Annotated in this window: 210 protein-coding genes and 4 pseudogenes (2 of these 214 running past the window's edge); 95 read left to right on the top strand and 119 right to left on the bottom strand. The window is 64.1% G+C overall.

Features of this window, described 5'->3' with window-relative positions:
• From BDOA9_RS19310 to BDOA9_RS38895, 6 genes are all read right to left on the bottom strand, one after another.
• Positions 1-20 carry the start of a hypothetical protein gene (locus BDOA9_RS19310; RefSeq protein ID WP_152033362.1) on the bottom strand. Its footprint begins 193 nt before the window's first position, so only the first 20 of its 213 coding nucleotides appear in the window; the start codon lies at positions 18-20; its stop codon lies off the left edge, out of view.
• 16 nt (positions 21-36) lie between these two features.
• The gene (locus BDOA9_RS19305; RefSeq protein WP_042336245.1) at positions 37-1,179 is read right to left on the bottom strand and encodes a PepSY-associated TM helix domain-containing protein; all 1,143 of its coding nucleotides are present in this window, start codon (positions 1,177-1,179) and stop codon (positions 37-39) included.
• 8 nt (positions 1,180-1,187) lie between these two features.
• Positions 1,188-3,197 carry a TonB-dependent siderophore receptor gene (locus tag BDOA9_RS19300; RefSeq protein ID WP_244521495.1) on the bottom strand — a complete coding sequence of 670 codons (2,010 nt, stop codon included), beginning with the start codon at positions 3,195-3,197 and terminating at the stop codon, positions 1,188-1,190.
• A 512-nt stretch (positions 3,198-3,709) separates the two neighbouring features.
• Positions 3,710-6,259, bottom strand: coding sequence for a cation-translocating P-type ATPase (locus BDOA9_RS19295; RefSeq protein WP_025035607.1), 2,550 nt, complete (start codon positions 6,257-6,259; stop codon positions 3,710-3,712).
• The gene (locus tag BDOA9_RS38900) at positions 6,256-6,423 is read right to left on the bottom strand and encodes a hypothetical protein (protein ID WP_192859587.1); all 168 of its coding nucleotides are present in this window, start codon (positions 6,421-6,423) and stop codon (positions 6,256-6,258) included. Before BDOA9_RS38900 ends, BDOA9_RS19295 begins: the two co-directional genes overlap by 4 nt.
• A gap of 233 nt (positions 6,424-6,656) precedes the next feature.
• Positions 6,657-6,800, bottom strand: a complete 144-nt coding sequence (locus BDOA9_RS38895) for a hypothetical protein (protein WP_192859586.1) — start codon at positions 6,798-6,800, stop codon at positions 6,657-6,659.
• Between the two features lie 263 nt (positions 6,801-7,063).
• Between BDOA9_RS38895 and BDOA9_RS38890 the strand changes: the two genes are divergently transcribed.
• Positions 7,064-7,219, top strand: a complete 156-nt coding sequence (locus BDOA9_RS38890) for a hypothetical protein (RefSeq protein WP_192859585.1) — start codon at positions 7,064-7,066, stop codon at positions 7,217-7,219.
• A gap of 11 nt (positions 7,220-7,230) precedes the next feature.
• Here BDOA9_RS38890 and BDOA9_RS19290 read toward each other — a convergent pair whose 3' ends face one another.
• Entirely contained in the window at positions 7,231-7,860 is a 630-nt protein-coding gene (locus BDOA9_RS19290) for a ParB-like protein (protein WP_025035606.1), read from the bottom strand.
• A 325-nt stretch (positions 7,861-8,185) separates the two neighbouring features.
• On the opposite strand from BDOA9_RS19290, the gene BDOA9_RS19285 reads away from it, so the two are divergent.
• The 6 genes from BDOA9_RS19285 to BDOA9_RS19260 all read left to right on the top strand — a co-directional run bounded on the left by BDOA9_RS19285 (position 8,186) and on the right by BDOA9_RS19260 (position 12,969).
• Entirely contained in the window at positions 8,186-8,527 is a 342-nt protein-coding gene (locus BDOA9_RS19285) for a hypothetical protein (RefSeq protein ID WP_025035605.1), read from the top strand.
• Positions 8,528-8,761: 234 nt separating this feature from the next.
• A complete protein-coding gene (locus tag BDOA9_RS19280; protein ID WP_007592476.1) occupies positions 8,762-9,049 on the top strand; it encodes an acyl carrier protein in 288 nt (95 codons plus the stop codon).
• A gap of 10 nt (positions 9,050-9,059) precedes the next feature.
• Positions 9,060-9,530 carry a 3-hydroxyacyl-ACP dehydratase FabZ family protein gene (locus tag BDOA9_RS19275; RefSeq protein ID WP_025035604.1) on the top strand — a complete coding sequence of 157 codons (471 nt, stop codon included), beginning with the start codon at positions 9,060-9,062 and terminating at the stop codon, positions 9,528-9,530.
• Positions 9,527-10,729: a beta-ketoacyl-ACP synthase gene (locus tag BDOA9_RS19270; RefSeq protein WP_025035603.1), complete on the top strand. Its 1,203-nt coding sequence runs from the start codon at positions 9,527-9,529 to the stop codon at positions 10,727-10,729. The genes BDOA9_RS19275 and BDOA9_RS19270 overlap by 4 nt, the downstream gene beginning before the upstream one ends.
• A gap of 21 nt (positions 10,730-10,750) precedes the next feature.
• Entirely contained in the window at positions 10,751-12,028 is a 1,278-nt protein-coding gene (locus BDOA9_RS19265; protein ID WP_025035602.1) for a beta-ketoacyl-ACP synthase, read from the top strand.
• Between the two features lie 8 nt (positions 12,029-12,036).
• Entirely contained in the window at positions 12,037-12,969 is a 933-nt protein-coding gene (locus BDOA9_RS19260; RefSeq protein WP_025035601.1) for a lipid A biosynthesis lauroyl acyltransferase, read from the top strand.
• A gap of 136 nt (positions 12,970-13,105) precedes the next feature.
• Here BDOA9_RS19260 and BDOA9_RS19255 read toward each other — a convergent pair whose 3' ends face one another.
• Positions 13,106-14,836 (bottom strand): winged helix-turn-helix domain-containing protein, encoded by a 1,731-nt coding sequence (locus BDOA9_RS19255; protein ID WP_025035600.1) that lies wholly within the window; start codon positions 14,834-14,836, stop codon positions 13,106-13,108.
• 183 nt (positions 14,837-15,019) lie between these two features.
• Between BDOA9_RS19255 and BDOA9_RS19250 the strand changes: the two genes are divergently transcribed.
• A complete protein-coding gene (locus BDOA9_RS19250) occupies positions 15,020-21,343 on the top strand; it encodes an autotransporter-associated beta strand repeat-containing protein (RefSeq protein WP_025035599.1) in 6,324 nt (2,107 codons plus the stop codon).
• Positions 21,344-21,387: 44 nt separating this feature from the next.
• Here BDOA9_RS19250 and BDOA9_RS19245 read toward each other — a convergent pair whose 3' ends face one another.
• From BDOA9_RS19245 to BDOA9_RS19215, 7 genes are all read right to left on the bottom strand, one after another.
• Positions 21,388-22,494: a polyamine ABC transporter substrate-binding protein gene (locus BDOA9_RS19245; protein ID WP_025035598.1), complete on the bottom strand. Its 1,107-nt coding sequence runs from the start codon at positions 22,492-22,494 to the stop codon at positions 21,388-21,390.
• A gap of 6 nt (positions 22,495-22,500) precedes the next feature.
• The gene (locus BDOA9_RS19240; RefSeq protein ID WP_042336240.1) at positions 22,501-23,682 is read right to left on the bottom strand and encodes an aminotransferase; all 1,182 of its coding nucleotides are present in this window, start codon (positions 23,680-23,682) and stop codon (positions 22,501-22,503) included.
• A gap of 7 nt (positions 23,683-23,689) precedes the next feature.
• Positions 23,690-24,016, bottom strand: coding sequence for a rhodanese-like domain-containing protein (locus BDOA9_RS19235; protein ID WP_025035596.1), 327 nt, complete (start codon positions 24,014-24,016; stop codon positions 23,690-23,692).
• Between the two features lie 159 nt (positions 24,017-24,175).
• Positions 24,176-26,110 carry a potassium transporter Kup gene (locus BDOA9_RS19230; protein ID WP_025035595.1) on the bottom strand — a complete coding sequence of 645 codons (1,935 nt, stop codon included), beginning with the start codon at positions 26,108-26,110 and terminating at the stop codon, positions 24,176-24,178.
• A 140-nt stretch (positions 26,111-26,250) separates the two neighbouring features.
• A complete protein-coding gene (locus tag BDOA9_RS19225; protein WP_025035594.1) occupies positions 26,251-28,149 on the bottom strand; it encodes a potassium transporter Kup in 1,899 nt (632 codons plus the stop codon).
• 171 nt (positions 28,150-28,320) lie between these two features.
• On the bottom strand, positions 28,321-29,151 hold the full coding sequence (locus BDOA9_RS19220; RefSeq protein WP_025035593.1) for an OmpA/MotB family protein: 831 nt from the start codon (positions 29,149-29,151) through the stop codon (positions 28,321-28,323).
• 23 nt (positions 29,152-29,174) lie between these two features.
• Positions 29,175-29,948 (bottom strand): motility protein A, encoded by a 774-nt coding sequence (locus tag BDOA9_RS19215; RefSeq protein ID WP_025035592.1) that lies wholly within the window; start codon positions 29,946-29,948, stop codon positions 29,175-29,177.
• A gap of 301 nt (positions 29,949-30,249) precedes the next feature.
• Here BDOA9_RS19215 and BDOA9_RS19210 point away from each other — a divergent pair, with 301 nt between their 5' ends.
• Complete coding sequence (locus BDOA9_RS19210; RefSeq protein ID WP_025035591.1) at positions 30,250-30,543, top strand: hypothetical protein; 294 nt, start codon at positions 30,250-30,252, stop codon at positions 30,541-30,543.
• Between the two features lie 10 nt (positions 30,544-30,553).
• On the opposite strand, the gene BDOA9_RS19205 is transcribed toward BDOA9_RS19210, so the two are convergent.
• The 4 genes and pseudogenes from BDOA9_RS19205 to BDOA9_RS19190 form a co-directional block, all read right to left on the bottom strand.
• Positions 30,554-31,273 carry an RraA family protein gene (locus BDOA9_RS19205; RefSeq protein ID WP_025035590.1) on the bottom strand — a complete coding sequence of 240 codons (720 nt, stop codon included), beginning with the start codon at positions 31,271-31,273 and terminating at the stop codon, positions 30,554-30,556.
• A gap of 114 nt (positions 31,274-31,387) precedes the next feature.
• Positions 31,388-32,269, bottom strand: coding sequence for a CDP-alcohol phosphatidyltransferase family protein (locus BDOA9_RS19200; RefSeq protein WP_025035589.1), 882 nt, complete (start codon positions 32,267-32,269; stop codon positions 31,388-31,390).
• 86 nt (positions 32,270-32,355) lie between these two features.
• Positions 32,356-33,057, bottom strand: a pseudogene (locus BDOA9_RS19195) (phosphatidylserine decarboxylase); the annotation flags it as partial.
• A gap of 91 nt (positions 33,058-33,148) precedes the next feature.
• Positions 33,149-35,107, bottom strand: coding sequence for an ABCB family ABC transporter ATP-binding protein/permease (locus tag BDOA9_RS19190; protein ID WP_025035587.1), 1,959 nt, complete (start codon positions 35,105-35,107; stop codon positions 33,149-33,151).
• 201 nt (positions 35,108-35,308) lie between these two features.
• Between BDOA9_RS19190 and BDOA9_RS19185 the strand changes: the two genes are divergently transcribed.
• Entirely contained in the window at positions 35,309-35,914 is a 606-nt protein-coding gene (locus BDOA9_RS19185; RefSeq protein WP_025035586.1) for an LOG family protein, read from the top strand.
• Positions 35,915-35,918: 4 nt separating this feature from the next.
• On the opposite strand, the gene BDOA9_RS19180 is transcribed toward BDOA9_RS19185, so the two are convergent.
• The 4 genes from BDOA9_RS19180 to cysS all read right to left on the bottom strand — a co-directional run bounded on the left by BDOA9_RS19180 (position 35,919) and on the right by cysS (position 40,006).
• Positions 35,919-36,296, bottom strand: a complete 378-nt coding sequence (locus BDOA9_RS19180) for a VOC family protein (RefSeq protein ID WP_025035585.1) — start codon at positions 36,294-36,296, stop codon at positions 35,919-35,921.
• Positions 36,297-36,421: 125 nt separating this feature from the next.
• A complete protein-coding gene (cimA, locus tag BDOA9_RS19175) occupies positions 36,422-38,020 on the bottom strand; it encodes a citramalate synthase (protein ID WP_025035584.1) in 1,599 nt (532 codons plus the stop codon).
• The gene (locus tag BDOA9_RS19170; RefSeq protein WP_025035583.1) at positions 38,017-38,508 is read right to left on the bottom strand and encodes a GNAT family N-acetyltransferase; all 492 of its coding nucleotides are present in this window, start codon (positions 38,506-38,508) and stop codon (positions 38,017-38,019) included. Before BDOA9_RS19170 ends, cimA begins: the two co-directional genes overlap by 4 nt.
• A 115-nt stretch (positions 38,509-38,623) precedes the next feature.
• Positions 38,624-40,006, bottom strand: coding sequence for a cysteine--tRNA ligase (gene cysS, locus BDOA9_RS19165; RefSeq protein ID WP_025035582.1), 1,383 nt, complete (start codon positions 40,004-40,006; stop codon positions 38,624-38,626).
• A gap of 291 nt (positions 40,007-40,297) precedes the next feature.
• On the opposite strand from cysS, the gene BDOA9_RS19160 reads away from it, so the two are divergent.
• Both BDOA9_RS19160 and BDOA9_RS19155 read left to right on the top strand, forming a co-directional pair.
• Positions 40,298-40,615 (top strand): hypothetical protein, encoded by a 318-nt coding sequence (locus BDOA9_RS19160; RefSeq protein ID WP_025035581.1) that lies wholly within the window; start codon positions 40,298-40,300, stop codon positions 40,613-40,615.
• Positions 40,616-40,753: 138 nt separating this feature from the next.
• Positions 40,754-41,932 carry a DUF2865 domain-containing protein gene (locus BDOA9_RS19155; RefSeq protein ID WP_025035580.1) on the top strand — a complete coding sequence of 393 codons (1,179 nt, stop codon included), beginning with the start codon at positions 40,754-40,756 and terminating at the stop codon, positions 41,930-41,932.
• A 159-nt stretch (positions 41,933-42,091) separates the two neighbouring features.
• Here BDOA9_RS19155 and BDOA9_RS19150 read toward each other — a convergent pair whose 3' ends face one another.
• Genes BDOA9_RS19150 through BDOA9_RS19140 form a run of 3 tightly spaced genes read right to left on the bottom strand, consistent with a single transcriptional unit; the run spans position 42,092 to position 45,618 of the window.
• On the bottom strand, positions 42,092-43,849 hold the full coding sequence (locus tag BDOA9_RS19150; RefSeq protein WP_025035579.1) for an NAD+ synthase: 1,758 nt from the start codon (positions 43,847-43,849) through the stop codon (positions 42,092-42,094).
• A gap of 22 nt (positions 43,850-43,871) precedes the next feature.
• The gene (locus BDOA9_RS19145) at positions 43,872-44,225 is read right to left on the bottom strand and encodes a diacylglycerol kinase (protein ID WP_025035578.1); all 354 of its coding nucleotides are present in this window, start codon (positions 44,223-44,225) and stop codon (positions 43,872-43,874) included.
• A gap of 4 nt (positions 44,226-44,229) precedes the next feature.
• On the bottom strand, positions 44,230-45,618 hold the full coding sequence (locus BDOA9_RS19140) for a class II 3-deoxy-7-phosphoheptulonate synthase (protein WP_025035577.1): 1,389 nt from the start codon (positions 45,616-45,618) through the stop codon (positions 44,230-44,232).
• 180 nt (positions 45,619-45,798) lie between these two features.
• Between BDOA9_RS19140 and BDOA9_RS19135 the strand changes: the two genes are divergently transcribed.
• Positions 45,799-46,695 (top strand): alpha/beta hydrolase family protein, encoded by an 897-nt coding sequence (locus BDOA9_RS19135; protein ID WP_025035576.1) that lies wholly within the window; start codon positions 45,799-45,801, stop codon positions 46,693-46,695.
• 7 nt (positions 46,696-46,702) lie between these two features.
• Here BDOA9_RS19135 and BDOA9_RS19130 read toward each other — a convergent pair whose 3' ends face one another.
• The 5 genes from BDOA9_RS19130 to BDOA9_RS19110 form a co-directional block, all read right to left on the bottom strand.
• The gene (locus BDOA9_RS19130) at positions 46,703-46,966 is read right to left on the bottom strand and encodes a hypothetical protein (RefSeq protein WP_025035575.1); all 264 of its coding nucleotides are present in this window, start codon (positions 46,964-46,966) and stop codon (positions 46,703-46,705) included.
• A 202-nt stretch (positions 46,967-47,168) separates the two neighbouring features.
• Positions 47,169-47,753, bottom strand: a complete 585-nt coding sequence (locus BDOA9_RS19125; RefSeq protein ID WP_025035574.1) for a TIGR00645 family protein — start codon at positions 47,751-47,753, stop codon at positions 47,169-47,171.
• A gap of 32 nt (positions 47,754-47,785) precedes the next feature.
• Positions 47,786-48,424 (bottom strand): YjbE family putative metal transport protein, encoded by a 639-nt coding sequence (locus tag BDOA9_RS19120; protein WP_025035573.1) that lies wholly within the window; start codon positions 48,422-48,424, stop codon positions 47,786-47,788.
• A complete protein-coding gene (locus BDOA9_RS19115) occupies positions 48,421-48,783 on the bottom strand; it encodes a hypothetical protein (protein ID WP_025035572.1) in 363 nt (120 codons plus the stop codon). The genes BDOA9_RS19120 and BDOA9_RS19115 overlap by 4 nt, the downstream gene beginning before the upstream one ends.
• Before the next feature lie 2 nt (positions 48,784-48,785).
• Positions 48,786-49,259, bottom strand: a complete 474-nt coding sequence (locus BDOA9_RS19110) for a TerB family tellurite resistance protein (protein WP_025035571.1) — start codon at positions 49,257-49,259, stop codon at positions 48,786-48,788.
• Between the two features lie 357 nt (positions 49,260-49,616).
• Between BDOA9_RS19110 and BDOA9_RS19105 the strand changes: the two genes are divergently transcribed.
• The 4 genes from BDOA9_RS19105 (at position 49,617) to BDOA9_RS19090 (ending at position 53,410) form a co-directional block, all read left to right on the top strand.
• Entirely contained in the window at positions 49,617-50,444 is an 828-nt protein-coding gene (locus BDOA9_RS19105; protein ID WP_025035570.1) for a class II glutamine amidotransferase, read from the top strand.
• 18 nt (positions 50,445-50,462) lie between these two features.
• Positions 50,463-51,692 carry a carboxylate-amine ligase gene (locus BDOA9_RS19100; protein WP_025035569.1) on the top strand — a complete coding sequence of 410 codons (1,230 nt, stop codon included), beginning with the start codon at positions 50,463-50,465 and terminating at the stop codon, positions 51,690-51,692.
• Between the two features lie 63 nt (positions 51,693-51,755).
• Positions 51,756-51,941, top strand: a complete 186-nt coding sequence (locus BDOA9_RS19095) for a hypothetical protein (RefSeq protein WP_025035568.1) — start codon at positions 51,756-51,758, stop codon at positions 51,939-51,941.
• 329 nt (positions 51,942-52,270) lie between these two features.
• Positions 52,271-53,410, top strand: coding sequence for a hypothetical protein (locus BDOA9_RS19090; protein ID WP_025035567.1), 1,140 nt, complete (start codon positions 52,271-52,273; stop codon positions 53,408-53,410).
• 697 nt (positions 53,411-54,107) lie between these two features.
• Here BDOA9_RS19090 and BDOA9_RS19085 read toward each other — a convergent pair.
• Complete coding sequence (locus tag BDOA9_RS19085) at positions 54,108-54,359, bottom strand: hypothetical protein (protein WP_244521494.1); 252 nt, start codon at positions 54,357-54,359, stop codon at positions 54,108-54,110.
• Positions 54,360-54,521: 162 nt separating this feature from the next.
• Here BDOA9_RS19085 and BDOA9_RS39470 point away from each other — a divergent pair, with 162 nt between their 5' ends.
• The gene (locus BDOA9_RS39470; protein ID WP_042336235.1) at positions 54,522-54,956 is read left to right on the top strand and encodes a hypothetical protein; all 435 of its coding nucleotides are present in this window, start codon (positions 54,522-54,524) and stop codon (positions 54,954-54,956) included.
• A 176-nt stretch (positions 54,957-55,132) separates the two neighbouring features.
• Here the strand turns inward: BDOA9_RS39470 and BDOA9_RS39465 are convergent, their stop codons facing one another.
• Positions 55,133-55,510 carry a hypothetical protein gene (locus tag BDOA9_RS39465; RefSeq protein ID WP_445291825.1) on the bottom strand — a complete coding sequence of 126 codons (378 nt, stop codon included), beginning with the start codon at positions 55,508-55,510 and terminating at the stop codon, positions 55,133-55,135.
• On the opposite strand from BDOA9_RS39465, the gene BDOA9_RS40125 reads away from it, so the two are divergent.
• A complete protein-coding gene (locus tag BDOA9_RS40125) occupies positions 55,445-55,750 on the top strand; it encodes a hypothetical protein (protein ID WP_192859584.1) in 306 nt (101 codons plus the stop codon). The two genes, BDOA9_RS39465 and BDOA9_RS40125, sit on opposite strands and share 66 nt — an antisense overlap.
• Before the next feature lie 173 nt (positions 55,751-55,923).
• Here the strand turns inward: BDOA9_RS40125 and gor are convergent, their stop codons facing one another.
• From gor to rpiA, 3 genes are read right to left on the bottom strand one after another with little or no spacing between them, the layout of a single operon-like run.
• Positions 55,924-57,312 carry a glutathione-disulfide reductase gene (gene gor / locus BDOA9_RS19070; protein ID WP_025035565.1) on the bottom strand — a complete coding sequence of 463 codons (1,389 nt, stop codon included), beginning with the start codon at positions 57,310-57,312 and terminating at the stop codon, positions 55,924-55,926.
• 46 nt (positions 57,313-57,358) lie between these two features.
• Positions 57,359-57,901, bottom strand: coding sequence for a DUF2059 domain-containing protein (locus tag BDOA9_RS19065; RefSeq protein WP_025035564.1), 543 nt, complete (start codon positions 57,899-57,901; stop codon positions 57,359-57,361).
• Positions 57,898-58,629, bottom strand: coding sequence for a ribose-5-phosphate isomerase RpiA (gene rpiA, locus BDOA9_RS19060; protein WP_025035563.1), 732 nt, complete (start codon positions 58,627-58,629; stop codon positions 57,898-57,900). Before rpiA ends, BDOA9_RS19065 begins: the two co-directional genes overlap by 4 nt.
• Before the next feature lie 181 nt (positions 58,630-58,810).
• Here rpiA and BDOA9_RS19055 point away from each other — a divergent pair, with 181 nt between their 5' ends.
• The 6 genes from BDOA9_RS19055 (at position 58,811) to BDOA9_RS19030 (ending at position 65,117) form a co-directional block, all read left to right on the top strand.
• Positions 58,811-59,500 carry an HAD family hydrolase gene (locus tag BDOA9_RS19055; protein WP_042336229.1) on the top strand — a complete coding sequence of 230 codons (690 nt, stop codon included), beginning with the start codon at positions 58,811-58,813 and terminating at the stop codon, positions 59,498-59,500.
• A 158-nt stretch (positions 59,501-59,658) separates the two neighbouring features.
• Complete coding sequence (locus tag BDOA9_RS19050; protein WP_025035560.1) at positions 59,659-60,135, top strand: hypothetical protein; 477 nt, start codon at positions 59,659-59,661, stop codon at positions 60,133-60,135.
• Positions 60,136-60,241: 106 nt separating this feature from the next.
• On the top strand, positions 60,242-61,276 hold the full coding sequence (gene moaA / locus BDOA9_RS19045; protein WP_025035559.1) for a GTP 3',8-cyclase MoaA: 1,035 nt from the start codon (positions 60,242-60,244) through the stop codon (positions 61,274-61,276).
• A 169-nt stretch (positions 61,277-61,445) separates the two neighbouring features.
• A complete protein-coding gene (locus BDOA9_RS19040; protein WP_025035558.1) occupies positions 61,446-62,027 on the top strand; it encodes a TRAP transporter small permease subunit in 582 nt (193 codons plus the stop codon).
• A 27-nt stretch (positions 62,028-62,054) separates the two neighbouring features.
• Positions 62,055-63,710 carry a TRAP transporter large permease gene (locus BDOA9_RS19035; protein ID WP_025035557.1) on the top strand — a complete coding sequence of 552 codons (1,656 nt, stop codon included), beginning with the start codon at positions 62,055-62,057 and terminating at the stop codon, positions 63,708-63,710.
• A 117-nt stretch (positions 63,711-63,827) separates the two neighbouring features.
• Positions 63,828-65,117 (top strand): M20/M25/M40 family metallo-hydrolase, encoded by a 1,290-nt coding sequence (locus BDOA9_RS19030; RefSeq protein ID WP_042336227.1) that lies wholly within the window; start codon positions 63,828-63,830, stop codon positions 65,115-65,117.
• 168 nt (positions 65,118-65,285) lie between these two features.
• Here BDOA9_RS19030 and BDOA9_RS19025 read toward each other — a convergent pair whose 3' ends face one another.
• Together BDOA9_RS19025 and BDOA9_RS19020 are read right to left on the bottom strand one after the other, a co-directional pair.
• A complete protein-coding gene (locus BDOA9_RS19025; protein ID WP_025035555.1) occupies positions 65,286-66,644 on the bottom strand; it encodes a sensor histidine kinase in 1,359 nt (452 codons plus the stop codon).
• A gap of 1 nt (position 66,645) precedes the next feature.
• Positions 66,646-67,320 (bottom strand): response regulator transcription factor, encoded by a 675-nt coding sequence (locus BDOA9_RS19020; protein WP_025035554.1) that lies wholly within the window; start codon positions 67,318-67,320, stop codon positions 66,646-66,648.
• A 201-nt stretch (positions 67,321-67,521) separates the two neighbouring features.
• Here BDOA9_RS19020 and BDOA9_RS19015 point away from each other — a divergent pair.
• Both BDOA9_RS19015 and BDOA9_RS19010 read left to right on the top strand, forming a co-directional pair.
• Positions 67,522-67,758, top strand: a pseudogene (locus tag BDOA9_RS19015) (hypothetical protein).
• A gap of 195 nt (positions 67,759-67,953) precedes the next feature.
• Complete coding sequence (locus BDOA9_RS19010; RefSeq protein WP_025035553.1) at positions 67,954-68,712, top strand: sulfite exporter TauE/SafE family protein; 759 nt, start codon at positions 67,954-67,956, stop codon at positions 68,710-68,712.
• 68 nt (positions 68,713-68,780) lie between these two features.
• Here the strand turns inward: BDOA9_RS19010 and BDOA9_RS19005 are convergent, their stop codons facing one another.
• Complete coding sequence (locus BDOA9_RS19005; RefSeq protein ID WP_244521493.1) at positions 68,781-69,359, bottom strand: TetR/AcrR family transcriptional regulator; 579 nt, start codon at positions 69,357-69,359, stop codon at positions 68,781-68,783.
• 307 nt (positions 69,360-69,666) lie between these two features.
• On the opposite strand from BDOA9_RS19005, the gene BDOA9_RS19000 reads away from it, so the two are divergent.
• Positions 69,667-70,812: an HlyD family secretion protein gene (locus BDOA9_RS19000; protein ID WP_042336226.1), complete on the top strand. Its 1,146-nt coding sequence runs from the start codon at positions 69,667-69,669 to the stop codon at positions 70,810-70,812.
• Positions 70,813-70,826: 14 nt separating this feature from the next.
• Positions 70,827-72,449, top strand: a complete 1,623-nt coding sequence (locus BDOA9_RS18995; protein ID WP_025035550.1) for a DHA2 family efflux MFS transporter permease subunit — start codon at positions 70,827-70,829, stop codon at positions 72,447-72,449.
• Between the two features lie 119 nt (positions 72,450-72,568).
• Here the strand turns inward: BDOA9_RS18995 and BDOA9_RS18990 are convergent, their stop codons facing one another.
• Both BDOA9_RS18990 and BDOA9_RS18985 read right to left on the bottom strand, forming a co-directional pair.
• Positions 72,569-73,645: a hypothetical protein gene (locus BDOA9_RS18990; protein ID WP_025035549.1), complete on the bottom strand. Its 1,077-nt coding sequence runs from the start codon at positions 73,643-73,645 to the stop codon at positions 72,569-72,571.
• A gap of 40 nt (positions 73,646-73,685) precedes the next feature.
• On the bottom strand, positions 73,686-74,825 hold the full coding sequence (locus BDOA9_RS18985; RefSeq protein ID WP_244521492.1) for a major royal jelly family protein: 1,140 nt from the start codon (positions 74,823-74,825) through the stop codon (positions 73,686-73,688).
• Between the two features lie 338 nt (positions 74,826-75,163).
• Here BDOA9_RS18985 and BDOA9_RS18980 point away from each other — a divergent pair.
• The 4 genes and pseudogenes from BDOA9_RS18980 to BDOA9_RS18965 form a co-directional block, all read left to right on the top strand.
• Positions 75,164-75,418: pseudogene (locus tag BDOA9_RS18980) on the top strand (alcohol dehydrogenase catalytic domain-containing protein); the annotation flags it as partial.
• Between the two features lie 610 nt (positions 75,419-76,028).
• Positions 76,029-77,126: a helix-turn-helix domain-containing protein gene (locus BDOA9_RS18975; RefSeq protein WP_192859583.1), complete on the top strand. Its 1,098-nt coding sequence runs from the start codon at positions 76,029-76,031 to the stop codon at positions 77,124-77,126.
• Positions 77,127-77,226: 100 nt separating this feature from the next.
• A complete protein-coding gene (locus BDOA9_RS18970) occupies positions 77,227-78,471 on the top strand; it encodes an acyl-CoA dehydrogenase family protein (protein WP_025035545.1) in 1,245 nt (414 codons plus the stop codon).
• Between the two features lie 10 nt (positions 78,472-78,481).
• Positions 78,482-79,201, top strand: a complete 720-nt coding sequence (locus BDOA9_RS18965) for an SDR family NAD(P)-dependent oxidoreductase (RefSeq protein ID WP_025035544.1) — start codon at positions 78,482-78,484, stop codon at positions 79,199-79,201.
• A 337-nt stretch (positions 79,202-79,538) separates the two neighbouring features.
• Here BDOA9_RS18965 and BDOA9_RS18960 read toward each other — a convergent pair whose 3' ends face one another.
• The 4 genes from BDOA9_RS18960 to BDOA9_RS18945 form a co-directional block, all read right to left on the bottom strand.
• Positions 79,539-80,627 (bottom strand): TRAP transporter substrate-binding protein, encoded by a 1,089-nt coding sequence (locus BDOA9_RS18960; RefSeq protein WP_025035543.1) that lies wholly within the window; start codon positions 80,625-80,627, stop codon positions 79,539-79,541.
• Between the two features lie 166 nt (positions 80,628-80,793).
• Positions 80,794-81,882 carry a TRAP transporter substrate-binding protein gene (locus tag BDOA9_RS18955; RefSeq protein ID WP_025035542.1) on the bottom strand — a complete coding sequence of 363 codons (1,089 nt, stop codon included), beginning with the start codon at positions 81,880-81,882 and terminating at the stop codon, positions 80,794-80,796.
• Positions 81,883-82,086: 204 nt separating this feature from the next.
• Positions 82,087-83,223 (bottom strand): Mrp/NBP35 family ATP-binding protein, encoded by a 1,137-nt coding sequence (locus tag BDOA9_RS18950; RefSeq protein ID WP_025035541.1) that lies wholly within the window; start codon positions 83,221-83,223, stop codon positions 82,087-82,089.
• Between the two features lie 54 nt (positions 83,224-83,277).
• Positions 83,278-83,715 carry a VOC family protein gene (locus tag BDOA9_RS18945; protein WP_025035540.1) on the bottom strand — a complete coding sequence of 146 codons (438 nt, stop codon included), beginning with the start codon at positions 83,713-83,715 and terminating at the stop codon, positions 83,278-83,280.
• Positions 83,716-83,896: 181 nt separating this feature from the next.
• Between BDOA9_RS18945 and BDOA9_RS18940 the strand changes: the two genes are divergently transcribed.
• From BDOA9_RS18940 to BDOA9_RS18920, 5 genes are all read left to right on the top strand, one after another.
• Complete coding sequence (locus BDOA9_RS18940; RefSeq protein WP_025035539.1) at positions 83,897-84,769, top strand: NAD(P)-dependent oxidoreductase; 873 nt, start codon at positions 83,897-83,899, stop codon at positions 84,767-84,769.
• Positions 84,770-84,943: 174 nt separating this feature from the next.
• A complete protein-coding gene (locus BDOA9_RS18935; RefSeq protein ID WP_042336604.1) occupies positions 84,944-86,314 on the top strand; it encodes a sodium:proton antiporter in 1,371 nt (456 codons plus the stop codon).
• Positions 86,315-86,476: 162 nt separating this feature from the next.
• Positions 86,477-88,072: a sensor histidine kinase gene (locus tag BDOA9_RS18930; RefSeq protein WP_025035537.1), complete on the top strand. Its 1,596-nt coding sequence runs from the start codon at positions 86,477-86,479 to the stop codon at positions 88,070-88,072.
• A gap of 44 nt (positions 88,073-88,116) precedes the next feature.
• Complete coding sequence (locus BDOA9_RS18925; protein WP_025035536.1) at positions 88,117-88,320, top strand: DUF1289 domain-containing protein; 204 nt, start codon at positions 88,117-88,119, stop codon at positions 88,318-88,320.
• 28 nt (positions 88,321-88,348) lie between these two features.
• Positions 88,349-88,903 (top strand): TIGR02281 family clan AA aspartic protease, encoded by a 555-nt coding sequence (locus BDOA9_RS18920; protein WP_025035535.1) that lies wholly within the window; start codon positions 88,349-88,351, stop codon positions 88,901-88,903.
• A gap of 10 nt (positions 88,904-88,913) precedes the next feature.
• On the opposite strand, the gene dusA is transcribed toward BDOA9_RS18920, so the two are convergent.
• A complete protein-coding gene (gene dusA / locus BDOA9_RS18915) occupies positions 88,914-89,909 on the bottom strand; it encodes a tRNA dihydrouridine(20/20a) synthase DusA (RefSeq protein ID WP_082847843.1) in 996 nt (331 codons plus the stop codon).
• 587 nt (positions 89,910-90,496) lie between these two features.
• Here dusA and BDOA9_RS18910 point away from each other — a divergent pair.
• Complete coding sequence (locus tag BDOA9_RS18910; protein WP_025035533.1) at positions 90,497-91,393, top strand: LysR family transcriptional regulator; 897 nt, start codon at positions 90,497-90,499, stop codon at positions 91,391-91,393.
• A gap of 12 nt (positions 91,394-91,405) precedes the next feature.
• On the opposite strand, the gene BDOA9_RS18905 is transcribed toward BDOA9_RS18910, so the two are convergent.
• The 3 genes from BDOA9_RS18905 to BDOA9_RS18895 form a co-directional block, all read right to left on the bottom strand.
• Entirely contained in the window at positions 91,406-92,485 is a 1,080-nt protein-coding gene (locus tag BDOA9_RS18905) for an isocitrate/isopropylmalate dehydrogenase family protein (RefSeq protein ID WP_025035532.1), read from the bottom strand.
• Between the two features lie 79 nt (positions 92,486-92,564).
• Positions 92,565-93,998, bottom strand: coding sequence for an aldehyde dehydrogenase family protein (locus BDOA9_RS18900; protein ID WP_244521491.1), 1,434 nt, complete (start codon positions 93,996-93,998; stop codon positions 92,565-92,567).
• An 84-nt stretch (positions 93,999-94,082) separates the two neighbouring features.
• Complete coding sequence (locus BDOA9_RS18895; RefSeq protein ID WP_152033356.1) at positions 94,083-94,985, bottom strand: NAD(P)-dependent oxidoreductase; 903 nt, start codon at positions 94,983-94,985, stop codon at positions 94,083-94,085.
• Between the two features lie 614 nt (positions 94,986-95,599).
• On the opposite strand from BDOA9_RS18895, the gene BDOA9_RS18890 reads away from it, so the two are divergent.
• Entirely contained in the window at positions 95,600-96,940 is a 1,341-nt protein-coding gene (locus BDOA9_RS18890; RefSeq protein WP_025035529.1) for an MFS transporter, read from the top strand.
• A gap of 70 nt (positions 96,941-97,010) precedes the next feature.
• On the opposite strand, the gene BDOA9_RS18885 is transcribed toward BDOA9_RS18890, so the two are convergent.
• The gene (locus BDOA9_RS18885; protein ID WP_025035528.1) at positions 97,011-97,523 is read right to left on the bottom strand and encodes an Lrp/AsnC family transcriptional regulator; all 513 of its coding nucleotides are present in this window, start codon (positions 97,521-97,523) and stop codon (positions 97,011-97,013) included.
• Positions 97,524-97,555: 32 nt separating this feature from the next.
• Positions 97,556-97,891: a hypothetical protein gene (locus BDOA9_RS38035; RefSeq protein ID WP_152033355.1), complete on the bottom strand. Its 336-nt coding sequence runs from the start codon at positions 97,889-97,891 to the stop codon at positions 97,556-97,558.
• Here BDOA9_RS38035 and BDOA9_RS18875 point away from each other — a divergent pair.
• From BDOA9_RS18875 to BDOA9_RS18850, 6 genes are all read left to right on the top strand, one after another.
• Complete coding sequence (locus BDOA9_RS18875; protein ID WP_082847841.1) at positions 97,891-99,180, top strand: 3-methyl-2-oxobutanoate dehydrogenase (2-methylpropanoyl-transferring) subunit alpha; 1,290 nt, start codon at positions 97,891-97,893, stop codon at positions 99,178-99,180. The two genes, BDOA9_RS38035 and BDOA9_RS18875, sit on opposite strands and share 1 nt — an antisense overlap.
• 3 nt (positions 99,181-99,183) lie before the next feature.
• Positions 99,184-100,197, top strand: a complete 1,014-nt coding sequence (locus BDOA9_RS18870; RefSeq protein ID WP_025035525.1) for an alpha-ketoacid dehydrogenase subunit beta — start codon at positions 99,184-99,186, stop codon at positions 100,195-100,197.
• A gap of 1 nt (position 100,198) precedes the next feature.
• A complete protein-coding gene (locus BDOA9_RS18865) occupies positions 100,199-101,473 on the top strand; it encodes a dihydrolipoamide acetyltransferase family protein (protein WP_025035524.1) in 1,275 nt (424 codons plus the stop codon).
• Positions 101,474-101,477: 4 nt separating this feature from the next.
• The gene (gene lpdA, locus BDOA9_RS18860; RefSeq protein WP_025035523.1) at positions 101,478-102,875 is read left to right on the top strand and encodes a dihydrolipoyl dehydrogenase; all 1,398 of its coding nucleotides are present in this window, start codon (positions 101,478-101,480) and stop codon (positions 102,873-102,875) included.
• Between the two features lie 519 nt (positions 102,876-103,394).
• Complete coding sequence (locus tag BDOA9_RS18855; RefSeq protein ID WP_152033354.1) at positions 103,395-103,931, top strand: TetR/AcrR family transcriptional regulator; 537 nt, start codon at positions 103,395-103,397, stop codon at positions 103,929-103,931.
• Between the two features lie 276 nt (positions 103,932-104,207).
• Positions 104,208-105,059 (top strand): alpha/beta fold hydrolase, encoded by an 852-nt coding sequence (locus BDOA9_RS18850; protein WP_025035521.1) that lies wholly within the window; start codon positions 104,208-104,210, stop codon positions 105,057-105,059.
• Positions 105,060-105,391: 332 nt separating this feature from the next.
• Here BDOA9_RS18850 and BDOA9_RS18845 read toward each other — a convergent pair whose 3' ends face one another.
• The 11 genes from BDOA9_RS18845 to BDOA9_RS18795 all read right to left on the bottom strand — a co-directional run bounded on the left by BDOA9_RS18845 (position 105,392) and on the right by BDOA9_RS18795 (position 117,656).
• Positions 105,392-106,009, bottom strand: coding sequence for a nuclear transport factor 2 family protein (locus BDOA9_RS18845; RefSeq protein ID WP_025035520.1), 618 nt, complete (start codon positions 106,007-106,009; stop codon positions 105,392-105,394).
• A 62-nt stretch (positions 106,010-106,071) separates the two neighbouring features.
• A complete protein-coding gene (locus tag BDOA9_RS18840; RefSeq protein ID WP_025035519.1) occupies positions 106,072-106,875 on the bottom strand; it encodes an IclR family transcriptional regulator in 804 nt (267 codons plus the stop codon).
• 233 nt (positions 106,876-107,108) lie between these two features.
• On the bottom strand, positions 107,109-107,981 hold the full coding sequence (locus BDOA9_RS18835; RefSeq protein ID WP_025035518.1) for a shikimate dehydrogenase family protein: 873 nt from the start codon (positions 107,979-107,981) through the stop codon (positions 107,109-107,111).
• Positions 107,968-108,813, bottom strand: a complete 846-nt coding sequence (locus BDOA9_RS18830) for a sugar phosphate isomerase/epimerase family protein (RefSeq protein WP_025035517.1) — start codon at positions 108,811-108,813, stop codon at positions 107,968-107,970. The genes BDOA9_RS18835 and BDOA9_RS18830 overlap by 14 nt, the downstream gene beginning before the upstream one ends.
• Before the next feature lie 46 nt (positions 108,814-108,859).
• Positions 108,860-109,783 (bottom strand): alpha/beta fold hydrolase, encoded by a 924-nt coding sequence (locus BDOA9_RS18825; protein ID WP_025035516.1) that lies wholly within the window; start codon positions 109,781-109,783, stop codon positions 108,860-108,862.
• Positions 109,784-109,843: 60 nt separating this feature from the next.
• Positions 109,844-110,986, bottom strand: coding sequence for an epoxide hydrolase family protein (locus tag BDOA9_RS18820; protein ID WP_025035515.1), 1,143 nt, complete (start codon positions 110,984-110,986; stop codon positions 109,844-109,846).
• Positions 110,983-111,819, bottom strand: coding sequence for a sugar phosphate isomerase/epimerase family protein (locus BDOA9_RS18815; RefSeq protein WP_025035514.1), 837 nt, complete (start codon positions 111,817-111,819; stop codon positions 110,983-110,985). The genes BDOA9_RS18820 and BDOA9_RS18815 overlap by 4 nt, the downstream gene beginning before the upstream one ends.
• A 14-nt stretch (positions 111,820-111,833) precedes the next feature.
• Positions 111,834-112,898 carry a Gfo/Idh/MocA family protein gene (locus BDOA9_RS18810; RefSeq protein ID WP_025035513.1) on the bottom strand — a complete coding sequence of 355 codons (1,065 nt, stop codon included), beginning with the start codon at positions 112,896-112,898 and terminating at the stop codon, positions 111,834-111,836.
• Between the two features lie 19 nt (positions 112,899-112,917).
• Positions 112,918-115,452 (bottom strand): branched-chain amino acid ABC transporter ATP-binding protein/permease, encoded by a 2,535-nt coding sequence (locus BDOA9_RS18805; protein WP_025035512.1) that lies wholly within the window; start codon positions 115,450-115,452, stop codon positions 112,918-112,920.
• Positions 115,449-116,318 carry a branched-chain amino acid ABC transporter permease gene (locus BDOA9_RS18800; RefSeq protein WP_025035511.1) on the bottom strand — a complete coding sequence of 290 codons (870 nt, stop codon included), beginning with the start codon at positions 116,316-116,318 and terminating at the stop codon, positions 115,449-115,451. The genes BDOA9_RS18805 and BDOA9_RS18800 overlap by 4 nt, the downstream gene beginning before the upstream one ends.
• 69 nt (positions 116,319-116,387) lie before the next feature.
• Entirely contained in the window at positions 116,388-117,656 is a 1,269-nt protein-coding gene (locus tag BDOA9_RS18795) for an ABC transporter substrate-binding protein (RefSeq protein ID WP_042336220.1), read from the bottom strand.
• Between the two features lie 504 nt (positions 117,657-118,160).
• Here BDOA9_RS18795 and BDOA9_RS39260 point away from each other — a divergent pair.
• Both BDOA9_RS39260 and BDOA9_RS39255 read left to right on the top strand, forming a co-directional pair.
• Positions 118,161-118,559 (top strand): alpha/beta fold hydrolase, encoded by a 399-nt coding sequence (locus tag BDOA9_RS39260; RefSeq protein WP_210183840.1) that lies wholly within the window; start codon positions 118,161-118,163, stop codon positions 118,557-118,559.
• 7 nt (positions 118,560-118,566) lie between these two features.
• On the top strand, positions 118,567-118,869 hold the full coding sequence (locus BDOA9_RS39255) for a hypothetical protein (RefSeq protein WP_152033351.1): 303 nt from the start codon (positions 118,567-118,569) through the stop codon (positions 118,867-118,869).
• A 1,371-nt stretch (positions 118,870-120,240) separates the two neighbouring features.
• Here BDOA9_RS39255 and BDOA9_RS18785 read toward each other — a convergent pair.
• From BDOA9_RS18785 to BDOA9_RS18740, 10 genes are all read right to left on the bottom strand, one after another.
• Positions 120,241-121,002: an SDR family NAD(P)-dependent oxidoreductase gene (locus tag BDOA9_RS18785; RefSeq protein WP_025035509.1), complete on the bottom strand. Its 762-nt coding sequence runs from the start codon at positions 121,000-121,002 to the stop codon at positions 120,241-120,243.
• Positions 121,003-121,023: 21 nt separating this feature from the next.
• A complete protein-coding gene (locus BDOA9_RS18780; RefSeq protein WP_025035508.1) occupies positions 121,024-122,763 on the bottom strand; it encodes a nitrilase-related carbon-nitrogen hydrolase in 1,740 nt (579 codons plus the stop codon).
• Between the two features lie 11 nt (positions 122,764-122,774).
• Positions 122,775-123,764, bottom strand: a complete 990-nt coding sequence (locus BDOA9_RS18775; protein WP_025035507.1) for an acetamidase/formamidase family protein — start codon at positions 123,762-123,764, stop codon at positions 122,775-122,777.
• A 34-nt stretch (positions 123,765-123,798) separates the two neighbouring features.
• Positions 123,799-124,518 (bottom strand): ABC transporter ATP-binding protein, encoded by a 720-nt coding sequence (locus BDOA9_RS18770; protein ID WP_025035506.1) that lies wholly within the window; start codon positions 124,516-124,518, stop codon positions 123,799-123,801.
• A 1-nt stretch (position 124,519) separates the two neighbouring features.
• Positions 124,520-125,236, bottom strand: coding sequence for an ABC transporter ATP-binding protein (locus BDOA9_RS18765; protein WP_025035505.1), 717 nt, complete (start codon positions 125,234-125,236; stop codon positions 124,520-124,522).
• Positions 125,236-126,300 (bottom strand): branched-chain amino acid ABC transporter permease, encoded by a 1,065-nt coding sequence (locus tag BDOA9_RS18760; RefSeq protein ID WP_025035504.1) that lies wholly within the window; start codon positions 126,298-126,300, stop codon positions 125,236-125,238. Before BDOA9_RS18760 ends, BDOA9_RS18765 begins: the two co-directional genes overlap by 1 nt.
• Before the next feature lie 15 nt (positions 126,301-126,315).
• On the bottom strand, positions 126,316-127,188 hold the full coding sequence (locus BDOA9_RS18755) for an ABC transporter permease subunit (protein WP_025035503.1): 873 nt from the start codon (positions 127,186-127,188) through the stop codon (positions 126,316-126,318).
• A 94-nt stretch (positions 127,189-127,282) separates the two neighbouring features.
• Positions 127,283-128,524: an urea ABC transporter substrate-binding protein gene (locus tag BDOA9_RS18750; protein ID WP_025035502.1), complete on the bottom strand. Its 1,242-nt coding sequence runs from the start codon at positions 128,522-128,524 to the stop codon at positions 127,283-127,285.
• A gap of 10 nt (positions 128,525-128,534) precedes the next feature.
• On the bottom strand, positions 128,535-129,200 hold the full coding sequence (locus BDOA9_RS18745) for an ANTAR domain-containing response regulator (protein ID WP_025035501.1): 666 nt from the start codon (positions 129,198-129,200) through the stop codon (positions 128,535-128,537).
• On the bottom strand, positions 129,197-130,357 hold the full coding sequence (locus BDOA9_RS18740) for a transporter substrate-binding domain-containing protein (protein ID WP_025035500.1): 1,161 nt from the start codon (positions 130,355-130,357) through the stop codon (positions 129,197-129,199). The genes BDOA9_RS18745 and BDOA9_RS18740 overlap by 4 nt, the downstream gene beginning before the upstream one ends.
• 166 nt (positions 130,358-130,523) lie before the next feature.
• Here BDOA9_RS18740 and BDOA9_RS38005 point away from each other — a divergent pair, with 166 nt between their 5' ends.
• Positions 130,524-130,820, top strand: a complete 297-nt coding sequence (locus BDOA9_RS38005) for a hypothetical protein (RefSeq protein ID WP_152033349.1) — start codon at positions 130,524-130,526, stop codon at positions 130,818-130,820.
• 204 nt (positions 130,821-131,024) lie between these two features.
• Here the strand turns inward: BDOA9_RS38005 and BDOA9_RS18735 are convergent, their stop codons facing one another.
• On the bottom strand, positions 131,025-132,044 hold the full coding sequence (locus BDOA9_RS18735; protein WP_025035499.1) for a GlxA family transcriptional regulator: 1,020 nt from the start codon (positions 132,042-132,044) through the stop codon (positions 131,025-131,027).
• 64 nt (positions 132,045-132,108) lie between these two features.
• Here BDOA9_RS18735 and BDOA9_RS18730 point away from each other — a divergent pair, with 64 nt between their 5' ends.
• The 5 genes and pseudogenes from BDOA9_RS18730 to purU all read left to right on the top strand — a co-directional run.
• On the top strand, positions 132,109-133,359 hold the full coding sequence (locus BDOA9_RS18730) for a sarcosine oxidase subunit beta family protein (RefSeq protein WP_025035498.1): 1,251 nt from the start codon (positions 132,109-132,111) through the stop codon (positions 133,357-133,359).
• Between the two features lie 8 nt (positions 133,360-133,367).
• Entirely contained in the window at positions 133,368-133,631 is a 264-nt protein-coding gene (locus BDOA9_RS36815) for a sarcosine oxidase subunit delta (RefSeq protein ID WP_082847922.1), read from the top strand.
• On the top strand, positions 133,628-136,621 hold the full coding sequence (locus BDOA9_RS18725) for a sarcosine oxidase subunit alpha family protein (protein WP_042336219.1): 2,994 nt from the start codon (positions 133,628-133,630) through the stop codon (positions 136,619-136,621). Before BDOA9_RS36815 ends, BDOA9_RS18725 begins: the two co-directional genes overlap by 4 nt.
• Positions 136,614-137,225: a sarcosine oxidase subunit gamma gene (locus BDOA9_RS18720; RefSeq protein WP_042336217.1), complete on the top strand. Its 612-nt coding sequence runs from the start codon at positions 136,614-136,616 to the stop codon at positions 137,223-137,225. Before BDOA9_RS18725 ends, BDOA9_RS18720 begins: the two co-directional genes overlap by 8 nt.
• A gap of 81 nt (positions 137,226-137,306) precedes the next feature.
• Positions 137,307-137,405, top strand: a pseudogene (gene purU, locus BDOA9_RS38000) (formyltetrahydrofolate deformylase); the annotation flags it as partial.
• A 118-nt stretch (positions 137,406-137,523) separates the two neighbouring features.
• Here purU and glnT read toward each other — a convergent pair.
• The 4 genes from glnT to BDOA9_RS18700 all read right to left on the bottom strand — a co-directional run bounded on the left by glnT (position 137,524) and on the right by BDOA9_RS18700 (position 141,818).
• Complete coding sequence (gene glnT, locus BDOA9_RS18715) at positions 137,524-138,822, bottom strand: type III glutamate--ammonia ligase (RefSeq protein ID WP_025035495.1); 1,299 nt, start codon at positions 138,820-138,822, stop codon at positions 137,524-137,526.
• Positions 138,823-138,894: 72 nt separating this feature from the next.
• The gene (locus BDOA9_RS18710; protein ID WP_025035494.1) at positions 138,895-140,223 is read right to left on the bottom strand and encodes an FMN-binding glutamate synthase family protein; all 1,329 of its coding nucleotides are present in this window, start codon (positions 140,221-140,223) and stop codon (positions 138,895-138,897) included.
• 12 nt (positions 140,224-140,235) lie between these two features.
• A complete protein-coding gene (locus BDOA9_RS18705) occupies positions 140,236-140,925 on the bottom strand; it encodes a protein glxC (protein ID WP_025035493.1) in 690 nt (229 codons plus the stop codon).
• A complete protein-coding gene (locus BDOA9_RS18700; protein WP_025035492.1) occupies positions 140,925-141,818 on the bottom strand; it encodes a class II glutamine amidotransferase in 894 nt (297 codons plus the stop codon). The genes BDOA9_RS18705 and BDOA9_RS18700 overlap by 1 nt, the downstream gene beginning before the upstream one ends.
• Positions 141,819-142,362: 544 nt before the next feature.
• Here BDOA9_RS18700 and BDOA9_RS18695 point away from each other — a divergent pair.
• The gene (locus BDOA9_RS18695; RefSeq protein WP_025035491.1) at positions 142,363-143,025 is read left to right on the top strand and encodes a helix-turn-helix domain-containing protein; all 663 of its coding nucleotides are present in this window, start codon (positions 142,363-142,365) and stop codon (positions 143,023-143,025) included.
• 300 nt (positions 143,026-143,325) lie between these two features.
• Here the strand turns inward: BDOA9_RS18695 and BDOA9_RS18690 are convergent, their stop codons facing one another.
• A complete protein-coding gene (locus BDOA9_RS18690; protein ID WP_025035490.1) occupies positions 143,326-144,189 on the bottom strand; it encodes an alpha/beta fold hydrolase in 864 nt (287 codons plus the stop codon).
• A gap of 9 nt (positions 144,190-144,198) precedes the next feature.
• Complete coding sequence (locus BDOA9_RS18685) at positions 144,199-146,706, bottom strand: alpha/beta hydrolase (protein WP_025035489.1); 2,508 nt, start codon at positions 146,704-146,706, stop codon at positions 144,199-144,201.
• A 132-nt stretch (positions 146,707-146,838) separates the two neighbouring features.
• Here BDOA9_RS18685 and BDOA9_RS18680 point away from each other — a divergent pair, with 132 nt between their 5' ends.
• The 5 genes from BDOA9_RS18680 (at position 146,839) to BDOA9_RS18660 (ending at position 150,234) form a co-directional block, all read left to right on the top strand.
• Positions 146,839-147,765, top strand: coding sequence for an alpha/beta fold hydrolase (locus tag BDOA9_RS18680; RefSeq protein WP_025035488.1), 927 nt, complete (start codon positions 146,839-146,841; stop codon positions 147,763-147,765).
• Positions 147,762-148,364, top strand: a complete 603-nt coding sequence (locus tag BDOA9_RS18675; RefSeq protein WP_025035487.1) for a hypothetical protein — start codon at positions 147,762-147,764, stop codon at positions 148,362-148,364. Before BDOA9_RS18680 ends, BDOA9_RS18675 begins: the two co-directional genes overlap by 4 nt.
• A 101-nt stretch (positions 148,365-148,465) precedes the next feature.
• Positions 148,466-149,113: a CoA transferase subunit A gene (locus BDOA9_RS18670; RefSeq protein ID WP_025035486.1), complete on the top strand. Its 648-nt coding sequence runs from the start codon at positions 148,466-148,468 to the stop codon at positions 149,111-149,113.
• 4 nt (positions 149,114-149,117) lie between these two features.
• Complete coding sequence (locus BDOA9_RS18665; protein WP_025035485.1) at positions 149,118-149,768, top strand: 3-oxoacid CoA-transferase subunit B; 651 nt, start codon at positions 149,118-149,120, stop codon at positions 149,766-149,768.
• A 7-nt stretch (positions 149,769-149,775) separates the two neighbouring features.
• Positions 149,776-150,234 (top strand): MaoC family dehydratase, encoded by a 459-nt coding sequence (locus BDOA9_RS18660; protein WP_025035484.1) that lies wholly within the window; start codon positions 149,776-149,778, stop codon positions 150,232-150,234.
• A gap of 186 nt (positions 150,235-150,420) precedes the next feature.
• Here the strand turns inward: BDOA9_RS18660 and fabI are convergent, their stop codons facing one another.
• From fabI to BDOA9_RS18640, 4 genes are read right to left on the bottom strand one after another with little or no spacing between them, the layout of a single operon-like run.
• Positions 150,421-151,209 carry an enoyl-ACP reductase FabI gene (gene fabI, locus BDOA9_RS18655; RefSeq protein ID WP_025035483.1) on the bottom strand — a complete coding sequence of 263 codons (789 nt, stop codon included), beginning with the start codon at positions 151,207-151,209 and terminating at the stop codon, positions 150,421-150,423.
• Positions 151,206-152,420 carry an acetate/propionate family kinase gene (locus BDOA9_RS18650; protein WP_025035482.1) on the bottom strand — a complete coding sequence of 405 codons (1,215 nt, stop codon included), beginning with the start codon at positions 152,418-152,420 and terminating at the stop codon, positions 151,206-151,208. The genes fabI and BDOA9_RS18650 overlap by 4 nt, the downstream gene beginning before the upstream one ends.
• A gap of 5 nt (positions 152,421-152,425) precedes the next feature.
• Positions 152,426-153,388 carry a phosphate acetyltransferase gene (locus BDOA9_RS18645; protein ID WP_025035481.1) on the bottom strand — a complete coding sequence of 321 codons (963 nt, stop codon included), beginning with the start codon at positions 153,386-153,388 and terminating at the stop codon, positions 152,426-152,428.
• Between the two features lie 29 nt (positions 153,389-153,417).
• Positions 153,418-155,646 (bottom strand): DUF3141 domain-containing protein, encoded by a 2,229-nt coding sequence (locus tag BDOA9_RS18640; protein WP_025035480.1) that lies wholly within the window; start codon positions 155,644-155,646, stop codon positions 153,418-153,420.
• Between the two features lie 153 nt (positions 155,647-155,799).
• On the opposite strand from BDOA9_RS18640, the gene BDOA9_RS18635 reads away from it, so the two are divergent.
• The gene (locus BDOA9_RS18635; RefSeq protein ID WP_025035479.1) at positions 155,800-156,318 is read left to right on the top strand and encodes a GNAT family N-acetyltransferase; all 519 of its coding nucleotides are present in this window, start codon (positions 155,800-155,802) and stop codon (positions 156,316-156,318) included.
• Positions 156,319-156,339: 21 nt separating this feature from the next.
• On the opposite strand, the gene BDOA9_RS18630 is transcribed toward BDOA9_RS18635, so the two are convergent.
• The 8 genes from BDOA9_RS18630 to BDOA9_RS18595 all read right to left on the bottom strand — a co-directional run bounded on the left by BDOA9_RS18630 (position 156,340) and on the right by BDOA9_RS18595 (position 164,356).
• Positions 156,340-156,798 carry a hypothetical protein gene (locus tag BDOA9_RS18630; RefSeq protein ID WP_025035478.1) on the bottom strand — a complete coding sequence of 153 codons (459 nt, stop codon included), beginning with the start codon at positions 156,796-156,798 and terminating at the stop codon, positions 156,340-156,342.
• Positions 156,782-157,699 carry a DUF2950 domain-containing protein gene (locus tag BDOA9_RS18625; protein WP_025035477.1) on the bottom strand — a complete coding sequence of 306 codons (918 nt, stop codon included), beginning with the start codon at positions 157,697-157,699 and terminating at the stop codon, positions 156,782-156,784. The genes BDOA9_RS18630 and BDOA9_RS18625 overlap by 17 nt, the downstream gene beginning before the upstream one ends.
• A complete protein-coding gene (locus BDOA9_RS18620; protein WP_025035476.1) occupies positions 157,696-159,372 on the bottom strand; it encodes a DUF3300 domain-containing protein in 1,677 nt (558 codons plus the stop codon). The genes BDOA9_RS18625 and BDOA9_RS18620 overlap by 4 nt, the downstream gene beginning before the upstream one ends.
• Positions 159,373-159,488: 116 nt before the next feature.
• The gene (locus BDOA9_RS18615; RefSeq protein ID WP_025035475.1) at positions 159,489-161,381 is read right to left on the bottom strand and encodes an ATP-binding protein; all 1,893 of its coding nucleotides are present in this window, start codon (positions 161,379-161,381) and stop codon (positions 159,489-159,491) included.
• Between the two features lie 83 nt (positions 161,382-161,464).
• A complete protein-coding gene (locus BDOA9_RS18610; RefSeq protein ID WP_025035474.1) occupies positions 161,465-161,746 on the bottom strand; it encodes a hypothetical protein in 282 nt (93 codons plus the stop codon).
• Complete coding sequence (locus BDOA9_RS18605; protein ID WP_025035473.1) at positions 161,743-162,525, bottom strand: DUF2092 domain-containing protein; 783 nt, start codon at positions 162,523-162,525, stop codon at positions 161,743-161,745. Before BDOA9_RS18605 ends, BDOA9_RS18610 begins: the two co-directional genes overlap by 4 nt.
• 177 nt (positions 162,526-162,702) lie before the next feature.
• Positions 162,703-163,938 carry an HlyD family secretion protein gene (locus BDOA9_RS18600; RefSeq protein WP_025035472.1) on the bottom strand — a complete coding sequence of 412 codons (1,236 nt, stop codon included), beginning with the start codon at positions 163,936-163,938 and terminating at the stop codon, positions 162,703-162,705.
• Positions 163,931-164,356, bottom strand: coding sequence for a hypothetical protein (locus tag BDOA9_RS18595; RefSeq protein ID WP_042336594.1), 426 nt, complete (start codon positions 164,354-164,356; stop codon positions 163,931-163,933). The genes BDOA9_RS18600 and BDOA9_RS18595 overlap by 8 nt, the downstream gene beginning before the upstream one ends.
• A 163-nt stretch (positions 164,357-164,519) precedes the next feature.
• Between BDOA9_RS18595 and BDOA9_RS18590 the strand changes: the two genes are divergently transcribed.
• Positions 164,520-164,972, top strand: coding sequence for a hypothetical protein (locus BDOA9_RS18590; RefSeq protein WP_025035470.1), 453 nt, complete (start codon positions 164,520-164,522; stop codon positions 164,970-164,972).
• Between the two features lie 11 nt (positions 164,973-164,983).
• Positions 164,984-165,784, top strand: coding sequence for a polyphosphate kinase 2 (ppk2, locus tag BDOA9_RS18585; protein WP_025035469.1), 801 nt, complete (start codon positions 164,984-164,986; stop codon positions 165,782-165,784).
• Between the two features lie 42 nt (positions 165,785-165,826).
• On the opposite strand, the gene BDOA9_RS18580 is transcribed toward ppk2, so the two are convergent.
• The 5 genes from BDOA9_RS18580 to BDOA9_RS18560 form a co-directional block, all read right to left on the bottom strand.
• Entirely contained in the window at positions 165,827-166,261 is a 435-nt protein-coding gene (locus tag BDOA9_RS18580; RefSeq protein ID WP_025035468.1) for a hypothetical protein, read from the bottom strand.
• Between the two features lie 14 nt (positions 166,262-166,275).
• Positions 166,276-167,976 carry an aspartate:alanine exchanger family transporter gene (locus tag BDOA9_RS18575; protein WP_025035467.1) on the bottom strand — a complete coding sequence of 567 codons (1,701 nt, stop codon included), beginning with the start codon at positions 167,974-167,976 and terminating at the stop codon, positions 166,276-166,278.
• Positions 167,977-167,993: 17 nt separating this feature from the next.
• A complete protein-coding gene (locus tag BDOA9_RS18570) occupies positions 167,994-170,747 on the bottom strand; it encodes a decarboxylase (protein WP_025035466.1) in 2,754 nt (917 codons plus the stop codon).
• A 134-nt stretch (positions 170,748-170,881) separates the two neighbouring features.
• Positions 170,882-172,585, bottom strand: a complete 1,704-nt coding sequence (locus BDOA9_RS18565; RefSeq protein ID WP_025035465.1) for a SulP family inorganic anion transporter — start codon at positions 172,583-172,585, stop codon at positions 170,882-170,884.
• The gene (locus BDOA9_RS18560; protein ID WP_025035464.1) at positions 172,582-173,262 is read right to left on the bottom strand and encodes a YoaK family protein; all 681 of its coding nucleotides are present in this window, start codon (positions 173,260-173,262) and stop codon (positions 172,582-172,584) included. The genes BDOA9_RS18565 and BDOA9_RS18560 overlap by 4 nt, the downstream gene beginning before the upstream one ends.
• 131 nt (positions 173,263-173,393) lie before the next feature.
• Here BDOA9_RS18560 and BDOA9_RS18555 point away from each other — a divergent pair, with 131 nt between their 5' ends.
• Genes BDOA9_RS18555 through BDOA9_RS18545 form a run of 3 tightly spaced genes read left to right on the top strand, consistent with a single transcriptional unit; the run spans position 173,394 to position 176,587 of the window.
• The gene (locus BDOA9_RS18555; protein WP_025035463.1) at positions 173,394-175,082 is read left to right on the top strand and encodes an aspartate:alanine exchanger family transporter; all 1,689 of its coding nucleotides are present in this window, start codon (positions 173,394-173,396) and stop codon (positions 175,080-175,082) included.
• An 11-nt stretch (positions 175,083-175,093) separates the two neighbouring features.
• Complete coding sequence (locus BDOA9_RS18550; protein WP_025035462.1) at positions 175,094-175,978, top strand: alpha/beta hydrolase family protein; 885 nt, start codon at positions 175,094-175,096, stop codon at positions 175,976-175,978.
• Between the two features lie 24 nt (positions 175,979-176,002).
• A complete protein-coding gene (locus BDOA9_RS18545) occupies positions 176,003-176,587 on the top strand; it encodes an invasion associated locus B family protein (protein ID WP_025035461.1) in 585 nt (194 codons plus the stop codon).
• Positions 176,588-176,601: 14 nt separating this feature from the next.
• Here BDOA9_RS18545 and BDOA9_RS18540 read toward each other — a convergent pair whose 3' ends face one another.
• Together BDOA9_RS18540 and BDOA9_RS18535 are read right to left on the bottom strand one after the other, a co-directional pair.
• On the bottom strand, positions 176,602-176,925 hold the full coding sequence (locus BDOA9_RS18540; protein WP_244521490.1) for a response regulator: 324 nt from the start codon (positions 176,923-176,925) through the stop codon (positions 176,602-176,604).
• A gap of 212 nt (positions 176,926-177,137) precedes the next feature.
• On the bottom strand, positions 177,138-177,761 hold the full coding sequence (locus BDOA9_RS18535; RefSeq protein ID WP_025035459.1) for a response regulator transcription factor: 624 nt from the start codon (positions 177,759-177,761) through the stop codon (positions 177,138-177,140).
• A 305-nt stretch (positions 177,762-178,066) separates the two neighbouring features.
• On the opposite strand from BDOA9_RS18535, the gene BDOA9_RS18530 reads away from it, so the two are divergent.
• A complete protein-coding gene (locus BDOA9_RS18530) occupies positions 178,067-178,750 on the top strand; it encodes a helix-turn-helix domain-containing protein (RefSeq protein ID WP_025035458.1) in 684 nt (227 codons plus the stop codon).
• 48 nt (positions 178,751-178,798) lie between these two features.
• Here the strand turns inward: BDOA9_RS18530 and BDOA9_RS18525 are convergent, their stop codons facing one another.
• The 12 genes from BDOA9_RS18525 to BDOA9_RS18470 form a co-directional block, all read right to left on the bottom strand.
• A complete protein-coding gene (locus BDOA9_RS18525) occupies positions 178,799-179,254 on the bottom strand; it encodes a potassium channel family protein (protein ID WP_025035457.1) in 456 nt (151 codons plus the stop codon).
• Complete coding sequence (locus BDOA9_RS18520) at positions 179,251-180,405, bottom strand: AI-2E family transporter (RefSeq protein WP_025035456.1); 1,155 nt, start codon at positions 180,403-180,405, stop codon at positions 179,251-179,253. The genes BDOA9_RS18525 and BDOA9_RS18520 overlap by 4 nt, the downstream gene beginning before the upstream one ends.
• A gap of 160 nt (positions 180,406-180,565) precedes the next feature.
• Positions 180,566-181,495 (bottom strand): dihydrodipicolinate synthase family protein, encoded by a 930-nt coding sequence (locus BDOA9_RS18515; protein WP_025035455.1) that lies wholly within the window; start codon positions 181,493-181,495, stop codon positions 180,566-180,568.
• A 9-nt stretch (positions 181,496-181,504) separates the two neighbouring features.
• Entirely contained in the window at positions 181,505-182,296 is a 792-nt protein-coding gene (locus BDOA9_RS18510; RefSeq protein WP_025035454.1) for an amino acid ABC transporter ATP-binding protein, read from the bottom strand.
• Entirely contained in the window at positions 182,293-183,024 is a 732-nt protein-coding gene (locus tag BDOA9_RS18505; RefSeq protein WP_025035453.1) for an amino acid ABC transporter permease, read from the bottom strand. Before BDOA9_RS18505 ends, BDOA9_RS18510 begins: the two co-directional genes overlap by 4 nt.
• A 19-nt stretch (positions 183,025-183,043) precedes the next feature.
• The gene (locus BDOA9_RS18500; protein ID WP_025035452.1) at positions 183,044-183,880 is read right to left on the bottom strand and encodes an ABC transporter substrate-binding protein; all 837 of its coding nucleotides are present in this window, start codon (positions 183,878-183,880) and stop codon (positions 183,044-183,046) included.
• Between the two features lie 121 nt (positions 183,881-184,001).
• Positions 184,002-184,304 (bottom strand): DUF4286 family protein, encoded by a 303-nt coding sequence (locus BDOA9_RS18495; protein ID WP_042336215.1) that lies wholly within the window; start codon positions 184,302-184,304, stop codon positions 184,002-184,004.
• 16 nt (positions 184,305-184,320) lie between these two features.
• The gene (locus tag BDOA9_RS18490) at positions 184,321-185,271 is read right to left on the bottom strand and encodes a dihydrodipicolinate synthase family protein (RefSeq protein WP_025035450.1); all 951 of its coding nucleotides are present in this window, start codon (positions 185,269-185,271) and stop codon (positions 184,321-184,323) included.
• Positions 185,268-185,699, bottom strand: a complete 432-nt coding sequence (locus BDOA9_RS18485; RefSeq protein WP_025035449.1) for a MaoC/PaaZ C-terminal domain-containing protein — start codon at positions 185,697-185,699, stop codon at positions 185,268-185,270. The genes BDOA9_RS18490 and BDOA9_RS18485 overlap by 4 nt, the downstream gene beginning before the upstream one ends.
• Before the next feature lie 3 nt (positions 185,700-185,702).
• The gene (locus tag BDOA9_RS18480; RefSeq protein WP_025035448.1) at positions 185,703-186,110 is read right to left on the bottom strand and encodes a MaoC/PaaZ C-terminal domain-containing protein; all 408 of its coding nucleotides are present in this window, start codon (positions 186,108-186,110) and stop codon (positions 185,703-185,705) included.
• Between the two features lie 10 nt (positions 186,111-186,120).
• Positions 186,121-187,284: an acyl-CoA dehydrogenase family protein gene (locus BDOA9_RS18475; RefSeq protein ID WP_042336214.1), complete on the bottom strand. Its 1,164-nt coding sequence runs from the start codon at positions 187,282-187,284 to the stop codon at positions 186,121-186,123.
• Positions 187,281-188,471: a CaiB/BaiF CoA transferase family protein gene (locus BDOA9_RS18470; protein WP_025035446.1), complete on the bottom strand. Its 1,191-nt coding sequence runs from the start codon at positions 188,469-188,471 to the stop codon at positions 187,281-187,283. Before BDOA9_RS18470 ends, BDOA9_RS18475 begins: the two co-directional genes overlap by 4 nt.
• Positions 188,472-188,664: 193 nt before the next feature.
• Here BDOA9_RS18470 and BDOA9_RS18465 point away from each other — a divergent pair, with 193 nt between their 5' ends.
• Positions 188,665-189,567 carry a LysR family transcriptional regulator gene (locus BDOA9_RS18465; protein ID WP_025035445.1) on the top strand — a complete coding sequence of 301 codons (903 nt, stop codon included), beginning with the start codon at positions 188,665-188,667 and terminating at the stop codon, positions 189,565-189,567.
• 5 nt (positions 189,568-189,572) lie between these two features.
• Here BDOA9_RS18465 and dapA read toward each other — a convergent pair whose 3' ends face one another.
• Complete coding sequence (gene dapA, locus BDOA9_RS18460; RefSeq protein WP_025035444.1) at positions 189,573-190,481, bottom strand: 4-hydroxy-tetrahydrodipicolinate synthase; 909 nt, start codon at positions 190,479-190,481, stop codon at positions 189,573-189,575.
• 187 nt (positions 190,482-190,668) lie between these two features.
• On the opposite strand from dapA, the gene BDOA9_RS18455 reads away from it, so the two are divergent.
• The 8 genes from BDOA9_RS18455 to BDOA9_RS18420 all read left to right on the top strand — a co-directional run bounded on the left by BDOA9_RS18455 (position 190,669) and on the right by BDOA9_RS18420 (position 197,741).
• Positions 190,669-191,766 carry a LacI family DNA-binding transcriptional regulator gene (locus BDOA9_RS18455; RefSeq protein WP_025035443.1) on the top strand — a complete coding sequence of 366 codons (1,098 nt, stop codon included), beginning with the start codon at positions 190,669-190,671 and terminating at the stop codon, positions 191,764-191,766.
• Between the two features lie 3 nt (positions 191,767-191,769).
• The gene (locus BDOA9_RS18450) at positions 191,770-192,138 is read left to right on the top strand and encodes a tautomerase family protein (RefSeq protein WP_025035442.1); all 369 of its coding nucleotides are present in this window, start codon (positions 191,770-191,772) and stop codon (positions 192,136-192,138) included.
• 12 nt (positions 192,139-192,150) lie between these two features.
• Positions 192,151-193,293: an acyl-CoA dehydrogenase family protein gene (locus BDOA9_RS18445; RefSeq protein ID WP_025035441.1), complete on the top strand. Its 1,143-nt coding sequence runs from the start codon at positions 192,151-192,153 to the stop codon at positions 193,291-193,293.
• A gap of 4 nt (positions 193,294-193,297) precedes the next feature.
• Complete coding sequence (locus BDOA9_RS18440; RefSeq protein ID WP_025035440.1) at positions 193,298-194,881, top strand: acyl CoA:acetate/3-ketoacid CoA transferase; 1,584 nt, start codon at positions 193,298-193,300, stop codon at positions 194,879-194,881.
• A gap of 9 nt (positions 194,882-194,890) precedes the next feature.
• A complete protein-coding gene (locus BDOA9_RS18435) occupies positions 194,891-195,376 on the top strand; it encodes a MaoC family dehydratase (RefSeq protein WP_025035439.1) in 486 nt (161 codons plus the stop codon).
• Positions 195,377-195,389: 13 nt separating this feature from the next.
• Positions 195,390-196,226 (top strand): ABC transporter substrate-binding protein, encoded by an 837-nt coding sequence (locus BDOA9_RS18430; RefSeq protein ID WP_025035438.1) that lies wholly within the window; start codon positions 195,390-195,392, stop codon positions 196,224-196,226.
• Positions 196,227-196,418: 192 nt separating this feature from the next.
• Complete coding sequence (locus BDOA9_RS18425) at positions 196,419-197,318, top strand: LysR substrate-binding domain-containing protein (protein ID WP_025035437.1); 900 nt, start codon at positions 196,419-196,421, stop codon at positions 197,316-197,318.
• 126 nt (positions 197,319-197,444) lie between these two features.
• A complete protein-coding gene (locus BDOA9_RS18420; RefSeq protein WP_025035436.1) occupies positions 197,445-197,741 on the top strand; it encodes a hypothetical protein in 297 nt (98 codons plus the stop codon).
• A gap of 41 nt (positions 197,742-197,782) precedes the next feature.
• Here BDOA9_RS18420 and BDOA9_RS18415 read toward each other — a convergent pair whose 3' ends face one another.
• The 8 genes from BDOA9_RS18415 to BDOA9_RS18380 form a co-directional block, all read right to left on the bottom strand.
• A complete protein-coding gene (locus BDOA9_RS18415) occupies positions 197,783-199,279 on the bottom strand; it encodes an amidase (protein ID WP_025035435.1) in 1,497 nt (498 codons plus the stop codon).
• A gap of 17 nt (positions 199,280-199,296) precedes the next feature.
• Positions 199,297-200,094, bottom strand: coding sequence for an FAD binding domain-containing protein (locus BDOA9_RS18410; protein ID WP_025035434.1), 798 nt, complete (start codon positions 200,092-200,094; stop codon positions 199,297-199,299).
• 11 nt (positions 200,095-200,105) lie between these two features.
• Positions 200,106-202,493 (bottom strand): xanthine dehydrogenase family protein molybdopterin-binding subunit, encoded by a 2,388-nt coding sequence (locus BDOA9_RS18405; RefSeq protein ID WP_025035433.1) that lies wholly within the window; start codon positions 202,491-202,493, stop codon positions 200,106-200,108.
• A gap of 2 nt (positions 202,494-202,495) precedes the next feature.
• Entirely contained in the window at positions 202,496-202,987 is a 492-nt protein-coding gene (locus BDOA9_RS18400) for a (2Fe-2S)-binding protein (protein ID WP_025035432.1), read from the bottom strand.
• A 21-nt stretch (positions 202,988-203,008) separates the two neighbouring features.
• A complete protein-coding gene (locus BDOA9_RS18395; protein ID WP_025035431.1) occupies positions 203,009-204,115 on the bottom strand; it encodes an ABC transporter ATP-binding protein in 1,107 nt (368 codons plus the stop codon).
• On the bottom strand, positions 204,112-205,008 hold the full coding sequence (locus tag BDOA9_RS18390; RefSeq protein ID WP_025035430.1) for an ABC transporter permease: 897 nt from the start codon (positions 205,006-205,008) through the stop codon (positions 204,112-204,114). Before BDOA9_RS18390 ends, BDOA9_RS18395 begins: the two co-directional genes overlap by 4 nt.
• Complete coding sequence (locus tag BDOA9_RS18385; RefSeq protein ID WP_025035429.1) at positions 205,005-205,889, bottom strand: ABC transporter permease; 885 nt, start codon at positions 205,887-205,889, stop codon at positions 205,005-205,007. Before BDOA9_RS18385 ends, BDOA9_RS18390 begins: the two co-directional genes overlap by 4 nt.
• 77 nt (positions 205,890-205,966) lie before the next feature.
• Positions 205,967-207,316 carry an ABC transporter substrate-binding protein gene (locus BDOA9_RS18380; RefSeq protein ID WP_025035428.1) on the bottom strand — a complete coding sequence of 450 codons (1,350 nt, stop codon included), beginning with the start codon at positions 207,314-207,316 and terminating at the stop codon, positions 205,967-205,969.
• A 1,232-nt stretch (positions 207,317-208,548) separates the two neighbouring features.
• On the opposite strand from BDOA9_RS18380, the gene BDOA9_RS18375 reads away from it, so the two are divergent.
• The 19 genes from BDOA9_RS18375 to BDOA9_RS18285 all read left to right on the top strand — a co-directional run.
• Positions 208,549-209,799 carry an ABC transporter substrate-binding protein gene (locus tag BDOA9_RS18375; RefSeq protein ID WP_025035427.1) on the top strand — a complete coding sequence of 417 codons (1,251 nt, stop codon included), beginning with the start codon at positions 208,549-208,551 and terminating at the stop codon, positions 209,797-209,799.
• A 124-nt stretch (positions 209,800-209,923) separates the two neighbouring features.
• Positions 209,924-210,751, top strand: a complete 828-nt coding sequence (locus BDOA9_RS18370; RefSeq protein WP_025035426.1) for a helix-turn-helix domain-containing protein — start codon at positions 209,924-209,926, stop codon at positions 210,749-210,751.
• Between the two features lie 195 nt (positions 210,752-210,946).
• On the top strand, positions 210,947-211,957 hold the full coding sequence (locus tag BDOA9_RS18365; RefSeq protein ID WP_025035425.1) for a branched-chain amino acid ABC transporter permease: 1,011 nt from the start codon (positions 210,947-210,949) through the stop codon (positions 211,955-211,957).
• A gap of 1 nt (position 211,958) precedes the next feature.
• Positions 211,959-213,041, top strand: coding sequence for a branched-chain amino acid ABC transporter permease (locus tag BDOA9_RS18360; RefSeq protein WP_025035424.1), 1,083 nt, complete (start codon positions 211,959-211,961; stop codon positions 213,039-213,041).
• Positions 213,034-213,816, top strand: coding sequence for an ABC transporter ATP-binding protein (locus BDOA9_RS18355; RefSeq protein WP_025035423.1), 783 nt, complete (start codon positions 213,034-213,036; stop codon positions 213,814-213,816). The genes BDOA9_RS18360 and BDOA9_RS18355 overlap by 8 nt, the downstream gene beginning before the upstream one ends.
• On the top strand, positions 213,809-216,019 hold the full coding sequence (locus BDOA9_RS18350) for an ABC transporter permease (RefSeq protein WP_025035422.1): 2,211 nt from the start codon (positions 213,809-213,811) through the stop codon (positions 216,017-216,019). The genes BDOA9_RS18355 and BDOA9_RS18350 overlap by 8 nt, the downstream gene beginning before the upstream one ends.
• A 3-nt stretch (positions 216,020-216,022) precedes the next feature.
• Positions 216,023-216,856 (top strand): phosphoenolpyruvate hydrolase family protein, encoded by an 834-nt coding sequence (locus tag BDOA9_RS18345; protein WP_025035421.1) that lies wholly within the window; start codon positions 216,023-216,025, stop codon positions 216,854-216,856.
• 25 nt (positions 216,857-216,881) lie between these two features.
• Positions 216,882-219,794, top strand: coding sequence for a flotillin family protein (locus BDOA9_RS18340; protein ID WP_025035420.1), 2,913 nt, complete (start codon positions 216,882-216,884; stop codon positions 219,792-219,794).
• A gap of 9 nt (positions 219,795-219,803) precedes the next feature.
• Positions 219,804-220,241, top strand: coding sequence for an SRPBCC family protein (locus BDOA9_RS18335; RefSeq protein WP_018643039.1), 438 nt, complete (start codon positions 219,804-219,806; stop codon positions 220,239-220,241).
• A gap of 2 nt (positions 220,242-220,243) precedes the next feature.
• Positions 220,244-220,687 carry an SRPBCC family protein gene (locus BDOA9_RS18330; RefSeq protein ID WP_025035419.1) on the top strand — a complete coding sequence of 148 codons (444 nt, stop codon included), beginning with the start codon at positions 220,244-220,246 and terminating at the stop codon, positions 220,685-220,687.
• A gap of 3 nt (positions 220,688-220,690) precedes the next feature.
• The gene (locus tag BDOA9_RS18325) at positions 220,691-221,509 is read left to right on the top strand and encodes an FAD binding domain-containing protein (protein WP_025035418.1); all 819 of its coding nucleotides are present in this window, start codon (positions 220,691-220,693) and stop codon (positions 221,507-221,509) included.
• Positions 221,510-221,515: 6 nt separating this feature from the next.
• Entirely contained in the window at positions 221,516-221,992 is a 477-nt protein-coding gene (locus BDOA9_RS18320) for a (2Fe-2S)-binding protein (protein WP_025035417.1), read from the top strand.
• Positions 221,993-222,001: 9 nt separating this feature from the next.
• Positions 222,002-223,594: a xanthine dehydrogenase family protein molybdopterin-binding subunit gene (locus BDOA9_RS18315; RefSeq protein ID WP_025035416.1), complete on the top strand. Its 1,593-nt coding sequence runs from the start codon at positions 222,002-222,004 to the stop codon at positions 223,592-223,594.
• Positions 223,595-224,617 (top strand): xanthine dehydrogenase family protein molybdopterin-binding subunit, encoded by a 1,023-nt coding sequence (locus BDOA9_RS18310; protein WP_025035415.1) that lies wholly within the window; start codon positions 223,595-223,597, stop codon positions 224,615-224,617.
• A 10-nt stretch (positions 224,618-224,627) separates the two neighbouring features.
• Complete coding sequence (locus BDOA9_RS18305; RefSeq protein WP_025035414.1) at positions 224,628-225,509, top strand: AAA family ATPase; 882 nt, start codon at positions 224,628-224,630, stop codon at positions 225,507-225,509.
• Complete coding sequence (locus BDOA9_RS18300; protein ID WP_025035413.1) at positions 225,506-226,624, top strand: vWA domain-containing protein; 1,119 nt, start codon at positions 225,506-225,508, stop codon at positions 226,622-226,624. The genes BDOA9_RS18305 and BDOA9_RS18300 overlap by 4 nt, the downstream gene beginning before the upstream one ends.
• Entirely contained in the window at positions 226,621-227,505 is an 885-nt protein-coding gene (locus tag BDOA9_RS18295; RefSeq protein ID WP_025035412.1) for an amidohydrolase family protein, read from the top strand. Before BDOA9_RS18300 ends, BDOA9_RS18295 begins: the two co-directional genes overlap by 4 nt.
• 30 nt (positions 227,506-227,535) lie before the next feature.
• Positions 227,536-228,384: an MBL fold metallo-hydrolase gene (locus BDOA9_RS18290; protein ID WP_025035411.1), complete on the top strand. Its 849-nt coding sequence runs from the start codon at positions 227,536-227,538 to the stop codon at positions 228,382-228,384.
• Between the two features lie 19 nt (positions 228,385-228,403).
• A protein-coding gene (locus BDOA9_RS18285; RefSeq protein WP_025035410.1) for an isochorismatase family protein crosses the window boundary here: on the top strand, positions 228,404-229,765 show its 5' portion. 213 nt of this gene lie beyond the right edge of the window; the window shows 1,362 of its 1,575 coding nt (coding positions 1-1,362); its start codon is at positions 228,404-228,406; the stop codon falls past the right edge of the window.

The following is a 229,765-nucleotide window of genomic DNA, read 5'->3' as shown; positions in this document are numbered from 1 at the left end:
GTAGCGTCCGCCTTGGACACGATAGGGCGCATGGGATCAGACACCGACTGCCGTGGGCCGCTCGGCACGCAGCGGCTTTCGGGCCGACGGCTTTCGCCTTGCCGCCCAGAGATAGATTCCGCTGACGAGAACGATGATCGCCATGGTGTCGAGAAGCGCCCAGACGATCTTCAACGGAAGCCCGCCGTAATCGCCGAAATGCAGCGGACGCGAGACCTGAAGCGTCTTCAGATACCACGGCACCTCGGGCGCGACGATCGTCTTGCCGTCATTGGCGTCGACCAGCATCGGCTGGAACATGCGTGCCGTGAAGGGCGTCGCTCCTTTGGTCCAGACCACGAGGTGCTGCGGGCTGCCGAAGCGCGCCGCGGTCGGCATCGTCACCGAGGTGACGAGGCGATCCGGAAATCTGGTACGGACGAGCTCGACTGCGGCTTGAACCGAAGGGATCGGAGCCACAGGCTTGCCCAGATGAGGCGCCAGCAAAACGCGAATGAGCTGCGCCCGCCACAGGTCGAACAGCGGCGTCGCCAGTGTGTTGATCATGCCGGTGAGACCGATCGCCAACATCCACGTCAAGATGACGATGCCGAGGAGATTATGGGTGTCGAGCCATTTGAGTCGCGGCGATGACCGCCGGCGGATCGTGCCGAAATCGAGCCGCCGCATGAACGGCCAATAGACCACGATACCGGAGATGATCGACACGGCGAACACCAGCCCCATCGCCCCGAGAAACAGCTCGCCGGGAAGCCCAGCGAACATGTCCTTGTGGATCCGCAGCACGATATCCATGACGTCCTGATGCGGGGCTTCCTCGCCGAGCATTTCGGCCGTTCGCGCATCGAATGTCAGACGATGGAAGTTGCCCGGCGCCGGGACAGCGGTCGGAGAAACGGCCACGGTCACCAGTGGCTCGATCTGCTTCAGATTGAGCAGCAGGACGTGCTGACCGGGAAAACGCGCTTGCGCCGCCGCGATCATCCGGTCGAGCGACAGACGCGGCGTTCCTTCCGGCATCGCCGGCGCCGCGATCTCGTCCTCGAGCAGATCGTCGATCTCGTCGTGGAAGACCAGGGGAAGTCCCGTCACGCACAGCATCAGCAGGAACAGCATGCAAACCAGCGACGTCCAGGTGTGAATGCGGGACCACAGGCGGATCGTGCGGACTTGAACCATGACGATCCTTACCAGCGATAGCTGACCGTGCCCGTGATCGTGCGCGGGCTGGTGTATTGGCAACCGCCACTCGTCGTGCATGCGAGGGTGACGCGATCGGCGATGTTCTTCACGTTCAGCGCGAGGTTGACGCCCTTCGGCTGGCGATAATGCAGGCCGGCATCGAACACCACATAACCCTCGTTGACGATGGTGTTGGTGGTGTCGGCGAAGGTCGGCCCGTTGTAGCGGATGCCGCCGCCCAGCCCCCAGCCGTCCCAGGTCCCGCCCTGCACCGTATGGTCGACATAGATCGAGGCCATCTGGCGGGCCACCAGCGTCGGCATCTTGCCGAGGTCGGCGGCAGTGGAGGTTTGCGTCACTTTCACATCCTGGTTGGTATAGGTCGCCACGAGGTTCAGTCCGGGCATGATCTGCGCCAGCGTCTCGAACTCGACGCCGCGCGAATTCACCTCGCCGAGCTGGACCGAGAAGCCGGCACGCCCTGGTGCCGGGTCTGCCGTGAGTGAATTCTGCCGCGTCAGATCATAGAGCGCCAACGTCATCAGGAGGGTCCGTGACGGCTGGTACTTCACGCCCACTTCATGCTGTTGCGCCGTGGTCGGCTTGAACGGACTTCCCGCAAAATCCGTGCCCGGCGTCGGCAGGAACGATTCCGAATAGCTGTAATAGGGCGCCACTCCGGAATCGAACACGTACGAGACTGCTCCGCGCTTGGTGAAGGCCGTGTCCTTGGTGTCGGTCGTCTTGTTGGTCGCCAAGGCGTAGGTGTTCTGTTCGGCCGCATCGTAGCGGCCGCCCAATGTAAAGATCCAGTTCTGGATCTTCATCTGGTCCTGCACATAGACGCCGATTTGATCGATCCTCTGGTTCGCCGAGGGGGTGGTGAGCTTAGTCGGAACCGCGATGGCTTGGTCGTAGACCGGATTGATCCTGCTGAGCGGCGGGGCATCTCCGAACGTGGTCCGGTCCGTCATGTTGAACGTCAGATAGTCGACGCCGGAGACCACCGTGTGCTGAAGCGGCCCTGTGCCGAACTTGCTGATCAGGTGGTTGTCGGTCGACACTGTGTCGACTTGCTCCTGGATGCGCATCGCGCGACGCGGAAAGAGCGTGGCCGTATCGAGCGGCGTTCCGATGAACGTCAGATAGCGATAGTCGAGCTCGGTGTGGCCGTAACGGGCCTTCGATTCGAAGATCAGATTGTTGCTGAAGCGGTGTTCGAACTGGTAGCCGATACGCTCCTGCTCCTGGTCGAACCTGTTGTAGCTGGGGTCCCCAAGAAAGATCGGCAGCGCGGTGATACCGGTGACCTTCGTGCCGCTCAGATGCGCCATCGACAGCGGAAACGCATTGCCGGTCAGATCGTGCGTGTAGTCGGCCAGGATGGTCAGCGTGGTGTCGTTGGTCGGCTTCCAGGTCACGGCGGGAGCGATATAGGTCCGATTGTCCTTCACGAAGTTGGAGAAATTGGCGATCTGCGCGTCGGAATCCCTGAATACGCCGGTCAGCCTGTAAAGCAGCGAGCCATCCTTGGTCGCGGGCCCGCCGAAATCGAACGCCCCCTGAAACCGGTCGTAGTTGCCGAACTGGCCGACGATCTCGCCAAAGGCCTTGTCGGGCGGCCGCTTGCTGATGACGTCGACAAGACCGCCCGGCGCACCCTGCCCGTACATGACGGAGCTCGGCCCCTTGATGACGTCGATGCGTTCGAAGCCGTAGGGCTCGTTGCGGAATAGCGACAGGAAGTTGGGATCGCCGACCTCGCGAAGCCCGTCGCGATAGGCGCCGTAGCCGTTGTTGTCGAAGCCGCGAATGAAGACGTTGTCGAAGCGCGGGTCCTTGCCGCCCGGCTGGATGGCGAGACCTGCGACATACTGCAACCCTTCGACCAGTGTCGTGACCGAGCGCGCATCGAGCTGGTCGCGGCTCACGACGGAGACGGATTGCGGTGTCTCCAGGATCGGTACGTCGGACTTCATCGCAGCCGAGCTGACGACGGGGACGAAACCCCGCACCGGATCGGTACCGCGTTCCGCTGCAGCGGCAACCGGCTGGGAAGCCGCTTGGACTGCCTGTCCTCCCGCACGCGATCGCGTCTGGCGGGCGCTCGCAGATCGCGAGCTGCGCGGTATGGTGACCTGGCGCTTGGTCGGGCGGCTTTGCTCGACCACGACGGGCGGAAGGACCGATGCCCCGCTCGGGCTCTGGGCCTGCGCGTCCTGGCCGAAGGCGATGGCTGAAGGAAGCGCGACAAGACCACACAACATCGACACGCGTCCGCGCTTCGTTGCGCGTGCGTCAAACACCAATTCCAGCATTCCCAGTCCCCGAACTTGCGGGACCGACCATGCAGAGACACCGAACGCACAATCAAAGTCTTTTGGGCGTTCGTGTCGTAGAATCTATGTAGACTGGATCCGTTCTAATGAAATGCCGTCGGCATCTCGCACGCGTCTTCCGTGGCCTGCATGAATTCCGGATAGAGACTCGTCGCGCTCGGCGCATGGTCGAGCTGCCACAGCACGATCTAGAATCGCAACCGCCGGCCCCAAAGCGGCTTCAGCAGTTCGAGCGCCGTGAGCACCAATAGTCCCGCGCCGAGCGTGATCATCAAATCGTCGAGATGCAGGGGGCCGAAGCGAAACAGACCGGAAGCCGGCGGCCAGAACAGCGCTGTGGCGAGAACGAGCGCGATCGCGAGGAATATCCAGAGCAATGCCGCGTTCGGACGGAAGAAGGCAGACAGAAAGGATGCGCTGAAGGATCGGTTGACCAGCACCAGCGCGAGGACGCAGACGACGAGCGCAATGAATGCGAGGGTGCGAGCCTCATCGGGCGGAATTCCGGAACGAAGCGCTGCGAGGAAGATCACCGCGATCAGGGCGAAGGCCATGGCGCCCTGCAGGACGCTCCAGGCGATCAGGGGCCACGAGAACAGCTCCGCGTCGGCACGCCGCGGCGGACGCTTCATGACGTCGCGCTCCTCGCGCTCGGCCTCGAACACCAGCGAGCAGACGGGATCGATGATCAGCTCCAGAAAGGCGATGTGCACCGGCCCGAGCACCAGCGGCAGCCCGAACACCAGGGGAAGCAGCGCAAGACCCGCGATCGGCACGTGGACGGCGAAGATGAAGGCCATGGCCTTGCGCAGATTGTCGTAGATCCGGCGTCCGAGTCGGATGGATGCGACGATGGAGCTGAAATCGTCGTCGAGCAGGACGATCGCGGATGCCTCGCGGGCGACGTCGGTGCCGCGGCCGCCCATCGCGATTCCGATATGGGCGGCCTTCAGCGACGGCGCGTCGTTGACGCCGTCGCCCGTCATCGCGACGATCTCGCCGCCGCGCTTCAGCGCCTGGACGATCCGCAGCTTCTGCTCCGGCAGAACCCGCGCGAAGACATTCACCTTCCTGACGAGCGCCTCGAGCTCGGTGTCATCAGCGAGCTTGACCTGCTCCCCGGTCACGACCTCATTGACGTCGAGCCCGGCCTGCCCGGCGATCGCCATGGCGGTCGCCGGATAGTCGCCCGTGATCATGATGACCCGGATGCCGGCCGAACGGCACTCGCGAACTGCCTCCGGAACATGAGGCCGCAACGGATCGGCAAGCCCGACCAGGCCAACGAAGCGAAAGACGAAAGCCTCCTGGGATGCCGGCAGTGCAGCGTCATCGCACGCGGCAACCGCCACCCCCAGCACGCGAAGACCGTCCTTCGCCATGGCCCCGACGGCGGCTTGCACGGCCTGTCGATCGGCCTCGTCCAGCCTGCACAGGCGCGCAATCGCTTCCGGCGCGCCCTTGGCGCATGCGACGAGCTCCGCCGCTGCGGATGTCCGCCAAACCTGAGTCATGGCGAGCAGCTCGGGGCGCAGACCATAGGTGCGCACCAGCGTCTGCCCGCCATCCATCGCGTCGTCCCGCAGGACATCACGCGCGAACGCGTGTAGCGCCTTCTCCATCGGATCGAACGGCTCCGGAGAGCTTGCCAGCGCGCCGCAGCGCGCCAGCTCGGCGAATTCGGTGCCGATGCGATCCGGCCCGGCCGCCTGCGCACGCAGGCGCGCCCCGTCGAGCAGGCGCAGCTCGGCGACCGACATCTGGTTCTGCGTCAGCGTTCCGGTCTTGTCGGTGCACAAGACTGTCGCTGAGCCGAGCACCTCGATGGCGGCGGCTCGCCGCGTCAGGACGCGAGCCTGCGAAATCCGCCACGCGCCCATGGCCATGAACACCGTGAGCACGACGCCGAATTCTTCCGGAAGCATCGACATGCCGATGGCGACGCCTGCCAGCAGCGCCTGCAGCCAGTCGCCGCGCGAGACGCCGTAGAGCACAATCGCGGCCAGGCTGACGATGGCGCCGCCGAGAAAGCAGAGCCGCACCAGCCTTGCGGTCTGCTGCTGAAGCCGCGGCGGCTCGGCCTGCAGGCCGCGAAGCGACAGCCCGATCTTCCCGATCTCGCTGCGCGGCCCGGTGGCCTCGACCAGCGCCAGCCCCTCGCCGCGCACGACCAGCGAACCGGAATACACGAATGGCTGATCCTCGCCGCCGGGCCGGTGACCGGCCGCACCGATATTGTCGGAGGTCTTCTTGCGGACGGGCATCGACTCCCCGGTCAGCAGGGACTCGTCGACCTGCAGATCCCGCGCTTCGACGAGCGCGGCGTCGGCGGGGACACGATCGCCTTCGCCGAGGACGAGAAGGTCGCCCTGCACGACCTCGCGGCCGGCAATTCGCCGACGCGCACCGTCGCGCACCACCAGCGCCCGCGGGCTGGTCAGGTCACGCAGGGCTTCCAGCACGCGCTCGGTCCGGGTTTCCTGCACCACCGTGATCACGATGGACATCGCTCCGAACGCCAGCAGGATCAGCGCCTCCTTGAGATCGCCGAGCACGAGATAGATCAGCCCGCCGCAAAGCAGCAGCAGCAGCATCGGCTCGCGCAGCACGTCCACCACGATGCGCAGGGGACTGCGCCGTTCCGGCCGAGGCAATTCGTTGGGGCCGTCTGCCGCGAGCCTCGCCCGGGCCTCGGTCTCGCTCAGGCCGCCCGCGCGTCCGCGTTGCACCTCGCTCACGACTTTTGCCGCAAGCTCCAGAGGGCGCCGGCACCGATGATTGCGGTGACGAGCAGGACGGCGACGAAAGTCTGGATGATGGTGAAGTTCAGCGCGTCACGCGCGACGAACAGCGCCGTGATCGCACCGGCGAGGACAAACAGAATGCGAAAGATGATGCTCATGGCCATGCCTCCAAGATCTGCATGAAGCTCTGCATGACTTGGAGCCCGGGGCCCTTGGCATCGGGGCACAACGCTGTCTCTGCAACCATGCAGGGCAGAGCTTAGCCGGTCAGGGCAAGGCAGGTTTGCGACAGGTCAAGCCCACCCGACCATCATCGCTCGGCAGGTGCGACGTGATGTCCGCCTTGGAGCGAGCAGCCGCTGCATCGCGCTCGGCTGCGTGGCGTATGCGGCTAGCGCTTTGCCATCAACTCGAGCGCCGGAGCAAAGCGCTCCGCGAACGTCAACGACTTGGCATGGTGAACTGCGGCAAAGGACGCCGAGATTCCCGCCGAAGCAACCGCGAGCAAGGCAACTACGAAAGCCAGACGGCGCATGTTCGCCTCCTGTATGAGCTCGACTACTCCATAGAGATGGGACGGCTCTGTTTCAGGACGGTTTCGTGGGCACGGAAATTGATTTCGCTCAAGCAGCTGTGATGAGATCCGGCTTATCTTGCGGCATTCCGTAACCAACTAACTAAGGTCGACGTGTTTTGCAGCGCCGGCCGTGTTGGGAGTTTCGTACCCGCGACCGCGATCCCAGGCACTTCGGCGACGAGCAACATTCGCTGGAATGGGAGTCATCGAGGACGACGTAAATGAAGATCGTGATCCAGAAGCTCAATGGCCTGTGGCACCTCATCGTCGGATCGTGCCAGATCCGAACGCCGTTCCTGGACACCCAGGACCGCGCGCTGGTGATCACTTACGCCCGCCGCGCCTACCCGGGCGCCAGGATTTTCCAGCGCGACTGACGCAAATACTCTCAGTCGTCGTCCGCCGGGCCGCACCAGCCGGGAAGATAGATCGCATTCCTGCTTCTCGCCGCGGCCATCGCCTTCTCCAGCGCCTTGTCGAAATCGGCCTCCACCGCCTTGCGCGAGACCTGCCGGCGCAGGAAGTCGGCCCACAGGAATTCGGAGAACGGCGTGGTGTCCTTGGCGAAGCCGCCCATGCGGCGCAATTCACCGGCAAGGCTGCGGAAGGGATCGTCCTTGAGATCGGCGACCGATTTGGGCAGGTCGCGAAACGACCGCCGCTCGCCCTTGGCGTCGTAAGGATAGACCCAGCGCTTGTTGTCCATGACGCCCCAGAAGGCCTCGCGCTCCACCATCCTGAGATCACCGACGATGGTCACCAGCACCTCCTTGACGCCTTCGTCGTGCAGCGCGCGGCCGAGGTGATGATGGTCGATCACGTAATAGCGCGCGTCGGGGCCGTAAACGACGGGGATCATGTGCTTGCCGAGCAGATCCGCCTGCTTCTTCTTGCCATGCTCGCGCCAGCGCTTCCGCTTCTCCTTGACCTCGCGCATGCCGACCGTCATCTGCGTCGGCCGGAGCGACAGGATCGGAACCGGATGCACCCTCGGCTCGCGCGCGTTGGTCGTGGTCATGATCGAAGTCCCTCGCATGGATGCAACTGACGGTTCGGTTCCCGCGACTATGCCATGGGCTCCGCGGCGGCAAAAACCGTTCGGAGCACGCCCAGATCACAAGTCGATGCCGGCCGGTAAAAAAGACGTCCCAATGGCTGTCGCTATGGCCGCGTTGCGGCGCAACGCGCGCCACGGACACGACAGCCCGCTCCCGGATCGCGGCACATCGGCCCATGCGCCAATAGTACGAACGCATAAATGCACCCTGCAATTGCGAAGATTTACTGCAACGCGTGCATCACCTATGCTATCTAAATCACTGCTTCGGAGTGATCCCCGCCCCATGAACAACCAGCGGCCCATAAGCTCTGATGAGGAGCACCGGGTGCTCCAGTTCAGGCCGCGCACCCCGCCCTCCCCGGGGGTCCAGCGCGGCAATGGCACCATGCAACCGCAGCGCGCCACGCCCGAACGGCTGGACCTGTCCCGCTACGAGCAGCCGCGCGCCGAGCCCGATAATTTCCGCCAGCGCATGCTGGCCAATATCGCGGCGCTGGCCTTCACCATCGCGCTGACGGCGATCGGTATCTGGCTCGCGGTCAGCATCGCCGACCTCCGCCGGACCCAGGATTGCGTGCTGATGGGCCGCCGCGACTGCGTCAAGATCACGACACCGCATATCTAGGACCGGCTCGGCACGGACCTCGCGGCGGAAGGGTCCCGACCGGCATCCCCAGCCCTGTCCGTTGCTGTGCCCCGGGCCTTGGCCGGCTCCATTGAACTCAGGGCGGCGCTCCGATATACGGGCTTTCGACCCGGCCAGAGGGGGGTTTGAGGGCATCATCAGGGGCGCGATGCCCAGCCACCGTGCCACTCTGGGCAATCTGACAAATACCTGCAATATATCAAAGGCTTAGTGATGTCCTCCACATTCGATCAGGTCGCCACGATCATCGCTGAAACCTGCGACATCCCGCGCGACACGATCACGCCGGATAGCCATGCCATCGATGACCTCGGCATCGACAGCCTCGATTTCCTCGATATCGCCTTCGCGATCGACAAGCAGTTCGGCATCAAGCTGCCGCTGGAGAAGTGGACTCAGGAGGTCAACGACGGCAAGGCGACCACCGAGCAATATTTCGTGCTGAAGAATCTGTGCGCCCGCATCGACGAACTGGTTGCGGCCAAGGGCGCGAGCGCCTAAGGGCGCAGTCATGCAACTCGAATACTTCCACATGATCGATCGCATCGTCGACCTCAAGGTCGACGAGAAGACGATCGTCGTCGAAGCACAGGTGCCGCAGGAAAGCACCATCTTCGAAGGGCACTTCCCGGGCTATCCCCTGATGCCCGGCGTGCTCCTGATCGAATCGATGGCGCAGGCCTCGGGCTGGCTTCAACTCGGCGTGTTCAAGTTCGAACGCATGCCGATCCTGGCCGCCGTCAAGGAGGCCAAGGTCCGCGGCTCGGTCTTCCCGGGCGAACTCATGAGCATCGAGGCGAGCCTCGCCCATGAAGGCTCCGGTTATGCCATGACCGAGGCCAAGATCCGGGTCGGCGGCAAGCTGCGCGCGAATGCGGCGCTGACCTTCACGCTGATTCCCTTCCCCAATGCGGATATGCGCGGATACATGGCGAAGGTCGCCGAGCGCGTCGGCTTTCCGCAACAGGTCGTATCGCCATGACTGACACTGCTTCGAAGCCCGGCCAGACGGAAGTCTGGATCACCGGCATTGGACTCGCCACCTCGCTCGGCGAGGGCCTCGAGGCCAACTGGGCCGCGCTTTCCGAGAAGCGCATCAATGTCGACGAGAAGGGCTTTGCGCCCTACATCGTGCATCCCTTGATGCCGGTATCCTTCGACAGCCAGATCCCCAAGAAGGGCGACCAGCGCCAGATGGAAGCCTGGCAGCGCATCGGCACCTATGCCGCCGGCCTTGCGCTCGATTCCGCCGGCATCAAAGGCAACAAGGACATCCTGTCGAAGATCGACATGGTCGTCGCCGCCGGCGGCGGCGAGCGCGACATCAACGTCGACAGCGGCATTCTCACCGCCGAGGCCAAGGGCGCCAACGCACCGGGCTTCCTCAACGAGCGGCTGATGAGCGATCTCAGGCCGACGCTGTTCCTGGCACAGCTCTCCAATCTGCTCGCCGGCAACATCGCCATCGTGCACGGTCTGGGGGGCACTTCGCGCACCTTCATGGGTGAGGAGGTCGCCGGCGCCGACGCCGCCCGCATCGCGCTCGCGCGCATCGCCTCGGGCGAAAGCGACATCGCGCTGGTCGGCGGCTCGCACAATGGCGAACGCAAGGATCTGCTCGTCCTCTACGAATTCGGCGACTTCAACCTGAAGGACAAGTTCGCGCCCGTCTGGGCGCGCAAGGACCATCCCGGCTTCGCGCTCGGCTCGGCCGGCGCCTTCCTGGTGCTGGAGTCGAAGGCCCACGCGGAGGCGCGCGGCGCCAGGCCGTTCGCGAAGCTGTCGAGCGTCGTCGCAGACCTCGCCAAACGCAAGCAGCCCGGCGACATGGCCGCGACGCTCGAGAAGCTGTGGGCCAAGCTGCCCAGGCGCGAGGGCAAGGGCGCGATCATTACGGGAGCGACCGGCGCGGAGCCCGCGACCTCGGACGAGCGCGCCTTCCTGAAGAGCCATGCCGACTTTCCGGTGCGCTCGACCGGCACGGTGTTCGGCCACGCCATGGAAACGCAATTTCCGCTCGGCATTGCCCTCGCCGCATTGTCGATCTCGCGCGGCGCACTGTTCCCGCCGAATGATTCCACGGGGACCGAGATTGAAATGCAGGGCGCGCCCACCCAGATCGTGGTGGTGGGAGCCGGACACTGGCGCGGCGAAGGCATGGCGCTGGTCGAGGCGGTTTAATCAGCTCAAGCGGGGATCGACATGACTGCACCACGCGACAAACTCGGGCGTCCCGTCGTCGTCGTCACCGGCATGGGCATCATGACCTCGCTCGGCGCCGGCAAATCCGACAATTGGGCAAAGCTCGTCGCCGGCGAATCCGGGATCCGCACCATCACGCGTTTTCCGGTCGACGGCCTCAAGACCACGATGGCCGGCACAGTCGATTTCGTCAGCGCCGATCCGTTCTCCTCCACCGCCCTGTCCGAGCGGATGGCCGAGCTGGTGACGCAGGAAGCGCTGGAGCAGGCCGGCATCGGCGCCAAGGCCGATTTCCCGGGTCCGCTTTTCCTCGCTGTGGCGCCGGTCGAGGTCGAATGGCCGCAGCGCCGCGAGCTCGGTCGCGCCGTCGGCCAGCAGGACATCACCTATGACGATCTGCTCCGCATTTCCGGCGGCGGCAAGTTCAGCGCCTATCATCATCGCTTCATGTTCGGCTCGGTTGCCGCCTATCTCGCCGAGACCTTCGGCACCAAGGGCTCGCCGATCTCGCTGTCGACGGCGTGCGCCTCCGGAGCCACCTCGATCCAGCTCGGCGTCGAGGCGATCCGCCGCGGCGAGACCGACGCGGCGCTGTGCGTCGCGACCGACGGCACCGTGAACCCGGAAGCGCTGGTGCGCTTCTCGCTGCTGTCGGCGCTCTCGACCCAGAACGACCCGCCGCAGGCGGCCTCCCGCCCGTTCTCCAAGAACCGCGACGGCTTCGTGATGGCTGAAGGTGCCGGCGCGCTGGTGCTGGAGAGCTACGAAGCGGCTGTCGCGCGCGGCGCAAAAATTCTCGGCGTGATCGCCGGCTGCGGCGAGCTCACCGATTCGTTCCATCGCACCCGCTCCTCGCCCGACGGCAAGCCGATCATCGGCTGCATGAACAAGACGCTGGCCGATGCCGGCATGACGCCGGACCAGATCGACCACATCAACGCGCACGGCACCGCGACGCCCGAGAACGACAAGATGGAGTTCAACACGACCTCGGCCGTGTTCGGCGAACTCGCGCAGAAGATTCCGGTCACCTCCAACAAGTCGATGGTCGGCCACACCATCTCGGCCGCCGGCGCGGTCGAGGCGATCTTCTCGCTGCTCACGCTCGAGCATCAGCGCATTCCGCCGACGATCAACTACGACAATCCGGATCCCACGATCCTGTTCAACGTCGTCGGCAACAAGGCGCGCGATGCCCGCGTCACCGCGGTGATGTCGAACTCGTTCGGCTTCGGCGGCCAGAACGCTTCGCTGATCCTGACCCGCGAACCGGCCTGACCGGACGCATGGCGCTGCTGACTGCGAGCACGAAGGCCCGCGCGCGGGAGGCTGCCAAATCGCTGGGCGGCAGCCTGATCGGCGCCGCGACCGTCGCGATGCTGCGCACCACGCGCTATTTCGATCCGGCCAAGACCTCGGACTTTTTCGCCCGTGCCGTGAAGCTGATCGGCCCTCGCCTGCGCGAGCACCGCATCGGCCGTGCCAATCTCGCAGCCGCCTTCCCCGAGAAGTCGCCGGAGGAGATCGACCGGATCCTGATGGGCGTCTGGGATAATCTCGGCCGCGTCGGCGCCGAGTTCGCCCATATCGACCAGGTCTGGAATTACGAGCGCGATGCCCCGGAGAAGAGTCGGATCGAGATTTCCCCGCGCAGCATCGAGCTGTTCGACCAGATCCGCGACGACGGCAAGCCGGCCCTGATCTTCGCCGCACATCTTGCCAATTGGGAATTGCCGGCGCTCGCCGCCGTCTCGCATGGCCTCGACACCGCAATCCTCTATCGCCGGCCGAACATCGCCTCGGCCGATCGCATCATCCAGGAGATGCGCCAGGTCAACATGGGCACGCTGATCCCGGCGGGGCGCGATGCGCCGCTGCGGCTGGCGCAGGCGCTCAAGGACGGCAAGCACGTCGCCATGCTGATCGACCAATATCTGACGGCCGGCGTCGAGGTCACGTTCTTCGGCCGCAAGACCCGCGCCAATCCGATGCTGGCGCGCCTCCTGCGCCAGGTCGAATGCCCGATCCACGGCGTGCGCATCATCCGCCTGCCCGACGGCCGCTTTCGCGGCGAGCTCACCGAAGAGATCCAGCCGGTGCGCGATGCCGATGGCAGGATCGATATCCAGGGCACGACGCAGGTGATCACGAGCGTCGTGGAAAGCTGGGTTCGCGAGCATCCCGAGCAGTGGCTGTGGCTGCATCGCAGGTGGCGGTGATTACTCCGTCATTGCGAGCGCAGCGAAGCAATCCAGAATCTCTCCGCGGTGAGATCCTGGATTGCTTCGTCGCAAGGGCTCCTCGCAATGACGGGCATTGAGCGCTGGCAGCAGGCCCTTCAGTGCACGACCATCCTCACTGCTCCGGCAGTCCCGCATCCACCTCGGCCTGCACGACACGCTCCCAGGCCGCGATACACACCGGACTCGCGTTCTTCATCGGCGGCGAGACGTTCAGCCTGGTCGTGCCGGGCCGCAAGCGCAGTCCCTCGGCGATCGCCGCCCTCGCCTCATCGAGGCGGCCCGTTCTCTGGTAGGCGGCCCCGAGCAGGAAGTGCGAACGGCCGGTCCCGGGCGTGATGGCGATCGAACGCTGCAGCCAGGGCAACGCCTCCTCAAAGCGTTCCATCAAGGCATAGGTCATGCCCGCGCCGAGCAGCCAGGTCCAGCGCGAGGCCTGCGGCGTGTCGTAACGATCGGCCTGCAGAAAGGTCGCCAGCGCATCGTCGAAGCGGCCGAGATAGACCTGCCCGAGGCCGATCAGATAGAGCGCAGATCCGTTCCACGGATCGAAGCTCAAGGCCTTGGCGCAGGTGACGAGACTTTCGACAAAGTGGTTCGTCGCGCTGAGGAAGCGGCAATGGGCTTCGAGCACGGCAATCGAATTCGGCTTCGATCGCAACGCCTGCTCGAGCGTCGCGTTGGCCCTGGCCTCGACGGCGACAGCCTCCTCCGGGCTGAACCAGACCATCTGGATGCCGCGCATCTGCAGCGAAGCGAGCGCGACCGCGACGTCGAGATTGTCGGGGTCGTCGCTGAGCGCCTTTTGCAGCATGGCCTGGGCCGCGCCAAAACGCTCGCGCGTGGTCTGGTTGATCGATGCGAGCGCCTGCTCGACGGCCACCTTGTCGCCGCCGGCCGACGCCCCGGCAGCCGGGGCGCGCACACGCGGCTCCAGGATTTCGTTGAGACGGCGCGCGAGCCCATGACCCACGCCCGCGACGAGGCGCGACTGTGCGAGCTGCGCGTCCGCCTCATCCGCAGCGACCGACGCTGCGACGACCGACTGCACCTCGCCGGTGGCGGCCTTGATGATCCGCGCGCGTAGCGTCCAGGACTGGTCGCGACGCTCCAGTTCGCCGCGCAGCTCGTAATCGGATGAGGGAGCAGACGCAGCAGTGCCGGCGCCGCCCTTGGCCGCCAGTCGCGGCGCAACCACGCTGATGTTCTGGACCTTGGCAAAACCATCGGCGAGGCGCGCGGTGATCTCCGCGGCCATCGCCGCGCCGCGCGCATCATTGCTCTCGTCGGCGATCGGCATCACCGCGAGCCGCGGCGGCGTTCGCTTGAACAGGAGGTCCGGCTTCAGCACGGGCGCGGCAACCGCCAGCCCCATCACGATCACGCAGAGGCCGGCCACGGCGGCAACCGTGGCCTGCCGACTCAAGCCGAACAGGGCGCGCTGCGGCTTCACGGACGCCACGATGGCCTCGGCCGGCAGGAGCGCGACGTCATCGGGTGAACCGGACGGAAACTCCTCGACCGGCACCGGGTCGGCTTCGCCCGCTGCCTCAACCTCCGTCGCGAGCAGATAGCCACCGCCGGAGGCGAGCTTGATCAGCTGCCGCCGCTCGTCGCCGAGCGCGGTGCGGAGCTCGCGGATGCATTGGAACAGGCTGTCCTCGCCGACATGGACGTTCGGCCAGACCGCCTCCATCAGCTCCTGCTTGCTCAGCACCCGGCCGCCGCTGGTGGCGAACAGGCGAAGCATCTCGAACGTCTTGGGCCGGAGCTTGATCGGCGTGCCGTCGGCCCTGCGCAGCTCAGCGCGATGCAGGTCCAGCTCAAAGCCGGCGAAACGAAGCAAGTAATCCCCCAACACGTCTCAAGGCGGCTCGTATAGCGGAAGTCTGCCGAAAATGCCCGAAAATCGGGTCTGAAACGCAAATATCAGAAACTTTCAGAAATGTGCCAACCCCTTATCAGGACACCACTCCCGCCCGGTGCGAAGAATCCGCTTGAGGACTCGCGATCGTGCGTTGGGGGAAGTGTGAGGACCGGGAAAGAATATGTCAAAGCGACCCGCCACCTGCGGGCCGCACTGCTGACCTCGTCGGCACTGGCCCTGGCCTGGGCCCTCCCGGGCGCGCCGGCTCGCGCGCAGGATGCCACCTGGGGCACCGCTCCCGCGACCGGCTCTTACAACGATGGCGGCAACTGGAACACCGGGAGCGTACCTTCCGGCACCGCCTATTTTGGCGCATCGAACGTGTGGTACCTGACTATTGACGGCGCTGCCACGATCGGCGGCTGGACCTTCAATCCGGGAGCGTCCGACTACAGCATCACCAACATGAACGGCGCCGCGCTCACGTTCACCGGCGCCGGCATCATCGTCAATGGCGGCAGCCTCAACCTCAACACCCAGAACAGTTCGACAACCACCTTCCAGAATTCCAGCTCGGCCGGCACCGCCACGATCGGCAATCAAGGCCTGATGGTTTTCGCGAACAGCAGTACCGCCGCTGGCGCCTCGATCAGCAACGGAAATATCCTGAAATTCCAGGATAGCAGTACCGCCGCGAATGCCGTCATCATCAACAACCACGTCATGGCCTTCGTCGGCTCGAGTACGGCCGGCAACGCTACTATCACCAATAACACGCTGCTGGATTTTCGCGACAGCAGCACTGCCGGTAGCGCGACCATCATCACCGGCAACGGTGGACAGACCACTTTCAACGACACCAGCGCGGCCGGCAGCGCCACCATCATCGTCAATAGCGGCGGACTCCTCTCCTTCTACGGCAACAGCACGACCGCCAACGCGACCATCATCAACAATGCCGGGGGCAACATCTATTTCTCGGGGACGGGCCCCGCCGGTGACGGCAAGCTCTCGGTCCAGTCCCTCACCGGCGCCGGCACCTCCTACCTCGATTTCATCGAGCTGACGCTGGGCGCCAACAACCAGTCGAGCGAGCTGAGCGGCACCATCACGGGCACCGGCTCGCTGGTCAAGGCCGGCACGGGCACGCTCACACTTTCTGGCGGAAACAGCTATGGCGGCGGCACCACGATCACGGCCGGAACACTCCAGCTCGGCACACCAGCTAGCACCGGCTCCATCATCGGCACGGTTGACGTCCGCGCCGGAACCACACTCAGCCTCATCAACAGCAATGGCAACGGCATGGCCATCACCGCCGCGGCCGGCAGCACGGTGGATTTCTCGGGTTCTGCGGGTCCCGCCGGCGATTACAAGCAGACGGTCGGCTCGATCGCAGGCGCCGGCAGCTACCTTCTCGGCGCCAACGAGCTCACGGTCGGCTCCAAAAATACATCGACCGAAGTGGCCGGGGTGATCTCCGGCACCGGCGGCTCGCTGGTCAAGATCGGCGCCGGCACGCTGACGCTGTCGGCAACGAATACCTACACGGCCGGCACCACCGTCGACGAGGGTACACTCCAGCTCGGCACCCTCGCCAGAACCGGCTCGGTCGGCGGCGCGGTCGGCGTCGGCGCCGGAGGGGCGCTCAGCGTCGTGAATGCGGGCGCGATCTCCAGCATCTCGAACGCCGGAAGCACGACCTACAGCAACGGAATGTCGGCCGGCAGCACCACAATCGCCAATAGCGGCACACTCGAGTTCGTCGATACAACGACGCCCGGCAGCGCTCAGATCACCTCCACCGGCGCTGCGAATTTCCGGAACACCAGTTCGGCCGGCAACGCGGCGCTCAGCATCAATGGCGGCACCGCCACGTTCTATGACACGAGCTCCGCGAGCAACGCGACGATCAACATCAACAGCAGTGGCACGCTCGGCTTCCGCAACAGCAGCACTGCCGGCAGCGCCACCATCAACAACAGTGGCACACTCCGCTTCGGCGACCTCAGCTTGAGCGAAAACAGCACCGCCGCGAGTGCCGTCATCAACAACAGCGGCGCGCTCGTGTTCGTCGGCTCCAGCACGGCCGCAAGTGCCACAATCAACAACAACGGCAACTTGACCTTCGGGTACGCCAGCACGGCTGGCAATGCCGCCATCACCAACACCAGCGCGACCGCATTGACTCAGTTCTCCTCAAATGGACCTGCCCTTGACGGTGTGATCAGCGTCGGTTCGATCGCCGGCGAAGGTACTTTTCTTCTGGACGGCCGGTGGCTCAAGGTCGGCGGCAACAATATGTCGACTGTCGTAAGCGGAACTTTCTCCGGCAATGGCACCCTGGAAAAGGTTGGCACCGGTACTTTGACGCTGACGGGCACGAACACCTATGGCGGCGATACGATCGTCTCTGGCGGCCGGCTGCGGTTCGGTGACGGCAGCGCAGGCGGCAGCAACAATCTGGGCGGCAGCGTCAACGTCACGGGCGGTTCGCTGGCGATCGAGACGCCGGCGACCCTGAACGTCGCTCAGACCGTGATCTTCGGCAACAACACCGCGCTGTCCATCGCTGCCGGCACGAGCGGCCCCGCGCTGTCTGCCGACAGCGTCGCGCTCGGCAACGGCGTCGTGTTCAATATCAGCGGCATCAGCAATGCGAGCCAGCTCGACAAGGTGCTGATCGATACCCAATCGGGCATCAGCGGCGACTTCGCCGCAGTCACCGTCGGCGGCTTCAGCGGCACGGTGGACTACCTCACGGTGTCCACCCGCAAATCGGCCGACGGCCTGCAATACCTCGCCAGCTACGGATTGAGCTGGACTGCGGGCAACTCCCTCGCCCATGGCACCTTCACGCTGACCAACGCCAGCGACACCTTCACGCTGGGCATGGCGCTGACCGATCAGGCGGCGAACCCCGCCACCGGCTGGGACGGCAGATCGCTCACCAAGGCCGGCGCCGGCACGCTCGTCCTGACCGGACACAACAGCTATAGCGGCGGCACGGCGATTTCGGGCGGCACGCTCCAGATCGGCAACAGCGGCGTGACCGGCTCCGTTGTGGGAGCGGTGACCGTCGGCACCGGGGCGACATTCGAAATCGTCAACGCCGACACGAGCGGAATCACGGGCATCGCGAACGGCGGGACCACGAACTTTCGTAACAGCAGCAGTGCCGGCAGCGCCACCATCACCAACGGCGGCACCCTGAACTTCAACGAGACGAGCACCGCCGGGAGCGCCACCATCACCAACAGCGGCGCCGGCAACGTCTACTTCAACAATTCGAGTTCGGCAGGCAGCGCGACCATCGTCAGCGACAACAACTTCCTGTATTTCAACGATACCAGCACCGCGGGCAGCGCAAATATCAGCAACAGCGTCAACAGCAGAGCCATTTTCCAAGGAAACGCCACGGCCAGCACCGCAACGATCACCAATAGCGCTTACCTGTATTTCTATGGCAGCAGCACGGCCAGCAACGCTGTTATCACCAACAACGAATGGCTGTCTTTCAACGAGACCAGCACGGCAGGCAGCGCCACACTCGCCAACAATCGCTGGCTGTATTTCTACAACAACAGCACGGCTGGCAGCGCGACCATCACCAACGCCAATTTGCTGGTGTTCCGCGACAACTCCACGGCCGGCAACGCCTCGATCGCCAACAGCAATACCATCAATTTTGTCGTCAGCAGCACGGCCGGTAGCGCGACCATCACCAACAATGCCGGGGGCACGACCACCTTCCAGGACAATTCGACTGCGGGCAATGCGCAGCTGATCAACAACGCGGCCAATGCCGTCTTCGATTTCTCCGGCAGCACCGGCCCGAACGGCGACCACAAGCTCAGCGCTGGCTCGATCGCCGGCAACGGCACCTTCTATCTCGGCGCCAACGCGCTGACGGTCGGCGGCAACAATCTGTCGACGACCGTCAGCGGCGTGGTCGCCGACGGTGGCGCGAGCGGCGGCACCGGCGGCTCGCTGGTCAAGACCGGCACCGGCACGCTGACGCTGTCGGGCGCGAACACCTATACCGGCGGCACCACCTTCGCCGACGGAACGGTCAGCGTCTCCTCGGACGCCAATCTCGGCGACCTCGCGGGCGGCCTGACCTTCAACGGCGGCACCCTGCAGATATCAGGCACGGCATTCAACGCCACCGCACGCACCGTCAATCTGGGGGCCGGCGGCGGCACGCTCGACATTGCGGATGCCGCCAATAATTTCGTCATCAGCCAGGGCGTCAGCGGTAGCACGCTGACCAAGTCCGGCACCGGAACGCTGACCTTAACGGGCGCGGCAAGCTTTTCCGGCGCGACGGTGTCTGCCGGCACGCTGGTGTTCGACGCCAATGCGACCGCCGGCAATGCGGCTATTACCAACAACGCGCAGCTGGTCTTTGCAACCAGCGCCACGGCCGGCAACGCCACCATCACCAACACCAATCAGTTGACCTTCTACGGCAACACCACGGCGGGCAACGCCGTCATCAACAACAGCGGCACTGTGCTGTTCGACGGCAATTCGACGCCCGGCAGTGCACAGCTCATCAACACCGCGTCCAGCGCCGTTATCAACTTCTTCACCCCCGGCCCGAGCAGCGACGGCAAGCTCACCGCCGGCTCGATCGCCGGCAACGGCCGCTTCGACCTCAACGGCGCAGAGCTGGCGGTCGGCAGTAACAACCTGTCGACCGTCGTCACCGGCGTGCTCACTGGCGACGGGAGCATCACCGGGATATCGCTGATCAAGGTCGGCACCGGCAAGCTCACCCTGTCGGGCGTCAACACCTACACCGGCGCGACCACCGTCGACGGCGGCACGCTCGCGGTAAACGGCTCGATCGCTTCATCGGGCGGCGTCACCGTAAACGCGGGCGGCATCCTCGGCGGCACCGGCATCGTCGGCAACACGGCGATCGCGAGTGCTGGCACGCTGGCGCCGGGCAACTCCATCGGAACTCTCACCGTCAGCGGCAATCTGGCGTTCGCCGCCGGCAGCTTCTACACGGTCGAGGTCTCCACGACCGCCGCCGACCGCACCAACGTTTCGGGCACCGCGACGCTCACCGGCGCCACCGTGCAGGCGGTGGCAATTCCCGGCAGCTTCCGCGGCCAGACCTTCACGCTTCTGAATGCGAGCGGAGGACTCGGCGGAACGCAATTCGCCGGGCTGACCATCGTCGGAAGCTTCAGCCCTGCCCGCAATCCGCGCCTCAGCTACGACCTCAACAACGTCTATCTCGTGCTCGATCCCGGCAAGATCGAGCTGCCGGCCGGCACGAGCGGCAACCAGACCGGCGTCGCAGGCGGCATCAACAACGCGGTCGAGAGCGGCGCGACGCCACCGGCCGGTTTCGATACACTGCTCAACATGAGCGGCGCGCAGCTCAACCGGGCCCTCAGCGAGGTCTCGGGCCAACCCGGCGCCGCCACCACGCAGGCCGCGTTCAACGCCATGCAGCAGTTCCTGGACATGCTCGACCCGGTCGGCGGCAGCATGGAAAGCGAACGCGGCATGAGCGGCAGCACGTTGGGCTACGCCACCACTGCGCAGCACGACGCCAGGGTGCGCGAAGCCTATGCCGCGGTGACGCCGCGCGAGACAAGCGGCGATGTCATCGACCGGCGCTGGGGCGTCTGGGCCTCTGCTTACGGCGGTGCCAGCACGTTGAGCGGCAATGCGGCGGCGGGCTCGAGCTCCACCACCAGCCGCATCTACGGCACCGTGGTCGGCGCGGACTATCGTTTGTCGCCGGATACACTGGTCGGCTTCGCGCTCGGCGGCGCGGGCTTCAATTTCTCGGTCGCCGATAGCCTTGGTGGCGGCCGCGCCGACGTCTTCCAGGCCGGCCTCTATGCCCGGCACAATTTTGGCCCGGCCTACCTCTCCGCCGCGCTGGCCTATGGCTGGCAGGATGTCACCACGGATCGCACCGTGACGGTGTCGGGCACCGACAGGCTGACCGCCAACTTCAAGGCCAGCACCTTCGCCGGCCGCCTCGAAGCCGGCTGGCGCTTCGCACCGATCCCCGCCTCCAGCTTCGGCGTCACGCCTTACGCGGCCGTGCAGGCGACCACCTTCCACCTCCCCGGCTACGGCGAGACCGCGCTTGTCGGCAACAACCAGTTCGCACTCTCCTACGGTTCGCAGGACACGGCCAATGTCCGCAGCGAGCTCGGCGCGCGCACCGACCAGCGCTTCCTCGTCAATGACGGCGGGCTCACGCTGCGCGGCCGGCTCGCCTGGGCGCACGACACCAACACCAGCCGCCTCGTCAACGCCGCCTTCCAGACGCTGCCCGGCGCGGCGTTCACCGTCAGCGGCGCGCGTCCCGCGGCCGATTCCGCGTTGGCCGGTGGTCGCGCCGAGATGAAATGGCGGAATGGCTTCGCACTCGCCGGCACAATCGAAGGCGAGTTCTCCCGCAGCACCCAGACGTACACGGGCAAAGGCACGGTGCGTTACGAATGGTAGGAGGTGGTCTGGTGCTGGCGCACCATCCCGGATGACGGCAAGCCTCAGCGTCCCGTCTTCACCTTGGTCCAGAGCCGGTTGATGATCCGCTGCGTCGCCGGCTCGCGCGCCGTGATCACGAACAGCTTTGAAAGCGTCGCCTCGTCCGGATAGATGTTCTTGTCGTTCAGGATTTTCGGGTCGACCAGCTTCTGGCTGGCGAGGTTGCCGTTGGCGTAGGACAGGAAGTCCGAGTTCTTGGCGGCGACATCAGGACGGTAGAGATAGTTGATCAACTCGTGGGCTTCCCTGACGTTCTTGGCATCCGCGGGGATGGCGAGATTGTCGAAGAACATCTGTGCGCCCTCCTTCGGAATGGCGTAGCCGATCTCGATGCCGCTCTTGCCCTCCGCCGCGCGGGCACGGGCCTGCATGATGTCGCCGGACCAGCCGACCACGAAGCAGATCTCGCCAGTCGCGAGTGCGCTTAAGTATTCGGAGGAGTGGAACTTGCGCACGGAGGGACGGACTTTCGCCACGGCCTCGGCGGCCTTTTCGAGGTCGGCCTGCTTGGTCGAGTTCGGATCGAGCCCGAGCCAGCTCAGCGCCGCCGGGAAGATGTCGTCGGCGGAGTCGAGCATGTGCACGCCGCAATCCCTGAACTTGGCGAGGTTCTCCGGCTTGAAGACGATGTCCCAGCTGTCGATCTTCGCTTCAGCGCCGAGGATCTGCTTCACCTTGGCGACGTTATAGCCGATGCCCGTCGTGCCCCACATGTAGTTGGCGGCGTAGAAATTGCCGGGATCGTAGGTGGCGAGGCGCTGCGTCACCACCGGCCAGGCGTTGACGAGGTTCGGCAGCTTCGACTTGTCGAGCTTCTGGAAGATGTTCGCCTTGATCTGGCGCTGCAGGAAATACGCCGTGGGCACCACGACGTCGTAGCCGGACTTGCCGGCCATCAGGCGCGTCTCCAGCGTCTCGTTGGCGTCGAAGGTATCGTAGACCACCTTGATGCCGGTCTCCTTGGTGAAGGCCTCGAGGACGCCAGGCGCCATGTAGTTGGACCAGTTGTAGAAGTTGACGACCCGCTCCTCGGCCCCGGCGGGAGCGGAGAGCAACGTCAGTGCCGCGGCGATCGCGAAACCAAGCCCGGAGCGGCCGACGTTCGTCATCTCGATCTACCTCTTGCGTCCACGCACCGCGTCCGACAGCCGCTCCAGCGCGGTGTCCAGCGTCTCGTCCTTCTTGGCGAAACAGAAGCGCACGACCGAGGTCACGGGGTCCTGCTCGTAGAACGCCGAGACCGGGATCGCCGCGACCTTGTAATCCTTCACGATGCGCCAGCAGAACTCGGTGTCGCTCTCGTTGAGCCCGAGCGGCGACAGGTCGACGGTGAGGAAGTAGGTGCCTTGCGACTTCAGCACGGGGAAGCCGAGGCTCTCCAGCCCCTTGGTCAGCCGGTCCCTGCTCCGCGTCAAATCCTTGCGCATCGAGAGGAAGTAGTCGTCGGACTTGCCGAGGCCGTAGGCGACGGCGGCCTGCAGGTTCGGCGCGGTGGTGAAGGTCAGGAACTGGTGCACCTTGGCCGCGACGCGCAGCAGCGGTGGGGCGGCGCAGACGAAGCCGATCTTCCAGCCCGTCAGCGAGAAGATCTTGCCGGCCGAGCCGACCTTGATGGTGCGCTCGCGCATGCCGGGGATGGTGATCAGCGGGATATGCTTGTGCTCGTCGAAGGTGACGTGCTCCCAGACCTCGTCGCAGATCGCGATGACGTCGAACTCCTGGCAGTAGCGCGCGAGCAGCTCGAGGTCCTCGCGCGGATAGACCACTGCGGACGGATTCAAGGGATTGTTGAACAGCACCGCCTTGGTCTTTGAATTGAACACGCTTTTCAGCATGTCCTCATTCAGCCGCCAGTGCGGCGGCTCCAGCCGGACCAGGCGCGGAATGCCGCCGGCCTGGCGGATGATCGGCAAGTAAGAATCGTAGACCGGCTGGAAGCAGACCACCTCGTCGCCGGGCTGGACCACCGCGAGGATCGCCGAGGTCAGCGCCTCGGTGCCGCCTGAGGTGACCATCACCTCGCTCATCGGATCGAGCTTGAGCCCGTGCCAATGGCCGTAGTGGGTCGCGATGGCCTGGCGCAGCTCCGGCAGGCCCATCATCGACGGATACTGGTTGTAGCCGTTCAGCGAGGCCTCGGCCGCGGCGCGGCGGATGTCCTCGGGGCCGGGATCGTCGGGGAAACCCTGGCCGAGATTGATGGCATTGTTGTCGCGCGCGGCCTGCGACATCGCCTCGAAGATGGTGACGGGAAGGTCGGCGAAGACCTTGTTCAGCGAAGAGCTCTTGGTCGTCATTGCGCGGTTAGCCACCGACCTTGCTGGGAAGACCCGCCGCCTTCCAGCCCAGCATGCCGCCGGCCAGGTGCTTGTCGTAAGGCAGGCCGGCCGCCTGTGCCGCCAACGAGGCCGTCACCGAGCGCTTGCCCGAGCGGCAGGCGAACACGACCTCCTTGCCGGCGGGATCGGGGATCGCCTTGGGATCGAAGGTCGAGAGCGGAACCACGACGCCGTAAGGGTAAGCCTCGGCCTCGACCTCGTTCGGCTCACGGACGTCGACCAGCAGATAGCGCCCTTCCGCGACACCCTTGGCGACCTCGTCCGGGGTCAGATCCTGCACTTGATTTGCCACATCATCCTCCAACGTCGCGGGCCGCGTGCCGGGGTGATCCCGGCCGGCGGCAACCTCGCCTCTCGGGAGACGAAAATCAAGCGCCACAAAGGCTTGAGCCGCGCGGCGCAAGTTAAAGCTAAATCGCAGCGACTTGAAGTCCGGCGTTGGCTGGCCTGGCTAGATCGTCACCTGCGTTCCCACCTCGACCACACGGCCGGAAGGGATCTGGAAATAGTCGGTGGCATCGTTGGCGGAGCGGCTGAGCGAGATGAACAGCCGGTCCTGCCAGCGCGGCATGCCGGAATGGGCCGCGGGCTTGAGCGCCCGGCGCGACAGGAAGAACGAGGTCGACATGATGTCGAACTGCCAGCCCAGCTTGCGGGCGATCGCGAGGGCCTTCGGCACGTTGGGCGATTCCATGAAGCCGAACTTCAGCGTCACCTTGGAGAAGGTCGGCGAAATCTGCTCCAGCTTCACCCGCTCGGCCGGATCGATCCGCGGGGTCTGCGCGGTCTCGATGGTGAGAATGACATTCTTCTCGTGCAGCACCTTGTAGTGCTTCAGACTATGCATCAGCGCGGTGGGCGCGCTGAGCGGGTCCGAGGTCAGGAACACCGCGGTGCCGGGCACGCGCTGCGGCGGCCGCTTCTCCAGCATCGCCACGAGGTCGGCGAGCGGGAACTCGAGCTTGCGCGATTTCTCGAACAACAGCCGGCTGCCGCGCCGCCACGTGTACATCAGGATGATCATGACGGCACCGAGCGCCAGCGGCACCCAGCCGCCCTCGAACACCTTGAGCAGATTCGCAGCCAGGAAGGTCAGATCGAGCAGCAGGAACGGCGCAATCAGCGCGCCGGCGGCAAGCGCTGACCACCGCCAGCCCTTCCAGACCACGACGAAGCCCATCATCGCCGTGACCACCATGGTGCCGGTGACGGAGATGCCGTAGGCGGAGGCGAGCGCGCTCGACGAGCGGAACAGCAGCACCAGCAACACCACCGCGACCAGCAGCAGCTGGTTGATGCGCGGAATGAAGATCTGGCCGGAATGGGCTTCCGATGTATGGCGAATTTCGAAGCGCGGCAGCAGCCCGAGCTGGATCGCCTGCCGCGTCAGCGAATAGGCGCCGGTGATCACGGCCTGGCTTGCGATGACGGTCGCCATGGTCGCCAGCACGACCATGCAACCGCGGAAAAAACCCTGCGGGAACAGCTGGAAAAACGGGCTGACGATCGCACCGGGGTCGCCGAGCACCAGCGCGCCCTGCCCCAGATAGTTCAGCGCCAGCGAGGGCAGCACGATGAACAGCCAGGCGGTCTGGATCGGCCGCTTGCCGAAATGACCGAGGTCGGCATAGAGCGCCTCGGCGCCGGTCACGGCCAGGAACACTGCGCCGAGTGTCACGAACCCGATGATGCCATGGTGCAGCATGAAGTTCACGGCATAGAGCGGGTTCAGCGCGAGCAGCACCTGCGGATGCTCGATGATCGGCGGGATCGCCGCCAGCGCGAGGACGGCGAACCAGACGCACATGATCGGGCCGAAGAAGGCGGCGACCCGCGCCGTGCCGCGGGACTGCACGGCGAACAGGCAGACCAGGATCACCAAGGTCAGCGGAACGATGTAGTGCTCGAACCTCAGGGTGACATCCTTCATGCCCTCGATGGCCGACAGCACCGAGAGCGCCGGCGTGAGCACGGCATCGCCGTAGAAGAGCGCTCCGGAAATGATCCCGAGCAGCACGATGGTCGCACTGCCGCGGCCGGTGCCGACCGCCCGCTGGGCCAGCGCCATCAGGGCGAGCGTGCCGCCCTCGCCGTTGTTGTCGGCGCGCAGCAGGATCACGACGTATTTGAGCGTCACCACAATGATGAGCGCCCATAGGATCAGGGAGAGCACGCCGAGCACGGCCGCAGCCGTCGGCAGGCCATCGTGCCCGGAAGCTGCCATCACCGCCTCGCGGAACGCATAGAGCGGGCTGGTGCCGATATCGCCGTAGACGACGCCGATGCTGCCGAGCGTCAGCGCGCCGAAACCGGCGGTGGTGTGGGCCTCGCCATGCCCGTTGGCCGCCGCCGTTTCCGGGGCGGGAACTGCTACGTCGCTTGTCATGGGAGAGCCCGATGGCCTCTAAAATGCTTCACTGCACAACGGCGGAAGAGCGCGCGGCTTATAGTGCTGCGCCACCGGCATAGCCTAGCCCGATTTCGGGCCATAGTCATGCAAATTTGCATGGCTGGGCCGATTGCGTTCTAGATAGTGACCTGGGTTCCGACTTCCACCACCCGGCCGGTGGGGATCTGGAAGTAGTCGGTGGCATCGTTGGCCGACCGGCTCAGCGCGATGAACACATGATCCTGCCAGAGCGGCATGCCGGACTGCGCGGAGGCCTTCAATGACCTTCGCGACACGAAGAACGACGTCGACATGATGTCGAACTGCCAACCCTGCTTGCGTGCGATCGCGAGCGCCTTTGGCACGTTCGGCTGCTCCATGAAGCCGAAGCGCAAGCGGACCTTGGAGAACTTCTCGCTGACCTTCTCCATCCTGAACCGCTCCGACAGATCGACCCGAGGCGTCTGCGCGGTCTCGATGGTCAGGATCACGTTGTGCTCGTGCAGCACCTTGTTGTGCTTGAGATTGTGCAGGAGCGCGGTCGGCACGAAGGCGGGATCGCTGGTCAGGAACACCGCGGTGCCCTTGACGATGTGCGGCGGCCGCTTCTCCAGGCTGCGGATCAGATCGTCCAGCGGCACCTCGATCCGTCGCGTCTTCTGGACCAGGATTGCCGAGCCCTTGCGCCAGGTCCAGATCGTCCCTGCCATGACGATGCCGAACAGCAGCGGCACCCAGGCGCCTTCGAGCAGCTTGAGCAAATTGGCGCTGAAGAAGCTCAAATCGACGATGACGAAAGGCACGATCAGGGCTGCGGCGGTCGCGGCGCGCCAATTCCAAAGCTTCCAGATCACGACGAAGCCCATGATCCCGTCGGCGACCATGGTGGTCGAGACCGCAATGCCGTAGGCCGAGGCCAGATTGCTCGGCGTGTGGAACAGCAGCACCAGCAGCATCACGCCGATCAGCAGCAGCCGGTTCACGCGCGGCAGATAGATCTGGCCGGCATGCGATTCTGAGGTGTACCGCACCTCGAAACGCGGCAGCAGGCCGAGCTGCACGGCCTGATAGACCAGCGAATAGGCGCCCGTGATCACCGCCTGGCTCGCGATCACGGTTGCGGCCGTCGCAAGCCCGACCAGCGGCAGCACCAGCTTCTCGGGCACCATGCGATAGAACGAATGCTCGATCGCGCTCGGATCGGACAGCACCAGCGCACCCTGCCCGAAATAGTTGATCAGCAGCGCGGGCAGCACGAAGAACATCCAGGCCGACTGGATCGGCTTGCGGCCGAAATGGCCGAGATCGGCGTACAGCGCCTCGCCGCCCGTCACCGCCAGGAACACGGCACCGAGGGTCACGAGGCCGATCGTGCCGTGCGACAGCACGAACTGCACGGCGTAATAGGGATTGATGGCCGCCAGCACGGTGGGATCGTCGGCGATGTGGACGGCCCCCATGATGGCAATGACGGTGAACCAGATCACCATCACCGGCCCGAAGGCCGAAGCGACCAGCGCGGTCCCCTTGCTCTGGACCGCAAACAGCAGCACCAGAATGAGGACGGTGACCGGCACGACATAATGCTCGAGCGCGGGGGTTGCGAGCTTCAGACCTTCCACCGCCGATAGCACCGAGATCGCCGGCGTGATCATGGAATCGCCGATGAACATCGAAGCGCCGACCACGCCGAGCGCGAGCAGAACCCAGCTTCGCCGCCCGAGCGCGCGCTGGCCCAGCGCCATCAGCGAGAGCGTGCCGCCCTCCCCGTTGTTGTCGGCGCGCAGCAGCAAGAGGACATATTTGGCGGTGACGACGATCAGGAGCGCCCACAGGATCAGCGAGAGCACGCCGAGCACGATGACGCGCGAGACCGGCGCGCCGTGGGCTGCGGCCTTGACCGCCTCGTGAAATGCGTAAAGCGGCGACGTGCCGATATCGCCGAAGACGACGCCGATGCTCCCGAGCGTAAGGGCCCAAAAACCTGTGGTGGCCCGCCCGTCCTGGGTCTCGGCCTGTGTGATGCTCGCCGTCATGAGGGTGGAGAACGCTTCGTCCCTGAAATTGATCCGGCGCCTTTTGACGCTTCCGGTGCGCCTGTCAATCGGCGCACCATCATAGCAGGCGCCGAGCCGGATGCTGTGACGCCGCAGCCACGCTCATCGCCAGCGCGACCACATGCCTCAGGTAAGATGGTAGCGCAAGGGTTACGGCTTCAGATTCGGCGGCAGCGGCGGATCTTCGCGCATCAAGGTGATGGTCACCCGCCGGTTCGCTGCGAGCGAGGGATCGTCTGGAAACAGCGGCTGGGTGTCGGCCTTGCCGGACACGGCGAAGATGTGCGACGACGGCAGGCCCTCGCGTTCGAGGATCTGGCGCACCGCGTTCGCGCGATCGGCCGACAGATCGAAGGCGCCATAGTCGCTGCGGGTCGGCACGAACCCCGCCGCAGTGTGACCGGCGATGGAGACGCGGAGCGGCGTCGCCTTGAGCGGGATCGCGAGCTTCTCGACCAGGCGCCGGGTGCGGTCGTAGGGCACCCTGGAGCCGTCGGCGAACATCGAGCGGCCGTCCTGGTCGACGATCTCGAGATTCAGGCCCTGCTTGGTCTCCTCGAACATGATGTGCTTGGACATCTCGGTCAGCTCCGGCATGTCCTGCAACGCCTGGCGCAGCGAGGCCGCGGCCAGCGCGAAATTGCGGTCGACCTTGATCTTCGCGCCGGAGGTCTTTTCGCGGTCTTCCTGATCGGGCGTCGGCGTGTTGGAGGCATCTTCCGGCTGGATGTGGTCGACGTTCTTGAGCCGCGGGCGCGTCGGCAGGCCGTCGGATTCGACGATGCCGGAGTAGCGCGCTTCGCTCTGCACGCCGAACGCCTCGCGCATGGAGCCCGCGACGATCTTCAGCTTGTTGGCATCTTGGGTGGAGAATGCGACCAGCATCACGAAGAACGCGAGCAGCAGCGCCATCAGGTCGGCGAAGGTCACGAACCAGCCGTGGCCGCCGCCGTGAGCATTGCCGCGCTTCTTCTTGGCCATCTCTCAAAATCCAGGCGGCGGCCTCAAGCCGGCACCGGCTCGCCTTCGGTGTGACGATGCTTCTCCGGCAGATAGGCCAGCAGCATTTCGCGCACCAGGGTCGGGCTCTTGGAGTCGCGGATCATCAGGATGCCGTCGATGATCAGGGTGCGATTGGTCTCTTCGTCCAGCAGCTTGCCGTGCAGCTTGTCGGCGATCGGCAAGCAGACCAGGTTGGCGACGACGGCGCCGTACAGGGTCGCCAGCAGCGCGGTGGCCATGAACGGGCCGAGCTTGGAGGGATCCGACATGTTGGAGAACATCTGCACCATGCCGAGCAGCGTGCCGATCATGCCGAACGCCGGGGCGCAGTCGCCGACGGCGCGGTAGATCTTGCTGCCTTCGTCGAGATGCATCAGGAAGTTGTCGCGGTCGCGCTCCAGATTGTCGCGAATGAAATCGAGGTCGTAGCCGTCGGCGACATAGCGGATGCCCTTGGCGAGGAACGGCTCGTCGGTCTCGACCTTTTCCAGGCCGACCGGGCCCTGCTTGCGGGCGATTTCCGCGATGCGGGCGAGCTCGTCGACGAGATCGTGGGCCGAAAGGCGGCTCAGAGTGAAGGCAAACTTCGCGCCGAGCGGGACGCCGTGGATCATCGCGGACAAGGGAAAGCGGATCATCGTTGCTGCGAACGAGCCGCCGAAGATGACGATGACGGCGTGGATGTCGTAAAACATCCCGAAGCTGCCGCCCATCAAGATCAGGGTCGACACCACAGTGGCGCCCGCGGCCAACCCGACAAGTGTTGCGATATCCATTACCGACTCCAACACGTACGCAACAACGGCTGTCCTGGCCGCTGGCGCGGCCCAAGGCGAGCCGCTTCGCAGGACCCTAGAGCGCCGCCCTTAAAGCCGCGTAAAGGTTAAGTCCGGACGATGAGCCGCCCGCCGCCGCAATTGTTCCGGTTGCCGGCCAGCGATAGGAATTTCAACCTTTCGCTAACCATAAGCAGGCGCGCCACGACGTCACATCGGCTGCGGCCCTCCGCCACATCGTGGACGGGGATCAGTTGGTGTCTGCTGGCCTTGCGACGTGGCCGATCGCGGAGCCATCGCGATGTTGACGCTGTTCAGCCTTCTCACGGCGCTGCCCGCGGCGCTGGCGTTCCACCTGCTGGAGCCGGAGCTCGTGCTTCCGGCGTTCAGCGTGCTGCTCTTTGTCGAGGCCGGCTTCGCCGTGCTCGCAGCGCGGTTGATGCACAGCACGGCCAGCGCGGACGACATCACGCTTTGGGACCTTGCCGGCGGCTTCACCCTGATCGGATGCGCCGCCGCGGTGCTCGGGGAACCGGATCAGGCCGCCCTGCTTCTGACCGAGCAAGGCGGCCTCCGGCCGTCGCCGCGGCCGTAGATTCCAACCGTCAATGGATCTCCGCCGAGCGCTTCAGCGCGGCCTTCAGCTTCTCGAGCGAGAAGTCGGGGCCGCGGGCGATCTCCAGGATCGGCGTCTCGCGGCGGCCGCACAGTTCGGCGGCCTCCGGCAACTTTGCGGCAATTTCGAGCGGAATCACGATGGCGCCATGCCGGTCGGCGTGGATGAGATCATCCGACTTCACGGTCATGCCGGCGACGCGCACCTCGCCGCCGAAGCTTTCCGCGTGCACCCAGGCGTGCGACGGGCCGATCGAGCCGGCCAGCGCCTGGAAGCCCGGGGCCCATTGCGGGATGTCGCGGATCGAGCCGTCGGTGATGACGCCGAGGCAGCCGAGCGCCTTGTGCACGTTGCTCTGCACCTCGCCCCAGAACGCGCCATAGCCGACGTCGGGGCCGTCGATGTCCTGGATCACCGAGATGCGCGGACCGTGGCCGGTGCCGACATATTCGTAATATTCGATGCGGCGCCTGGACTGCTCCTCGGCCGGAAGCGACGATTTCAGCACCGAGCGGATCGTCACCGTGCGGGCGTAACCGACGATCGGCGGCAGGTCGGGAAACGGGCAGACCAGCTGCTTGGTGGTGTAGCCGATCAGCCGCCGCTCGGGCGCCACGATCTCCATGGCATTGCAGATCGTCGGCGTGTCGTAGCAGCCCAGCGCTTCGAGGACGGAAGCGGGCAGCGGCCCGGTCGCGGAATTGGTCACGGCGTTCTCTCCCAGATTGGCGGCTGATTGACGCGATGCCGCCGGCACTGGGCGATATAGCCGAGATCGGGCCTCTACCCAACTCGGCGCGCCTTCATGGCAGATATCCGTAACTCAGTGCAGCCGTCCGGGCCGGTCGTCATCCTGCGGCGGCTCAGACAGGTTCGACAGCGTCGGCGCCGAGGGCGGTGACGAGATTTCGCCGTCCACAGGCGCAGCCGCTTCCAGCGACCGCGCCTGGTCGCGGTAGGATTTGTAGCCGAGCGGCAGCGCGAGAAGATACAGCACCGTGCCGATCGACAGCACGTGCCAGGGATAGGCGATCAGGAGCGCGATGAAGACTATCACGGCGACGAACGCCGGCAGCACCAGCTCGGGCGGCACGCGCATGCGCTTGGTCTTGCCGGAGAACACCGGCAGGCGCGACACCATCAGGAAGGCGATCAGGAGGGTGTAGGCCGCGGTCACCGCCGCAGGTGTGCGGCCGAGATCGAGGAACGCGACATAGATCGGCAGCAGCACGGTGATCGCGCCGGCGGGCGCCGGCACCCCGGTGAAGAAATTGGCGGCGAAGGCCGGCTTGTTCGGATCGTCCATGGTGGCGTTGAAGCGCGCGAGCCGCAGGCCGCCGGAGATCGCGAACACCATGGCGGCGATCCAGCCGGCATTGCCGAGCTCGTGCAGCTGCCAGAAATACAGCATCAGGCCGGGCGCCACGCCGAAATTGACGAAGTCGGCGAGGCTGTCGAGCTCGGCGCCGAACTTGGACTGCCCCTTGATCATGCGCGCGATGCGGCCGTCGATGCCGTCGAGCGCGGCCGCGAACACGATGGCGTAGACGGCAAGCGAAATGTGTCCCTCGATCGACAGCCGGATCGAGGTCAGGCCGGCGCAGATCGCCAGCAGCGTGATGACGTTGGGCACCAGCATCCGCACCGGAATCGGCCGGAACCGCCGGCGGCGCGTATCGGGGTCCTTGAAATCATAGGGCGTCATGGCTCGTCCTCACCTCAAGGCGAGATATAGCAAGCCGCATCCCCCTCCGCCATTGCGGCGGAACGCCTGCGAGGGCCGACTATTGGTTAATTGGCACGGAAAGTGCGATCGGGATCGTCTCCGGCGAGGTCCGCCAAGATCGTCTCTCCGGCGATCGCGGTCTGCCCTTCCGAGACCAGCGCCTTGGTGCCCACGGGCAGGTAGACGTCGAGGCGCGAGCCGAAGCGGATCAGGCCGAAGCGCTCGCCCGCGCCGATCGCCTGCCCCTCCCGAACGAAGCAGACGATGCGCTTGGCGACGAGGCCGGCGATCTGGACCACGCCGATCCGCGCCGTCGGCGTCGTGATCACCAGCGAGTTGCGCTCGTTGTCCTCGCTCGCCTTGTCGAGCTCGGCGTTGATGAAGAGGCCGGGCCGGTAGGCGATGCGGTCCACCCTGCCCGCCACGGGCGCGCGGTTCACGTGGCAGTTGAACACGCTCATGAAGATCGAGACGCGCGGCAGCGGCCGGTCGCCGAGCCCGAGCTCGGCCGGGGGCAATGCCATGGTGATCATCGAGACGCGCCCGTCGGCCGGAGACACCACGAGGCCCTCGCGCACCGGCGTCACGCGGACGGGATCGCGGAAGAACAGCGCGCACCACACCGTCAGGATCGTGCCGATCCACCCCAGCGGCGACCACAGCCAGAACAGGAGCAGGCTCGCCAGCGCAAAGGCGCCGATGAAGGGATAGCCCTCCTTGTGGATCGGCGGAATCTGACGCTGGATCGAATCGAGAATGGACATTGCTTTTGCCGGTCGGGGTTGATGCCACGGGGACGTCGCGCGGGCTTGTTTAGGCCAGACTTTGTTTAGGCCAGACTTGGGACCGGAGACAAGGTCACTCCGCCGCCGCGGGCGTTGTCAGGCTATCGTCGACCGGCGGTGGCTCCCGGTTGGGGGCGGCATTGGTGTCGGCCATCTTGGCCAGCTTCTCGCGGGCCGCCTCGGCCTCGCGCTGCCTGTTCCACATGCTGGCATAGAGCCCGCCCTGCGCGAGCAGGCTCGCGTGAGTGCCGCGCTCGGCGATGCGGCCCTGGTCGAGCACGATGATCTCGTCGGCGCCGACGATGGTGGAAAGCCGGTGCGCGATCACCAGCGAGGTGCGGTTCTTCGCCACGCGGTCGAGCGCCCCCTGGATCTCGTGCTCGGTGTGGGTATCGAGCGCCGAGGTCGCCTCGTCGAGCACCAGGATCGGCGGCGCCTTCAGCACCGTGCGCGCGATCGCCACGCGCTGCTTCTCGCCGCCCGACAGCTTCAGGCCGCGCTCGCCGACCTGGGTCTCGTAGCCCTTCGGCGCCATGCGGATGAAGTGGTCGATCTGCGCGAGGCGCGCCGCCTCCTCGACCTCGGCATCGGTCGCGTCCCAGCGGCCGTAGCGGATGTTGTAGCGGATGGTGTCGTTGAACAGCACGGTGTCCTGCGGCACCATGCCGATCGATGCGCGCAAGCTGGCCTGCGTGACCTCGCGGATGTCCTGGCCGTCGATCAGGATCCTGCCGCCGGAAATGTCATAGAGGCGAAACAGCAGCCGCGAGATGGTCGATTTGCCGGCGCCGGAGGGACCGACGATGGCAACGGTCTTGCCGGCCGGCACCTCGAAGCTGATGCCCTTCAGGATCGGGCGCGCCGGCTCATAGGCAAAGCGCACGTCCTCGAAGCGCACCGTGCCGGCGGAGATGACCAGCGGCTTCGCGCCAGGTGCATCCTTGATCTCGGCCTCGCGGCCGAGCACGCCGAACATCTTCTCGATGTCGATGATCGCCTGCTTGATCTCGCGATAGACCATGCCCATGAAGTTCAGGGGCTGGTAGAGCTGGATCATCATGGCGTTGACCAGCACGAAGTCGCCGACCGTGTTGGTGCCGTTGCGCACGCCGATCGCGCACATCAGCATGGTCGCGGTCAGGCCCAGCGTGAAGATCACGGCTTGTCCGGTGTTGAGCACGGCGAGCGAGGTATAGGCGTGGACACTGGACTCCTCGTAGCGCGCGACCGATTTGTCATAGCGTTGCGCTTCGCGCGCCTCGGCGCCGAAATACTTCACGGTCTCGTAGTTGAGCAGCGAGTCGATCGCCTTGGTGTTCGCCTCGGTGTCGGAATCGTTCATCTTGCGCCGGATGCCGATCCGCCACTCGGTCGCGACGTAGGTGTAGTACATGTAGAGCGTGACCGTGATCAGGGTGGCGACCACGTAACGCCAGTCGAATTGCCAGAGCAGCACCGCCAGCAGCAGCGAGACCTCGACGATGGTCGGGATCAGCTGCAGGATCACCATGCGCACGATGACCTCGATGCCCTCGCGGCCGCGCTCGAGCACGCGCGTCAGGCCGCCGGTCTTGCGCTCGAGGTGAAAGCGCAGCGACAGCTCGTGCATGTGGATGAAGGTGAGGGTCGCGAGCTTGCGCACCGCATGCATGGCGACGCGGGCGAAGATGCCGTCGCGCCATTGCGTCAGCACCGCCATCAGGATGCGCATCACGCCGTAGCTCGCGGTCAGCAGCAGGGGCGAGGCGATCACCCAGAGCTGCCAATTGTCGGCCGCGACCGGCGCGGTGTTGGCGCCGGTCAGCGCGTCCGTCGCCCATTTGAAGCTGAACGGCACCGCGAGCGTGATCAGCTTGGCGGCGAGCAGCAGCACCAGCGACCAGACCACCCGCATCTTCAGGTCGAAACGATCGCCCGGCCAGATGTAGGGCCACAGATGTGCCAGCGTGCCCATCAGCGTGGCCCCGGCCTGCGGTCCTGCCGGAGGAGGATCAGGAACGTCGGCGCCGTCGAACGATTGAGGTTGGTCCATCAAGAAGCCTGAAAGCCCGCCGGATGCGGGCGCAACTGCGATTGACGATTTTCGCCCGTCATATAGAGCCTTCCCGATGCCCGCGCACCCCGCCAGATGGCGAATCCTGGATTGTTTGTCGCCATTTACCGGTAAATTCCGGGAAGTATCGAATCACCGTTTGGGCTTGACGCCACTTCGCTGCAATGCATCATGGCACCAATGAGCACGATCAAAACCGTCTGTGTCTATTGCGGCTCCGGCCCTGGAACAAATCCCAACTTCATCGAAGCGGCGAAAGCGCTCGGCAAAGCCCTGGCCGAAAGCAAGATCCGCCTCGTCTACGGCGGCGGCTCGCTCGGCCTGATGGGGGCGGTCGCAACCTCCGTGCTCGATCACGGTGGCATGGTCACCGGCATCATCCCCGACTTCCTGCGGATGCGCGAGAACGCGCTGACGCGCGTGCAGGAGATGGTCGTCACGCCCGACATGCACGAGCGCAAGCGGCTGATGTTCGAACGCTCCGACGCGTTCGTGGCCTTGCCCGGCGGGCTCGGCACGCTGGAGGAGCTGGTGGAGCAGCTGACCTGGCAGCAGCTCGGCCGTCACGCCAAGCCCGTGCTGCTCGCCAATGTCGACGGCTTCTGGGAGCCGCTGTTCTCCCTGGTCGCCCACATGCGGCAGACCCAGTTCATCCGCGCCGGCCTCACCGTCGATATCCTGAAAGCGGACAAGGTCGAGGAGATCATCCCACGGCTGCGCGCCGCGGCGGCGCAGATTCCCGACGACCAGCGCGATCTCGCGCCCGACGTGGCCCGGCGCCTGTAGGGCGCTATTCCTGCGGAAACGTCACCGCCTCGATCCGGTTACCGTCGGGATCGGTGACGAAGGCGGCGTAATAGCGCACGCGATCGTGCGGGCGAAGGCCCGGTGCGCCGTCGGAGGCGCCGCCAGCGGACAACGCAGCTGCGTGAAACGCATCGACCTCCGCCGTTGTTTTCGCCCGCAGGCAGATGTGCACGCCGCTCTCCGGCGCGACACGCGGCATGCCCTCGCGCAAATTGATCCAGAACTCCGGATAGGCCTTGCCGAACCCGACCGTCCGCGGCCGTATGACGAGGCGCGTGAGGCCGAGGGCGGCGAGCACGGCTTCGTAGAATTTTGCAGCGCGATCGAGATCGCTGACGCCGACGGAGATGTGGTCGATCATGGCCGTGCTCCTCCTCCGCCGTCATTGCGAGCGAAGCGAAGCAATCCAGAATGCATCCGCGGAGACAGTCTGGATTGCTTCGTCGCTTCGCTCCTCGCAATGACGGTGTTTGTGGTCGCGCCCGCCTACGCCGGCGCGCCCGACTTCACGAGCTTGTAGATCACCGAATCCATCAGCGCCTGGAACGAGGCGTCGATGATGTTCGGGGACACGCCGACCGTGGTCCAGCGATCGCCGGTCTCGTCCTCGCTCTCGATCAGCACGCGCGTGACCGCGCCGGTGCCGCCATTGAGGATACGGACGCGATAGTCGATCAGCGTCAGGCCCTCGATGAATTTCTGGTACTTGCCGAGGTCCTTGCGCAGGGCGACGTCGAGCGCGTTGACGGGGCCGTTGCCTTCGGCCGCCGAGATCAGATGCTCGCCGGCGACGTCGACCTTGACCACAGCGAGTGCCACCGTGACGCGCTCGCCGAGCGCGTTGTAGCGCTGCTCGACGTTGACGTCGAACTGCTCGACCTCGAAATAATGCGGCACCTTGCCGAGCGTGCGGCGCGCCAGCAGGTCGAACGAGGCGTTGGCGGATTCGTAGGCATAGCCGGCCGCCTCGCGCTCTTTCAATTCCTCGACGAGCCGCGTCAGCTTCGGATCGCTCTTCTCGTAAGGGATGCCGGCGCGGTCGAGCTCGGCGATGACGTTGGAGCGCCCGGCCTGGTCGGACACCAGCACCTTGCGGTGATTGCCGACCAGCTCCGGCAACACGTGCTCGTAGGTCTGCGGATCCTTCAGCACCGCGGAGGCATGGATGCCGGTCTTGGTGACGAAGGCGCTCTCGCCGACATAAGCCGCATGCCGGTTCGGCACGCGGTTGAGCATGTCGTCGAGCGTGCGCGACACCTTGACCAGCGTCGCCAACTTCTCGGTGGTGACGCCGATCTCGAAAGCGTCGGCAAAACCCGTCTTCAGCTTCAGGGTCGGGATCAGCGAGCAGAGATTGGCGTTGCCGCAGCGCTCGCCGAGCCCGTTCAGCGTGCCCTGGATCTGCCGCGCGCCGGCACGCACCGCGGCGAGCGAATTCGCCACCGCCTGCTCGGTGTCGTTATGGGCGTGGATGCCGACGTGATCGCCGGGGATGTGCCTGGTCACCTCTCTGACAATGGCCTCGACCTCATCGGGCATGGTGCCGCCATTGGTGTCGCACAGCACCACCCAGCGCGCGCCGGCCTCATAGGCGGCCTTGGCGCAGGCCAGCGCGAAGCTCGCATCTTCCTTGTAACCGTCGAAGAAGTGCTCGCAGTCGAGCATCACCTCGCGGCCGGCGGCCTTCGCGGCCGCGACGCTGTCACGGATCGAGGCGAGGTTTTCTTCCTTCGTCGTCTCCAGCGCGACGCGCACCTGATAGGCCGACGACTTCGCCACGAAGCAGATCGCGTCAGCCTTTGCTTCCAAAAGGCCCGCGACGCCCGGATCGTTAGACACCGACCGGCCTGCCCGCCGCGTCATGCCGAAGGCGGTGAAGCGCGCTTGATTGAGCTTCGGCTTGGTCGCAAAGAATTCGCTGTCGAGCGGGTTGGCACCGGGATAGCCGCCCTCGACATAGTCGATGCCGAGATCGTCGAGCATCGCCGCGATGACCTGCTTGTCGGCCAGCGTGAAGTCGACGCCGTTGGTCTGCGCCCCGTCGCGCAGCGTGGTGTCGAACAGATAGAGACGCTGCTTGCTCATTGCTCCGCTCCGAGCGTCTTTTTCATGGTGGTGTTGGCGAGCCATTCGTCATTGATCGTGACGCTGTTGCGCTGCTGGGCGGCGTAGCCGCGCTTGGCGAAGAACCCCTCTGCGGTATCGCTGGCGTCGACCGAGAGGCTCTTGGCGCCGCGGCCGCCGGCGAGCTTCTCCAATGCGTCGACCAGCATGGTCGCGATGCCTTGCCCCGCGACGGCCGGATGCACATAGAGCATCCGGATGTGATCGGTGCCGCGCAGCGAGGCGAAGCCGACGGGCGAGCCCTCGAGCGTTGCGATCAGCGTCAGGTCGGAGGCGAGCCGCTTGCCGAACTCCTCGTCCTCGGCCGCCGACATCCAGGCTTCCTGCTGCGCCTCGCTGTAATCGTCGCCGGTCAATTGCTCGATGCTGGCGGCGAAGATCGCGGCGAGGACCGGCACATCCGCCGGCAGGAAGGGCCTGAGCGCGGGCTTTGGCAAAGTCTGTCCCATCGTCCTCACCACATCCCATAGAGCTTGAGCGCGATCGCCACGGCGCCGGCGAGCAGCGCGATCTTCAGCGCGATGTAATAGAGCCAGTGGCGCGGAAATGGCGTGTCGGGCCGCTTCATCGCGCGATCTCCCAGGTCGTGCCTTCCTTGGAGTCCTTGATGGCAACGCCCATCGCGGCGAGCAGATCGCGGATGCGGTCGGACTCCCCAAAGTCCTTGCGTGCACGCGCAGCCGTTCGCTCCGCGAGCAGGCGCTCGACCTCCTTGGCATCGACCCCGCTCGCCTGCTGTTTGCGCCCTTCCCACTGCGCCGCGCTCTCGGAGAGGAATCCGAGCAGCCGCAACGAGCCGGCCAGCCCGCTCACGTCGTTGCCGCGCAGGCCGTGCAGCGCCGCGATCGCCTGCGGCGTGTTGAGGTCGTCGAGCAGCGGCTCGACCACCGACGCAGCCGGCTCGCCTGGCGCGAGATCAGCCGCGACGCGATACCAGTCGTCGAGGGTCCTGGCGCTCTCCTCCAGCGACTTCATGGTCCAGTCGATCGGCGAGCGGTAATGCGTCTTCAGCATATTGAGGCGCAGCACCTCACCCGGCCAGTCCCTGAGCAATTCGTGGATGGTGATGAAGTTGCCGAGGCTCTTCGACATCTTCTCGCTCTCGACCTGCAGGAAGCCGTTGTGCATCCAATAGTTCGCCATGCGCTCGCGATGGAAGGCGCAGCAGGTCTGCGCGACCTCGTTCTCGTGGTGCGGAAACACGAGATCGATGCCGCCGCCATGGATGTCGAAATGCTCGCCGAGATGCTTCCAGGCCATGGCCGAGCACTCGATGTGCCAGCCCGGGCGCCCCTCCGCCTTGATGCCCGATGGCGACGGCCAGGACGGCTCGCCGGGCTTGGACGGCTTCCACAGCACGAAATCGGTCGCATCGCGCTTGTAGGGTGCAACATCGACGCGCGCGCCCGCGATCATCTCGTCGAGCGAGCGCTTCGATAGCGCGCCATAGCGCGGCAGCGCCGAATTGGCCGCGTTCATCGCCTGCGGCGAGAACAGCACGTGGTCTTCGGCGACATAGGCAAAGCCGCCGGCGACCAGATTCTCGATGATCTCGCGCATCTCGCCAATATGCTCGGTGGCGCGCGGCTCGACGCTCGGCCGCAGCGCGCCGAGCGCATCGACGTCGGCGTGAAACTGTTTTCCCGTCTGCTCGGTGACCTTGCGAATGGCCTCGTTCAGCGGCAGGCCGGGAAAATCGCGCGCGGCGCGGTCGTTGATCTTGTCGTCGACGTCGGTGATGTTGCGAACATATTTGACGTGCGCCTCACCGTAGAGGTGGCGGAGCAGCCGAAACAGCACGTCGAACACGATCACCGGCCGCGCATTGCCGATATGGGCGAAGTCATAGACGGTCGGTCCGCAGACATACATGCGGACGTTGTTCGGATCGAGCGGCACGAAGGTCCGCTTTTCGCGGCTCAGCGTATCGTAAAGACGCAATTCCATGACAACCCATCCCTCTCGGCCGGGCGTCCAAGGCTCTCAATGTGTTTGAGAAAAGACGGCTCCAGCCAGCGAATCGCTAGCTCGTAATCTCGCGGCAAATGGCGCAAATGGCGAGGAGACCGTTCATGCGGCCACATATGGGCCAGCACGGGCCCCGCCGTCAAGGGCCGCGAAAATGCCGCTTTTGCCTCCGCAAAGGACCGGCCCGCCCCGGGGGGTTCATGATCCCCTAACCATTTGAGGCCATTCTGGAACCCGCGGTTCCCGAATTTTTTTGCCCCCGGTATTTTCATGCGATCCCTGCTCGCGCTCATTTTCGGCGCCTCGCTCCTTGCAGCACCTCAGGCGTGCGCCGAGACCCGTGTCTTCATCATCGCCGACCAGTGCCCGGCCAAGAGCGACAACAAGGGCGACAACAAGAGCCACAACAAGGGCGACACGTGCGGCGCCTCCGCCGCCCGCACCTATTGCCAGTCACGAGATTTTGCGAAGGCATCGAGCTATCGCCGGGTCGATCCCGACGAAATTACCGGCTCCGTCCCCAAAACCGGCACAAACTGCTCCCATGGCCGTTGCGACGAATATGTCGCAATCACCTGTCAGCGCTGAATTCGCTCGGAGCTGGCGGACCTTAGGACCAGTTCGGCCCCTGAAACGACGTGACGATGCCGCAGGAAGCGGCTATTGGGGGGCGCGCTTCGGCCCCCAGTTCAAATTGGACGACACCTGGGCCGTGACCTCGCTAGAATGGCGGATATGCCTGAATTCCTCTCTCTCCTCCGTGCCCGCTCCCTCCTTGCCTGCACCGTGCTCCTCGGCACACTCGTGCTCGCCAATGGCGCTATGGCGCAGGCCGGCCCGCCGCCCCAGCCCGGCCAGAACGGGCTCGGACCGAACCCGATGTGCGTGCGGCTGGAGGCCCAGCTCGCCGCGCTCGATCGCGGCGGCGGTGATGCCGCGCGCGAGGAGCAGATCCGCCGTTATCAGGATTCCCAGGCCAAGCAGCAGGCCGAGCTCGACCGCGTCACCATGCAGGCCAAGCGCATGGGCTGCGATTCCTCCGGCTTCTTCTCGCTGTTCAACGGCCAGTCGGCGCAGTGCGGCCCGGTCAACACCCAGATCCAGCAGATGCGCGCCAATCTGGACCAGATCACCGGCAGTCTCGAGCGACTGCGCGGCGGTTCCGGTGCCAGCCCGGAGCGCGACAACCAGCGCCGCTCGGTGCTGATGGCGCTGGCGCAGAACAATTGCGGCCCGCAATATGCCAACGCCGTGCAACAGCAAGGCGGCGGCAATTTCCTGACCAATCTGTTCGGCGGCAACAACCCGAACAATCCCCAGGCCATGCCGCCCTCCGATCTCGGCCCGCAATCCGGCACCTTCCGCACCGTCTGCGTGCGCACCTGCGACGGCGCCTATTTCCCGATCTCCTTTGCCACCGTGCCGGCGCGCTTTTCCGACGACGAGAGGACCTGCAAGGCGCTGTGTCCGGCCGCGGAAGCCGTGCTCTACAGCCATCGCAACCCCGGCGAAGACATGAACGCGGCGGTCTCGATCGGCGGCCAGCCCTACACGGCGCTGCCGACCGCGTTCAAATTCCGCAGCGAGTTCAACCCGTCATGTTCGTGCAAGGCGGCGGGGCAGACCTGGGCGGACGCGCTGAAATCGGCCGACGACAAGGCCAGCGTCGAGCAGCAGGGCGACATCATCGTCACCGAGGAAAGCGCCAGGAAGATGCAGCAGCAGCGGGCGAGCAAGGGCGCGACGCAGCCTGCCAACGCCAAGAAGGGCACCACGCCCCCCGCGACGACGGCGAATGCACCGGCCGCCTCCCCGCCGGCGGACACCGGCACGCCCGCGCCGGGCTCGGAGAACAAGCCGATCCGCTCGGTCGGCCCGACCTTCCTGCCGCAGCAGCAGAAGTAGCCCACGCTCAACTGTCATGCCCGCGGAGGCGGGCATCCAGTACTCCGCGGCAGCAATTGGTTTTCACGATCTCCGCCGCGGCGTACTGGATCATCCGCCTTCGCGGATGATGACGGCGTGTGTGTGGCGACAGCGTCCCCAAACAAGCAGCGCTGCCCCTCACCCCTCGAACGCGTCGATCGAAGCCTTGCTGCCGCGCGACACCAGCGTCTCGTCCGGCGCGGGCAATGTCTCGCCCTTGTCGCGAAAGCGGTTGGTGATGGGATAGCGGCGGTCGCGGCCGAAATTCCGTCGCGTCACCTTCACGCCGGGCGCGGCCTGGCGGCGCTTGTATTCGGCGACGTTGAGCAGATGGTCGATGCGGGTGACCGTCTCGCGGACGAAGCCGGCGGCGATGATCTGGTCCAGCGGCTCTTCGCGCTCGACCAGGCGCTCCAGGATGGCATCGAGCACGTCGTAAGGCGGCAGCGAGTCCTCATCACGCTGGTTCTCGCGCAGCTCCGCGGTCGGCGGACGCGTGATGATGTCGGGCGGGATCACTTCGCCCGCGGGGCCGAGCGCACCGTCGGGCTTCCAGCTGTTGCGCAAGCGCGCCAGCCGGAACACCTGCGTCTTGTAGATGTCCTTGATCGGGTTGAAGCCGCCGTTCATGTCGCCATAGAGCGTGGCGTAGCCGACCGACATCTCCGACTTGTTGCCGGTCGTCACCACCATCAGCCCGGTCTTGTTGGAGATCGCCATCAGAAGCGTGCCGCGGGTACGCGCCTGGAGGTTTTCCTCGGTGATGTCGGGCGGCAGGTTCTTGAAGAGGCCGGACAGGATCGTCTCGAACCCGGTCACGGCTTCCGCGATCGGCAGCACCTCGTAGCGGATGCCGAGATGGCCGGCGAGTTCGCCAGCATCCGCGATCGAATGCGGCGCGGTGTAGCGGTAAGGCAGCATCACGCCATGCACCTGGTCGACGCCGAGCGCATCGACCGCGATCGCCGCGCAGAGCGCCGAATCGATGCCGCCGGAGATGCCGAGCAGCACGCCGGGAAAGCCGTTCTTGCCGACGTAATCGTGCAAGCCGAGCACGCAGGCCGCGTAGTCGGCCTTGTCGCCCTCGGGCAGTTCGGCGATCGGCCCGGTGCAGCGCCAGTCGTCGCCGTTCCTGCTGAAGCGCAGCGTGACGATGCCCTCTTCGAAGGCCGGCAGCTGCGCCGCGAGCGAGAGATCGCCGTTGAGCGCGAAGGATGCGCCGTCGAACACCAGCTCGTCCTGGCCGCCGACCTGGTTGAGATAGACCAGCGGCAGCCCGCTCTCGGTGACGCGCGCCACCGCGACCGACAGGCGCACGTCGTTCTTGTCGCGCGCGTAAGGCGAGCCGTTCGGCACCAGGATGATCTCGGCGCCGGTCTCGGCCAGCGTCTCGACCACGTTCTCGTAGTCCCCGGACTCCTCCAGCCAGATGTCCTCGCAGATCGGCACGCCGATGCGCACGCCGCGCACGGTGACGGGACCCGCTGCAGGGCCGCGCGAAAACAGCCGCTTCTCGTCGAACACGCCGTAATTCGGCAGGTTGCACTTGAAGCGCAGGCTCGCGATGCGCCCGCCATCGAGCAGCGCGCAGGCATTGTAGAGCCTGCCCTCCTCGACCCAGGGCGTGCCGACCAGCATCGCGGGCCCGCCATCGGCGGTCTCGCGCGCGAGGCTTTCGATCGCGGCGCGACAGGCGGCCTGGAAGGCCGGCTTCTGCACCAGGTCTTCCGGCGGATAGCCGGCGATGAACAATTCCGGAAACAGCACGAGATCGGCGCCGTCGGACCTCGCCTGCGCCCGCGCCGCCCGCGCTTTGGCCGCATTGCCCTCCACGTCGCCCAAGGTCGGATTGAGCTGGGCGAGCGTGACCGCGAATGTGTCGAGGCGTTCGGTCATGGCCGCTTTATCCGATCCCGAGTTACAGAAACCCCAATCGCTCGATGACGGCAATGATCCAGAACGCGCCCGTCATCAAGAGCGCAACGCCGACAGCGGCCGAGCCCATGTCCTTGACGCGGCCGATCTGCTTGTCGTGGTCCATGGTCAGCCGGTCGGCGAGCTTCTCGATCGCGGTATTGAGCAGCTCGACCGTCAGCACGAACGCGACGGAGCACACCAATTCGACCGCGCGCATCGCGGTGGCGCCGACGAACCAGGCCAGCGGCACCGACAGCAGCAGCGCAAAGATCTCCTCGCGGACGGCCTGCTCCGACCGGAACGCAAAGGCCAGACCGTTGCGCGAATTGATCGTGGCCTTCCAGATCCGCAGCAAGGTCTTACAGCCCCGCTGCGGCCGGAATCGGCTGGGCCTTGCCGGCGCGCTCCTGCTTGAGCAGCTCAGCGACCAGGAACGCCATATCGATGGATTGCTCGGCATTGAGGCGGGGATCGCAGACCGTGTGGTAGCGGTCGTTGAGGTCCTCGTCCGTGATCGCGCGGGCGCCGCCGAGACATTCGGTGACGTCCTGGCCGGTCATCTCCAGATGCACGCCGCCGGCATGGGTGCCTTCGGCGGCATGGACGGCGAAGAACGACTTCACCTCGGACAGGATGCGGTCGAACGGGCGCGTCTTGTAGCCGGACGTGGAGGTGATGGTGTTGCCGTGCATGGGATCGCACGACCAGACCACCACCCGGCCCTCGCGCTTCACGGCGCGGACCATGTTCGGCAGATGCTCGCCGATCTTGTCGGAGCCGAAGCGGCCGATCAGCGTCAGGCGGCCCGGCTCGTTGTCGGGGTTGAGCACGTCGATCAGCTTCAGCAGTTCGTCGGACTTCAGCGACGGGCCGCACTTGAGTCCGATCGGGTTCTTGATGCCGCGGAAATATTCGACATGGCCGTGATCGAGCTGGCGGGTGCGGTCGCCGATCCAGAGCATGTGGCCCGAGGTCGCGTACCAGTCGCCGGTGGTGGAATCGACGCGGGTCATGGCCTGCTCGTAGCCGAGCAGCAGCGCCTCGTGGCTGGTGTAGAAATCGGTGGCGCGCAGCTCCGGATGGCTCTCGAGATCGAGGCCGCAGGCGCGCATGAAGTTGAGCGCGTCCGAGATGCGGTCGGCCAGTTCCTTGTAGCGGCGGGACTGCGGTGAATCCTTGAGGAAACCGAGCATCCATTGATGCACGCTGCCGAGATTGGCGAAGCCGCCGGTCGCAAAGGCGCGGAGCAGGTTCAGCGTCGCCGCCGACTGGCGATAGGCCATCAGCTGGCGCTGCGGATCGGGAATGCGCGCTTCCCTGCTGAAGGCAATGTCGTTGACGATGTCGCCGCGATAGCTCGGCAGCTCGACGCCATCAACCTTCTCGGTCGGCGAGGACCGCGGCTTTGCAAATTGCCCGGCGATGCGGCCGACCTTCACCACCGGCACGGCGCCGGCATAGGTCAGCACCACCGCCATCTGCAGCAGCACGCGGAAGAAGTCGCGGATGTTGTTGGCGCCGTGTTCGGCGAAGCTCTCGGCGCAGTCGCCGCCCTGGAGCAGGAAGGCCTCGCCGGCCGCAACGCGGCCCAAGGCCTTCTTCAGATTGCGCGCCTCGCCCGCGAACACCAGCGGCGGAAAGGTCGCAAGCTGCGCCTCGACGTCGGCCAAGGCCTTGGCGTCGGGATATTCGGGCACCTGTAGCACCGGCTTGCTGCGCCAGGACTCGGGCGTCCACCGCTCGGACATCGCAATCTCTCCGTGAAGCAAAAACCACAACCTGATCTAGGGGTTGCGAGGGCTGCCTTATACACAGGCCGGCCTCGCCCCGCTACTTGTAAATCCATTTCGCAGCGCAAACCCTTGCGGCCAAAGCCGAATTCGCATTTGCTTGGGCAGGCTTGGGAATCCGGCAGGACACCGACCGCCATGGGCGCGGCACTGGATGACGTTTACATCGACGAGATCAGCTTCCCGGCGGCCGACGGCTATGCCCTGGCCGGCACCCTGTTCCTGCCGCGCGGCGCCAAGCGCCATGCCGTGCTGATCAACTCGGCGACGGCCGTGCCGCGCAAGATCTATCGGGGCTTTGCCTCCTATCTCGCCCATCGCGGCTGCGCGGTGCTGACCTACGACTATCGCGGCATCGGCGATTCCCGCCTGCCGGCGATGGTCGGCTACAACCAGCCTAAATCGCTGGTCGGCTTCAAGGCCTCGATGTCCGACTGGGCCGCGCTCGATGTCACCGCCGCGGTCAGCTGGATGCGCGAGCGCTATCATGCGCTGCCACTCGCCTATGTCGGCCATTCCTTCGGCGGCCAGGCGCTCGGGCTGATCGCGAACAACAGCGAGATCTCGCGCGCGGCCTTCGTGGCCTCGCAGGCGGCGACGTGGCGGCTGATGACCTCGCCCGAGAAGTATCGCGTCTACGCCTTCATGAATTTTGTCGGCGTGCCGCTGGTCCATGCGCTTGGTTATGCACCGGGCTGGGCCGGCGTCGGCGAGGATTTGCCCAAGGGCGTCTTCCTGCAATGGACCGAATGGGTGTCGAGCCCGCGCTATCTGTTCGATTCAAAGCTGCCGGCACTCGAGAACTTCGCCAGGTTCAAGGGCGAGCTGCGCTCGCTCTGCTTCTCCGACGATCCCTGGGCGACGCGCCCCGCGGTCGAGCTGCTCGCGAGCGGATTCACCGCGATCGAGCCGGAGGTGCTGACGGTCGCACCGTCCGAGGTGGGCGCCAAGAAAATAGGCCATTTCGGCTTCTTCCGCCCCGAGCACCGCGACACGCTCTGGCGCGGCGTCGCGGAATGGATCCAGGGGGAGTAAGGCCGCGTTAACGAATGATCGTCGTCAGCGACGAGTAGCGCCGGTTCGGCTTGGCCTCGCTGGGCGCGAACTGCGCGAAGGCGTCGCTGACGCGGACCGCCGGCGGCGTGTCGTTCGCGAACCGAAACTCCTTCGGCCGCGGTGCGTAGAAGCTGGCGCGGTAATAGGCGTCGTCGAAGCGCGCCTCGCCGACGCCGAACAATGCGTCACAGACCAGAAGGAGCGCGTAGACTCCCGCGACTGCTGCGACCATCTCCCTGAGAATTGTCATGCCGATGCCCTGCCCTTTTGCGGGCAGGATGCAGATCGGTTCCAAAGGCCTGGTTTAAGGTGCCCTGCTTCTTGTCCTCAGCGTTTGCCGGGGCTGAACCGATTGCAGACAATTTTATCGATCTTGAATGGAAAGCCCGCCCGACCGGACGATCAGGCGGGCTCCAGGATTCCGCTCGGGAGGTATTTGGCGGCCGGATTGATCAGCCGTGCTCGGCCTCCTTGCGATGGCCGCTCTCGCTGAGGCGGTCGACCCAGGCGATGCCGATCGCCGAGATGATGAAGGTCATGTGAATCAGCACCTGCCACATCACCCCGGTCTCGGTGAAATTGCTCCGCGTCGTGCCGAGATTGCCGGCCTCGATGAAGGTCCTGAGCAGCGAGATCGAGGAGATGCCGATGATCGCCATCGCGAGCTTGATCTTGAGCACGCTGGCATTGACGTGACCGAGCCATTCCGGTTCGTCGGGATGGCCGGTCAGGTTCAGCCGGGAGACGAAGGTCTCGTAGCCGCCCACGATCACCATGATCAGCAGGTTCGAGATCATCACGACGTCGATCAGCCCGAGCACGACCAGCATGATCTGCTGCTCGCTGGCATCGAACGAGTGCAGGACCAGGTGCCAGAGCTCCTTCAGGAACAACAGCACATAGACGGCCTGGGCGACGATGAGGCCGACATAGAGCGGCAATTGGAGCCAGCGCGAGCCGAAGATCAGCTTCGGAAGCAAGCCGACCGGCGGCAGCGGCGCGGCCGGCGCCGAAGGTGCTTTGGATTCAGACGTCATTGATCACTCCGGATTGCAGACAGGCCTCGCCTCTAGAGACTCGCGATGACGGGTGCGAGCTCGAGCGAGCCCCGATAGATCATCTCGAAGGCGACGTAAATGATGATGGCCAAGCCGACATAGGCAACCCAGCGTTGCTTCTGGAGCACGCGGCCGAGCAGATCGGCGGCAACGCCCATCATCGCGACCGACAGCAACAGGCCGAAGGCGAGGATGTAGGGATGCTCGCGCGCAGCGCCCGCAACTGCGAGCACGTTGTCGAGCGACATCGAGACGTCGGCGGCAATGATCTGCAAGGCCGCCTGGCCGAAGGTCTTTCCCTGCACCGGGGCAGCGTCCGTGCTGCCGCCATGGCCGAAGGCGAGCTGCTGCGAATGTGCTGACTGCTCGCGCAATTCACGCCACATCTTCCAGCACACCCAGAGCAGCAGCACGCCGCCGGCGAGCAGCAGGCCGATGACCTGCAGGAGCTGGGTCGCGACGCCGGCAAAGACGATGCGTAGCGCAGTGGCCGCGGCGATGCCGACGATGATCGCCCGGCGGCGTTGCGCTGCCGGCAGGCCCGCCGCGGCTAGACCAATGACCACGGCGTTGTCGCCGGCCAGCACGAGGTCGATCAGGATGACTTGGAACAGCGCGGTCAGCGCCTCGGCGGTGATGAATTCGGTCATGTTTGATCATCCTTCGATGCCGACGATTCGAGCCAATGCGGCTTGCGGCGCTCGATCCAGTCGAAGACCTTTGAACGGGAGGAACGCAGCGCCGGCACGTCCTCGGCGAGCAGCGCGAGGCCGAGCGGCAGCATCCAGACGCCGAGCACCGGCAGGACGGCGAGCACGCCGCCGACGACCAGCAGCGCGCCCGAGGGAATCCTGACCCAGCGGCTGGACGGCTTCAGCAGATAGGTCACCGTGTCTCCCATGCGCGGCGGGAGGCGGTCGACGAGCTTGGCGAGGCGCGGGTCTCCACCGGCGATCTCGCCGGTGTTCCCCTCGGTTTGCCTGGCGTGCTCGTTCGAAACCATGCTCATGCTTACTCCTTCGAGGTGGCCTGCAGCTTGGGGCCCGCTGCACTTGCCACGACCGGCTTCGCGCGCGGCAGCACCAGCGTCAGCAAGCGCAGCAATTTGATCGCCTGGACTTCGTGGGGATGTACGTCCTCGTCTGCGGCAGCAACGCGCTCCGACAGCTCCATCAAATGCGACGAGAGCGGCAGGTTCGAAACGGGCCGCAGCGTATCGATCACGACATTGGCAAAATCCGGCTCTTCGAGCCGCTCGGCGAGTTCGTCGAACATCGCACAGAGCCGTTCGTCGGCGATGTGCGGCGCCAGCTTGCGATCCCTGATGAAACGGATCACCTCGTCGCGCTCGACCGGCGAGACGCGCCGGTCGGCGACCGCAACCAGCGCGCCGACGATCACCAGCGCGGCCGCGGCCTGCTCGTTCAGGCTGGACGGCTCCGTGATCTCGATCTCGAAGGGATTTGAGGTTTTGGCGTCGGACATCGTAGCTCCCTTAGCTTGCGAAATGGCCGCACGGAGCTGAGATGGAGACGAATGGTCGGAGAGAACGAACAGGGGCCCGACAATCGGCTGATCCATCGCATGCGCGCGGGACAGGTCATCCGACATCACGAGGTTTGCCGACGTCGGTCGGCGTCCTCGCCAGAGGGGCCCGGATTCTTGTTCGCACCAGAAATAAAGGTGGGCCTGCCGGAATCAAGGCGATCCGACTGCGACCAGCAGCCGCATCGGATGGGCGTTGCCGGACTTGGTTAAGCAGTCCCTTGCGTCGGGAACCATGCAGCCCTGACCCGTGTTGGTGCACCTCGCGACACGTCAATCGAGCTGCCAGGAACCCGCATGTGCCGCTGGATCGCATACCGGGGCGAAACCACCTCGTTCGAGCCTTACGTCACCGAACCCGAGCATTCGCTGATCGCCCAGAGCATCCGCTCGCTTCAGTCCACGGCGGGCTCGAACGGAGACGGCTTTGGGCTCGGCTGGTATGGCGAGCATCCGGAGCCGGGCCTTTATCGCGAGACGCGCCCGGCGTGGTCGGATGAAAACCTGCGCTACCTTTGCCGGCATTTGCGATCGCATTTGTTCTTTGCGCATGTGCGTGCCGCCACCGGCACGGCCGTGACGCGGCAGAATTGTCATCCCTTTGCCTGCGGACACTGGATGTTCATGCACAACGGATTCGTCGGCAGCTGGAATCGGCTGCGGCGCAAGGTCGAGGCGCTGATTCCCGATACCTATTATCCGTCGCGGCTGGGAACCACTGACTCCGAAGCCGTGTTCCTGGCAATGATGGGCGCCGGTCTCGAGCATGATCCGCTCGGCGCGACGCAATCCGTGCTGCAATCCCTCGTCGAATTGGTCAACGAAGGTGGGCTTCGCGAGCGGCTGCGCTTTACCAGCGCGATCGCCAACGGCCGCGATCTCTACGCATTTCGCGTCTCGGTCAATGATGCAGCGAACACGCTCTACTACCGCGAGGACGGCGGCCAGGTCATCGTCGTCTCCGAGCCGTATGACAAGGAATTGGACTGGGCGGAAGTCCCGGCGAATCATGCCCTGATCGCGCGAGCGTCCGAATCCGTCAAAATTGTTCCGTTCGCTCCCGCAATTTCCAGTACATCGGGTGCGGAACCGGCAACATTCGGACGGATTATCGCCCGCAGGTAGTGACCGCGCCGGTGGCCAATGACATTTGATTCAGACGTTTCGAAGCTGCTTCGCCTCGCCCCATCCGAGGATAGGCAGCACGTCGTCATCCGTTCTGCCGGCGGCGGCGGCAATCCGGCGGAATATTCCTTCGGCATCGAGGAGGAATACTTCCTCGCCGACCGCCGCAGCTTCGAGGTCGCGATCCGCACGCCCAACGAGCTGTTCGAATCGGCAAACTGGTCGACCGGCGGCCAGGCCATGCGCGAGATGCTGCAATCGCAGCTCGAGGTCGCAACCAACGTTCATGTCGACGTGAACGACGCGCGCGAGGAGCTGCGCTTCCTGCGACGCGAGGTCGCGAACGTCGCCGCGCAATACGGCTTCGTGATCATGGCCTGCGGCACGCACCCGAGTGCTGTCTGGCGCATGTCGCAGCCGAGTCCCAAACCGCGCTACGAGGAGATGATCGAGGATCTGCGCAGTATCGGTCACCGCAACATGATGTGCGGCATGCATGTGCACGTGCAGTTGCCCGACCCCGAGAAGCGCATGGCGGTGATGCGGGCGATGCTGCCGCTCCTGCCGTTGTTCATCGCGCTGTCGGCGTCCTCACCGTTCTGGAATTCGCACAAGACCGGGTTGAAGGGCTACCGCCTCGCAGCCTATTCCGAGCTGCCGCGCACCGGCCTGCCCGAATTGTTCGAAGGCAAGCAGGATTTCGACGCCTATGTCGGCGCGTTGCAGCGCTCCGGCGTGATCCCGGACGAAAGCCACATCTGGTGGGCGATGCGCCCCTCCATGAAACATCCGACCCTGGAGCTTCGCGCGCCCGACACCTGCACCTTCGTCGACGACGCGATCGCCATCGCCTCGCTCTACCGGTGCCTGACGCGGCATCTCTATCTGCGCCCTGAGCTCTGCCGGGAGGTCACTGCGGTCGAGCGCGCGATCGCGGTCGAGAACAAATGGCGCGCCCAGCGCTACGGCACCGACTGCATCTTCGCCTCCAGGGACGGACCGGTGACGATCTCGGAGCTGCTCACGCGGGTGATCGACGACATCGCAGAGGACGCAGCCGCACTGAACTGTTCCGCCGAGATCGAACACTGCCGAACCATCGTCGCGGGCGGCAGCTCGGCGGAATTCCAGCTTCGCGCCTATCGCGAAAGCGGCGACGACATCGCAGCCGTGTCACAATGGATCGCTACCTCTACGCTGTCCGGAACGAGTGCGCCTGTCCAGCGCAGCGCTCCTGCGCCGTCATAGCGCTCGCGCAAGCTTCGGCGACGAAAATGCCATTCCTGAACTGCTGAGATCGTGGAGAAGCGCATGAATCGCACCACACCCTGCACCGGCTGCGGCCAAGCGCTCGTCCCGATGCTGACGGCCGAAGGCCACACAGAGCCGAGCTGCCTCTGGTGCGAAGGCTTCGACGCGCGCGCCACGGACATGGCGAAATGGGCAGGCAGCCCATCCGGCAAGCCCGAGCCGGCGCTCCCTCGATCGTTCGACTGAACCGAACCGGCGCCCATCGCGGCAGCCGGCACGGCTGCATGCGCTTTCGCTGGGCGTGCCGACAAATTAGACAAGACGAGTCGCTTCGCCCGCGGGCGTCTTGCCCGCACAGGTCGGGCGAATTCGGCGGCACCCATCGTCTAACCTCAGGTGCAATCTCGATTATTTGCGCGCCGCGGGCAGCCGGCGGGCCGACGCGCCGCATTGCGCTCCGGCTGGCCTGAAATTCGCAAGACAACAAAAGGCCAAGTCCCTGCCCGGCCACGACGAGGAGCGGCCAGTTGCGTGCGCTCGGCTCCGGGATGGATGGCCTCAGATCGGAGAATGCCATGAACGTGCATGCTGCCGGAGACATCAAATTCACCGGTCTCACCCATCCGAACGGCGCCCGGCTGCGTCTCAACGACCAGGACTTCGTGGCGATCGATCGCGACAGGAATGCGAAATTCGAGGCGACCTACCGGCCGCAGGCGCTCTACAACCGCGCCAACGAAGGCTTCCACGCCAACAACGAAACCTTCCTCCTGCACGAGGTCGCGACCAATCTGCCGATCTATCGTCCCGACACCGGTCCCACCGATTTCCATCTGCATCTGCCGCCGGGCGGCTTTCAGCTGGTGCTGGTCACCTCCGGCGCGTTCACCTTCGACTATGACGGCCGCTGGTACAACGTCGGCCCGGGCGCGGTGATGCTGCAGAGCGCGATCGTGCATCGCCAACTGTTCTACACCTGGTCGGGCCTGTCGACCGAGGAGAACCTGAAGACGCCGCAAACCGTCGTGCCCGATCCGATCTCGATGGGCTATTCCGGCAAATTCCTCGAAGCTTTCATCACCGATCCCACCACCTTTCCGAACCCGACCATCGTCGGCCCGGACCAGATCAACGAAGACGAAACGCCGCGCGTGGCCTGGAGCCATCCGCTGCATGACCGCCCGGCCGATGCCCGCTTCTGGCTTCAGGATCCCCTGGCGCTCGACGCGCTTTTCAAGCCGCTCACCGATGGTTCAGTCAAATCGGCGATGCCGGTCTACGTGCGCGATATCGGCATCGAGATTCCGAGCGGACATCTCGTCACGGGCCACATCATCGCGACCGACCCGCGTGGCCACGCACTCTTGCCGAAGAGCACGTCTGCCGCGGCGGACGCGACCTGTTTTGCCAAGGGCGAGGTCGTGATCTATCGCGTCATTCGCGGCACGGCCGAGTTCTTGAAAAAATCCGGCGAGAGCTTTGAACTCTCTGCCGGCGACGTCGTGACGGCGGGCAAGGGGTCGATCAGCCTCATCGGCGTCGGCGAGAACACCCAGGTCCTCCGCCTCGGCCTGCTCAAGGGCATGAACGAGCTGCGCAGCTGGACGCCGACGCAGCGCGACGAGATCGACGGCCTCGCCGGCCAGATCATCACGCAGAAGGACGTGCGCCCGCTGCGCACCGAAGGCAAGCCGGTCGGGTATTTGTACGGCTAGGCGGTTCGCAGCTACGCGACCGAAGTCTCATGGCGCAGGAATCGTACTTGAGACCAACAGCAGGTCGTTTGACAAAACACTTAGTGCTTGCGTCGCTATGTAACGCCTCTGTAGGTGCTCCAGCTCGCAAGTCGCTTCGCGGTGTCGACGATCTCCTCTGTAGCCGTGATTCCGAGCACGCTAACAATCGCGCTCGCTGTTCTGCGATTTGCTTGCGGCTGCCTCCAAGCCGAACGGCGATCTCCGCGTCCGTTTTCCCGGCGGCCAAGCGCCTGAGAAAGCGCTTCTCGTGAGGGCTGAGCAAAATGTCGGTCATTTGTTTCTAGTCGTGTTTCGTGACTATTCCGCAGCGACGGCGGTCAGAAGTTCGAATTGACTCGCGAGGCCGCTTAGGCTGTTTGCGACGTTCTTGAGGAGGTTCGCCATACTCGGTGACACTGGTCCAGTTCGGCTTTGATGCGCCAATTTGGAATTAAAAGAAGGCGACAAGAGAAACGGCCGCGATTGTGAATATGCTGGCCACACGACGAGCGCCAGGTAAACGCGGTCTCGCATGGATTACATCTCCACCGGCCCGACAACCTTAAATCGAACCCCCGCGGGCAACAGTTCAAAAGCGAACGTTCGGCCTCGTGAGGTAGAGCTGACAAGCGCTCGTTGCCTCCCGCTGTTGCGACGGCCGGTCCATGGCCGACGTTTACTTCGGAAGGCACTCGACGTTGTAAGCAATGATGATTTGCGCCGGATCGGCTTTCCCGAGGCTCTTCAAATCTTCCAAACCGCTTCTAAGCTTGGCTCCTGCCTCGCTCAAGCTGCCTTCAAGAGTAGTCTTGGCCTTCCGGCATCGCTCTTCACTCGTGAACTCCTGAAACACGACCGTTGGGAGGAGCCTCCATTCCGCCTTGTCACTGGTGGCGGCCGGGCTGACTGAGTAGGAGAAGACGTACATCAGGACCCACATCCCTCTTGCTCCATACGTGATGAGCACTGCTGGCTGGCCCCTCGACTGAGCTGCTCGTGCCGTGCCGCTAGTTGACGTAGATCAAACTCCTGCGGTTCTGATTGTCAAAATGGAGCACAGGGAACAGTCGACCTTTTTGGGGCGATAGGCATGAAACGCTGGATGGGGCTTCTCATCACAATGCTCATGTTGGTTGGATCATGCGCGAGCGAGGCGGCCGTGCGGATCGCATACGATCCCGGTGGGAGGATTGGGAAATATATCTATCGATATGAGCGACTGCGCGCTTCAGGCCAGGACGTAATCATCGATGGTTTCTGCGCATCTGCCTGCACGATTGTCTTGGCAACCTTGCCGTCCAACAAGATTTGCGTCACGTCACGTGCAGAATTAGCGTTTCACGCCGCTTGGGACATTGGGCATCGTGGGCGGCCCGTGACAAACCCCGGCGCGACGCGCATGATTTATTCGATGTATCCGGGGCCGGTGCGTCGCTGGATCGCCCAACGTGGCGGGTTAACGCGGCGAACGATATTTCTTAGTGGAAGCCCCCTACTGGCCATGTATCGCTCATGCCCGGCCTGAGGCAGCAAGAGAGAGCTCGGCGGTAGAAAAGGTCAGAACTGCTGCCAAAGCCTGATTGAAGGATTGCAAATTCGTTCGCAAGAGCAGCCTGAAGGCACCGCGAAGAAGTCTGCATCTTACCCACATCGGTCGCCGAGAGAGCGAGGAACGCCGCCGCCCCCGCTCCCTCGCTTGGCTCAATACTGATACGGATACTGACCCGGGCAGACGTAGCTGCCGTAGGCATCGTAGTAGCAACCATTGTTGTAGTTGTTATAGTACCCGTAGGCTCCCGCCGCCGCGGCGGCGCCTACAGCAGCGGCACCGTAGCCCCAACCTGGGCGATAGTAGCCGCCCCCGTATCCGGGATAACCCGCGATCGGTCGTCCCGGACGGCCGGCGATTGGACGACCTGGATAACCCGGTCGCCCTGGACGTCCTGCTATCGGATGCGAAGGCCGTGGACCTCCAGCCACGCGATAGCCGCGACCGCCGTGAACGCGTCCCGCGTGAACGGCGCCGCCCCGAACGTGGGCAGCCCTCATGCCGCCGCCATGAAAGCCTCCCGCGCGCATGCCGCCGCCGTGAAATCCTCCCCCGCCGCGAAAGCCGCCACCTCCACCGCGGCGTGCAAATGCATCATCAGGAACAAGGCTGGCAGCGACGAGGATCGCGGCCGCAAAGCCGATCAGACCGTATCGGACCATAGCATCCTCCCGGGGGTGATGTGCCGACGGCTGCTGTCTTCAGAATTGAACGCTTGCGCCAGCGGCACCGGTCGCAATCAGTTCTCTTCCTTCACCTTGCGCGCTTGATTTAAATCAATTGAGCAAGGCCGCACTCAATCGGCGCGCATGTTCCCGTCGGGAACTTCCGCGTCCATATTGCTGAGGAAGGTGGACGAAGAACCGTGTCATCGCAAAGCATGGGCATGCTTGCCAGCCTCCTCGCGGAGCGACGGGAGAGTAAGCAAGAGCCGCTCGTGCCCCTACTCCGCCGCCTGCCGCACGTGCCGTGCGGTCGGGGTGCGCATGGTGACGAGCTCTTCGGCCGCGGTCGGATGCAGCGCGATGGTCGCGTCGAAATCGGCCTTGGTCGCCTTCATCTTCACCGCGATCGCGACGGCTTGCGTGATCTCGGCGGCGGCATCGCCGACGATGTGGCAGCCGAGCACGCGATCGGTCGCGCCGTCGACCACGAGCTTCATCAGCACGCGGGTGTCGCGGCCCGACATCGTCGCCTTGATGGGCCGGAACGTCGTCTTGTAGATGTCGACGTGGCCGAATTGCGCGCGCGCCTCGGTTTCCGTCAGGCCGACCGTCCCGACCTCCGGCTGCGAGAACACGGCCGTCGGGATGTTGGCGTGATCGACCTGCACCTCGCGCTTGCCGAACACCGTGTCGGCAAAGGCATGGCCTTCGCGGATCGCGACCGGCGTCAGGTTGAAGCGGTGGGTGACGTCGCCGATCGCGTAGATGCTGTCGACCGAGCTCCTGGAGAAATGATCCACCGCGATGCCGCCGTTCGCCGGATTGATGGCCACGCCGGCATTCTCGAGGCCGAGATTGGCGACGTTCGGATGGCGGCCGATCGCGAACATCACCTGATCGGAGGCGAGGCTCGAGCCATTCGACAAATGCGTGGTGAAGTCCTCGCCGTGGCGGTCGACCTTGGTCACGGTGCAGCCGGTGAGGATGGTGATGCCCTGCTTCTCCATCTCGGCGCGGACATGGGTCCGGACATCCTCGTCGAAGCCGCGCAGAATGTTGTCGCCGCGATAGATCACGGTGACGTCGGAGCCGAAGCCGGCGAAGATGCCGGCGAATTCCAGCGCGATGTAGCCGCCGCCCTGGACCACGATCCGCTTCGGCAGCCTCGCAAGATGAAACGCCTCGTTGGAGGAGATCACGTGCTCGATGCCGGGGATCGCCGCGCCGTGGTTGGGCGCGCCGCCGGTGGCGATCAAAATGTACTTCGCCGTGATCTTCCTGTCGTTCTCGAGCAGGCGGACGGTGTGCTTGTCCTCGATCACCGCGCGGCTCTTGACGATCTGTGCGCCTGACTTCTCGACATTGGCGGTGTAGGCCGCCTCCAGTCGCGCGATCTCCTTGTCCTTGTTGGCGATCAGCGTCGGCCAGTCGAAGCTCGCGGGCGGCACGGTCCAGCCGAAGCCGGCGGCATCCTCGAGCTCGTGCCGAAAATGCGAGCCGATCACGAACAGCTTCTTCGGCACGCAGCCGCGGATCACGCAGGTGCCGCCCATGCGGTATTCTTCCGCGATCATGACTCGGGCGCCGTAGCCGGCCGCGATGCGGGCGGCACGGACGCCGCCCGAGCCGCCACCGATGACGAAGAGGTCGACGTCGAATTCAGCCATTGTCCACTCCGACCCCTTTCAAGAACCGCCTTTCAGATAGGTGCGCTCAGATCTCCTTGCCACGCTTGCGCATCTCGGCACGGAAGGCGCCCATCACGGTTTCCGAGAAGGTCTGGGCCCAGGTGTTCATGAACGCCATGCTCTGCCCGATCGCGCGCGGCTCGGCCTCGATCAGCTTCTTGCCCAGGGGCGACTTGTAGAAGGTGACGAGGTCCTTCAGCTCCTGCTCGGTGAACTCGGTGGCATAGATCTGCGCCATGCCTTCGCCGATCTCGTTCTGGCGGCCGTTGAGCTGCTGGGCCACGATCGGGGCGACCTCGTTGAGCTCCTTCTGGTAGTTCAGGTTCTGCTGGATCAGCGCGCCCTTGGTCTTCTCGACCATGCCCGGCACGGCGCCCGCATACATCGCGGCGGCGTTCTTGATCTGCAGGATCTCCTTGGCCGCCGCGATCGCCGCGGGCGAAGCCTTCGGCTGGGCCGGCGCCGCGGGAGCCTTCTGGCCCGCCTGCTGCGCCACGGCCGGGGCGGCCGAAAGGGCCAATCCCGCAACGAGAGCCGCAGCCGGCAAGAATTTCAACACGGTCTTCATTCCTGGTCTCCTTTCGGCTTGCGCCGTTCAATCACGCGGATTCCGCCGCCGCCCGCCAGAACGGCCGAGCTGGCCAAGCCGATGAACAACCCGTGCTCGACCACGCCGGGAATCGCGCTCAACGCCTTGGCGAGACGCGGCGGATCCGGAATACGTCCGAGCTGGGCATCGACGATCCAGTGGCCGCCATCGGTGACGAAAACGTGGCCGTCCTTGTCCCCGCCTTTGACCTTGCGGACCGCCATGTGCCCGGAAACGCCGCATTCGGCAAATGCCTTTTCGATCGCGCGGCGCGTCGCACCGAGCCCGAACGGGATGACCTCGACCGGCAGCGGAAACTTGCCGAGGCTCGGCACCCATTTGCTGTCGTCGGCAATCACGATCATGCGATCCGAGGCGGCCGCCACGATCTTCTCGCGCAACAGCGCGCCGCCGCCGCCCTTGATCAGGTTGAGCTCGGGATCGATCTCGTCGGCGCCGTCGATCGTGAGGTCGAGACGATCGATCTCGTCCAGCGTCGTCAGCTTCACGCCGCAGCGTTCGGCATCGGAGCGCGTCGCCTCGGAGGTCGGCACGCCGATCACCTTGAGCCCGGCGGCGACGCGCTCGCCGAGCAGCTCGACGAAATGCTTGGCGGTCGAGCCGGTGCCGAGCCCGAGCTGCATGCCGTCGCGCACCTCTTCCAGCGCACGCGCCGCAGCCTGCCGCTTCAACTGGTCCATGGTCACGTGTGCGCCTGCCCTGTGAAATCTCGAACATGCGGCCGATTCCGTCCGCTTTCGGGCGCCTATGTAGCCTCGTTTTCCCCAAGAGAACAGGGCCTGGAACAGGGTCTGGGAGCAGTCCTATAAGGTGATCTTATGGGCCCGCCCCTTGCGCGGATAGGACCGGACCGGTAGCGCTGGGATCATGACCTCCTTCAAGACGACGTCCCCTCACACCATCGTCTTCGATCTCGACGGCACGCTGGTGGATACGGCGCCCGACCTGATCACCGCCCTGAACTACGTGCTCGACCGCGAAGGCCTGCCGCCGGTGCCGATGGCCTCGGCCCGCAACATGATCGGCGCCGGCGCCCGCAAGCTGATCGAGCGAGGGCTGGAAGCGGAGGGCCGCACCGTCACGCCCGCGGACATGGACCGGATGACCGCGGATTTCATCGCGTACTACGCCGACCATATCGCGGTGGAATCCCGCCCCTTCGAGGGGCTCGAGGCCGCCCTCGACCAGTTTTCCGCGCAAGGCCACCGCCTCGCGGTCTGCACCAACAAGCTGGAATGGCTGTCGAAGCGCCTGCTGGACCAGCTCGACCTCAGCCGCCGCTTCGCGGCGATCTGCGGTGCCGACACTTTTGGCGTCCAGAAGCCCGATCCGACCATTTTTCGCGAGACCGTGGCCCGGGCCGGGGGCGAGGTGAAAGCCAGCATCATGGTCGGCGATGCCGGAACCGATGTCGGCGTCGCCCGGCGGGCCGGGGTGCCCGTGATCGGGGTCAGCTTCGGCTACACCGATGTCCCGATTGCCGAGCTGAAGCCCGACCGGCTGATCCATCACATGCGCGACCTGCCGGCGGCCGCGATCAGCCTGATGATGGCTTGACCTGCCGCAAGCCACTGATATCTTTTAACTATTAAAAAAAACACCTGCATTAACCATCTATTGCCTATGCGTCGCACGCCAATTGCCTGCCCCAGGCGACACTTCTAAGGTCGGCCCCGGGGGATGTGGCAGCGCGCCGCAGTTGAAGTGGATGGTTCATGCGTCGTCTCATCGCGATTGCCTTGGCAGGAGCGAGCCTGGGTGGCTGCTCCTCGATGTCCTGGGACATGTTCAACTCGGCGCCGCCGCCCATCCAGGTCCGGCTCGAATCCAATCCGCCAGGGGCTGACGCCACCACATCGCTTGGCCAGGGCTGCAAGACCCCCTGCTCGGTCTCGGTTCCCGCCCCCGACGCCCCCTTCACCGTCGCTTTCACGCTGCCCAAGTACCAGCCGACCAGCGTGCCGGTGAACGTGATCAAGAATCCCGGCGATTTCACCACGCCCGCCTCGGTCACCACCGATCCGAATCCGGTGTTTGCGGAACTCCAGCCGGCGGCGCCGCCGAAGCCCGCTCGCAAGCCGCATCGGCCCAAGAATTCGAAGCCGAAGCCGGCCGCGCCCGCCGCGCCGCCGGCCGATGCTGCACCCGCACCGAGCTCGCCCTTCCCCGATCCGAATGCAGGCAAGCGCTGAGTTACCCATACCACCCGATTGTCCTAGCCGCCTCCGATGCTTAGATTGCTCAGGCCGCACCGCTGAAGCAGGTGCGCCCGCCGCCGTAAGTGACAAGGCATTTGCTATGAACGGACTTCCTGCGAGCCCCCGCGCCCCGCTGTCGAGCGCGATGACCGATCCGTTCGGGCGGACCATCACCTATTTGCGTGTCTCCGTCACCGACCGCTGCGACCTGCGCTGCTTCTACTGCATGTCGGAAGACATGACGTTCCTGCCCAAGGCGGACCTGCTGACGCTGGAGGAACTCGACCGGCTCTGCACGGCCTTCATCGCCAAGGGCGTGAAGAAGCTGCGCCTCACCGGCGGCGAGCCCTTGGTCCGCCGCAACGTGATGTCGCTGGTGCGCTCGTTGTCGCGGCATTTGTCGAGCGGCGCCTTGAGCGAGCTGACGCTGACCACCAACGGCACCCAGCTTGCGAAGCACGCGCGGGAGCTCGCCGATTGCGGCGTCCGCCGCATCAACGTCTCGCTCGACACGCTCGATCCCCGGAAGTTTCGCGAGATCACCCGTTGGGGCGAGATCGACAAGGTGCTGGAAGGCATCGAGGCCGCGCGCGCCGCAGGGCTTGCCGTCAAGATCAACGCCGTGGCGCTGAAGAACCTCAACGAGGACGAGCTGCCTTCGCTGATGCGCTGGGCCCACGGCAAGGGCATGGGCCTGACGCTGATCGAGGTGATGCCGATGGGCGAAATCGGATCGGGCCGTATCGACCAATATCTGCCGCTGTCGCTGGTGCGCGCCCGCCTCGCCCAGCAGTTCACGCTGACGGATCTGGCCGAGAGCACCGGCGGCCCGGCGCGCTATGTCAGCGTCGCCGAGACAGGCGGCAAGCTCGGCTTCATCACGCCGATGACCCATAATTTCTGCGAATCCTGCAACCGGGTGCGCATCACCTGCACCGGAACGCTGCACACCTGCCTTGGCCACGAGGATGCCTCGGACTTGCGGAAACCTCTGCGTGCATCCGGCGACGACCTGTTGCTTGCGGATGCGATCGACCGCGCCATCGGGCTGAAGCCCAAGGGCCACGATTTCATCATCGACCGTCGCCACGACCGCCCCAGCGTCTCCCGGCACATGAGCGTCACCGGCGGCTGACAGCACTCGGTTCCGGCCTTATTCCCCTTAACTATCAACAAACTTCCGATTGACTGGCGGCACGCCCGCTGGTTTGGTGCGGCGGCCTCATGCCTGCGCGGCGAGACAAGCCACGCGCCATCTCGGCGCAGTCAAGACGGCCGGGGCACAATCGGGGGAGGACCTATCGTTGCAAGCGCTCCTTAAGCTGAGCAGCAGGATCGACGCGTTCACGCGCTGGACCGGCAAACGTATTGCGTGGCTGATCGTGCTCGCCGTGATCATCTCGGCGGTCAACGCGATCATCCGCAAGACGTTCGACACCTCGTCCAATTCCTGGCTGGAGCTGCAATGGGTGCTGTTCAGCATCGTCTTCCTGCTATGTTCGCCCTGGACGCTGCTCGACAATGAGCACATCCGCATCGACATCGTGAACAACACGATGCCGAAGAAGGCGCGCAACGTCATCGACGTCGTCGGTCACGTGTTCTTCCTCGTTCCGATCTGCATCGTCATGATCATTACCGGAGTGCCGTTCTTCCTGCGCTCCTTCCAGATCAACGAGCAATCCGGCAATGCCGGCGGTCTGCCGCAATGGCCCGCCAAAGCCCTGATCATGATCGGGTTCGCGTTCCTGCTGGTGCAAGGCATCTCCGAGCTGATCAAGCGGATTGCGGTGATGCGCGGCTTGATACCGGACCCGCATGAATCACAGGTGTCGGCGCTGGAAGCGGAAGTCGAGCATCTCGTCGAAGCGATCGAGAAGAAGTAGCCGTTGGCGACGGTGTAGGGGGAATCCATGACCGCATTCATCATCGCCAATATGGCGCCCATCATGTTCGTGTCGCTGGTCGTCATGCTGCTGCTCGGCTATCCGGCGGCATTCTCGCTCGGCGCCGTCGGCCTGTTCTTCGCCATCGTCGGCGTCGAGCTCGGCCAGTTTCACCCCGACTTTCTCCAGGCTCTGCCGGAGCGCGTCTATGGCGTGATGAACAACGACACGCTGCTCGCGATCCCCTTCTTCACCTTCATGGGATTGGTGCTGGAGCGGTCGGGCATGGCCGAGGACCTGCTCGACACCATCGGCCAGCTGTTCGGCACCATCCGCGGCGGCCTCGCCTATGCCGTGATCTTCGTCGGCGCGCTGCTCGCTGCGACGACCGGCGTGGTCGCAGCGTCCGTGATCTCGATGGGCCTGATCTCGCTGCCGATCATGCTGCGCTACGGCTATGATCGCCGCGTGGCCGCCGGCGTCATCGCCGCGTCCGGCACGCTTGCGCAGATCATTCCGCCCTCGCTCGTTCTGATCGTGATGGCCGACCAGCTCGGCAAGTCCGTCGGCGACATGTATGAAGGCGCCTTCATCCCGGGCCTCGTGCTCGCGGCCCTCTATGCCGGCTACGCCTTCCTCGTCAGCATGATCTGGCCGAAAGCCGCGCCGGGCCTGCCGAAGGAGGCGATCGGCTTTCGCGAGGACGACGGCAGCCGTGGTCTCGTCTCGCTCGGCATGCTGTTCCTCGCAAGCTGCGTGTTCGGATGGTTCATGATGCGCAATTCGAGCGTGCATGGCGCCGATTACGTCGTGCTCAGCATGTTCTACGGCATCATCTTCGCGTTCGCCGTCGCGGTGGTGAACTGGGGCATCGACAAGCTCACCGGCTTCCGCTTCCTGTCCAAGATGGCCCAGCAGACCACCTTCGTCATGGTGCCGCCGCTGTTCCTGATCTTCCTGGTGCTGGGCACGATCTTCATCGGCATCGCGACGCCGACCGAAGGCGGCGCGATGGGTGCCGCCGGCGCCCTCATCCTCGGCGCTGCAAAGCGGCGGTTGAGCTGGGACCTGATCCGGCAGGCCACGGAATCGACCGCCAAGCTGTCGGCTTTCGTCGTGTTCATCCTGGTCGGCGCCCGTATTTTTTCGCTCACCTTTTACGGGGTCAACGGTCACGTCTGGGTCGAGCATCTGCTCACCTCGCTGCCGGGTGGCCAGATCGGCTTCCTGATCTTCGTCAACGCGCTCGTGTTCGTGCTGGCCTTCTTCCTCGACTTCTTCGAGCTGGCCTTCATCGTGATCCCGCTGCTGGGGCCGGCCGCCGAAAAGCTCGGCATCGACCTGATCTGGTTCGGCGTCATTCTCGGCGTCAACATGCAGACCTCGTTCATGCACCCGCCGTTCGGATTTGCGCTGTTCTATCTCCGCTCCGTCGCGCCGAAGGAGCGATACACCGATCGCGTCACCGGCAAGCGGATGGATCCCGTCACCACCGGCCAGATCTATTGGGGCGCGGTGCCCTTCGTCGTCATCCAGATCATCATGGTCGGCCTCGTGATCGCGTTCCCGTCGATGGTGATGCACTACAAGGGCGTGGCGACGAACATCGATCCCTCTACGATCAAGATCGAGGTGCCGCAGATCGAGCTGCCGCCGCTGGATCTCGGTCCGCCGCAGAAGTAGCGGGAACGACGCGCGCCGTCATGCCCCGCTAGAGCGGAGCATGACGCGTGCCGGCGCGTGACAAGCACTGGAATTGGAGGCATACCGGGCGGTCCCCACCCTCATGGATGGCCGCGCATGCCCCGATCGCACCCTGTTTCCTCGCTCGTCGCTCCGTTGATCGCCTCGCTGTGGCTGGCATGTGCCGCTGCGATCGCGCAGGCCGAGCCGATCGCCGACGTCCATGCGCTGGCGCAAAAGGAGCAGCAGCCGCTGCTCGACACGCTGCGCGATCTCGTCAACATCGAATCCGGCAGCAAGGACATCGAAGGCCTGAACCAGATCGCCGAGCGCGTTGCCGGTCAGCTCAAGCAGCTCGGCGGCACGGTGGAGATCCTGCAACCCACCGACATCCATCGCCTCGACGACACCCCCGAGAAGATCGGACCGGCGGTCCACGCCGTGTTCAAGGGCACGGGGACCAAGAAGATCATGCTGATTGCCCACATGGACACGGTGTACCTGAAGGGCATGCTGAAGGACCAGCCGTTCCGCATCGACGGCGACAAGGCCTACGGCCTCGGTATCGCCGACGACAAGCAGGGCGTCGCGCTCATTCTCCATACCGTGGCGTTGCTGCAGAAGCTGAACTTCAGGGATTACGGCACGCTCACGGTGCTCACGAACGGTGACGAGGAGATCTCCTCGCCCGGCTGGCGCAGCACCATTACCAGGCTCGCATCGGATCAGGACGTGGTGTTCTCGTTCGAGGGCGGCGGCACCGACGGCACGCTGCGCCTTGCCACCAGCGGCATCGGCTCGGCCTATCTCAGCGTGCACGGCAGGTCGTCGCATGCCGGCGCACGGCCCGAGGGCGGCGTGAATGCGCTGTACGAACTCTCGCACCAGGTGCTGCAGATGAAGGACCTGTCCAAGCCCGAGCAGGGCCTGAAGCTGAACTGGACGGTGTCCAAGTCAGGCACCAACCGCAACGTGATTCCTGCCGAGGCCACCGCCCAGGCCGACGCACGCGCGCTCAAGGTGTCCGACTTCGACGAGCTGCAGAAGACGCTGCAGGACAAGATCAAGAATCGCCTGCTGCCCGAATCCAGGGTCGAGTTGAAGTTCGAGGTGCGCCGTCCGCCGCTCGAAGCCAGCGAGGCCTCGCGCCGCGTGGCGGCCTATGGCAAGACGATCTATGGAGAGATCGGGCTATCCCTCAAGGTCGACGAGAAGCCGACCGGCGGCGGCACTGACGCCGCTTTTGCCGCGTTGCAGTCCAAGGGAGCCGTGGTCGAAGGCATGGGCCTGTCGGGCTTCGGCGCGCACTCCAACGATGCCGAATATGTGCAGGTGGGCAGCATCGTGCCGCGGCTGTATCTGGCGACGCGCATGATCATGGACCTGTCCACCGGCAAGCTGAAATAGCGCCTGCGTTTTCTTCCTTCTCCCCTCATGTCCGCCGAAGCCTTGGCGAAGGCGGATGTGAGAGAAGGTGGCGCGAACGCAGTTCGCGCCGGATGAGGGGTCTCTCTCCGCGCATTCAATCGAGACTGGACTGAGACTCGCGGACAGAACCCCTCACCCGTCTCGCCGCTATCGCGGCGAAGCGCCCTTTCCCGCCAGCCGAAACCGCAGCGTGAACTCTGCACCGCCGCCGGGGAGGTTCTCCACCGCGACCGTGGCGGCGTGATCATCCGCTACGGTACGCACGATCGAGAGTCCCAGTCCCGCACCGTCGCTGCGCCGGCGATCGGCGCGCCAGAAGCGCTGGAAGATCAGCTCGCGCTCGGCCTCCGCGATCCCCGGGCCGGAATCGCGCACGCGCACCGAACCGTCCTCGCCCACCTCGACGTCGACGGTGGTGCCCTTCGCCGTGAACTTGATGGCGTTTTCGGCAAGATTGAAGACCGCGCGCTGCAGCATCTCCGAATTGCCGTGGATCAGCACCGGCGCGTCGGTGCCCTTCAGCGCGATGTCCTTGCGTTGCGCGATCGCAAACGGGGCGATCGAGGCGACCACCTCGGCACAGACGGCGCGCAAGTCCGCGGTCTCGCCGGGATCGAGCACCAGCGTGTCGAGCTCGGCGATCTCCAGCAGCTGGGCGACGATCCGGCTCATGGCTTCGATGTCGGCATGCAGCGCCTGCCGTTCGGTCCCGTCGCCGAGCGTCTCGATCCGCGTGCGCAGGATCGCTAGCGGCGTGCGCAATTGATGCGCGGCATCCGCCGTGAACTGCCGCTGCACGCGGAAGCCGGCCTCGAGGCGGTCGAGCGCCTGGTTCACGGCGGTGACCAGCGGCACGACCTCGCGCGGAATCCGTGCTGTCGGCAGCCGGATGTCGGTGCGGGCGGGGCCGATATTGCTGGCCTCCTGCGACGCCTTCCACACCGGCGCGATCGCGCGGCGAAAGATGATGATGTCGGTGGCGAGCAGGACCAGCAGGATCGGGATGGTGATCCACGCGACCCGCCGGAAGAAGTTCGAGACGATGTCGTCGATGATGACGTCGCGGTGCGCGAGGTCCTCCGCGACCTGGATCCGCACCGTCCTGCCGGCAATATCGCGGCTGACGCCCGCGCCCGAGATGGTGTCGGACAAGCGTGGCGCCGCCGCCGTGGCGGTGCGCCGGTGCGATGAGAACAGCAACCGGCCGTCGGAATCGCGAATGTCGAACTGGTAGCGGCCGTAAGCGTCCGAATAGAGTCCCTTGAGGCTGTCGGGCAGGTTGAAGGTCAACGTGCCGTCCGGCTGCGCGACGATACGCTCCGCCAGCACCTCGGCCTGGGCGCGCATGGCATCGCGATGCAGCTGATCGATCTCGGAGTTGAGCAGCCAGAACAACACCAGCGGCAGGAAGATCGCGACCACCGCGACCGCGACGATGTGCAGGAACACGATGCGCGAGATCAGCGATTTGAACGCCAGCGATCCGGCGCGGCCTCCGGCGGCCACGCTATTTCTCCTCGGTCAAGAGATAGCCGACGCCACGGATGGTATGGATCACAACCCTGGCGCCGTGCTCGGCCAGTTGCTTGCGCAGCCGCGACACATAGACCTCGACCGCGTTGGAGGCGACCTCGCCTTCGAGCCCGAAGATGTGGTCCTCGACGTTCTTCTTCGGCACCACCCGGCCCTGCCGGCGCAGCAGGATCTCGAGCACCGAGGTCTCGCGCGCGGAGATGATCCGCGGCTGGTCGTCGACGAAGATCTGCCGGCTCTCGGTGTCGTAGACGAGATTGGCGAGACTGAGCGAGCGGCCGAGCAACTGGCCGGGGCGGCGCAGGATTGCCTCCAGCCGCGCCACCAGTTCCTCCATCGCAAACGGTTTTGCCAGATAATCGTCGGCGCCGCTGCGCAGGCCAGTGACGCGATCCTGCAAGCCGCCGCGCGCGGTCAGCACCAGCACCGGCAGGGGCTCCATCCTGAGGCGCAGCTCGCGCAGCACCGACAGGCCGTCGCCGTCGGGCAGGCCGAGGTCGAGGATCATTGCGGCATAGCTGACGCTGCTCACCGCCTCGCGCGCCTCGGCCGCGCTGCCGACGATGTCGCTCTCATAGCCGGCCTTGGACAGCCCGGCGGCAATGAGCCGCGACAGCTCGGCATTGTCCTCAACGATCAGAAGGCGCATCGAAGTTCCGTCAGGCAGTCCGGTGTCACCATACGGCTCGCGCCGCGACGATGCCCTCTTCCACCATTCTGCACGCTGGAGCCAGTGAAAAAGCAGCGGGCCAGCCAGTCAAGGCACTTGTCAGCTTCGTGTAAGCCGATCAGATCTGGTGACTTGGGCGAGGCCGGCAGAATTCGACCTCAGGACGAAAGGATGAGCTTCATGAGCAAACCGTCGAAAACGGAGAGCGAGTTGATTGCTATGGCGAGAGCCGAGTTGAAGGTTCACGCCGACTGTCCCGACGCAATGACGATTTCCATCATTCGCGACGGCAGCTCCTGGGAGTTTTAAGCCAGCGCAGATCAGGCCACGGTGGATCGGCCGGGTTATCCGGAATGTGTCGCCATGCTGGTTCAGATCGGCGATCACCTCAGCAAGCAGTACGACGTCAAGGATTAGATCACGACCGCGCTTCGCGGCGCGCTTCCGATCAGTCACATGACGATCCTCATCCAATCACAGTATGGAGAGACCCAGCCCGCCAAATTGTACCGAGTGCAATGCTCCTATTGATCCGCACCAATTATCGGTACAATCCAGCTGCACGATTTCGGTTTGCATCGATTGCACCGAGTTTGGTTCTGGAGCACAGCCATGGAGCTGACAGTCAGCACGGTCCTGATCGCCTTCGCCGGCGTCTTCCTGATCTGCTTCATGAAGGGCGCCTTCGGCGGCGGGTTTTCGATCGTCGGCATTCCGCTGCTCTCTCTCGTGATGGATCCTGTGACGGCCGGCGGCCTGCTCGCCCCCCTGTTCATCGCGATGGACCTGTTCGCGCTGCGCTACTGGAAACCATCGACCTGGTCGAAGCCGGATATCGTGCTGCTGTTGCCGGGTCTCCTGATCGGCATCGGATGCGGCTACCTGCTCTTCCGTGTGCTCGACCATCGCGCCGTGGCGATCGTGATGGCAGTCGTCACCCTGATCTTTGTCGGCATGTGGTTTGTCGGCGGTTCGGAACCGACCGTTCGTGCGCGTTCGTCGCCGAAAGCCGTCGCTGCGGGCTTGGCCTCCGGCGTCACGACCATGGTTGCGCATTCGGGCGGACCACCGCTTGCGATGTATCTGCTGCCGCTTGGCCTCAGCAAGGACGTCTATGCCGGCACGACGAGCCTCTTCTTCACGGTGGGCAATGCGACCAAGGCGGTGCCATGGCTGCTGCTGGTGCGGCCCGCGGGCAATGTCTGGATATTGATGGCGGCTTGCCTGTTCGCCATTCCGGTCGGCGTATGGCTGGGTTGGCGGTTTCATGCAAAGCTGGACCAGAAGCAGATCTTCCGGGCCTGCTACGCCCTGCTGGTCGTCACCGCCGTGAAACTGTTGTGGGACGGTGTTTCCGGATATCTCGCGTGAGCAGGCCGTCGATGGGCGAGATGTTCTCGGAGCTTGGCTGCCGCGCGACACCTTGAGCAGCTCTCCGATCATGTTGTCACAGCGCAGCCCTTCACGAACAATGCGGCACAAGCGCTTGCACGCCGCTCCAGCTCCTTTCGGCCAGGCACCGCGGCACGTCCGAACAGCGCGGCACGTTGCGGCTGAAATACGAGCATGCCGAGCAGCATGCCGGCAGCAAGATCGGCCTCACCGACCGCGATGAGGCCGCGTTCCGCCTGCGCCTTGAGCCAATTCGCCAGCGTGCTTTCGGTGCGCCTGATCGCCTTCTGGTAAAAGGTCTGTGCCATCTCGGGAAAATGCTTGCTTTCGCTGAGGATCGTGCGCTGGAGCGCGATGACATCCTCATCAAGGATCAACTCGCCGCAGGCGATCAGCGCCTCTCGCAGCGCACTTTCGATATCATCACCATCGCACGCCTTGAGCCGGACTTGAGAGACGAAGCGATCCATTCTGTTGGTGATCGTCGCCTCGAACAGTGCGGCCTTGTTCGGGATCAACCGGTAGAGCGTCTTGGTGGATACGCCGGCACTGCGTGCCACACTTTCGATGCTGGTCGCCGCATAGCCCGTCGCCGCGAATTCATGTCGAGCAGCGTCCACGATCACGGCGCGCGTCTCTTCGTCCGACCTGACCTGCGGCCGGCCCCGACCGCGCGGCGCCTCCGATCCGGCACGTCTCTTCGTTGTCACGCCCTTCGTTCTTGTCATTGCTCTCGCCTTCGTGATCGCGATGTTCAGTCATGCCTTCCGACGATAGCAGACATTCCATTGACAGCCGGAATATGTGGCCTATTTTGGAAAATATAAAGTTTCCTAATTATGGAGGCGCGCCATGGGCGCCCAAAGCACAAGCGGTCAAGTCACCTCTCTCCAATCCGGCCGGGAACCAGAGGCTGAGACCGGCGGCTCCAGAATGCCCGCGCCGGCTTCGGCCACTGACCTCGAAGCTGTTTCTGTGAAGCAAGCGGGAAAGGGCGCGCTGAAGCGCTTCTTCTTTGCCGGCGCCGCGGTCGCCCTGCTCGCCGCCGCCTCCTGGTACGGCTGGGATTACTGGACGGTCGGGCGCTTCACCGTTTCCACCGACGATGCCTATGTGAAGGCCGACAACACCACGATTGCCCCGAAGATCTCGGGCTATCTGAACCAGGTCCTCGCCGCCGACAATCAACACGTCAAGGCGGGACAGGTGCTGGCGCGGATCGATGACCGCGATTTCAAGGTCGCGCTCGATCAAGCCAAGGCCGACGTCGCTGCGTCTGCCGCAGCGGTCGCCAGCAAGCACGCACAGCTCGACGTGCAGCAGTCCGTGATCGAAGCGGCCGAGGCAACGCTCGATGTCGACATGGCCGCGCGCGTCTTCACCGCCCAGGAAAACAAGCGTTACACCGATCTTGCGGCCACAGGCTATGGCAGCCTTCAGAATGCGCAGAACGCGGAGGCGCGCGACAAGGCTGCGCTCGCCTCCACCGAACGCGACAAGGCGAACCTCGCTTCTGCCCGAGGGCAGGTTGAGCTTCTGAAGGCGGAGCTGGCGCAAGCCGTGGCGGCGGACGCGCGTGCCAAGGCGCTCCAACGTCAGGCCGAACTCAATCTGTCCTACACCACGATCACCGCGCCCATCGATGGCATTGTCGGCAATCGCACCTTGCGCGTCGGCCAGTATGTTCAGGCCGGCACGCAACTGATGTCGCTGGTCCCGTCGAATGGCGCCTATGTGATCGGCAATTTCAAGGAAACACAGCTCGGCCAGGTCCGCGCCGGCCAGCCGGTCGACATCGAGGTCGACATGTTCCCCGGCAAGGCCGTGCAGGGGCATGTCGACAGTCTCGCACCGGCGAGTGGTCAGGAATTCGCGCTGCTGCCGCCTGACAACGCCACCGGCAACTTCACCAAGATCGTGCAGCGCATACCCGTGAAAATCCTGCTCGACAGCGACGCGGCCGGGCTGCGGCCGGGCATGTCGGTCATTCCGCGGATCCAGACCAGGCCGGCCGTGAAGGAGGCTTCGCAGCCCGCATCTCCTGCGCCGGCTCTGGCGCAGCTCGCATCGCAAAGGTGATCAAAGGTGATGTCATGTCAGACCTCGTCCTCACCGGCCCGACATCGGCAGCGCGCCAGGCGCCAACCCCGGTCGCGCTAACCGCCCAACCCGCGCGCGCCAGCGCGGCCGTGTGGGTCGCCATCCTCGCGGCCATGGTTGGCGCGTTCATGGCGATCCTCAACATCCAGATCACCAACGCCTCGCTGCTCAATATCGAGGGTGGCATCGGCACGGGCGTCGACAACGGCTCCTGGATCTCGACCTCTTACCTGATCGGCGAGATCGTGGTGATCCCCCTCACCGATTATCTCAGCCGCGTGTTTTCCTTCCGCAACATCATGCTGAGCTTTGCGAGCCTGTTTGCCGCGTTCTCTGTCGCCTGTGCGTTCGCCACCGATCTTCCGACCATGATCGCGTTCCGCGCCTTCCAGGGATTTTTCGGCGGCGTGTTGATCCCCATGGCGTTCACGCTGGTCTTCACCAGGCTGCCGAAGGTGCAGCAGCCGATCGGGCTCGCCATGTTCTCGCTGGCAGTCACCTTTGCGCCGGCCATCGGCCCCACCATCGGCGGCTACCTCACCGAGAATTACGGCTGGCAGACCATCTTCTTCGTCAACGTCGTGCCGACGGCGGTGATGGTGACGTTGCTCTATCTTACCCTCGAGCGGCAGCCGCTGAACCTCGGCCTGCTCCGCGAGGGCGACTGGTTCGGCATCGCCACCATGGCGATCGGCCTGTCCGCGCTGCAGGCAGTGCTGGAAGAAGGCAACAAGAACGATTGGTTCGGCTCGCCCTTCATCGTGAAGCTCGCGATCGTAGCCGCGGTCAGCCTCGCCGTGTTCGTCGCCAACGAATTGCTGATCGAGAAGCCGCTGCTGCGCCTGCGGCTGCTGGCCCAGCGCAGCTTCGGACTCGGTACCCTCGCGGGCGTCTTCATCGGCTTTGCCCTGTTCGGCTCGATCTATTTGCTGCCGGCCTATCTGGGCCAGGTGCAGCACTACAATGCCGAGCAGATCGGCACCGTGCTGGCCTGGACCGGGCTGCCTCAGCTCCTGCTCATTCCATTGGTGCCGAAGCTGATGCAGCGCTTCGACATCCGTCTGATCGCCTTCGCCGGCACGGCGATCTTCGCGGCAAGCTCGTTCCTCAACACGGCGATGTCACCGGACTATTCCGGCGACCAGTTCCTGATCCCCAATATCGTTCGCGCCGTCGGCCAGGCCCTGCTGCTGACGCCGCTGAGCGCGATCTCGCTCGGCAGCGTCGCGCCGCAGGATGCGCCGGCGGCCTCCGGCATCTCCAACATGATGCGTAACCTCGGGGGCGCGATCGGCACCGCCTTGCTCTCGACCATCGTGACCAAGCGCGAGCAGTTCCATTCCAACATCATCGGCCAATCCGTCGATCTCGGCCGCGAGGAGGTGCGCGAGCGGATTGCAGCGATGACGGACTATTTCATGGCCCACGGCATGACCGACCCGGCCGGCGCCCGGCATCAGGCCATCATTGCGCTCGGCAAGACGGTCAAGCAGCAGGCGCTGGTGATGGGCTTCAGCGACACCTTTGCCGTGGTCGGCATCGTACTGCTGCTGGCAGGCATCGCACTGCTCCTGACAGGCAAGCCGACGGCCTCGCCGGCGGGCGGCGGGCACTAGGTCCGGCGAGCATCGAACGCAATGCTCTTTTGAGTTCAAGGCGATCGGAAGCTCATCGAATCCCGAGTCATCGATCAAGCTGTCCCCGCGTGCTGCTCACCGCGAGAGAAGATGGGCGCTCACGTCCTCTGTGTGGCTGGATCAATGTCCGCAGCTTCGTAAGCCATGGAGCTGCCAACCAGATGGACGACACGGTCCCACCTTCTTCTGCATTCCACGTAAGCGTCCAGCGAATGGAGGCGATCGTCGGTTACAGAGATGCCGGCGTGCTGTAGTCGCTGTCGCGCACGATCGCACCGGATGCGCCAGAGCTGCCGATCTGCGTCGTCGGCTTCATGCGACGGGTTCTTCTGCAGGAAGACATCGCTGAGAGTGGAAAGCAGCAGCAACGTGGAAGACCAGATCTGCGTGACCGCACCCGATTGTTTCAGCCAATCCGCATCTGGAGGCAACGCGCTTCGGATCAGCGAAACAGCATCAAGCGCGATCAGCCACGACCTGGACACGGCGTAAATCGGCTCCGGGAAGCGGAAGTAAAACAGAATGGGATAGAAATGGTGCGCTTCCTTCGCGTTCGTGAGTTCTGCCGCGAGCTCCGAGAGATTGTTGTAACCCGCGCTGAGCTGGTTCTTTGCAAACAGGTGCGCTAGCAACTCGGCGGCATCACCGGTCTCGCCCGAAAGCGCGTGAATCTTGAGACAGAGTGAGTTTCTGCTCCTGAGAGCGCCGTAGATCTGCATCAGGTAGGTGATGGTGAGCGATATGACGGAGGTTCCGATCACCGAGTTGAGAAGAAACAGCAGTTTCGCTCCGGGGCTTTGCGGACCGAAATCGCTGCCGCCGACGATGGAGAGGCTGCTTCCAGCCACGTAAAGCGCCGTCACGAAATCCGTTGGAGTGTCCTGGTTGCTGTTGGTGATGCTCGTTCCCAGCAGCGGGTGAACGATCAGTGCCGTCCCCAGCGCGAGCAAAATCGACCAGGTCAGTAGCAACGCGACCACGATGACGGGTCCGCAGAACGAAAGCACATGATTCTTGTGGCTCGAAGCCATCCCGCGCAAGGCCAGCCACACCAGCCTTGCCAGGCGGTCGCTCAAGAACCCGGTGCCCGCCCGGGCGTAGAGGACAGTAAGAAAGACGTCGGCAAGCACCAGTGCCATCAGCAATGTGCCCAGAATGGGCTCGAACCAACGCACCGTCGGCCTCCTCGGATTGATTGGCTGGCTCGAGGCGCCCTTACTTCCCCTTGCGCTCGCCGTCGAGATCGCCCGGCATGAACTTGAACAAGGTGAAGTTCTTGTCCGTCCAGGCCATGTGGAACCAAGGTGAATCCTGGATGTGTGAAGCCGTCACATAGATGTGGCCATCAGGTCCTTGCGAGAAGGTATCCGGCCAGCGCAGGCGCGAGTCGGTCAACACCTGCCGTATGCTGCCGTCTCGCGGATTGATGATCTTGACGGCGTTGTTGGCGAGCGAACTCAGATAGATATTGTCATTCTCGTCCGTCCAGAGTCCATCAGCCGGCTCTGTCGTGGCCACCGTCTCCGGACGCACGTGGCTTGCCGCGTCACGATTCTGGATTGCGGACGTCGCAATTCGGTAAAGGGTTTTCCCGGTCAGGGCCTGCCAATACAGCGTGCCGCCGTCCTTGGACAACGCCAGGCTATCTGCATTGAACAACGGTTGCCGTCCGTCGGGCCGCCGCAGAGGCTTGCCGTCGGTCATCACATTGACGCTCGGATCGAATTGGGTCGAAGGATCGTCACTCAGCACACGCCAGGCCTCTCCTGACTGGATGTCGAGAACGATCAAGCCGCCGGGTGAACCGGCGTCGGTCAGATAGGCGAATTTTCCGTCAGGCGCGATGCGGACATCGTTCAGATAACTCCCCGGACCGGCTACTTCGGGAGGAATCGGGTAGGATCGTTTCGCGTTGTTCGATTTCAGATCTATCTCGACGACCTTTGGCCCGCCCTTGATGGTCTTCTCGGCATTTGGAGCTGCCGGATCCACGACCCAGAGCGATCCCCGTTGGTCCGCAACAACGCTTTGAACGCAAACAAAATGATCGTTCGGTGAGAGTTCGGACATCCGCGCGTTGCGCCAGCTGTTCCACTCCTCGTTCGGGTAAGGCCTGGTCGACCCGTCCGGCATGAGCTCAGCCACCGAAACGGGCGCATCCTCGGTCCAGCGCGGGAAATTCACGAAGATCCGGCCGTCCGGTGCGACAGTGACGCCGGTGACCTGATGTTCGAACGTCGCGACCACGCGCAGGCGATCGTCCCGCGCGTCGACCAGAGGAGACACGAGTCGTTGCGCCTTGGCCTTGACATCTTCCGTCGCTGATTGCGCGTGGGCTGCGGATGAGATGGACATGAGCACTGCTGCGAAGCAGGCGAACGTGTTTGGACGCATCGAGCGGTCCTCTCATTGAAAATTCAAGGTCCAATCCTCCCGTTCCAACATCGTTCCCGTGCAGAGAGGTTGCGAGAGCGCAACCCGCGTCCGACGATGCGACGCCTAAACCTGGGTTAAGAAGCATCTTCGGACCCAGGCGCTCTGTTCGACATACACACGCCGAAGCAGCACGCGCCACAAGGACCGATAGCAGCAGCAGGCCGGGATGACGGTGCGGAATCTTTTCTGCAAAATTTGCAACCGCTCCCTGGTCCACAAGTTCGCGCTTCGGCGGGGCGTGTATCGGAGAGATCAGCATGAAGGCGCTCGTTTGGCACGGCAAGGAAGATATCCGGTGTGACACAGTCACCGATCCGGAGATCGAGGACCCCAGAGACGCGATCATCAAGGTGACGAGCTGCGCCATCTGTGGCTCGGACCTGCACCTCTTCCACAACTTCATCCCGGCCATGATGCCCGGCGACATCATGGGCCATGAAATGATGGGCGAAGTCGTCGAGGTCGGCTCCGGCGTAAATGGAAAATTGAAGAAGGGCGACCGGATCGTCGTGTCGCGCGCCATCGGCGCTCCCAAGAAGCTCCGCAAGCAAGTCGCGGCGACCTAGCTCCGAACCCCGTAGGCAGGCGGTGGCTTGCAAGGAGGCAAGCCACCGTGTTCAATTCAGGATCGCGGGTTTGGCTGAGGTGCCGGTTGCGACGATGGTGCCGCTGGAGCCGACTGATCGGGGGATACGACAGGTTTCTGAGCATCGGCACCATGAGGGACACAGGTGCCAATATTGGCGAGAAGTCTCTTGGCTTGGAGATCGCGAGCTTTCGAGTATTCACGGCGTCGCTCGATGTTTGCGGCCGCCCAACGGTCCCAAGCCTCGAACGCGTCCGAATAGTGCTTTCGCATTTGCTCTTCGGCTGCGAGACAATCCGCGAATTTGTCGAAGACCAAATCGGTATTCACGGGCGTGATGCCGCCGACCAAAACCACGAGCATCCATTTCATTGTTGCTGACGAAACACGACGATCGCTCCCGTTGCGTTGTTGGAGGCGCCAGCTCGCGGGCAATGGGATGCGAGCCTGGTGTTTTCTCCTGGAACGCGGCTATCGCCGCGCTCCGGGAAAACGTTGCAACGAAGTCATGGTTCCGGCGTCGGCGCTCCGCCAACTTGCCCAGGACAGCCATAGCCTCGCGGCTCGATCCGGCGCTCGTTGCCCAGCCGTCTGAAACACGGACGCCGTCAGCTGAATTTGACCCCGCATACCGCCAGCGATATCATTGCCTGCCGGTGCCCTCTTGCGGACGCAGCCAGTTCGGGGTGCTCATGGAATGGTCCACCAGGCCGCAACGTGCGGATCAACCCTTCGGAAGCTGGGCAGACGACCTCGCCGCGGCCTTTGTGCGTCTCGAGCCGCGCCGGCTTGCCGACCTGCCGTTTGAAGGCACGATTTCCAGGGCTGACGCTGCTCCGATCCAGGTATCGCTGGTGACGGCGACGCGTCACACGGTGCTGCGTCTTGCGTCGCACATTGCCTGCAGCACCGAGGATCTGTGCTTCATCAATCTCCAGCTCGAGGGATTTGGGCGTACGACGCAACGCGACCACGAGCAGGCCTGCGCACCCGGCGACCTTGCGGTGGCGGATACGACGGAGCCGTTCGAGATCGCCAACTCCCGTGACTTCAAGCTCTTCTGCTTCGCCGTACCGCGGCGGCTACTGCCGAACGGGTTGCTCGATCGTCCGCGGCTCAATTTGTCCCGGACCGAAGCCGGTCGGGCGCTCTCCAAGACACTCGCCGGCTATGCCGAACTCTGCCTGACCGACCGTCAGCGTTCCATGACCTCGGCTCTGATCGGTGCGCATGTGGTTGATCTGATCGCGCATGCCCCCGGTGCGCTCACCGATTTGTCTGCGGAACGCGTCCACATCCCAGTGCTGTTGTCGATGATGATCGACCACATCGAGCGCCACAGCGAGGATCCCGAACTCGGCGCAGCCGCGCTTGCTGCGACGTTCCGTTGCTCCGAGCGCTACGTCCACCGCCTGTTCGCCACGACGGATCGTCCCGTCAGCGAACACGTCAACGATCGGCGCATCGCCGCCTGCGCGCGCCGGCTGCTTGATCCGGGGTCCTCTGACAGGACTATTGCCGAAATCGCCTTTGCCTCGGGTTTCCGCGACATCTCGCATTTCAACCGGCTGTTCAAGCGCAGTCACGGATCGGCTCCGCGCGAGTTCCGACGTGCGGCACTGCGCGCTGACTGATCCGGTTCACTCCACGCCAAGAGATCGGACGCTGCCGTCCAAGATTTTTGTCTGATGCCGGGATAGCCATGCCGGACGGCTGACATCAGAGGACATCGCCATGGCGATCGATTTCACGCTTACGACGCAACAGCGGGACCTTCAGAGGAGTTCGCGCAAGTTCGCCGAAGAGGTGCTCGGCGGGGTCTGGCGGGCCGAACTGCTGGCAACTCCGGAAGAGCGCTTTCTTGCGACCAAGCCAACTTACGAAGCCATGGTCGCCGCAGGCTTTTTGCGCAAGTGCATCCCTGCACCGGCCGGCGGCGAGAACGCAGGCCTGATCGACATGGCGATCCTGGCCGAGGAATTCTATAGCGTGAACGCCAGCGTGACGCTTACGATGCTCGGCACCGTGCTCGGCCTGTTGCCCATTCTGCTCGGCGGCACGCCCGATCAATGCCAACGCCTGCTGGTGCCGTTCCTGAAGACGCGCGGCGCGCCGCTCGCCGGCTTCTGCTCCAGCGAGCCGGGCGGCAGCGCCAATTCCAGTTCGCCTCCGCCCGGCGAAGGTGTCCGCACCAAAGCAAGGCGGGAGGGTGATACCTGGGTGATCAACGGCCGCAAGAAATGGGTATCCTCGGCCACGGGCTGGAACCGCAACGGCGCCGATATCCTGTGCGTCGTGTGCCGAACCAATGCCGCCGCGCCTCCGAGCGAGGCGATCTCCATCATTGCCGTCGAAGGACCAGCCAAGGGACTGACGTTCGAACGCGCGATCGACACGATCGGCCATCGGGCGCATCTCGTGCCGCAGTTCGGGTTGCAGGATGTCGTGGCCCCGCACCACAACCTCCTGGGCCAGGAGGGGGCTGGGCTCGCGTTGACGGCGGCAGCCTTCACCGGAACGGCAGCGCTCGTTGGCATCTTCGGCGTCGCGTTGATGCGCGCGGCTTTCGAATTCGCGCTTCATTTTGCACAGACCGAAAAGCGCGGCGGTGTCCACCCGATCATCGAACATCAGGCGGTCGGATACGCGCTGGCCGATGCCAAGATCACGATCGAGGCGGCACGCTATCTGAGTTGGCGCGCCTGTCATGCCGTCGATACCCAGTCGCCGGGCGCGGATGAGCTCGCGATCGAGGCGAAGATTTATGGATCGGAGGCCGCGGTGCGCGTCATCACCGATCTCATGCGCGTCGTGGGCGTCGACAGCTACGATCATGAAGCACCGTTTGCCCGCCTCCTGAACGATGCGTTGGCGCTGCCCATCTTCGACGGTGGCAATATGGGCGTCAGACGGCGCCAGTTGCACATGATGTTCCGGCAGGGCAACTACGATCCGCTTGCGGCAAGCGGCGCAACTTGAGAGGCAGGTCATGAACTCAGAGCGGAAAGTAGCGGTCGTGACGGGGGCATCTCAGGGAATCGGTGCCGGGATCGTCGAGGCCTTCCGGCGGCGAGATTATGGGGTCGTCGCGACCTCGCGGTCTATCAAGCCAAGCGATGATGCCGAAATCCTGGCGGTGCCTGGCGACATCGGTGATCCCCGAACGGCGCAGCGCGTGCTCAGTGCGACGCTGGAGCGATTCGGCCGTGTCGATACGCTCGTCAACAATGCCGGCATGTTCATGGCAAAGCCATTCACCGCCTACACGCAAGCCGACTATGACGCCTACGTGTCGACGAACGTGTCCGGCTTCTTTCACATGACCCAGCGGGCGCTCGACGTCATGGGCAAGCAGGGGCGCGGCCACGTCATTACGATCACGACCAGCCTCGTCGATCAGCCGATGAACAGCGTGCCGGCTGCCCTGGCGTCCCTCACGAAAGGAGGCTTGAACGCGGCCACGCGGAGCCTCGCGATCGAGTACGCGAGCACCGGTGTTCGCGTCAACGCTGTCTCACCGGGGATCATCAAGACGCCGATGCATCCGCCTGAGGCACATCAAACACTGGCCGGGCTCCATCCTGCAGGCCGCATGGGAGAGATCTCCGACATCGTCGATGCGGTACTCTATCTCGACGGAGCAAACTTTGTGACCGGCGAGATCCTCCATGTTGATGGAGGGCAAGCCGCCGGTCACCACCGCATCTGATCGCACCGGGAGAGACGCTCACTCGCCGGAGGCCTGCAGCGCCTGCGCCGTCGCGATGGGGAAGCCGCTTCAGACGGGACTCGGCAGCTGAGGCCGGGCGATTCCGGATTTAGTCGATGATGCATGTCTAGCACTGTTTTGCCCGACGGAACAGAAAAATTCGTAAATTCCGCAATCATTCATGTGATGCAGCCAGGTCACCGCCAAGTCATTGACAATGCTGCCTCCGTCTACTGTGCATGGGGTTGTTTTGCAGGTTTTGTTTGGACTCCCTTCGAGCGCCGAAACGACAGCGTCCCGGAGCCATGGCTCCGGGACGCTGCATGCGAAGGGGCGATCAGCTCTGCGAGCGCCGCGCCATGAAGATGTCGTAGCCGACCTCGGCCACCTGGAACCAGGAGTAGCCGTCGCTCGTGAACTTGGCGAGCGAGTCGTTCACCTTCTTGAAGTTCGGGTTGGTCGCAGCGACTTCGGCGTGCAGCTCCTTGGCGGCCTTGTAGCAGGCATCCATGATCGCGGGCGAGAAGGCGTGCAGCTTGGTGCCGCCCGCCAGCAGCTTCTTCAGCGCGAGCGGATTGGCGTTGTCGTAGCGCGCCATCATGTAGTTGTTGGCGTAGTGGCCGGCCTGCTCCAGCACGCTCTGGTAATATTTCGGCAGCGCGTTCCATTTGTCGAGGTTGACGAAGGCCATCAGCATCGGACCGCCTTCCCACCAGCCGGGATAATAATAGTGCGGCGCGATCTTGTAGAAGCCGAGCTTCTCGTCGTCATAGGGGCCGACCCATTCGGCGGCGTCGATCGTGCCCTTCTCCAGCGCCGGATAGATGTCGCCGCCGGCGAGCTGCTGCGGCACCACGCCGAGCTTCTGGAGCACGCGGCCGGTGAAGCCGCCGATGCGGAACTTCAGGCCCTTGAGATCGTCGGGCGTGTTGACCTCCTTCCTGAACCAGCCGCCCATCTGGGAGCCGGTATTGCCTGCAAGCAGGGAGACGACGTTGTAGCTCTTGTAGAACTCGTTGAGCAGGTCGCGGCCGCCGCCCAGCATGTACCAGGCCTGGTTGAGGCGCATGTTGGGACCGAACGGCACGGCCGAGCCGAAGGTGAAGGTCGGGTCCTTGCCGAAATAATAATAGGACGCGGTGTGGCCGATCTCGCAGGTGCCGTTCTGCACGGCGTCGAGTACCTGGAGGCCCGGCACGATCTCGCCGGCCGCGAAGATCTGGATCTGGAATTTGTTGTCGGTCGCCTCGGCGACCATCTTGCACATCATCTCGGCGCCGCCAAACAGCGTGTCGAGCGATTTCGGCCAGCTCGTCGGCATGCGCCATTTGATGTCCGGCATCGACTGCGCGATCGCGGGAGCCGCGAGCGTGGCCGCGCCGGCCGCACCAAGTCCTGTGACCTTGATGAAGTCTCTTCTCTTCATGATTTCCTACCCTGATGGATCTGATTGTGGAGCCTTCTTTGCGAGGCTTGGGCGCAGCATGGAACATCACGGGACCGAATGCCATCCCGATCGCACTGCGGCAAAGAAAAAGCCCGGCCTCGCGAGCGAGGCCGGGCTTTTCCGGTGTTACGACTTGAGCCGTAGATCAGCCGCGGGTGCGCGAGCGGATCATGAAGCTGTCGTAGGTATATTCGGCAACCTGCCACCACAGATATTCGTCGGAGCGATAGGCCTGCATGGCCTCGATCGACTTCTTGAAGTCGGCGTTCTTGCCCGAGATCTCCGCCCACAATTCGTTGGTCGCCTTGAGGCAGGCTTCCAGCACCTCGTTGGTGAACGGACGCAGCTGGGTGCCGCCGGCAACCAGTCGCTTCAAGGCTGCCGGATTCTGCATGTCGTAGCGCGCGGCCATCCAGGTGTTGGCGTTGGCCGTCGCGTTGGTGAGGATCGCCTGGTAGTTCTTCGGCAGCGCATTGAACTTTTCCAGGTTGGCGAAGGCGTGCACGGTCGGACCGCCCTCCCAGAAGCCGGGATAATAGTAGTACTTGGCGACCTTGGCGAAGCCGAGCTTCTCGTCATCGTAGGGGCCGACCCATTCGGCCCCGTCGATGGTGCCCTTCTCCAGCGCGGGATAAATGTCGCCGCCGGCGAGCTGCTGCGGCACCACGCCGACCTTCTGCAGCACCTGGCCGGCGATGCCGCCGATGCGCATCTTCAGGCCGGAGAGATCGGCAACGGTCTTGATCTCCTTGCGGAACCAGCCGCCCATCTGGGCGCCGGTGTTGCCGCAGGGGAAGCCGACCACGTTCGACTTCTTGAAGAACTCGTTGGCGAGCTCGTTGCCGCCGCCCTGATACAGCCACGAATTCTGCTGGCGCGCATTGAGGCCGAACGGCACCGAGGCGAAGATCGCAAACGTGGGGTCCTTGCCGACGTAGTAGTACGAGACGGTGTGGCACATATCGACCGTGCCGTTCGAGGTCGCATCGAGCGCCTGCAGGCCGGGGACGATTTCGCCGGCGGCGAACACCTGGATCTGGAACTTGTTGTCGGTCATCTCGGCGACGTACTTCGCCACCTGCTCGGCGCCGCCATAGATGGTGTCGAGCGACTTCGGGAAGCTCGAAGTCAGGCGCCACTTCACCTCGGGCGAGGATTGCGCGATCGCCGGCGAGGCCACCGCGGTCGCCGCCGCGCCTGCTGCCGACACTTTGAGAAAATCACGACGCTTCATCTTCAGGTCTCTCCTTGCTGGGGCGTTTCCCCTTGGCTTCTCTTATGCCGCCGCGCATTTCGGCGACGCGTTGAGGTCGCGTCGAACCGAAGGGGCTTGACTGCCGTGGGCCTTTAACACGGCCAGCCCGGTTTCGGAACGCGACAATGGCATGACGGGGCTCTACGAAAGTCGCATGTCCCCGGCGCTTGCCGCGGCGACCGGTCAGGCCGCCGCAATGACGGCCTTGAGCTGGTCCCGGACCTGGCCGGCAATGGCGCGGTAGATCGCCGCATGAGGGCCGTCCGGCTCGCTGTCGACCACGGGATTGCCGGCGTCCGAGGTGGCGCGAATCGCCATGTGCAGGGGGATCTCGCCCAGGAACGGCACGGCGAGCTTCTCGGCCTCGTGCCGGGCCCCGCCATGGCCGAAAATGTCCGACCGCGTGCCGCAATGCGGGCACTGGAAGTAGCTCATATTCTCGACGATGCCGAGCACAGGCACGTTGACCTTCTTGAACATGGCAAGCCCCCGCCGCGCGTCGATCAGGGACAGGTCCTGCGGGGTCGAGACGATCACGGCGCCCTTCAGCGGCACGTTCTGCGCCAGCGTGAGCTGGGCATCGCCGGTGCCCGGCGGCATGTCGACGACCAGCACGTCGAGCTTGCCCCATTCGACGTCGCGCAGCATCTGCGTCACGGCCGACATCACCATCGGGCCGCGCCAGATCATCGCGGTCTCCTCCTCGACCAGGAAGCCGATCGACATGATGGCGAGGCCGAAGCGCCGAAGCGGAATCATCTTGCGCTCGTCGTTCAGCTCTGGCTTGTCGCGCAGACCCGTCAGGCGCGGCACCGAGGGGCCGTAGATGTCGGCATCGAGCAGCCCGACCTTGAGGCCGAGGTCGCGCAGGCCGAGCGCCAGATTGAGCGCGGTGGTCGACTTGCCCACCCCGCCCTTGCCGGAGGCGACCGCAATCACGGCGGCAACGCCGGGAATTTCCGACTGCCGTGCCATCGGCGACCCACCGCCCTGCGGCGGCTTGTGGGCATGGACCGGCTGCACGCCGGTCGCCCCGCGGCTCGGCTGCGGGGGGGGCGGCGGCACGGAGCCCGGCTTGCGCTCGGCGGTCAGCGCCACCATGACGGTGGTGACGCCGGGAATGCCGCGCACGGCGGCCTCCGCTTCGGCCCGGACCGATTCCCAGGCCCTTGCCTCGGCGGCGTCGACATTGATCGAGAAGAACACCTTGCCGTCGGAGGCGCTGATCGCGCTCAGCACATTGGCATGGGGGAGCGCGACCCCGCGGGGCGACTGGACCCCCTTGAGGCTGTCGAGAACCTGTTGCTGCGTCACGCTCAAAGCGCATCTCCTGGAGTTTGCGGATGCCCCATTAGAGCGGAAACGCCCAAAAGGCTACTGCCTGCCGATATCGTCAGCCTTTTCGGCCGGCGCCGCCCCCTGCTCCCGGGCGGCCTCGTAGTTCAGCTCGATCATGACCCCGTTGGGGTCGTGGACGAATATCTGCCAGAGATCGCCGCCGGGCACCTGGCGGGACTCGAACTTGACCATCTTTGACGCCAGCCGCTGTTTCATGCCGTCAAAGCCGCGGCTGACGAAGGCGACGTGGTGGACAACGCCGGAATCCGGCTTTTGTGGCTCGTCGGTCGGTGAAATGTCGACGAGGTGCACCACCGGCCTGCCCTCGCTGTACATCCAGGCCCCCGGGAAGGCGAAGTTCGGCCGCGCGCCTTTTTCCAGGCCCAGCACGTCTTCGTAGAAGCGGACGGTCTCGGCCAGATTCCGGGTCCGGATGTTGAAATGATCGAGGACGCCCACGCTCACGCCGCCCATGCTCTCGCTCCCTTGTTTTGAAGTCGTTCGAGCGCCACCCTAGCACGGCAGGCCGCCAAACGAAGCCGTTGCCCTCTGGCCTCAAGGGTTTATGGTGCGCCTCCGGTCCGCCCCACCGCGGAACCCAGGCGTCCCTCGCCTGGCAAGAAGCGTAAACCCAAACTACGGACAAGGTACCACAATGGCTAAAGTCGCTTTCCTCGGTCTTGGCGTGATGGGCTTCCCGATGGCCGGACACCTCGTGAAAAAAGGGGGCCATGAGGTCACCGTCTATAACCGGACCGCGGCCAAGGCGAAGGAATGGGCGGACAAGTTCGGCGGCAAGACCGCACCGACCCCGAAGGCGGCCGCTGAGGGGCAGGATTTCGTGATGTGCTGCGTCGGCAACGACAACGATCTGCGCGCGGTCGCGATCGGCCCCGACGGCGCCTTCGCCGGCATGAGGAAGGGTGCGACCTTCGTCGACCACACCACGGCCTCTGCCGAGGTCGCCCGTGAGCTCGATGCGGCTGCCGCCAAGGGCGGCTTCAAATTCGTCGACGCCCCCGTCTCCGGCGGCCAGGCCGGCGCCGAGAACGGCGTGCTGACGGTCATGTGCGGCGGCGCGCAGGAGGCCTATGCCGGCGCCGAGCCGATCATCACGGGCGCCTATGCGCGGATGTGCAAGCTGCTCGGGCCCGCCGGAAGCGGCCAACTGACCAAGATGGTCAACCAGATCTGCATCGCCGGCCTCGTGCAGGGCCTCTCCGAAGGCATCCATTTCGCCAAGAAGAGCGGCCTCGACGTCACTGCCGTGATCGAGACCATCTCGAAAGGGGCTGCCCAGTCCTGGCAGATGGAGAACCGCTACAAGACGATGGACGAGGGCAAATACGATTTCGGCTTCGCCGTCGAATGGATGCGCAAGGACCTCTCGATCGCCCTGGCTGAGGCCCGCCGCAACGGCGCCAACCTGCCGGTGACCGCGCTGGTCGATCAGTTCTATTCCGAGGTCGAGAAGATGGGCGGCAAGCGCTGGGATACGTCGAGCCTGCTCGCACGCCTGCAGCGCTGACTGTTGCGGCCTGGTTCAGGGGACGCCGACTTTGAACTTCGTCGCATCCGCCGCGACGGAGTTCCGTAAAGCGCGCCGACCGAAACAATCATGGACTTCCGGGGGGAAGCATTGCCTAGCGTGATCGCCGCCATCCTTGTTGTTGTTGCGCGCCTGCTACCGGTCGCGCTCGTGATGGTGCTGGCCTCACCCTCGCAGGCGCTTGCCGCATCGCTCGATGGTGCCAGCATTGGCCCGCAATGGGCGCTTCCATTCGCGGGCATGCTGCTCTCGATTGCCATATTTCCGCTCGCAGCGCCTCACTTCTGGGAGCATCACCAAGGCAAGATTGCCGCGATGTGGGCGGCCCTGATCGTGCTGCCGCTTGCAATCTGGTACGGCCCGCTTCCGACTGTCCAAGCGCTCGTTCATACGGCGCTGCTCGAATACGTTCCGTTCATTCTGCTGCTCCTTGCCTTGTTTACCGTCGCAGGCGGAATCGTGGTGCGCGGCAATCTTCACGGCTCGCCGGTCCTGAATACGCTGCTGCTCGCGCTAGGCACGCTGATCGCGAGCGTCGTCGGGACGACCGGCGCGTCCATGGTCATGATCCGACCAGTCATCCGCGCCAATGACGACCGGCGGCACAACGCGCACGTCGTCATCTTCTTCATCTTTCTGGTGTCCAACATCGGCGGTTCGCTCTCCCCTCTGGGAGATCCCCCGTTGTTTTTGGGGTTCCTGCGCGGCGTGGACTTTTTCTGGACGACGACACACCTGTTCCCCCAGACCACGTTCGCGGCCTGGATTCTGCTCGCCCTGTTCTTTTGCATCGATACTTATCTCTATCGCAAGGAAGGCCGCGTCAAACCGGACCCAACTCCGGACAATCCCTTGCGGATCAGCGGCGGCCTCAACTTCGCTTTGATGGGAGTCATCATCGCTGCGATCCTCTTGAGTGCGAAGCTCGACCTCGGCGGATTCGAGGTTCTCGGCACGCACCTCCAGCTGCAGAATCTCCTGCGCGATGCCGTGATGATTGGAGTCGTGTTCGCATCTCTCGCCGTCACCTCGAAGGAGGACCACGACGCGAACGGCTTCTCTTGGGGCCCCATGATCGAAGTGGCAAAGCTGTTTGCCGCGATCTTCATCACCATCATTCCCGTGCTCGCGATTCTCAACGCCGGCAGATCCGGCGCGTTTGCCTCAGTCGTAAACATGGTCACCAACGCCGACGGCACACCGAACAATGCCGCATATTTCTGGTTGACCGGCCTGCTCTCATCCTTTCTCGACAATGCGCCGACCTACCTGGTCTTCTTCGAGCTCGCCGGAGGCGACGCCAAGCACCTGATGACGAACGGCGCCTTGACCCTTGCCGCGATTTCCGCCGGCGCGGTGTTCATGGGCGCAAACTCCTACATCGGCAACGCGCCCAACTTCATGGTGTACGCAATTGCCCGAGCGGGTGGCGTCGCAATGCCCGGCTTCTTCGGGTACATGGCCTGGACCTCCGTCCTGCTGCTGCCGGTTTTCGGGTTGGTCACGCTCGTTTTCTTCAAATGATCGAAGCGCGGGATGAGGGAAGCGGCCGCCCTGACTGCGCATGAATTAACGCCCGGTTAACGTAATTCTTTAGCTCCTTAAGTCAGCTCTTAAGGATTTCTTGCCAGAGATAGACAATGCAGAAAGCCCGCGTCCGGCGTGGGCAGGAATCCGTGTTGCTTGATGAGTAACCCCGCTGAAAAGCCCGAGGTCGTGCAGCTTCCGGCCGAGCCGGTGAGCGCGCCATCGGCGAGCAGCCGAAGGGCTGCGGCGCAGCGGGTGCGCGAGGCCCGCGACAAGTTAACGTCGACCAGTGGAACCCGCCCGGCGTTCGACGCCGAGATGCTGCGGCAATACGCCCAGACGCGGCTGTCCGCTTCCTATGTCGTGATGCTGCTGGTGGTGGCCACCGGCGTGCTGTTCGGGCTGTGGATGCAGCCGATCCCGGCCGCCGCCTGGACCGCCGGCATGCTCTGTATCCACAGCGCCATGATCCGCAGCTGCCGGCGCTTCCTGACCGAGCCCGCCTCTCCGGCCGCGACACGCGCGTGGCGGACGCGCTTCGTCGTGCTCGACCTGCTTTATGGCCTGTGCTGGATGGCGATCCTGATCCATCCCGTGCTCGACCTGGTCACGGAAACGCTGATGATGTTCCTGATGCTGCTGGTGATCGCAGTATCGAGCATGCTCGCGGCCAATCTGCCGATCGCGGCCCTGGCGGCCACGGCGCCGGTCGCGGTTGCGATGGCGCTGAGCTTCGTGATGACCGGCTCGCTGGACAATTACATCCTGGCAGCGCTGTCCCTCGCCGCCGAAGGCTATTTCGTCCTGCTGGCGCACCGCCTGCACTCTTCCACCTTCGCCACGCTGGAAGCCCGCGCGGAAAAGGATGCGCTGATCGGCGAGCTGGAGCAGGCCAAGGCGATCTCGGACGAAGCGCGCCACCGCGCCGAAGCCGCCAACGTCGCCAAGTCGCGCTTCCTCGCGCAGATGAGCCACGAGCTCAGGACGCCGCTGAATGCCATTCTCGGTTTCTCAGAGGTGATGAAGAGCGAGATTTTCGGCGCGCATGCCGTGCCGGTCTACAAGGAATATTCCGCCGACATCCATAATTCCGGCGTGCACCTGCTCAATCTCATCAACGAGATCCTCGACCTGTCGCGGATCGAAGCCGGCCGCTACGAGCTCAACGAGGAAGCGGTGTCCCTGGTCGGCATCGTCGCCGACTGCCATCATTTGATGAAGCTGCGTGCCTCGAGCCGTGGCATCACCATCCACGAAGTGTTCGAGCAGGCCATGCCGCGGCTTTGGGCAGACGAGCGCGCGATCCGCCAGGTCGTGCTCAACCTGCTCTCCAACTCGATCAAGTTCACCCCGCAAGGCGGGGAGATCTGGCTCAAGGCCGGCTGGACCGCCTCGGGCGGACAATATCTCTCGGTGAGGGATTCCGGCTCCGGCATCCCCGAAGACGAGATCCCCGTCGTGCTCGCCTCGTTCGGCCAGGGCTCCAATTCAATCAAGTCGGCCGAACAGGGCGCCGGCCTCGGCCTGCCGATCGCCAAGAACCTGATCGACCTGCACGGCGGCACGTTCACGCTGAAATCGAAGCTGCGCATCGGCACCGAGGTGATCGTCACCTTCCCGCCGGAGCGCGTGATGAGTGCGCTGCCGCCGCTGTCGGACGATTCTCCACCGCTCCAGCCGGAGGGTTCCCTCGTTCCCGACGAGAAGCGCCGGCCGCGCCACAAGCCGATCATGAGTGCTGGCACAGGCTCTTAACGAGATGCTTGCAGACATGCCCGACCATCCCTCACTATGTCCGTATGAGCAAAGAAACGCCGTGCGTCGCCGTCTGCATGATCGATCCCAGGACCAAGCTGTGCTTCGGCTGCGGCCGCACCTTGCCCGAGATAGCGCGCTGGCACGCCATGGACAGCGCGGAACGGCTGGCTGTCATGGCGCTGTTGCCGGCTCGGATGAATCAGGCCGGCCTTACGCCCATCGCGCCATCGCCGAGGCGTACCTGACGGGCACGCGCATGCGCGGAGGCGCGCGATGATCCGCTTCCTGCTCGTCCTGATCATGCTCGCCGGCACGGCAGGTGCCGTCGTCGCCTATGGCGATCCCGACCAGATCACGCGCGCCAGCCACAAGGTCTCGCACATTTTTCGCGGACAAGCCGCCTCCCCGGCGCCGGCCGTGCAGATCCCGCGCGGCCAGGGCGGCGAATTCACGTTGCGTGCGAAGATCAACGGCGTTACTGCGCCGATGGTGATCGATACCGGCGCGACGTCGGTGGTGCTGACATGGGAAACCGCAAAGGCGATCGGGCTGCCGCTCGAGATGCTCGAATACGACGTCGACCTGGAGACCGCGGGCGGCCACACCAAGGCGGCCCGGCTGACGCTCGACCGTCTCGCCGTCGGCAAGCTGGTCGAAAAGTCGGTGCCGGCCCTCGTCGTGCAACGCGGACAGATGAAGACCAATCTGCTCGGAATGAGCTTCCTCGACCGCCTGGAAAGCTGGGGTGTGCGCGCCGACACGCTGATGCTGACGGGGTATCCGGAGCTCCAGAGCGGCCCGCGCCGCCCGCGCGCGGCGGCCAACTAGCTAGAGCGACCTAGGCCGCCGCCTCCGCGGGCGCACGTGCACCGACACGCGCGATCGCATCGCGCAGCACGTCGAGACCGGCACCCGGCTTCACACCCTGCTCGGCCAAGTGACGGCGGAAGGCGCGCGCCCCAGGCACCGCGTGAAATGCGCCGACGAAATGCCGCGTGATCGCGTGCAGCCGCGTGCCGCGCGCGAGCTGCTCCTCGATGTAGGGCATCATCGCCTCGAGCGCGTCCTGCATGGTCGCGTGCGGCGCCGGCCCGCCGAAGATTTCGCGATCGACCGCGAGCAGTCGCCATGGCTCCTGATAGGCGGCGCGGCCGAGCATCACGCCGTCGACATGCGCAAGATGCGCCTTTGCCTCGTCGATGCTCGGAATGCCGCCATTGATGATGACGGGCACATCGGGCATCGCGCGCTTGAGCCGGTAGACGCGATCATAGTCGAGCGGCGGGATATCGCGGTTCTCCTTCGGAGACAGGCCGTTGAGCCAGGCCTTGCGGGCGTGCACGATCAACGCATCGCAGCCTGCGGCGACCACCGCACGCGCGAGGGCATCGAGCGCGACCTCCGGATCCTGATGATCAATGCCGATGCGGCACTTGACCGTGACGGGAACGGCAACCACGCGCTTCATGGCGTCAACGCACCTCGCCACCAGCTCCGGCTCCGCCATCAGGCAGGCGCCGAAACGGCCTTCCTTCACACGATCGGACGGGCAGCCGACATTGAGATTGATCTCGTCATAGCCGAAGTCCTCGCCGATCCGCGCCGCCAGCGCGAGCTCCTGCGGATCCGATCCGCCGAGCTGAAGCGCCACGGGGTGCTCGACCGCGTCGAACCCAAGCAGCCGGTTCCGGTCGCCATGAATGATCGCGCCGGTCGTCAGCATCTCCGTATAGAGCAATCCCCGTCGCGTCAGTTGACGGTGGAACACCCGGCAATGCCGGTCAGTCCAATCCATCATCGGGGCCACAGAAAAGAGATAGTCTTGCGATTTCAATTATTTACCTTACATTCTCAATGGAATGAACTCGGAACATGTGCACCCCAAACTAGTCGAAATTGCACACGTTTGTACCTGCTTTGACCTCTCAGTGCACACGTAAGGCACACGAGTTGGGGGTGTGCACACGCCCGTGGCCAGCTTCACTCAGTTGCCTTCCGGGAACTGGCGCGTTCAGGTCCGCCGCAAGACCCGCTATGTGTCAGAGACCTTCCGCCGTCGCAAGGACGGTGAAAACTGGGCGCTCAATCCGCTTCCTGCAGCCAACGGCGGTGCTGCGACGCGCGCAAGCCCTGGACGACGTCGGCCATCGTGATCGGCAACTTCCGCTTTGGATGACGAGCTCATTCCTGATGCGGACGATCGCTTCAGGTCCGTCCTGCCAGCACTCCTCTCAAACGAGGTCCTTCGCTCGCAAACGCTCTGCGCTACGACGATCTGATCTGATGAATCCCAGACTGTGATGCAAACGCAACGGCGTCTGTTTTCATCAAGACGACGGCCTGTTCCGACGGATATACATCTCGGTCGAGGCCGGGTTCGCTCCGCATTCAACCGTCGAATAAGCCCATCGAGGTAAGGACTTGCCGAACATCAATCTCAAGCTCCTCCACACCTTCCTCCTCGCCGCCGAGCACGAAAGTTTTCGGAAGGCTGCGGAAGAATCCAACCGATCTCCCTCTGCGGTCAGCATGCAGATCCGCGACCTGGAGGAGCAGATCGGCGTCCTCCTTTTCCGCAGGACGCCGCAAAAGGTATTGCTCACGCCCGAGGGGCGAATTCTGTTCGAACAGGCGAAGCGAGCATTGCAGGAGGTTCAATCCGGGCTGGATCTGCTGAGCGAGTCAGTGCAGTCCCGCAGCCGCCACATCCGTATGGCCTGCGTTCCGACGCTCGCCTCTGGATGGCTTCCGAACATCCTGGCAACATTCAAGGTGCGCTATCCCAGGAGCCAGGTCCAGCTCATGGAGCTCTCCACCACGCCAATGCTTGAACTACTCAAGCGGCAGGATGTCGAGTTCGGTATTGGTCCGCAAGTCCCCGACATGGGGGACTATGAGTTCGAACCGATGCTCGAGGATCCTCTTTTTGCCTGCGTCCCGCCCGTGTTCGACGAGGGGCAAGCAAGCACAGGCTTCGCCGATCTGGTGGAAAAGCCTGTCATCCTGCTGTCGAAAACGACGGCGGTACGAGGATTGATCGACGAGACGCTTGAGACGCTTGCTGTCCGACTCGATGTTCAATTCGAAGTCCAGGCGGCCACGACGGCCGTGGCCTTGGCCGCGTCCGGCCTCGGCATCGCGATCGTGCCACGAGTTGCACTCGTGCAAGCCGGCGTGCAACGGTTTCGTGTGGTCCCGATCTCCGACCAGATCAAGCTTCGCCAAATCGGCTTGATCACCATGCGCAGCTCGGTCAGGCGTCCCAACACCGAGCAGTTGATGGCTTTGATCCGCTCGAGTTTTTCCCAGCTGCGCTAGACGCCCTCGCGCTCAGAGCAGCTTCAGAAGCGCATCGACGACCTGACTGGTCGTCGCATCGCCGCCGATGTCCCGTGTTCTCAGGGCAGCATCTTCCAACCCGGCGCGGACGGCAGCCTCGATCCTGTTCGCACCGAGGCGCAGCCGGTTGTCCCGATAGCGCTGATCGAGGCGTCTCAGCATCAGGATCGCAGCCAAGATCGTACCATAGGGGTTGGCGAGCCCCTTCCCCGCGATGTCGGGCGCCGAGCCGTGCGAAGCCTGGAAGAAGCCGATTCCATCACCGACTTCTTCCGACGGAGACATGCCCATGCCGCCAACCGTCGCGGCACCGAGATCGGAAATGATGTCACCGAACATGTTCTCAGCGACGATAACGTCGAAGTGTGATGGCTTGTTGACCAGGTGAACCGTCATCGCATCGACAAGGACGTGCTCGGCCTCAATGTCGGGATAGTCCTTGGCTACCTCGTCGAAGACGGCACGGAAGAACGCATAGGTGCGCAACACATTGGCCTTGTCGCAGCAGGTCACGCGACGCCGTCCGTCCTTGGGCGAACCGTTCCTCGTTCTGGCAAGCTCGAAGGCGAAGCGGACAATGCGTTCGATACCCTTCCTGGTCTGCACTAGCGTGTCGACGGCAACCTCTTCCCTCAGCAGCGCGCCGGCGCCGCGCGCAGCATAGAGCCCCTCGCTGTTCTCCCTGACGATAACGTAGTCGATGGCCCCCGGGCGCCCGAGCGGAGACGGAACGCCTTTGTAGAGCTTGATGGGGCGCACGTTGGCATAGAGATCGAGCTTGAAGCGAAGCGATAGCGTAAAATCCAGACCGGCTTCGGTCCCATCACGATGAACCACACCGGGGATTCCCGCCGCCCCATGAAGGATGGCATCTGCCGCACGGCAGCCCTCGAACGACTTTGCCGGGAATGATTCTCCCGTTTCAAGAAAATGCGTGGCGCCTGCTGGATACTCCTCGAACTGAAGCGTGCCGGCCTGAACGCTGGCTTGCAGCACCGCGAGCGCCGCACCGGCGACTTCGGGTCCGATGCCGTCTCCGTGCACGACGGCAATTTTGTAGTTGTCCTTCATGATACTCGCTCAGTGAGTTGAATATTCCGGGTCGTCACGTCATTTCACGGCGTCGCACCTGACCGCGAGCTCTGCTGGCTCAATCCAGCTTGATCCAGACCCCCTTCGTGTTCAGATATTCATCGAGCTGCTCGGTACCGCCCTCACGGCCATATCCGCTCATCTTGTAGCCGCCGAAGGGTAACGCAGGATCGATGGCGTGATAGGTGTTTACCCAGACCGACCCTGCGCGCAGGCTGCGTGAGACGATGTGGGCCTTGCTCACGTCGCGCGTGAAGACACCTGCCGCAAGCCCATATGGCGTCGCGTTGGCTCGTTCCACAGCCTCGTCGAGCGTGTCGAACGGCAGGGCGGAGATCACCGGACCAAATATCTCGTCGCGGGCAATCTGCATGTCGTCGGAGACGCCTGCGAACACGGTCGGCTCGACGAAGTTACCCTTGGCGAAACTCCCCTCCCTCAAGCGCCGACCTCCGGTCACGACCTTGGCACCCTCGTCGCGCCCGCTTCGCAGGAAGCCTTCGACCTTGTCGAGCTGTCGCTCGGACACGAGAGGCCCGATCTCAGTCGACGGGTCGGCTCCATCGCCGATCCTCAGCGCCGAAGCAAACTTCCCGAGTCGCTCGACCAGCTCGTCGTGGATCGCCCGCTCGACGAACAAGCGGGAACCGGCGATGCAGATCTGGCCCGAATTGGCGAATGCTGCCATCGCAGCGATGGGGACGGCCTTGTCGAGGTCAGCATCGACGCAGACGATGACGGGCGACTTTCCGCCAAGCTCGAGCGACACCCGCTTGAGGTTGCCGGCCGAGGCGCGAATGATTGCCTGGCCGGTGGCGGTGGACCCCGTGAAGACGATCTTGTCGACGGCCGAGTGTTCGGCGAGAGGCGCACCCGCCTCCTGTCCGGTGCCGGTCACCACGTTAACAACGCCGGGTGGCACGCCTGCCTCGTTCATCAGGTGTGCGATCAGCAGCGGCGTCAGCGGTGCCTCTTCGGAAGGCTTGAGGACGATCGTGCAGCCAGTCGCGAGCGCAGGTCCGATCTTCCACACAGACGCGGCCGTAGGCGCGTTCCAGGGGATGATGGCGCCGACGACACCGACGGGCTCCTTCCGCGTGAAGGAGACGATGTCGCCCGGAAGAGAATTGTCGACCGTCTGACCATGAATTGCGGTTGCCATGCCGGCGTAGTATCTGAGCATGCCGAGCACACGAAGCTTGTTGGCCCGTGTCCTGACGATCGGCATGCCCATGTCGGCCGTATCGGACTGGCTGATCTCCTCCCAATGCTTCTCGAAGAGGTCGGCGACGCGCAGGAGCAGCGCCTGCCGCTCGAACGGCTTGAAACGGCTCCACCGTCCCCCGAAGGCGCGGCGGGCGGCGGTGACAGCCGCATCGATGTCGCCGGCATCTCCGCGCGGGACACGGCCGATCACCTCGCCGGTCGCAGGATTTCGCGTCTCGAAGACTTTCCCCGAGCGGGCCTCGACCCACGCGCCATCGATAAACATCTTGCGAGTTCGGCCGTCCAAGGGAAATAGAATTTCGGCTCTTGTCACTGGTTGGTCTTCCCTGTCTTGATGATTATTTTCCGCCTAGCCAGCCGGCTTTGCCTTCCGAAGAAGCCGCGTCAGGTCCGATATATAGGATTGGCCGTGACCGTTCTCGACTACAGCCGCGATGGCGGCGCCGACGCCGTCGGCGATCGTTTTGGATACGCCGGAATTGCTGGCCATCGCCTGGTAATAGGAGATATCCTTTAGCGCATTGCCGATAGAGAACGGAACGGTACTGACGTCACCCGTCACAAGCGCCGGTGCCATACGTTGGAGCGCAGCGCCGGCCCCGCCTCCCTTGGCGAGAACGTCGACGAAGATGGCCGGATCGACACCCGCATCGGCGGCCTCCGCCGCAGCCTCACCGAGCAGTGCCATGAAGCCGATCGACACATAGTTGTGGAGCAGCTTGAACCGATGGCCAAAGCTCACCGGGCCCACATGCTCGATACCTTCGGCAAAAGAGTCGAGTACCGCGCGGACGCTCCGAAGGTCAGCTTCATTGCCACCAACCAGAAGGTTGAGCTTTCCTTCTTCCGCGTGCTTTGCGGTGCGTGTCATGGGCGCATCGAGAAAGCGTCCACCCGCCGCCTCGACCGCGGCGGCCATCCGCAACGTCGAGTCCGGCAGCGCCGTCGAGCAGTCGACAATGATGGTGCCCTTACGGAGACCAGACAGAACGCCCGCTTCGCCTGTCAGGATTGCTTCGACCTGAGGCGAACCCGTTACGCAGAGGATGATAATATCCGACGCGCTCGCGACCTCACCGGGCGTCCTGCAGGCCGTGGCCCCGAGGCTGAGGAGATCGTCAACGGGCTGATTGCCGGGATGTTCGAGAAAGACCAGAGGAAAGCTGCCCCGCGCGCGGACATTCTTTGCGATTCCATGGCCCATCAGACCTACACCGACAATTCCGACTCTCAGCATAGTCATCTCATTCATCGTTCATGCAAGCCTCTCGTGAATGGCGGCGCAGATGATCTGTTGCTCTGTCGCCTGATCGCGTCGACGATCTTGCCGCGCTTGGCGACCACGATCCGATCCGACGGCGTCAGCAATTCTGGCAGGTAAGGGCGGATCACGACGCTAGCCGAGCCCGCATCCGCAGATGCTCCGCCCGTCTCATTTGGTCGGCGCAACGTTGCGGCACCGACCCGTGGCGGCGCGACCGGAATTGAAGGCCGACGCGAAGCCGTACTCTTGCGCTGGATAGGCCGCTTGCAACCATCGTTTCCTCGCCTGCGACAGGCTTCCGCTTTTTTGATGGCCAAGATGAGCGGCGTCGTCCGGCTCCGTGCAAGGCGCTTTTTCTGACCTCCCGTTCGGTTTTTTTGATCTGCCGGCCTCCCCCACGGGTACTTCCGTCATGCCGAGGCACGCCGACGGTCCAACGAGAGCCGCAGTGTCACCCCGACGTCGACCCGTGAGAAAAACTGACACCCCGTTCAGAATTACTGCGCTACGCCAGCATTGCTTCACCACTCTGCCGAGAATTAGATCCACAAGTATCAATCATAACGAAGCCAAGTCGACTTGGCGGACAGACGGGGGAAGCCATGAGCCAGACCACCTATGCCGGTTCCGCCGGCGGTGCCGAGAGCGCCAGCAAGAGCGACATCGAAACCTCCACCATCCGCGCCATCTCCTGGCGCCTGATTCCGTTCCTGATGCTGGCCTACTTCTTCTCCTATCTCGACCGCGTCAATCTCGGCTTCGCCGCCCTCACCATGAATGCGGACCTGAAGTTCACCCCGCTGATCTTCTCCTGGGGCGCCGGCATCTTCTTCATCGGCTATTTCATCTTCGAGGTGCCGAGCAACCTGGCGCTGGAGAAATTCGGCGCCAGCCGCTGGATCGCCCGCATCATGGTGACCTGGGGCATCATCTCCGCCCTAATGGCGCTCGTCAGTGGCGTCACCAGCTTCTATGTGCTGCGCTTCCTGCTCGGCGTCGCCGAAGCCGGCTTCTTCCCCGGCATCATCCTCTATCTCACCTATTGGTATCCGGCCGAATATCGCGCCCGCTTTCTTGCGGCCTTCGCCGTCGCCGTGCCGGTCTCGACCGTGATCGGCGCGCCGATCTCGGGCCTGTTGCTCGGGCTCGATGGCATGATGGGGCTGAAAGGCTGGCAGTGGCTGTTCATCATCGAGGGCATCCCGTCGGTGCTGCTCGGCATCGTCACCTGGTTCTACCTCACCGACAAGCCGGAGAAGGCGGACTGGCTCTCGGCCGAGCAGAAGGCCTGGCTGAAGGCGAAGCTCGATTCGGAAGTAGCGGCCAAGCAGGCGGTGAAGCATTTCTCGCTCGGGGAGGCGCTGTCTTCACCGAAGGTGATCGCGCTCAGCCTGATCTATTTCGGCTTCGTCGGCGCGCTCTATGGCATGCAGTTCTGGCTGCCGCAGATCGTCAAGGCGTTCGGCCTCACCAACGCCCAGACCGGCTTCGTCACCGCGATCCCGTATCTGTTCGGCACCATCGCCATGATCCTGTGGGCGCGGCATTCGGATGCGAGCCGCGAGCGCGTCATGCATGTCGGCGCGCCGCTGCTGCTCACCGCGGTCGCCCTCGCCGTGTCCTCCCATCTGACTGATCCGACTCTCACGATGGCGGCGCTGACGATCGCCGCGATGGGCGTGTTCTGCTGCTTCGGCGTGTTCTGGACGCTGCCGACCGCCTGGCTCTCCGGCACTGCGGCCGCAGGCGCGATCGCCTTGATCAACTCGATCGGCAACCTCGCCGGCTTCGGCGGGCCGTATCTGATTGGATGGATCAAGGAAGCCACCGGCCAGACTTCGACGGGACTGCTGGTGCTCGCCGTGCTGCCCCTGATCGCAGGCATCCTCGTCTTCGTCGGTGGCCACGACAGCAAGCACGAGTTCGCCGAAAAGGGGCGGTAAGCCTTCCGTTCGGCGGATTCCTGCTAAAGGGACGGACCGCGACCCGGTCGCCATAGGAGCCGCGCGCCCGCTATACCTGCACTGAAGTCAACTTCTTCAGGCAGCGCAGCGCAAAAGATGACCGGCTGTGGCGGATGCCCGGGATGCGATAGAGCTTCTCACGCAAGAAGCGTTCATAGCCCGCGGTGCTTTCGACCGCGACTTTCACAACGTAATCGTAATCGCCGGTGGTGAGATAGGCTTCGATCACCTCCGGCAAGTTCGTGAGCAGTTGGCCGAAACGCTCGAGCATCTCCTCGTCGTGCCGATCGAGCGTCAGTTCGATGATGACTGTTTCAGGCAGGCCGAGCTTGTCCTGATTGAGCAGCGCGACGTAGCCATCGATATAGCCCTGGGTCTCCAAGCGCTTCAGCCTGTTCCAGCATGGTGTGGTGGAGAGGCCAACGCGATCGGCGAGTTGCACCGTGGTCAGGCGCGCATCCTGCTGCAGGGCGCGCAAGATCTTGCGATCGATCTCGTCAAGCCGAAGCGCATCCTTGCGCGGAGCCTTGGCCAGTCCTGTGGCACGTCCGACTGGCGCCATACCGAGAACTCCATTCTGGTCTCACGCCACACTTATAGAATATCTATGCTGCCATTCCAAGCTACACCCAGATTAAAGGAACAACAATCCTGACCTTTACCAGTACGGTATGCTGACAAAGCGAGACATATGCGGTGTTTTTTCTCGAACTTCAGACCAGCGATATGCACGCCGCACTCGGCCGCCTGCTCGACCAGACTCGCGTCGCGGGGCTTCGGCTGGCTGCGGTCAGCGCGCGCGCAGGCGCGAGCGAATGCCGCATCTCGGCTTCCATAGACATCGATGACCGCGACATCGTCGACCGGCTCGCTCGCCGTGTTGGCGCGTTGTTCTGCATCGATGCGATCGAAGTGAGAGGTGAATGCCAATGCCCGACCCCAGCCTCACACATGACGCCGTGATCCCGCGACGCGAAGCCGCTCGATCTCCGGAGTCTACGCCGTTGAAGCTGCACGTACCGGAACCAGCGGTACGCCCCGGCGGCACCCCCGATTTCTCGAACATCCGCATTCCACGCGCAGGTCAGGTCGATCGTCCCCCCGTCGACGTGGACGCCGAGGCGATACGTGACCTCGCGTTTTCCGTCATCCGCGTGCTCAACCGCGATGGCGAGGCGGTCGGTCCGTGGGCGGGGGCGCTCTCGGACAGTGAGTTGCTTGAGGGCTTACGCCACATGATGACGCTCCGCGCATTCGACGCGCGCATGCAGCTGGCGCAGCGTCAGGGCAAGACGTCGTTCTATATGCAGCATATGGGCGAAGAAGCCGTGAGCTGCGCCTTCCGCAAGGCGCTCCTTCCGGGCGACATGAATTTTCCGACGTACCGGCAGGCGGGGCTATTGATCGCCGGCGGTTATTCGCTGGTGGAGATGGCCTGTCAGATCTACTCCAACACGCACGATCCGCTGAAGGGACGCCAACTCCCGGTGATGTATTCCTCCCGGGAGCATGGCTTCTTCTCGATCTCCGGCAATCTCGCCACCCAGTATATCCAGGCGGTCGGCTGGGCGATGGCATCCGCGATCAAGAACGATACCAAAATCGCGGTTGCCTGGATCGGCGATGGGGCAACTGCCGAATCCGACTTCCATGCCGCCCTCGTGTTCGCCTCGACCTACCGCGCACCGGTCGTGCTCAACATCGTCAACAATCAGTGGGCGATCTCAACGTTCCAGGGCATCGCGCGTGGCGGCTCCGGCACGTTCGCAGCGCGCGGGCTCGGCTTCGGCATTCCGGCACTGCGTGTCGACGGCAATGACTACCTCGCTGTCCATGCGGTGGCGAAATGGGCCTGCGAGCGTGCACGCCTCAACCTCGGTCCGACCCTGATCGAGCATGTGACTTATCGCGTCGGCGCACATTCCACCTCCGACGATCCCGCAGGCTATCGGCCGAAGACGGAATCCGAGGCTTGGCCGCTGGGAGATCCTGTGATCAGGCTGAAGAACCATTTGATCGTACGCGGCGCATGGTCGGAGGAGCGGCACAAACAGGCCGAGGCCGAGATCATGGACACCGTGATCGCGGCGCAGAAGGAGGCCGAGAGCTACGGCACGCTGCATTCACCTCAGCATGCCTCGGCGCGCGACATGTTCGAAGGCGTGTTCTCGGAGATGCCGCCGCACCTGCGGCGGCAACGCCAGGAAGCCGGAGTCTGAGCGATGCCGCGCAAAACCATGATCGAAGCGATTCGCGACGCGATGGATGTGATGATGTCGCGCGACGAGGATGTCGTCGTGTTCGGCGAGGACATCGGCTATTTCGGCGGCGTGTTTCGCGCGACACAAGGCCTGCAGGCGAAATATGGAACGAGCCGCTGCTTCGATACCCCCATCAGCGAGCTCGGCATCGTCGGCATTGCCGTCGGTATGGCAGCCTATGGCCTAAAACCCTGTGTCGAGATCCAATTCGCCGATTACATGTATCCTGCCTACGATCAGATCGTCTCCGAGGCAGCGCGGCTTCGCTACCGCTCAAACAGCCAGTTCACCTGTCCGCTCGTGGTGCGCATGCCGACGGGTGGCGGCATTTTCGGGGGTCAGACTCACAGCCAGAGCCCGGAGGCATTGTTCACCCATGTCTGCGGTATCAAAACGGTCGTGCCATCGAACCCGCGGGACGCCAAGGGCCTTTTAATTTCGGCTATCGAGGATCCCGATCCCGTGATCTTTCTCGAGCCGAAGCGACTCTACAATGGCCCGTTCGATGGTCATCATGACCGGCCGGTGACGCCCTGGTCGAAGCATGATCTCGGCGAGGTCGACGACGGACATTTTGCAGTTCCCCTTGGCAGCGCCGCGATCCGCAGGCAGGGCAATGCCCTCACCATCCTCGCCTACGGCACGATGGTTCATGTCGCCGAGACCGCCGCGGCCGAGATCGGCATCGATGCCGAGATCATCGATCTCCGCTCGCTGTTGCCGCTCGATCTCGACACCATCGAAACTTCAGTCAAGAAGACAGGACGCTGCGTGATCGTGCATGAGGCGACTTTGACTTCTGGATTCGGTGCCGAACTCTGCGCGCTGGTCCAGACACGATGCTTCTATCATCTGGAGGCACCGATCGTTCGCGTCGCCGGCTGGGACACGCCCTACCCGCACGCGCAGGAATGGGACTACTTTCCAGGCCCCGCGCGAGTTGGTCGCGCGCTGATCGAAACGCTGGAGGCTTGAGATGGCCGAGCGCGTCGTCAGGTTGCCCGACGTCGGCGAAGGCATCGCCGAAGCCGAGCTCGTGGAATGGCATGTGAAGGTCGGTGATATCGTACGTGAGGACGCCGTGCTCGGCGCCGTGATGACCGACAAGGCGACGGTCGAAATCCCCTCGCCGGCAGACGGACGCGTCACCTGGCTCGCCGGCAACGTGGGCGACTTGCTCGCCATCGGCTCGGATTTCGTTCGGCTGGAGGTAGATGGCGAGAGCGAGCAGGCACCGAAGACGGCCGAGCTCGCATCGCCTGCATCAAGCGTGGGGGCTCAATCGCCCCGTCATGCCGCAAGCGCCCCGCGCGCGACGGCGAACGCACCACCCAATGGGATGAAATCGCAGCCCGGCGCGGCGCCGCTCCACCATGCGGCCAACCGGCCCCTGGCCGCTCCTGCGGTTCGTCTTCGTGCGCGCGAAGCAGGCATCGACTTGCATCAGATCCGCGGTACGGGCCCCGCTGGCCGGATCACCCACGACGATCTTGACGCCCACTTGACGCATGGCCGCACCGGAACCAGGGCAACGCCGAATCCGGCGCAAACTGCCGTGACCGACATCAAGGTCGTCGGTCTGCGCCGCAAGATCGCCGAGAAGATGTCAATTGCGAGCTCGCGCATTCCGCACATCACTTACGTCGAAGAGGTCGACGTCACCTCGCTCGAGGAGTTGCGCGCCAAGGTCAACGGCCAGAAGCGGCCAAACAAGCCCAAGCTCACTTTGTTGCCGTTCCTGATGCGCGCCATGGTGCGCGCAATTGCCGAGCAGCCGCATCTCAATGCCCATTTCGACGACGAGGCCGGGATCGTGCACCAGCATGCTGGCGTCCATGTCGGGATCGCCACGCAGACGCCGACAGGACTCGTGGTCCCCGTCGTCCGGCACACGGAAGCGCGCGATATCTGGGATTGCGCCAGCGAGGTCGCCCGGCTCGCCGAAGCGGCTCGCAATGGCAACGCCACCCGCGACGAACTCACGGGATCGACCATCACCATCACATCGCTCGGCGCCTTGGGCGGGTTAGCCACGACCCCCATCATCAATCACCCGGAGGTCGCGATCGTCGGCGTCAACCGGATCGCCATCCGCCCGCACTGGGACGGCGCCGCCTTCGTGCCGCGCCAGATGATGAATCTGTCCTCTAGCTTCGATCATCGCGTGATCGACGGCTTTGATGCCGCGCAATTCGTCCAACGCATCAAACTGCTGCTGGAAACGCCGGCGATGATCTTCATTGATTCGTAGAACGATGACCGAAAGCACCTGCAAGCTCCTTATCATCGGCGCCGGCCCCGGCGGCTACACCTGCGCAATTCGTGCCGGCCAGCTCGGCATCGATACGATCATTGTCGAAGCGGAAAAACCGGGCGGCACCTGTCTCAATGTCGGCTGCATTCCTTCGAAGGCCTTGATCCACGCGGCCGGCGAGTATGAAACCATTACAGGTGCCGCGGAGGGCAAGAGCGCACTCGGAATTTCCTGTGCAAGGCCATCGCTCGATTTTGCCAAAACCATGGCCTGGAAAGACGGCATCGTTCGGCGCCTGAACGGGGGCGTGGCCGGCCTTCTGAAGAAAGCGGGCGTCAGGCTCATCCCCGGGAACGCTCGCTTTGTCGATGGCAAGTCCATCGAAGTCGAAACGCGATCCGGCCTACAGATGATCCGTGCCGAAACGGTGGTCATCGCGACAGGCTCTGAGCCGATCCGAATCCCGTCCTTGCCATTCGGGGACCGGGTGATCTCGTCAACCGAGGCATTGGCGCTCACCGAGATCCCGAACAGGCTTGTGGTGGTTGGCGGCGGCTACATCGGCCTCGAGCTAGGCACGGCCTTCAAGAAATTGGGCGCGGCCGTCACGGTCGTCGAGGCCGCGCCACGAATTCTGCCGCAATATGACGGCGAGCTGAGCGCGCCGGTCGGACGGCGCCTGAGCGCACTCGGCGTCACGGTGTTGACAGGCGCGAAGGCGAAGGCGCTCGCCGCGGACGGCAAGGCACTCGCAGTCGAAACCGCCAGCGGCGAGCAGACATCACTCGAAGCCGACAAGATCCTCGTTACGGTCGGTCGAAGGCCAGCAACGTCTGGCTTTGGTCTAGAGACGCTCGATCTCGACATGATCGGCCCCTTCCTCAGGATCGACGATCGATGCCGTACCTCGATGCGCGGCGTCTTCGCGATCGGCGACGTCACGGGAGAACCGATGCTCGCGCATCGCGCCATCGCACAAGGCGAGATGGTCGCAGAGATTGTCGCCGGCCGCCGCCGTGCCTGGGACCGGGTTTCGATCCCTGCGATCTGCTTCACCGATCCCGAGATCGTCACCGTCGGCCTGGCACCGAGCGAGGCGAGCGGCCAAGGCTTCGACGTCAAGACGGACCTCTTTCCGTTCAAGGCGAATGGTCGCGCACTGACCTTGGAACGGGAGGACGGCTTCATCCGGACCGTGGCGCGAGCGGACAACCATCTCCTGCTTGGAATCCAGGGTGTCGGAGCCGGCATCGCGGAGCTTTCTGCAACCTTCAGTCTTGCGCTGGAGATGGGCGCGCGGCTCGAAGACATCGCGATGACGATCCACGCGCACCCAACCCAAAGCGAGGGCTTTCACGAGGCGGCGCTGAAATCGCTGGGACATGCGATTCATATCTGAACGTATAGGCGCGCTGGTATCAACTGCGATCGACAGCATCATGCCACCGACCGGCTACGGACGGGGCGCCACGCCAACCAACACCACGATCAGAAGTACCGTTGATCTTGCGAACCACATTGGACGTTGCAGGATTTTTCTTGATCTCCCGGTGCACACGTCATGCACACGCGCCCCTCTAACCGATGGAAAAACTTGAACTCTCGCTCCAATCATGAGCCAATTTGAGTGAGCTCCGGCAAACAGGGTCTCACGAGATCATATGCACATGGTTGCCTGACCGGTGGGAATGTCGTGGTTCGAACAGGACTTCCACGCTGACGTATCGATCCACGATCGGTAGCCGGCCCGCGCATTAGCCTGAATGCGTGCCCCGGCTCACGCCGGCGTCAGAATGGAGAGAACGAGCTTGCTATTCGCGACCGATTAGTCTAAATATGCAGCATGATACGACAGACTTCGCAACGAATGCGTGGCCGCCCGAGAGAATTCGACCCGGATGAAGCTATAGAATCCGCTATGGGCGTTTTCTGGTCGACCGGTTATCACGCGACATCTCTTCCCGATTTACTTGCGGCTACAAATCTATCGCGCGGAAGCCTCTATGCCGCCTTTGGCGATAAGCACGGGCTTTTCTTGCGTGCGCTCGACCGATATATCGCCGATTCCCTGACGCGCCTCGATGCCGAGCTTGACCCGCGCAAAGATGCTCTGGAGGGCGTCCGAGCGTGCCTTGCGAGATATGTTGAGCGGACCAGCGGCGCTGGCGCCAAGCGCGGATGCCTCGTCGTGGCGACCGCGATGGAACTGGGAAGCCACGACGCCGAGGTGGAGCAGCGTATTCGCCGGTTCTTTAGGACAATGGAGACGCGGCTGACGGCGGCGTTGGGACGTGCAAAGTCCGAAGGACGACTGGCGGATGGGATTGAGCCCGCGACCGTCGCTCGTTTGCTCATGTGTGTGCTCGAAGGCATGCGTGTCGTGAGCAAGACGAACTCGGACCGCAGTGCATCGGAAGCTGCAGTCCGGATTCTCCTCGACCGCTTTGGGAAGTAGATCGTTCCATGACGACCGCGTCGTTACGCAGGCCAATTTATGGACCATATGGTCATAAAATAGCCTCCCCCACTTTCGGGGATACGGACCGGCTTCCGAACATACGATGCGTCGGGTCGCGAAAGAAGTTCGAGGAACGATCATCGGACGCTGCGGACATTATCCCGCGGAGGAGTGTCCGAGTGAGTTGGCTCGCGTCATCATCGACTTTTTGGCGAAGACGACATCGATCTCACGTTAAGCGCCCCGACGTTAAGTTCAACGAAAGGATCCAGGATGAGTTATGAGCTGAACGACTTCCGTCACCAGGTCCTGCGCGCAGGAAATGTAAATATCCATGCTGTCGTAGGTGGCCATGGATCGCCACTCGTTCTCCTCCATGGCTGGCCACAGACCTGGTGGGAATGGCGCAAGATCATGCCGGTGCTTGCCGAACGGCATACCGTGGTTGCCCTCGATCTGCGCGGAGCTGGGCATTCCGATTGTCCTCAGGGCGGCTATGACAAGGCAAGCCTGGCCGAAGACGTGCACGGCGCAATGGGAGCACTCGGTTTCGAGCGCTACGACGTCTGCGGGCATGACATCGGAGCGATGGTAGCCCTAGCCCTAGCCTTCAAGCACCGCCAAGCCGTGACGCGCCTTGCGATCCTCGATGCGCCGATGCCGGGGTGGAGCCAATGGGAGGCGAATTTCGCCGATCCGATGGTCTGGCATTTCGCGTTCCATATGAAGCGTGATCTGCCGGAGCGCCTCATCTACGGTCGCGAGTTCGACTACGTCTCGGTATTCTTCGCCGATCGCACGTTCAACCATGGTGCGCTACCGGTCGAGGAAGTGGAAGTTTATGCGCGCGCCATGGCTAAGCCCGGGAACACCCGCGGCGGCCTCGAGTGGTATCGCGCTTTTCCGGAGGACCACGCAAACGCTCTCGGCTGGAAGCGGGATCCCTTGACGATGCCGGTCCTCGGATTGGGAGGCGATCGCCGGTGGGGACCGAAGATCGTCGCCATGCTGGAGGAATTCGCCACCAATGTCTCGGGCGGAAGCATCCGGGAGTGCGGCCATTGGTTGGCGGAGGAGCGGCCGGCCGAGACGGCCAAAGCACTCCTCGAGTTCTTCGCGAAATGAAGCCGTAGGGATCGGCACTCCCGCATTGCGGCCGTCGCGATCGGCGAGAGTGCGAAGCGTCTTTCCTGGCAATGCCGGTTCGGCTGGTTCCGAGCTGCTTGTTGGAACGCGAGGCCACAGGTGTGCATCGTCGCTTCCGCGCATACCGCACGAGCTCCGCATCCCGCCGCAACGCGCAGCGCCAACTCTCCTTTTGATCCGGGGTGCAGACTACAAAAGCCCTGCGGCAGCCCAGCCGCTCCAACTCCGCTGCTAGTTCTCGCGTTCTACCAGAGCAGAACGGCACGCGGCCAGGACTTGGACGTAAGTGAAGGGAAGCATGCGCGGCACGGCTAGAGTTTCGTCCCGCTCAGCCATGCGGCGCCGCGACTATAGAGCTGGTCTACCGCCGGTCCCTTGAGACCAGGCATATCGGGTTTGACGGTGTAACCGATCCGCGTCTGCATATAGGCTAGGTGGCGGTAGCCTTCGGGGAAGCGAGCCAACAAGGCAGCGTCGAGTTCCAGCTTCGCTGCCGGAGAGACCGGGTCCATTCTATCCTTCTCATAGATCGGCTGCCGCAGCACTATTCCCCAACGACCATTCCGCTTCTCCAAAAAATCATAGAAGCGGCCGGTGCAAACGACATCGCAAGCTACACCTTCGACATCGCCGCGCTGGGAGATCGTCATTTTGGTTTGCGAAATTGCGCGGTCTCCGGCGACCTCGATCGAGATTCCGCCGAGAAAATGAAGGATGCTCACGCCCCGGGCCCAGCCATCCTGACTGACCCGAATGAACTCCTCGGCGCTTCCCTGAAACCAGGTCGCCATCATACGCCCGTCAGGATGCCACACCTGACGAAATTGCTCCCAATGACCGGCGTCGCGCCAGACGACCCAGTTCTCGAGCAGATCCCGAATCCGTCGGCGATCCGACTCGTGTACGTCCGTTGTCGCCGCTGCATCCATACCAATTATCCTTGTTCTTGCATGAGAACAAGTTCTTATATATGTACATGCGAGGGCCTGTGTCAACTCAGCGGGTGGTTTTTCCTCCCGCCTGGGCGACCCAACAGTAATTGCCGTAACAAATCATCACGGGTTTGAATCAACGCATGCTCCGCTTTGCGTTGCACTTCGGAGTTAAAGCGCGATGCCGGAATTGCGACGTTGATGGCCCCCAACGGTTCTCCGGCCGGGTCGAGCACCGGAACTCCTATGCCGACGATGCCCGGGGTCCACTCCTCAAGGGAATAGGCGAAGCCTTTGGCACGGATTTTTTCGATCTCCTGACGCAGGACCTTGACCGAATGGATGGTCTTCGGCGTCGCCCGCTCGAACTGAACACGAGCGAAATATTCCTTCTGAAAATCGCTTGGCATATGCGCCAGGATAGCTTTGCCGCCAGAGGTCGCGTAAAGCGGAGCCAGATCACCTAACCGCATATGAGTGACCAATCGATGCGGTCCGAGAACGGTCGCCACGACCTCCGCTTCGTCGCCTCTAAGAAGATTGAGCGCGCTACTTTCGCCGGTCTTACTTGTCAGTTCCGCCAGGAATGCTTCGGACAGAGTTGCTAGGTCCCGCATTCGCCCGACGCCCTGCGCCAAGCGGAGCAATGTTTCACCGAGACGGTATCCGCGACCGCCAACCGTGACCTCAACATAGCCGCGGGCAATCAGATTTTTCAGCAACTGAGAAAGGCTACTCTTGGGAATCTGCAACGTGTCCGCGATTTCGCTATGCGACATCTCGCGCCCCGCATGCGCCAACAACTCGAAAAGGTCGAGCACGCGATCGGCAGATTTTACCGCCGCCAAGCTTGTGTCACTCATAATGACATCTCCGTTCATGTATATGAACTATTCTGCCATTCTGGGGAACATGTCAACGCGATGCCGCCGCGCCGCGGGGTACCGTTGTCACGAGTGCATCATTTGGAACGTGCGCCGGCAATACTGGGGGCGCTTGCGAACCAAAAGCGCGGGGATTTGCGCTCAGTCCCGCAATTATCAATGATATTGCGCCACAGTCATGCGCTTATGACGCAAGGCGATCTCGTGCCAGCTCAATGAGCCGCGGATGCTTTCCTGAGCAAGCCTTCCCGAAAGAACGAAACTTGAGCGTCGAGCTGATAAAGCATGACTGCCTCACCAAGTTGGATCCGGCAGCCGCGCGCCTTGGCCTGTTGCAGAAATGGAGTGACCGGCGGCTTCATGACCACTTCGGCCACCATCATCTCCGGCGACAATAGCGCTGGGTCCAGTGGAAGAGGATCATCCTGACGCATCCCGAGGGGAGTCGCGTTCACGACCAGGGCTGCTCCGCTGGGGTCGGCCGTTTCAGCCGACTCGATCGCATAGTTGGCCTGCTGCAAGCGCTGCGCGAGCGCGTGGGCGCGAGTGGCAGAGACATCGAAGACGCGCACCGAAGCGCCGGCCAAAACCAGTTCCACGGCAACAGCAGAACCAGCGCCACCCGCACCAACAACGAAAGCGCTCTGCCCCTTCGGATCGAACCCGCGATCCGTCAAGCCGCGCACAAAGCCGACACCGTCGAGAATATCACCGCTCCAGGATCCATCCGCTTCGCGACGAGCCACGTTAATCGCACCGACCAGACGCGCGCGCCCGGAGGAGCGATCAACCAGTTCGGCCATCGGAATCTTGTGCGGCACGGTGATGACCAAACCATCGAGATTTCTGATCAGCTTCAGGCCGCCAAATGCTACCGGCAAGACGACGGCCGGCACATGCAGCGGCACAAGGGCCGCGTTGAGGCCGGCCTGACGCAGGCGCTGAGTCATTGGAGACGGTGCGCGCACCTGCGACACCGGGTCACCAATGAGTCCGTAGATGCGCAACTGTCCGTTGGGAAAGCCGTCATCCAGGCGAATCGCTCCCGATGCCGCGGCATCGACTAAAGGCTCAGCGCCAGCCATGGCGATACAACTCTTGCCGAGCGTCGGCCATATCGGCGTCCGGTGTTTCAGAGATTAGTTCTACGATGCTTGTCCCTGAAAAGCCGATCTCCCGCAGTGCCTGCGCGACCGCGGCGAAATCGACGGCCGACCGTCCAATTGGAGCATGGTCCCATTTGTTGCGGCTTGCATCGGAAAGATGCACTTGGCGTAGCCAGCGGCCGGCAGTGCGGATGGCTTGGCTCTGGTCTTCGCCAACGAATTCACCGTTCGCTACGTCGTAAGCAATCCCGAGCTGATCGCTGCCGAATTCCTCGAGAAACGTCACCATCTGGCGCACGGTTGGCATCGGACTCATGTGGTGATTTTCCAAGATCAAACGCACACCTGCGCGCTCCGCGTGGGGAACAAGGAATTCAAGCCCGGCCTTCAACCAACCATGCGCCGCTTCCAGCGGCGGCGGGACAAAGTTGGCTCGTCTTCCGGGAACAACGACGATCATCGGAACGCAGACCTCTTCGCAGAGGTCAATTATGTCAAGAAATTGCTGCACCGAGTATTCGCGCATCTGCAGCGTAACGCTGCATAGATTTTGATCGGTACTCGGCAAATTCAGCGAATCGAAGCTCAAGCCTTCGCCGGCGAGCAGGTTACGAAGCTTGCGACGTTGAGTTTTGTCGATGTCATAGGGCCACAAATGCGGTGGAATCGTCAGCACGTCGAAGCGACTGTAGCCCGCGCTCTTCAGACGCTGAAGAGCCGTTTCCAAGCCACATGTCTGGAGATAGGTCCATGTACTTGCGCCAAGGGAGAGAGTTTCCACAAGATGATCCTTGAATTTGACGAGAAGCAAGATTACCGCAGTGCAACGACTTTAGCCTCTCTGGTTCCTGCTCAGCTCAATCCTTTGTTAAGCTTAGCAATGAGGCATCAAGGAACGGGACGACCTTCTCGATTACCGCTTCGGCAGCCTGTTCCGGCAAAAGATGACCGCAAGCTATGTCGAATCCTCGGACGTCGTCCGCCCAACGGCGCCAGACATCGGACGCCGTCAACGCGCCAGTTTCCATCCCGCTGGCAACAAGCCGTTCATCGGCCCAGAGCACCATTACGGGGCAAGTCATCCTATGTCCCGATGCCCGGTCAGCCGCATCATGATCGGCATCAACGTCATAAGCGGCCCGATAATCTTCGATCATCGCTTGGCGCACCGAGGTCTCGCGAAACGCTTCGCGATAAGCGGCCACGGCGGCGGGGTGTAGCTTCTCGATCCCACCAGCCATCTGGTTCAGCGTGGCATCAAGAAAGGCATCGGGATCCGCCGCCAGCATGCGCTCCGGCAAATCGCCTGGCTGGACGAAAAGAAACCAGTGAAATGCTCCCTTGGCAAATTGCCGGTCGACGGCGGGCCAAACATCAAGTGTCGGCACCACGGCGAGCGAACAATAAGCGCTCACACTGTCCGGATGGTCGAGCGCGAGCCTATAACCGACGCGCGCTCCCCGATCATGTCCTACGACCGCAAAGCGATCGTGCCCGAGCGCGCGCATCATTGCGACGAGTTCCGTGCCGACTGCTCGCTTATGCCAAGGCCCGGCGTCCAGAACGCGGCTCTTCCCGTAGCCCGGCAGATCGGGTGCAATTACGGTGTAGCGCTCCGCTAACGCTGGCGCGACGTCGTGCCACGTGGCGTGACATTGCGGATAGCCATGCAACAAGAGAACCGGCGGCCCCTCTCCGCCTATTACGCCTGCAAAGCGCACGCGAGAGGTCGGATGCTCCAGCGCTGAAAATCCTTCGAACAGGTGCAAGGCTCGGCTCATGTAGATATCTTTCGTAAATCTCGGAATGCCATGTCGATTCAGCTTCTTCCGCGCGAGAAATCATCGGAGGGCGCGGATGAAGGTCAGCAAATCATCCGCTAGTAAATTGGGCTCCTCGGTAGCCATGAAGTGTCCCCCGCGCGGTAAGACGCTCCAGCGCGCGATCTCGAACTGCCGGCGGGCAAAGGATTCAGGCGGTATGCCGCCGATCTCCGCGGCCGACAGGTAGAACCCGACCGGCACCTTGACTTGTGTGCCATCCACTCGTGCGCCGGGCGGCCAATCATAGACAAAATATGGCAGGAACGATGTAGCGATCGTATTTGAGATCCAATACACCGTCGCATGGCTGAGGATGATGTCCATGACCTCAGAGTTCGCGCAATTTTGCCCTTCACTCCAGGAACACCATTTCTCCGCCAGCCAAGCGGCCAGTCCTGCGGGAGAATCGCTCAGGCCATAAGCGAGACTGAGCGGTTTGGTCTGTTGAACGTGCATATAGCCGCCCTCCGCAGCAGCCCATTGATTGCGCTGGGCAAGATAGGCCAGCTCAGCCTCTGTCGGTATCGCCTCGCCCGGCAACTCCAACCGGAGCGCATTCGAACTGACATGAATGCCCCTCGCTCGCTGCGGATGTCGCACGCCCAGCCACGACGTCACCCGCGCGCCGATATCACCGCCGCTGGCAAAAAATCGCTCGTATCCCAGAAACGTCATCGCGCGCGCCCACAGGTCGGCGATAGCAGCGCCAGTATAGGCTTCAAGCGTTCGTGCTGGAGAGGAAAACCCGAATCCTGGCAGCGACGGGATAACCAGATGGCAGGCATCTTCGGCACGCCCGCCGAACCGTTCCGGCTGAGTCATCCGTTCGATCAGCGGAACGATTTCCAGGAAGCTGCTGGGCCAGCCGTGGGTTATGATCACGGGCACCGCGTGTGCATGCGGGCTTCGGACATGGAGAAGATGAACCGTCACATCATCAATGGTGACGTACGCATGTGGCAGCGCAGAAACGCGTTGCCGCAGAGATTCGAAGTCAAACTGAGTGGCCCAATAGTCCACCAGGCGCTTGGCATCATCACTGCTGGTGCCCAACGATCGATCATCACGCGAATCGTAAGAGGGCCAGCGCGTTGCCAAGAGTCGAGCCCGCAGAACGGCGATTTGCTCGCTGATATCTGAAAGAGTGAAGATAGCGGTCATTTCGCGCTCAACTCGTTCAGCAACCGCTTTGTCCTTTCCGCGGCCAAGGTTGCACGTGCCGCTGGTGGCAATCCACCCCGGTGTTCGCTTGGGGCTTCGATAGCGATCGGTGTGTCGCGGGGAAATGCTCTAATGAAATCAGCGAGCCAAAGCCCACCTTCGCCCGGATAAAGCCGTCCTTCTCGTGATTCCGACCGCACACCTTCGGGCGCCGGTGGGATAGCCGGCGCATCACACAAGTGCATGTAGGAGAACAGCGCCGGATCATATTGCGCTAGGTCCGCCGGGCTCCCGTCCGAACGGCTCAGATGCAAGGCATCGACCAGCACACCGGCATTCGCGGGACCGACCTCGCCCAGCATTGCCACAGCTTCTGCCACAGAGCGAATCTGGGAATACAGAAGGAACTCCAACATCACCCGTACTCCCCTGAGATTGGCCGCGGCACAGAGACGGAAAAGGTTTTCTGCGAGGCGACCGCGATCGGGATCGTTGCCCGCGACGATCACGTGTCTGGCCCCTAGCTCGACGGCGACGTCGAGAGCGGGCTCAAGCGCCGCGACATCGCTTTCGGCCGAAAGCCAGATCGCCTCGACATCGAAAAGTTCGAGACCCGTGTCGGCGAGCCGGCTCTTGATGCTGCGTATCATACTCCGATCGCCGATGACTGGAACAACGTGATCGGTTGGAAACGGCGCTACGATACGCAACCCGATTGCATCATATCCTCCGGCCTCCGCGGCTTCGATCAGCGTAATCGGATCTGCGTCAATGACCGTGAAGTGGGCTAAAGAAAGCAACGGCAAGAGCTTGTCCTCATCGATCGCGGCCAAGGCGGCCCAATTGGTTATTCGCTCAGTATGATCGTTTGACCGGTGGCTGCCGCTTCCGTGACAGCGAGAGTCGCTTGGAGCGTACGTGTTCCGTCCAGGCCTGACACGAGTGGCGCCTCTTCGCGGCGAATGACGCGAGCGAAATGCTCGATCTGGCGCAAGTAAGTGTCCGTGCTTTCGACCGTTAAGACTTCCGCGTTGAGATCGCTGCGCCAACCTGGCTCGGCAACATCGCGATAGTTGTAGTAATCCAACGTCGGCAGCGTCACAGAGCCCTCTGTTCCTGCGAAAACATGTGTGCTGACCTTCTGCCGCTTCATACGATCGGACGTTCCTAGCATCAGGTCGAATTCACCCGAGGCAAGATCCCATGAGAAGGGCGAGACAGCGGTGTCTGAAACACTGATCGTCCCGATAGCTCCGCTTTGGGAACGCAACAGCACCGCAGCAGTATCTTCGACTGCGAATCCTCGCACTGCATTGGAGCTGAGGGCCTGGAGCGAGTGGATCTCACCGAACATGAAGCGGATCAGATCGATCTCATGAATGAGATTGATCAGGACCGGTCCGCCGCCGACCTGCCGCCGCCAATCGAGATCAAAATAGCTCGCCGGCTTCAGTTGGTTGTACATGACCGTGGCTGTTACCGGCCGCCCGATGAGCCCGTCACGTATGGCCTGACGCACCCGTTGAACCGCCGTGTTGTGGCGACGATGATGGCCGACCAACACCGGCACATCCCGCCCCTCCGCCTCTTTGCACATGGCTTGCGCGGTCTCGACCCGATCGGCCACCGGTTTTTCGACCAGTACTGCGATGCCTCGCTCGATGCAGGCGAGCGCGACCGGTACGTGCTCCGCATTCGGCACCGCGACGACTACTCCGTCGAGTGTCTCGTTTTCCAACATTTCGCGGTAGTCGGCATAGGCCGGGATGCTCTCGGCGCGAGCGAAATCCAAGGCCGAAGGCGTCGGATCGGCGACCGCGATCAGCGTTGTCTGAGCCGACTCCCGGATGACCTTCCAGTGAGCTTTGCCAATCGTGCCGAGGCCGATGATGCCGATACGTACTGAAGCCACTCTAGCTCTTCCTTCTTGCTTACGCGATTGCTTCTCGCGCGAACGAGGCTGGCTCTTCTTGAACCACACCAAGGAGCCTGGCCTGAAGTGCATGGTCCTTCGCCAACTCGGCGGCCTTACCCTCAAACGCGACTGCGCCGTTTACGAGCACGTAGGCCCTGTCGACGATGGTCAGTACGGTCTCGGCGTGGTGTTCCACCACGATCATCGCGACCTTTTCGCGCAACTTGACGAGCGCCTCCATCACCTCGTTGACGACCGCCGGGGCAAGGCCTTCGAACGGTTCGTCGAGCAGGATCAGCTTGCTGGGCACGACAAGGGCGCGAGCGATAGCAACCATCTGGCGCTCGCCGCCAGATAGGTTTTCCGCCTTCGCTTTTTGACGGGTTTGAAGACGGGGAAACAGTTCGAACACTTCAGCGATGCTGATACCACCCGGCCGCGCTGCGAGTTGAAGGTTTTCCATAACGGTGAGATTTGGGAACAGGCGGCGGCCTTCCGGAACCAATGAAATACCGAGTCGGTTGATTTGATACGGCTTGAGTCCGTTAAGTGTGGCACCATTGAATGTGATTGCACCTGCGCTCAACGGTAAGCTTCCAGTAAGCGCTCTGAGCAACGTCGTTTTGCCGACGCCGTTGCGGCCGAGAAGCGCGACCGCCTCACCTTCATGAACCGTTAGATTCACTCCAGAGAGCACCGTACTGCCGGAATAACCCGCCGCTATGGCCTTCGCGTCCAGCAGCAGACGGCCTGAGGCATGGACCAGCCGCTCCACCGCTGGAGTTATCTGCGGCTCGCTTGCCTTGCCGCCGCCCAGATAAGCCGCAATCACCTCCGGATTTGCAGCCACCTGCGCGGGCTTGCCATCGGCGATAATCCGTCCCTGATGCAGAACAGATATACGATCGGAGATGGCCAGAACCCGGTCGATGTCGTGTTCGATCAGCAGCACAGCGTGCTTTTCAGCAAGCCGTTTGATCAGATCGGCTACCACGACACGATCTGCCTCCGCTAGACCGGCAAGTGGCTCGTCAAGCAGTAGCAGTTTGGAGTCGATCGCGAGTGTCACAGCAATTTCCAGCAGGCGCTTGGCTCCGTGAGGGAGATTGACGCAAGGGTCGGCCGCCCGGTCGGCTAGACCGACCGCATCGAGAATCGACCAGGCTCTATCGTTTATGCTCGTCAGGTCATGAGCGTCGAAAAAAAGCCCGCCTAAGCCGTGGCGCTGAGCCTGCACTGCAACCCGCACGTTTTCGAATACGGTCAGGTTGGGAAAGATTGACAGGATCTGAAACGAACGGCTGATGCCAAGACGCGCACGGGCGTGGATCGGCAAGTGCGTGATGTCCTCCTCTTCGAACAATATCTGCCCCCCACTCACCGGCAAGACGCCGGTGAGCATGTTGTACAGCGTTGTCTTACCGGCCCCATTCGGGCCGATGATGCTGTGGAGCGCAAAGGGGCGAATCTGGAGATCAATCTCCTTCGCCGTGACGAGGCTACCGAAATTCTTGGAAAGCTTTCGCGTTTCGAGGATCGGCCTGGTCGGATCGATTGCCAAGGCTGCGCTTTCATAAGGTTTGATTGCGTGAGGCCGGGGCGGAATCGTGTTGTTGGTCAACGTCCAGCGTTGGCGACGCATCGCTCGCTGTGCCAATCCCTGCATTCCTTCGGGCGACATCAATGCGAAGAGAATCAGCACGGGCGCGAACATCAGCCACCAGCTTTCCGTGAGCGCCGACAGGCGGTTCTCCAGAACAATGAAGGCGATGGCCCCCCAGAGCGGACCGAGGAAATGGTGGACGCCGCCGAGGACCGTCATCAACAGGCTGTCACCGGCATGCTGCCAGCTCAGATTGTCGGCATAGACGCCCTGGAGCATCAGGGTCAGTAGAGCGCCGGAATAACCTACGACTGCCGCCATGAGCGTGAAACCACCGAGACGGATAAGGTAGACATTGTAGCCGAGACTGCTTGCACGCTGCTCGTTGTCGCGCACGGCCTGAAGCGCGCGTCCGAAGGGCGAGTGCGCCAGGCGCCACATGAGCCACATGGCAAGAATCACCGTGACGACCACGAAGATGTGGAACGACGTGTCCCCGGTAAAGCTGGGACGCGCCAGTCCCTGAATGCCGTTCTCGCCGCCCGTGACCGAAGTCCATTTGAACGCGACCTCAAAGGCGATCTGCGAGACGGCGAGCGTCAACAGCGAGAAATACAAGCCCTTGCGGCGCAGAATGACCGCACCGATGGCTAGTCCGAGCAGGATCGAGAACAGAATCGATAGAGCCAGCGCGGCAAACTCGTTGCCAACCCCACCAAGCAGGAAGAATGCCGCCGCGTAGCTCGCGCAGCCGAAAAAGACGGATGCACCGAACGGAACCAGGCCCGTGTAGCCGACAAGCAGATTCACCCCGGCACCATAAAGCGTATAGATCGCAATCTGCGTGACAAGTGAAACCGGTGCGCCGAGCGCGAGCCAGAGAGCGGTCAATGCGGAGAGGACGGCGGCGCCCCAAAGAACGGGATGTCGCAGGATCGATCGGATCATTCGAACCTCTCCCACTTCTCGCCGAAGAGGCCGCGCGGACGCACCAGGAGAATGATTGCCATGAGGATGTACATTGCGGCACTGGACCAATCGGGATGAAACTGAATGGTCATCGACGTCACGACGCCGACAAGGACGCCGGCAATGATCGCACCGGCATAGGAACCAAGACCGCCGATGGTGACGATCACGAAAGCGGGCATGATCGCGCCCGCAGCCATCGAAGGATTGACCGTCCAGAGCGGACCCGCGAGCATGCCGGCGAGACCGGCGAGCAGGCAGCCAATACCGAAAACACTGCTCAGGGCGATCGGAAGGTTGATGCCGAGAAGGCCCACCATCTCTGCGTCGCGCGATCCGGCGCGAATGATCCGCCCGAACGGCGTGTACCTGAGAAAACTCCAGAAGGCGATGAGCGCGAAGACCGTAACGACCAGCACGGCGATGCGGTACTTCGTGATCAGGATCGGGCCATATTCCACAAACCCTGACAGGAATCTCGGCGGGCTGAAGGGAAGCGGTGCGGCGCCGAACACGAGACGAAGGATTGCCTCGGCGAACAGAGCCAGCGCAAAGGTGAGAATCAGGCCGAGTAGCGGTTCCTTTCCGTAAACCCGCCGTATCAGCGCCACCTCTACAAATACACCGATGAGGCCGGTGACAATCGGCGCAACCAGCGCTGCCGTCCAGCCGAACTCTCGACTCAACGTCAATGCGAGATACGCGCCGATGGCGAAGAACGCACCATGCGCAAAATTGACGATGCCGAGCATTCCGAAAATGACCGACAAGCCTACGGCAATCAGAACGTAGAGAAAGCCCAGAACCAGACCGTTCACGGCCTGGGATACGATCATGTCGAACATGAAGCACTCCCATCGGGCGGGCCGCGTTTTCCCTCGGGAACTGCAGCACCGCTTATCCGTGACTGGCTCTCAGAGCCTGTCCATCTTGCATGCGCTTTGGGCTTGGCCACCAAAGACCGTTTCGATCTCGCGGTCAGTCGAAGGCGTTTCAGCTAGGATGTCGAAATAATCCCATTTGTCGGTGATTTTGGGCTTGATACCAACTACGAGCAGACGGTTGACCATCTGGTGATCGAACGCGCGATAACCTGCCTTGACGCCACCGCGCTGAACGCTCCAATTTTCGAGCGCGTTGACGATCGCTCCGGGCTCCGTCGTTCTCGCCGCTTCGATCGAATCGAGCATTGCGTTCATCGCCATCCACCCCATCCAGGCTTTGTCGGCTGCCGGGCGTTTGTGTTTCTGCTCATAGCTCGCCGCCATTGCTTGTTCTTCCGGCGGGTTGTTAGGATTCTTGTGGTACCAGTTGAGCGTGAACAGACCGTCGGCGGCTTCCGGGCCTACGCCCCAGAGATCCGTGGCGCCGACGGCGATTTCTGCGAACGGAATCTTGCCCTTCATGCCCAATTCGTTCCACTGTTTCAAAAACGTGGAAATATCGCTGCCCGGTACCCCGCCCACAACTACGTCCGGCTTGGCGGCGCGAATCTTGAGAATGAAGGAACTGTAATCGGCGGTGTTGACCGGCACTTCATCGGCACCGACGATTGTGATTCCGTTGGCCGCAGCGAATTCGGTGAATGAGCGTTTGATATCCTGCCCGAAGGCAAAAGCCGCAGTGATGAGATACCATCTCTTGCCGAGACCTGCGCAATACGGCGCAAGAACACGAGTGTGAACATCCGCAGGCGGCTGAAGCCGGAAGGTATACTTGTTGCAAAGCCGACCAGTGAGATCGATCGCCCCGGCATTGGGAGCGACGAATGGGAGCTTGGCCTTCTTCACCACCGCGGAGATTGCCAGCGCGCTTGGGCTCAGCGAGCCACCAACAATGCCGACGACTTTGTGTTCGCCGATCAATCGCTCAGCATTTTGCTGTGCGGCCTGTGAAGTCGGCTCATCGAGCCAAATGACTTCCGCTTGGCGACCCAGAAGAGAATTTTTGCGGGATTCGAGCGCCAGCAAACTGCCTTGCGCCATGTACTCAGCTTGATCCGCCACGGCTCCTGTCTTGGCGTAGATCATTCCAATCTTGATCGGATCTGAGGCGGCAGCGCTCCGGATATACGGCATGCCGAACTCTGAAGCAGTTGCGCTCGCCAAAACGACGCTGCCCGCACCACCGATCAATGCACGGCGACTAATCTTGATCGCATGGCGCGATGAATTGGATGACATACCTTCCTCCCCTCAATGTTTCGGCTTGCGGCTCTCAAGAGCTCTTCAGATAGTTGCCGCCCACGGACGGCCGGCCCCTGTTCTTGTTTGTGAACAAGTTCGTATATATGTCCTATAGGATTAGATGTCAACTCGGTCGATGCGGCTTGCGAGAAGGCGCGTCGCTTCGATTGCATTTAACGACCTTTTGGTCTATATTTCAATCGGAAACTCTATTTTCTTCGCTTGCGGACCGATTGATCTGCAGGGAGGCTCTCCGTTTGCGGCTTTCAAAGGCGGAGTCTGCTGTTAGCACGGCGCGAGATCGGACTTCCCTACCTCGTGTGGCGAAGACTGGAGCAGTGCAATGGACAAGGCTCGCTCCGTGAGCAAACATCCGTCGCCACAGATCCGCCTTCTCACAATTCGGAAGGGATACCAAACCAAGCCTGCTTGACAATCGTACATATCTGCGAAGATGTTCTTATTTGTGAAGCCTCACGTTTAATCCGGAGGATGAAGTTCATGCATCGCAGACAGTTTATCGGCAACGCCGTGACAGGAATCGCCGTTGCGGGTTCTGTGCTCGTGAGTTCGGAGGGTGCTACAAGTGCCGAAGCCAGACCGCCATTGACTTTCGTGCTTGTGCACGGGGCCTGGCATGGAGGTTGGTGCTATCGGGACGTCGCCGCCGAACTCCGCGCCAAGGGACACACGGTATTTACTCCGACTCTGACGGGTTTGGGAGAGCGCTCTCATCTAAACGGGCAAAGCATCACGCTTGAGACCCACATCAGGGATGTCTGCGGGGTCATCGAGGCGGAAGAACTCTCCAATGTTGTCCTTTGCGGCCACTCCTATGGCGGCATGGTGACGACGGGCGTGGCCAGAGGGATTTCGGGGAAGCGCCATCAAGAACAATAGTGGTCTAATGGCTCCTCAGCCGGCCGAAGGTTTCAAAGTCGTCGCCGACAAGCGTGCGTGGGTTGATCGGCGTTGCGTTTCTCAGGCGCTGGCAACTTTCGAGACACCGGTCCTGCTCACCGGAGCCGCTTCATCAATCAGGGAGCGCGTGTTCATCTTGGCCGAAGGCTGGGACCCAAGCCCGTTCCGCTACTACGCCGCGAAGGTAACTGGACTACCAGGTTGGCGCGTTACCAAAATGCCGTGCGGTCATGACGTTATGGTGGACATGCCACTTGAGCTTGCCCGCGAACTTGTGAATCTTTCGTAGGGTGTGTCTAGGTCTGCGATCCCTCCCAAACTTGACCGGGATATCCAACGATCCCGGTCCCTTTGGCAGAGTGACAATACTTGGGATGTGGCCACCCAGATGCACCGCGTCTCTTCAGAGATTTATTGATCTTCTGTCGAGTGCCAAGGACACGGCGGATTTTCTGAAGTACTCGCAGTCACGGCGACAGCTTTGGTCTTGCTTTGCGTATCTCGCGCTACCGCATAGACCACAGGGAGAGCCTCGCCTTATCTCCACATATCCCTCCAGTTAGACATCCCACTATCTACGCAGCAACGATCAGTCCATCGATCCTGTCATCATCGCGGCGCTTCGGACTGTCGAGCCTTTCCGCTGCGGAGTTGATTTGCGATCGAGATCCTCCTCAATCGCAGAGCAGCGACTGTTTGATGAAGGGCCGCAATTGCGCCGATACCACTCTCGGGCGTCGGCGCCCTATTCCGTGCAAGAACTGACGTGATGGTCGATGCTGCCGGCACCTTTTCGAGGCCGCGCCTGCGAAGCTCACCGGCAATGCGCCTTCCTCCCCACTGCGGATGATCGGCTCGGATGGACATGACGACATTCTCGACCTCTCCAGAAAATCTTCGTTGGATTGTGGAGCGGCCGGCGCGAAAGGTCTTGAAGACCCGGTGGCCCCATCATGCGAACGCGCGTCAGAAACTTGTAAGCCGTCTTTGGACTGACCTCGAACTGGCGGCACAAAGCCCGGATGTTTGCGCCGGGTGCATTTGCCAGCCTGACGAACTCCTGCCTCGCCTCAATGACCACGGCATAGCTGTTCTCCCTGTCTAGGGATGATCCGTGTCTGCGGCAACAGCTTGGCTCCGTAAGGAGGAACGGGTCGAGCTGCGCAAAGGGGAGTGACGATCTGCATCTCTGACAACTGAGTCAGCCCGTCCCTACTCTCCTGTTCCCCCAGATCTCGGAAAATTCTGTCTGGCAGAGGGCCAACCAGGAGCGGTCCCACCTTCCCATAGAAGAACCGCTCACAACGGCTTTCGCAAGATTTTCTTTGATCTCCCGGTGCACACGTCGTGCGCACGGCACTCTCTAACCGATGGAAAACCTTGAACTCTCGCTCCAATCCGTCATGGGGGCGACGGAGAACTTGAATCCTTGCAAATTCAACAGCTTGATCTTGATTTTAAGCTCGCGAGCTATCCCGCTCAGGTCATTGCGATATATATGCGCCACTTTCAACAGAAAGAACTTTGCTTCTTGGCAGGGAGAGCAACCGCCTCGAGTGCGACAGGGAGATCGGCGGTACGCGATGATCTCGCTTTCGATCCGCCATGGGCCAGTTTGAGATGGCGAGGTCGAATGCAAGGCAAACGACGATACGTTTTGCTACAGCTGCACCCCACGCGTGAGTGCACCGTCGACGACAAGATTTGTGCCCGTGATGAAGCTGGCCGCGCGGCTGGCGAGGAACACCACAGCATTTGCCATCTCCTGCGGCGTTCCCATCCGCCCCATCGGGTTGAGGGCCAACGCAGTCTTGTAGAGCTCGGGATTGGTGTCCTTGATCATGTTCCAGACCCCGCCATCGAAATAGGTGTTACCAGGGGAGACCGAGTTCGCGCGAATTCCCTTCCCCGCGAGCTGATTGGCCAATCCCTGGGTGTAGTGGATGATCGCCGCTTTGAACGTGCCGTAGGGACCGGCTGCGAAATCGACCTCGCGCCCTGAGACACTGGAAATGGTGACAATCGCGCCGGCGGAACTCTTTTCCAGATAGGGCATTGCCGCATTCACCAGCCGAACCGTACCCATCATGTCGGTCGAAAACTCCTTCGCCCAGCTTTCGTCGTCCTGTCCGATGGCAAGCGCGCTGACATTGGCGACGACGACATCGATGCCGTCGAGCTTGGCCGCCATGGCGCCGACCCAGGCCTTCAGTGCTGTTGCATCGGAGACGTCGACAGCATTGCCGTAGGCCGCGATGCCATTGGCCTTGAGCGCGGCAATCGTGCCCTCGACCTCGGCCTGATTGCGCGAGCACACGCCGACATTGGCGCCTTCGGCGGCAAATGTCTCGGCGATCGCACGACCGATACCCTTGGTGCTTCCCGTGACAAGAACCTTGGCACCCTTCAATCCCAGATCCATGGCTTGTTCCTTTTTCTTGGTTCAGTAATTGTTCGCCGCCGCCCTGACCAATCCGCGATAGCTGTGCGGCATTCGCATCGAAACCAGATCCTTTCGCCGCACGACATTGGTCGGATAGACGCTGTCCAGATTGGTCGTGTCGATCAATGCGGTTGCGATGCCCGTGGCGTCGGCCGCGATCGCTTCCCGCCGCGGAAACGCGAATGTATCTGGACCGAACACGCCGCTCAGCCCGGGATAGCCGCGTTGGGAATCGACGACATTGGCGAAGGCGAAGAATAGGTTGTTTTCACCCGCGCGAACGCGGAAATGGTGCCAGTGATGTGGATCCGGGCCAGTCGGAATCGGCTCCGGCTGCGCTACCTCCGTGCCGGCATGCGACGAGGTGAAGCGTCCCTTGATCGCGGCAGGACAGGCAATGAGATCGCAGCCGCGCAGCGCCAGGACCCGGCCCGCTTCCGGGAACAAGGCGTCGTGGCCGATCAGCAGCCCAATGCGGCCCATCGGCGTGTCAACGACGGTCCAACTATCCCCAGCGGTGGCCCAGCTTCGTTCGTCGGCCGCCAGATGCGTCTTGCGATAGACGGAGATGCTTCCATCGGGTGCGACCAGGCAAGCGCCATTATAGACCAAATCGTTGCTACGCTCGGCGAGGCCGCAGACGAGATAGAGGCCGAGTTCCCCCGCAAGCTGGCTGAGGCGATCAGTAGCCGGTCCCGGTATCGGCTGCGCCGACTTCGCGGGATCGGTCAAGCCTGTTGCTGCCAGCTCCGGAAACACGACAAGCTCCGCCCCCTCCGCTTTTGCGGCGCGCGCGTACGCCTCGATCTCTTTCAGATTTTGAGCGGCGTCATCACCAGGCGCGAATTGCGCGATGCTGACACGCGACGTCTTACCGGGCGGCCAGGGTTCGTGGCCGTAGAGGCCAAAGAAGTCACGCGGGTTCCAGCTGAACGTGTCGGTGAGCAGTTCCGGGTAGAGCTCCGGCCGTCGCTGCGCGAACACGGTTTCGCCGAGCACGCGGCGCGCGCGCGCGGTATCGAGGTCGATCTCGGACAGCAGGACGCCATCGCCCTTGTCAAGCACGGCGACCACCTGCCCGTCCGGCGCGATCACGCAGCTTCCGCCGCTGAACTGCACCGTACGCTCGAGCCCCCACCGGTTGCTCTCGATCACATAGCAGCCGTTCTCGAAGGCGCGGCTGATCCAGTAAGGTGCCGGCGTGCGCTCGGCCAGCCAGTTCGAGATGTGGCAGATGACGTCGGCGCCGCCCAGCGCCATCAGCCGCGCAGTTTCAACGAAATGGATATCCATGCAGATGAGCAGCGCGATCCGCCCGATCGGCGTATCGAACACCTGATTATGCAGGTCGCCCGCCGCCGCCCATTTCGGCTCGGAGATATAGGGATGGGTCTTGCGGTGGCGGCCGACGATGCCATCGGGCCCGATCAGGACGGCAGTGTTGAAGTAGATGTTGTCCTCGTCGACCTCGGGCATGCCGATCACGATGTAGCAATCATGCTTGCGTGCCAGCGCCGCAAATCGGCTCGTGGCCGGCCCCGGGATGATCTCGACGAACGGCGCAACCTCAGCGCGGTCGAACCAGCAATAGCCTGTCGTTCCCATTTCCGGCGTGACGATCAGCTTTGCACCGGCGGCCGCCGCTTGCTCGCAGAGTTCGAGCAGGCGGGCGATGTTGCCGGCCTTCTCGAACAGGATCGGCTCGAACTGGATCGCAGCGACCTTGTGAATGGTAGACATTCCGATCGGCCTCAGGCGAGATATGACTTCTTGAGTGAGGCGCCCAACGTGTATTTGGGATCAACCATATTACCGAGCCTGACACGGCCCGCCTGGGTCAGCAGCATATAGGCGTCGATCTCGTCGAAGCCGTAGTCAGCTGCCATCCAGCGGCAGAGTTCACGATAGGCGATACGGGCTGCATCTTCCATCGGGCGCGCCGAGCCGATGGTCATGATGAAGTCCTTGGTCTCGAGCCGCGGCCAAGCGATGGTCCAGCCCTTGATCAGATCGACCTGAACCGTCGTCACCGTCGGGTGCTCGATGGCGACACCGCAGAGCTCGCCGTCACCCTGCGCAGCATGGCAATCGCCGAGATAGAGCAGCGCGCCCTTGGTATTGACCGGCAGGTAGATGACGGCGCCGACGCCGACATCCGGCAAGTCCATGTTGCCGCCGTAGTAGTCGGGGACGAGCGATGATATCGCCTCGATCTCTGGCGAGGTGCCGATGGTGCCGATGAACGGCTCATAGGGCAGCGTGATCTTGTCGTTCCATTTGGTTCCGGTCTTGGCGTCGATCTCGAGCTTCTTGACGCGCTCCGGCAGCGCCGGGTTGAGCAGCGCGGTCTGCCCGGTCGAGACCAGGCCGCCGAAATCAGGCATCACTACGGTCGTGCCGCAGGGCTGCGGCCCGCGCGGCACGATGCTCTCGATGTAGACCGCGAGTGTATCGCCCTTCTCGGCCCCGTTGACGTGGATCGGTCCGTTCTGCGGATTGAGGAAGGGGAAGTTGAGGATCTTCGACGGGCTGTCGGTCTCCTTCTTGATGGCGCCCTCGAAAGCGTCATGGGTTTCTGCGGCCACCACCGCACCGGGATCGACGGTCAGCACCGGTTTCACGTAGGGACCGTAGACATAGTGGTACTTGCCCTGCTCGCTTTCCGTGATGGTGTGCTTCGTGCCGCGCTCGCCCTTGGCGACGCCCTTGCGGGCCATGATGGAATCTTTCTGCCAGGACATTTGCTTTTCTCCTTGTGTCGTTGGCTTTGAGTCTTCAAACCGCGAGATGACGGCGCATCTCGGCGGCATCGTCGAGTGCCGCGCGATCGAGGTTCGCAACGATGCGGCCCTTGTCCATGACGTAACAGCGCTGTGCCATGGCGCGGATCATGTCGAGGTTCTGCTCGACCAGGATGATGGTCACGCCGGTCCTGCGGTTGAGCTCGACCATGTTGCGCGCGATGTCCTGGACAATATTTGGCTGGATTCCCTCCGAGGGCTCGTCGAGCAGGATGAGGTTGGGATCGGCGATCAGCACGCGTCCGATCGCAAGCTGCTGCTGCTGGCCGCCGGACATGGTGCCGGCGCGCTGATGCCAGCGCTCTCTAAGGATCGGAAAGGCGTCGACGATCTTGCGTCGGCCGGCATCCGGAATCCCGCCCCCCTTGATCGCGGCGCCGACGGCGACGTTCTCGCCGACGGTCAGTCGCGGAAACACGTCACGGCCCTGCGGCACATAGCCCATGCCGAGGCGCGCGCGCTTGTGCGCGGGCAGAAGCTCGACCGCCTCGCCACGATAGACGATCGAGCCGCTCATCGCCGGCACGAGGCCGATCAGGCTCTTCATCAACGTGGACTTACCGACGCCGTTGCGGCCGATGACGGCGACGATCTCCCCTTCCCGCACCTCGATCTCGAGACCCTGGAGCACGGGCTTGCCGCCATAGCCGGCGCGCAAGCCCAGCGTTGCGAGGATCACTTCCTTACGCGGCATATCAAGCATGGGCCTGCCCCAGGTAGATCGCAGCAACGCGCTCGTCGGCCACGATCTCGTCGATCGAGCCTTGCGCGAAGACCTGGCCGAGATGCAGCACGGTGACGCGGTGCGCAACCTGCCGGACAAAGGCCATGTCGTGCTCGATCGCCAGCACCGTCATGCCGTCGGCATTGAGCCGCTGCACCATCTCGCCGGTCATGTGGGTTTCCTCGGGCGACATGCCTGCCGTGGGTTCGTCCAGCAGCAGAAGGCGCGGCTTCAGGCTGACCGCCATGCCGATCTCCAGCCATTGCTTCTGGCCATGGCTGAGATTGCCCGCGATCTGCGCTTGTTCGGATTCAAGGCCAAGGAAAGCCAGCAGCCGCGCGATCTCAGCGTTGAGCTCTGCACCGCGCTGCCGGCTCTGCAGGGCGATCTCGAGATTCTGACGGACCGACAGGCCCTTGAAGACGCCGGGCACCTGGAACTTGACCGAGAGGCCACGGTGGATCCGCGCGAAGGACTTCAGGGCCGTGATGTTCTCTCCGGCGAAGAGAATGTCACCGCTGCCGGGATGATGCTCGCCCAGGATCAGGCGGAACAGTGTGCTCTTGCCGGCGCCGTTCGGGCCGATCAGGCAATGGATCTCGCCGGTCTGCAGCGTGAGATCCACGGAATTGGTCACGTGCAGGCCACCGAAATGCTTGTTCAGCTTGCGCAGCTCGAGCAGCGACATCAGCCGGCCCTCTGCGTGAGGCGGCTGGCGAGGCGGCCGAGCCAGTTCATCACCCCGAGCACGAGGCCGTTCGGGGCGATCAGCACCGTGAGCACGAGGAGAACGCCCATGAAGACCAGCGCGTACTGGCTGCCATAGATCGTCAGCGCCTGGAACGCGGCGAGCACCACCAGCGTGCCGATCACGGTCGACGTCAGATCGCTGCGGCCGCCGACGGCAACCCAGATCAGCGGCAGCGCAGCCGCCGTCATGCCCATACTCGACGGCGTGATGTATTGCCCCCATACCGTGTAGAGCACGCCGGAGAGCCCTGCGAGCGCGGCGCCGATGACGAAGGTGATGAGTTGGTATTTGCGGATGTCGTAGCCGAGCATCTCGGCCCTTTCGGGGTTCTCGCGGATCGCGACGATGATGTTGCCGAACGACGAGTTCATCAGGATGCGCAAGGCGAGATAAACGAAGACCAGAAGGCCGAGCACGAGGTAGTAGAGCCCGACATCGGCGAACAGTACGATCGGCTCGCCCGGCCAGGGGATGGTCAGCGGCGGCATCGCGCTCATGCCGTTGAAGCCGTTCAGCCGCGCGGCCCCGATATGCCATTCCGGCCCCGCGGTCTGTGCCATGAAGCGTTCCAGCATCAAGGTGACGGCGAGCGTGACGATGCCGAGGAAGACGCCGGCGATACGGCCGAAGAACATGAAGTAGCCGAGCAGGACCGCGAACAGCGCGGCGATCGCCACCGCCGCAACCAGCGCCACCAGCGTGAAGCCGTAGGCCGAGCCGAAATTGATGGTGAGGATGCCGTAGCCATACCCCGCGATCCCGAAAAAGGCGGTCTGGCCGAAGGAGAGCGAGCCGCCATAGCCCCAGATCAGGCACAGGCTGAGCGCGATGAACACCCAGACGAAGAAGTAGACGGTGTTGCCGACCGTGTAGCCGTCGCTGAACAGCGGATAAGCGAGCGCGACGGCCAGCACGAGTGCGAACAGGCCCCAGAAGGCCGGACCGCGGCCGACGGTCTGCGGCCCTTCGAGACGGCGAAACAGCGAGAGGAAACCATTCACGACGCCATCACTCCGTCAGGTGCGCTCGCGCAGGACGAAGCCGGAAATGCCTTTTGGCAGCACCCGGACGACGATGATGACGGCGACCAACAGGCCGATCTGGCCGAACAGCTGGCCTTGCCAGGACGTCATCACTGACTTCACCACCGCAAGCACACCACCTGCCGGTGCCGTGCCGAGGAAGACATCAGCGCCGCCGATCACGACGGTGACGAAGGCCTCCATGATGAAGGTCGCGCCCATGGTCGGCACCAGCGTCATCGTCGGCGCGTAGAGGCCGCCGGCGAGGCCTGCGAGCCCTGCCCCGCAGGCGAACGTCAGGCTGTAGATCAAGCGCGTGTCGACCCCGAGGGCAGCGGCCATATGCGGCACCTGGATGGTCGCGCGTGCCAGCACGCCAAAGCGGGTCCAGTTGAACAGCGCGTAGAGGGCGGCGAGCACGCCGAGCGCGGCGCAGAACAGCACGATGCGATAGATCGAATAGGAGTAGTCGCCAACCTGGAAACTGCCGAACGGCGTACCGACGCCCGCCATGGTCGATCCCACCATGATCAGCGTGCCCTGCGTCGCGATCAGGCTGAGGCCCCAGGTGGCGACGATGGTGTCCAGCGGACGGTCGTAGAGATGACGGATCACCGCGAGCTCCACGACGACGCCGACCAGAGCCGACACGAGCGTGCCGGCAAGGATTCCCAGCGGCAGCGGGAGGCCCGCATGCACGGTCGCGGCGGTGACGTAGGCGCCGCACATGATGAATTCGCCATGGGCGAGATTGATCACGCCCATCATGCCGAAAATCACCGCGAGCCCGCAGGCCGAAAGCACCAGAAACGCGAAGGCGTCGCCGAATTGATAGAGCGCCGAGAAGACGTGGGTCGCGATGTCCATGAATCAACCAGGATGTGGGAGGATGCGGCGTCGCCGCCGCAGATGTCCGTGACCGCCCCGGCGCGCCGCGAGCGCCGGGGCGATCAGCCGCCGGTCAGGGCTTCGGCGGCGGATTCGATGGCGTGTACTGGGCCATCGGATCCTTCTTGGTGAGATCGCAGCCGGCTTCACCCAGCCAGTACGGCTTGATGTCCTCCCAGACCTTCGGGAAGGAGATGGAGTGATCGGCACCGACCTTGGCGAGATAGATCGTGTGCGACATGTGCTGGCTCTTCGGATCGATGCAGACCTTGCCTTCCGGCGCGCCCATGCAGACGTCGCCCAGCGCGATCACCTTGCGGATCTCCTCGCGCTTGGTCGATTTGGCGCGCTCCACCATCTGCTTGTAGAGATAGACCGCGAGATACGAGTTCTCCGCCTCCTGATTCACATAAGGCTCGCTCGGGAACTTGGCCTTGAACTTGGCGTAGAACTCCTTGCTCTTGGGCGAGTCGATCTCCTCGATGTAGTTGGTGGTGACGAACATGTCCTTCAGGCTCGGCGGCTTGAAGCGCTTGTGCTCGTAGCCCTGGCCGACATTGACCGAGGAGGCCATCGGCAGGTTGACGTTGGCGGAGGCGGCCTGCTCGTAATAGGAGGCCTGCGCGGTGCCGACCAGCAGCGTGACCACGAAGTCGGGCTTGGCCTTCTGGATGTTCTGAATGCTCTGGGAGAATTGCGATACGCCGAGCGGGATGAACTCTTCGCCGGCCATCTTGCCGCCGTTCTCCTTGACGATCTTGCGCACCCATTCCGCCGAGATCTGGCCGAAATTGTAGTCGGCGGCGAGCGTGTAGACGTTCTTGCCGTACTTCTCCATCATGTAGGGGATCAGCGTGGAGAACTGCTGCTCCGGCACGGCACCGGTGACGATCATGTGGCCGTCGCAGACGCCGCCTTCGTACTGGTTGTTGTAGAAGGCGAAGCCGTTGAACTGGTCGACGATCGGGCGGTACGCCTCGCGCGATGCGGAGGAGAAGCCCGCGAACACGACGTCGACCTTGTCGCGCTGGAGCACGCGCCGCATGAACTCCTGGTAGCGCGTGTTGTCGGATTGCGTGTCGTACGCGACGAGCTCGATCGGCCGCCCCATGATGCCGCCGGCCTTGTTGATCTCCTCGGTGGCGAGCTGGATGGCGTGGACCTTGCCGATGGTGGCCGCAGCGAAGTCGCCGGACTGATCCTCCAGCACCCCGAGCTTGATCGGGTTTTCCGCCGCGAGCGCCTGATGCGATCCGAAGACAAGCGTCCCCGTGAGGGCTGCGGCGCGCAGCCCTCGCAATACAGACTTGGTCATTTGGCTTCTCCTAGATGGCCTGCTTGTTGCCGCCTTGCAGCGTGATGCCGGTCGTGCGGCCGGACGTATCGGGCGGCTTCGCCCGCTTGCTCAGAAACTCCTCGCAGTAGAGCTCCATGTTCTGCCGCGCGCGCATGCTGTCGCGACGGAGCCGGGAGTAGGCACCTTCCTCGTCGAGGCCGTCCTGCTGCATCAGCAGGATGACGGCCCGGATCACCGCGCGGCGGCCGCGGCGGCGCTCCTCGAGGCCCTGCAGGCGCTCGAACATCTCGGCGCGCAGCAGGAATTGGTTGATGCCCATGAACAGGGACGTGTAGACCGCGCCGCCATGCACCGGCTTGCGCAGAAACGAAGTGGCGCCGAGATTGACCAGCGCTTTCAGCCGGCTCGGCGCCTCGACGCCGACGAGGCCGATCACCGGCACCGGAGGCAGCCGCGAGGCCGGGTTGACCTCGATCGCGACCGCACCTTCGAGATCGCCGTCGATGAACAGGATGTCACGGTCGGCCTGGAGGCTTGCCGCATTGATCAGGGCGCGGCCGTCGATGATTTCAGGATATTCGGTGGAGACGCCGAGCTTGGCCAGCGTCGTCTCGAGCGTGCTCTCCCAGCCGCCTCGCCGTGTGACGACGATGGCGCGGCCGCCCTTGAAGTTCTGCAGCAGTCGGGAGCTCATGATTGCACCACTTTCAAAAGCGGAGAGCGCATTGCGCTGGCAAAGCGCGGCGACGACTGGACAAGATAGGGGTCGGGCGCGATCGGCTCGCGGGATTCCAGCAACACCTCGAACTGTCCGTTGGCAGCCGAGCGGCCGATCCGCGGCGTAAGCCAGGTGTGAAAGGTCTGCCGGTCGATACGAACCTCGCCCTGCGGCGCGCGCAACCGCTGGTCCGCCACAGCGGCGCGTACGGTACGGGCGTCATCAGTGCCGGCCTGCGACAACGCCGCCGCAAGCAGCTTGACGGCAATGTAGGAGGACTCGGCGTCTGCCGACGAGACCGGTCCGTCAGGAAAGGACCGTGTATAGGCATCGATGAAGGCGGCATTCTCGGGCGACTTCAGTGACGAGAAATAGACGCTGGAGGAAAGATGTCCGTCGACTGCATCGGCTCCGATCTCGGGCAATTCCGGTTCGGACAGCGTGCAGCTCGCAACAGGGATTTCCGCGGCCTGATCGATGCCGCGTGCGCGGCAGGCGCTGCGGAACGCGCGGAAGAAGGCATAGGCGCTGGTGCCGATCAGATTGTTGAAGACGAAATCCGGACGCTGGTCGATGATCGCCGCAATGACTTGCTCGACCTCGATGTCGCCGACCGACAGATAGCGTTCCGCGAGCACGGTACCACCGCGCGCGATCAGCGCCTCGCGAAAGATGCGGTTGTTCTCCCAGGCCCAGATATAGTTGGAGCCGACACAAAAGGCGCGCGAGCCGACCCGGGACGCCAGGTAATCGACCAACGGCAATACGTGCTGGTTCGGTGCAGCGCCGGTGTAGATGACGTTATCGGAGCTCTCGAAGCCTTCGTAGTGAGATGGATACCACAGCAGCCCATCGAATTTCTCGAAGCACGGGATCACCTCCTTGCGGCTCGACGACGTGTAGCAGCCCACCACCTGGCGAACGCCGGACCCCAGTAGTTCGAGGCTGAGCGAACGATAACGAGCGAGGTCGCCGGAAGGATTGACCACGACCGGCTGCAACACGACGTCGCCACTGCTCGCATTGACCTCCTGGAAGGCCAGCAACGCACCATTGAGGATCGAGCTTGCGACGACGCTGTAGGAGCCCGTCGTCGAGAACATCACGCCAATTCTATACTGCTTCTGCGTCATCTCTCGATCCAAAACAAAAAAGCGCCCGTCGGCCGTGAAGCCGAGGGCGCCCTCGCCGCCAACCGAACACGCGATGAACACGTGGCGTTGGAAATGGTTGAACTCTGCGCGTTGATGGGCCGTCTTGCCCTACGCTTGCACGATACGGTCGTTGAGATCGGATATTATGTCAAGCGCGTTGTTGCGGCGAAACTTGCCGCAATTCGTGCCGGCCTGTAGTAAAACTATGCAGGGTGGTTCAGCTCCCGCAGCCCTCGCGGGTCACTGTCGCGCCGCGACCCCGCGCCACAACGTCTCGACCGAGCTCAGCCACAATCCACGTTGGTTCACGGCAAAAACGAAATTTCGGCGCGAGATCGAGATGATCGTACCGGCTGTGAAGATCGTCATCGGCGAAGGCGTGACACCGCGTCCGACTAAGCATGCCAGCCAAGGGGTCGTCCTGCATCAAGAGCTGCCCTGAGGCTCGATCGAGAAGCGGCCGCACCGGCGTCTGGAACGTGGCACGGGCGACGGCGTCGCTCGATGTCAGAACGGCGTCGGTTTGGCCGGCGTCGCGTTCTGACAGTTCGCAGACCGCCAGACTACCTGCCTTTCTAGTTTGGAGCCTACAAGCTTCCTGCTGCTACATTCTCGAAGGGTTGGAGGGACTTCAAAGAGATCCTTCCTAAGAAGCTCGATCGTCCTGCAGCTGTGAACGGACCGAAGTAACTCTTCTCTCATGAGCCGGCGCCAGCCCAAAATGCCGCCTGTAGCTTTTTGAGAACTGGGTCGGTAGCGCAAAGCCGGTTGCAAGCGCAATCTCCCTGATCGACTTCGTTGTCTGCCGCAACAGGACTCTGGCGTGTTCAAGCCGTGTCCGTTGGTACTGTCGGTGGATCGTTGTGCCGAGATGGCGCGCGAACAGGCGTTCGAGCTGTCGCAAGGACACACCTGCGAATTTGGCCAGTTCGCGCGGCGACAGGGGCGTTTCGATCTCCCCTTCCATCCGCAACAGCGCTTGAACCAGTTTGGGATGATGGACTCCGAATCGTTCCGTGGGCGATAGCCGTTGCGCGACTTCGCCACGGCGCACCTCCGTCTGAAGAAACCAGTCGCTGACAGCGGAGGCTAGCGCCGCGCCGTGATCGATGCGGATGATGGCGTGCATCATGTCCAACGCAGCGATACCACCGGCACAAGTGAAGCGATCACGGTCGATCTCGAACAATGAGCGGCTGAGGTGCAGGAACGGAAACGTCTCGGTGAAGGCTGGGATATGCTCCCAATGCACGGTGCATCGATATCCCTCCAGCAGCCCGGCCTGCGCAAGGAGATAAGGGCCCGCTGACACGCCGCCCAATTGCACCCCGTGTCGGGCGGCCTTCCGTAGAAAGGTAAGCGTCGGCGTGTGATCGAAGGCTTGCGGATTACCGCCTGCGCAAACCACGATCGCATCGAGGCGGCCGGCATTATTGATGCTGGCGTCGGCCTGAATACGGACACCGTTTGAGGCGGCAATATCGCTGCCGCGGATGGCGATGTGCCGCCAACGATAGAGATTCTTGCCGGCCAGCACATTGGCGGCGCGCAGCGGTTCTACTGCCGATGCGTAAGACATCAGCGCAAAGCCGGGAATCAGCAGGAAACCGATCCGGCGCGGCCGCGTGATGTCGCCAAGAGGAATCTTTTGGTCGCTTTTTGCCATCTTGCGTCAGCCATAGCAGCGCATATTGCCTCTCACAAGTTCGGCTTGAGGCGGCTCGGCTCCCATGCACTACTCCTTCCTGAACCTCGCTCGGCAAGCTCTCCGCGGACATCGCGATTGGCAACCTACGTGGCGTGATGCGGCTCCCCGCCCGCGCTACGACATCATCATCGTCGGTGGTGGCGGACATGGCCTCGCCACCGCCTATTACCTCGCCAAAGAGCACGGCATCCCAAACGTCGCAGTGCTCGAGAAAGGCTACATCGGCTCCGGCAATGCCGGACGGAACACCACGATCGTCCGCTCGAACTATCTCCTGCCCGGTAACGAGCCCTTCTACGAATGGTCGATGAAGCTCTGGGAAGGGCTTGAGCAGGACCTCAACTACAATGCGATGGTCAGCCAGCGCGGGGTGCTCAACCTCTATCACTCGGACGCCCAGCGCGATGCTTTCGCGCGGCGCGGCAACGCCATGATCCTCGCCGGCGCCGATGCCGAGTTGCTCGATGCGGCCGCGGTGCGTCGCATGCTTCCAATGCTCGATTTCGACAATGCCCGCTTTCCGATCAAAGGTGGCTTGCTGCAGCGACGTGGCGGCACCGCCCGACATGATGCAGTCGTATGGGGCTACGCCCGCGGCGCCAGCGACCGCGGGGTCGATATCATCCAGAACTGCGAGGTCACCGGCTTCCTGCGTGAGGGCGGCCGTGTCGTAGGGGTTCAGACGACCAGGGGCAGGATCGGCGCCACCAAGGTGGGGCTGGCCGTCGCCGGCAGTAGCTCGCGCGTCGCAGCACTTGCCGACTTGAGACTTCCGATCGAAAGCCATGTGCTGCAGGCCTTCGTCTCGGAGGCGATCAAACCTTTCATTCCGGGCGTCGTCACCTTCGGTGCCGGTCATTTCTACATCAGTCAGTCCGACAAGGGCGGTCTGGTCTTCGGCGGCGACATCGACGGCTATAACTCCTACGCCCAGCGCGGCAATCTACCGACCGTTGAGGACGTTTGCGAAGGCGGCATGGCCCTGATGCCTGCAATCGGGAGGGTGCGCATGCTGCGCTCTTGGGGCGGGCTGGTCGACATGTCGATGGACGGCTCGCCGATCATGGACAAGACACCAGTCGACGGCCTCTATCTCAACGCCGGCTGGTGCTACGGCGGTTTCAAGGCAACGCCGGCTTCAGGGTGGTGCTTCGCGCATCTGCTAGCGCGCGATGAGCCGCACCCGGTCGCGGCCGCCTACCGTCTCGATCGCTTCGAGACCGGCCATCTCATTGACGAAAAGGGCCAGGGCGCCCAACCGAACCTGCATTGAGAACCGACATGCGAATCGAATGTCCCTTCTGCGGCCCGCGTGATGTGGGCGAGTTCGCCTACCATGGCGATGCCACGCGCCGACCCGAGGCATCAACGTCGGACGCGACGCAGCCATTCTATCAAGCAGTCTATCTGCGCGACAATCCGGCGGGTCGTCACAAGGAACTCTGGTATCACGCCGGCGGATGCCGGAGCTGGCTTAGCGTTACCCGCGACACCCGTACTCATGAAATCTTCGGCGTAACCTTTGCAGCCGAGGAGTCTTCATGAGTGGGACAGCATCGCAAGTGAAGCCCAACCGGCTCGAGAAGGGTGGCCTGATCGATCGCAGCAAGCCGCTCAGCTTCACTTTCGACGGGAAGCGCTATCACGGCTATGCAGGAGATACGCTCGCCTCCGCTCTGCTTGGCAACGGCGTCAAGCTCGTCGGCCGCTCGTTCAAGTATCATCGGCCGCGCGGCATCCTGACCGCGGGCAGCGAGGAACCAAACGCCCTGGTCGAGTTGCGGAGCGGTGCGCGGCGGGAACCGAATACACGAGCGACTGTCGTCGAGCTGTTCGACGGTCTCGAGGCGCAAAGTCAAAACCGCTGGCCTTCGCTGACCTTCGACGTGGGCGCGGTCAATTCTTTGCTTTCGCCATTTTTCGCCGCAGGCTTTTACTACAAGACCTTCATGTGGCCCGCCTCCTTCTGGGAGAAGGTCTACGAACCGGCGATCCGGCGTGCCGCCGGTCTCGGACGCGCCAGCACGGAAGCCGATCCGGACGTCTACGAGAAGCTGTACGCGTTCTGTGACGTACTCGTTGTCGGCGGCGGTGCGGCCGGGCTTGCCGCGGCGTTGAGCGCGAGCCGATCGGGCGCGCGCGTTATCCTATGCGACGAGGACTACGTCCTTGGCGGCCGCCTCAATGGGGACATCAGGGAAATTGGAGGCGAAAGTGGCTCCACATGGGCACGCAATACGAGCCTTTCCCTCGACGCCCTGACCAATGTTCGTGTGCTGCGCCGGACGACGGTGTTTGGCGTCTACGACGGCGGAACCTACGGCGCGGTCGAGCGTGTCTCCGACCATCTTCCGGTCCCGGCGCCACGTCAACCCCGGCAGCGGCTTTGGAAGATCGTCGCCAAACGAGCGGTGCTTGCTACGGGTGCGATCGAGCGACCCATCGTGTTCGGCGGCAACGACCGGCCAGGCGTGATGATGGCTTCGGCGGTTCGCACCTATCTGAACCGGTTTGCCGTACCGGCGGGCCGCCGCGCCGCGATCTTCGCAGGCTGCGACGACGGGTGGAGAACTGCTTTCGACCTATTCGGGTGCAACACTCCCGTCGAAGCCATTGTCGACATGCGAACGGAGATCGACTCCCGTCTCATCGAGAAGGCGAGCCGGTTGGGAATTCGGGTCTTTGCGGGCGCACAGGTTATCCAGACGAGCGGAAGCCAAGGTCTCAAGGCCATCTCCATTCACACGGCAGATGGACGGACGAGCGACATTGCGGTCGACGTGCTCGCCATGTCCGGCGGATGGAATCCCAATCTCGCCCTGACGACCCACCTCGGCGGCCGACCGAACTGGTCGGAGACGCTGGGGGGATTCGTTCCAAATACGGCTCCTCCCGGCATGACGGTCGCCGGTGCCGCGCAGGGATCATTTGCGCTGGCTGATGCCCTTCGCGAGGGCGATTCAGCTGGCGCGGCAGCAGCCAAGGCGGCCGGATTTGCCGTGCAAGATCATCCTCTGCCTCAGGCAGATGATGAGACGATCGGCTCCAAGCCTTTCTGGTACGTCGCCGACAGCGGATCGAAGGCATTCGTCGATTTCCAGAACGACGTTACGAGCGACGACGTCGCACTCGCCGCCCGCGAAGGTTTTCGGTCGGTCGAGTTGCTGAAGCGATATACCACCCTCGGCATGGCCACCGATCAGGGCAAGACCTCGAACGTCAACGGACATGCCTTGATGGCACAACTGACCGGGCGCTCGATGTCGGAAGTCGGCACAACCGTGTTCCGGCCACCCTATGCGCCAGTCGCGATCGGTGCACTGGCCGGTCACCATCGTGGTTCGGAGTTCAAGCCAACGCGGCTGACCGCAAGCCATGGCTGGGCCGAGGAGCACGGCGCCACGTTTGTGGAGGCCGGGCAGTGGCTCCGCGCACAATGGTTCGCTCGACCTGGCGAAGCCGACTGGCTGACGACAGTGTCGCGCGAGGTCCGAGAGGTTCGCAGCAAAGTCGGCGTCTGCGACGTCTCCACTCTCGGCAAGATCGATATCCAGGGCAACAATGCGGCTGCATTCCTGGACCGCGTCTACATCAACATGTTTTCGACGCTTCCAATCGGCAAGGTCCGCTACGGCCTAATGCTACGCGAGGACGGCATCGTTATGGACGACGGTACCGCGGCGCGCTTAGCGGACGACCACTATGTCGTGTCGACGACGACCGCGAATGCGGCCAAGGTCATGCAACATCTCGAGCATGCACGCCAGATCCTCTGGCCCGAGTTGGACGTCCAGCTCGTGTCCGTCACTGAGCAATGGTCGCAATACTCGATTGCGGGACCGCATTCCCGACTGCTCCTGGCTCGGCTGCTCGGTGATGCCGCAGACGTCTCCGATGCCGCCCTTCCCTATCTCGGGTGCATCGAATTCCGTTGGCGCAACGTTCCGGCCCGCCTGTTCCGTGTCTCCTTCTCCGGCGAACTGGCCTACGAGCTGGCGGTGCCGGCGCAATTCGGTGATGCCACCATCCGGGCGGTCATGGATGCCGGCAACGTACTCGGCATCGTGCCCTATGGCACGGAAGCCCTGGGCGTGATGCGCATCGAGAAAGGTCACGTCGCCGGCAACGAACTGAACGGCACGACGACGGCGACCGATCTCGGCCTCGGCCGGATGATGTCGCGCAAGAAAGACTTCATCGGCCGCACGCTCGCAATGCGCCCGGGCCTCGCCGACCCGGAGCGGCCAGCACTGATCGGCATCAAACCCGTCGCCAAGAGCGCGCGACTGCACGGCGGTGCGCATTTTCTGGCCGTCGGCGTGAAACCGAACACAGAGAACGACGAAGGTTACGTCACTTCCGTCGCCTTCTCGCCGATGCTCGGGCATTGGATCGGCCTTGGCCTGATCAAGAATGGCTTGGCACGGATCGGCGAGGTCGTGCGCGCTTACGATCCGCTCCGCGGTCGCGACACCGAAGTCGAAATCATCTCTCCCATCTTCTTCGATCCCGAAGGGACGCGTCTGCATGGCTGATCTTGCTCTACCATCACGTCCCGCAACATTGGACATTGGCCAATCGCAACCCGGTGCCGGCGTCACCGTCCGCGAGTTGCGCGGACTTGGCTTGGCAACGATGCAGACTCGCAAAGGACGGCACGCGCTGCTGCGCGACCGTATCAGGCAGCTTTTCCTTCTTGAGCTGCCCACGACGCCTTCCATCGTGCGTGCGGGCGAGATCGCCTTCGTGGCCATAGGCCCGAATTACTGGCTCGCCATGAGCGACGGCGCAGGCCCGCTGTTTGGCATGTCACTCAAACAGATCGTCGAGCCGCTCGCGTCGGTGTCGGACCAAAGCGGCGGCTATGTGGTTTTCCGCGTCGGCGGCCATGCGGTCAGGAACACCCTTGCCAAGGGTTTTCAGATCGACCTTCATCCTCGAGCGTTCGAGATCGGAGCCGCCGCGACCACGATCGTCGCCCATATCGGCGCCACCATCTGGCGTTGCGAAGACGACGGCGACGGCAGCCCCTGCTTCGAAATCGCCTTGTACCGCAGCCTTGCCAAGAGCTTCTCGCGCTGGTTCTCAAGCAGCGCCGCCGAGTTTGGCTGCGAATGGCAAACCCAAGCGGCTCAATGAACCATAGCTTTGTCCCAAGAGACGCCCATGTCCACCGACGGCTACATTTTGACCTTCTCTTGTCCCAACAAGCCTGGCATCGCTACCGCCCATTATGTGACGCCAGATCTCGATGAAGGTCCGATCATCGAGCAGGATGTCGAACGCGTTTCGCATCATGACCAACCCGACGACCTCGTATGTTGCCTCCAAGGCACCCCAGACCATCGCCACCGGAATCCGTAACCGTCGTCGCCGGCGAGCACTTCGAGCAGCGGCGCATTGTCGGCGACCGTCGCGGTCATCGGGCGGACGCCCCTCAGCAATCCAGCGTGGTTTCGCGCTCCCATGCCGTCAAATGGCGTGCATACGAATTCCATTCGTCGGTCTTGAGCTTGACGTAGCACGGTACGAACTCGCCCAACTTGTCCGACAGCACCGATGACGACCGCAGTGCTCGGATCGCATCGAGCAGGTTCAGCGGCAATTTCTTGCCGGTCTCGACGGAATGACCGTCCAAATACATGTTAATGTCGAGACGACTGCCGGGATCGCGCTGGTTGTCGATCCCGTCAAGCCCTGCGGCGAGCAATCCTGCCTGCAGCAGATAAGGATTGACCGCGCCGTCGGCGAGGCGGACCTCAAAGCGCCCGCCCTCGGGAATACGGATGAGGTGGGTGCGGTTGTTTCCCGCATAGGTTACGGAGTTCGGCGCCCAGGTCGCTCCAGACGTCGTACGTGGCGCATTGATGCGCTTGTAGGAGTTGACCGTCGGATTGAGCAGAGCCGCCAGCGCATCGGCCGAGTGCATGATGCCACCCAGGAACTGATAGCCGAGCTTTGACACGCCGAGTTCGCCAGCTTCGTCCTCGAACAGATTGCGGCCATCGCGCCACACCGAGACGTGGGCGTGGCAGCCGTTGCCGGTCAGGTCGACGAACGGCTTCGGCATGAAGGTTGCGCGCAATCCATGTTTCTCCGCGATCGAGCGCACCATGTATTTGAAGAATGCATGGCGGTCCGCGGTCTTCAAGGCCGAGTCGAATTCCCAATTCATTTCGAACTGGCCGTTCGCGTCCTCGTGATCGTTCTGGTAGGGTTTCCAGCCAAGCGACAGCATGCAATCGCAGATTTCAGCAATGATGTCGTACCGCCGCATCAATGCCTGCTGATCGTAGCAGGGTTTGGGCTGGTGATCGGCATCATCGGAAATCCCAGTCCCGTCGCGCGAAATCAGGAAGAACTCGCATTCGACGCCAGTTTTCAGCTCGAGTCCCTTGGCGGCGGCATCGGCGATCAACCGCTTCAAGAGATTGCGCGGCGCTTGCGCAACCGGCTTTCCGTTCATCCAGGGATCTGCGGCAAGCCAGCCAACTTCAGGCTTCCATGGCAACTGGACCAGGCTTGCCGGGTCCGGCATCGCGAACATGTCGGGGTCGGCCGGCGTCATGTCGAACCATGTCGCGAAGCCTGCAAAGCCCGCCCCGCTCTTGAGCATGCCGTCGATCGCTGCAGCTGGCACAAGCTTGGCGCGTTGCACGCCAAACAGGTCGGTGTAGGAGATCAGAAAATACTTGATGCCCCTCTCTTGCGCCGTGGCGTGAAGACTATTGGCCATAGTTACCTCTTTGATGCGTCAACACCCGGCATCGAAACTTGCAGTCAGTTGAATTCGCGCGGCGCGTATCCGCTACTGCGTTATTCCCGGAATCCAGTTGGTTCCGGCGAGCGGCACGCCCGCCATCGCCGCAGCCTCGATCGACAGGGCGACGAGGTCCTCCGGTTCGAGATTGTGCAGATGGCTCTTTCCGCAGGCGCGCGCGATCGTCTGCGCCTCGAGCGTCAGCACCGAGAGATAATTTGCCAAGCGCCGGCCGGCCTTGACCGGGTCAAGTCGTGCTGCCAGCACTGGATCTTGCGTGGTGATGCCGGCAGGATCCAATCCGTCCTGCCAGTCGTCATAGGCCCCGGCAACGGTGCCCAGCTTTTCGTACTCCGCCTGCAGCTGCGGATCATTGTCGCCGAGGGCAATCAACGCCGCGGTGCCAATTGCCACCGCGTCCGCGCCGAGCGCCAGCGCCTTCGCCACGTCGGCGCCCGTGCGGACGCCGCCGGAGACGATCAGCTGCAGCTTGCGGTGCAAGCCCAGATCCTGCAATGCCTGCACCGCGGGTCGAATAGCCGCCAGGAGCGGCAGGCCCACATTCTCGATGAAGACCTCCTGGGTTGCGGCTGTTCCCCCTTGCATACCGTCGAGCACGATTACGTCGGCACCTGATTTGGCGGCAAGCGCGGTGTCGTAATAGGGACGGCTGGCTCCAACCTTGACATAGATCGGCTTTTCCCAATCGGTCAGCTCCCGCAACTCCTCGATCTTGATCTCAAGATCGTCAGGTCCGGTCCAGTCCGGATGCCGGCAGGCTGAACGTTGATCGATCCCTTCCGGGAGGGTGCGCATCTTGGCCACCCGTGGAGAAATCTTCTGGCCCAGCAGCATGCCGCCACCGCCGGGCTTTGCGCCCTGCCCGATCACGATCTCGATCGCATCAGCCCGTCTCAGATCGTCCGGGTTCATGCCATAGCGCGACGGTAGATACTGATAGACCAGGATGGAAGAATGACTGCGCTCTTCGGCAGTCATCCCGCCGTCGCCGGTGGTGGTCGACGTTCCAACCGCGGAGGCGCCGCGTCCCAGCGCTTCCTTGGCCGGCGCTGACAATGCGCCAAAGCTCATTCCCGCAATGGTGACGGGTATCTTGAGCTTGATCGGCTTCTTGGCGAAGCGCGTGCCCAGCGCAACATCGGTTCCGCATTTCTCGCGATAGCCTTCGAGCGGATACCGCGAGATTGAGGCACCCAGGAACAGAAGATCATCGAAATGCGGCAGCGCGCGCTTGGCGCCGCCGCCGCGGATATCGTAGATGCCCGTCGCGGCGGCGCGCTGAATTTCAGCGATCGTCTGCGGACTGAAGGTAGCAGAAAACCGAGGCGGTGTACGATGGGGCGGCGGGACGGTCATCAGAAATCCTGCTCAGTAGGCGTCGACGTTGTCAATGTGGAAGTGATAAAGGCGACGAGCGGAGCCGAACATCTTGAAGTCATCGGGGCTGATCGACTCGTTCAGGTCCGCACGTTTCAACAGTGACTTGAGAATCGACTTATCTTCCGCCGACATCTCTTTCTCGATACAGTCGGCTCCGAGACCTGCTACGCTGCCGCGCACGAACAGGCGGGCTTCATAGATTGAGTCGCCGAGCGCATCGCCCGCATCTCCGAGCACGACGAGATTGCCGGCCTGCGCCATGAAGGCACTCATCGGCCCAATCGAGCCTTTGACGACGATGTCGATGCCCTTCATCGAGATTCCGCAGCGCGCGGATGCGTTGCCGTCGATCACGAGCAAGCCGCCGCGGCCGGTCGCTCCGGCAGCCTGGCTCGCGTCTCCTTTGACACGAACCTCGCCCGACATCATGTTCTCGGCAACACCGACGCCCGCATTTCCCGAGACGACGATCGTCGCTTCCTTGTTCATGCCGCCGCAATAGTAGCCGACGTGCCCCTCGATATCGATCGTGATCGGCGCATCGACGCCGCAGGCGATCGCATGTTTTCCACCCGGATTGGTCACGACCCAATGGGTTTCGTTGGTGGAAGGCGGCAGCGAATGAAGGGCCGCGTTGAGTTCGCGCAGCGGCACCTTGGCAAGATCAAAAATTGACATCACGCGCGCTCCCACGCGTAGACGGTCGCCGGATTGGGCTCAAAGAGATGGGCTTTGTCGACGCCTGGCAACATCGCGAGCGCGCGATACTCCGAGCCAAACGCCACATAGTCGTTGGTCTCGGCCATCACCGCCGGCTTGCAGGAGATCGGATCGCGCAACACGGCAAATCCGCTCTCCGTACCCACAACGAAAGTGTAGAAGCCATCGAGATCAACGAGACTTTGCGTCAATGCTTCCTTGAGTGAGGCGCCCTCCCGGATCTTCCAGCTGAGATAACCTGCTGCGACCTCGGTGTCATTTTCGGTTTCGAATGTCATACCTTCGCGACGCAGGACACGACGCACACCGTTGTGATTCGAGAGCGAACCGTTGTGAACGAGGCACTGGTCGAGGCCGGTCGAGAACGGATGTGCGCCGCGCGTGGTCACTGCAGATTCCGTCGCCATGCGGGTGTGGCCGATGCCGTGGCTGCCTGCCATCCTGGCCAACCCAAACCGTTGCGCGACTCGCTCCGGTAGACCGACCTCCTTGTAGAGCTCCATTCGCGTCCCAGCCCCGACAAAGCTGATGTCGTCATGTGCAGCGATCCAGCCGCGCGCCTGCCGTTCCTTGCTCGCGGGGAGCGAAATGACCGCGTGCGTGTCACGAAAAGTCGAAACCAGATTTTCTCCGAGAGCGCGCCCAAGCTCGGTAAGCGATTCGCGCAGCGCGGTTTCGCTCGCGCCACTCACGGTCAGCTTCACACATCCCGTTTGGCCATCGCCATAGACCGCGAAGCCCGCGCTGTCGGGACCGCGATCGCTCATCACGGCCAGCATGTCCGACAACATCGCCCCGAGCTCCGGCTCAAGCTTCCGCTGCTTCAGAAACAACCCTACGATTCCACACATAACACCCTCCGCAGCGAGGTTTACGCCCATGCACCCAATCTGTTACTATAAAGAATATTTCTTTCTCGTCAAGAAAATGGCGTTGTCCGGAGTTTGGAGTTTGGAAATCGGCCCACCTAGCCCTCGAAACAGTGTCGCGGCGGCACGATACGATCATACTGGCGCGACAATCCCGAAGGCTCGAAATCTCAGCCGTGAATCGCCTCGCATGCAGCGCGATATCCATGCCGACCTCCTCCAATCTTTCCCATCAGGCAATAAATTTTCATGCAATTATCGTGCAAGCCCGCCCCGGCCTATGGCGACAATTCAGGCAGCAGAACAATCTCGTGGCGGGACGACAGGATCACTTGCAGTCAAGAATGCCCGGCTCCGAAATCGGCCGCGGTCGGCTAGCAATGTTGGCAATCGCAGCAGGGGCTGCGCTTGGCTAGCCGCAGGCGGCGCGCCACAGTATAGAAAGGCGACGATCCATCATCCGGTCGGAGGATCTACGGCAGCCGAGCTTTAAGGCTGGACTCAGTAGATACAGCGAGGTTTCACTGTGGCTAAAGGCGCCATCAAGCGTTCGAAAGCGGTCTCCCCGCGGCAAGAACCAGAGCTTCTGACCGGTTCGCTAGCTCCAAAGGAAGTAACCCCCACTCTTGAATCGGAAATCGGAGCCGAAGTCCGTCGACTGAGGAAGGAGCTGGATCTCACCGTCATGGAGCTCGGTGCGGCGGCTGGTATTTCAGCCGGCATGATGTCCAAGATCGAGAACGGGTCGATCTCGCCCTCTCTGGCGACCCTATCAGCGCTGGCGAAGGCCCTGAATGTACCGATCGGCCGTCTATTCCGCGAAAGCACAGAGCAACGTGATTGCTCCTTCGTGAAGGCGGGGACGGGCGTCCGGATCGAGCGGCGCGGCACCAAGGCCGGGCACCTCTATGATCTCCTCGGGCACAGCGTCGGCGGCGATATCGTCGTCGAACCCTATTTGATTACGCTCAAGGGTGACGCCGTTCCCTACACCGATTTCCGGCATGCCGGTGTGGAGTTCATCTACATGCTTACCGGCAAAGTGCGCTATCGACACGCCGATCGTAGCTATTTGCTCGAGCCCGGCGACGCGCTTTTCTTTGACGCGGCCGCCCGTCATGGGCCGGAAGAGCTCGTCAAGGCGCCGATGACGTATCTCTCGATTATCATCTATCCGCGGCGAAGCTGACATCGAGCGTCCACGCGGTGTTTGGACGGCACGCCGCCGGCATCGCTGGCCAGTTACGCGAGAATTCGGCGCAGACCGAGCTAGCAAAATACACGTCCCGTCTTTTCACCGAGCTGGAAGTCGAGACTGGCCAGGCGACATGCTGGAAGCAGAACGGAACGCTGCATCTCGCCCTGTCAGACATTCGGGCGGAGCAACTGCTTCGTAACCACGACCATGCCGTGCGGATGGAAATCGACAGTCGTCTCGTGCTCGAGGAAAAAGTTCACCTGCGCGGCCACGACTTCGGAGCAGGCCCTGCTACGCGGCAAGTCCTCCAAACCACGCTCCGAAATAGCCGGCATAAAGCGCCGGGCGTTCGAGATTCATCGAATGCCCGATGCCGGGCACGATCACCAGCCGGCAATCCGGCATCGCCGACGCCATGGTGCGGAGGTCGGCAGGTGCAATCCAGCCATCCCTCTCGCCCCACAGCACGAGGTGCGGGTGCCGGATCTCGGGCATACGGCGCTCCAGCTCACGGCTCTCCTTCTCCCGCGTCAGGTTCACCGGCGTGCCGATCCAGATCCCCTCCGATACGCCGAAGGTCTGTTCGATGATCCGGTCGAACAGCATCTGGATCTCTCCCAGCCCCTCGCGAAAACGAGGGATCTTGTTCGGCTCCATGCTCTCCGGGACGAACAGCGAAGAAGCGGCCGTCGCCATCACGGACCGCGTCAGCTCCTTGCTCGACATCATGGCCCTGAACAATCCGATCTGGTCGGCATTGAAGGCCATGCCGAGCGGCGTCACCGGATCGAGCGCGAACACGCGGCCGAAGCGCTGCGGCTGCTCGAGCAGCATCCTGGCGGCGATGATGCCGCCGGTGGAATGTGTCGCGAGATGGCAATAGCCGATCCCGAGCGTATCGAGCGCCGCCAGCATGTCCTCGGCGTGCTGCCGCATGGAATAGTTGGAATAGTCGGGCGCCGGCTTCGGCCGGTCGCTGTCGCCGCAGCCGCGCCAGTCGATGCCGATCACCCGAAGGCCGGATGGGAAGAACGGCGCGGCGAGCTCGATCCAGTCCTTGCTGGCGAGATTTCCGTGGATGAAGACGACGGTGACGTCGCCTTCTCCCCACTCCCGCCAGCCAAGCTGGACTTCGCCCGCCTGCACCCTCGGCATCGCCGGGCCCTATTTGTTGAGGCCAGCCGTCGGTGCCGCGCCGGGCGGTGTCGGCGCCACTGGCAGGGCCGAGACGACGGCACCCTTGATCATGCGATCGGTACCGAGCGGCGATGATGTGTCCACCTCACCCTTGGTCACGAAATCCACGACATCGGCGGCGTATTCCACCGGATTGTCGGTGTGGATGAAGTGCCCGGTCTCCGGATAGATCTTGAGCATCGGCCGGTTGCCGGCATTGGTCATCCGCGTCATGAACGGCGTGATGACGTCGCGGCCGAGGTCCGTCAGCCCGTTGAACGCAGGCGTCGGAATAAACGGCTCCTTGTCGCCGAACGCCAGGAAGATCGGCGCTTTGATCTGGGTCACCCGCTCATAGAGGTTCTTCGGGTCATCCTGCTGGAGTTCGGCACCGATCGTGTAGATGTCGAAGATGAAGACGTTGCACCACTGATCGAGCTCCTTCGGGTTGCCCTTGGTGAGCCCGACGCGCTGCTCGGTGTGGAAGCGGGCATATTCGCTGTCGCTGAAAAAGTAGCCGCTCTTCGCAGCCGACACCACGCCGCTGTCCGGGTCACGCTTCTTGAAATAGAAGAAGTCGCGGATGTTCTGCTCGCTGCGCGCCTTCTCCGCGGCGAGAATACCGGTCTGGTCCCAGACCTGCTTCCACTTGTCGAAGTCGCGGCCGAGGCCGTCGGCGAACAGCGGCGCCTTCTTGTCCTTGGCGATCGTGATCTCACGCGGATATTCCTCGAGGCCGGACGGCGCTTCCAGGGCGAGGCCCTGCACCGCATCCGGCCAGGTCAGGGCGTAGCCCACCACGAACTGGCCGCCGAGCGAGTGACCGAGATAATACGCCTTCTTGACGCCGAGCTGGTTGACCACGAGGTCGTAGATCACCTCGCGCATGTCCTGCATCGTACGAGCCGGGTTCTTGTCGAGATTGCCGGGCCCCGACATGCCGTAATGCGGCAGGTCGGGCACGATCACGCGCAGGCCGCTGCGGAGCGCGTACTGCATGACGTTGCCGTAATGGCCGCCGAACGCGCCCTTGCCGTGGATGATCACGAGCACCTTCGGATCCTTGTCCGCGCCGGCATACTCGTCCATGTAACCGATTTCCCAGGAATTGCCGCTCTTGTCCTTGGCACTGCCGAATTTGACCGGATAGGGATAGGTCACATAGGCCTTCCAGAACGACTTCTTGGGATCGATGGTCTGGGCGACGTCGGGCACGCGGTAATTCTTGTCGACGAATTGCTGGGCGCGGTCGAGGGCCGCCACGTCATCCATGAAGGCGACGAACTTCGGATCGTTCTTGCGCTGGTTGATGATCGGGAACACGCCGTAATGTGCGACCGGACTCTCCTGCGCGATGAGATCGGCGCCGGGCACGCGATCGACGGCCTTCTGCGCCAGCTTGAAGTTCAGCCAGAGGTCGTTGGTGATGTGCATCACCAGCGTGCGGGCCTGAATGCGACCGAGATAGGGATTGACGTTATGGGTCTCGCCGACCCGGTTGCGCCAGACGAGGTCGACCGCATCGTAGAGCTTGGCGCGATTGGTGACGTTGAGGCCGGCCTTCTCGTTCGGCGGATCCCAATAGAAAATCTCGGGCTGTACCGCCGCCCAATTCTGGGTCGTGCGGAAGGCGAAATCATAACCCGTCATGCCGAGGATCGACCAGCCGAAGGCCACGCCGGGCACCGGATGCTTTTCCTTCGGGAGCTTGTAATAGTCGCCCTTGGTCGCCTGCCAGACCGGATCACCCTGGATCGCGGCCGTCATCATCTGGAAGGTCCAGTTGCCGACGGGGTCGTCGCCATCCGATTGCGTCGTGCCGCCGATCGGCATCAGGGCGCTGACATATTCCGGATGCATCACGCCCCAGACATAGGTCTGCGTGCCGCCCATCGAGACGCCGGTCACCAGTGCGACGCGCGCGACCTTCAACTCGTCGCGCAGCAGGCGGTAGTTCGCCTGCACCATGTCATAATAGCTGTACTGCGGAAACTTGATGCCGAGACCGTCGGACGGCTTGCTCGCGCCCCAAGTGCCGAGCGGATCGACCATGATGACATAGTAGCGATCCGTGTCGATCGGCCGGCCCGGACCGATGATCGGCACGCCGCCCGACAACGGCGCACCTTTGACCCACTGCTCGTACATGTCGGTGGAATCGCCTGAATAATAGGAGTTGATCACGATGGCGTTGGTGATCTCGCCGGCCGCGTTGCGCCTTGCGTTGCCGACGGCGATGTAAGCCGTACGCAGCTTACCGGCCCCGAGCGATTCCAGCGTGACGCCGCCCTCGCCCCCGTTCTCCCATTTGGAGGGGGCGGACAGGTCGTACTTGCCGCCGAGACGGAAGTTGGCGATCTCGTAGGTCTTCTTCAGCCCGTCATGCTGCACCTGCGACGAGCGGCGCGTGAAAGGCTGTGCGGTTGCGATCGCCGTTCCGAGCAGCAGCACGATCAAGCCCAACAGGCAACGCTTCAACGCATCTTGTCCGGCCATGATGCGATCCTCCCGTGAAGATTTTCTCGAGACGCTAGGCACGGCGGCACGGGAAGGTTTGATCTAGCTCAATGGAATCCGCTCGCGGAGATCGAGGATCGCGGGCATCAAAACACCGGCAGTACCCGCGCGATGCCTTTCCTCAGCCACGGCTCATACCGGATCCGCTATGAGCTCGACGGACCGGCGGGCGCACCGGCCTATGTTCTCGTGAACGGGCTGACGCAATATTCCGAGTTGTGGGGCGCTTATCGCGAGGCCTTGCCGGCGCGAGGCTTTCGCGTTGCGACCTTCGATCTGCTGGGCCAGGGCGCCTCCGACAAGCCGACGCTCTTCATCAGCCAGGACGACCAGGTCGCCGCCTTGCGCCTTTTGATCGACGAACTGGGGGACGGTCCGGTCTTTCTGAGCGGGATCAGCTTCGGCGGCCTGATCGCGCTGCGATATGCGATCGAGCATGGCAAGCGACTGGCCGGGCTCGTGCCGATGAGCTGCTTTGCGGAGCTGTCGCCGCAACTCTTGCTGCTCGGCAATGCGCTACGGACCGGCCTGATCCTCGGCGGCACAAGTTACCTCCAGGATCTCCTGTTGCCCATGAACCTCTCCGACCAATGGCTGAAGCCGCTGCTGGACAAGCTCGACAGCGTGAAGCGGCAAGGTTGGTTGGTCAACGACGTCTTCGCGCTTCAGAACCTGATGGAATCCTTCCTCGACTTCCAGCCGCTCACGCCGCGCCTGTCCGCGATCGCCGTTCCGACCATGATCCTCAACGGCGAGTTCGATTTTCTCACGCCGCGGGGTCTCCACGAAACCTTGCGCCTCGAAATCCTCAACAGCTCCTTGGTCATCATTCCCAAGGCCTATCATGCCTTCACGCTGGAAAAGGGCGCGCTGACGGCGGACCTGCTGGCGCGCTTCGCCGATGACGTGCTGGCCGGGCGATGGGAGGGACAACAATCCATCTGGGTGGCACCGGATGAGGCCGGCGGGGAGCTGACGCCGTTCCCCGACGGCTACGACCATCTGCGTGCCATCCCGGTCAGGAGAGCGATGCCATGAGCGGCTTCCTCGGTCCGCTCGATCCCGACGGCCGCATTCCACCGCGGCAACAATCGCGGGTCGGCGCGTTCCTGATCTCGGCGCATGGTGCCCTGGCGCGGCAATTTGCCCTTTCGCTGCCGGCAAGGTTCGAAGCGGCCTGGCAGACCGAATTGAACGCACAGTTCTATCGCGAGACCGAGATCGTCTCCCTGCTCATGCGCGCCACCTCCTGGGTCCCCGATATCGCCCTGGGATATATGCTGATGACCTGGGAGACCGCCTGGCTTCCTGCGCCGCTCGCAGAGATCACGGATCCTCGGCTTGCCCAGGCGGTCCACCTCGCAACGCTCGCCCATGCCGTGCACGCCGGCATCAGGCCCGCTGCGCTGCTGCCGGTCGAAGCCAATCCGCAGGATCCCTTCGTCATGGCGCTGCGCCGCATCGAACTCGAGAGCGGCCGGCTGCTGCAAGCCCAGATCCTGTTCCTGAGAGGCTCCGAGCTCGCTCCATACCGGGATGCGGTGAACGCGGCACTCGAGCAGCGCCATGCCGGTGTTCGCAAGCTCTGGCGCGAGACACTCGAAAGCATCGGCATCGACGCAGCCGGAGCGGAATGATCCGGAAGCCTTGACCCAGATCAAGGGAGCCCGCCCCCCGCCCGCCAACATCCGCACATTACCGCCCTTCAGCCATCGTCGGCCGACCGGGAGTTTCGATCATGAAGGCCGTTTCCGTCGAAGAAGCCGTTGCGATGATCCCGGCGGGCGCCAGCGTCATGGTTGGCGGGTTCATGGGCGTTGGAACGCCGGAGCGGCTGCTCGACGAAGTCGTGCGCCAGAGGAAGACAGGTCTGACCTTGATCTCGAACGACGCCGCCACGCCCGGCAAGGGCGTCGGCAAGCTGTTCGATCAGGCGCTGGTGGCGAAGCTGACGGCAACGCATATCGGCCTCAATCCGAAGGCGCAGCAGCAGATGCTGGCGAACCAGATCACCGTCGATCTCGTGCCGCAAGGCACCTTCGTCGAGCGCATCCGCGCCGGCGGATGCGGCCTCGGCGGCGTGCTGACGCCGACCGGCGTCGGAACGCTGGTGGCCGAAGGCAAGCGCCAGATCGAGGTCGACGGCAAGCCGTTCCTGCTGGAGACGGCGCTGCGGGCGCAGTTCGCATTGGTGCACGCCTTTCTCGCCGATTACCTCGGCAACCTCGCCTACGCGCTCACCTCACGCAATTTCAACCCGGTCATGGCGATGGCGGCCGACACCGTCATCGTGACGGCGGAGCATATCGTCCCCGTCGGCGTGATCGCGCCCGATCACGTCGTCACCCCCGCGCCGCTCGTCGACTATCTCATCACCAACGGGTGACATCATGGATCCCCAGATCATCATCGCCCGGCGTGTCGCCAAGGAGCTGAGGAGCGGCAATCTCGTCAATCTCGGCATCGGCATTCCGACCCTGGTCGCCAATTACGTGCCGTCGGACCTGAAGGTGTTCTTCCAGTCCGAGAACGGACTGATCGGCACCGGGCCGATCCCCGAGCAGGGCATGGCGCATCCGACGCTCACCGATGCCGGCGGACGCCCGATCAGCGCGCTGCCGGGCGCCTCCACCTTCGACAGCGCGATGTCGTTCGGACTGATCCGTGGGGGCCACGTCGACGTTACCGTGCTCGGCGGCCTCCAGGTCGATGCGCACGGCCATCTCGCCAACTGGATGATCCCGGGCAAGATGGTCCCGGGCATGGGCGGCGCCATGGACCTCGTCACCGGCGCCAAGCGCGTGATCGTCGCCATGCAGCACGCCGCCAAGGGCAAGTCAAAGATCGTGGCGAAATGCTCGCTGCCGCTGACCTCGGCGCGCCCTGTCGACCTCGTCGTGACCGACATGGCGGTGATCGGTTTTCCCGCGGGCAAGGCGACGCTGCTGGAAACGGCACCCGGCATGAGCGTCGGCGAGGTCCTGGCGCTGACCGAGGCCGAGCTCGCCATTCCCGACAACGTTCCGGAGATGAGGATCTAGACGGCCCATGCGAACATTCAGCGACTTCAACGAGATCAAATCTGCAATCGGCACCGAGATCGGCGCCAGCGACTGGATCGAGATCACGCAGGACCGCATCAACCAGTTCGCCGAAGCGACCTGCGACGAGCAATGGATCCATGTCGACCAGGAGCGCGCCAGGCAGGAGATGCCGGGCGGCAAGACCATCGCCCATGGCCTGCTCTCGCTTGCCCTTGCACCGCTGTTCATCCGCTCGGTCATCGGCCTGAAGGGGCTGCGCAACACGCTCAATTACGGCGCGGACCGGATCAGGTATCTTGCGCCGGTGCCGGCGGGCTCGAAGCTGCGCGGCCGGGTCACGATCGCCGAAGCTGAGGACGTGCCGCCGGACGGGCTGCGCGTCAATTATCACCTCGTGATCGAGATCGAGGGCGGCAAGAAGCCGGCCTGCGTGGCCGAATTGATCGCGCTGCACTATCGCTGAATCAAAGAGTCGAAAAACAACCCCATGCACAGTAGACATGGGGCTGATTTGACTGAGGTATTTCTTGTTCACTCCGGATTCGCGCCGGAGCCGTTGCGCCGTCGGGCAAAACACTGGCAATATGTCACCATCAGCCCATGGATCGCCGGAGGGTCGCCGGAGCTCTGCGCGGCGGCAACGCGCGGGTCAATCGATGATGTGATAGCCGCCGTCGATGTAGAGCACGCCGCCGGTGATCAGCTTGGCGCCGTCGAGCGCCAGAAACGCGGTGGCATTGCCGACATCGTCGATGCTGACGAGACTGCGCGAGGGCGCCTTGGATTGCGCCTTGTCCATCAGCTCGTCGAACTCCGGAATGCCCGAGGCCGCGCGGGTGGCGAGCGGTCCCGGCGAGATCGCGTGCACGCGGATGCCCTTCGGACCGAGCTCGGCAGCGGCATAGCGAACCGCGGCCTCCAGCGCCGCCTTGGCGACGCCCATGATGTTGTAGTTCTCCACCACCATCTGGCTGCCGTAATAGGTCATGGTGAACATCGTGCCGCCGTTCTTCATCAAGGGTTCGGCAAGATGCGCCATCCGCAGGAACGACCAGCAGGAGACGTCCATGGTCTTCAGAAAGCCGTCGCGGCCGACATCGACGACGCGGCCGTGCAATGCTTCCTTCGGCGAGAAGGCAATGGAATGAAGCAGGAAATCGAGTTGTCCCCACTCCGACTTGATCCGCTCGAACACCGCCTCGGTCTGGCCCTCGACCATGACGTCGAGCGGCAGGAAGATCGGCGCCTCGAGGGCCTGCGCCAGCGGCTCGACGTGCTTCTTGGCGCGATCGTTCAGATAGGTGACGGCGAGATCGGCGCCGAGCGCACGAAACGCCCTGGCACAGCCCCAGGCGATCGACTGGTCGTTGGCGATGCCGACGACGAGGCCCTTTTTCCCCTTCAGAGCAACCTTGCTGTCCGGAAATACTGGAATCATGACACCCTCTCTCGTCTGGGGTTGGGCGATTGGCCGTTCATCAACAGCGTCAGTGTGTGCTGCGCGATCATGAGCTCCTCGTCGGTCGGGACGACGTAGACCGGAACGAGACTCGTCTTTGCCGATATCAGCCGCGAATGGCGCGTGTTCTCGGCAGGATCGAGCGCCACGCCAAGCCAGCCGAGCTGCTCCGCCACACGCGCGCGGATGCTACTCGAGTTCTCGCCGATGCCGGCGGTGAAGACGAAGGCATCGATCCCCTGCAGCGCCGCCGCCAGCATGCCGGCGTTGAGGCCGATGCGATAGACGAAATAGTCCACCGCCAGCTTCGCCTGCGGATCAAGGCTCGCCTCCAGCTCGCGCATGTCGTTGCTGACCCCGGAAAGCCCCTTCAATCCACAATCGCGATAGAGAAAATCCTGCACCTTCGATGCCGTCATCCCCTTCTCGGACATGAGATACAGCACGACCCCCGGATCGAGCTGGCCCGGACGCGTGCCCATCGGCAGTCCGTCGAGCGCGGTGAATCCCATCGTGCTCTCGACGCTCAGTCCATTCTTCATCGCGCACATCGACGCGCCACTGCCGAGATGGGCGACAATCACCCGGCGCTTTGCGATCTCCGGGGCGATCTGCGGCAGGGTCCTGGAGATGTACTCATAGGACAGCCCGTGAAAGCCGTAGCGCCGCACACCTTCGGCGTGGAGCTGGTGGGGGATGGCGTAATGATCCGCCAGCCGACCGTGGGTGCGGTGAAACGCGGTGTCGAAGCAAGCGACCTGCGGGATCGTCGGGAAATTGGCCAGGATCGAGCGGATCGGCGCCAGATTGTGCGGCTGGTGCAGTGGCGCCAAAGTGACGAAGCGTTCCAGCCGTGCCACCACGCCATGGTCGACGAGAACCGGCCGCTCGTAATCCGGCCCGCCATGGACGACGCGATGCCCGACCGCCAATGGATTGACGCGCGCTTCGTTCCGGAGCCATGCCCCTGCGACGTCCATCGCCGCGGGAACGTCCGGAATGGTCTCGATCGGATAGGCCCGGTCGGCCATGGGATCGTTGCTCGCCCCGCTTGCCCGCAAGCGCGGCCGGCTGCCGATGCCGTCCACCTGCCCCTTGATCAGGCGGCGCAGAACGCCCTCACCCTCGACCGCAAAGACCTGGAACTTGACGCTCGAGGAGCCGGCGTTGACGACGAGGATGCTGTCCATGGCGGTCACGCCGCGACTGTCGGCGCCTTCTGGCGCCGCGCGTGAGCATAAAGTGCAGCAACCGCGCAGGACGCCATCCGCGCCCTTGGGCTGTCCGCACGCGAGGTCAGGACGACGGGTACGCGTGCGCCGAGCACAATCCCGGCGCCGTCCGCCTTGGCGAAATAGGCGAGGTTCTTGGCAAGCATGTTGCCCGCTTCGAGGTCGGGCACGACGAGGATCTGAGCGCGACCGGCCACCTCGGACTTGATGCCCTTGATCCGCGCCGATTCGAGGTCGATCGCGTTGTCAAACGCCAGCGGCCCATCGAGCACGCCGCCCGTGATCTGGCCGCGATCCGCCATCTTGCAGAGCGCCGCGGCCTCGATCGTGGACGGAATCTTCGACGTGACGGTTTCGACCGCGGAAAGGATGGCCACCCGCGGCGACTTGCCGAAGCCGGCCTGATTGTAAAGGTCGATCGCGTTCTGAATGATGTCCCGCTTGGCGTCCAGATCAGGGAAGATGTTGATCGCGGCGTCAGTGACGAAGATCGTCTCGGAATAGGCCGGCACATCCATGACGAAAACGTGGCTGATGCGCCGATCGGTGCGCAGCCCCCCGACCTTGGCGGTGACGGCCCGCATCAGCTCGTCGGTGTGCAAGCTGCCCTTCATGAGCAATTCGCCCCGCGCGGCATGGATCAATTCGACACCTTTTGCCGCGGCTTCGTCGCTGTGCGCGGCATTTACGATCTCGTAACCCGAGATGTCCAGGGCGAACCTGGCAGCAATATCCCTGATCTTCGGCTCCGGTCCGACCAGGATCGGCCGGATGATGCCGGCAGACGCGCTGTCGACGGCCCCCCGCAAGGATGTCTCGTCGCAGGGATGCACCACGACGGTCGGCGTCGGCGGGATCGCCTTGGCCGCCGCGATCAGGCGATCATACTTGCTGGGAGACTGAATGGCCGTCGCATCTGCTGACATGATATCGCTCCCGATCCCTACAACTCGCGTTACGACGCCTTCGCCTTGGGATCGAAAGGGGCAACGTTCGACGCCCTTTCGGAACCTTCCATGGTGTCGATGCCAAACAGGCCAGCGATCTGCCGCAGCCGATTTGCGCGCTCGCCGGTGACATCCGCACTGGCCGACAGCACCTGCTCGATCGCTTCAAACGCCTGGCGACGAACGTTGATATCGTCGGGCAGCATGTTCGGTATTGCGGCGAGGGCCCCTTCCCGATCGAGCAACAGCATGAAGAACTGCTCGCGGACCAGCAACTTGAACTCGGCAAGAGACAGCCGTTCGCCGCCATGATCCCGGCGGAGCTGGCGCAGAGCCTCGATGCTGCGTTCGTCCACCATTCCCCGTGCCGAGCCGACATAGAGCAAAGCGCGCAGCGCCGCTTCACGGAGGCCGCCCTCACCGATCCGCGACTTCAGCTCGGCGATGCGCTTGTCGAGCATGGCGCGATGCTCGGCGGACATCTCACGATGCCGCGACGGCGTGGACGTCGGATCGATCCCGACCGCCGCCTGGAGCGCCGGGGATCCGTAGACGCTGAGGAACATCGCTTCGCTGAGCGCCTCCTGTGAATCGCGCCAGCTGTCGAGAGCGTGCACGATCTGCTTGGAGACCTGTTCCTGAAACGCCAGGAACGGATTGTCCCTGGCGACCGGCTTGCGTTCCTCGGCGGCCTTCTCGGCCAATGATTTCACCGTCGCCATGTAGGGATTCTGGCTGCTGAACAGCTCGTATTGCAGCCGCAGCGGATGCATGTTGTGAGCCCATTCCGCCATCTGCGGCGTCACCATGCGCTTGAGCCACGGCTGGACGAATTTCTGATAGGCCGACAGATTGATCTCGGAGATCCGCTTGGCCGTGGCGAAGCGCCGCTCGTCCTCGGGCGAATTGCCGCCCATGGCGCGGATGTCGTCGAGCGTCCGCGCCTCGCAGCGCATCACCCACTGCCCGACGACCAGATCCGAGCTCGAGGTTTCCTCACCCTTCGCCTCGAATGTCGCTTCATAGAGCCCGGGCGGCAGAACGTCGATGAGGTCGATGTTGCTGGAGAATTCCGCGTGCTCCTTCTTGGCGACGCCGCCGGAGACGAAGATGCCGAGATGGCCGACGCTCTGGTGCACGGTGTAGACGATGGTCTGGCCATAGGCCCGGATCTCATCGACATCGGCATAGCAATCGAGGATCCAGTGCAGCGCCTGCTGCGGCGGCGTGATGTTGTCGCCCTCCGAGCAGAACACCACGATCGGAGATCTGATGTTGCGAAGGTCGACCTTCCGGCCATCGGACATTTCGATGTTGCCGGCGGCGAGATTGTTGCCGACGAACAGTTCATCGACGATGAACTGAATTTCCTCCGCGTTCAGGTTGACGTGGCCGCCCCACCAACGCTCGAATTCGAGGTAACGATCCGCCTCGGTGTCGACCTTGGAATAGACGTTGTACTGCTTGGTCCAGAGCGTATTCGACGGGTTCTGGTTCTCGAAATTCTGCACCAGCCATGCACCATCGAACTTGCCGGCGCCGAGATCGGAGGTCAGGGCCGTCAACCAGCTTCCGCCCAACAGCCCGCCCGAATAGCGCATCGGATATTTTCCGTGCACGCCGGCCCAATAGGCCAGCGGCGCGCCGGCGATGATCAGCGGGCCGAACAGCTCGGGACGCAGCGAGGCGAGGATCATGACGGCCCATCCGGCCTGGCAATTGCCGATCACGCAGGGCTTGCCGTCGGCATCCGGGTGAAGGCTTATGACCTTTTCGATGAAGATGGCTTCGGCACGCGCGATGCGCTCGATGGTCTGACCGGGCATCGGGTCCGGCAGGAATCCGATGAAGTAGCAGGGATGGCCCGCCTTCATGGCCACCCCGATTTCACTGTCCGCCTTGAAGCCGCCGATGCCGGGACCGTGACCCGCACGCGGATCGACCACGACGAACGGCCGCCGGTTGATGTCGATCTCGACGTTCTCAGGCGGAACGATCCGCACCAGCGCGTAATTGACGGGTTCGGCGAGCTGGCGCCCGTCCATGATCAATTCGGCCGCATATTGCAGAACGTGCGGCGCGGTCTGCGCGACGTGCTCCCTGTACTGATCCCCGCGCCGACGCATGATATCCAGGAACAGCACACTGCGCTGTCCAGCATCGACCAGGTATTCGACCGCCGAGGCGACCAGGCCCGACATGGGACCGCCCGGAATTTGCACCTTGTCCATGGACATGTTTTCGACCTCTCCGTCGCCTTGGCCAATTGACGGCGCTGGGCAAGGACGAACGTTGATCTAGGTCAAGATGATCTGCACGCTTCGGAGGCGTCTATCCTGCATTATAAGGCATGAGACGCGGCCGGACGGCTTTTGACGAGCGACATCGGCATGTCACAAGTTGCAACTTACAGCGTGCAAACCGTCCTGAAGGACGGCACTCCGATCCAGATCCGCGCGCTTCGCGCCAGCGACGAGGCGGATATGCTCGCCGCCGTCGCGCGTACCAGCCCGCAATCGCTGCAGAGCCGGTTCTTCATTTTGAAGCGTCATTTCTCGGAGAAGGAGCGCGCCTTCTTCATGGACGTGGATTTCAGCAATCACGTCGCGCTGGCCGCTCTCGTCGAGGAACAGGGGCGATACGCCATTATCGGCGGCGGCCGGTACGTCGTCGTCGAGCCCGGTCGGGCCGAGATGGCCTTCGTCGTGGTGGATGCCTGGCAAGGCCGCGGCGTAGGCTCGCTGTTGCTGAGGCACCTGACGAACATCGCGCGCGAGCAGGGCGTACGAGAGCTCGTGGCCGAGGTTCTGTCCGACAACGCGTCCATGCGCAGCGTGTTCGCGAAGGCGGGCTTCGAGCTCGCGCGGAGCGACGATCCGAGAACGGTGCATCTGTCGCTGTCGCTTTGATCCGCGCGCCCGGCCTGAGCCTCACCTCAAAGCAATCGTGATCCGACTGATATTGGCCGCCAGCTCGAGCCCCGCCTTCGGGCCTTGCAGCACCATCGTGACGCCCTTTTCGTTGCGGAGGTGGACACCGTTGGCACCGCCGACCAGCGCGAAGCCGCCGCCCACCGAACTGTAGGTGCCGGCGAAATCGCCGACCTCCCGGATACCGGATGCCCAGCCGTCGAGACGGCCGAAAGTTGCACCGACCGTGATGCCCAAGCTCACGCCGCTGACTTTGAAGGGGTAGGTCTTGCCCCGGTACGTCAACACGCCGCTGCCGGCACCACCACCGGCCAGGAATCCCGCTTTGACGATCTTGACCCTGACCTGGCCGGCGGCCTGCGCGAAGGACGGCGTCGCCGGCATGGTCAACCCGAGCGCGAGCAGCAGGAGCGCGATCAGGCGAAATGCGCGCACGCGCGGCTCAGGGTTTTGCGGCATCGACCTTCTTCCAGGTTTCATCGGGATCGAACAACGTGGTGCGCTGCGCGATGAACTCGGTGCGCTTGCCGAGATCCTTCTGGTAGACGGTGCCGGCATGGTTGACCAGGAAGGTCATCACGCCGGAATTGCCGTATTCCGCGGGCCAGGCGATCAGGGCGAAGCCACCGATCATCTTGCCCTTGACGACGTAGTTGAGCGCACCGCCGGGCGCGTCCCGCCCCTGCCCTTTGAGAATCCGGAAGTAATAGCCGTGATAGGGTTCAGGTCCGACGTCACCGCCGCGATAGCCCTCCTTCGAGGCTTCGGCCGCGAGCGCGCCGAGCGGGCTCGGATCGCTGTCGTCGCGCCAGAACAGTCCGTCCTTCTTGCCGGGCGAGGAAACGATGCGCTGCGCGTAGACGCCGACGCCCTCACCGCGGTCCTTCTCGGCATATTCGTTTTGCGCGTCGACGAAGGCGAGCGCGGTCTGGATCGCGTCGAGCTCGTTGCGGCCGATGCGACGGCGCAGCACCTCGATGCGCCCCTCATCGGTGTCGAACGCCCAGCCCGTCCGGGTGTTGACCAGCGGGATCGGGAACGGGAAGTCGTCCGGCCCGAGCATCAAGGTGGCGGTCTTGTTGCCCTCCGCCTTGATGCCGTGCTTGGCGTCGTACATCGCGGTGAAGCGCGCCCGAATGTCGGTGTCGGCAACCTCGTCGCCGGACGAGACGATGTCCTCCGCTTTCCTGCCCAGCACTTTCAAGATGTCTTTCGGGCCGCTCTTGACCGCGGCGGCAAGCGCAGACGCGGCTTCTTCCGGTGTCTTGTAGGATTCCTGCGCGAGAGCGCCCGATCCGAGCAGCGCGAGCGCGAGGACGCCGGGCAGCAGCGTACGGCCAAACGATTTCAGACCCGTCATGGCATCACCTCCGCGGGAATCTTCGCGCCGCCGGCGAGCCAGTCGCGGTAGGTGCGGAACGTCAGCCCGAGCTTTTCGTAATGGACGCGCAGATAGCCGTCGCTGCCGCGGCTCACGGCATCGGGCATCACCTGCTCGACCTCCTGCGCCATCACCCCGACATAGGCCTTGTCGCTGCCGATATAGCTGAAGCGATAATAGCCGAGACCGTTCGCGAGATGCCCGAGCAGCAGGACATCATGCTTCAGCGCGAGGTCGGAACGCCGGCCACCGCCGCCACCGCCGCGGAAGCCGCCTCCGCCACCACCACGCATCGCCGCTCCGCCACCGCCGCCGCGGCCGGCAAAGCTCGGTCCGCCGCCACCGCCGCGCGGCATGCTCGCCATGCTGGACCGTCCGCGCGCCGATGCGGCGGCCGCCGATCGGCCGGATGAGACGTTCATCGCGCCACCGCGATTGCCGCCACCGCCACGATTGGCCGCACCACCGCCGGCGCGGTTGGCAGCCTTGGCGCGATCGCCGCCTTTGGCGGCAGCCTTGGACCTGTCACCGCCACCCTTGGCGCGATCCCCGGCACCGGCACGGTCGCCGCCGCCGGGCCGGTCGCCCCGATCGCCGGCGCGATCACCTGCACGGCCCCCGGCGCGGTCGCCAGCCCGGTCACCCGGTCCGCCGCGATCACCCGCGCGATCTCCTGCCCGGTCCCCGGCCCCCTGGTTGGGGCGCAGCACCTGGTTGCCGTCACGGCCGCGGAAATCCATCCGGTCAGACACGCCGGCCTTCAGATTGTTGTTGCCGAAGCGCTGCTGAACATTGCTGTTGTTGTAGCGGACGCCGCCGCGATGCGCCGGATTGTGCTGCCAGCCATTGCCGATGTTCGTGGTGCGATGGTTGACATAGACGTTGCGGTTGCCCCAGTTGCAGCCGCCGCCCCAGTAATTGCCCCAGCGCCCGATCGCCCACGCCGTGCCGAAGGCGAGTCCGGCCGCGATCACGCCGGCGCCGATATAGGAGGGATAGCCCCAATAATACGGCGGATATTCCGCATAGGGCCAGCTGCCGTAGACCGTCGCCGGATCGTAATACGGCACGTACATCGCCGCGGGATCGGCCTGCTGGATCACGACGACCTGCTTGCCTTCCTGAGACTGGACGCTGACCTTCTGCTGCTTGGTGGTGACGAGCTTCTTGTTGTCATAGGCCTTGTTGCGCAGACGCTGGATCGCGTCCATCACGTCGGGCTGCTGCGCGAGGAAGGCATCGCCCAGCTTCTGGGTCCAGTCGAGCTGGTCGCTCATCATCGCGAGGACATCGGCGGTGCTGGCGAGCGCCTTGACGCTGTCGTCCCAGCCCTGCTTCTCCACTTCCGTCTTCAACGCGTCGCCCTTCAGGCTCTTGCGCGCCTTCAGCCAGCGGTCGGCCTGCACCACTTCCAGCGGATAAGTCGAGGCGGCCAGGACATTGGCGAGCAACTCGTCGGGATAAAGCGCGATCGGCGCGACGAGGGCCTCGAGCTGCTCGGGCTTCAAGAGTTCGGCCGCCGGCGCGGCCGGGCTCGCGGGCTGCGCCTGCGGCGCCGGGGCTGCAGGCGTCGTTGGCGTCTGCGCCGTTGCAGCAACCGAAGTCGCCATCAACAGCGTCAACGCCATCAGGGTCTTGCCGCAACGAAACATCGCATCCTCCCTCGCCACGTCCAGTGCGGGAGGATCGAGCCGGGGCGCAGGCGTTTGTTGATCGAGATCAACGAAACGGGTCGTCGCAGCTGCTGCAGCGCAAGGACGCACGTCTCTCAGTGCGCGACCGGAAGCCTGATCGTGAACAGCGCGCCTCCCGCGGGCTGGTTCGCCGCGACGATCGTGCCGTGATGGGCTTCGATGATGGTCCTGGCGATGGCAAGGCCCATGCCCATGCCTTGCGGTTTGGTCGTGAAGAACGGATCGAACAGGCTTGCGAGATCGGAGGCAGGTATTCCGGGCCCGGTGTCGGCAATCCTGATTTCGGCCTGATTGCCGGTGCTGAGCGTCGACACGCTGACCTCCCGCTTTCCGGTATCCGCATCGGAAATTGCATCCATCGCGTTGATGATCAAATTGAGAATGACCTGCTGGAGCTGGACCGGATCGCCCTTGACGTGAAGGCCGGACAGGACCGGCAGATAACTCAACGTGATCCGGCGCCCCTGAGCGAGCGCCTTCACGAGATCGATTGCTTCGCGCACCGTATCGTTGAGCTCGATGTGCTTGACCTCGAACGGGGTCTTTTTCAGAACGCTGCGCAGCCTGCGGATCACCTCGCTCGCCCGTTGGTCGTCCCTTCTGATGTCGGCAAGGATCTGCTGGATCTCGACCAGATCGGGCTGGGCAGCCCTCAGCATGAGCTCCGCCGTTTCCGCGTTGGTCAGGATCGATCCGAGTGGCTGGTTCAATTCATGCGCGATCGAGGTCGTCAGCTCGCCAACGGCGGAGTATCGGTTGACGTGGGCGAGTTCCGTCAGCCGCTGACGCGACTCGACTTCCGCAACCCGCCGGCGGCGACGCTCGTGCAGGAGCCCGCTGATGAGTCCGGCCTGGACCAGGAACACGGCCAGGATCATCAGCATCTGCCAGCGATAGCGCTGCCAGATACTCGGCTCGCGAAACAGGATGGTGCTTCCCTTGGGCAGGCGACTCTCGCTGATGCCCCAGCGCTGCAACTCCCGCCAATCGTAACGCGGCGCGGCGAAGGCGATCGGCTCGTAATTGATGCTCGCGGGTTTGGCGCCGCCGAGAAGACCGATCGCGGCGCTGACGGTCCGCGACGTCGTTTCCGCAATCACGTGCATCGGTCCGCCGACCGTGCCTTCGCCGAAAAACGGCTCCTGGTAGGAAAAGATCGGCGCGTTCGCGACGGCACGCAGGCTGCGCAGCGCCCAGTCGCTCTCATAGACGACCCCGGCCGCATCGACGGACATCAGGCCCCAGAACAGCGCGGTGTGTGGCGGCAACTTCGACGAGCGCTTCAGGATCTCCTCGAAGGACAAATCCGAGTACCAGACGAGTTCGACCCGCTCGGCAAAAGGTTTCAGCTCCCGCTTCAGCTCCTCCATCCAGAACCTCTCGAGCGGCGAGGCGCCGACCACGATCGCGATCGATTTCGTGTCAGGCAGAACCTGAAGAATGTTATCGACGGCCGCGACGAAATCGTTGCGGACGGCCACGACGACATCGTTGTCGCCGAGATCGGCGCGCTCGATCAGTCGATGCTCGACTGCGGTCAAGATCAGCGGCGCATTGGGGAACAGTCGGGCGCGGTATCTCTGCGCAAACCGGGCGGCAGGCGCGCCGATGCTCACGACGATGTCGGGCGTCGCCCCCTGGTACAGCGAGTGCAGATACTCGACGAAGGGCGCCTCGGGACCCGGATTGTTGAAGCGCGCGGTGAGCAGCGCGTGCTCCTGGATATCGAGTGGCCAGGGCGATTGCCGCTCGAGCTCGGCCTTGATGTCGCGCGCATACTCGCTCCAGGGCCGAAACTCGCGGCCGAAGGAATGCAGCAGCAGCACGCGCTTGAGCTCGCCGCGCCGGTTCCGCTCGACCGCACCGGCCTGCCCGACCGCCAGGCACTCGGCCAGCAGCAGGCCGAGACAGAGGAGCGCGGCCGCGAGCCGTGGCTTCAGCCGGACTATGGACGCGCCCCCGCTCATGCTGCACCCTCGCAGCTTACGGCCGCTGCTTTCCCGGCAATTCTAGCCGGAATCGCACCACACGGACAGCCCCGAGGCGGGCCTCAGCACCGCGTGACGACGCGGCCATAGGCGTCCACGACTTGCACGCAAGACGGCGCATAATAGGCACCGGCTGCTCCCGCCGCGGCGCCAACCGCAACCGCTCGGCGTGTCGTTCGGCGCGCGACGCCGGCATAGCTCATCGGCGTGAGCGGGCGGCCAACCCTCGCCTGCGCTTCCGAAAGGAAGCTGCCCTCGCCGGGGCCGGGTGCATCGTTCCAGGACAGTCCTGCGGCAAAGGCGACCATTGCGGCCGCGCCGATCAAGGTCTTTCGCAGCATCATTTCTTGGCTCCTGTTGGCAGGCCCGGGGGGAGTTCGTCGAGATCCGCCATCGCGACCGAGTTGATGTCGATCTTGGTGGCGCCGGCCGGCGGCTTGAACACGAAGGTGTCCTCGGCAAACGCGTCGGTCTTCCAGTCCCGGGTCCGCAGCGTGTATTGCGGTGCGCCCGTCACCGTCTTGCTGGTGATCACGTATTTGCGCGGCACCGGCCTCGCGCCCGTCTCGATCCAGATCTGCCAGTCGGTGTCGGGGGTGCGAAATGCGAGATGCTCGCACTCGACGCCGTCGACCACGCCCTGCCCGATATGCTTGCCCTCGGTGGCCGTGCCCGTCAGCTCCTCGAAGGCGTTGGTGAGCAGCAGATCGGTGCCGGGCATGCCGAGCCCGGAACGGGCCTGCATCTCGCCGATCATCTGGTCCACCGTGCCGGCCAACTCGGCCTGCATGTAGGACTTGGCGTCGTTGCCGTAGAGCGAGAGCGTCTTGCCGTCATAGACCAGCTCGACATCGGCATAGCCGCCGGTGCGCCTGACGCGGAGCTTGTCGGGCCTGCCCAGCTTGATCTGTCCGGAGCTCGCGAACTGGATCTTCTGAAGCTCGGGCGTGATGATCTCGATGTCGCTGTCGAACGAGGCGGACAGGGCTTTCTGACTGGTCAGATAGTCCGTCATCGCTTTCAGGATCTTGGCCGGATCGTCGGCAAGCGCGGGCGAGGTCGCCAGCACCGTCGCTGCGCCGATGGCGAACCACGTCGAACGAAGAATTGTTGTCGATTTCATCGCATGTCCTCCTCGGATGAAGGACATTGAGATGCGCCGGCGGTCGCCTTGCTTGACATGAGTCAATACTTGCAGACATTGCCGCGAGGATTCCGGCCGCGCGGACCGGCGCGGGCGGCCGAAACGGCAGGCGAGTACGAATTCCGGCGAACTCGTCTCGTCCGTCCTCTCTCTCGTTCAATGCCCGCCGCTGAACACCAGCGTCTGGATCGGCAGCAACAGCGCCTGGATCCGCAGCAGCAACGCATGGACGAGGCCGACGCCGTCGACGACGTGCAGCGCGATCTTCCGGCTGGTCGGGGTGTCCTTGGCCGAGATCTCCTCGTGGTTGCTGGTGTAGGCATTGACGACGCAGCTCGAGCCCGGCGTGACACCGTCGAGACCGCCCTTGTACAGCGGCTCCAGGAACACCAGGATCGTGCCGGGACGGACCGCGTTCTGCGCTTCCAGCAATTGCTCGCCGGACCGGAATTGACCGGCCGCGATGTAGTCCTGCACGGTCGTGATCACCATGGGGATGATGACCCAGGGCTTCGATATGCAGGCCGCTTCCGCGACCATGCCGGTCTTCATCACCTGCGCCTCGATCTGGCCGAAGCCGGCCTGAAGAACCTTCCGGCCGGCCTCTTCCGGGATGAGGACGCCGGCCGGGCGCATCAGCTGGTTGACGACGTCGCCGGGGCGAACCAGGAACTGCTCGACGCGCCCGTCAACGCCGGCACGGACGACCGTCTTGTCGAGATCGACCTGGGCCTGGTCGCGTGCAGCTTCGGCGCTGGCCTTTTGGGCCGGCAGCAGAACCGAGACCTGCAAGAACGCCGATTGCCTCGCCGCCGTCGCGGCGTCGATGCCGGACTGTCGCTGCTCGACCAGAACCTGGAGCTTGTCGATGTCCCGCTGCGGAACGATACCGGGATTGCGGCGCTGCAGCTCGGTCTTGACCTCGAGCTCGTCCTTGGCCTGCTGGTAGTTCGCCTTCGCTTCCCCGAGCTGCGCCTCGGCTTTGACCACATCGACCTGTGCCGTCTGCATGGCGGCATCGACCTCGGCCACCTTCCGCCTGGCGGTCTCGAACGCCGCCTGCTGCTTCGAGCTGTCGAGCGTGAACAGAACGTCGCCCTTCTTGACCGGCGCGCTGAACCCGACCTTGACCTCGGCGACCCGGCCCGAGCCTTCCGGGAGGATCGGCACGGTGCGGAAGTACAGCGTCGCGGATGGGGTGGCTGGATGGAAATAGAAGATCATCGTGATCAACGAGATCGTCAGCATCAGGCAGCTCGTGATACCCCAACGCAGCTCGTGCCAGACCGAGAACAGCGTGATCTCCTTGCCGAAGCGCTTTCCTTGCGCGTAGCGCCGGTAGAGATAGTCCGGCAGGATCGTCACGAGGGAGCAGATCAGCAGCTCAAGCATGGCTGGGCTCCTTCTCCCTGGCGGGTCCCGACTTTTCCGCGGGAGGCGGCGCGACGGCTGCCTCGGCCTGGACGTCCCCCGCATCGGAGGCCGGCGTCGCATCGGCGATCTTCTCGACGGACCCTGCAATGCTGCGCAGTGGCGTGCCGAAATCCGGAAGATCGACCATCGCCAGCAACAGGCCGGCGATCCAGAAGATGTGCATGTGCGTGAACAGCGAGATCAGGCCGAGCACCGCAACGAACTCGAACTGCAATTTCTGCGATTTGTGTGCCATCCGCTCGGGCAGGCTGTGCAGTTTCCAGTAGAGCGTGCCGACCCAGAGCACGATCCCGATCAGGAATACGCCCATCACCACCATCAGCGTATCGGTCCCGCTCCCCGGTGCGAGATAGAACGGCAGATGATGCGGTGCCATCGGATGAAGCTGCTCGCTCAAGCGTCTCTCCCGGTCAAAACGTGCATGGGTAGCACTGTGTTCGGGCATGTTCGCATTTGTTTGATTTGAGTCAAGGAACCGCGGTCGAGCCAACCTAGCGTCCGCAGCATGCCGATCGCGCCATCATCAGGAGCCGCTTGCCATGCCCGGCCTAGACGATCTCATCCCCAGCGCCGCCCAGATTCGTAAGGAAGCCGCCCTCAAGGAGGCCGAAAAGGCGGATGAATATGTCCGCCTTGCCGCCGCGGCCGAGGCAGAGAAGCGTGCCTTGATCGAGCGCTTGAGCAAGCCGTCGGGCAAAACAGAGGAAGAGAAGATCAAGCTCGCCTCGACCATCATCCAGCGCGCGGTGCGCAACGGCCTCACGGAAGTGCTGGTCTATCGCTTCCCCAACTCGCTGTGCACGGACAAGGGACGCGCCATCAATCAGATGGAGAAGGGCTGGGAGAACACCTTGACCGGAATTCCCAAGGAGATCTTCCAGCTCTGGACCGATTACCTGAAGCCGCGCGGCTACCGCATCGCCTATCAGATCATCGATTTTCCCGGCGGCGTGCCCGGCGACATCGGCGTGACGATATCCTGGGACGACTAGGACGGACCGGCATGGCCAAGGACGCAACTGCGGAGCGGATGAAGCGGAAGGATTACGAGAAGGAGCTCGAGAAGCTCCAGGTCGAGCTGTGCCACCTCCAGGATTACGTGCGCGAAAACAAGCTCCGGGTCATCATCCTGTTCGAGGGCCGGGACGCCGCCGGCAAGGGCGGCACCATCAAGGCGATCACCGAGAAGGTCAGCCCGCGCGTATTCCGGGTCGTCGCCCTCCCCGCGCCATCCGACCGCGAGAAGACGCAGTTGTTCTTTCAGCGCTATATGGAGCGGTTTCCGGCCGGCGGCGAGATCGTGATCTTCGACCGGAGCTGGTACAACCGCGCCGGCGTCGAATACGTCATGGGCTTCTGCACTCCCGCCGAGCACGAGCGCTTCCTGAACCTCTGCCCGCAGATGGAGAAATACGTCATCGACGGCGGCATTATCCTGGTCAAGGTCTGGCTCGAGGTCGGGATGGACGAGCAGGAGCGCCGCTTCAAGGCCCGCATCGACGACCCGGTCCGGCAGTGGAAGCTCAGTCCGATGGACCTGGAATCCTTCCGGCGGTGGTACGACTATTCGCGGGCGCGCGACCTGATGCTGAAGAAGACCAGCACGAAGGATGCGCCATGGCACATCGTCCGCTCTGACGACAAGCGAAAGGCGCGGCTGAACTGCATCGCCCACCTGCTCGCCGCCATTCCCTACAAGCGCATCAAGAAGGACAAGATCAAGCTGCCGAAGCGCTCCGACAAGGGACGCTACAACGACCAAGCCAGCCTCAAGGGAATGAACTTCGTCGCCGAACGATATTGAGCGCGAGCGGGCTGCGCTGACGCAGCCCGTCGCCTGCTCCGATCACTTCAGACGGATCGTGACGCCGCCAACGGCAGCCGAGACTTCCGCGCCGACCCTGGGGCCGCTGAGCTGAAGGATCACGCCATTGCTGTTCTGCAACTGAACCGCGCCAGCACCTGCGGCGATTGCCCCACCCGCTCCTCCCACGGCGTAAGAGCCTTCGATGGATGCCGGTCCCTTCAGATTGAGCGCCCGGCCGACGAACTTCGTCGTCGACGCCCCGATGGTGAGGCCCACGCTCATGCCAGAGACCGTGAACGGATATTTCTTGCCCCGGTAGAGCAGAACGCCCTCGCCGCCGCCGGCGCCGACGATGAAACCGCCCTTGGTGAAGACGACCGCGACCTGGCCGGTATCGGCACACACGGACGTGCTGAAGCCGGCAACGGTGGCGAGCGAGGCGACCAGGACGGCGCCGATGGTCAGTTTTCTCATGACGTTCTTTCCTCTTATTGAGCCAGGATCATCGCGAAGTAGCCGAAGATGGTGAGAAGGATGCCCGAGACGGCATAGCCGACCGGGAATCCGATCCAGGGCACCGAGCTCTGGATCTCGACCGCGGCCTCGCGGCACGGGCCGGAATGCGAGCGCGCGCCGGCAACGCCGCCCATCAGCACCGCCGGATTGATCTTGAAGACGTGGAATCCGATCGCCCAGACGATGAACGGCGGGATCGTGCAGGCGATGAAACCGACGATGAAGATCTTGAGCGCGACCGCGCCAGTGAGCTGCGCCAGAAGGCCGGCGCCGGCATTGACGCCAACGATCGCGACGAACACGACGAGGCCGAGATCCTCGAGCACGTTTCGCGCCGCATTCGGCGTGTTGCCGAAGAAGCGCAGACGCGACACGACCGAGGACACGATCACGCCCGACAGCAACAGACCACCGGCATTGCCGAGGCCGACCTTGGCACCGAAGGCCGGGAATTCGATCATGCCGATCAGGAATCCGATGATCATGCCGACCGACAGCGTCAGCAGGTCGGTCGAAGTGTTGGAGCGGGCGATGCGGCCCCACATCTCGCCGAGTTCGTTGACCGCAGACTTCAGGCCGACCACCGAAACGATGTCCATGCGTTCCAGCTTGGTCTTGAGACCGGCCGGGATCTGCACGCCGCCGCGCTCGACCTTGGTCACCTGCAGCTGGCCGGCGATGGCCGTGTCGCGGAAGGATTCGAAGGTACGCCCGACGACGTCCTTGTTGAAGACGACGATTTCGGCCTGGTCCATGGGTATGCCGAGCGTCTTGGCATCTGGGACTTCCGGACCGATCAGGCCCATCTTCTCGGTCAAATGTTCGGTCGAGCCGCCCAGCGCGACGATATCGCCCTTCTGCAGCACGAACTCGGGATCGGCGCCCTGTGGCTCGCCACCACGCCCGACATTGACGATCCGATATTCCGGATTGACCGCGCGGAACTTGGCGATGCTCATCCCCACCGTCGCAGGATTCTCCAGCCGGTAGGCGCGCAGACCGAACTGACGGTAGCCGGTCAGGCCGCCGCCTTCGAGATCCTTGACGCCGAACTCCTGCTCATACTTCTTTGCGGCAGCCTTGGCATCGACGCCCCACCAGCGCGGCAGATATTTGCAGATCAGGATGATGCCGACGGTGCCCCAGATATAGGTGATGCCGTAGGACAGCGCGATCATGCCGGAGGCATCCTCGGGCTTCATGCCCGGAGGCAGCTTCACGACACCCGACGTAACGGCCTGCTCGGCCGAGCCGATTGCCGCCGACATGGTCTGCGATCCCGCCAGCATGCCGCCGGCCGCTCCCGGCGGAAGCGCGAACAGCTTGGCGCCGATCACCACCAGCGCCAGGCCGATCACGCTCGACACCACCGCAAGGAACAGGAACTTGACGCCGTCGCCGCGCAGGCTGTTCACGAAGGACGGGCCGACGCGCAGACCGACGCCGTACATGAAGAGATAGTAGAACAGGCTCTTGGCGAAGTTGTTCAGCTCGAGCTTCACGCCATAGCTGGATGCCCAAACCGAGATGCCCGCGCCGACCACGATGGCACCGGCAACCATGCCGAGGCCATAACCCTTGATGCTGGCCCGGCCGATATAGACGGCGAGACCGACCACGAAGAAGAGCAGCAGATACGGGTACTGCTGCAAGAACTGGAAAAATGCCTGCATGTTCGTCCCCTCCAGACCTATGACGCGGCCTTGAGCTTTGCCTGCGCGCCCGGCTTTGGTCGGCCGAGCTTGGCCAAGGCTTCCGTCCGCACGAGCTTCAAGCCTTCCTTGGCGTCGTAGCCGTGGATCTCCTTCACATCGAGCTTGCGCATGAAGTCGATGGTCTCCTGGGTGATGACCTGGCCGGGCACCATGATCGGGAAGCCCGGCGGATACGGGATCACGAAGTTGGCCGAGACGAGCTCGGGACCTGCCTTCAGCCGCCGGTCGATCTCGGCATCGTTGAGGCGGATGTGCTCACAGCCGGCAACGTCATAGGCCGCGTAGAAGCCGCTGCGGATGTCGCCTTCATTGGTCTTGGTGCCGGCATCGCCGCGGAAGCTCGGGTGGAAATGCGAGAAGTTCGGCAGGTCGGGCACGTCCTTCATCAGGCTCGTCACCCGTGCCTCGAACGTCTTCCGCGCATTGGCACCGCCCTGGGCAAGGCCGCGGTCGATCTCGCCCGCGATCTCGGCGAGCACGCGGACGAGATGCGCGACGTCGCTGCGGGTGTTGTTGATGTTGGACTGGACCAGGACCGAGTTGCGCGAGGTCTTGTTGACCTGGATGTTGTACTCGTTGGCGAGAATGCCCTTGAACTGCGTGCCGTCGTAGCCGGCCATGCCGCACACCAGCGTCATGCGGGTCGGGTCGAGGCAGAACTCGTCCTCATTCAGGCTCTTCAGCGTGTTCGCCCAGTTGACGCCCGGGGCGAGGAAGTCGGTGAAGCCGCTCTGACGGTACTGCACCGGCACCATGGCGTCGGCACCGAGAATGCGGAAGTATTTCGATATCAGCGGATTGTTGTTGACCGCCTGGCGGATCGCGAACGCGATCTCGATGGCATTGGCGACGAGGCCATAGCCCTCCAGCTCCATCTGCCGCCGCGAGACGTCGAGGCTGGCGATCAGCTGCTGGTTCGGACTGGTCGAGGCATGGGTGAACACCGCCTCCTTGAACTGCTGCTCGACGGTGTGGAATTCGACGTCCTTGACCGAGAGCATCGAGCCCTGGCGGATCGCCGACATCGACTTGTGGGTCGAGTTGGTCTGGTAGACGCGCAGCCGGATCTGTCTGGGGTCCGGAATCAGCCGGGTCTTGAGCAGCACCTCGTCGGAGGGGTTCTTGCCGAGCTCGGCCTGCTGCTTCTCATAGATCGCGACCGACCTGGGATCGCGCATCCATGCCTCGATCTCGTTGGCGGCGCCAAGTCCGGTGCGGCGGCGCAGGAACGGCGAGAATCGCGCAAAGCCGAACCAAGCTTCGTCCCAAAGGAAGATCAGATCGGGCTTGATGGCGAGGCATTCCTCCATCACCCGCCTTGTGTTGTAGATATGGCCGTCGAAGGTGCAGTTGGTCAGGTCGACCATCTTGACGCGGTCGAGCCGGCCGTCGGCCTTGGCGCCCAGCAGCGCCTGCTTGATGGTCTTCAGCGGCACCGCGCCGTACATCGAATATTCCGTCATCGGGAAGGCCTCGACGTAGAGCGGCTGCGCGCCTGCCAGCACCATGCCGTAGTGATGCGACTTGTGGCAGTTGCGGTCGACGATCGCGATGTCGCCGGGCGCGAGCAGCGCCTGCACCGCCATCTTGTTGGACGTCGAGGTGCCATTGGTGACGAAGAAGACGCGGTCGGCGCCGAGCGCCCTCGCCGCTTTCTCCTGCGCCTTCTTGATGTTGCCGGTCGGCTCCAGCATGCTGTCGAGACCGCCGGTGGTGGCGCTGCTCTCGGCCAGGAACAGGTTCGGGCCGTAGAACTCACCCATGTCCCGGATCCAGTCGGACTTGAAGATCGACTTGCCGCGCGCGATCGGCAGCGCGTGGAAGGTGCCGATCGGGCGCTGGGCGTATTTCTTGAGATTGTCGAAGAACGGCGTGTCGTAGCGATCCTGGATGCCTTCGAGGATCGACAGATGCAGCTCCAGGAGCTCCTCGACGGAATAGAAGATGCGGCGGACCACGTCCGCCTCGGGATTGCCCGCGAGCTCCTCCACGTCCCGGTTCGAGATCATGTAAAGGTCGAGCTCGGGCCTGACGCGCTTGATGATCTGGGCGAGCCGCAGCGCCGAGGCGTCGGTTTCGTCGCTGAGACCGGCCGTGGCCATGATCGAGCGCAACACCGGCGCATCGTGGCGCGAACGCAGGCCGAAGCCCTCGTTGATGATGACGGCTCCGAGGTTCGGATTGAGCATGGTCGCGCAGAAGGCGTCCTCCAGGCTGCCGACGATGACGGGTTCATAGACGAAGGCGTCGACCGGGCGCCGCAGCTTGCGCCATTCAGCGGCCAGCGCCGGCCATTGGCTCGATGATACGCCGGTGACGATCAGGGTCTCGAAATATGGCCTGCGCGCGCTGTGGGCACCAAAGGCCGGCGGCACCAGCTCCGGCGCGTCACCATTGCCGTCGTCCTTGGCGTTCCAGTCGCCGGCATGCTGACGGAAGGATCGCGTCGCCAGCGCCTGGGCAATTCGCGTCGCAAGGGCGAACGATGACGCACCGTCGCCGGCGGCCGCAGCTTCACGCAACGCCGCCATGAGGTGCGGACCGGGATAGCCGTGAAATTCTTCGGTGACGGAGAGATCGGCCAGCGCCGCGTCGAAGGCCGCGCGATTGCCGACGCGCGCCCAGGTCTTTGCTGCTTCCACGAGGTCGCGCCAGTCGTCTGCCCGTGCACCGGGGCCGGAGAAGAACTGGTCGATACGCTTCTTTGCGGGCTGGGCGTCCTTGGACATCTCTCTCTCCCGATCTCTTGCCGAAGGTGATGCGGGATCGTGGGTGCGGCGCGGGTCGCTCCATTGATCCAAGTCAACGGTCGCGTGCATTCTGCGAGTCGATGCAGCGCCGTTCGCACCGCAACACGACAACATCAAGCCGTTCGTTGTGCGGCGCTCGCCTGATCATCGCCGAGCAGGCTATCGAGCGACCGCAGCCACTGGCCGCTGTCGGTCTTGTCTGCGAGCCCCTCGGCGCGCAGGAGGTCGCGGAGCTGCGCATGAGCGCCGACGATGCAGAAGGTCACCTTGCGTGACGCAAGCTCGTCGTAGAGATCATGCAACATGCGTGCGCCGGCCAGATCGATATAGGGCGACGCCGAGAGGTCGCAGGCCACCAGCCGGACGCCGGGCGACCTCCCGAGCTCACCCAGGACGGTTTGCAGGATCGTCTCGGCATTGATGTAGAGCAGCGACGCTTCGGGCCGGAAGGCGATGATCCCGACCAGCGGCTCGACGCCCTCATGTCTTGCGCTATCCGAATAACGGCCGCTGCCGGGCAAGCGGCCGAGGAACGCGACATTCGGCTGCGAGGCCCGCGCCAGCAACAGCAGGATCGAGGCGATCGCCGCCAGCAGAACGCCCTGGAGGATGCCGAGCAGCAGAACGGAGATCAGGGCAATCGCCGCCGCGTAGAAATCGATCCGGCTGACCTGCCACATCCGCAGCAGCGCCCGAAGGTCGACCAGCCTGTAGACGGCGGCGATGACGATCGCCGCGAGCACCGCCTTGGGCAGGTTGGTCAGCAGCCCCGTGAAGAACAGCAGGCACAGCCCGAGCGCCACCGAGCAGATCACCAGCGCCAGCGGCGTCCGCGCGCCGGCATTGTCGTTCACCGCCGATTGCGACAGGCCGCCCGCGACGGGGTAGCCATGGCCGAACGCGGCGGCGAGGTTCGCCGCGCCCAGTCCCAGGAACTCCTGGCGGACATCGAGCGGATAGCCGTGCTTGGCGGCGAAGCTCCGCGCCGCCGATACGCCCTCGATATAGGCCAGCAGCACGCAACCTGCAGCGAGCGGAAACAGATCATCGAACGCCAGAAGGCCAAAGGTCGGGATCGCCAGCGCCGGCAGCCCTTCCGGTATCTTCCCGGTGACGGGCACACCGAGGGCTGGCAAGCCCAGGAGCGTTGCCAGGGCGATCGCGAGTGCCACGACGGAGATGCCGACGGGTTTTCCCGGCAAAAGCCGTTCGCCGAGCAGAAGCAGCACGAGCGCGACCGCGCCGATGCCGAGCACCAGCAGATCGATGCCGCCGAGCTGCCCGGACAACTTGATCGCGCGATCGAAAAAATTGTGCCCGCCGCCGGCGATGCCGAGCAGGCTCGGCAGCTGGCTCATGATGATGGTGAGCCCGGCCCCCGCCTTGAAGCCGACCAGGATGCTGTCGCTGACGAGGCGGACCAGCACGCTCAGCTTGAACAGCCAGGCGATGAAGCACAGCACGGCCACCGCGAAGGCCGTCAGGCTTGCGATCTGCGCATAGCGGACCGCATCGCCTCCGGCGAGGGCGCCGACGGTCCCGGCGATCATCAGGGAGATTGCCGAGGTCGGGCCGATTGCGAGCTGGCGCGACGCCCCAAACAAGGCATAGCCGATGCCTCCGAGCATGTAGCCGTAGACGCCGATCTGCGGCGGCAGGCCGGCCAGTGCGGCATAGGCGAGCGAGACCGGGATGGCGTAGGCGGCAAGCGTGATGCCGGCGATCGCGTCGGACGGCAGCCATTCGCGTCGGTAGGCCGCGAGCCATTCGGCTGGTGGAAAGAAGCGGGTCCAGGTCGGAGCGGATGGCCGGTTCATCGCCCGTCCTCCGAACGGGACGCTTCGCAGCGCAGCAGCACGATCAACAGCGCGACTACGGGCAGGCCCAATGCGAGATCGGGAATGCTCTTGGTGGCGAGAGCGCCGGCCGCGGCACCGAAGCCGAACACGGCACATAACGCGAAAAAGATGCCCGACCAGCGCAGCGTTCCGGCCGGAGCGCCCCCGGACGCAACTGCGAACATCGCCTCGATCGCCTGGCGCATATTTCCGGTGATCATCACCGTGCTGCAAGCGGTGCCCTCGACCCTGGTGAACGTCGCGGCCTGCATTGCCGCAACGAAGGAAATACCCAGCGTGCCCGCGGCATCCGGCAGACGATTATGCAGGATGCCGACCGCGATCAGGAGGATGATCTCGACCAGGGTGCTGATCACCTTGGCACGCTCACCGGCAACACGGCGCAGCCATGCCGCGATCACGATGCCAAAGGCGAAAGCCACGATCGGCGGCACGAAGTGCAACGCCTCCGTCCAGTTTCCGGCGGTCGCATGAACCCAAAGGAAGATCAAATTGGCGGTCTGGGCGTTCGCCAACACGCCGTGGATGATCCAGGTATAGGCGTCGATATAGCCGCCTGCGAAGGCGAGCAGCAAGACGATCCCCACCGTCTCATCGCGGCGGATCGCTCCGGTTGCGACGTCCAAGGTACTCATGTCGGCAATATGCGCTGTCGCAAACATTCCATCGCGTCATGGCGCCGCCACGTCGCCGCGAAGGCTTGATCTGGATCAAGCAACATCCCGCCATCGCCAATCAAATCACGCCAAAGCGCCGGGGGAATGCCATGGAAACCGTCAGGTGGATCATCGCCACCGCACCGGAAATATTCCTGCTGCTCGCGATCGCGATCGGCACCATCCTCGGACGCATCAGGATCCGGGGCTTCTCGATCGGAACCACTGCCTGCATCCTGATCGTCGCGGTGTTGATCGGGCAGCTCGGGAGCTTCACGTTCCCGCCGATCCTCAGGGCGATCCTGTTCAGCCTGTTTGTGTTCACGATCGGCTATCGTTCGGGACCGGAATTTTTCGCCTCGCTGAGCGTTCGGACCCTGGCACAGGTCGCGCTCGCGCTGGTGATCGGAGCCACGGGGCTCATCCTGGTGCTCATCTTCGCCCGCGTCTTCACGTTGGACACGGGGACGGCGGCGGGACTGGCCGCCGGAGCGCTGACGCAATCGTCGGTGATCGGCACCGCATCCGGCGCGCTGGCGCAGCTCGGTCTGCCAGCCGAAGCGCTGAAGCAGCAGGAAGCCAACATCGCGGCCGGCTATGCTGTGACCTACGTGCTTGGCTACATCCTGACGCTGCTGTTCGTGCCGTTCGTGGCGCCACGGCTGATGCGGATCGACCTGAAGGCGGAGGCCAAGAAGCTCGAAGTCGAGCTCGCGGGCGGTGCGCCGCCGAAGACGGAAAATCTGTCCTATCGCAAATTCCAGGCTCGCGCCTATCGCGTGTCGGCCGCCGCAGGTCGCACCATCGGTGCGATCGAGGCGGAGATCGGCAGCCGCACGGTCGTGGAGCGGATCGTGCGCGGCGGGGCCGACATCAAGCCGCAGCAGGACACCGTGCTCGAGGCCGGCGACGACATCGTCATTGCCGGTCCGACCGCCGCGATCGTCGCGGCCAAGCCGATCCTCGGGGCCGAGATCGACGCGGGAGAGCTGCTGCGCAACCTGCCGGGCAACGTGATCGAGGTGCTCGTCGAGAACCGGCAGTTGCACGGCCGCTCACTTCGCGAGATCGTCGACCGGCTCGGTGCCGATGCGCGCGGCGTATTCCTGCGTGCGCTGACGCGCATGGGACGGGAAGTGCCGCTCGGTCCCGACACGCGGGTCTATCTCGGCGACGTCATGACGCTGGTCGGCAGCACAAGCAATATCGCGCGGGCAACGGCGCAGGTGGGATACGCCCTCAATACCAGCGATCGCACCGACATCGCCTTCCTCGCCGCGGGCATCTCCGTAGGCCTCCTGGCGGGCCTTGCCAGCTTCAAGGTCGGCACCGTCGCATTGACGCTGGGTGGCGGCGGCGGCGCGTTGATCGCCGGGCTCGTCTGCGGCTGGTTGCGCTCGCGCAGGCCCGGCGTCGGCGCAATGCCGCCGGCGGCGCAGCAGACCCTGAGCGACATCGGGCTCGGCGGCTTCATCGCGGCGATCGGTCTGGGCAACGGGCTTGCCGCCTGGTCGGCGATCCAGGCCCACGGCTTGTTGCTGGTCGGCATGGGCATCGTGGTCACGCTGGTTCCAATGACGGTCGGAACGCTGGTCGCCTATTACCTGCTGCGCATGAACCCGGTCGTGACCTGCGGTGCGCTCGCCGGGGCCATGACGGTCGATGCCGCCGTCACCGGCGCCTGCGACGTTGCCGAGAGCCAGACGCCGGTGCTCGGCGTCGCCGTCCCCTACGCGGTCGGCAATGTCGTCCTCACGGTGCTCGGCCCGATCGTCGTGGCCGCAACCTATTCGGGTTGAGGGAGGAGCGGATGCGACGCGGACCCGCATGGCTCCATTCTCTCGCGATCAGTTTCCTGGCCCTTTTCCTGGCCGCATCCCCCACGCACGCCGCGGACGAGATCCGCATTCAGGAGGAAATCTGGGCGCTGCCGCTGCCGCTGCCGATGTTCGCCTATCTGGTGCGCCCGGTCGGCGAAGGTCCGTTTCCGCTGGCGATCATGAACCATGGTGTCTCGCTCAACCCGACCAATCGCAGCTTCTTTCCTCTGGTGGAATTTCGTGATGCCGCCAAATGGTTCGCAAGGCGCGGCTATCTCGTCGTGGCGCCGGTCGGCAGCGGGTATGGCGCAGCAGCCATCGATATCCCCGAGCGGGCGCTCTATGGGCCGTTCTTCTCGAAGGTCGGCAAATGCACCAATCCGAACTTCCGTGATGCCGGCCTCGCGGTCGCCCAGGTCGATCTCTGGATCATCGACTACCTGGCGGCCGAGAAGCGGATCATCCCCAAGGATGTAATCGTGGTCGGCCAGTCCGCCGGCGGTTGGGCCTCGATCGCCCTGTCGAGCGTGAACCCGCCACAGGTGAAAGCCATCATCGTCTTTGCCGGGGGCCGCGGTGGACGCGTCGACGGCAAGCCGAACAACAATTGCGCGCCCGACCGCCTGGTCGAGGCCACCGCCGATTTCGGCCGCACATCGCGCGTGCCGATGTTGTGGATCTACATCGGGAACGACACGTTTTTCGGTCCCGAGCTGTCAAAGCGCATGCACGCTGCCTTCATCGCCGCCGGCGGCCGGGCCGAATATCACCTGATGCCGCCGTTCGGTGACGAGGGACATTTCTTCATCGGTTCGCCGGACGCAGTTCCGCTCTGGTCGCCGTTGGTCGCCAAGTTTCTCGATGCCCAGAACTAAAGTACGGATCTCGGAGGTGCAGCCATGGCCCGTGCTCTTGATTGCCTGTCTGGCCTGCTGATGGTGGCAACAGTCGTGGCCGCCACGATCTCGGCTGTCGCTTCGCCCAAGGCGGCGCAATCCGAAAAGCCCCCCGAGGTCACAACACGCGGACAGCGCGAAGCGAACGACATCAGTTATGACAGCTGGCAAAAACTGTGCTTCAAGGCCGGCGGCGCGCCCACCCTCTGCCGGACCTCGATCACCGGCCGATTCGCGACCGGGCAGACGGCCGTGCGCGTCGATCTGATCGAGCGGGAGGACGCGCCCGCAGCGCGCCTGCAGCTTTTCGTCCCGGTCGGGATGTACCTGCAACAGTCACCGAAACTGGCGGTCGACCATGGCGCCGCGTTCCGCATTCCCTATACCTGGTGTCTCACCAATCTCTGCATCGCGGCCGACGTCGTGGCGCCAACGATCGTCGAGGAGATGGAAAACGGTCAGACGCTTCTGCTCGAGCTCGTCGACTCCAATCTTCTGGCCCTGACGACCTCGATTCCGCTCGCGCAATTCGCTTCCGCCCACAAGGGGGCGCCGGCCAGGACGCTCGAGCAATATGTCGACGAATGACGGCCGGCGTGGAGCTACAGGACGCGGGCGCGCTCGACGGACTCGATCAAGGACTGCGCCGCAAACGGCTTGGTGAGATAGGCGATGCAGCCCGAGGCGATCGCCGCGGCGCGGTTTGCCGGGCTGTCATTGCCGGTGACGTAGATCACCGGCGCCGCGATGCCCTTCTCGGCCAGGTTTCGCCGCACCTCGATGCCGGACTTTGCACCGAGATCGATGTCGAGGATGATGCAGATCGCGGTGTGGAACCTGTCATGGTCCAGCAAGGCGCTACCAGTCTCGAACAGGGTGGTGGCGAAGCCGTGTCCTCGCAGAAGCCTGTCCATGCTGGTACGCATGGACGGGTCGTCATCGACGACAAAAACGGACTCGCGCAGGGGCAAGGCGACGTGCCTTTCCGAAAGAGGACGGCGTGATATTGGAAACGACAGCCGCATCTCGACGCGGTCGTATCTGCGTTATTGCACACGGCTTGTCGCGCACTGTCAACACGCCGGGCATTGTCCTTTGGGACAGGCACATCGAGGGAACCCACGCCGTCCCGAAGCCGTCAGCGGGCATCCGGATCGAGCATGCCGAGACGCTCTGCGATCGAGACGAGCTCCGCCAGCGAGCGAACCTGCATCTTCTCCATCACTTGATGGCGGTGCGCCTTCACCGTGCGCTCGGTGGTCCCCAGCTCGTGCGCGATCTGCTTGTTGATCCGGCCGCGCACGATGAGATCAAACACCTGCCGCTCGCGCTGTGTCAGCGCGGCCAGATGACGACGAAGCAAATCGAGCCTGCTGGCCTGGGCCCGCGCCGTCCGCTGACTGGCCAGCGCCCGTTCGATGGCATCGAGCAGATGCTCCGACGACACCGGTTTGGTCAGGAAGTCTTCCGCACCGGCCTTGATCGCCCGTACGGTCGTTGGCGTGTCGGCATGACCGGTCAAGAAGATGATGGGCAACATCGAACCGGACGCGACCAGCCGGGCCTGCAGGTCCGGACCGCTCAGGCCGGGGATCCGGACGTCGAGCAGGATACAACCGGCCGGCTCGCCGTCCGACAGCGAGTCCAGCAGCTCCAGCGCGGACGCATAGCTTGCGACCTCGTATCCCGCGAGCTTCAGCCGGCGCTCGATCGCGGTCCGGAAGGATTCGTCGTCGTCAACAACGTGAACCAGGCCAGGCAACTCTACCTCTCGCTAAAATCAATCAGGACGCTCGGCGTCGTTCTCACTCTGCAAAACGATCTTCACCGTTCGAAGATCGAAATAACTGCATCGCAATATATTGCATCCTACCCGTAGCAAGGGCTTCTCATCCAGCGCAGCGATCACCCGTGCTGTCCCTTGGTACAATGAACCTTGGGACAATGGATAAGAATACTTCCTTGGCCGAAAATCAACTTCGGCGGGAGTGGGATAGCGCGGCCGCATTTCCGGCAAAGTATTTCCTCTGACAGACCAATTCGGCGGAAAAGCTGAGGAGTTGGCCTATGTTCGTTCGCATCACGACGGATTCCACGCTGCGTCCCAATACTCTCCGCGACCTCGGCATGGCAAGTCATTCAAATGCTCTGGTCAATTTAAGCGAATTTTCCTACCGAAAAGGCTCCGAGATCTACGGCGAGAAAGAGCCGGCCGAGTATGTCTACCAGGTCAAGTCCGGCGCGGTGCGTAGCTACAAGCTGCTGTCGGACGGCCGCAGGCAGATCGGCGCATTTCACCTCGTCGGCGACATCTTCGGGCTCGAGAACGGCGGCGAGCATCGGTTCACGACGGAAGCCATTGTCGACACCACGGTACGGCTGATCAAGCGGCAAAGTCTCGAGAACGTGGCCGAGAGCGATGCCATGGTGGCGAGAAACCTGCTCAGCATGACCACGAGCAACCTCCAGCATGCGGAAGACCACATGCTGTTGCTCGGCCGCAAGACCTCCCTGGAGAGGGTCGCCGCGTTCCTGCTCGAGATGGACAAGCGCCTGACGGCTGCCGGCGTCATGGCGCTTCCGATGTCGCGACGCGATATCGCCGACTATCTCGGCCTGACGCTGGAGACCGTCTCGCGCGCCTTGTCGCGGCTGCATGAGCTCGGCGTGATCGGCTTCCTCGGCAACACCCAACGCCAGATCGTGCTGCTCGACCGGCAACAGCTCGCAAGCCTCGATCTGCAGCCCTGAATCGGCGAAAGGCCGGGTCACGATCCACCTGCTCGCGCGGCGACGGCCTCAAGCGCGTGGCAGGTCCGCGCCGGGCTTTTCCGTGAGCCCGAGATGCTCGAGCGTCTTGAGCAGGACTTCGAACAGAATGGCGGCGGACCAGCCGAACAGAAGAGCACCATTCATGGCAGTGAGCGGGCCGATCAACCGCCATTCGCGCACCGGCGTGATGTCGCCGTAGCCGAGCGTAGCGTAGTTGACGAACGCGAAGTAGAGCATGTCCGCGTCGGCGGCAGCGGCCTGGATGACGTGATAGGCCGCCGCCCACACCAGAACTTCGAGCATGTGGGCGATCTTCAATACGACGGCGATCGCGATCATGACGCTCATGAGGTGCAGTCTCGGCCGCCTGGTACGGCGCGGAACGGCCCTGCGGGCAATGGTCACGGCCACCACCGTCACGAGCGCGTGGATTCCGATATTGATCACGCTGACGAACGTGCCGACAAGAAACTGGAGCATCATCGGTGCGAACCCAACCTCGTTTCGACCTGGGTCAACCGTGCCTCGATGGTTTCCTTTGCGACGACCGTCGCCTGATCCACCGGCGCCGACGCCGCGCGGTCGATCCCCATCCATGCGGTCGCAAGCTCCCAGGCCACCGACAGGATGATCGGCCCGATGAACAGGCCGATGATACCATGTGCGAGCGTCCCGCCAATGACCCCGATCAGGATGACGAGCGTCGGCGTCGTCAGGCCGCGCCCCATCAGGAGCGGCTTCAGCACGTTGTCGAGCAGGCCGACGACGACCAGATAGACCGTCAACAGCAGCGCTACGGTCACGTCCTTGTCCATCCATATCCAGATCAGCACGGGGAGAAGGACGAGGCCGGCGCCGAGCTGGACGATGGACAGCAGGAGCACGATGACCGCGAGCAGTCCCGCGCTCGGGATCTCCGCGAGCTTGAAGCCGATGCCCGCCAGCAGGGCCTGGAGGATGGCCACGCCGATGACGCCCTGCGCGACGGCGCGAATGGTGGCGCCGGCGAGCTCGAGGAAGTGCTCGCTCTGGCCGGGCACGACGCGCAACAGGAAGCCGCGGAGCGCGGCGACGAGCTGTGCGCCGTGCGGAAGCAGAAAGCCGGCGACGAGCACCGACAGCAGGAACTGGAGCATTCCAATTCCGGTGTCACCGGCAAACGACAGCATCATTCCGGCGAGCGGTTTCAGGTACGGCGCCACCTCGCGCAACGCCGCGCGGATGTTGGTGTAGGCCTCGTTCCAGATGGCGTGGAGCTGAGGACCGATCAACGGCCAGCTCTTGACCTGCTCAGGTGCGGCCTGGAGCGCAAGATCGCCACTGACGATCTGGCCGGCAAGGTCCCGGAGCCCTTCGACCGCACTGAGGCCGAGCCAGGCGGCGGGACCGATGACGATCCCCAGCGTGATCAGGGTGAGAACGGCTGAGGCCGTCCGGGGACGCCCGCCGAGGCGTTGGGCGAGCCAGGCGAAGGCGGGATGAAACGCCACGACCAGCACGGCGCTCCAGCTCAGGATGGGCACGAACGGCCGGATCACGAGGAAGGTCCAGAAGATCAGCAACCCGAGCAAGCCCAGCCGGATCACGAGCTGAACAATGTCCTCCGCGGACAGAAGCTGGCGAAGGGTCTTCAAGACGCATTGCCTCCAGGCCAACAGACGGCTGCCGAGCAGCTAGCGGGCGGCCCACCGCGGAGGCTTGATCCAGATCAAGCCAGGCGTTCGTCGCCTCGCGAGATCGGCGACCTGCGCGCGCCAATTGCATCTCGGCGCAGATTGCGCGGTTCGTCGCGGCTTAAAGCACGCCGGCAGTTCGCAGCGCCCGCTCGAGCGCCTGCAGCTCGCTGCGTGTCGCCGCCGGCTGCGGCGGCCGCGCCGCGTCGCACGACAAGCGTCCAAGCAGCTTCAGGCAGGTCTTGAGCCGCACTGTTGCCCGTCCTCCCGGCGGATCGCGGTAGATCGCGACCGCGAGCGGATAGAGCTTGTCGTGCGCGGCGCGCGCCCGGTTCCAATCGCCGGCCTCCGCAGCATTCCAAAGGCCCACCACGAGCTCCGGCACCACGCAGGCAAGGCTCACCTGGCTGCCGGCCGAGCCGACAATGTAGCTCGTCAGGAGATGCTCGTCGCTGGAGCCGAGCACGACGAAATCCGGCCGCTGCTCGCGGATCAGCCTGAGATTCTGTTCATAGGCCGCAACCTCCCAGCTGCCCTCCTTCACCGCGACGAAGCGGGCATCGGCGACAAGCCGCCTCAGCAGCGGCGGCGCGTAGGCCATGGCTCCCGCGCCGACGGGCGCAGCGTAGAGCATCAAGGGTCCTGTCGTGGCATCGCGGATGCGGCGGTGATGCTCGATCACGCAATCATCGGCGTGGCCGAGCGCCCAGCTGTTGGGGGGAAACACCAGCAGCGCGTCCGCGCCGGCCTGCTCCAGCGCGGCCGCCTCGCGCGCCGCCTCCAGGCTCGATTCATGATTGACCCCGGAGACGATCAGGCAGTCCTTCGGCGCGTGCCGGCGCGCCAGCTCCACCACGCGCCGCTTCTCGGCCAGCGACAGCACGAAGTTCTCGCCGGCGTGACCGTTGACGAGGAGGCCATTGATTCCAGGCGTAGACGCCACCGAGGTGAGATGGCTTGCGAGCTGCGCCTCGTCGACCTCGAAATCGGGCGTCATCGGCACGATGGTGGCGGCGTGGATGCCGCGCAGGCGGTCGCTGAATCTCCGCATCCTGGTCGATCAGTGAATGATCTGGTCAAGGAACGTCCGCGCCCGTTCCGACTTCGGATGCTTGAAGAACTCCTCGGGCGCGGCCTGCTCGACCACCCTGCCCTCGTTCATGAACACGATGCGGTCGGCGACCTCGCGGGCAAAGCCCATCTCGTGGGTGACGCACAACATGGTCATGCCCTCCTCCGCAAGCTTCTTCATGGTCTCCAGCACTTCCTTGACCATCTCCGGGTCGAGCGCGGAGGTCGGCTCGTCGAACAGCATGATCTTGGGACGCATGCACAGCGCGCGTGCGATGGCGACGCGCTGCTGCTGACCGCCCGAAAGCTGCCCGGGGAATTTCTCCGCCTGATCCGGAATCCGGACCTTGGTCAGGAAATGCATGGCGAGATCCCTGGCCTCGGCCTCGCTCATGCCGTTCGCGGTCATCGGCGCCAGGGTGCAGTTCTCCAGCACTGTCATGTGCGGGAACAGATTGAAGCTCTGGAACACCATGCCGGTGTCCCGCCTGACCGCATCGATGTTCTTGCGCTGATGATCGAGCTCGACGCCGTTGACGTAGATCAGCCCTTCATCGTGCTTCTCGATGTGGTTGATGCAGCGAATGAGCGTCGATTTGCCCGAGCCTGAGGGACCGCAGACCACGATCTTCTCGCCCTTGGCAACCTTGAGATCGACCTCGTTCAACGCGGTGAAGTCGCCATAGTGCTTGTAGACCGCCTCCATGCGCACCGCAGGCACCTCACGGAGCTGCGGCTGCATTGTTGCACCTTCGGCCCTAACCATCGATCTCTCGCTCATGCCCGGGCCCCCGCACTCGCCTGCGCAACCGGCGCACTCGCTGCGACCCGCCTCGTTTTCGCGGCACTCGATCGACCGAAATGCTTCTCGAGCCGGCGCTGAACCGCGTCCCAGACCGAGGTGAGGATCAGGTAATACGCCGTTGCCGCTGCATAGACTTCGAGGATCTGGAAATGCTCCTGCATCAGCATGTCGCTGCGGCGCATCAGCTCTTCGACCGAGATCACGGAGGCAAGCGAGGTTGCCTTCAACAGCGAGTTGATGGAATTGCCGAGCGGCGGAATCATCAGCCGGAACGCCTGCGGCAGCGTCACGCGGCGGAACGTGACCCAGGGCGACAGGCTGAGCGCCCAGGCCGCCTCGCGCTGGCCCGCCGACACCGCCATGAAGCCGCTGCGCACGATCTCGGCGAGATAGGCCGCTTCGTTGAGGATGAGGCCGACGAGCGCGCAGGTGATCACGCTGAACTTGATGCCGAGCTGAGGCAATCCGCTGTAGATCACGACGAGCTGGATCAGCAGCGGCGTGCCGCGGAAGAACCAGATGTAGAAGCGCGCGGCACCTGCCAGCACCGGATTGGACGACATGCGCAACAACGCGATGCCCATGCCGAGGATCAATCCACCGACGACCGCCGCCACCGTCAAGCCGATGGTGACGAGCACTCCCTTCATCAGGAAGTAGTTGAAGAAGTAGCTGACGGCGGCCGTCGGACTGAAAAGGCTCATCGGCTCGTCTCCGTGGGTTTCAGGCCGGACCGGGGCCGGCGATCGCGAGCGGCTGATCGGCCGGCATGGCGGTCAGGCCGAATTTGTCGAACAGCGTCTGATAGAAGCCGTCGGCGCGCATCGCGTTGAGCGCCTTGACCACGGTATCGGCAACCGTCTTGTTGCGGAAACCAAGCGTGGTCCTGGCCGTGCCGAGTCCGCCCAGGACTTCCTTCACGCGACCACGGCCGACGAGATCGCGTGCCACGCTGTCGACCAGCAGCGCATTGTCGACCTGGCCCGCAAGCAGCGCGGCGACGACGTTGGTCGCAGTCGGGAACGTCCGCATCTCGACGGCCGCTCCGCCTTTCGCGACGCTGGCATCGCTGAGCTTCTTGAGCCAGTTCATCTGGTAGCTGCTGACCTCGACCGCGGATGATTTGCCGATCAGATCAGTTTCGGTAGCAATTTTTGTGCCGCTGTCGGGTGCGACCACCACCGAGATCGCCTGAATGGCATAGGGCACCATGTACATCAGCTTCGAGCGTTCCTCGGTCCAGAACATGCCGGTATTGACGCCGTCGATGCGCGCCGCGCCCAAGGCGGGAATCATCGCCGGAAAATCCATCCGGACGAGTTCGACGGGAAGACACAACCGCTTGCCGAGCTCGGCGGCGAGCTCGACGTTGAGGCCCTGCAGTTGGCCGTCCTTGTCGACGAATTGCTGCGGCGGGTTGGTCGGGTTGATGGAGAGCTGCAATTTGCCCGGCGCGATCAGATTGTCGTCGGTGATCGCGGGCGTGCAGCCGGCATGCACCGCCGTGGATGCGAGAACGAGTGCGGCAGCCGCACCCAAGCGAAACAATGTCGAGACCATGGATACCTCCAGTAAGACGCCAATGACCGATGCAGTTCCTCGCGCGGGATTCCCCTCGACGTTTATTGGATGCGGCCGGCCGGATCTCGCGACACGGCCTGCAGCATCGTCTTCGATCTGCTCAAGCCGGTCCCGACATCGGCCTGAGCTGGATGCGCATGAAATTCTTCACCAGGGATTCGAACGGGCCAAAGCCCTTCACCTTCAGAAATTCCGGCGTCTCGAACGCCCACCTGCCCGCGACCTCGTACATGGCGGCGTATTTCGGCCCGTCGCCGACCGAGACGAAGCGCTTGGCCGAGAGCCAGCCGGGACAGGCGAGCAGATCTGGAAAATGCGTCTGCTCGTACCAGTCGTTGAACGCAGCCTCGTGCTCGGGATCGATGTCGACCCGCACGATATGGATGAAGGCTTCGTCCGGCATCGGCTCGCCCCTCACCCTAAGTGCGGATGTCGCCGGCCGCGCGCGCCGCGCCGACCGTTGCTGCGATGGCATCGCACAGCGCCGACAGAACCGGCAGCAGCGGCGGCCGCGGATCGGCGTTGCGGATCAGACCGAGCGCCTTCAGCCCGACCTTCATGCGCGTGTGCATGTCCATGATCGGCGCAGGCCCGTAGATGGCACGAACGATCGGATAGAGCCGCTCGTTGACGGCGCGCATCGCCTTGAGGTCGTCGGCAAGCGAGGCCTGCCACAATTCGGCGAACAGATGCGGCGCGAGGCTGACGAGGCCGGAGAGAATGCCGTCGCCGCCGACGGCGAGCTGCGGCAGGAACCAGTTGAAGTTCGACGGCAGGATCGCGACGGAGGGATCGGCCTGCTTCACCGCCCGCCGGTTCTCGTCATAGGCCAGCATGGTGTCGCTGCCTTCCTTGATGGCGATGACGCTGTCGAGCGCTGCGATCTTCGCCAGAGTCTCCGGCGAGTAGCCGAAACCGGACGCCAGCGGATACTGGAAGATCGACACCGGAATTTTGATCGCCGAGCTGACCGCCTGCACGAAAGCCAGTGGCGCGCGTGAGGTCGCCGAGGCACCGCCGCCGAGCGGCGCGGGCGGGAACAACACGGCGCAATCGGCGCCGGCGGCTTCCGCGAGCTGAGCCTGGTGGATCGCTTCCGCCGTCGAATGAGCGATGATGCCCGAAAGCAGCGGCTTGGCGCCGATCTGCCGGCGCGTCCGCTCGATCACGGCCTGACGCTCGTCATCCGAGAGCGATCCGCCCTCGCCGGCATGGCCGTTGACGAACACCGCCGCGACTCCATCCGGGCAGGCGCAATAGTCCAGCACGCGGGCATAACCGTCCCAGTCGATCGAACTGTCGTCCCTGAAGGGCAGCACGGTCGCGACCGTGACGCCGCGCAAGTCAGGTTTCTTCATCGCCTTGCTCATGACGGTTTCCGCCGCGGAAATTTCAGGCTCGCGCGCGCCTTCAGCACTTCGAGGCCGCCCTCGTTGCGCGCGCTCGCCTCCCAGATGATGGTGCGGGTCTCGTCGTGCTGCTCGGCGATCCAGACGTCGAAGGTGAGCGTGTCGCCGTAGAACACGGGACCTGTGAACCAGAACCGGTCCTCCACCGACACGCCGATGGTGCCAACCAGCTCGGAGGTGAGGATGCTTGTACAGAGGCCCGCGACCATGATCCCCGGCGCCAGCCTGCGGCCGAAGCGCGTGGCACCGGCATAGACCTCGTCGACATGAACAGGGCCGAAATCGCCGGTCGCGGCGATGTAGAGCGCGCCATCGGCCTCGGTGATGGTCTTGCTCAGGCTGACCCTGTCATTCACCTTGAGATCGTCGAAGGCCTTTGGCTCGTACATGGCTCAGGCCTTCGTGAACGGAACCAGCGTTGCGGTGCCGTCCACCACCGTCGCGCCCGAGGGCGACAGCGTGCAGGTGACCCGGCAGACCGCCTCCTCCCCGGCAACCGAGACGATCTCGGCTTTGGCTTCGACGGACTCGCCGACGATCACGGGCGCGGCAAAGTTCAGCGCGATGCTGCCGATCCGCCGTGTCGGCCCGCCGAGCTGGCTGAGGCAGGTGGTTGCGAGACCACCCACGGCGAGCTCGAAGGCGACCATGTTCGACGCGCCAGCTTTCCTGGCGCGGACGGCATCAACATAGAGGCCGCCGAGATTGCCGCTGATACCGGTGAACATCGCCTGCTCGGCCACCGTCATGGTCTTGCGGAAGGCGAAGGCGGCGCCGGGCTTGAGAGGTGCGTGAGACATCGATCGCTTCCTACAGCTGCAAGCCGTTCTTGATGGTGCTGCGCGCAACCAGCATGCGGTGAATCTCTGAGGTGCCGTCATAGATGCGGGTGACGCGGGCGTCGCGATACATCCGCTCCAGCGGCAGGTCCTTGCTGAAGCCCATGCCGCCGAACACCTGGATGGCGCGGTCGACCACGCGGCCCTGCATCTCCGACGCCGCGACCTTGATCATCGAGACCTTGTCGCGCGCATCCTTGCCTTGGTCGATGTCCCAGGCGGCGTTCATCACCATCATCTTGACGCCGAAGATCTCCGTGGCGGAATCGGCGATCAGCTTCTGCACCATCTGGAATTCGCCGATGAGCTGGCCGAACTGGCGCCGCTCGCCGGCGTGCTTGCGCATCATCTCCAGCGCGCGCTGCGCCATGCCGACGGCGCGCGCGCCGATATGGGCGAGACGGATCTGGAGCACGCTCTGCATGATCAGCTTGAAGCCGCCGCCGACCTCGCCGAGCACGGCCGCCTTCGGGATGCGGCAATCCTCGAAGCTCAGCTCGGCATGGCCATAGCCGCGATGGCCCATCATCGGTTGCGTGCGCGCGACCTTGAAGCCGGGCGTGTCGCGGTCGACCAGGAACAGGGTGATGCCACCGCGCGCCCGCTTGTCCTTGTCGGTCAGCGCCATCAGGATGATGTAGTCGGCGATGTCGCCGTCGCTGATGAAATGCTTGGTGCCGTTGAGCACCCATTCGTCGCCGTCGAGATGAGCGGTCGTGCTGATCGATGCGGCGTCGGATCCCGCGCCCGGCTCGGTGATCGCCATGGCGCAGATCTTGTCGCCCTTCACCGTCGGCTTGAGATAGCGCTCGACCTGATCGCCCTTGCAGGCCATCAGCATCGGATAGACCTGGCCGAACACGCGGCGGATCAGCGCATCGGAGGTCCTGCCGAATTCTTCCTCGACCAGGCAATGCTCGACGCAACTTAGCCCGCCGCCGCCGACATCTGCCGGCATGTTCATGGCGTAGAGGCCGAGCTTCTGTGCCTTGGCCTTGGTGACAGCAAGCGCATCGGCCGGCACCGTGGCCGTCTGCTCCACGACGTCTTCGAGCGGCTGCACCTCCGTCTCGACGAAGCGGCGGACGGTGTCGACCAAAAGGCGCGTCTCCTCGGGGATTGAAAAATCGATCATCGCGCCACTCCGACGGACTTGCCGGCAACCATCGCGTCGATCTCCGCGGCTTCGTACCCGATCTCGCCGAGCACCTCGCGCGTCTGTGCACCCAATCGCTGCGGCACAAGCCGCACCTCGGGCGTCCGGCCGTCGTAGCGCGCGGGATGCGCAACCATGCGGATCGGCGCGCCGCCTGCACTCTCCGCGCTCTTGAACACGCCGAGATGGTTGAGCTGGGGGTCGGAGACGAGATCGCGATAGTCCTGCACCGGCGCGTGCCAGATCTTCGCGGCTTCGAGTGAGGGCAACCAATCGGCCGTCGATTTCTGCTTCAGGCGCGCCGCCACGATCCGCGTGATCTCCTCGCGCTTCGAAAAACTGTCGGTATCGCCGAACTGCTTGAGTGCTTCGGTCTCGAGCGCGACCGCGAGCGCCTTGGGCGACGCCATCGAGATCGCCATGTGACCGTCGGCGGTGGCGTGAATGCCGTAGGGACCGGGGCTGAACCAGGCCGCGATGCCGGCCGGACCGCGCGACGTCGGCGATGGCGCGCCGTTGAGCCAGGCGGTCAGCGGCTCGACCTGGAGGTCGAGCGCGGCCTGATAAAGGTTCACCTCGACGAGCCGGCCCTTGCCCGTCTTCGTTCGCGCGAACAATGCCGCCAGAATGCTCATGGCATAGAGTGAGGCGGCGTGCTGATCCACGATCACCGCACCCACCGCCGTCGGCTCGCCATCGGCGCGCCCGGTCCGCATCGCAAGGCCCGACATCGCCTGAAGCAGCAGGTCTTGCCCCGGGCGATCCTTGTACGGCCCGTCCGATCCGAAGCCGGTCGCCACCGCGTAGATCAGGCCTGGGTTGATCGCCTTCAGCGTGCCGTAGCCGAGACCGAGCTTGGCCATGGTGCCCGGGCGAAAATTCTCCATCACGACATCTGAGGTCGCGACCAGCTTCTTCACCGCGGCGATGCCGTCGGGGTGCTTGAGGTCGACGGCGAGGCTGCGCTTGTTGCGCCCCGTGGCGAGATGATTGACGCTGTCGCCTGCGACAAAGTGGTTGGCGACCGCCCAGTTGCGCTGAAACGCGCCCTCGATCGGCTCGACCGCGATGACGTCGGCGCCGAGATCGGCGAGCGTTTGCGCGGCCAGTGGGCCCGCGAGGTAATGATTGAAGCTGAGGATCCTGACGCCGTCGAGCAGATTCATCCGTTCGCACCATGCTGGCGCTCAGGCTTTCGCATTCGTGAATGCTTCGTCCATCGCGCGATGTCTTCGCGTGAAGCGTAAGCTGACACCTGAACGACCGACAACATCGCCATCAATTATTTTCCGAGCGAGGTTGATAACCGAAATCTATGATGCACACTGTCATCGCTCACTCTTGACCGGACCATGCCGGATGAATCTTCGACAGCTCGAAATCCTGCGCGCCGTGATGCGAACGCGTTCGACCATTGCCGCCGCAAAGGATCTCGGCATGTCGCAGCCGGCCGTCAGCAACGCCATCAAGCACGCGGAAACCGCGCTCGGCTTCCTGCTGTTCGACCGCGTCAACAAGCGCATGGTCCCAACGCAGGAGGCGCAGATCCTGCTCGCGGAAGCCGAGCCGCTGTTCCTGATGCAGGATCTGATCAGCCAGACGGCCGCGCATCTGCGCGCCGGCCGCAAGGGGCGGATGCGAATCGTCGCCACCTCCGAGCTGTCGGAATCGCTCCTGCCGCAGGTGGTCGCGCGCTTCAGCCGGGATCACGGCGGGGTGGAGATTTCGCTGGAGACCCAGCGGCTCGACGATCTCCTCGAATACGTCGAGACCGGCATCGTCGACATCGGCTTTGCCATGGAGCCGCATCCGCGACCGACGCTGGACTATTTGCCGCTGGCCCAACTCGACATGGTCTGCGCCTGCCCGGCCGACGGTCCGCTGGCGCAATTGAGCTTCGTCAGTCCGACCGATCTGCGCGATACGCCCCTGATCAACGCCCGCACCTCGAGTCGCATCAGCAGCCTGATCCAAGAGGCGTTTCGCCGCAGCGCGGTCAACTTCGCGCCCGCCATCGAGGTGCGCTTCATGAATGTCGCCGGACTTTTCGTCGAGGAAGGGCTCGGGGTGACCATCATGGACGAGTTGACGGCGTCCTCGACGCGCTATAGCCGCCTCAGGAGCGTACCGTTCAAACCGAAGACCGAGGTGACGGTGTCCGCCATCGTGCCGGCCGGCCGCATGCAACAGCGGCTGACGCAATCCCTGATCAGGCACGCGCGCGAGGAGATCGCGGCCCGGATTGCGGCGGCGCGGCAGTGACGCGCTCATGCGCTCGCTCGCTTTGACGGATCCGGCCAGGCCAGACCGAAGCGCTTGACGAGCGCCAGTGCGGCCGCATCCTGCGCGGCCGGAAGCGGCAGCCGCGGCGGACGCGGATGGCCGGCTGCAAAGCCCATATGACCGAGCAGCGTCTTGGTGCCGGCGACATAGGCCTGGCCGCCGACGAATTCGATCACCGGCAGGTATTTCAGATAGAGCTCGCGCGCTTCCTTGATCGCGCCCTGGTCGGCGACGAGGCTGAATATCCGCGCCATCTCCGCCGGAACCACGTTGGAGGCCACGGCCACCCAGCCCTGAGCGCCCTCGACAAAGGACTCGAAGCCGAGGATGCCGCCGAACACGGTCATCCTGTCCCCACAGAGGCGGATGATGTCGCGCACCCGCGTCACCTCCAGTGTCGACTCCTTGATGTAGAGACAATTGTCGATCTCGGCGATCCGTGCCACGAGTGGCGGCTTGAGATCGACGTTGGCGGTTGCCGGATTGTTGTAGACCATGATCGGCAAAGCGATCGCGTCGGCAACGGTCTTGTAGTGATGGACGAGCTCGTCGTCGGTCGGCGTCGAATAGAACGGCGGGATGATCATCACGCCGTCGGCGCCCAGTTTTTCGGCACGTCGGCTGAGGCGCACCACCTCGCGCGTGTCCTCCGCGCCGGTTCCGATCAGCACCGGCACGCGCCCCGCGGCCTGGCGAATGACGACTTCCGCGACGAGCGCCTTCTCGTCATCGTCCATCGACAGGAACTCACCGGTCGAGCCGAGCGGGATCAGCCCGTGAATGCCTTGCGCGATCTGCCAGTCGACGAAAGCACGCAAGGCGGCGACATCGACTTCGCCCGCCGCCGTGAACGGTGTGATCATGACGGTGTAGGTGCCGCGGAACGCCTTCATCGCGGCACTGCCGGATACTCGGGTGAATTCAGACGACGGACGCCGCCTGCGGAATATCGGCAGCTCTTCTGCAATCGTTTGCATAAATGGCTCTGCATTGGGCAACACCATCCATTTTTTGAGCTTGATCCGTGCAGAATAAGCTCTTAGCGTTTCTGCAATCGTTTGCAGTCTATCGGCAGGTTTGATGAGCGTCACGCTCAAAGATGTGGCACAGGCGGCCCGCGTTTCAGTCAGCACCGCTTCCCGCGCGTTGACGGGAACCGGCCTGACCAGCGAACGTACGCAGCAGCGCCTGGTGCGCATCGCGCGCGAGCTCGGCTATCGGCCGAACCCGATCGCGCGCGGATTGAAGACCGGGCAGTCGCGACTCGTTGCTCTCCTCGTCCACAATCTCACCAACGCCTCGTTCCAGGTGATGGCGGAAGTGGTGCAGGCGCGCCTGAAGGCGCTCGGCTATCAGATGCTTCTGTGCATCGGCGGCGACGACCCGCAAGCCGAGAGCGACACCCTCACTACGTTGGTCGATCACCGCATCGACGGCTTGATCGTGGTGCCCACAGGCAAGAACGGCGCGCAACTCGAGACGCTCTCCAAGAACGTGCCCATCGTCTGCCTGGTGCGGCGCGACGACGCGACCGATCTCGAGACCGTGCTCGCCGACGATCCGCAAGGCGCTTATCTCGGCACGCGTCATCTGATCGAGCTCGGGCACAAGCGCATCGGGCTGATCGTCGGCCGTCAGGACACCACGTCCGGCCGCGAACGCTTGTCCGGCTATGCGCGCGCGCTGCGCGAGGCCGGCATCGCCAGGGACGACACGTTGATTCATGCCGGCCATTACGTGCCGGAGACCGGGGCGACCTGCGCGCGCAAGCTGCTCGACCTCCCCCGCCCGCCCAGCGCGATCTTCGTCGCCAATCATGAGGCGACGCTCGGCGTGCTGCGCGTCACCGCGGAACGGAACATCGCCATTCCCGATGATCTCTCGCTGCTCTGCTACGAGGACATGCCGTGGTTCGAATGGCATCGCCCGGCGATCAGCATCGTCGACAACGGCGCGCGCGATCTCGCCAACCTCGCCGTCGACCGGCTGCTGCATCGCATGGATGCGAAGGGAAATAGCAAGGGCAATGGCAGCGATGGCGCCCGCGAGTATCGCGTCGGCGCCCGGCTGATCCAGCGCGACTCCTGCCGCCAGATCGACGCATCAGCTCCTGCCAAATCCGGCAAGTCCAAACCGTCTTCATCCAAATCGTCTGCGGCCAAATCCGTGAAGGTCTGATCGATGCCCTATGTCGAAGTGCTCGCCCCGCAAGTCCCAAGCCAGCGCAAGGCCGCGCTGGCGCGGTCGGTGACCGACGGCCTGATGTCGGCGTTCGGGGTCACCGCCGATACGGTCACGCTCTATTTCCTGAACATCGCGCCGGATGACTACGCCCATGCCGGCAGGTTCGGCGCGGAGGCCGCCGGCCAGCGCATCCTGCTCAAGGTCCACGCCTTCCGCCGCAGCGAGGCCGAGCGGCGCGCCGCCGCGATCGCGCTGACTCGCGCCGTATGCAGCGCCTATGGCGTGCCGGGCGACGATGTCGCGGTCTATTTCTGCGATCGCGATCGCAGCGAGGTCTCCCACGATTCCAAGCTCGCCAGCGATTGACGGGAGCACGCCATGGACCGCTTCTACAGCCAAGACCAGAGGGCCCTGCGCGAGACCGCCCGCCGCTTCGCTGAAGCCGAGATCCTGCCGCGCGCCGCGGCGATCGATCGCGAGGACCGCTTCGACCGCGCGCTCTACAAGGGCATGGCCGATCTCGGCCTGTTCGGCATCTGCCTGCGCGAGGGCGCCGGCGGCGCCGGGCTCGATGCGGTGGCAGCCTGCATCGCGATGGAGGAGCTGGCGCGCTGCTCCGGCGCGGTCGCCAACGCCTTTGCGATCCCGGTCGAGGCCGTGCTGTTCTTCGATCATCACGGCACCGAGGCACACAAGGCGCTGATCCCGAAAATCCTGAGCGGCGACATCATTCCCGCCACCGCCGTCTCCGAGCCCGATCATGGCTCCGACGTCGCTGGCATCCGCACCAATGCGGTGCGCGAAGGCAATGGCTGGCGGCTCAACGGCACCAAGGCCTGGGTGACCCTCGGCGGCGTCGCCGACCGCATCATGGTGTTCGCACGCACCGGCGCGGACGCGGGCCACCGCGCCATCTCCTGTCTTCTCGTCGACGGCGCCCTGCCCGGCATCGCCCGCGGCAAGAACGAGGAGCTGCTCGGCATGCACGGCCTCGACGACTGCCAGATCACCTTCTCCGACGTGCGCCTGCCGTCGGACAGCGTGATGGGGCCGGAGAACCAGGCCTTCAAGATGGCCATGAGCAACTTCAACTTCAGCCGGCTGATGATGGCCTCGATGGCGCTCGGCATGGCGCAGGCCGCGTTCGAGGACGCCACCGCCTATGCCAGGGACCGCAAGCAGTTCGGCCAGGCCATCATCGGCTACCAGGCGGTACAGTTCATGCTCGCGGACATGTCGACCGACATCGCGGCTGCGCGCCTCTTGATCCACCACGCCGCGCGCCTGCACGATGCCGGCGAACCGATCGCCAAGGAGGCGGCGCAGGCCAAGCTGTTTACGACCGACATGGCGATGAAGCACGTCTCTAACGCGCTGCAGATCCACGGCGGCAACGGCTATTCGCGCGAGTACCGGATCGAGCGCATCTTCCGCGACGTCCGCCTCGCCCAGATCTACGAGGGCACCAACCAGATCCAGCGGCTGATCATCGCCCGCCAGGTCGAGAAGGAGGCCGCGTGAGGGCATGCTGAGCATCATCACAGCGGCGGAGGCCGCCGGCCTGATCCGCGACACCGACACGCTGATCGTCGGCGGCAATGGCGGCACCGGCGCTGCCGAAGCCATTCTCGACGCGCTGGAACAGCGCTTCATCAGTGGCGAGGGCCCGCACAATCTGACACTCATCAACATCACCGGCGTCGGCGCGGTGACCGAGAAGGGCCTCTGCCATCTCGCCCATGAAGGCCTGATCGCCCGCGTCATCGGCGGCAATTTCGGGCTGCAGGTGCCGTTCATGCGGCTCGTCCGCGACGAGCTGATCGACGCCTATAATTTCCCGCAAGGCGTGATGAGCCAGCTCTGCCGCGCCATGGCTGCCAAGCATCCGGGCGTGCTCACCCATGTCGGCCTCAACACCTACATGGATCCGCGCCAGGACGGCGGGCGCATGAACAAGCGCACCACCGCGCCGCTGGTCGACCTGCTCGAGCTGCACGGCCAGTCCTGGCTGCTCTACCGCGTCCCTGCCCCGCCCGACGTCGCCATCATCCGCGGCACCTCGGCCGACGAGGACGGCTATATCAGCATGGAGCACGAGGGCACCACGCGCGAGGATCTCTCGATCGCGCAGGCCGTGCACAATGCCGGCGGCACCGTGATCTGCCAGGTCAAGCGTATCGTCAAGCGCGGCTCGATCCATCCGCAGATGGTGAAGATCCCGGGTTTCCTGATCGACCACGTCGTGCTCGAGCCCGAGCAGATGCAGACCTACGGCACGACTTACGACCCCGCGCGCTGCGGCGAGACGCGGGTGCCTGTCGCGATGATCACGCCCGATCCGCTCACCGAACGGCGGGTGATCGCCCGCCGCGCCGCCTTCGAGCTGCGCCCGCGCGACGTCGTCAATCTCGGCGTCGGCATTTCTGCGATGATCCCCAATGTCGCGGCCGAGGAAGGCATCTCCGACCTGATCACGCTGACGGTGGAATCCGGCGTCGTCGGTGGCGTGCCGGGTCATGCCCGCGAATTCGGCACCGCGATCAATCCGCGCGTCATTCTCGATCAGGCCTATCAGTTCGACTTCTACGACGGCGGCGGCCTCTCCTGCGCCTTCCTCTCCTTCGCCGAGGTCGACGCAAAAGGCAACGTCAACGTCACTCGTTTCGGCGAACGCCGCGACGGCTCCGGCGGCTTCATCGACATCACCCAGAACGCCAAGCGCCTGATCTTCAGCGGCACCATGACCGGCGGCAAGTTCGACATCGGCGTTGAGAACGGGCGCCTCGCGATCCGGCGCGACGGCGCCTTCCGCAAGTTCGTCGCGCAAGTCGGCCAGATCAGCTTCAGCGCTTCCCTTGCCGCGCAGCGCGGCCAGCATGTCAGCTACGTCACCGAGCGCGCCGTGTTCGAGCTGGAGAGCGGCCACGTGACGCTGACCGAGATCGCGCCGGGCGCGCGGCTCGAGGAGGACATCCTCGCCCATATGGGATTCAAACCGCGGATCAGCCCGCAGCTGAAAGACATGGACCCGCGCATCTTCCGCTCCGGGCCGATGGGCATCGCGCAAAGCTTCAAGGCGCTCCCGGCGCGGCCACGCAAGGTTGCCTGAGGGACCAGCATGGACACGAGCGCCCCGATCAATCTCCGTTACGAGGACATCGCGCTCGGCGCGGAGTTCGAGACCGCCATGCACACCGTGACGGAAGCCGACATCGCGGCCTTCGCCGACGTCACCCGCGACCATCATCCGCTCCATGTCGATGGCGCCTATGCGCGCTCGCGCGGCTTCCCCGCGGTGATCGGCCATGGCCTTTACGGCCTGTCGCTGATGGAAGGGCTGAAGTCGGAGCTGAAGCTGTACGAGGAGACCTCGGTCGCCTCGCTCGGCTGGGACGAGGTGAAGTTCAAAGGCCCCATCGTCGCGGGCGATCGCTTGCGGGTGCGCTTCCGCTTCGTCGAGAAACGGCCGACCAAAAACCCCGCGCGCGGCATCGTCGTCGAGACGCTCGACCTCCTCAACCAGCGCGACGAGGTGGTGACCGCGGCGCGCCACATCTCGCTGATCCTGACCCGGCAAGCCGATCAACTGCCACCCACCATTTGACAGGAGTACCTTGATGCGATTTCCCAAGACTCTCTCCGCCCTCGTCCTTCTGGCCGGCCTGACGCAGGCCGCCGGTGCGCAGACCTGCACGCCGAAAGTGCCGGCCTCGAGCCTGATCGAGGCGCCGAAATGGCAGATGTCGATCAACCCGACGCTGCCGCCGCAGCAATTCGTCGACGACAAGGGCGAGCTGCAGGGCCTCAACGTCGAGCTCGCCCGCGAGATCGCCAAGCGCATCTGCGTCGAGCCGGTGTTCCTGCGCATGGACTTCCCGCCGATGATCCCGGCGCTGCGCTCCGGCCGCTTCGATGCCATCAACACCGGCCTGTTCTGGACCGAGGAGCGCTCCAAGATGCTCTACCTCGTGCCTTATGCCCAGCAGGCGATCAGCATCTACACCGACCCCTCCTCCACCCTGAAGCTGGAGAAATTCGAGGACCTCGCCGGCCGCGTGGTCGGTGTGGAATCGGCGACCTACACCGAGCGCAAGGCGCGCGAGTTCAGCACGGCGATGGAAGCCAAGGGCCTCAAGCCGGTCGAGCTGCGTACCTTCACCACCGTCACCGCCACCTCCGCGGCGCTGCGCGCCGGACAGCTTGAGGCCGCGCTCAACATCAACGAGACCGCAAACTCGCTGGAGCAAAAGGGCATCGCCAAGATCTGGGTTCGCGACATCGCGGGCACCGACATCACCTTCGCCTTCCGCGACAAGCTGCTCGCCCAGGCCGTCGCCGACGCTCTCACCTCGATCCGCACTGATGGCACCTATGACAAGCTGTTCGACAAGTTCGGCATGACCAAGCTGAAGGCGACGACATTCGCGATCCGTGGCGATGGGCCGACCAACTGACAGCTGAGCACCGCCTCGATAGCACCGATATTCCAAGGAGTTATCACACACTTACGAGGGACTAGAGCGGGACCAGGTGCACACACATATGCACTCCGACCGGGATGCGCGTTCAGAACGCAACGCCGGGCACTGCCGCTTGGCGGCCGGTAGCACGGAACTTGCATAAATTCTGGGCGACATGGACGCCGCATGAACCTCATCAGCCTCGACATCCGCATGCTCCGGTCGCTGATCTCGGTGGTCGAGACCGGCAGCATCACCGAGACCGCGCGCCGGCTGGGCCGCACCCAGCCGGCGATCACGCTGCAATTGCAGCGGCTGGAGGAATTGACCGGCAAGCAATTGTTCGAGCATGGCGGCCGCAGGCTGACGCTGACCGACGACGGCACCACCGTTCTCACCTACGCCAAATCCATCCTGCGGTTGCATGACGAGCTGATCTCGCAATTGGCGTCGCAGGAGATCGAGGGCCAGGTCGTGCTCGGCACGCCCGACCTCTATGCGGCGTTCATGCTGCCCTCGATCCTCAGCGTGTTCCGAAAATCCTTCCCGCGCGTGCAGGTCGAGCTCAACTGCGCCCTGTCGACGCCGCTGGTCGGCCTGGTCAAGCGCGGCGACGTCGATATCGCGCTCGTCACCCGCATGAACGATTTCACCGGCGGCCAGGTGGTGCGGCGCGAGCAATTGGTGTGGATGACCGGCGAGCAGTCCGCCGCGCATCAGGAGCGTCCGATTCCGCTGGCGCTCCTGCCGCCCGGCAACATCTATCGCGACTACGCCATCGACACCCTGGAGCGCGCGAACTTGCGCTGGCGCATCGCCTGCGTCAGCGAAAGCGTCGGCGGCCTGCAGGCCGCGGCCTTCGCCGGCATGGCCGTCACCGTGCTCGGCCGCAGCGCGCTGGTGCCGGCGATGCGCGAGATCGGGCCGAACGAAGGCCTGCCCCCGCTGCCGAAGATCGAGCTCCTGCTCTACAAGTCGAGCGGCGCGACCTCGAAAGCGGCAACCGCGCTGCACGATTATCTCGCGCATTATCTGCGGCTCGACGAAGAGCTGAGCGGCCGCGGCGCGCCGATTGAGCTTTCCTGAAGTGTATCGCAGAGGTGGTCAAAAATGAGCTTCGTTCTTGATCCGGTTCATAAGTACGCCCTAGTCCAGCACCGGCCCGGTATGCTTTGATGCGTGGCGCAGGAACCGAGACGCAAGGGTGGCCTGATGTTCATACTCATTCGGAAGTACACCAAGGTTCGTTCAGTCGCGGATGCTGCCCGCCGCGCCAAAAGCGGCGTCGGTCAGATCCTGAGAGAGTCGCCCGGTTTCAAGTCATATTATGTGTTGGACGGAGGCGAAGGCGTTGGTGTCGCCGTGACGATATTCGAGGACCGCGAAAGCGCCAATGCGGCGAACGCGAAGGTGATGGGGTTCATTCAAGCAAGCATGCACGACCTTGATCTTGGGGATCCCGAAATCATCGCCGGAGAAGTCTTGGTGAATATTGAGTCCGCTGCGTAGATGCTCACAAGATTTCTCGTCAGCTACCTGCGCCGGCACCGTTATCTCACGCCCTGACGAACGCCAAGGCTCTGCTCGCGCAACGCCAGTTGCGGCCAGAACTTTGCCCAGGGTTGTGCCGCTTCGAAGGCGGCGGCGATGCGGAAGATGGTGGGCTCGTCGAGCCAGGGCGCGACGATCTGCAGCCCGATCGGCATTCCGTCGCGGTCGAAGCCGCACGGCAGCGTCGCGGCCGGAAGGCCGGCGAGATTGATCGGCCAGGTGAAGGGCGACCAGCCGAGATGCGGGTCGACCTCGCGGCCGTCGATCGTGCCGACGCCGATCTGGCCGGCTTCGAACGCGGTCACCGCGACGGTCGGCGTCACCAGCGCATCGACGCGCTCGAACAGCTTGACGAAGGCGTTGCGCGCCTGCCCGCGGCGATAGCCCGCTTCGATATAGTCCGTGCCGCTGTAGCGCCGCCCGACGCCGACGACATCGCGATAGGCGGCCTCGGAGCCGGCGAGATCGGCCGCGCTCTTGCCCGCGACGGCCGCCGCCTGCTCGGTGAAGGCGATCGGCTTCAGCGTATGCTCCAGAATGCCGGGATCGAGCGTGGGGCCCTCCATGGTGACCTGCGCTCCGCAGGAATCGAGAATGGCGAGCGCCCTGCCGAATGCGGCCGTCACGTCGGGACTGACGGCGGCATAACCGAGATCGACGCTGGCGGCGATGCGAATGCCGTTCAGCGCTGCGGCGTCGATATCGAAGCGGCGGGACGGCACGGGAAGGCTTGCGGCATCGCGCATGTCGTAAGCAGCGATGATCTCCAGCGTCAGCGCAGCGTCTGCGACCGTACGTGTGATCGGCCCGGTATGCGCAAGCGAAGCCCAGGACGGCGGCGAGAAGCCGGGCGAGCGCGGGACGAGACCGAAGGTCGGCTTGAGGCCGAACACGCCGCAGAACGACGACGGCACGCGGATCGAGCCGACGCCGTCGGTGCCGATCGCGATCGGGCCGCAGCCGGCGGCAACGCCGGCCGCCGCGCCGCCGCTCGATCCGCCGCTGGTGCGGCCGGGATTCCAGGGATTGCGCGTGGTGCCGGTGACCGGGCTGTCCGCCGTGAGCTTGTAGCCGGACTCGCAGGTCGTGGTCTTGCAGGTGATGATGGCGCCGGATGCTTTTAACGCGGACACCACGGCGGCATCGACCTCGGGCACGAACGCCGTATTCATGGGCGAGCCGGCATAGGCAGGCACCCCTGCGACGAAGACGAGATCCTTGATCGTGACGGGCACGCCGGCCAGCGGACCCATGACTTCGCCCGCGCGCATCTCCTTGGTGAGACGATCGGCCTCCGCCCTCGCCTGCTCGTACATCGGGGTCACGATTGCGTTGCAGGCTTCGTTCGTCGCCTCCAGCGCGGCGATGGTGTCGTCGACGACATCGCGCGGCGTGAATGCCTTGCGCCGATAGCCGGCCACGATCTCGGTTGCAGAGAGCGCGCCAAGGCCAGTCGGCGCCGGCGGGAAGGCCGTTCGGCCGGAACCATCAGTCATCATGAACCCTAAGAGAGTTAGCTGAGCGCCGCTTCGACGGCGCGTTTGGCCATGACCGTGACGAGATGCGCACGGTAATCGGCTTCGGCATGGATGTCGGAGGTGAGGCCGTCGGTGTCGATCTTGATCGCCGCGATCGCGGACGGATCGAAATTGCCCGACAGCGCCGCCTCCATCGGCGGCACGCGGAACACGCCGGGCCCGGCACCAGTGACCGCGACGCGAACGCCGTCGGCGAATTTCGCGACGAACACGCCGACCAGAGCGTAACGCGACGCGGGGGCCTTGAACTTCGCGTACCCCGCTTTGACCGGCACGGGGAAGCGGATCGCGGTGACGATCTCGCTGGGATCGAGCGCGGTCTCGAACAGGCCGAGGAAGAACTCGTCCGCCGCGATCTCGCGTTTGCTGGTGATGACGGTGGCCCCCAAGCCGAGCACGCCGGCGGGATAATCCGCGGCCGGATCATTATTGGCGACCGAGCCGCCGATGGTGCCGCGACTGCGCACGGCGGGATCGCCGATCATCGAGGCCAGCGCTGCGAGCCCTGGGATCTTTGTCTGCACCAGCTTCGAGGCAGCCACCACCGCATGCGGCGTCATGGCGCCGATGGTGATGGTGGCGCCGTCGTCGGTGATGCCCTTGAGGTTTCCGAGCTTCGACAGATCGACCAGCGCGGATGGACTGGCCAGCCGCTGCTTCAGCGTCGGGATCAGCGTCATGCCGCCGGCGACGAGCTTGCTGTCCTCGATCGAAGTCAGGAGCTTGGCCGCATCGGGGATCTGGTCCGGCTGGTGATAGGCAAACGGTTTCATTGTTATCCTCCCTATTCCGCCGCGACCGGCAGCGACGCGTTTTGCAGCAGGCGCCAGATCCGGTTCGGAGTCGCCGGCATGTCGACATGGGTGACGCCGAGATGCGACAGCGCATCGACCACCGCGTTGATGACGGCGGCGGGCGAGCCGATGGTGCCGACTTCGCCGCAACCCTTCACGCCCATCGGCGTGTGCGTGCACAGCGTCGAGTGGGTCGCAACGTTCATCATCGGCAGGTGGTCGGCGCGCGGCATGCAGTAATCCATCAGCGAGCCCGACAGCAACTGGCCGGAACCTTCGTCATAGACGGCGTTCTCGAACAGCGCCTGGCCGACACCCTGCACGATGCCGCCGTGCAGCTGGCCCTCGACGATCATCGGGTTGATGACCGTGCCGACGTCGTCCACCGCCGTATAGTTCACCAGCGTCACCGTGCCCGTCTCGGGATCGACCTCGACCTCGGCGATGTGGCAGCCGCCGGGATAGGTGAAGTTGACGGGGTCGTAATAGGCCTGCTCCTCGAGCCCCGGCTCCAGCACTTCGAGCGGGTAATTGTGCGGCACGTAGGCTGCGCCCGCGATCTCCTCGAAGGTCTTGATGCGGTCCGTGCCGGCCACGGAAAACTTGCCGGCCTCGAACTGGATATCGGCCTCGGATGCCTCGAGCAGATGCGCGGCGATCTTCTTGCCCTTGACGATCACCTTGTCGGTCGCCTTCGACAGCGCGGCGCCGCCGACGACCAGCGAGCGCGAGCCATAGGTGCCCATGCCGAACTGGACGCGGTCGGTATCGCCGAACACGATGTCGACATTCTCGAAGGCGACGCCGAGCTTGTCCGAGACGATTTGCGCGAAGGTGGTCTCGTGGCCCTGGCCGTGATTGTGCGTGCCGATCATGACCGTTACCTGGCCGGTCGGGTGTACCCGCACCGTGGCGCTCTCATAGAGGCCGCCGCGCGCCCCTAACCGCCCGGCGAAGCGCGACGGCGCAAGGCCGCAGGCCTCGACATAGGTGGAGTAGCCGAGCCCACGGAACTTGCCCTTGCTGGCGGACGCCGCCTTGCGCACGCCGAACTTCTTGACGTCGGCCGCCACCAGCGCGCCGTCGAGACAGCCCATGGGATCGCCGGAATCGTACTGCACCAGCACCGGCGTCTGATACGGATAGGCCTCCTTCGGGATCATGTTGCGGCGGCGGATCTCGACCCGATCGATTCCCATCTCGCTGGCGGCGACATCGACGATGCGCTCCAGCACGAAGGTCGCCTCGGGCCGGCCCGCGCCACGATAGGCGTCGACCGGAACGGTGTTGGTGAAGACCACCTTCACGTTGCAGTAGATCGCCGGCGTGGTGTAGACGCCGCCGAGCAGCGGCCCATAGAGATTGGTCGGGATGTTCGGCCCGAAGGTCGAGAGATAGCCGCCCATATTGGCCAGCGTGTTGACGCGGAAGGCGAGGAATTTTCCGGTCTCATCGAGCGCGAGCTCGGCCTCGGTGACATGGTCGCGGCCGTGGCGATCGGAGACATAGCCCTCCGAGCGGCTCGCCACCCATTTCACCGGCCGCCTGACGCGCTTGGCGGCCCAGGTGATCACGGCCTCCTCGCCGTAATGGAACTGCTTGACGCCGAAGCCGCCGCCGACATCCGGCGCGACCACGCGCAGCTTGTGCTGGGGAATGTTCAGCACCAGCGCGCCCATCAGGAAGCGGACGACGTGCGGGAACTGGCTGGTGGTCCACAGCGTGTAGCGATCCGTGCCCGGCTCGTATTCGGCGATGGCCGCGCGCGGCTCCATGGGGTTGCCGATCAGGCGGTTGTTGACGAGGCTCAGCTTTGCGACATGCGCCGCCTTCTTGAACGCAGTCTCGACCGCGGCCTTGTCGCCGAGCTCCCAATTGCAGCAAATGTTGTTCGGCACGTCGTCGAACAATTGCGGCGCGTCGGGCCTGACGGCTTCCAGCACGCCGACCACCGAGGGGAGCACCTCGTAGTCGACCTTCAGCAGGTCGGCCGCCGCATTGGCCTGCTCCGGCGTTTCCGCGATGACGAAGGCCACCATGTCGCCGACGAACCGCACCTTGTCCTGCGCCAGCATCGGGAACGGCGGCTCCTTCATCGGCACGCCCTTGGCATCCGTGATGCCCCAGCCGCAGGGCAGCGAGCCCAGCCCATCATCGGCGACATCGTCGCCGGTCAGGACCGCGATGACCCCAGGCGATGCCAGCGCGGCACTCTTGTCGATCCCGCGCAGCACCGCGTGGCCGTGCGGCGAGCGCACAAACACGCCGGCGGCCATACCGGGGCGCTTGATGTCGGAGACGTAATTGCCACGGCCGGTGAGGAAACGCTGGTCCTCTTTCCGTTTCGGTGCGGCGCCGATGCCGATCACATTGCCCATGGTCACTCTCCCTTGGCGGCGTGCATGGCGGCAGCACCGGCCATCACCGAGATGACGATGTTCTGGTAGCCGGTGCAGCGGCAGATATTGCCTTCGAGGCCGTGGCGGACATCGGCCTCCGTCAGATCCGGCTTCTCGGTCGCAAGCGCGACGGCCGTCATCAGCATGCCCGGCGTGCAGAAGCCGCACTGCAGCCCGTGATGCTGGCGGAAGGCCTCCTGCATCGGATGCATCTGGTTCGAGCCTGGGTCGCCCGTCAGGCCCTCGATCGTGAGCAGTGTCGCACCGTCGAGCGCGGGCGCGAGCAGCGTGCAGCTCTTCACCGGCAGGCCGTTCAGATGCACGACACAGGCGCCGCACTGGCTGGTGTCGCAGCCGATATGGGTGCCGGTGAGATGGAGCTGCTCACGCAGAAGCTCGGCGACGAGTGTTGCCGGCTCGACGTCCACGCTTGTCGGCCGTCCGTTGAGGGTGAAGGATATCTGCACGGTCATGCTCCTGTGCGCGGCGGGTCTTCAGGCGAGTGGAAGTGCGCTGCCGGTGGCCCACGTGGCCATCACGACATCGCCGACGGTGAAGGGATCTGCAAAGAAGGTCTTTTCCGGCACATAGGCGACGAACTCGTCGTCCGGCACGGTGTCGAGCATGACCTTGACGAAATAGCCCTGGTATTCGATGGCGAGCACCCGGCTCGGCAGCGACGCGGTGCAGCCCGGCGGCAGCTCCCTGCCGGGCCTCACCAGCGCGACGTCGTCGCGCCGCACGGCGATATCGACCTTGTCGCCGACGCTGACGGTCGGGCGGGCCTGAAGCGGCACCTCGATGCCCGAGGGAGCCGCCTGCGCGAGCGTGAAGCTCGCACCATTGACCTTCTCCACTCGGCCCGACAGCACGTTCTGGCCGCCCATGAACTCGGCGACATAGCGGTCGTGCGGATGGGCATAGACCTCGCGCGCTGCGCCCGCCTGCTTGATCCTGCCCTGCTCCATCACCACGACGAGATCCGCAAGCGCGATCGCCTCGAGCTGGGTGTGGGTGACGTGAATGAAGGTGATGCCGAGCTCCTGCTGCATCCGCCTGAGCTCCTGGCGCATCTGGACGCGGAGCTGCTCGTCGAGCGCCGACAGCGGCTCGTCGAGCAGCAGCACGCGCGGCTCGGTGATCGCCGCGCGCGCCAGCGCCACGCGCTGCTGCTGGCCGCCGGACAACTGGGCCGGCAGGCGGTCGGCGAAGCTCGTCAGCCGGACCTTTTCGATCATGGCATCGGCTGCGCGCAAACGATCCGCCTTGGACTGGCCGCGCACGCGCAGCGCAAAGGCGATGTTCTCCCGGACCGTCAGATGCGGAAACAGCGCGTAGGACTGGAACATCATCGCGGTGCGGCGCTGCACCGGCGCGAGCCCGACGACGTTCTGTCCGCCGATCACGATCTCGCCCGCGGTCGGGTCGTCATGGCCGGCGATCATGCGCAGGATCGTGGTCTTGCCGCAGCCGGAGGGGCCGATGAAGCAGCAATAGGCCCCATCGGCGATCTTGAGATTGACGCCGTCGACCACATTGGTCACGCCGTCAAAACTCTTGCAGACGCCTGCCAGCTCGATATCGCCGCGATCGTTCTTCATTCTTGTCCCTTTGCCCGGCTGCCGCGCTTCTTCTGGATCAGCACGATGGTGCCGAGGCTGGCACCGATCACGACGAAGGAGACGATGGTGGTCACCGTGCCCAGCGCGTAGAGCGAGGGCGATGTGACGTTCAGCGTCATGCTCCAGATTTCCAGCGGCAGGGTGTTCAGCGAGCCCGCGGTCTGCAGGCTGCGTGCGAACTCGTCATAGGACAGCGTGAAACCGAACAGCGCGACCGCGACGAGGCCGGGGGCCAGGACCGGGATCATCACCAGCCAGATCGATTGCCAGCGGCTGGCGCCGAGATCGTAAGCCGCCTCCTCCCACGCATGGTTGAAGCGCGACATCACCGCGAACATCACCAGCACGCCGAACGGCAGCGTCCAGGACAGCTGCGCGCCCAGCGCCGAGGTGTACCAGCTGGCATTCAGCCCGAGCGCCTGGAACAACAGGCCCGTACCGAGGCCGAGCACCAGGCCGGGCGCGACCAGGCTGCCGATCATCATGTAGAAGACGAACGTGTCGCCGCGAAAGCGCTTGCGAAAACCGAGCCCGGCGAGAAACGACACCACCACCGTGATGATGGTGACGATGACGGCGAGCTTGATGGAGCGGTCGAACGAGCCCTTGACATCGCCGGTGCGCACCTGGGTGAAGAGATCGATGAACCAGTGCAGCGACTGGCCCTTCATCGGGAAGACGAGGCCGCCGCGGATGTCCTGGAATGACAGGATGTAGATGCAGAACATCGGGCCGTAGAGCGCGAGCACGTAAGCCACGAACAGCGCTGCCAGGACATAGAACGTCCAGGGCCGGCCACCCTTGCTCGGCGCGATGGCTTTGGTCGTCGCGGGCGCCACGGTCCCCGGCATGTCGGCGAGAACCGCGCTCATCGCGTGATCTCCTGCCTGATATCGACGGTGCGCAGGATCAGCGCGACGATCGCGACCAGCACCAGCGTCAGCAGCACGGCGCTTGCCGCTGCGGTCGGATATTGCAGCACGCCGACGTCCTCGTAGAAGGCGCTGACCACGGAGGCGGAGCCGCCGCCGGACATCACCTTGACCACGAAGAAATCGCCCATCACGATCGAAACCACGAAGATGGTGCCGAGCGCGATGCCGCTCTTGGACATCGGCACCACGATCAGGCGCATGATGTCGAAACGGCTGGCGCCGGCATCGATCGCGGCCTCGATCAGCTTCTTGTCGATCCGCGCCATGGAATTGAAGATCGGCACGATCATGAAGATCGTGAGCTGATGGACATAGGCGATGACCACCGCAAGATCGGAGAACAGCAGCACTTCCAGCGGCTGGCGGATCACGTCGAGTGCGAGCAGCGCCTGGTTGATCAGGCCTTCCTTGCCGAGCAGCGGGATCCACGAGATCATCCGGATGATGTTCGAGGTCCAGAACGGCACGGTGCAGAGCAGGAACAGGCCGATCGCCAGCAATTGATTGCGGACGTGGAAGACCAGGAAATAGGCAACGAAGAAGCCGATGATCAGGGTGAAGATCCAGGTCAGCACCGTGAACTTGATCGTCGCCAGATACAGCTTCAGCGTCAGCGCCGAGTGCAGCACCTCGACGTAGCTCGCCAGCGTGAAGCCCGGCGTCAGGCCGCCAAAGCCGTCGGTGGCGAAGAAGCTCGCCGCCAGCACCACCAGGATCGGCGCCACGAAGAACGGCACGAGCACCAAGACCAGCGGCAAGACGTAGAGCCAGCCGGCCAGATTCGATCGCGATGGAATTGGACTTTGAGCTGGCTGCATGTCAGCGAATGCCTCGACGTCGATCTCATCCACCGGCGCGTCGCCGCGCCGGCGCCTTTCGTCAGGGAAAGCAGGTTTCAGGCCACCTTGAAGTCGTTCCAGCGCTTGTTCATGTAGGCGGCCTCGTCCATCAGCGTGTTCCAGCAGGAGATGTTCTTGACGCGGTCGAGGAACGAGCCGCCGTCGCGCTTGGTGCCGGCCTTCTCCATCGCGACGCCGTAGGGGTCGTTGACCACCTCCGGCGCAGGCTGGCCCTCGTACCAGAACGCCCATTCCGCCGGGGTGAGGAATTTCTTCGCGGTCGAGGGCACCGGGCTGTAATAGCCGTAGCGCGCGACGAAGCCGCCCTGCCAGCCCGAGAGGTACCAGTTGAGATATTCGTAGGCGGCATCGAGCTTCTTGCCCGAGAGGTGCTTCATCAGGCCCATGCCGTTGCACCAGCCGCGATAGCCTTCCTTGCCGTTCTTGACGTTGACGGGCGCGTAGACGCAGGGAATTTCCTTGACGCGGACGGCGGCCACCGCCGGCGACCACATCGACTGGATGATCACCTCGCCCGCCGCCATCAGCTGCACCGACTGGTCGAAGGTGGTCCAGGTCGCGCGGAACTGGCCCTGCTTCTTCAGCTCGATCAGCTTGTTGCAGGTGAAGTCGATCTCCTCCTTGGTCATGTTGCCCTTGTTGCCGTACTTGATCAGGCCGGCGCTCTCGAAGCAGAGCGCAGCGTCCATGATGCCGATGGCGGGCACGTCGAGGATCGCGGCCTTGCCCTTGAACTTGGGATCGATCAGGTCCTTCCACTCGGTCACTTCGTGGCCGACGAGATCGGGGCGATAGCCGATCGAGTCGGCGTTGTAGACCTGCGGCAGGAAGGTCGCCCATTCGGTGACGCCGTCATTGAGGTCGGTCGCGTCGGGCTTGGCGATGTACATGGCTTCAAAGGGCGAGATGCCCTGGCGCGGGATCTTGTGGCCGTCGATCTCGCCTTTGGTGAAGATCGGCAGGATGTTGTCGAACTCCTTGATCTTCTTGACCTCGATGCCCTGGATCACGCCGCGCTTGGCCGCCAGCTTGGCCTGCCAGCCCTCGAGATCGGCGATGTCGACCGTATTAGGCTGGCTTATGAAGCGGTTGATGGACGCGGAGGTGTCGAGGTTCTGCATCGTCACCTTGAAGCCGAGGTCCTTGGCGGCCTGGTCGCCGATCGCCTTCACCACCGAATAGGAGACGCCGACATGGCGCAGCTCGATATCCTTGATCTCCTGCGCCCAGATGGTCGGGAAGCCGCGAATTGCGTCGGAGCCTGCGGCTGCGCCCGCAATTGCTGCGGCACCCTTCAACAGCGTGCGGCGGCTCAGCTTTTTTGCCTCCCCCGGATTCGTTCCGGCGTGGCCGGCAGCGGCATTCCCCTTATCCCTGTCAAGCATGGCAACCCTCGTTGGTTACAATGAGCGGCCGCAACGATCTTCAGCGATCCCTGCGGATGTGATCAGTTGCGCGTGAGGCTATGGGCGGGATTTTGCGAAGTAAAATTGGAAGTAAAAATTCGCGACATAAGCGCGACTAATGACTCATCGCTCTGCATTTCATCTCGGCACGCAGCTCAGGAAGGCGGCAGGCGGTATACCGGGCGCGACGAATGCAAGCTTGATGATCTCATCAGTTCGGAAACTCGTTCGTCTGCTGGCGACGCGGCTGCGCGTTCTCGCGGCTGATTTCGCCCGAGCTTTGCTTGGCCTCGCCGCTCTCCAATCCAAGAGGGCGCAGGGAAGGCCGGGTGCCGACATGACACCCGCGGTCTGCTGCGCAAATGCACACGCAGGAAAACCGCACAGCAGCATACAGGTGGTGCCGATCACTCGGCCTTCCCTGCGCGATGGTCGGACGGCTTATGCCGCGCTCTCCCGGGAGCCGAACTTTCCTTCTGGCCTCCCTCGCCCCGCGAATTTGAATGATGCCGTCCGCCCGGTTGGGCTCGCGCACATCTCCGCAGACAGCTTGACCGTAGCAACGACGGCCAGGACCACACGGTTTTGCCGTACGCACGGCCCGCCATTTCGCCGCAGTATTCCCTGACACCGTCGACAGCGCCGGAAACTTACAAACGAGACGAAGCCTGGCAGCGCCGTTCGTCCGCACGCGGGTTTCGGGCTCACAGGGACTACCCGCCCTGCCCGCCCCATCTCGTGCCGACGCTGCCGCGTCCACCGCAAGCCCGGCTCGCGAACAAGACGACCGCATGATCGCCCCTCAAGAATGAGCCGGGATGAGCGAAACATACGCCAAAACCGAATTTCGGTAAAGCGGAATATTTTTGCGCCGACGGGTTGACAGCCGGACGAAACAGACCGGCACGGGAAGCCGCGCGTGGCCTTGTCCGCTCGATGGCGCCGATGCGCGCAAGAGCTGTCGAGAAAGTCCAGGAGAGCACGACGCAGATTTCCGCCCAGGACATTTTTGCGACGCGGCGCTGCTGCACCGCGAAAATCACTCGCGCCGCAACATTCAAAAATGAGACTGCCAGTCAAGCCGAGCGAGGCCGCGATGGGTGCAGCGCAGGCGACTTCGGTTAGCTTTCCTCCAAAGCCGCGGGCTCCGAAAGCCACGGGCATCGTACGGTTCGTCGCGGCAACAAGCGATGACAGAAGGGGAGGAGCACATGTCGAAATGCAGCATCGGACTGCTCGCGTTGAGCAGCCTGTTTCTTTCGGGCGCGGCGATCGCCCAGGAAAAGATCAAGGTCGGCGTGACCGCGACGCTCGAGGGCACCTACACGGTGCTCGGCGAGGACGGCATGCGCGGCCACCAGACCGCGCTCAACGTGCTCGGCAAGAAGATCGGCGACAAGGAACTCGAATTCATCGTCGCCTCGACCGACGCGACGCCGGACTCGGCCGTGCGCGCCGTGCGCAAGCTGATCGAGCAGGACAAGGTGCAGATCCTGCTGTCGCCGCTCTCCGGCGACGAAGGCATCGCGGTGAAGAATTTTGCCAAGACCCATCCCGAGCTGACGTTCATCAATGCCGCATCCGGTGCGCAGGAGACGACCTATGTCGACCCCGCCCCGAACTTCTTCCGCTACAACATGGACGGCGCGCAGTGGCAGGTCGGCCTCGGCAAATACGCTTATGAAGAGAAGAAGTATCGCAAGATCGCGACCGTCGGCGAGGACTATTCATTCATCTACACGCAGGTGTTCGGGCTGGTGCTCGAGTTCTGCGGCGCCGGAGGACAGGTCACCAACCGGCAATGGGTACCGCTGGGAACGAAGGACTTCGCCTCCGTCATCGCCGCCCTGCCGGACGATGTCGACGCCATCTATCTCGGGCTCGGCGGCGCCGATGCCGTCAACTTCCTCAACCAGTATCAGCAGGCCGGCGGCAAGGCGCATCTGATGGGCGGTTCCATCATGATCGACCAGACCATCCTGTCGTCGAAGGGCAACGCCAAGAACGCGCTGATCGGAACCATCGCGGCGAGCGGACAGGCCGACACCTGGGAGGATCCGGGCTGGCAGAAATTCGTGAAGGCCTATCAGGACGCCTTCCCCCCCAACAAGCGCTTCCCGAGCCCGTCGCTGCTCGCCACCAACTACTACGATTCAACCATGGCGCTGATCCTCGCGCTGCGTCAGGTCAACGGCGATCTCTCCAACAACCAGGCGAAGTTCCGGGAGGCGCTGGCGAAGATCGAGCTCGACGCGCCGAACGGCAAGATCAAGCTCGACTCCAACCGCCAGGCGATCGGCACCAACTTCGTCACCGAAGTCGTCGACGACGGCAAGGGCGCGCTGTTCAGCAAGGTCGTGAAGGTGATCCCGAACGTCAACCAGACGCTCGGCTACGACCCGGCCGTGTTCTCCAAGATCGGGCTGCCGAGCCGTACCGTGCCCGAATGTAAGAAGTACTGACGCATCCCGTCAGGTAGACGCAACCGGGGAGCGACTCGCTGACGCGGTCGCTCTCCGCTCTTGCAATCTCCGCGGCATTGTTGAAGGCTGGCCGAAAAGACAAGAATATCCGGGAGGGGAAGGCATGAGCCGTGCGCTCGCCGTCTTCCATGGCCGCTTCGGCCGGGCGACGGTTTATCAGTTGAACCGCCCTTTCAATATCCACGCCCATCGCGAAGGTCATCTGATCTTCCATGTCGGCGGCATGCCGGCATGCATCGACGTCTCCGACGGGCATTACGATCTCAACGAGACGTCGGTCGTCGCCGTCAATCCCTGGGAACCGCACAATTTCCTGCCGACCGATCTCGACGGCGGCGCGATCTTCTTCGTGCTCTATGTCAACGCCGAATGGTTTGCGCCGGATGCCTCCGGCTCCGACCGGTTGCGCTTCGGCCGCACGCAGTTCAGGCGCACCCCCGCGCTCGACAAGCACATCAGGCGGACCGCCGCGCTCGTGTGCGGCGCACCATCGCTCTCCAGCCTCGATTCCGAGCTGCGGCGGCTGATCGACATCTGCTACGACGAAAGCTGGCAGCAGGCCGAGATCGCGCGCGATCCGCGCGCAGGCGGCGCCGTCACCGACTTTCGCGTGCGCAAGTGCATCAAGATGATGTCGGAGAGCCCCGGCGCCGAAATCGAGCTCGACACCATCGCGCGCGAATCCGGCCTGTCGCGGCCGCATTTCTACCGGCTGTTCCGCGTCCAGACCGGCGTCACGCCGAACCTCTATCTCAACACGCTGATCATGGAACAGGCGCTCGAAGCACTGGTGGCTAGCGAGGTGCCGATCGCCGACATCGGCTTCGACCTCGGCTTCTCTTCGCAGAGCGGTTTCACCCGTTTCTTCGCTGCCAATGTCGGGATGGCTCCGACCGATTATCGCCGCGCCGCCAAGGTTTTGCGCGCCTGAGCGCAGGCCACGAAAAGATACTCACGATCAAACGTCGCCCTCACCGCCTGGCTAGGATGCCGGCAACGCGATCCCGAAAGAGGATCGCGACCGACGGGAGCGCACGTTCATGGCGAGGCTAGCGGCCGACACAAGGCTGCCTGACCTGATTATGTTGGGCGTAAGGGATGCGCCCTGGCCAAGCGGGTGGCGCACATGAGCCGCTTCGTCGAACGCCATCCGGCCTGGGCGCTGGTTACGATCATCGCAGTTGCGGTCGCGCTTTGGCTGATCTTCGCGGTGTGGCCGCCGGGACTGGAAGAGGCGATCGGCCGCAAGCGCGTCTTCCTCAACGCGGTGTTCAACGGCATCACGCTCGGGGGCCTCTACTTCCTGGTCGCCAGCGGCTTCACGCTGATCTTCGGCCTGATGCGCAACGTCAACCTCGCGCACGGCTCGCTCTATCTGTTCGGCGGCTATGTCGGCTACGCCATCAGCTCATCGACCGGCTCCTGGATCCTCGGCTTCGTCGTCGCCTTTATCCTGACGGCCTTGGTCGGCGTGCTGCTGCAGGTGATCGTGTTCCGCCGGATGGAGGGCCAGGACCTCCGGCAAACGATGGTGACGATCGGGCTGTCGATCGTGTTTGCCGATCTCATGCTGTGGGCCTGCGGCGGTGACTTCTACCAGATCCAGACCCCGAACTGGCTGATCGGTCCCATCGAGCTGCCGCTGGTCACGGCGATCAAATCATCGGGCGAGCCGGTCTATCTCAGATATCCCATGGTGCGGCTCGTGATCTTCATCGCGTCCGTGATCATCGGCGTCGCGATGTGGCTCGCGCTCAACCGCACCCGGATCGGCATGATCATCCGTGCCGGCGTCGACGATCGCGACATTCTCGCCGCGACGGGGGTGCGCATCCAGCTCGTCTTCGTCGCCGTGTTCGCCTTTGGCGCGGGGCTTGCGGGCATCGCCGGCGTGGTCGGCGGCACCTTCCAGTCACTGTCGCCCGGTGAGGACATCCGCTTCCTGCTGGCGTCCCTCGTCGTCGTGATCGTGGGCGGCATGGGCTCGATCCCCGGCGCGGCGCTCGGCGCGCTCATCATCGGCCTCGCCGAGCAGCTCGGCTCGGTCTACATCCCGACCTACGCCATCGTCGTGACGTTCCTGATCATGGTGCTGGTGCTGGCGATCCGGCCGCAAGGCCTGTTGGCGAGGCGCTGAGATGTCGCTCGCCCACGATGCCCCCGTCACCGTAGGCCGCGCCACCAAGACGCAGCGCCCGGCCCGGACCTGGCCGGAGATCAACAACCCCGCCGCCTGGGCCGTCGCGGCCATCCTCCTGATCATGCCGCTGATCGCGAGCAGCTTCTTCCTGATCGAGATCTTCGCCACCACGCTGATCCTCGGCACCATGGCGCTGAGCCTGATGTTCCTCGCCGGCTATGGCGGCATGGTCAGCCTGATGCAGCTCACCATCGCGGGCTTCTCGGCCTATATGGTCGCCGTGTTCGGCGTCAGCGGCAACGCCAATATCAGCCTGGGCTGGCCGTGGTGGCTCGCCGTGCCGATGGCGCTGGCGCTGGCGACCGCCTTCGGCACGCTCGGCGGCGCGCTCGCGGTGCGCACCGAAGGCATCTACACCATCATGATCACCCTCGCCATCGGCGCCGCCTTCTACTATTTCACCAACCAGAACTGGGCGATCTTCAACGGCCATACCGGCATCAACAACGTGGCCACGCCGCGCTTCTGGGGCGTGAACTGGCGCGCCGACATTCCCTTCTACTATGTCGTGCTCGCGGTCGCTGCGCTCTGCTACTTTGCGGTCGAATATGTCTCGCGCGCCCCGTTCGGACTCGCGCTGCAGGGTGTGCGCGACAATCCGCGGCGCATGGCGGCGCTCGGCTTCAACGTCAATGCGCACCGCGTCGCCGCCTATGCCTTCGCCTCCTTCGTCGCCGCGTTGGCCGGCGTGCTCCAGGTCTGGAACTATCGCCAGATCTCGCCGGGCTCGGTCAGCGTCGGCGCCTGCATCGACGTGCTGATCATCGCCGTGGTCGGCGGCATCACGCGCCCGATCGGCCCCTACATCGGCGCGCTGATCTTCGTGCTGCTGCGGACCTTCGCGCTCGACTTCCTGGTCCGGCTCGGGCTCGACGGCAACCGCTTCCGCCTGCTGATCGGGCTCGGCTTCCTCGCCATCGTGTTCTGGTCCTCGGACGGCGTCATCGGCCTCTGGCAGCGCTGGCGTCAGCATCAACGGCGCGAGGTGGGCCGCGCCAGTGGAGGGGGCCGCCATGGATAGCGTCGCCCAGCGCCTCTCCGCCGTCGGTGCCGGCGCGGCACTGGAGCTGCGCGGCGTGACGCGGCTGTTCGGCGCGCTGGCGGCGCTGACCGACGTCACCATCACCGTGCGACCGGGCGAGCGGCGCGCCGTGCTCGGCTCGAACGGCGCCGGCAAGACCACGCTGTTCAACTGCATCACGGGCGACTTCCCGCCCTCCTCCGGCACCATCCGCTTCTTCGGCGAGGACGTCACGCATTTCCCGCCCTATGAGCGCATCCGCCGCGGACTGCGCCGCACCTACCAGATTTCGGCGCTGTTCCCCGGCCTTACCGTGCAGGACAACGTCTATCTCGCCTGCCGCGGCGTCTCGCGCGGACGCTTCTCATTCCTGCGTCCGGGACAGAACGATGCCTTGATGCATGCCGCGGACAACCTGGTCCAGGCCGTGCATCTGTCCGCCGTGAAGGACCAGCGCGTGGCCGAGCTCGCGCACGGCCAGCAGCGCCAGCTCGAGATCGCGCTGGCGCTCGCCGGCGCGCCGCGCTTCGTGCTGTTCGACGAGCCGGCCGCGGGCCTCTCGCCGACGGAGCGGGCCGAGCTGATCGAGATCCTGACCTCCCTGCCCGCCCATATCGGCTACATCATCATCGAGCACGACATGGACGTCGCGCTGCGCGTCGTCGAGAGCGTCACGATGATGCACAACGGGCGTATCTTCAAGGAGGGTCTGCCGCAGGAGATCCAGTCCGATCCTGAAGTTCAGGAGCTCTATCTCGGAGGCGGCCATGAATGAGGTCCGCCGCAGCGGTGCCGCACTCGAGGTCCGCGGCCTCGACGTCTACTATGGCCACTCCCACGCGCTGCAGGGCGTCGACCTTACGCTGGAGAGCGGCGTGTTCTCGGTCGTCGGCCGCAACGGCATGGGCAAGACCACGCTGTGCAAGGCGATCATGGGGCTGGTCGCCGTCAGCGGCGGCTCGATCCGGGTCCGCGGCGAGGACATCACCCGGCGGCCGCCGGCCCAGATCGCCCGGCTCGGCGTCGGCTACGTGCCGCAGGGCCGCCGGCTCTGGCGCTCGCTCAGCGTCGACGAGCATCTGCAGCTCGCCGCTGGCCTGCGTTCGGGCGCCTGGACCGTCGAGCGCATCTACGACACGTTCCCGCGCCTCGCCGAGCGCAAGGGCCACGGCGGCGGCCAGCTCTCCGGCGGCGAACAGCAGATGCTGGCGATCTCGCGCGCGCTGCTCACCAACCCGCATTTGCTCATCATGGATGAGCCGACCGAAGGCCTCGCGCCCGTCATCGTCGCGCAGGTCGAGGAGATGCTGCTGCGACTTGGCGAAGACGGTGACATGTCCGTGCTCGTGATCGAGCAGAATATCGGCGTCGCCACCGCGATTTCGCGCAATGTCGCGATCATGGTCAACGGCCGCATCAACCGCATCATCGATTCCGCGCGCCTTGCCGCGGACCGCGAGCTGCAGCAGCGCCTGCTCGGCGTCGGACTTCACGCGGAGCTCGAACCGGATATCGACGTCGCCGCGTCCGGCGCCGAAACGAAACCAGCGCCGGCGCCACGCCGCGACGGGCCGGTGCGCATCTATATCTCCAACCCGACGCTGCCGACGCGATGGTCGCAGCCGGTGCCGATCGCCCGCATCGAGGCAGCGGCGCGGACGCTCTCGACGCAGGTCGCGCGGCTCGACGAGACCGCACGGCGCAAGCGCGAGCCGGCGGCGGCGCAGGCGTCGGGCCCGCCCGTGGTGCTGGTCGTCGGCACGCTCGATACCAAGGGCCAGGAGCTGCGTTACATCCGCGACATCATCGCCGAAGGCGGCCTGCGGACCCGGCTGGTCGACGTCTCGACCAGCGGCAAGCATTCATCCTGCGATGTCTCCGCGCAGGAGATCGCCCTGAACCACGGCCGCGGCGGCTCCGCCGTATTCGGCACCGACCGCGGTGCCGCCGTCACCGCAATGGCGGACGCGTTTGCCAACTGGCTTCGGCGCCAGGGCAATGTCGCCGGCGTGATCTCTGCCGGCGGCTCGGGCGCGGCCTCGCTGGTCGCTCCCGGCATGCGCGGCCTGCCGGTCGGCGTGCCCAAGCTGATCATCTCCTCCGTTGCGTCGGGCGATGTCGGGCCCTATGTCGGCCCGGCCGACATCACCATGATGTACTCGGTCACCGACGTGCAGGGGCTGAACTCCATCTCGCGCGCGGTGCTCGCCAACGGCGCCAATGCGCTCGCCGGCATGGTCAAGGCACGGCTCGACGCGCGTGCCGGAACGGCGCGCGAGGCTGGCGGGCTGCCCGCAATCGGCATCACCATGTTCGGCGTCACCACGCCGGCCGTGCAGAAGATCGCCGCCGACCTGCGCGACGATTTCGAGTGCCTGGTGTTCCACGCCACCGGCGTCGGCGGACGCTCGATGGAGAAGCTCGTGGAATCCGGCCAGCTCGCCGGCGTGATCGACCTCACCACGACTGAGGTCTGCGACTTCTTGATGGGCGGCGTGTTTCCGGCCACCGAGGACCGCTTTGGCGCCATCATCCGCAGCCGCCTGCCCTATGTCGGCTCGGTCGGCGCACTCGACATGGTCAATTTCGGCGCGCCCGACACCATTCCCGAGCGCTATCGCGGCCGCAAATTCCACGTCCACAATCCGCAGGTGACGTTGATGCGGACGACCCCGGAGGAGAACGAGCGCATGGGCCGCTGGATCGGCGAGCGGCTGAACCAGATGGACGGCCCGGTGCGCTTCTTCCTGCCCGAGGGCGGCGTCTCCGCCCTCGACGCGCGAGGCCAGCCGTTCTGGGATCCGGATGCCGACGCCGCGCTGTTCCGCACGCTGGAGCGCACCGTGCGGCAGACCGGCAACCGCCAGCTCGTTCGCACGCCCAAGAACATCAACGATCCCGATTTCGCCGCCGCCATCGTCACCGCGTTCCGGACCCTGTTCGGGCGCACCGGGGCGCGGCGGAGAGTAGCGAGGTGACCGATGGCCAGGTTTGAACGCGCGGCGCTGCTGAAAAGGTTTCGCGACATGGCGCGTCGCGGCGAGCCGATCGTCGGCGGCGGCGCCGGCACCGGGCTCTCAGCCAAGTGCGAGGAAGCCGGCGGCGTCGACCTCATCGTCATCTACAATTCCGGCCGCTATCGCATGGCCGGGCGCGGCTCGCTCGCGGGCCTGATGGCGTATGGCGATGCCAACGCCATCGTGCTGGAAATGGCGAACGAGGTGCTCCCCGTGGTCGGCCAGACCCCGGTGCTGGCGGGCGTCAACGGCACCGATCCCTTCCGCGACATGGACGTCTTTCTCGACCAGTTGAAGGCGCTCGGCTTTGCCGGCGTGCAGAACTTTCCGACCGTCGGCCTGATCGACGGCACCTTCCGCGCCAATCTCGAAGAGACCGGCATGTCCTATGCGCTCGAGATCGACATGATCGCCAGGGCGCACGACAAGGACATGCTGACCACGCCTTACGTGTTCAGCGAGAAGGAAGCCGCTGCGATGGCGATCGCCGGAGCCGACATCATCGTCTGCCACATGGGCCTGACCACCGGCGGCACGATCGGTGCGCAGACCGCCTTGAGGCTCAAGGACTGCCCGGCGCGTATCGACACCTGGGCCACCGCCGCGCTCAGCGTCAATCCGGACATCCTGGTGCTCGCGCATGGCGGCCCCATCGCGGATCCCGCGGATGCCGATTTCATCATGAAGAACACCCGCCATTGCCATGGTTTCTACGGCGCGTCGTCAATGGAGCGGCTGCCGGTGGAGCGGGCGCTGACGGAACAGGTGCGTCAATTCAAGGCGATCGGCGCGCGATAACGCCGAAGGTACGAGGGAGGGAAAGATGTCGGCGACTCTGGTAGGTGAATTGATCCTCTGGCTGATCGTCGCGATCATCGTGATCGTGGTTGGCGTCTACATCGTGAACTGGCTCTACCACCGCTCCTCCAAGGAGACCTCGTTCGTCCGCACCGGCTTCCTTGGTGAGCGCGTCGTCATCAACGGCGGCGCCTTCGTGCTGCCGTTCATCCACGATTACACGCCCGTCAACATGAACGTGCTGCCGATGGGCATCGTGCGTTCGAAGCAGGATGCCGTGATCACTCGCGACCGCATGCGCGTCGACATCGAGGCCGATTTCTACGTTCGGGTGCAGCCGACCCGGGAGGCGGTCTCGATCGCCGCCGCGACGCTCGGCCGTCGCACCCTGGAACCCGGGCAGCTCCACGCGCTGCTGGCCGGCAAGTTCATCTCGGCGATCCGCTCGGTCGCCTCCGAGATGACCATGGAGGAAATGCACGAGCGTCGTGGCGACTACGTCGCGCGGGTCAAGACCGAAGCGGCGGAAGCTCTCGCCCAGAACGGCCTCGAGCTGGAATCGGTCGCGATCACCGATCTCGACCAGACTGACCTCGAGTTCTTCAACCCTTCGAACCGGTTCGACGCCGAAGGCCTGACCCGCCTGATGGAGGACATCGAGGCCAGACGCAAGCTACGCAACGACATCGAGCAGGATTCGATGATCAAGATCCGCTCCCGCAACCTGGAAGCCGAACGGCAGGCGCTCGAGATCGAGCGCGAGAGCGAGACCGCGCGCCTGGAGCAGGAACGCGACATCGAGATGCGGCGCGCGCTTCAGCGCACTGAAGTCGCGCGCGAGCGGGCCCTGCGCGAGACCGAGGCCGAGCAGGCGCAGATCTCCGCCCGCGAGGCCATCGAGCGCGCCCGCATCGCCAATGAGCAGGCGATTGCGGAAGCCCGCATCGCCTCCGAGCGCGAGACCCGCCAGAAGGAGATCGAGCGGACCCGCACCATCGAGGAAAAGGAGCTGCTGGCGCGCGAGGAGATCGAGAAGACAAGGATCGCCAACCAGCGCTCGATCGACACGACCCGCATCGCCTCCGAACGCGAAGTCCGCCAGCGCGAGATCGAGCGGATGCGCACGGTCGAGGAAGCCGAGATCGCCGCGCGCGAGGCCATCGAGAAGGCCCGGATCCAGCAGGACCGCGTCGTCACCGACGCCCGGATCGCCAATGAAGAAGAGACGCGTCGCCGCGAGATCGAGCGGACGCGCGCCGTGGATGAGGCCGAGATTGCGGCACGCGAAGCAACCGAAAAGGCCCGCATCGCTCAGACCTTGATCGTCAACGTCGAGCGGATCTCCTCCGACGAGCGCACCCGCGCGCTGGAGATCCAGCAGGTTCGGACCATCCAGGAGGCCGAGATCGAGGCCCAGCGCGCGGTCGAGGCCGCCCGCATCGCCCGGGAGCGGACGCTGGCGGCCGAGCGCATCGCCGCCGAGCAGAACACGCGGCAGCTGGAGATCGAACGCAACCAGGCGCTCGACGTCGCCGGCATCGCCGCGCGCGAGACCACGGAAGCCTCGCGTATCGCCCAGGAGGAGCGCGTGCGCTCGCTGGAGATCGCACGCAACCGCGCCGTCGAGGAAGCCGATATCGCCTCGCGCGAGGCGATCGAGGCGGCACGCATCGCCCAGGAGAAGGCGGTTGCGGCCGAGCGCATCCAGGCCGAACGCGAGACGCGCGCGCTGGAGATCGAGCGCACCGGCCTCCTCGAGGCGGCCGAGCTGAAGCGGCGCGACGCCATCGAGCGGCAGCGCATCACGGTCGACCTGGCGCTCGAGGCCGAGCGCATCAACTCCTCCAAGAAGCGCGAAGTGCTCAACATCGAGCAGAAGAAGGCGATCGAGATCGCGGACGAGGACCGCGTCATCGCGCTGTCGACCAAGAAGTCCGAGCGGATCGACGCCGACCGCCATGTCCGGCAGGCCGAGATCGTCGCGCGCAAGGAGGTCGAGACCACCGACGTTTCGCGCGAGCAGGCGCTGGAGGCCGCCCGCATCGAGCGGCGACGTGCGATCGAGCAACTCGAAGTCGCCCGCGTGCAGTCGCTGCAGGAGGCCGAAATCGCCGCGCGGGAAGAGGTCGAGCGGGCCCGCATTGCCTCCGACCGCGGCCTGGACGAGGCCCGCATCGGCCGCGAGCGCGAGCTGCGCAAGCTCGAGGTCAATCGCGAGAAGGAGGTCGAGACCGTCCTGATGGAGAAGGCGATCGCGATCCACACGAAATCCCTGGAGGAGTCCGCAGCCAAGGCCTCTGCCGAGGAAGCCCGGATGCGCGCGACGGAAGCCACCGAGCGCGTCGTCACCGCGCGAGAGAGCGAGATCGCCAAGCGTCGCAAGACGGTGGAAATCCTGCTTGCCGAGAAGCAGGCGGAGGAGACCCGCATCGCCGCCGAAGCCGAGCGCGTGCGCGCCGCGGTCGAAGCCGAAGCGCAGCGCATGCTCAACGAGGCCGAGAACGTTCTCACTGACCAGGCGCGCTACTCGCTGTTCCGCAGAAAACTGCTCGACCGCATCGAGGGCATCGTGCGCGAGAGCGTCAAGCCGATGGAGAAGATCGAGGGCATCCGCATCCTCCAGGTCGACGGCCTCAACGGCAACGGCAATGGCAACGGCAATGGCGGCCGCAGTGCCACCGACGAGGTGATCGACTCGGCGCTGCGATACCGCGTCCAGGCACCGCTGATCGACTCGATCCTTGCCGACATCGGCGTCGAAGGCGGCAACCTCTCCAAGATGCCGGGCCTGATCCGCGAAGCTCGTGACATGCAGGGGATCAAGGAGTCCGCGCGCAAGAGCGGCGGCGGAGGTGGGGGCGACAAGCCTGCGGCTTCCCCGCCCGCGACCGAAGGCGGCGAGCCGGCGGCCGAGCGCGGACCGCGGAAGAAGGGCTGAGGTCGCACCATGGCCCGCGTCTACGTCTCCACCGTCGTCAACGCCCGCAACGACCGCGTCTGGGCGCGGGTGCGCGATTTCAACGGCCTGCCGAACTGGCATCCGGCCATCGCCGAAAGCCGGATCGAGGGCGGCGAGCCCTCGGACAAGATCGGCTGCGTACGCGATTTCCGCCTGCGCAACGGCGACCGCATCCGCGAGAAGCTGCTCGGCCTCTCCGACTACGACATGTTCTGCACCTACTCGATCCTGGAATCGCCGATGGGGGTCGAGAACTACGTCGCGACCCTGCGCCTGACGCCCGTCACCGACGGCGACCAGACCTTCATGGAATGGACCGCCGAGTTCGACTGCGCGCCGGAGCGGGAGACCGAGCTCGTCAGCAATATCGGCGGCGGCGTGTTCCAGGGCGGCTTCGACGCCCTGAAGCGCGTGTTCGGAGGCTAGCCGTGCCGCATATCGTCAAGAGCACGATCCTGAACGCACCGACGGACGCGGTGTGGGACGTGCTGCGCGATTTCAACGGACACGACCGCTGGCATCCGGCGGTCGCGACCTCCGCGATCGAACGCGCGCAATCCGCCGACAAGATCGGCTGCGTCAGGCGCTTCAAGCTCCAGGACGGCTCCGAGCTGCGGGAACAATTGCTGGCGCTGTCCGATCTCGAGCAGACCTTCAGCTATTGCCTGCTCGACACCCCGGTCCCGATGTTCAACTACGTTGCCCATGTCCGCTTGCTGCCGGTCACCGACGGCGATCGCACCTTCTGGCACTGGGAGTCGCGCTTCACGACGAATCCGGAGGACAAGGACCGCATCACCCACATGGTCGCCGAAGACATCTATCAGGCCGGATTCGACGCGATCCGCCGCCATCTGAAGGAGGCCGCTTGAGCCATGGCCGTGACGGTAAAGACCTTTACGAATGCGAGCGAGGCGGCGGGCGCGCTCTCGTCGGACCGGAGCGCGCGCTATCTCGGCGGCGGCACGCTGGTGATGCGCGCGCTGAACGAAGGCGACGTCTCGATCTCGACGATCGTCCGAGCGCAGGACCAGGCGCTGACCCGGATCGATGCCTCGGGTCCGCGCATCACGCTGGGCGCCGGCGTCACCTTCGCGCGCGTGCTCGCCGAGCGCGACCTCGCCTTCCTGCATGCCCCTGCCCGCTCGATCGGCGGTCCCGCCGTGCGCAACATGGGCACGGTCGGCGGCAATCTGTTCGCGCCGAACCCTTACGGCGATTTCACCGTGGCGCTGCTGGCGCTCGACGCCACGATTGCGGTGCAAGGCGGCTTCGGCTCGCGCGATATTCCGATCGAGGAGTTTCTACAAGGGCGTGAGCGCCAGGCCGGGACTTTGGTGCTGTCGGTGTCCTGCACGCGGCCGGCCAGCAGCGAGGCGTTCCGTTATCGCAAGATCGCGCGCATCAAGCCGAAGGGCGGCTCGGTGATCACGCTCGCGGCGCATCTGCCGGTCAGCGGCGGACGGATCGCGGGTGCGCGGATTGCGCTGGGCTCGATGGCGCCGACGCAAATCCGTGCCCGCGCCGCCGAGCGCGCACTGGAGGGCCGCTCGCTGGATGCGGCGACCATCGCGGCTGCGGCCTCCGCCGCCACGGAAGGAACATCGCCATCCGACAACGCGCTCGGCAGCGCCTGGTATCGCCGCGAGATCGTCGGCGTGCATTTGCGGCGCCTGCTGTCGGGACAGGAGTAGCTCGCCATGACAAAGACCCCCCTGCAGTTTCGCCACAACGGCCGCGACGTCGCGATCTTCGTCGATGGCGGCACCAATTTGCTGGTCGCGCTGCGCGAGCTGATCGGCGACATGACGCCGAAATTCGGCTGCGGCCAGGGTGGCTGCGGCACCTGCAGCGTCCTCGTCGACGGTGAGCTACACCTCTCCTGCCTGACGCTCGCCGAGACCGTCGCGGGCCGCTCGGTCGAGACACTCGACGGCATGAAGCAAGGCCCGAACCTGCATCCGCTGCAGCGCGCCTTTGCCGACAGTTTCGCCGCCCAATGCGGCTATTGCACGCCGGGCATGCTGATGGCCGCCAAGGCGCTGCTCGACCGCAATCCCTCCCCAAGCCGAGCCGACGTCATCGAGGCGATCTCCGGCAACATCTGCCGCTGCACCGGCTACGAGCCGATCATCAATGCCATCCTCGCCGCCGCGGGCGGCCGGGCCAGCGCCTGAGGTCAGACCATGCTGGAACTACGCAAGGACATCTTCGCCGACGAGCGTGACGATAATTTGAAGGAAATCGGCAAGGGCACGCAGCGGCAGGACATGCTCGGCCACATCACGGGCACGTCCAGCTATTTCAATGACCACCAGTTGCAGGGCATGCTGCACCTGAAGGTCGTCCGGTCGACCCAAGCCCATGCAAGGCTGCGCCGGATCGATACCACCGAGGCCGAGCGCTCGGATGGCGTGCGCCGGATCATCCGCGGTGCGGACGTCCCGCGCAACCTCAACACGCTGCTCAGCCTGATCAACTTCGGCAAGGACGACGAGCCGTCGCTCGCCGTCGACAAGGTCCGCTACAAGGGCGAGCCGATCCTCGCCATCGTCGCCGACAGCGAGCGCGAGGCGTTCGAGGCGATCGCAAAGGTCAAGATCGACTACGAGCCGCTGCCGACCGTGTTCGACGTCGAGGATGCGCTGAAGCCGGGCGCGCCCGTGGTCAACGAGACCTATCCGAAGAACGCCTTCATCTATCACGACGTCTACGACCACCAGCGCCTGCGCTTTGGCGACGCTGATGCCGCGCTCGCGACCGCCGACCACGTGCTCGAGCAGCGCTACCAGATGTCGCCGATCGAGCACGCGCCGACCGAGACCAACGGCGCCATTGCCGCGCCCGACACCAACGGCCGCTACGTCGTCTACACCTCGACCCAGGCGCTGTTCTTCTCGGTCGATACCTGCGCCAAGATCCTGGACGTGCCTTCCAACACCTTCCACTTCATCGGCGGCACCGTCGGCGGCGGCTTTGGCGGCAAGGTGGACACGCTGACCGAGCCGCTCGCGATCCTCGGCGCCATGCTGACGGGGCGCCCGGTGCGCTACGTGTTCGGGCGCGAGGAGGAGATGCAATACGGCCCACCGCGCGGCGCCGAGCGCATCTACATCAAGGACGGCGTCATGCGCGACGGCCGCATCGTCGCGCGCAAGATCCGCGCCTTTTTCGACAGCGGCGCCTATACCCGGCTGTCGAGCTATGCCGCGGTGAAATGCGCCGCGCATTTGCCGGGGCCCTACACCATCCCGAACGTCTATGGCGACGTCTATTGCGTCTTCACCAACCGCACGCCCGCCACCGCCATGCGCGGCTTCGGCGTCACCGCGATGGACTTTGCCATCGAATGCCAGATGGACAAGCTCGCAAACCTCGTCGGCATGGACCCGATGGAGTTCCGGATTCTGAACGCCTATCGCGACGGCGACATGAAGGCGCACCGGCGCGAGGCCAAGAACACCGCGCTGATCGAATGCGTGCAGGTCGCGGCCGAGAAGGCCAAATGGCCGATCCGCGACGAGTTCAGGCGCGCCTCCTCGCGCAAGGACGGCGGCGGCAGCCGCGCCGTGATCCCACCGACGCCGACGGAATCGCGGGCGCGGCCGGCTGCGCCGGCGCAGCAGCGCACGAGCTATGACCGCGCGCCGCCGCCAACGACGCGGGAGCCGCCGCGCGAACCACCGCCACCGTCGCCGCCTCCTCCCCCGCCGCGGCCATCCGCGCCATCGCACGGCGCGACCCGGTTCTCCTCCGTCTTCGGCACCAGGAGGCGCTAGATGACCCGGCATCGCGGACGCGGCATAGCGTCGATCAATTATCCCATCGGCATGAATCTCGGCGGCGATCCGAGCCAGGCGCTGGTGCATTCCAACCCCAGCGGCAAGTTCACCGTGGCGCTGTCGTCGATCGATCTCGGCCAGGGCATGAAATCGGTGACGCGGCAGATCTGCGCCGAGACGCTCGGCGTTCCGGTCGAGGACGTCTATGTCGACACGGCCGATTCCGACACCGGCCCGCACTGCATGGGCTCGTTCGCCTCGCGCGGCACCCATCGCGTCGGCAACGCCGTGATGGCTGCAGCACGCGAGGCGCGCGGCGTGATGATGGAGGCGGCAGCCGAGGAGCTCGAGGTCAACGCCGCCGATCTCGAAACCGACGGGCGCGGCAACATCCACGTCAAGGGCGCGCCGCACCGCTCGATCTCGACCAAGGACGTCGCGATTGCCGCGCAGTTCAAGCAGGGCAAGACCATCTCCGGCCGCGGCATCTTTCTCGTCCCCCTCTCCAATGTCGATCCAGAAACCGGCGAGATGTCGCCGGCGACCTGCTATGCCCATGCCTGCCTCGTCGCCGAGGTCGAGGTCGATGATGAGACCGGCGAGGTCGCGATGGTGCGGATGGACTCCGCCTACGAGCTCGGCCGCGCGCTCAATCCGCGGCTGGTCGAGCAGCAGCTCGTCGGCGGCGCCTGGATGGGCGTCAGCCACGCGCTCTACGAGACGCCGGAGCCGTATTATCCCGATCCCGTCCACGGGCCGCGCGACTTCGTCGAATATCTGATGCCCGGTCCCGGTGACATCTGCCCGCATGACATTGCCGTACTGGAACGTCCCGCCCCTGATGGGCCGTTCGGGGGAAAGGGCCCCGGCGAGATGTGCGCCAATCCGGTGCTGCCGGCGGTGGCGAATGCGATCTTCAACGCGGTCGGCGTCCGCATCGACAACCTGCCGATCACGCCGGAAAAGGTGCTGCGCGCGATCAAGGCCCAAGGCGGCGCGCGGCCGCAGGCGCGGCGCTAGAGGATCGGCCGTGGCAGTTCGCAGCAACATCGTCGGCATCGACAGCCCCGAGGCGCTCGAAAGGGCACTGCGCGCGGCCTATTACCTCGCCGACGAAGGGCTCGCGACATCAGCCTATCTCGGCCTCGCGCTGGGCAAGCCGCTGCTGCTGGAGGGCGCGCCCGGCGTCGGCAAGACGGAAGCCGCAAAGGCCATTGCCGCCGTGCTCGGCCGCCGCCTGATCCGCCTGCAATGTTACGAGGGTATCGACGCGTCTGCCGCGCTCTACGAGTGGAACTATCCGCGCCAGATGCTGGCGATCCGCCAGGCCGGCGATGAGAGCATCGACATCTATGGCGAGACCTTCCTGATCGAGCGGCCGATGCTGGCGGCGCTGCGCGCGCCCGATTCCACCGTGCTGCTGATCGACGAAATCGACCGCGCCGACCAGGAGTTCGAGGCCTTCCTGCTCGAATTCCTCTCCGACTTCCAGATCTCGATTCCCGAGCGCGGCACGGTCCGCGCCGCCGAGCGGCCGGTCGTCGTCCTCACCTCGAACCGGACGCGCGATCTGCACGAAGCATTGCGCCGCCGCTGCGTCTATCACTGGATCGACTATCCCAGCGCCGAGCGGGAGGCGCGGATCATCATGATGCGGGCATCCAGCGTCGCCGAAGCCACGGCCCGTGCGGTCGTCGCCGCGGTCGAGAGATTGCGGCGTGAGCCGCTGAGCAAGGCGCCCGGCATCGCCGAGGCGGTCGACTGGGCCGAGGCCGCGACCCTGCTCAACAAGGGCGGCGCGCGCTGGCCCGATGCCTTCAAACGCTCGATCGGCGTGGCGCTGAAGGACGAAGAGGACCTGCACTTCATCGCGCCGCGGCTCGATGCCATGCTAGCGGAGGCGACCGCATGAGCCTTGAACCGCAGCTTCCGCGCGCGGCCCGCACCTTTGTCTCCTTCGTCGCGCTGCTGCGCGCCAACGGCTTTGCTGTCGCGCCGGAGCAGACCACCGCGTTCCTCGCCGCGATCGACCTGCTCGGCCCGCGCGACCTCGGGGATATCAGGCAGGCAGCGCTCGCCACCCTCGCGCCACCGCCCGAGCGCCGCGCCACGTTCGACCGGCTGTTCGACCTGCATTTCCGCGGCAGCGAGGCCATCACACGCGACGATGAGGGCGAGGACGACGAGACCGTTCGTCTGCAGGAGGAAGGTCGCGGCGACGAGGAGCCCCTGCTCGCCGACGATGCCAACGAGTCCGGCCTGACCGCGACGCGCAGCGAGGCGCTGGTCGAGCGCCGCTTCGCGCAGCTCTCCACGACCGATGCGCTCCGCCGCCTGGCTCGCGAGGCCCCGCGGCGCCTGCCGCGGCGGCGTGGGCACCGCCGCATGCGGGCGCGCCGCGGGCCCTTCGCCGACCTCCGCCGCACTTTGCGTGACTCTGTCCGCAGCGACGGCGAGATCCTGCAGCTCGGTCACATGAAGCGGCGGCAACGGCCGCGCAAGGTCCTGCTGTTGATCGACGTCTCCGGCTCGATGAAAAGCCGCACTGAGGAGAACATGAAGCTTGCGCATGCGCTGGTGCAGGCCGCGCCCAATGTCGAGGTCTTCACCTTCGGCACGCGGCTGACCCGTGTCACCCGCGCGCTGCGGCTGAAACGCCGCGAGCAGGCGCTGAGCGCCGCGGCCCATCTGGTCAGCGACTGGGACGGCGGCACCCGGATCGGCGACGCGCTGCAGGCGTTCCTGGCGGTCCCACGCTTCGGCGGCTACGCCCGCGGCGCCGCCGTGGTCATCGTCTCCGACGGGCTGGAGCGCGGCGAGCCGGACGCCCTTCGCGACGCCGTCGCGAAATTGTCGCGGCGGGCGTGGCGCCTGAGCTGGCTGACGCCGCTCGCGACGAGCCCCGGCTTCCGCCCGCAGACCGAAGCGCTGGTCGCGATCGAGCGCTTTGTCGACGATCTCGTGGACGGCGGATCGAGCGCCTCGATCGTCGCCCACGTCCTGGCACTGGGAAGGAGAGCTGCGTGAACGACATCGTCGACGGCCATCACCACATCTGGCGGCAGGCCGACCTGCCCTGGCTGACCGGCCCCATGCAGCCGCGCATCTTCGGACCGTACGAGCCGATCCGGCGCGACTATCCGATCGAAGAATATCTCGACGACCTCAGAGGCACCGGCGTCACCCGCTCCGTCTATGTGCAGACCAACTGGGCCAACGACCGTTTCGAGGACGAGGCCGCTTGGGTACAGCGGACCTCCGACGAACACGGCTGGCCGCACGCCATCGTCGCCTATGCCGATTTCGCCGCCGAGGACGTGCGCCCGCAGCTCGATCGTCTGAAACGCTATCCACTGCTGCGCGGGGTGCGGATGCAGCTGCACTGGCACGAGAACCCGCTGTACCGCTTCGCCGCGGGGCCGGACCTCTGCGCCGATCCGGTGATCCGCCGTAACGTCGCGCGCCTGGCCGATTACGGCTGGAGCTTCGATTTGCAGGTGTTCACGCCGCAGATGCCGGGGGCGGCACAGCTCGCCGAGTCCTGCCCCGACGTGACGTTCATCCTTCAACATGCCGGCATGCTCGAAGATCTCTCGCCGGCAGGACGCGCAGCCTGGCGCACCGGGATGGCCCGGCTCGCGGCCTACCCGAATGTGGTCTCCAAGCTCTCCGGGCTCGGCACCTTCATCCACCGCAACGATCCCGCGCACATCGCCGCCGTGCTCGCGGACACCGTCGCGATCTTCGGCGCCGAACGCTGCCTGTTCGGCTCGAACTTCCCGATCGAGAAATTGTGGATCAGCTATCGCGAGCTCGTCGGCGCCTATCGCGCAGCCGCCGTCCCATTCAATGCGGAGCAACAGGCCGCGATCTTCAGTGCCACTGCGGCGCGCGTCTACCGGCTTTGACGGACAGGAAACGAGACAGGAGGAAATCGAATGGCGCTGGAGATCAAGATCCTGGACTACGGCGATATCGAGCTGGAATCGAGCTTTCTGGTGCTCGGCCGCGACTGCGGCCGCACCCGCCGCGTCCTCACCCTCGGCTTCCTGATCCTCGGCGGCCCCTATCCGGTCGTGGTCGACACCGGCTATCGCTCCAACCAGATCATGGAGACGCTGGGCATGCGGGGGCTCCAGTATCATGAGAACATGATCGAGAACCAGCTCGCGCGTTACGGCGTCCGCATGGGCGACGTCCGCTTCGTCTGCCACACCCATCTGCACATCGACCATGCCGGCAAGGACGATCTGTTCCCGATGAACACGACCGTCGTGCTCAACCGGAAGGAGCTCGAATATTCCGTCTCCGGCCTGATGCATCCGCAATATCCGGCGCCCGACATCAAGCACCTGATCGACCGCCTGCACACCAAGAGCGCGCTGCGCTTCCTGGATCTCGAAATCACCGGCCCGATCGAGCTGATGCCCGGCGTCTATTGCGATGCCGCCAACGCCCACACGGAGGGCTCGATGAACATCATCGTCCATACCGCCGACGGCATTGCGACCATCTGCGGCGACGTGATCTACGATTTCAACGACCAGATCGTCACGCCCTTTCACGAAATCCAGGATTGGGAGCCGCGCACCACCGGTAATCACGGCACCAGCAAGCGCGCGGAGAAGGCCGCGATCAAGAAGCTGCTCAGCACTTCGCGCTATTTGCTGCCGGTCCACGACCGTCCCGCCAAGATCGAAGGCGGCAACGTGGTGGGGCGGCTGCATGATCAGGTCCCCGGCCCGATCGTGCAGTCCCTGCCCCAACGCAACTGGTTCCCGGCCTGATGATGTCGAGGACGGACGGATGACGCACGTCACTTTGCGAAGCGAGTTCGAGACCCTGATCGATCCCTATGCGCCGGTCGCCCAGATCGGCACCGGCTTCGACTTCACGGAAGGGCCGATCTGGCATCCGGTCGATCACTATCTGCTGTTCTCGGACATGCCAGCCGACGTGCGGCGGCGCTGGGACGCGCGGCGGGGCGTCGTCGAGGTCAAGCGCCCCTCGAGCAAATGCAACGGGATGACCTATGACGCCGAGCTCAACCTGATCGTCTGCGAGCACGCGACGTCGTCGCTGATCCGCGAACGGCCGGACGGACGGCGCGAGGTGCTGGCCTCGCACTTCCAGGGCCAGGAGCTCAACAGCCCCAATGACGTCTGCGTGCATTCGTCCGGCGCGATCTATTTCTCCGATCCCTGGTATGGTCGCATGCCGGTCTATGGCGTCGAGCGGCCGCGCCAGCTCGGCTTCCAGGGCGTCTACCGCGTCGTGCCGGGCGGCGAGCCGAAGCTCGTGGTCGACCGTCACCTGTTCGATCAGCCGAACGGGCTGTGCTTCTCGCCGGACGAGAAGCTGCTCTATGTCAACGACACCGTGCAGGCGCTGATCCGCGTGTTCGATGTCAGCGGCGACGGCTCGCTGGCCAATGCGCGGGTGTTTGCGAGCGGCATCAAGTCCGAGCTCGAGCCAGGCCTGCCCGACGGCATGAAGTGCGACCAGCACGGCAATGTCTGGGTCACCGCACCCGGAGGGGTCTGGGTCTATTCGCCGCGCGGCGAGCTGCTCGGCAAGGTCCGCGTGCCGGAGCTGGTCGCCAACCTCGCCTGGGGCGGGCCGGATTTCCGCACGCTCTATCTGACCTCGACGCATTCGGTGTATGCGATCCCGACCAAGGTCGGCCCGCGGCACGAGCCGTATATGAGCGGCCGGCGAAGCGCCGGCGGGGCAACATCGAGCTCCGCGCCGGCGGCGCCCATTCTCGCCGAAGGCGAGATGCGGCTCGATCCTCAGCGCTGCGCCATGATCATCCAGGACCTCCAGAACGACGTCATCATGGACGGCGGCGCTTTCGCCGAGTCCGGGGCGCCTGGCCACGCCAAGCAGCAGCACGTGGTCGAGAATGTGCGGCGCCTGGCGGAAGCGGCACGCGGGCGCGGCGTCGTCATCATCCATGTCTGGTTCGTGGTCGAGCCCGGCGCGCCCGGCGTCACGCTGAACGCTCCGCTGTTCGAAGGTCTCGTCGACAGCAAGGCGATGGTGCGCGGAAGCTGGGGCGCGGCTCCGGTGTCGGGCCTGGAGCCACGGCCCGGCGATTTCGTCGTCGAGAAGATGCGGATGAGCGCCTGGGAAGGCACGCGGCTGGAGACGATCCTGAAAGCGACC

Source organism: Bradyrhizobium sp. DOA9 (assembly GCF_000617845.2).
In the GTDB taxonomy this organism is placed as follows: domain Bacteria; phylum Pseudomonadota; class Alphaproteobacteria; order Rhizobiales; family Xanthobacteraceae; genus Bradyrhizobium.
The sequence above is the reverse complement of the archived record's forward strand: the minus strand, read 5'-3'. Positions and strand labels throughout refer to the sequence as shown.

Bases quoted from the DNA above. Each gene is read 5' to 3' on its own strand.
- BDOA9_RS19305 (WP_042336245.1), bottom strand. From the start codon at position 1,179: ATGGTTCAAGTCCGCACGATCCGCCTGTGGTCCCGCATTCACACCTGG.
- BDOA9_RS38900 (WP_192859587.1), bottom strand. From the start codon at position 6,423: ATGAGCATCATCTTTCGCATTCTGTTTGTCCTCGCCGGTGCGATCACG.
- BDOA9_RS38895 (WP_192859586.1), bottom strand. From the start codon at position 6,800: ATGCGCCGTCTGGCTTTCGTAGTTGCCTTGCTCGCGGTTGCTTCGGCG.
- BDOA9_RS38890 (WP_192859585.1), top strand. From the start codon at position 7,064: ATGAAGATCGTGATCCAGAAGCTCAATGGCCTGTGGCACCTCATCGTC.
- BDOA9_RS19290 (WP_025035606.1), bottom strand. From the start codon at position 7,860: ATGACCACGACCAACGCGCGCGAGCCGAGGGTGCATCCGGTTCCGATC.
- BDOA9_RS19285 (WP_025035605.1), top strand. From the start codon at position 8,186: ATGAACAACCAGCGGCCCATAAGCTCTGATGAGGAGCACCGGGTGCTC.
- BDOA9_RS19280 (WP_007592476.1), top strand. From the start codon at position 8,762: ATGTCCTCCACATTCGATCAGGTCGCCACGATCATCGCTGAAACCTGC.
- BDOA9_RS19275 (WP_025035604.1), top strand. From the start codon at position 9,060: ATGCAACTCGAATACTTCCACATGATCGATCGCATCGTCGACCTCAAG.
- BDOA9_RS19270 (WP_025035603.1), top strand. From the start codon at position 9,527: ATGACTGACACTGCTTCGAAGCCCGGCCAGACGGAAGTCTGGATCACC.
- BDOA9_RS19265 (WP_025035602.1), top strand. From the start codon at position 10,751: ATGACTGCACCACGCGACAAACTCGGGCGTCCCGTCGTCGTCGTCACC.
- BDOA9_RS19260 (WP_025035601.1), top strand. From the start codon at position 12,037: ATGGCGCTGCTGACTGCGAGCACGAAGGCCCGCGCGCGGGAGGCTGCC.
- BDOA9_RS19245 (WP_025035598.1), bottom strand. From the start codon at position 22,494: ATGACGAACGTCGGCCGCTCCGGGCTTGGTTTCGCGATCGCCGCGGCA.
- BDOA9_RS19240 (WP_042336240.1), bottom strand. From the start codon at position 23,682: ATGACGACCAAGAGCTCTTCGCTGAACAAGGTCTTCGCCGACCTTCCC.
- BDOA9_RS19230 (WP_025035595.1), bottom strand. From the start codon at position 26,110: ATGACAAGCGACGTAGCAGTTCCCGCCCCGGAAACGGCGGCGGCCAAC.
- BDOA9_RS19225 (WP_025035594.1), bottom strand. From the start codon at position 28,149: ATGACGGCGAGCATCACACAGGCCGAGACCCAGGACGGGCGGGCCACC.
- BDOA9_RS19220 (WP_025035593.1), bottom strand. From the start codon at position 29,151: ATGGCCAAGAAGAAGCGCGGCAATGCTCACGGCGGCGGCCACGGCTGG.
- BDOA9_RS19215 (WP_025035592.1), bottom strand. From the start codon at position 29,948: ATGGATATCGCAACACTTGTCGGGTTGGCCGCGGGCGCCACTGTGGTG.
- BDOA9_RS19210 (WP_025035591.1), top strand. From the start codon at position 30,250: ATGTTGACGCTGTTCAGCCTTCTCACGGCGCTGCCCGCGGCGCTGGCG.
- BDOA9_RS19200 (WP_025035589.1), bottom strand. From the start codon at position 32,269: ATGACGCCCTATGATTTCAAGGACCCCGATACGCGCCGCCGGCGGTTC.
- BDOA9_RS19190 (WP_025035587.1), bottom strand. From the start codon at position 35,107: ATGGACCAACCTCAATCGTTCGACGGCGCCGACGTTCCTGATCCTCCT.
- BDOA9_RS19185 (WP_025035586.1), top strand. From the start codon at position 35,309: ATGAGCACGATCAAAACCGTCTGTGTCTATTGCGGCTCCGGCCCTGGA.
- BDOA9_RS19180 (WP_025035585.1), bottom strand. From the start codon at position 36,296: ATGATCGACCACATCTCCGTCGGCGTCAGCGATCTCGATCGCGCTGCA.
- cimA (WP_025035584.1), bottom strand. From the start codon at position 38,020: ATGAGCAAGCAGCGTCTCTATCTGTTCGACACCACGCTGCGCGACGGG.
- BDOA9_RS19170 (WP_025035583.1), bottom strand. From the start codon at position 38,508: ATGGGACAGACTTTGCCAAAGCCCGCGCTCAGGCCCTTCCTGCCGGCG.
- cysS (WP_025035582.1), bottom strand. From the start codon at position 40,006: ATGGAATTGCGTCTTTACGATACGCTGAGCCGCGAAAAGCGGACCTTC.
- BDOA9_RS19160 (WP_025035581.1), top strand. From the start codon at position 40,298: ATGCGATCCCTGCTCGCGCTCATTTTCGGCGCCTCGCTCCTTGCAGCA.
- BDOA9_RS19155 (WP_025035580.1), top strand. From the start codon at position 40,754: ATGGCGGATATGCCTGAATTCCTCTCTCTCCTCCGTGCCCGCTCCCTC.
- BDOA9_RS19150 (WP_025035579.1), bottom strand. From the start codon at position 43,849: ATGACCGAACGCCTCGACACATTCGCGGTCACGCTCGCCCAGCTCAAT.
- BDOA9_RS19140 (WP_025035577.1), bottom strand. From the start codon at position 45,618: ATGTCCGAGCGGTGGACGCCCGAGTCCTGGCGCAGCAAGCCGGTGCTA.
- BDOA9_RS19135 (WP_025035576.1), top strand. From the start codon at position 45,799: ATGGGCGCGGCACTGGATGACGTTTACATCGACGAGATCAGCTTCCCG.
- BDOA9_RS19130 (WP_025035575.1), bottom strand. From the start codon at position 46,966: ATGACAATTCTCAGGGAGATGGTCGCAGCAGTCGCGGGAGTCTACGCG.
- BDOA9_RS19125 (WP_025035574.1), bottom strand. From the start codon at position 47,753: ATGACGTCTGAATCCAAAGCACCTTCGGCGCCGGCCGCGCCGCTGCCG.
- BDOA9_RS19120 (WP_025035573.1), bottom strand. From the start codon at position 48,424: ATGACCGAATTCATCACCGCCGAGGCGCTGACCGCGCTGTTCCAAGTC.
- BDOA9_RS19115 (WP_025035572.1), bottom strand. From the start codon at position 48,783: ATGAGCATGGTTTCGAACGAGCACGCCAGGCAAACCGAGGGGAACACC.
- BDOA9_RS19110 (WP_025035571.1), bottom strand. From the start codon at position 49,259: ATGTCCGACGCCAAAACCTCAAATCCCTTCGAGATCGAGATCACGGAG.
- BDOA9_RS19105 (WP_025035570.1), top strand. From the start codon at position 49,617: ATGTGCCGCTGGATCGCATACCGGGGCGAAACCACCTCGTTCGAGCCT.
- BDOA9_RS19100 (WP_025035569.1), top strand. From the start codon at position 50,463: ATGACATTTGATTCAGACGTTTCGAAGCTGCTTCGCCTCGCCCCATCC.
- BDOA9_RS19095 (WP_025035568.1), top strand. From the start codon at position 51,756: ATGAATCGCACCACACCCTGCACCGGCTGCGGCCAAGCGCTCGTCCCG.
- BDOA9_RS19090 (WP_025035567.1), top strand. From the start codon at position 52,271: ATGAACGTGCATGCTGCCGGAGACATCAAATTCACCGGTCTCACCCAT.
- BDOA9_RS19085 (WP_244521494.1), bottom strand. From the start codon at position 54,359: ATGTACGTCTTCTCCTACTCAGTCAGCCCGGCCGCCACCAGTGACAAG.
- BDOA9_RS39470 (WP_042336235.1), top strand. From the start codon at position 54,522: ATGAAACGCTGGATGGGGCTTCTCATCACAATGCTCATGTTGGTTGGA.
- BDOA9_RS39465 (WP_445291825.1), bottom strand. From the start codon at position 55,510: ATGCGCGCGGGAGGCTTTCATGGCGGCGGCATGAGGGCTGCCCACGTT.
- gor (WP_025035565.1), bottom strand. From the start codon at position 57,312: ATGGCTGAATTCGACGTCGACCTCTTCGTCATCGGTGGCGGCTCGGGC.
- BDOA9_RS19065 (WP_025035564.1), bottom strand. From the start codon at position 57,901: ATGAAGACCGTGTTGAAATTCTTGCCGGCTGCGGCTCTCGTTGCGGGA.
- BDOA9_RS19055 (WP_042336229.1), top strand. From the start codon at position 58,811: ATGACCTCCTTCAAGACGACGTCCCCTCACACCATCGTCTTCGATCTC.
- BDOA9_RS19050 (WP_025035560.1), top strand. From the start codon at position 59,659: ATGCGTCGTCTCATCGCGATTGCCTTGGCAGGAGCGAGCCTGGGTGGC.
- moaA (WP_025035559.1), top strand. From the start codon at position 60,242: ATGAACGGACTTCCTGCGAGCCCCCGCGCCCCGCTGTCGAGCGCGATG.
- BDOA9_RS19035 (WP_025035557.1), top strand. From the start codon at position 62,055: ATGACCGCATTCATCATCGCCAATATGGCGCCCATCATGTTCGTGTCG.
- BDOA9_RS19030 (WP_042336227.1), top strand. From the start codon at position 63,828: ATGCCCCGATCGCACCCTGTTTCCTCGCTCGTCGCTCCGTTGATCGCC.
- BDOA9_RS19020 (WP_025035554.1), bottom strand. From the start codon at position 67,320: ATGCGCCTTCTGATCGTTGAGGACAATGCCGAGCTGTCGCGGCTCATT.
- BDOA9_RS19010 (WP_025035553.1), top strand. From the start codon at position 67,954: ATGGAGCTGACAGTCAGCACGGTCCTGATCGCCTTCGCCGGCGTCTTC.
- BDOA9_RS19000 (WP_042336226.1), top strand. From the start codon at position 69,667: ATGCCCGCGCCGGCTTCGGCCACTGACCTCGAAGCTGTTTCTGTGAAG.
- BDOA9_RS18995 (WP_025035550.1), top strand. From the start codon at position 70,827: ATGTCAGACCTCGTCCTCACCGGCCCGACATCGGCAGCGCGCCAGGCG.
- BDOA9_RS18985 (WP_244521492.1), bottom strand. From the start codon at position 74,825: ATGTCCATCTCATCCGCAGCCCACGCGCAATCAGCGACGGAAGATGTC.
- BDOA9_RS18970 (WP_025035545.1), top strand. From the start codon at position 77,227: ATGGCGATCGATTTCACGCTTACGACGCAACAGCGGGACCTTCAGAGG.
- BDOA9_RS18965 (WP_025035544.1), top strand. From the start codon at position 78,482: ATGAACTCAGAGCGGAAAGTAGCGGTCGTGACGGGGGCATCTCAGGGA.
- BDOA9_RS18960 (WP_025035543.1), bottom strand. From the start codon at position 80,627: ATGAAGAGAAGAGACTTCATCAAGGTCACAGGACTTGGTGCGGCCGGC.
- BDOA9_RS18955 (WP_025035542.1), bottom strand. From the start codon at position 81,882: ATGAAGCGTCGTGATTTTCTCAAAGTGTCGGCAGCAGGCGCGGCGGCG.
- BDOA9_RS18945 (WP_025035540.1), bottom strand. From the start codon at position 83,715: ATGGGCGGCGTGAGCGTGGGCGTCCTCGATCATTTCAACATCCGGACC.
- BDOA9_RS18940 (WP_025035539.1), top strand. From the start codon at position 83,897: ATGGCTAAAGTCGCTTTCCTCGGTCTTGGCGTGATGGGCTTCCCGATG.
- BDOA9_RS18935 (WP_042336604.1), top strand. From the start codon at position 84,944: ATGGTGCTGGCCTCACCCTCGCAGGCGCTTGCCGCATCGCTCGATGGT.
- BDOA9_RS18930 (WP_025035537.1), top strand. From the start codon at position 86,477: ATGAGTAACCCCGCTGAAAAGCCCGAGGTCGTGCAGCTTCCGGCCGAG.
- BDOA9_RS18925 (WP_025035536.1), top strand. From the start codon at position 88,117: ATGAGCAAAGAAACGCCGTGCGTCGCCGTCTGCATGATCGATCCCAGG.
- BDOA9_RS18920 (WP_025035535.1), top strand. From the start codon at position 88,349: ATGATCCGCTTCCTGCTCGTCCTGATCATGCTCGCCGGCACGGCAGGT.
- BDOA9_RS18905 (WP_025035532.1), bottom strand. From the start codon at position 92,485: ATGAAGGACAACTACAAAATTGCCGTCGTGCACGGAGACGGCATCGGA.
- BDOA9_RS18900 (WP_244521491.1), bottom strand. From the start codon at position 93,998: ATGTTTATCGATGGCGCGTGGGTCGAGGCCCGCTCGGGGAAAGTCTTC.
- BDOA9_RS18895 (WP_152033356.1), bottom strand. From the start codon at position 94,985: ATGAATGAGATGACTATGCTGAGAGTCGGAATTGTCGGTGTAGGTCTG.
- BDOA9_RS18890 (WP_025035529.1), top strand. From the start codon at position 95,600: ATGAGCCAGACCACCTATGCCGGTTCCGCCGGCGGTGCCGAGAGCGCC.
- BDOA9_RS18885 (WP_025035528.1), bottom strand. From the start codon at position 97,523: ATGGCGCCAGTCGGACGTGCCACAGGACTGGCCAAGGCTCCGCGCAAG.
- BDOA9_RS18875 (WP_082847841.1), top strand. From the start codon at position 97,891: ATGCCCGACCCCAGCCTCACACATGACGCCGTGATCCCGCGACGCGAA.
- BDOA9_RS18870 (WP_025035525.1), top strand. From the start codon at position 99,184: ATGCCGCGCAAAACCATGATCGAAGCGATTCGCGACGCGATGGATGTG.
- BDOA9_RS18865 (WP_025035524.1), top strand. From the start codon at position 100,199: ATGGCCGAGCGCGTCGTCAGGTTGCCCGACGTCGGCGAAGGCATCGCC.
- lpdA (WP_025035523.1), top strand. From the start codon at position 101,478: ATGACCGAAAGCACCTGCAAGCTCCTTATCATCGGCGCCGGCCCCGGC.
- BDOA9_RS18855 (WP_152033354.1), top strand. From the start codon at position 103,395: ATGGGCGTTTTCTGGTCGACCGGTTATCACGCGACATCTCTTCCCGAT.
- BDOA9_RS18850 (WP_025035521.1), top strand. From the start codon at position 104,208: ATGAGTTATGAGCTGAACGACTTCCGTCACCAGGTCCTGCGCGCAGGA.
- BDOA9_RS18845 (WP_025035520.1), bottom strand. From the start codon at position 106,009: ATGGATGCAGCGGCGACAACGGACGTACACGAGTCGGATCGCCGACGG.
- BDOA9_RS18840 (WP_025035519.1), bottom strand. From the start codon at position 106,875: ATGAGTGACACAAGCTTGGCGGCGGTAAAATCTGCCGATCGCGTGCTC.
- BDOA9_RS18835 (WP_025035518.1), bottom strand. From the start codon at position 107,981: ATGGCTGGCGCTGAGCCTTTAGTCGATGCCGCGGCATCGGGAGCGATT.
- BDOA9_RS18825 (WP_025035516.1), bottom strand. From the start codon at position 109,783: ATGAGCCGAGCCTTGCACCTGTTCGAAGGATTTTCAGCGCTGGAGCAT.
- BDOA9_RS18820 (WP_025035515.1), bottom strand. From the start codon at position 110,986: ATGACCGCTATCTTCACTCTTTCAGATATCAGCGAGCAAATCGCCGTT.
- BDOA9_RS18805 (WP_025035512.1), bottom strand. From the start codon at position 115,452: ATGATCCGATCGATCCTGCGACATCCCGTTCTTTGGGGCGCCGCCGTC.
- BDOA9_RS18800 (WP_025035511.1), bottom strand. From the start codon at position 116,318: ATGTTCGACATGATCGTATCCCAGGCCGTGAACGGTCTGGTTCTGGGC.
- BDOA9_RS18795 (WP_042336220.1), bottom strand. From the start codon at position 117,656: ATGTCATCCAATTCATCGCGCCATGCGATCAAGATTAGTCGCCGTGCA.
- BDOA9_RS39260 (WP_210183840.1), top strand. From the start codon at position 118,161: ATGCATCGCAGACAGTTTATCGGCAACGCCGTGACAGGAATCGCCGTT.
- BDOA9_RS39255 (WP_152033351.1), top strand. From the start codon at position 118,567: ATGGCTCCTCAGCCGGCCGAAGGTTTCAAAGTCGTCGCCGACAAGCGT.
- BDOA9_RS18785 (WP_025035509.1), bottom strand. From the start codon at position 121,002: ATGGATCTGGGATTGAAGGGTGCCAAGGTTCTTGTCACGGGAAGCACC.
- BDOA9_RS18780 (WP_025035508.1), bottom strand. From the start codon at position 122,763: ATGTCTACCATTCACAAGGTCGCTGCGATCCAGTTCGAGCCGATCCTG.
- BDOA9_RS18775 (WP_025035507.1), bottom strand. From the start codon at position 123,764: ATGTCCTGGCAGAAAGATTCCATCATGGCCCGCAAGGGCGTCGCCAAG.
- BDOA9_RS18770 (WP_025035506.1), bottom strand. From the start codon at position 124,518: ATGCCGCGTAAGGAAGTGATCCTCGCAACGCTGGGCTTGCGCGCCGGC.
- BDOA9_RS18765 (WP_025035505.1), bottom strand. From the start codon at position 125,236: ATGTCGCTGCTCGAGCTGCGCAAGCTGAACAAGCATTTCGGTGGCCTG.
- BDOA9_RS18755 (WP_025035503.1), bottom strand. From the start codon at position 127,188: ATGGACATCGCGACCCACGTCTTCTCGGCGCTCTATCAATTCGGCGAC.
- BDOA9_RS18750 (WP_025035502.1), bottom strand. From the start codon at position 128,524: ATGACCAAGTCTGTATTGCGAGGGCTGCGCGCCGCAGCCCTCACGGGG.
- BDOA9_RS18745 (WP_025035501.1), bottom strand. From the start codon at position 129,200: ATGAGCTCCCGACTGCTGCAGAACTTCAAGGGCGGCCGCGCCATCGTC.
- BDOA9_RS18740 (WP_025035500.1), bottom strand. From the start codon at position 130,357: ATGACGCAGAAGCAGTATAGAATTGGCGTGATGTTCTCGACGACGGGC.
- BDOA9_RS38005 (WP_152033349.1), top strand. From the start codon at position 130,524: ATGTCAAGCGCGTTGTTGCGGCGAAACTTGCCGCAATTCGTGCCGGCC.
- BDOA9_RS18735 (WP_025035499.1), bottom strand. From the start codon at position 132,044: ATGGCAAAAAGCGACCAAAAGATTCCTCTTGGCGACATCACGCGGCCG.
- BDOA9_RS18730 (WP_025035498.1), top strand. From the start codon at position 132,109: ATGCACTACTCCTTCCTGAACCTCGCTCGGCAAGCTCTCCGCGGACAT.
- BDOA9_RS36815 (WP_082847922.1), top strand. From the start codon at position 133,368: ATGCGAATCGAATGTCCCTTCTGCGGCCCGCGTGATGTGGGCGAGTTC.
- BDOA9_RS18725 (WP_042336219.1), top strand. From the start codon at position 133,628: ATGAGTGGGACAGCATCGCAAGTGAAGCCCAACCGGCTCGAGAAGGGT.
- BDOA9_RS18720 (WP_042336217.1), top strand. From the start codon at position 136,614: ATGGCTGATCTTGCTCTACCATCACGTCCCGCAACATTGGACATTGGC.
- glnT (WP_025035495.1), bottom strand. From the start codon at position 138,822: ATGGCCAATAGTCTTCACGCCACGGCGCAAGAGAGGGGCATCAAGTAT.
- BDOA9_RS18710 (WP_025035494.1), bottom strand. From the start codon at position 140,223: ATGACCGTCCCGCCGCCCCATCGTACACCGCCTCGGTTTTCTGCTACC.
- BDOA9_RS18705 (WP_025035493.1), bottom strand. From the start codon at position 140,925: ATGTCAATTTTTGATCTTGCCAAGGTGCCGCTGCGCGAACTCAACGCG.
- BDOA9_RS18700 (WP_025035492.1), bottom strand. From the start codon at position 141,818: ATGTGTGGAATCGTAGGGTTGTTTCTGAAGCAGCGGAAGCTTGAGCCG.
- BDOA9_RS18690 (WP_025035490.1), bottom strand. From the start codon at position 144,189: ATGCCGAGGGTGCAGGCGGGCGAAGTCCAGCTTGGCTGGCGGGAGTGG.
- BDOA9_RS18685 (WP_025035489.1), bottom strand. From the start codon at position 146,706: ATGGCCGGACAAGATGCGTTGAAGCGTTGCCTGTTGGGCTTGATCGTG.
- BDOA9_RS18680 (WP_025035488.1), top strand. From the start codon at position 146,839: ATGCCTTTCCTCAGCCACGGCTCATACCGGATCCGCTATGAGCTCGAC.
- BDOA9_RS18675 (WP_025035487.1), top strand. From the start codon at position 147,762: ATGAGCGGCTTCCTCGGTCCGCTCGATCCCGACGGCCGCATTCCACCG.
- BDOA9_RS18670 (WP_025035486.1), top strand. From the start codon at position 148,466: ATGAAGGCCGTTTCCGTCGAAGAAGCCGTTGCGATGATCCCGGCGGGC.
- BDOA9_RS18665 (WP_025035485.1), top strand. From the start codon at position 149,118: ATGGATCCCCAGATCATCATCGCCCGGCGTGTCGCCAAGGAGCTGAGG.
- BDOA9_RS18660 (WP_025035484.1), top strand. From the start codon at position 149,776: ATGCGAACATTCAGCGACTTCAACGAGATCAAATCTGCAATCGGCACC.
- fabI (WP_025035483.1), bottom strand. From the start codon at position 151,209: ATGATTCCAGTATTTCCGGACAGCAAGGTTGCTCTGAAGGGGAAAAAG.
- BDOA9_RS18650 (WP_025035482.1), bottom strand. From the start codon at position 152,420: ATGGACAGCATCCTCGTCGTCAACGCCGGCTCCTCGAGCGTCAAGTTC.
- BDOA9_RS18645 (WP_025035481.1), bottom strand. From the start codon at position 153,388: ATGTCAGCAGATGCGACGGCCATTCAGTCTCCCAGCAAGTATGATCGC.
- BDOA9_RS18640 (WP_025035480.1), bottom strand. From the start codon at position 155,646: ATGTCCATGGACAAGGTGCAAATTCCGGGCGGTCCCATGTCGGGCCTG.
- BDOA9_RS18635 (WP_025035479.1), top strand. From the start codon at position 155,800: ATGTCACAAGTTGCAACTTACAGCGTGCAAACCGTCCTGAAGGACGGC.
- BDOA9_RS18630 (WP_025035478.1), bottom strand. From the start codon at position 156,798: ATGCCGCAAAACCCTGAGCCGCGCGTGCGCGCATTTCGCCTGATCGCG.
- BDOA9_RS18625 (WP_025035477.1), bottom strand. From the start codon at position 157,699: ATGACGGGTCTGAAATCGTTTGGCCGTACGCTGCTGCCCGGCGTCCTC.
- BDOA9_RS18620 (WP_025035476.1), bottom strand. From the start codon at position 159,372: ATGTTTCGTTGCGGCAAGACCCTGATGGCGTTGACGCTGTTGATGGCG.
- BDOA9_RS18615 (WP_025035475.1), bottom strand. From the start codon at position 161,381: ATGAGCGGGGGCGCGTCCATAGTCCGGCTGAAGCCACGGCTCGCGGCC.
- BDOA9_RS18610 (WP_025035474.1), bottom strand. From the start codon at position 161,746: ATGATGCTGCGAAAGACCTTGATCGGCGCGGCCGCAATGGTCGCCTTT.
- BDOA9_RS18605 (WP_025035473.1), bottom strand. From the start codon at position 162,525: ATGAAATCGACAACAATTCTTCGTTCGACGTGGTTCGCCATCGGCGCA.
- BDOA9_RS18600 (WP_025035472.1), bottom strand. From the start codon at position 163,938: ATGCTTGAGCTGCTGATCTGCTCCCTCGTGACGATCCTGCCGGACTAT.
- BDOA9_RS18595 (WP_042336594.1), bottom strand. From the start codon at position 164,356: ATGGCACCGCATCATCTGCCGTTCTATCTCGCACCGGGGAGCGGGACC.
- BDOA9_RS18590 (WP_025035470.1), top strand. From the start codon at position 164,520: ATGCCCGGCCTAGACGATCTCATCCCCAGCGCCGCCCAGATTCGTAAG.
- ppk2 (WP_025035469.1), top strand. From the start codon at position 164,984: ATGGCCAAGGACGCAACTGCGGAGCGGATGAAGCGGAAGGATTACGAG.
- BDOA9_RS18580 (WP_025035468.1), bottom strand. From the start codon at position 166,261: ATGAGAAAACTGACCATCGGCGCCGTCCTGGTCGCCTCGCTCGCCACC.
- BDOA9_RS18575 (WP_025035467.1), bottom strand. From the start codon at position 167,976: ATGCAGGCATTTTTCCAGTTCTTGCAGCAGTACCCGTATCTGCTGCTC.
- BDOA9_RS18570 (WP_025035466.1), bottom strand. From the start codon at position 170,747: ATGTCCAAGGACGCCCAGCCCGCAAAGAAGCGTATCGACCAGTTCTTC.
- BDOA9_RS18565 (WP_025035465.1), bottom strand. From the start codon at position 172,585: ATGAACCGGCCATCCGCTCCGACCTGGACCCGCTTCTTTCCACCAGCC.
- BDOA9_RS18560 (WP_025035464.1), bottom strand. From the start codon at position 173,262: ATGAGTACCTTGGACGTCGCAACCGGAGCGATCCGCCGCGATGAGACG.
- BDOA9_RS18555 (WP_025035463.1), top strand. From the start codon at position 173,394: ATGGAAACCGTCAGGTGGATCATCGCCACCGCACCGGAAATATTCCTG.
- BDOA9_RS18550 (WP_025035462.1), top strand. From the start codon at position 175,094: ATGCGACGCGGACCCGCATGGCTCCATTCTCTCGCGATCAGTTTCCTG.
- BDOA9_RS18545 (WP_025035461.1), top strand. From the start codon at position 176,003: ATGGCCCGTGCTCTTGATTGCCTGTCTGGCCTGCTGATGGTGGCAACA.
- BDOA9_RS18540 (WP_244521490.1), bottom strand. From the start codon at position 176,925: ATGCGTACCAGCATGGACAGGCTTCTGCGAGGACACGGCTTCGCCACC.
- BDOA9_RS18530 (WP_025035458.1), top strand. From the start codon at position 178,067: ATGTTCGTTCGCATCACGACGGATTCCACGCTGCGTCCCAATACTCTC.
- BDOA9_RS18525 (WP_025035457.1), bottom strand. From the start codon at position 179,254: ATGATGCTCCAGTTTCTTGTCGGCACGTTCGTCAGCGTGATCAATATC.
- BDOA9_RS18515 (WP_025035455.1), bottom strand. From the start codon at position 181,495: ATGCGGAGATTCAGCGACCGCCTGCGCGGCATCCACGCCGCCACCATC.
- BDOA9_RS18510 (WP_025035454.1), bottom strand. From the start codon at position 182,296: ATGAGCGAGAGATCGATGGTTAGGGCCGAAGGTGCAACAATGCAGCCG.
- BDOA9_RS18505 (WP_025035453.1), bottom strand. From the start codon at position 183,024: ATGAGCCTTTTCAGTCCGACGGCCGCCGTCAGCTACTTCTTCAACTAC.
- BDOA9_RS18500 (WP_025035452.1), bottom strand. From the start codon at position 183,880: ATGGTCTCGACATTGTTTCGCTTGGGTGCGGCTGCCGCACTCGTTCTC.
- BDOA9_RS18495 (WP_042336215.1), bottom strand. From the start codon at position 184,304: ATGCCGGACGAAGCCTTCATCCATATCGTGCGGGTCGACATCGATCCC.
- BDOA9_RS18490 (WP_025035450.1), bottom strand. From the start codon at position 185,271: ATGAGCAAGGCGATGAAGAAACCTGACTTGCGCGGCGTCACGGTCGCG.
- BDOA9_RS18485 (WP_025035449.1), bottom strand. From the start codon at position 185,699: ATGTACGAGCCAAAGGCCTTCGACGATCTCAAGGTGAATGACAGGGTC.
- BDOA9_RS18480 (WP_025035448.1), bottom strand. From the start codon at position 186,110: ATGTCTCACGCACCTCTCAAGCCCGGCGCCGCCTTCGCCTTCCGCAAG.
- BDOA9_RS18475 (WP_042336214.1), bottom strand. From the start codon at position 187,284: ATGATCGATTTTTCAATCCCCGAGGAGACGCGCCTTTTGGTCGACACC.
- BDOA9_RS18470 (WP_025035446.1), bottom strand. From the start codon at position 188,471: ATGAATCTGCTCGACGGCGTCAGGATCCTCAGCTTCAATCATTACCTC.
- BDOA9_RS18465 (WP_025035445.1), top strand. From the start codon at position 188,665: ATGAATCTTCGACAGCTCGAAATCCTGCGCGCCGTGATGCGAACGCGT.
- dapA (WP_025035444.1), bottom strand. From the start codon at position 190,481: ATGAAGGCGTTCCGCGGCACCTACACCGTCATGATCACACCGTTCACG.
- BDOA9_RS18455 (WP_025035443.1), top strand. From the start codon at position 190,669: ATGAGCGTCACGCTCAAAGATGTGGCACAGGCGGCCCGCGTTTCAGTC.
- BDOA9_RS18450 (WP_025035442.1), top strand. From the start codon at position 191,770: ATGCCCTATGTCGAAGTGCTCGCCCCGCAAGTCCCAAGCCAGCGCAAG.
- BDOA9_RS18445 (WP_025035441.1), top strand. From the start codon at position 192,151: ATGGACCGCTTCTACAGCCAAGACCAGAGGGCCCTGCGCGAGACCGCC.
- BDOA9_RS18440 (WP_025035440.1), top strand. From the start codon at position 193,298: ATGCTGAGCATCATCACAGCGGCGGAGGCCGCCGGCCTGATCCGCGAC.
- BDOA9_RS18435 (WP_025035439.1), top strand. From the start codon at position 194,891: ATGGACACGAGCGCCCCGATCAATCTCCGTTACGAGGACATCGCGCTC.
- BDOA9_RS18430 (WP_025035438.1), top strand. From the start codon at position 195,390: ATGCGATTTCCCAAGACTCTCTCCGCCCTCGTCCTTCTGGCCGGCCTG.
- BDOA9_RS18425 (WP_025035437.1), top strand. From the start codon at position 196,419: ATGAACCTCATCAGCCTCGACATCCGCATGCTCCGGTCGCTGATCTCG.
- BDOA9_RS18420 (WP_025035436.1), top strand. From the start codon at position 197,445: ATGTTCATACTCATTCGGAAGTACACCAAGGTTCGTTCAGTCGCGGAT.
- BDOA9_RS18415 (WP_025035435.1), bottom strand. From the start codon at position 199,279: ATGACTGATGGTTCCGGCCGAACGGCCTTCCCGCCGGCGCCGACTGGC.
- BDOA9_RS18410 (WP_025035434.1), bottom strand. From the start codon at position 200,094: ATGAAACCGTTTGCCTATCACCAGCCGGACCAGATCCCCGATGCGGCC.
- BDOA9_RS18405 (WP_025035433.1), bottom strand. From the start codon at position 202,493: ATGGGCAATGTGATCGGCATCGGCGCCGCACCGAAACGGAAAGAGGAC.
- BDOA9_RS18400 (WP_025035432.1), bottom strand. From the start codon at position 202,987: ATGACCGTGCAGATATCCTTCACCCTCAACGGACGGCCGACAAGCGTG.
- BDOA9_RS18395 (WP_025035431.1), bottom strand. From the start codon at position 204,115: ATGAAGAACGATCGCGGCGATATCGAGCTGGCAGGCGTCTGCAAGAGT.
- BDOA9_RS18390 (WP_025035430.1), bottom strand. From the start codon at position 205,008: ATGAGCGCGGTTCTCGCCGACATGCCGGGGACCGTGGCGCCCGCGACG.
- BDOA9_RS18385 (WP_025035429.1), bottom strand. From the start codon at position 205,889: ATGCAGCCAGCTCAAAGTCCAATTCCATCGCGATCGAATCTGGCCGGC.
- BDOA9_RS18380 (WP_025035428.1), bottom strand. From the start codon at position 207,316: ATGCTTGACAGGGATAAGGGGAATGCCGCTGCCGGCCACGCCGGAACG.
- BDOA9_RS18375 (WP_025035427.1), top strand. From the start codon at position 208,549: ATGTCGAAATGCAGCATCGGACTGCTCGCGTTGAGCAGCCTGTTTCTT.
- BDOA9_RS18370 (WP_025035426.1), top strand. From the start codon at position 209,924: ATGAGCCGTGCGCTCGCCGTCTTCCATGGCCGCTTCGGCCGGGCGACG.
- BDOA9_RS18365 (WP_025035425.1), top strand. From the start codon at position 210,947: ATGAGCCGCTTCGTCGAACGCCATCCGGCCTGGGCGCTGGTTACGATC.
- BDOA9_RS18360 (WP_025035424.1), top strand. From the start codon at position 211,959: ATGTCGCTCGCCCACGATGCCCCCGTCACCGTAGGCCGCGCCACCAAG.
- BDOA9_RS18355 (WP_025035423.1), top strand. From the start codon at position 213,034: ATGGATAGCGTCGCCCAGCGCCTCTCCGCCGTCGGTGCCGGCGCGGCA.
- BDOA9_RS18350 (WP_025035422.1), top strand. From the start codon at position 213,809: ATGAATGAGGTCCGCCGCAGCGGTGCCGCACTCGAGGTCCGCGGCCTC.
- BDOA9_RS18345 (WP_025035421.1), top strand. From the start codon at position 216,023: ATGGCCAGGTTTGAACGCGCGGCGCTGCTGAAAAGGTTTCGCGACATG.
- BDOA9_RS18340 (WP_025035420.1), top strand. From the start codon at position 216,882: ATGTCGGCGACTCTGGTAGGTGAATTGATCCTCTGGCTGATCGTCGCG.
- BDOA9_RS18335 (WP_018643039.1), top strand. From the start codon at position 219,804: ATGGCCCGCGTCTACGTCTCCACCGTCGTCAACGCCCGCAACGACCGC.
- BDOA9_RS18325 (WP_025035418.1), top strand. From the start codon at position 220,691: ATGGCCGTGACGGTAAAGACCTTTACGAATGCGAGCGAGGCGGCGGGC.
- BDOA9_RS18320 (WP_025035417.1), top strand. From the start codon at position 221,516: ATGACAAAGACCCCCCTGCAGTTTCGCCACAACGGCCGCGACGTCGCG.
- BDOA9_RS18315 (WP_025035416.1), top strand. From the start codon at position 222,002: ATGCTGGAACTACGCAAGGACATCTTCGCCGACGAGCGTGACGATAAT.
- BDOA9_RS18310 (WP_025035415.1), top strand. From the start codon at position 223,595: ATGACCCGGCATCGCGGACGCGGCATAGCGTCGATCAATTATCCCATC.
- BDOA9_RS18300 (WP_025035413.1), top strand. From the start codon at position 225,506: ATGAGCCTTGAACCGCAGCTTCCGCGCGCGGCCCGCACCTTTGTCTCC.
- BDOA9_RS18290 (WP_025035411.1), top strand. From the start codon at position 227,536: ATGGCGCTGGAGATCAAGATCCTGGACTACGGCGATATCGAGCTGGAA.